This is a genomic window from Micromonospora alfalfae (assembly GCF_022230925.1).
Taxonomy (GTDB): Bacteria; Actinomycetota; Actinomycetes; order Mycobacteriales; family Micromonosporaceae; genus Micromonospora; species Micromonospora alfalfae.
Genome location: NZ_JAKKFH010000004.1, coordinates 114,283 through 305,369, shown reverse-complemented (window position 1 = coordinate 305,369; position 191,087 = coordinate 114,283). Strand labels below are relative to the sequence as shown.

220 protein-coding genes, 1 tRNA gene and 2 riboswitches (1 of these 223 running past the window's edge) are annotated in these 191,087 nt (G+C 71.3%); of the genes, 90 read left to right on the top strand and 131 right to left on the bottom strand.

The window, feature by feature from the left end:
* Positions 1-559: 559 nt before the first annotated feature.
* From MED01_RS03805 to MED01_RS03795, 3 genes are all read left to right on the top strand, one after another.
* Complete coding sequence (locus tag MED01_RS03805) at positions 560-1,372, top strand: helix-turn-helix domain-containing protein (protein WP_238667153.1); 813 nt, start codon at positions 560-562, stop codon at positions 1,370-1,372.
* Positions 1,363-1,545 carry a DUF397 domain-containing protein gene (locus MED01_RS03800; RefSeq protein WP_238667152.1) on the top strand — a complete coding sequence of 61 codons (183 nt, stop codon included), beginning with the start codon at positions 1,363-1,365 and terminating at the stop codon, positions 1,543-1,545. The genes MED01_RS03805 and MED01_RS03800 overlap by 10 nt, the downstream gene beginning before the upstream one ends.
* A gap of 96 nt (positions 1,546-1,641) precedes the next feature.
* Positions 1,642-2,241 carry a GNAT family N-acetyltransferase gene (locus MED01_RS03795; RefSeq protein ID WP_238667151.1) on the top strand — a complete coding sequence of 200 codons (600 nt, stop codon included), beginning with the start codon at positions 1,642-1,644 and terminating at the stop codon, positions 2,239-2,241.
* On the opposite strand, the gene MED01_RS03790 is transcribed toward MED01_RS03795, so the two are convergent.
* On the bottom strand, positions 2,208-2,753 hold the full coding sequence (locus MED01_RS03790) for a CGNR zinc finger domain-containing protein (RefSeq protein WP_238667150.1): 546 nt from the start codon (positions 2,751-2,753) through the stop codon (positions 2,208-2,210). The two genes, MED01_RS03795 and MED01_RS03790, sit on opposite strands and share 34 nt — an antisense overlap.
* 86 nt (positions 2,754-2,839) lie before the next feature.
* On the opposite strand from MED01_RS03790, the gene MED01_RS03785 reads away from it, so the two are divergent.
* The 3 genes from MED01_RS03785 (at position 2,840) to MED01_RS03775 (ending at position 6,534) form a co-directional block, all read left to right on the top strand.
* On the top strand, positions 2,840-3,796 hold the full coding sequence (locus MED01_RS03785) for an EamA family transporter (protein WP_238667149.1): 957 nt from the start codon (positions 2,840-2,842) through the stop codon (positions 3,794-3,796).
* Positions 3,797-3,877: 81 nt separating this feature from the next.
* On the top strand, positions 3,878-4,573 hold the full coding sequence (locus tag MED01_RS03780) for an HAD family hydrolase (RefSeq protein WP_238667173.1): 696 nt from the start codon (positions 3,878-3,880) through the stop codon (positions 4,571-4,573).
* A gap of 266 nt (positions 4,574-4,839) precedes the next feature.
* Positions 4,840-6,534 carry a S8 family serine peptidase gene (locus tag MED01_RS03775; RefSeq protein WP_238667148.1) on the top strand — a complete coding sequence of 565 codons (1,695 nt, stop codon included), beginning with the start codon at positions 4,840-4,842 and terminating at the stop codon, positions 6,532-6,534.
* Between the two features lie 277 nt (positions 6,535-6,811).
* Here the strand turns inward: MED01_RS03775 and MED01_RS03770 are convergent, their stop codons facing one another.
* Entirely contained in the window at positions 6,812-7,417 is a 606-nt protein-coding gene (locus MED01_RS03770; RefSeq protein ID WP_238667147.1) for an endonuclease domain-containing protein, read from the bottom strand.
* A gap of 405 nt (positions 7,418-7,822) precedes the next feature.
* Between MED01_RS03770 and MED01_RS03765 the strand changes: the two genes are divergently transcribed.
* Entirely contained in the window at positions 7,823-7,963 is a 141-nt protein-coding gene (locus MED01_RS03765) for a hypothetical protein (protein WP_238667146.1), read from the top strand.
* Between the two features lie 534 nt (positions 7,964-8,497).
* Here the strand turns inward: MED01_RS03765 and MED01_RS03760 are convergent.
* A complete protein-coding gene (locus tag MED01_RS03760) occupies positions 8,498-9,106 on the bottom strand; it encodes an IclR family transcriptional regulator (RefSeq protein ID WP_238667172.1) in 609 nt (202 codons plus the stop codon).
* 339 nt (positions 9,107-9,445) lie between these two features.
* Here MED01_RS03760 and cysS point away from each other — a divergent pair, with 339 nt between their 5' ends.
* Together cysS and rlmB are read left to right on the top strand one after the other, a co-directional pair.
* Positions 9,446-10,861 carry a cysteine--tRNA ligase gene (gene cysS, locus MED01_RS03755; RefSeq protein WP_238667145.1) on the top strand — a complete coding sequence of 472 codons (1,416 nt, stop codon included), beginning with the start codon at positions 9,446-9,448 and terminating at the stop codon, positions 10,859-10,861.
* Complete coding sequence (gene rlmB / locus MED01_RS03750) at positions 10,861-11,994, top strand: 23S rRNA (guanosine(2251)-2'-O)-methyltransferase RlmB (RefSeq protein ID WP_238667144.1); 1,134 nt, start codon at positions 10,861-10,863, stop codon at positions 11,992-11,994. The genes cysS and rlmB overlap by 1 nt, the downstream gene beginning before the upstream one ends.
* Positions 11,995-12,136: 142 nt before the next feature.
* Here rlmB and MED01_RS03745 read toward each other — a convergent pair whose 3' ends face one another.
* Positions 12,137-13,228 carry an ABC transporter ATP-binding protein gene (locus tag MED01_RS03745; protein ID WP_091403085.1) on the bottom strand — a complete coding sequence of 364 codons (1,092 nt, stop codon included), beginning with the start codon at positions 13,226-13,228 and terminating at the stop codon, positions 12,137-12,139.
* Between the two features lie 342 nt (positions 13,229-13,570).
* Here MED01_RS03745 and MED01_RS03740 point away from each other — a divergent pair.
* A tRNA-Thr gene (locus tag MED01_RS03740) sits at positions 13,571-13,644 on the top strand.
* A 108-nt stretch (positions 13,645-13,752) separates the two neighbouring features.
* Positions 13,753-14,685 (top strand): tyrosine-type recombinase/integrase, encoded by a 933-nt coding sequence (locus MED01_RS03735; RefSeq protein ID WP_238667143.1) that lies wholly within the window; start codon positions 13,753-13,755, stop codon positions 14,683-14,685.
* A gap of 3 nt (positions 14,686-14,688) precedes the next feature.
* On the opposite strand, the gene MED01_RS03730 is transcribed toward MED01_RS03735, so the two are convergent.
* The 11 genes from MED01_RS03730 to MED01_RS03680 all read right to left on the bottom strand — a co-directional run bounded on the left by MED01_RS03730 (position 14,689) and on the right by MED01_RS03680 (position 21,510).
* Positions 14,689-15,021 (bottom strand): hypothetical protein, encoded by a 333-nt coding sequence (locus tag MED01_RS03730; RefSeq protein WP_238667142.1) that lies wholly within the window; start codon positions 15,019-15,021, stop codon positions 14,689-14,691.
* 126 nt (positions 15,022-15,147) lie between these two features.
* Positions 15,148-16,110, bottom strand: a complete 963-nt coding sequence (locus tag MED01_RS03725) for a hypothetical protein (protein WP_238667141.1) — start codon at positions 16,108-16,110, stop codon at positions 15,148-15,150.
* A gap of 562 nt (positions 16,111-16,672) precedes the next feature.
* Positions 16,673-18,400: a putative type IV secretion/conjugal transfer ATPase gene (locus tag MED01_RS03720; protein WP_238667140.1), complete on the bottom strand. Its 1,728-nt coding sequence runs from the start codon at positions 18,398-18,400 to the stop codon at positions 16,673-16,675.
* Positions 18,400-18,549, bottom strand: a complete 150-nt coding sequence (locus MED01_RS03715; RefSeq protein ID WP_238667139.1) for a hypothetical protein — start codon at positions 18,547-18,549, stop codon at positions 18,400-18,402. Before MED01_RS03715 ends, MED01_RS03720 begins: the two co-directional genes overlap by 1 nt.
* A 3-nt stretch (positions 18,550-18,552) precedes the next feature.
* Positions 18,553-19,761, bottom strand: a complete 1,209-nt coding sequence (locus MED01_RS03710; RefSeq protein ID WP_238667138.1) for a hypothetical protein — start codon at positions 19,759-19,761, stop codon at positions 18,553-18,555.
* Complete coding sequence (locus MED01_RS03705) at positions 19,758-20,087, bottom strand: hypothetical protein (RefSeq protein WP_238667137.1); 330 nt, start codon at positions 20,085-20,087, stop codon at positions 19,758-19,760. Before MED01_RS03705 ends, MED01_RS03710 begins: the two co-directional genes overlap by 4 nt.
* Positions 20,087-20,524, bottom strand: coding sequence for a hypothetical protein (locus tag MED01_RS03700; RefSeq protein ID WP_238667136.1), 438 nt, complete (start codon positions 20,522-20,524; stop codon positions 20,087-20,089). Before MED01_RS03700 ends, MED01_RS03705 begins: the two co-directional genes overlap by 1 nt.
* The gene (locus MED01_RS03695; RefSeq protein WP_238667135.1) at positions 20,521-20,673 is read right to left on the bottom strand and encodes a hypothetical protein; all 153 of its coding nucleotides are present in this window, start codon (positions 20,671-20,673) and stop codon (positions 20,521-20,523) included. Before MED01_RS03695 ends, MED01_RS03700 begins: the two co-directional genes overlap by 4 nt.
* Complete coding sequence (locus MED01_RS03690) at positions 20,673-20,903, bottom strand: hypothetical protein (RefSeq protein WP_238667134.1); 231 nt, start codon at positions 20,901-20,903, stop codon at positions 20,673-20,675. Before MED01_RS03690 ends, MED01_RS03695 begins: the two co-directional genes overlap by 1 nt.
* 257 nt (positions 20,904-21,160) lie before the next feature.
* The gene (locus tag MED01_RS03685) at positions 21,161-21,349 is read right to left on the bottom strand and encodes a hypothetical protein (RefSeq protein WP_238667133.1); all 189 of its coding nucleotides are present in this window, start codon (positions 21,347-21,349) and stop codon (positions 21,161-21,163) included.
* Positions 21,349-21,510, bottom strand: a complete 162-nt coding sequence (locus MED01_RS03680; protein ID WP_238667132.1) for a hypothetical protein — start codon at positions 21,508-21,510, stop codon at positions 21,349-21,351. The genes MED01_RS03685 and MED01_RS03680 overlap by 1 nt, the downstream gene beginning before the upstream one ends.
* 128 nt (positions 21,511-21,638) lie before the next feature.
* Between MED01_RS03680 and MED01_RS03675 the strand changes: the two genes are divergently transcribed.
* From MED01_RS03675 to MED01_RS03665, 3 genes are all read left to right on the top strand, one after another.
* Complete coding sequence (locus tag MED01_RS03675; protein WP_238667131.1) at positions 21,639-21,905, top strand: helix-turn-helix domain-containing protein; 267 nt, start codon at positions 21,639-21,641, stop codon at positions 21,903-21,905.
* The gene (locus MED01_RS03670) at positions 21,902-22,423 is read left to right on the top strand and encodes a GIY-YIG nuclease family protein (RefSeq protein ID WP_238667130.1); all 522 of its coding nucleotides are present in this window, start codon (positions 21,902-21,904) and stop codon (positions 22,421-22,423) included. Before MED01_RS03675 ends, MED01_RS03670 begins: the two co-directional genes overlap by 4 nt.
* A 145-nt stretch (positions 22,424-22,568) precedes the next feature.
* Positions 22,569-22,778: a hypothetical protein gene (locus MED01_RS03665; protein ID WP_238667129.1), complete on the top strand. Its 210-nt coding sequence runs from the start codon at positions 22,569-22,571 to the stop codon at positions 22,776-22,778.
* Positions 22,779-22,922: 144 nt separating this feature from the next.
* On the opposite strand, the gene MED01_RS03660 is transcribed toward MED01_RS03665, so the two are convergent.
* Positions 22,923-23,270 (bottom strand): hypothetical protein, encoded by a 348-nt coding sequence (locus tag MED01_RS03660; protein WP_238667128.1) that lies wholly within the window; start codon positions 23,268-23,270, stop codon positions 22,923-22,925.
* A gap of 23 nt (positions 23,271-23,293) precedes the next feature.
* On the opposite strand from MED01_RS03660, the gene MED01_RS03655 reads away from it, so the two are divergent.
* Positions 23,294-23,548: a hypothetical protein gene (locus tag MED01_RS03655; RefSeq protein WP_238667127.1), complete on the top strand. Its 255-nt coding sequence runs from the start codon at positions 23,294-23,296 to the stop codon at positions 23,546-23,548.
* On the opposite strand, the gene MED01_RS03650 is transcribed toward MED01_RS03655, so the two are convergent.
* Genes MED01_RS03650 through MED01_RS03630 form a run of 5 tightly spaced genes read right to left on the bottom strand, consistent with a single transcriptional unit; the run spans position 23,545 to position 28,477 of the window.
* On the bottom strand, positions 23,545-23,775 hold the full coding sequence (locus MED01_RS03650) for a hypothetical protein (protein WP_238667126.1): 231 nt from the start codon (positions 23,773-23,775) through the stop codon (positions 23,545-23,547). The genes MED01_RS03655 and MED01_RS03650 overlap by 4 nt on opposite strands.
* Complete coding sequence (locus MED01_RS03645; RefSeq protein WP_238667125.1) at positions 23,772-24,056, bottom strand: hypothetical protein; 285 nt, start codon at positions 24,054-24,056, stop codon at positions 23,772-23,774. The genes MED01_RS03650 and MED01_RS03645 overlap by 4 nt, the downstream gene beginning before the upstream one ends.
* Positions 24,053-24,853 (bottom strand): hypothetical protein, encoded by an 801-nt coding sequence (locus tag MED01_RS03640; protein WP_238667124.1) that lies wholly within the window; start codon positions 24,851-24,853, stop codon positions 24,053-24,055. The genes MED01_RS03645 and MED01_RS03640 overlap by 4 nt, the downstream gene beginning before the upstream one ends.
* Before the next feature lie 2 nt (positions 24,854-24,855).
* The gene (locus MED01_RS03635) at positions 24,856-25,275 is read right to left on the bottom strand and encodes a hypothetical protein (protein ID WP_238667123.1); all 420 of its coding nucleotides are present in this window, start codon (positions 25,273-25,275) and stop codon (positions 24,856-24,858) included.
* Positions 25,276-25,312: 37 nt separating this feature from the next.
* Positions 25,313-28,477: an SGNH/GDSL hydrolase family protein gene (locus MED01_RS03630; RefSeq protein WP_238667122.1), complete on the bottom strand. Its 3,165-nt coding sequence runs from the start codon at positions 28,475-28,477 to the stop codon at positions 25,313-25,315.
* A 51-nt stretch (positions 28,478-28,528) separates the two neighbouring features.
* Here MED01_RS03630 and MED01_RS03625 point away from each other — a divergent pair, with 51 nt between their 5' ends.
* The gene (locus MED01_RS03625) at positions 28,529-28,975 is read left to right on the top strand and encodes a hypothetical protein (RefSeq protein WP_238667121.1); all 447 of its coding nucleotides are present in this window, start codon (positions 28,529-28,531) and stop codon (positions 28,973-28,975) included.
* Here the strand turns inward: MED01_RS03625 and MED01_RS03620 are convergent.
* From MED01_RS03620 to MED01_RS03605, 4 genes are read right to left on the bottom strand one after another with little or no spacing between them, the layout of a single operon-like run.
* A complete protein-coding gene (locus MED01_RS03620) occupies positions 28,972-30,852 on the bottom strand; it encodes a hypothetical protein (RefSeq protein ID WP_238667120.1) in 1,881 nt (626 codons plus the stop codon). The two genes, MED01_RS03625 and MED01_RS03620, sit on opposite strands and share 4 nt — an antisense overlap.
* A gap of 1 nt (position 30,853) precedes the next feature.
* The gene (locus MED01_RS03615) at positions 30,854-31,126 is read right to left on the bottom strand and encodes a hypothetical protein (RefSeq protein ID WP_238667119.1); all 273 of its coding nucleotides are present in this window, start codon (positions 31,124-31,126) and stop codon (positions 30,854-30,856) included.
* Positions 31,127-31,134: 8 nt separating this feature from the next.
* The gene (locus tag MED01_RS03610) at positions 31,135-31,515 is read right to left on the bottom strand and encodes a hypothetical protein (RefSeq protein WP_238667118.1); all 381 of its coding nucleotides are present in this window, start codon (positions 31,513-31,515) and stop codon (positions 31,135-31,137) included.
* Complete coding sequence (locus MED01_RS03605) at positions 31,508-31,795, bottom strand: hypothetical protein (protein ID WP_238667117.1); 288 nt, start codon at positions 31,793-31,795, stop codon at positions 31,508-31,510. The genes MED01_RS03610 and MED01_RS03605 overlap by 8 nt, the downstream gene beginning before the upstream one ends.
* A 115-nt stretch (positions 31,796-31,910) precedes the next feature.
* Between MED01_RS03605 and MED01_RS03600 the strand changes: the two genes are divergently transcribed.
* Positions 31,911-32,054, top strand: a complete 144-nt coding sequence (locus MED01_RS03600; RefSeq protein WP_238667116.1) for a hypothetical protein — start codon at positions 31,911-31,913, stop codon at positions 32,052-32,054.
* 3 nt (positions 32,055-32,057) lie between these two features.
* Here the strand turns inward: MED01_RS03600 and MED01_RS03595 are convergent, their stop codons facing one another.
* The 46 genes from MED01_RS03595 to MED01_RS03375 all read right to left on the bottom strand — a co-directional run bounded on the left by MED01_RS03595 (position 32,058) and on the right by MED01_RS03375 (position 56,578).
* Entirely contained in the window at positions 32,058-32,624 is a 567-nt protein-coding gene (locus MED01_RS03595) for a phage tail tube protein (RefSeq protein ID WP_238667115.1), read from the bottom strand.
* Positions 32,625-32,691: 67 nt separating this feature from the next.
* Positions 32,692-33,147 (bottom strand): hypothetical protein, encoded by a 456-nt coding sequence (locus MED01_RS03590; protein WP_238667114.1) that lies wholly within the window; start codon positions 33,145-33,147, stop codon positions 32,692-32,694.
* The gene (locus MED01_RS03585) at positions 33,147-33,446 is read right to left on the bottom strand and encodes a hypothetical protein (protein ID WP_238667113.1); all 300 of its coding nucleotides are present in this window, start codon (positions 33,444-33,446) and stop codon (positions 33,147-33,149) included. Before MED01_RS03585 ends, MED01_RS03590 begins: the two co-directional genes overlap by 1 nt.
* A 2-nt stretch (positions 33,447-33,448) precedes the next feature.
* Entirely contained in the window at positions 33,449-33,796 is a 348-nt protein-coding gene (locus tag MED01_RS03580; RefSeq protein WP_238667112.1) for a head-tail adaptor protein, read from the bottom strand.
* Positions 33,793-34,266, bottom strand: coding sequence for a hypothetical protein (locus MED01_RS03575; protein ID WP_238667111.1), 474 nt, complete (start codon positions 34,264-34,266; stop codon positions 33,793-33,795). Before MED01_RS03575 ends, MED01_RS03580 begins: the two co-directional genes overlap by 4 nt.
* A 17-nt stretch (positions 34,267-34,283) precedes the next feature.
* Positions 34,284-34,451 carry a hypothetical protein gene (locus MED01_RS03570; protein WP_238667110.1) on the bottom strand — a complete coding sequence of 56 codons (168 nt, stop codon included), beginning with the start codon at positions 34,449-34,451 and terminating at the stop codon, positions 34,284-34,286.
* 14 nt (positions 34,452-34,465) lie between these two features.
* A complete protein-coding gene (locus tag MED01_RS03565; protein WP_238667109.1) occupies positions 34,466-35,362 on the bottom strand; it encodes a phage major capsid protein in 897 nt (298 codons plus the stop codon).
* Positions 35,363-35,374: 12 nt separating this feature from the next.
* A complete protein-coding gene (locus tag MED01_RS03560) occupies positions 35,375-35,902 on the bottom strand; it encodes a hypothetical protein (protein WP_238667108.1) in 528 nt (175 codons plus the stop codon).
* A 66-nt stretch (positions 35,903-35,968) separates the two neighbouring features.
* Positions 35,969-36,682: a VG15 protein gene (locus MED01_RS03555; RefSeq protein ID WP_238667107.1), complete on the bottom strand. Its 714-nt coding sequence runs from the start codon at positions 36,680-36,682 to the stop codon at positions 35,969-35,971.
* Positions 36,666-38,099 carry a phage portal protein gene (locus MED01_RS03550; protein WP_238667106.1) on the bottom strand — a complete coding sequence of 478 codons (1,434 nt, stop codon included), beginning with the start codon at positions 38,097-38,099 and terminating at the stop codon, positions 36,666-36,668. Before MED01_RS03550 ends, MED01_RS03555 begins: the two co-directional genes overlap by 17 nt.
* Positions 38,099-39,535, bottom strand: a complete 1,437-nt coding sequence (locus MED01_RS03545) for a terminase large subunit domain-containing protein (RefSeq protein ID WP_238667105.1) — start codon at positions 39,533-39,535, stop codon at positions 38,099-38,101. The genes MED01_RS03550 and MED01_RS03545 overlap by 1 nt, the downstream gene beginning before the upstream one ends.
* Before the next feature lie 34 nt (positions 39,536-39,569).
* Positions 39,570-39,875, bottom strand: a complete 306-nt coding sequence (locus tag MED01_RS03540) for a hypothetical protein (RefSeq protein ID WP_238667104.1) — start codon at positions 39,873-39,875, stop codon at positions 39,570-39,572.
* 10 nt (positions 39,876-39,885) lie between these two features.
* Positions 39,886-40,281: a bifunctional DNA primase/polymerase gene (locus tag MED01_RS03535; protein WP_238667103.1), complete on the bottom strand. Its 396-nt coding sequence runs from the start codon at positions 40,279-40,281 to the stop codon at positions 39,886-39,888.
* A 332-nt stretch (positions 40,282-40,613) separates the two neighbouring features.
* Positions 40,614-41,078 carry an HNH endonuclease gene (locus MED01_RS36290; RefSeq protein ID WP_372493564.1) on the bottom strand — a complete coding sequence of 155 codons (465 nt, stop codon included), beginning with the start codon at positions 41,076-41,078 and terminating at the stop codon, positions 40,614-40,616.
* Between the two features lie 26 nt (positions 41,079-41,104).
* Positions 41,105-41,500, bottom strand: coding sequence for a hypothetical protein (locus MED01_RS03530; protein WP_238667102.1), 396 nt, complete (start codon positions 41,498-41,500; stop codon positions 41,105-41,107).
* The gene (locus tag MED01_RS03525; protein ID WP_238667101.1) at positions 41,497-42,126 is read right to left on the bottom strand and encodes a DUF7341 domain-containing protein; all 630 of its coding nucleotides are present in this window, start codon (positions 42,124-42,126) and stop codon (positions 41,497-41,499) included. The genes MED01_RS03530 and MED01_RS03525 overlap by 4 nt, the downstream gene beginning before the upstream one ends.
* 107 nt (positions 42,127-42,233) lie before the next feature.
* Complete coding sequence (locus MED01_RS03520; protein ID WP_238667100.1) at positions 42,234-42,452, bottom strand: hypothetical protein; 219 nt, start codon at positions 42,450-42,452, stop codon at positions 42,234-42,236.
* 44 nt (positions 42,453-42,496) lie between these two features.
* Positions 42,497-42,784, bottom strand: a complete 288-nt coding sequence (locus tag MED01_RS03515) for a hypothetical protein (protein WP_238667099.1) — start codon at positions 42,782-42,784, stop codon at positions 42,497-42,499.
* On the bottom strand, positions 42,784-43,785 hold the full coding sequence (locus tag MED01_RS03510) for a tyrosine-type recombinase/integrase (RefSeq protein ID WP_238667098.1): 1,002 nt from the start codon (positions 43,783-43,785) through the stop codon (positions 42,784-42,786). The genes MED01_RS03515 and MED01_RS03510 overlap by 1 nt, the downstream gene beginning before the upstream one ends.
* Positions 43,782-44,045 carry a hypothetical protein gene (locus MED01_RS03505; RefSeq protein WP_238667097.1) on the bottom strand — a complete coding sequence of 88 codons (264 nt, stop codon included), beginning with the start codon at positions 44,043-44,045 and terminating at the stop codon, positions 43,782-43,784. The genes MED01_RS03510 and MED01_RS03505 overlap by 4 nt, the downstream gene beginning before the upstream one ends.
* Positions 44,046-44,098: 53 nt before the next feature.
* A complete protein-coding gene (locus MED01_RS03500) occupies positions 44,099-44,971 on the bottom strand; it encodes a deazapurine DNA modification protein DpdA family protein (protein ID WP_238667096.1) in 873 nt (290 codons plus the stop codon).
* A complete protein-coding gene (locus tag MED01_RS03495; protein ID WP_238667095.1) occupies positions 44,968-45,531 on the bottom strand; it encodes a hypothetical protein in 564 nt (187 codons plus the stop codon). Before MED01_RS03495 ends, MED01_RS03500 begins: the two co-directional genes overlap by 4 nt.
* A complete protein-coding gene (locus tag MED01_RS03490; RefSeq protein ID WP_238667094.1) occupies positions 45,531-46,169 on the bottom strand; it encodes a hypothetical protein in 639 nt (212 codons plus the stop codon). Before MED01_RS03490 ends, MED01_RS03495 begins: the two co-directional genes overlap by 1 nt.
* Positions 46,166-46,372 carry a hypothetical protein gene (locus MED01_RS03485; protein WP_238667093.1) on the bottom strand — a complete coding sequence of 69 codons (207 nt, stop codon included), beginning with the start codon at positions 46,370-46,372 and terminating at the stop codon, positions 46,166-46,168. The genes MED01_RS03490 and MED01_RS03485 overlap by 4 nt, the downstream gene beginning before the upstream one ends.
* On the bottom strand, positions 46,369-46,647 hold the full coding sequence (locus tag MED01_RS03480; RefSeq protein ID WP_238667092.1) for a hypothetical protein: 279 nt from the start codon (positions 46,645-46,647) through the stop codon (positions 46,369-46,371). Before MED01_RS03480 ends, MED01_RS03485 begins: the two co-directional genes overlap by 4 nt.
* 73 nt (positions 46,648-46,720) lie before the next feature.
* Complete coding sequence (locus tag MED01_RS03475) at positions 46,721-47,521, bottom strand: hypothetical protein (RefSeq protein ID WP_238667091.1); 801 nt, start codon at positions 47,519-47,521, stop codon at positions 46,721-46,723.
* Complete coding sequence (locus MED01_RS03470) at positions 47,518-47,859, bottom strand: hypothetical protein (RefSeq protein WP_238667090.1); 342 nt, start codon at positions 47,857-47,859, stop codon at positions 47,518-47,520. Before MED01_RS03470 ends, MED01_RS03475 begins: the two co-directional genes overlap by 4 nt.
* Positions 47,859-48,032 carry a hypothetical protein gene (locus MED01_RS03465; RefSeq protein WP_238667089.1) on the bottom strand — a complete coding sequence of 58 codons (174 nt, stop codon included), beginning with the start codon at positions 48,030-48,032 and terminating at the stop codon, positions 47,859-47,861. Before MED01_RS03465 ends, MED01_RS03470 begins: the two co-directional genes overlap by 1 nt.
* On the bottom strand, positions 48,029-48,952 hold the full coding sequence (locus tag MED01_RS03460) for a phage Gp37/Gp68 family protein (RefSeq protein WP_238667088.1): 924 nt from the start codon (positions 48,950-48,952) through the stop codon (positions 48,029-48,031). The genes MED01_RS03465 and MED01_RS03460 overlap by 4 nt, the downstream gene beginning before the upstream one ends.
* Positions 48,949-49,425: a hypothetical protein gene (locus tag MED01_RS03455; protein ID WP_238667087.1), complete on the bottom strand. Its 477-nt coding sequence runs from the start codon at positions 49,423-49,425 to the stop codon at positions 48,949-48,951. Before MED01_RS03455 ends, MED01_RS03460 begins: the two co-directional genes overlap by 4 nt.
* A gap of 3 nt (positions 49,426-49,428) precedes the next feature.
* Complete coding sequence (locus tag MED01_RS03450; RefSeq protein WP_238667086.1) at positions 49,429-50,271, bottom strand: hypothetical protein; 843 nt, start codon at positions 50,269-50,271, stop codon at positions 49,429-49,431.
* Positions 50,271-50,498, bottom strand: coding sequence for a hypothetical protein (locus tag MED01_RS03445; RefSeq protein WP_238667085.1), 228 nt, complete (start codon positions 50,496-50,498; stop codon positions 50,271-50,273). The genes MED01_RS03450 and MED01_RS03445 overlap by 1 nt, the downstream gene beginning before the upstream one ends.
* Positions 50,498-51,331: a PD-(D/E)XK nuclease-like domain-containing protein gene (locus tag MED01_RS03440; RefSeq protein WP_238667084.1), complete on the bottom strand. Its 834-nt coding sequence runs from the start codon at positions 51,329-51,331 to the stop codon at positions 50,498-50,500. Before MED01_RS03440 ends, MED01_RS03445 begins: the two co-directional genes overlap by 1 nt.
* Positions 51,328-51,717, bottom strand: a complete 390-nt coding sequence (locus tag MED01_RS03435; protein ID WP_238667083.1) for a hypothetical protein — start codon at positions 51,715-51,717, stop codon at positions 51,328-51,330. The genes MED01_RS03440 and MED01_RS03435 overlap by 4 nt, the downstream gene beginning before the upstream one ends.
* A complete protein-coding gene (locus MED01_RS03430) occupies positions 51,714-52,001 on the bottom strand; it encodes a WhiB family transcriptional regulator (protein ID WP_238667171.1) in 288 nt (95 codons plus the stop codon). The genes MED01_RS03435 and MED01_RS03430 overlap by 4 nt, the downstream gene beginning before the upstream one ends.
* A gap of 14 nt (positions 52,002-52,015) precedes the next feature.
* On the bottom strand, positions 52,016-52,372 hold the full coding sequence (locus MED01_RS03425) for a hypothetical protein (protein WP_238667082.1): 357 nt from the start codon (positions 52,370-52,372) through the stop codon (positions 52,016-52,018).
* A complete protein-coding gene (locus tag MED01_RS03420) occupies positions 52,369-53,262 on the bottom strand; it encodes a hypothetical protein (protein WP_238667081.1) in 894 nt (297 codons plus the stop codon). The genes MED01_RS03425 and MED01_RS03420 overlap by 4 nt, the downstream gene beginning before the upstream one ends.
* Positions 53,263-53,365: 103 nt before the next feature.
* Positions 53,366-53,650, bottom strand: a complete 285-nt coding sequence (locus tag MED01_RS03415; RefSeq protein ID WP_238667080.1) for a hypothetical protein — start codon at positions 53,648-53,650, stop codon at positions 53,366-53,368.
* Positions 53,650-53,883, bottom strand: coding sequence for a hypothetical protein (locus MED01_RS03410; protein ID WP_238667078.1), 234 nt, complete (start codon positions 53,881-53,883; stop codon positions 53,650-53,652). The genes MED01_RS03415 and MED01_RS03410 overlap by 1 nt, the downstream gene beginning before the upstream one ends.
* Positions 53,880-54,335, bottom strand: a complete 456-nt coding sequence (locus MED01_RS03405) for a hypothetical protein (RefSeq protein ID WP_238667076.1) — start codon at positions 54,333-54,335, stop codon at positions 53,880-53,882. The genes MED01_RS03410 and MED01_RS03405 overlap by 4 nt, the downstream gene beginning before the upstream one ends.
* A complete protein-coding gene (locus MED01_RS03400; RefSeq protein WP_238667075.1) occupies positions 54,332-54,580 on the bottom strand; it encodes a hypothetical protein in 249 nt (82 codons plus the stop codon). Before MED01_RS03400 ends, MED01_RS03405 begins: the two co-directional genes overlap by 4 nt.
* Complete coding sequence (locus MED01_RS03395) at positions 54,577-55,008, bottom strand: hypothetical protein (protein ID WP_238667073.1); 432 nt, start codon at positions 55,006-55,008, stop codon at positions 54,577-54,579. The genes MED01_RS03400 and MED01_RS03395 overlap by 4 nt, the downstream gene beginning before the upstream one ends.
* A complete protein-coding gene (locus MED01_RS03390; protein ID WP_238667071.1) occupies positions 55,005-55,526 on the bottom strand; it encodes a hypothetical protein in 522 nt (173 codons plus the stop codon). The genes MED01_RS03395 and MED01_RS03390 overlap by 4 nt, the downstream gene beginning before the upstream one ends.
* Positions 55,527-55,620: 94 nt before the next feature.
* A complete protein-coding gene (locus tag MED01_RS03385) occupies positions 55,621-56,073 on the bottom strand; it encodes an HNH endonuclease signature motif containing protein (RefSeq protein WP_238667069.1) in 453 nt (150 codons plus the stop codon).
* On the bottom strand, positions 56,073-56,330 hold the full coding sequence (locus MED01_RS03380; RefSeq protein ID WP_238667067.1) for a hypothetical protein: 258 nt from the start codon (positions 56,328-56,330) through the stop codon (positions 56,073-56,075). Before MED01_RS03380 ends, MED01_RS03385 begins: the two co-directional genes overlap by 1 nt.
* The gene (locus MED01_RS03375) at positions 56,327-56,578 is read right to left on the bottom strand and encodes a hypothetical protein (protein ID WP_238667066.1); all 252 of its coding nucleotides are present in this window, start codon (positions 56,576-56,578) and stop codon (positions 56,327-56,329) included. The genes MED01_RS03380 and MED01_RS03375 overlap by 4 nt, the downstream gene beginning before the upstream one ends.
* Before the next feature lie 208 nt (positions 56,579-56,786).
* On the opposite strand from MED01_RS03375, the gene MED01_RS03370 reads away from it, so the two are divergent.
* The 6 genes from MED01_RS03370 (at position 56,787) to MED01_RS03345 (ending at position 60,603) form a co-directional block, all read left to right on the top strand.
* On the top strand, positions 56,787-57,200 hold the full coding sequence (locus MED01_RS03370) for a helix-turn-helix domain-containing protein (protein ID WP_238667065.1): 414 nt from the start codon (positions 56,787-56,789) through the stop codon (positions 57,198-57,200).
* A gap of 271 nt (positions 57,201-57,471) precedes the next feature.
* Positions 57,472-58,251, top strand: coding sequence for a hypothetical protein (locus tag MED01_RS03365; RefSeq protein ID WP_238667064.1), 780 nt, complete (start codon positions 57,472-57,474; stop codon positions 58,249-58,251).
* A gap of 440 nt (positions 58,252-58,691) precedes the next feature.
* Positions 58,692-58,853 (top strand): hypothetical protein, encoded by a 162-nt coding sequence (locus MED01_RS03360; protein WP_238667063.1) that lies wholly within the window; start codon positions 58,692-58,694, stop codon positions 58,851-58,853.
* 115 nt (positions 58,854-58,968) lie between these two features.
* Positions 58,969-59,370 carry a helix-turn-helix domain-containing protein gene (locus tag MED01_RS03355; protein ID WP_112582884.1) on the top strand — a complete coding sequence of 134 codons (402 nt, stop codon included), beginning with the start codon at positions 58,969-58,971 and terminating at the stop codon, positions 59,368-59,370.
* Between the two features lie 35 nt (positions 59,371-59,405).
* Positions 59,406-59,825 (top strand): VOC family protein, encoded by a 420-nt coding sequence (locus tag MED01_RS03350; RefSeq protein WP_088952055.1) that lies wholly within the window; start codon positions 59,406-59,408, stop codon positions 59,823-59,825.
* Positions 59,826-59,958: 133 nt separating this feature from the next.
* Positions 59,959-60,603 carry a histidine phosphatase family protein gene (locus tag MED01_RS03345; protein WP_238667061.1) on the top strand — a complete coding sequence of 215 codons (645 nt, stop codon included), beginning with the start codon at positions 59,959-59,961 and terminating at the stop codon, positions 60,601-60,603.
* Here MED01_RS03345 and MED01_RS03340 read toward each other — a convergent pair.
* On the bottom strand, positions 60,591-61,142 hold the full coding sequence (locus tag MED01_RS03340; RefSeq protein ID WP_238667060.1) for a hypothetical protein: 552 nt from the start codon (positions 61,140-61,142) through the stop codon (positions 60,591-60,593). The two genes, MED01_RS03345 and MED01_RS03340, sit on opposite strands and share 13 nt — an antisense overlap.
* A gap of 152 nt (positions 61,143-61,294) precedes the next feature.
* Here MED01_RS03340 and MED01_RS03335 point away from each other — a divergent pair, with 152 nt between their 5' ends.
* The 4 genes from MED01_RS03335 (at position 61,295) to MED01_RS03320 (ending at position 64,885) form a co-directional block, all read left to right on the top strand.
* On the top strand, positions 61,295-62,062 hold the full coding sequence (locus MED01_RS03335; RefSeq protein WP_238667058.1) for an enoyl-CoA hydratase/isomerase family protein: 768 nt from the start codon (positions 61,295-61,297) through the stop codon (positions 62,060-62,062).
* A gap of 118 nt (positions 62,063-62,180) precedes the next feature.
* Positions 62,181-62,747, top strand: a complete 567-nt coding sequence (locus tag MED01_RS03330; RefSeq protein ID WP_238667057.1) for a hypothetical protein — start codon at positions 62,181-62,183, stop codon at positions 62,745-62,747.
* Between the two features lie 32 nt (positions 62,748-62,779).
* Complete coding sequence (locus tag MED01_RS03325) at positions 62,780-63,154, top strand: hypothetical protein (protein WP_238667056.1); 375 nt, start codon at positions 62,780-62,782, stop codon at positions 63,152-63,154.
* Between the two features lie 78 nt (positions 63,155-63,232).
* Positions 63,233-64,885 carry a serine/threonine-protein kinase gene (locus MED01_RS03320; protein WP_238667055.1) on the top strand — a complete coding sequence of 551 codons (1,653 nt, stop codon included), beginning with the start codon at positions 63,233-63,235 and terminating at the stop codon, positions 64,883-64,885.
* A gap of 70 nt (positions 64,886-64,955) precedes the next feature.
* On the opposite strand, the gene MED01_RS03315 is transcribed toward MED01_RS03320, so the two are convergent.
* From MED01_RS03315 to MED01_RS03300, 4 genes are all read right to left on the bottom strand, one after another.
* Complete coding sequence (locus MED01_RS03315) at positions 64,956-65,399, bottom strand: HNH endonuclease (RefSeq protein ID WP_238667054.1); 444 nt, start codon at positions 65,397-65,399, stop codon at positions 64,956-64,958.
* A gap of 293 nt (positions 65,400-65,692) precedes the next feature.
* On the bottom strand, positions 65,693-66,901 hold the full coding sequence (locus MED01_RS03310; protein ID WP_238667053.1) for a hypothetical protein: 1,209 nt from the start codon (positions 66,899-66,901) through the stop codon (positions 65,693-65,695).
* A 67-nt stretch (positions 66,902-66,968) separates the two neighbouring features.
* Positions 66,969-68,522: an FAD-dependent oxidoreductase gene (locus MED01_RS03305; protein ID WP_238667052.1), complete on the bottom strand. Its 1,554-nt coding sequence runs from the start codon at positions 68,520-68,522 to the stop codon at positions 66,969-66,971.
* A gap of 24 nt (positions 68,523-68,546) precedes the next feature.
* Positions 68,547-69,035 carry an MSMEG_6728 family protein gene (locus MED01_RS03300; RefSeq protein WP_091403045.1) on the bottom strand — a complete coding sequence of 163 codons (489 nt, stop codon included), beginning with the start codon at positions 69,033-69,035 and terminating at the stop codon, positions 68,547-68,549.
* A 95-nt stretch (positions 69,036-69,130) separates the two neighbouring features.
* Here MED01_RS03300 and MED01_RS03295 point away from each other — a divergent pair, with 95 nt between their 5' ends.
* The 4 genes from MED01_RS03295 to MED01_RS03280 are packed head-to-tail and all read left to right on the top strand — an operon-like array spanning position 69,131 to position 75,801.
* Positions 69,131-71,095 (top strand): potassium channel family protein, encoded by a 1,965-nt coding sequence (locus tag MED01_RS03295; protein ID WP_238667050.1) that lies wholly within the window; start codon positions 69,131-69,133, stop codon positions 71,093-71,095.
* 50 nt (positions 71,096-71,145) lie between these two features.
* A complete protein-coding gene (locus MED01_RS03290) occupies positions 71,146-73,998 on the top strand; it encodes an AfsR/SARP family transcriptional regulator (protein ID WP_238667049.1) in 2,853 nt (950 codons plus the stop codon).
* Positions 73,999-74,029: 31 nt separating this feature from the next.
* On the top strand, positions 74,030-75,019 hold the full coding sequence (locus tag MED01_RS03285; RefSeq protein WP_238667048.1) for an ATP-binding cassette domain-containing protein: 990 nt from the start codon (positions 74,030-74,032) through the stop codon (positions 75,017-75,019).
* A complete protein-coding gene (locus MED01_RS03280) occupies positions 75,016-75,801 on the top strand; it encodes an ABC transporter permease (protein ID WP_238667047.1) in 786 nt (261 codons plus the stop codon). Before MED01_RS03285 ends, MED01_RS03280 begins: the two co-directional genes overlap by 4 nt.
* Positions 75,802-75,804: 3 nt before the next feature.
* Here MED01_RS03280 and MED01_RS03275 read toward each other — a convergent pair whose 3' ends face one another.
* Both MED01_RS03275 and MED01_RS03270 read right to left on the bottom strand, forming a co-directional pair.
* Positions 75,805-77,040, bottom strand: coding sequence for an APC family permease (locus MED01_RS03275; RefSeq protein ID WP_238667045.1), 1,236 nt, complete (start codon positions 77,038-77,040; stop codon positions 75,805-75,807).
* A 10-nt stretch (positions 77,041-77,050) separates the two neighbouring features.
* Positions 77,051-77,788, bottom strand: coding sequence for a phosphatase PAP2 family protein (locus MED01_RS03270; RefSeq protein ID WP_238667170.1), 738 nt, complete (start codon positions 77,786-77,788; stop codon positions 77,051-77,053).
* A 119-nt stretch (positions 77,789-77,907) separates the two neighbouring features.
* Here MED01_RS03270 and MED01_RS03265 point away from each other — a divergent pair, with 119 nt between their 5' ends.
* Positions 77,908-79,131 carry a DUF4032 domain-containing protein gene (locus MED01_RS03265; RefSeq protein WP_238667043.1) on the top strand — a complete coding sequence of 408 codons (1,224 nt, stop codon included), beginning with the start codon at positions 77,908-77,910 and terminating at the stop codon, positions 79,129-79,131.
* 22 nt (positions 79,132-79,153) lie between these two features.
* On the opposite strand, the gene nagA is transcribed toward MED01_RS03265, so the two are convergent.
* Genes nagA through MED01_RS03250 form a run of 3 tightly spaced genes read right to left on the bottom strand, consistent with a single transcriptional unit; the run spans position 79,154 to position 82,198 of the window.
* Positions 79,154-80,263: an N-acetylglucosamine-6-phosphate deacetylase gene (gene nagA, locus MED01_RS03260; RefSeq protein WP_238667042.1), complete on the bottom strand. Its 1,110-nt coding sequence runs from the start codon at positions 80,261-80,263 to the stop codon at positions 79,154-79,156.
* Positions 80,260-81,213: an ROK family protein gene (locus MED01_RS03255; protein WP_308193401.1), complete on the bottom strand. Its 954-nt coding sequence runs from the start codon at positions 81,211-81,213 to the stop codon at positions 80,260-80,262. The genes nagA and MED01_RS03255 overlap by 4 nt, the downstream gene beginning before the upstream one ends.
* Positions 81,214-81,268: 55 nt before the next feature.
* Positions 81,269-82,198, bottom strand: a complete 930-nt coding sequence (locus tag MED01_RS03250; protein ID WP_238667041.1) for an SIS domain-containing protein — start codon at positions 82,196-82,198, stop codon at positions 81,269-81,271.
* Between the two features lie 200 nt (positions 82,199-82,398).
* Between MED01_RS03250 and MED01_RS03245 the strand changes: the two genes are divergently transcribed.
* The 9 genes from MED01_RS03245 (at position 82,399) to MED01_RS03205 (ending at position 89,364) form a co-directional block, all read left to right on the top strand.
* Positions 82,399-83,184, top strand: coding sequence for a DeoR/GlpR family DNA-binding transcription regulator (locus MED01_RS03245; RefSeq protein WP_238667040.1), 786 nt, complete (start codon positions 82,399-82,401; stop codon positions 83,182-83,184).
* A 121-nt stretch (positions 83,185-83,305) separates the two neighbouring features.
* Positions 83,306-84,316 (top strand): ABC transporter ATP-binding protein, encoded by a 1,011-nt coding sequence (locus tag MED01_RS03240; protein WP_274525180.1) that lies wholly within the window; start codon positions 83,306-83,308, stop codon positions 84,314-84,316.
* Positions 84,313-85,329 (top strand): ABC transporter permease subunit, encoded by a 1,017-nt coding sequence (locus MED01_RS03235; RefSeq protein ID WP_238667039.1) that lies wholly within the window; start codon positions 84,313-84,315, stop codon positions 85,327-85,329. Before MED01_RS03240 ends, MED01_RS03235 begins: the two co-directional genes overlap by 4 nt.
* 241 nt (positions 85,330-85,570) lie before the next feature.
* Positions 85,571-85,975 carry a DUF3263 domain-containing protein gene (locus MED01_RS03230; protein WP_238667038.1) on the top strand — a complete coding sequence of 135 codons (405 nt, stop codon included), beginning with the start codon at positions 85,571-85,573 and terminating at the stop codon, positions 85,973-85,975.
* A 222-nt stretch (positions 85,976-86,197) separates the two neighbouring features.
* Entirely contained in the window at positions 86,198-86,836 is a 639-nt protein-coding gene (locus tag MED01_RS03225) for a hypothetical protein (protein WP_238667037.1), read from the top strand.
* Positions 86,833-87,228 carry a phage holin family protein gene (locus MED01_RS03220; protein ID WP_238667036.1) on the top strand — a complete coding sequence of 132 codons (396 nt, stop codon included), beginning with the start codon at positions 86,833-86,835 and terminating at the stop codon, positions 87,226-87,228. The genes MED01_RS03225 and MED01_RS03220 overlap by 4 nt, the downstream gene beginning before the upstream one ends.
* A 22-nt stretch (positions 87,229-87,250) precedes the next feature.
* Positions 87,251-87,850, top strand: coding sequence for a DUF3618 domain-containing protein (locus tag MED01_RS03215; RefSeq protein WP_238667035.1), 600 nt, complete (start codon positions 87,251-87,253; stop codon positions 87,848-87,850).
* Positions 87,819-88,706, top strand: a complete 888-nt coding sequence (locus MED01_RS03210) for a hypothetical protein (RefSeq protein ID WP_238667034.1) — start codon at positions 87,819-87,821, stop codon at positions 88,704-88,706. Before MED01_RS03215 ends, MED01_RS03210 begins: the two co-directional genes overlap by 32 nt.
* Positions 88,707-88,854: 148 nt before the next feature.
* Positions 88,855-89,364, top strand: a complete 510-nt coding sequence (locus tag MED01_RS03205) for a GNAT family N-acetyltransferase (RefSeq protein WP_238667033.1) — start codon at positions 88,855-88,857, stop codon at positions 89,362-89,364.
* Positions 89,365-89,416: 52 nt separating this feature from the next.
* Here the strand turns inward: MED01_RS03205 and MED01_RS03200 are convergent, their stop codons facing one another.
* From MED01_RS03200 to MED01_RS03165, 8 genes are all read right to left on the bottom strand, one after another.
* On the bottom strand, positions 89,417-90,349 hold the full coding sequence (locus MED01_RS03200; protein WP_238667032.1) for an SMP-30/gluconolactonase/LRE family protein: 933 nt from the start codon (positions 90,347-90,349) through the stop codon (positions 89,417-89,419).
* 93 nt (positions 90,350-90,442) lie between these two features.
* Positions 90,443-92,656 (bottom strand): AAA family ATPase, encoded by a 2,214-nt coding sequence (locus tag MED01_RS03195; RefSeq protein ID WP_238667031.1) that lies wholly within the window; start codon positions 92,654-92,656, stop codon positions 90,443-90,445.
* A 36-nt stretch (positions 92,657-92,692) separates the two neighbouring features.
* Entirely contained in the window at positions 92,693-93,193 is a 501-nt protein-coding gene (locus MED01_RS03190) for a hypothetical protein (protein ID WP_238667030.1), read from the bottom strand.
* Between the two features lie 38 nt (positions 93,194-93,231).
* Complete coding sequence (locus MED01_RS03185) at positions 93,232-93,987, bottom strand: GTP-binding protein (RefSeq protein ID WP_238667029.1); 756 nt, start codon at positions 93,985-93,987, stop codon at positions 93,232-93,234.
* Positions 93,965-94,453 (bottom strand): DUF742 domain-containing protein, encoded by a 489-nt coding sequence (locus MED01_RS03180; protein WP_238667028.1) that lies wholly within the window; start codon positions 94,451-94,453, stop codon positions 93,965-93,967. Before MED01_RS03180 ends, MED01_RS03185 begins: the two co-directional genes overlap by 23 nt.
* Positions 94,450-94,923, bottom strand: a complete 474-nt coding sequence (locus MED01_RS03175) for a roadblock/LC7 domain-containing protein (protein WP_238667027.1) — start codon at positions 94,921-94,923, stop codon at positions 94,450-94,452. Before MED01_RS03175 ends, MED01_RS03180 begins: the two co-directional genes overlap by 4 nt.
* A complete protein-coding gene (locus MED01_RS03170) occupies positions 94,920-97,538 on the bottom strand; it encodes a sensor histidine kinase (protein ID WP_238667026.1) in 2,619 nt (872 codons plus the stop codon). The genes MED01_RS03175 and MED01_RS03170 overlap by 4 nt, the downstream gene beginning before the upstream one ends.
* The gene (locus MED01_RS03165) at positions 97,525-98,703 is read right to left on the bottom strand and encodes a hypothetical protein (protein WP_238667025.1); all 1,179 of its coding nucleotides are present in this window, start codon (positions 98,701-98,703) and stop codon (positions 97,525-97,527) included. Before MED01_RS03165 ends, MED01_RS03170 begins: the two co-directional genes overlap by 14 nt.
* 372 nt (positions 98,704-99,075) lie before the next feature.
* Here MED01_RS03165 and MED01_RS03160 point away from each other — a divergent pair, with 372 nt between their 5' ends.
* Both MED01_RS03160 and MED01_RS03155 read left to right on the top strand, forming a co-directional pair.
* Positions 99,076-101,940, top strand: coding sequence for an alpha/beta fold hydrolase (locus tag MED01_RS03160; protein ID WP_238667024.1), 2,865 nt, complete (start codon positions 99,076-99,078; stop codon positions 101,938-101,940).
* Positions 101,940-102,806, top strand: coding sequence for an ABC transporter permease (locus tag MED01_RS03155; RefSeq protein WP_238667023.1), 867 nt, complete (start codon positions 101,940-101,942; stop codon positions 102,804-102,806). The genes MED01_RS03160 and MED01_RS03155 overlap by 1 nt, the downstream gene beginning before the upstream one ends.
* A 9-nt stretch (positions 102,807-102,815) precedes the next feature.
* Here the strand turns inward: MED01_RS03155 and MED01_RS03150 are convergent, their stop codons facing one another.
* Complete coding sequence (locus MED01_RS03150) at positions 102,816-103,502, bottom strand: DUF4232 domain-containing protein (RefSeq protein ID WP_238667022.1); 687 nt, start codon at positions 103,500-103,502, stop codon at positions 102,816-102,818.
* A gap of 269 nt (positions 103,503-103,771) precedes the next feature.
* On the opposite strand from MED01_RS03150, the gene MED01_RS03145 reads away from it, so the two are divergent.
* Positions 103,772-104,227 (top strand): DoxX family protein, encoded by a 456-nt coding sequence (locus MED01_RS03145; protein WP_238667021.1) that lies wholly within the window; start codon positions 103,772-103,774, stop codon positions 104,225-104,227.
* Positions 104,228-104,499: 272 nt separating this feature from the next.
* Here MED01_RS03145 and MED01_RS03140 read toward each other — a convergent pair whose 3' ends face one another.
* Positions 104,500-104,805 (bottom strand): ArsR/SmtB family transcription factor, encoded by a 306-nt coding sequence (locus MED01_RS03140; protein WP_238667020.1) that lies wholly within the window; start codon positions 104,803-104,805, stop codon positions 104,500-104,502.
* 91 nt (positions 104,806-104,896) lie between these two features.
* Here MED01_RS03140 and MED01_RS03135 point away from each other — a divergent pair, with 91 nt between their 5' ends.
* The 4 genes from MED01_RS03135 (at position 104,897) to paaN (ending at position 110,457) form a co-directional block, all read left to right on the top strand.
* Positions 104,897-105,859, top strand: coding sequence for a DMT family transporter (locus MED01_RS03135; protein WP_238667019.1), 963 nt, complete (start codon positions 104,897-104,899; stop codon positions 105,857-105,859).
* Positions 105,860-105,926: 67 nt separating this feature from the next.
* Positions 105,927-106,062: riboswitch (SAM riboswitch) on the top strand.
* A 10-nt stretch (positions 106,063-106,072) separates the two neighbouring features.
* The gene (gene thrC, locus MED01_RS03130; protein ID WP_238667018.1) at positions 106,073-107,359 is read left to right on the top strand and encodes a threonine synthase; all 1,287 of its coding nucleotides are present in this window, start codon (positions 106,073-106,075) and stop codon (positions 107,357-107,359) included.
* A 254-nt stretch (positions 107,360-107,613) separates the two neighbouring features.
* Entirely contained in the window at positions 107,614-108,633 is a 1,020-nt protein-coding gene (locus tag MED01_RS03125; protein WP_238667017.1) for a GNAT family N-acetyltransferase, read from the top strand.
* Positions 108,634-108,783: 150 nt separating this feature from the next.
* Complete coding sequence (gene paaN / locus MED01_RS03120; RefSeq protein WP_238667016.1) at positions 108,784-110,457, top strand: phenylacetic acid degradation protein PaaN; 1,674 nt, start codon at positions 108,784-108,786, stop codon at positions 110,455-110,457.
* Between the two features lie 169 nt (positions 110,458-110,626).
* On the opposite strand, the gene MED01_RS03115 is transcribed toward paaN, so the two are convergent.
* The gene (locus MED01_RS03115) at positions 110,627-111,157 is read right to left on the bottom strand and encodes a GNAT family N-acetyltransferase (protein ID WP_238667015.1); all 531 of its coding nucleotides are present in this window, start codon (positions 111,155-111,157) and stop codon (positions 110,627-110,629) included.
* A 324-nt stretch (positions 111,158-111,481) separates the two neighbouring features.
* On the opposite strand from MED01_RS03115, the gene MED01_RS03110 reads away from it, so the two are divergent.
* The 3 genes from MED01_RS03110 to groL all read left to right on the top strand — a co-directional run bounded on the left by MED01_RS03110 (position 111,482) and on the right by groL (position 114,829).
* Complete coding sequence (locus MED01_RS03110; protein ID WP_091402914.1) at positions 111,482-111,685, top strand: cold-shock protein; 204 nt, start codon at positions 111,482-111,484, stop codon at positions 111,683-111,685.
* A 94-nt stretch (positions 111,686-111,779) separates the two neighbouring features.
* On the top strand, positions 111,780-112,934 hold the full coding sequence (locus tag MED01_RS03105; protein WP_238667014.1) for a hypothetical protein: 1,155 nt from the start codon (positions 111,780-111,782) through the stop codon (positions 112,932-112,934).
* 272 nt (positions 112,935-113,206) lie between these two features.
* A complete protein-coding gene (gene groL, locus MED01_RS03100; RefSeq protein ID WP_088950420.1) occupies positions 113,207-114,829 on the top strand; it encodes a chaperonin GroEL in 1,623 nt (540 codons plus the stop codon).
* A 55-nt stretch (positions 114,830-114,884) separates the two neighbouring features.
* Here groL and MED01_RS03095 read toward each other — a convergent pair whose 3' ends face one another.
* The 3 genes from MED01_RS03095 to MED01_RS03085 form a co-directional block, all read right to left on the bottom strand.
* Positions 114,885-115,133, bottom strand: coding sequence for a hypothetical protein (locus MED01_RS03095; RefSeq protein ID WP_238667013.1), 249 nt, complete (start codon positions 115,131-115,133; stop codon positions 114,885-114,887).
* A 78-nt stretch (positions 115,134-115,211) separates the two neighbouring features.
* The gene (locus tag MED01_RS03090) at positions 115,212-116,147 is read right to left on the bottom strand and encodes a GNAT family N-acetyltransferase (protein WP_238667012.1); all 936 of its coding nucleotides are present in this window, start codon (positions 116,145-116,147) and stop codon (positions 115,212-115,214) included.
* A gap of 69 nt (positions 116,148-116,216) precedes the next feature.
* Positions 116,217-118,901: a S8 family serine peptidase gene (locus MED01_RS03085; protein ID WP_238667011.1), complete on the bottom strand. Its 2,685-nt coding sequence runs from the start codon at positions 118,899-118,901 to the stop codon at positions 116,217-116,219.
* Between the two features lie 272 nt (positions 118,902-119,173).
* Between MED01_RS03085 and MED01_RS03080 the strand changes: the two genes are divergently transcribed.
* Together MED01_RS03080 and MED01_RS03075 are read left to right on the top strand one after the other, a co-directional pair.
* Complete coding sequence (locus MED01_RS03080; protein ID WP_238667167.1) at positions 119,174-120,988, top strand: glycerol-3-phosphate dehydrogenase/oxidase; 1,815 nt, start codon at positions 119,174-119,176, stop codon at positions 120,986-120,988.
* An 88-nt stretch (positions 120,989-121,076) separates the two neighbouring features.
* Complete coding sequence (locus MED01_RS03075) at positions 121,077-121,613, top strand: hypothetical protein (RefSeq protein ID WP_238667010.1); 537 nt, start codon at positions 121,077-121,079, stop codon at positions 121,611-121,613.
* Positions 121,614-121,623: 10 nt separating this feature from the next.
* On the opposite strand, the gene MED01_RS03070 is transcribed toward MED01_RS03075, so the two are convergent.
* Positions 121,624-123,024, bottom strand: a complete 1,401-nt coding sequence (locus MED01_RS03070; RefSeq protein ID WP_238667009.1) for an FAD-binding oxidoreductase — start codon at positions 123,022-123,024, stop codon at positions 121,624-121,626.
* A 68-nt stretch (positions 123,025-123,092) separates the two neighbouring features.
* On the opposite strand from MED01_RS03070, the gene MED01_RS03065 reads away from it, so the two are divergent.
* Positions 123,093-123,377: a DUF4031 domain-containing protein gene (locus MED01_RS03065; RefSeq protein ID WP_238667008.1), complete on the top strand. Its 285-nt coding sequence runs from the start codon at positions 123,093-123,095 to the stop codon at positions 123,375-123,377.
* Here MED01_RS03065 and MED01_RS03060 read toward each other — a convergent pair.
* Positions 123,349-124,005 carry an HD domain-containing protein gene (locus MED01_RS03060; RefSeq protein ID WP_238667007.1) on the bottom strand — a complete coding sequence of 219 codons (657 nt, stop codon included), beginning with the start codon at positions 124,003-124,005 and terminating at the stop codon, positions 123,349-123,351. The two genes, MED01_RS03065 and MED01_RS03060, sit on opposite strands and share 29 nt — an antisense overlap.
* Before the next feature lie 139 nt (positions 124,006-124,144).
* On the opposite strand from MED01_RS03060, the gene MED01_RS03055 reads away from it, so the two are divergent.
* On the top strand, positions 124,145-125,347 hold the full coding sequence (locus MED01_RS03055) for an FUSC family protein (protein ID WP_238667166.1): 1,203 nt from the start codon (positions 124,145-124,147) through the stop codon (positions 125,345-125,347).
* A 23-nt stretch (positions 125,348-125,370) separates the two neighbouring features.
* Here MED01_RS03055 and MED01_RS03050 read toward each other — a convergent pair whose 3' ends face one another.
* Complete coding sequence (locus MED01_RS03050; RefSeq protein WP_238667006.1) at positions 125,371-126,630, bottom strand: aminotransferase class V-fold PLP-dependent enzyme; 1,260 nt, start codon at positions 126,628-126,630, stop codon at positions 125,371-125,373.
* Positions 126,631-126,676: 46 nt separating this feature from the next.
* A riboswitch (SAM riboswitch) is annotated at positions 126,677-126,797 on the bottom strand.
* 23 nt (positions 126,798-126,820) lie between these two features.
* Here MED01_RS03050 and MED01_RS03045 point away from each other — a divergent pair.
* On the top strand, positions 126,821-128,311 hold the full coding sequence (locus MED01_RS03045; protein WP_238667005.1) for a PrsW family intramembrane metalloprotease: 1,491 nt from the start codon (positions 126,821-126,823) through the stop codon (positions 128,309-128,311).
* Between the two features lie 33 nt (positions 128,312-128,344).
* On the opposite strand, the gene MED01_RS03040 is transcribed toward MED01_RS03045, so the two are convergent.
* On the bottom strand, positions 128,345-128,512 hold the full coding sequence (locus MED01_RS03040) for a hypothetical protein (protein ID WP_238667004.1): 168 nt from the start codon (positions 128,510-128,512) through the stop codon (positions 128,345-128,347).
* A 93-nt stretch (positions 128,513-128,605) separates the two neighbouring features.
* Positions 128,606-128,944 carry a GroES family chaperonin gene (locus tag MED01_RS03035; protein ID WP_091402887.1) on the bottom strand — a complete coding sequence of 113 codons (339 nt, stop codon included), beginning with the start codon at positions 128,942-128,944 and terminating at the stop codon, positions 128,606-128,608.
* A 105-nt stretch (positions 128,945-129,049) separates the two neighbouring features.
* Here MED01_RS03035 and MED01_RS03030 point away from each other — a divergent pair, with 105 nt between their 5' ends.
* Positions 129,050-130,414, top strand: coding sequence for an AI-2E family transporter (locus MED01_RS03030; RefSeq protein WP_238667003.1), 1,365 nt, complete (start codon positions 129,050-129,052; stop codon positions 130,412-130,414).
* 136 nt (positions 130,415-130,550) lie between these two features.
* On the opposite strand, the gene MED01_RS03025 is transcribed toward MED01_RS03030, so the two are convergent.
* Positions 130,551-132,755, bottom strand: coding sequence for an ATP-dependent DNA helicase (locus tag MED01_RS03025; protein ID WP_238667002.1), 2,205 nt, complete (start codon positions 132,753-132,755; stop codon positions 130,551-130,553).
* 103 nt (positions 132,756-132,858) lie between these two features.
* On the opposite strand from MED01_RS03025, the gene MED01_RS03020 reads away from it, so the two are divergent.
* On the top strand, positions 132,859-133,365 hold the full coding sequence (locus MED01_RS03020; RefSeq protein ID WP_238667001.1) for a DUF402 domain-containing protein: 507 nt from the start codon (positions 132,859-132,861) through the stop codon (positions 133,363-133,365).
* A gap of 24 nt (positions 133,366-133,389) precedes the next feature.
* Here the strand turns inward: MED01_RS03020 and sigJ are convergent, their stop codons facing one another.
* Positions 133,390-134,355, bottom strand: coding sequence for an RNA polymerase sigma factor SigJ (gene sigJ, locus MED01_RS03015; RefSeq protein ID WP_238667000.1), 966 nt, complete (start codon positions 134,353-134,355; stop codon positions 133,390-133,392).
* Between the two features lie 192 nt (positions 134,356-134,547).
* Here sigJ and MED01_RS03010 point away from each other — a divergent pair, with 192 nt between their 5' ends.
* The 3 genes from MED01_RS03010 (at position 134,548) to MED01_RS03000 (ending at position 137,258) form a co-directional block, all read left to right on the top strand.
* Positions 134,548-135,492: a PPK2 family polyphosphate kinase gene (locus MED01_RS03010; protein ID WP_238666999.1), complete on the top strand. Its 945-nt coding sequence runs from the start codon at positions 134,548-134,550 to the stop codon at positions 135,490-135,492.
* 127 nt (positions 135,493-135,619) lie between these two features.
* The gene (locus MED01_RS03005; protein WP_053655020.1) at positions 135,620-136,246 is read left to right on the top strand and encodes a DUF47 domain-containing protein; all 627 of its coding nucleotides are present in this window, start codon (positions 135,620-135,622) and stop codon (positions 136,244-136,246) included.
* Positions 136,247-136,250: 4 nt separating this feature from the next.
* On the top strand, positions 136,251-137,258 hold the full coding sequence (locus tag MED01_RS03000) for an inorganic phosphate transporter (RefSeq protein WP_238666998.1): 1,008 nt from the start codon (positions 136,251-136,253) through the stop codon (positions 137,256-137,258).
* Between the two features lie 56 nt (positions 137,259-137,314).
* Here MED01_RS03000 and MED01_RS02995 read toward each other — a convergent pair whose 3' ends face one another.
* Positions 137,315-138,283, bottom strand: a complete 969-nt coding sequence (locus MED01_RS02995) for a Gfo/Idh/MocA family protein (RefSeq protein WP_238666997.1) — start codon at positions 138,281-138,283, stop codon at positions 137,315-137,317.
* Positions 138,284-138,601: 318 nt separating this feature from the next.
* Between MED01_RS02995 and MED01_RS02990 the strand changes: the two genes are divergently transcribed.
* Positions 138,602-139,435, top strand: coding sequence for an NUDIX hydrolase (locus MED01_RS02990; RefSeq protein ID WP_238666996.1), 834 nt, complete (start codon positions 138,602-138,604; stop codon positions 139,433-139,435).
* Between the two features lie 325 nt (positions 139,436-139,760).
* Here MED01_RS02990 and pstB read toward each other — a convergent pair whose 3' ends face one another.
* The 7 genes from pstB to MED01_RS02955 form a co-directional block, all read right to left on the bottom strand.
* Positions 139,761-140,537, bottom strand: coding sequence for a phosphate ABC transporter ATP-binding protein PstB (gene pstB, locus MED01_RS02985; RefSeq protein ID WP_112584183.1), 777 nt, complete (start codon positions 140,535-140,537; stop codon positions 139,761-139,763).
* A 17-nt stretch (positions 140,538-140,554) separates the two neighbouring features.
* Complete coding sequence (gene pstA / locus MED01_RS02980) at positions 140,555-141,643, bottom strand: phosphate ABC transporter permease PstA (RefSeq protein WP_238666995.1); 1,089 nt, start codon at positions 141,641-141,643, stop codon at positions 140,555-140,557.
* Complete coding sequence (gene pstC, locus MED01_RS02975) at positions 141,640-142,731, bottom strand: phosphate ABC transporter permease subunit PstC (RefSeq protein ID WP_238666994.1); 1,092 nt, start codon at positions 142,729-142,731, stop codon at positions 141,640-141,642. Before pstC ends, pstA begins: the two co-directional genes overlap by 4 nt.
* A gap of 38 nt (positions 142,732-142,769) precedes the next feature.
* Complete coding sequence (pstS, locus tag MED01_RS02970; protein ID WP_238666993.1) at positions 142,770-143,876, bottom strand: phosphate ABC transporter substrate-binding protein PstS; 1,107 nt, start codon at positions 143,874-143,876, stop codon at positions 142,770-142,772.
* A 291-nt stretch (positions 143,877-144,167) separates the two neighbouring features.
* Positions 144,168-145,094, bottom strand: a complete 927-nt coding sequence (mshD, locus tag MED01_RS02965; protein ID WP_238666992.1) for a mycothiol synthase — start codon at positions 145,092-145,094, stop codon at positions 144,168-144,170.
* Positions 145,095-145,152: 58 nt separating this feature from the next.
* Positions 145,153-146,028 (bottom strand): polysaccharide deacetylase family protein, encoded by an 876-nt coding sequence (locus MED01_RS02960; RefSeq protein WP_238666991.1) that lies wholly within the window; start codon positions 146,026-146,028, stop codon positions 145,153-145,155.
* A 157-nt stretch (positions 146,029-146,185) separates the two neighbouring features.
* Positions 146,186-146,905: a winged helix-turn-helix transcriptional regulator gene (locus MED01_RS02955; protein ID WP_238667165.1), complete on the bottom strand. Its 720-nt coding sequence runs from the start codon at positions 146,903-146,905 to the stop codon at positions 146,186-146,188.
* 241 nt (positions 146,906-147,146) lie between these two features.
* On the opposite strand from MED01_RS02955, the gene MED01_RS02950 reads away from it, so the two are divergent.
* From MED01_RS02950 to MED01_RS02925, 7 genes are all read left to right on the top strand, one after another.
* The gene (locus tag MED01_RS02950; protein WP_238666990.1) at positions 147,147-148,205 is read left to right on the top strand and encodes a hypothetical protein; all 1,059 of its coding nucleotides are present in this window, start codon (positions 147,147-147,149) and stop codon (positions 148,203-148,205) included.
* A gap of 104 nt (positions 148,206-148,309) precedes the next feature.
* Positions 148,310-149,098 carry an LmeA family phospholipid-binding protein gene (locus MED01_RS02945; RefSeq protein ID WP_238666989.1) on the top strand — a complete coding sequence of 263 codons (789 nt, stop codon included), beginning with the start codon at positions 148,310-148,312 and terminating at the stop codon, positions 149,096-149,098.
* A gap of 105 nt (positions 149,099-149,203) precedes the next feature.
* Positions 149,204-149,281, top strand: coding sequence for an Ms5788A family Cys-rich leader peptide (locus MED01_RS36285; protein ID WP_310503780.1), 78 nt, complete (start codon positions 149,204-149,206; stop codon positions 149,279-149,281).
* A gap of 206 nt (positions 149,282-149,487) precedes the next feature.
* On the top strand, positions 149,488-150,336 hold the full coding sequence (locus MED01_RS02940; protein ID WP_238666988.1) for a sulfurtransferase: 849 nt from the start codon (positions 149,488-149,490) through the stop codon (positions 150,334-150,336).
* Positions 150,337-150,338: 2 nt separating this feature from the next.
* The gene (locus tag MED01_RS02935) at positions 150,339-150,659 is read left to right on the top strand and encodes a DUF1416 domain-containing protein (RefSeq protein WP_091402852.1); all 321 of its coding nucleotides are present in this window, start codon (positions 150,339-150,341) and stop codon (positions 150,657-150,659) included.
* A gap of 187 nt (positions 150,660-150,846) precedes the next feature.
* Complete coding sequence (locus MED01_RS02930) at positions 150,847-151,305, top strand: winged helix-turn-helix domain-containing protein (RefSeq protein WP_238667164.1); 459 nt, start codon at positions 150,847-150,849, stop codon at positions 151,303-151,305.
* A gap of 71 nt (positions 151,306-151,376) precedes the next feature.
* Positions 151,377-152,240 carry a hypothetical protein gene (locus MED01_RS02925; protein WP_238666987.1) on the top strand — a complete coding sequence of 288 codons (864 nt, stop codon included), beginning with the start codon at positions 151,377-151,379 and terminating at the stop codon, positions 152,238-152,240.
* A gap of 19 nt (positions 152,241-152,259) precedes the next feature.
* Here MED01_RS02925 and MED01_RS02920 read toward each other — a convergent pair whose 3' ends face one another.
* The 3 genes from MED01_RS02920 to MED01_RS02910 form a co-directional block, all read right to left on the bottom strand.
* Complete coding sequence (locus MED01_RS02920; protein ID WP_238666986.1) at positions 152,260-154,314, bottom strand: amylo-alpha-1,6-glucosidase; 2,055 nt, start codon at positions 154,312-154,314, stop codon at positions 152,260-152,262.
* Positions 154,311-154,691: an SCP2 sterol-binding domain-containing protein gene (locus MED01_RS02915; RefSeq protein ID WP_238666985.1), complete on the bottom strand. Its 381-nt coding sequence runs from the start codon at positions 154,689-154,691 to the stop codon at positions 154,311-154,313. Before MED01_RS02915 ends, MED01_RS02920 begins: the two co-directional genes overlap by 4 nt.
* Positions 154,692-154,770: 79 nt before the next feature.
* Positions 154,771-155,145 carry a DsrE family protein gene (locus MED01_RS02910; protein WP_238666984.1) on the bottom strand — a complete coding sequence of 125 codons (375 nt, stop codon included), beginning with the start codon at positions 155,143-155,145 and terminating at the stop codon, positions 154,771-154,773.
* A 12-nt stretch (positions 155,146-155,157) separates the two neighbouring features.
* On the opposite strand from MED01_RS02910, the gene mtfM reads away from it, so the two are divergent.
* Together mtfM and MED01_RS02905 are read left to right on the top strand one after the other, a co-directional pair.
* A complete protein-coding gene (mtfM, locus tag MED01_RS35585) occupies positions 155,158-155,262 on the top strand; it encodes a small membrane protein MtfM (protein WP_030327764.1) in 105 nt (34 codons plus the stop codon).
* Between the two features lie 55 nt (positions 155,263-155,317).
* Entirely contained in the window at positions 155,318-155,905 is a 588-nt protein-coding gene (locus MED01_RS02905; protein WP_091402847.1) for a heme-binding beta-barrel domain-containing protein, read from the top strand.
* 3 nt (positions 155,906-155,908) lie between these two features.
* On the opposite strand, the gene MED01_RS02900 is transcribed toward MED01_RS02905, so the two are convergent.
* Complete coding sequence (locus MED01_RS02900; protein WP_238666983.1) at positions 155,909-156,790, bottom strand: aminotransferase class IV; 882 nt, start codon at positions 156,788-156,790, stop codon at positions 155,909-155,911.
* Positions 156,791-156,859: 69 nt separating this feature from the next.
* On the opposite strand from MED01_RS02900, the gene MED01_RS02895 reads away from it, so the two are divergent.
* From MED01_RS02895 to MED01_RS02880, 4 genes are all read left to right on the top strand, one after another.
* Positions 156,860-157,288: a Fur family transcriptional regulator gene (locus MED01_RS02895; RefSeq protein ID WP_238666982.1), complete on the top strand. Its 429-nt coding sequence runs from the start codon at positions 156,860-156,862 to the stop codon at positions 157,286-157,288.
* Positions 157,285-158,397 carry a CAF17-like 4Fe-4S cluster assembly/insertion protein YgfZ gene (ygfZ, locus tag MED01_RS02890; protein ID WP_238666981.1) on the top strand — a complete coding sequence of 371 codons (1,113 nt, stop codon included), beginning with the start codon at positions 157,285-157,287 and terminating at the stop codon, positions 158,395-158,397. Before MED01_RS02895 ends, ygfZ begins: the two co-directional genes overlap by 4 nt.
* Before the next feature lie 23 nt (positions 158,398-158,420).
* Entirely contained in the window at positions 158,421-159,248 is an 828-nt protein-coding gene (locus tag MED01_RS02885) for a beta-keto acid cleavage family enzyme (protein WP_210782456.1), read from the top strand.
* Positions 159,249-159,342: 94 nt separating this feature from the next.
* Positions 159,343-160,302: an asparaginase gene (locus tag MED01_RS02880; RefSeq protein WP_238666980.1), complete on the top strand. Its 960-nt coding sequence runs from the start codon at positions 159,343-159,345 to the stop codon at positions 160,300-160,302.
* An 18-nt stretch (positions 160,303-160,320) separates the two neighbouring features.
* On the opposite strand, the gene MED01_RS02875 is transcribed toward MED01_RS02880, so the two are convergent.
* Positions 160,321-161,118, bottom strand: coding sequence for an alpha/beta fold hydrolase (locus MED01_RS02875; protein WP_238666979.1), 798 nt, complete (start codon positions 161,116-161,118; stop codon positions 160,321-160,323).
* A 112-nt stretch (positions 161,119-161,230) separates the two neighbouring features.
* Between MED01_RS02875 and MED01_RS02870 the strand changes: the two genes are divergently transcribed.
* From MED01_RS02870 to MED01_RS02845, 6 genes are all read left to right on the top strand, one after another.
* Positions 161,231-161,842 carry a helix-turn-helix domain-containing protein gene (locus tag MED01_RS02870; protein ID WP_238666978.1) on the top strand — a complete coding sequence of 204 codons (612 nt, stop codon included), beginning with the start codon at positions 161,231-161,233 and terminating at the stop codon, positions 161,840-161,842.
* Positions 161,839-162,471 (top strand): hypothetical protein, encoded by a 633-nt coding sequence (locus MED01_RS02865; RefSeq protein WP_238666977.1) that lies wholly within the window; start codon positions 161,839-161,841, stop codon positions 162,469-162,471. The genes MED01_RS02870 and MED01_RS02865 overlap by 4 nt, the downstream gene beginning before the upstream one ends.
* Before the next feature lie 71 nt (positions 162,472-162,542).
* A complete protein-coding gene (locus MED01_RS02860) occupies positions 162,543-162,857 on the top strand; it encodes a DUF2516 family protein (protein WP_238666976.1) in 315 nt (104 codons plus the stop codon).
* Positions 162,854-163,741, top strand: a complete 888-nt coding sequence (locus MED01_RS02855) for an alpha/beta fold hydrolase (protein ID WP_238666975.1) — start codon at positions 162,854-162,856, stop codon at positions 163,739-163,741. The genes MED01_RS02860 and MED01_RS02855 overlap by 4 nt, the downstream gene beginning before the upstream one ends.
* Before the next feature lie 11 nt (positions 163,742-163,752).
* A complete protein-coding gene (locus MED01_RS02850) occupies positions 163,753-164,490 on the top strand; it encodes an alanyl-tRNA editing protein (protein WP_238666974.1) in 738 nt (245 codons plus the stop codon).
* 55 nt (positions 164,491-164,545) lie between these two features.
* Complete coding sequence (locus tag MED01_RS02845; RefSeq protein ID WP_238666973.1) at positions 164,546-165,460, top strand: SDR family oxidoreductase; 915 nt, start codon at positions 164,546-164,548, stop codon at positions 165,458-165,460.
* On the opposite strand, the gene MED01_RS02840 is transcribed toward MED01_RS02845, so the two are convergent.
* Genes MED01_RS02840 through MED01_RS02820 form a run of 5 tightly spaced genes read right to left on the bottom strand, consistent with a single transcriptional unit; the run spans position 165,451 to position 170,015 of the window.
* Positions 165,451-166,419, bottom strand: coding sequence for a helix-turn-helix transcriptional regulator (locus MED01_RS02840; RefSeq protein WP_238666972.1), 969 nt, complete (start codon positions 166,417-166,419; stop codon positions 165,451-165,453). The two genes, MED01_RS02845 and MED01_RS02840, sit on opposite strands and share 10 nt — an antisense overlap.
* A 23-nt stretch (positions 166,420-166,442) precedes the next feature.
* Complete coding sequence (locus MED01_RS02835; RefSeq protein ID WP_274525174.1) at positions 166,443-167,084, bottom strand: response regulator; 642 nt, start codon at positions 167,082-167,084, stop codon at positions 166,443-166,445.
* Positions 167,081-168,349: a sensor histidine kinase gene (locus MED01_RS02830; RefSeq protein WP_238666971.1), complete on the bottom strand. Its 1,269-nt coding sequence runs from the start codon at positions 168,347-168,349 to the stop codon at positions 167,081-167,083. The genes MED01_RS02835 and MED01_RS02830 overlap by 4 nt, the downstream gene beginning before the upstream one ends.
* 10 nt (positions 168,350-168,359) lie before the next feature.
* A complete protein-coding gene (locus tag MED01_RS02825) occupies positions 168,360-169,094 on the bottom strand; it encodes an ABC transporter permease (protein ID WP_238666970.1) in 735 nt (244 codons plus the stop codon).
* Between the two features lie 12 nt (positions 169,095-169,106).
* Complete coding sequence (locus MED01_RS02820) at positions 169,107-170,015, bottom strand: ABC transporter ATP-binding protein (protein ID WP_238666969.1); 909 nt, start codon at positions 170,013-170,015, stop codon at positions 169,107-169,109.
* Positions 170,016-170,215: 200 nt separating this feature from the next.
* Here MED01_RS02820 and MED01_RS02815 point away from each other — a divergent pair, with 200 nt between their 5' ends.
* From MED01_RS02815 to MED01_RS02795, 5 genes are all read left to right on the top strand, one after another.
* Positions 170,216-171,046 carry an EI24 domain-containing protein gene (locus tag MED01_RS02815; protein WP_238666968.1) on the top strand — a complete coding sequence of 277 codons (831 nt, stop codon included), beginning with the start codon at positions 170,216-170,218 and terminating at the stop codon, positions 171,044-171,046.
* Positions 171,047-171,048: 2 nt separating this feature from the next.
* Positions 171,049-171,564, top strand: a complete 516-nt coding sequence (locus MED01_RS02810; RefSeq protein WP_238666967.1) for an O-acetyl-ADP-ribose deacetylase — start codon at positions 171,049-171,051, stop codon at positions 171,562-171,564.
* 64 nt (positions 171,565-171,628) lie between these two features.
* A complete protein-coding gene (locus MED01_RS02805; RefSeq protein WP_238666966.1) occupies positions 171,629-172,759 on the top strand; it encodes an FtsX-like permease family protein in 1,131 nt (376 codons plus the stop codon).
* Positions 172,756-173,487, top strand: coding sequence for an ABC transporter ATP-binding protein (locus MED01_RS02800; RefSeq protein WP_238666965.1), 732 nt, complete (start codon positions 172,756-172,758; stop codon positions 173,485-173,487). Before MED01_RS02805 ends, MED01_RS02800 begins: the two co-directional genes overlap by 4 nt.
* 66 nt (positions 173,488-173,553) lie before the next feature.
* Positions 173,554-174,138: a TetR/AcrR family transcriptional regulator gene (locus tag MED01_RS02795; protein WP_238666964.1), complete on the top strand. Its 585-nt coding sequence runs from the start codon at positions 173,554-173,556 to the stop codon at positions 174,136-174,138.
* A 21-nt stretch (positions 174,139-174,159) separates the two neighbouring features.
* Here the strand turns inward: MED01_RS02795 and MED01_RS02790 are convergent, their stop codons facing one another.
* The 7 genes from MED01_RS02790 to MED01_RS02760 form a co-directional block, all read right to left on the bottom strand.
* Entirely contained in the window at positions 174,160-175,056 is an 897-nt protein-coding gene (locus MED01_RS02790) for a GNAT family N-acetyltransferase (RefSeq protein ID WP_238666963.1), read from the bottom strand.
* Between the two features lie 143 nt (positions 175,057-175,199).
* Positions 175,200-176,207 (bottom strand): LacI family DNA-binding transcriptional regulator, encoded by a 1,008-nt coding sequence (locus MED01_RS02785; protein ID WP_112584215.1) that lies wholly within the window; start codon positions 176,205-176,207, stop codon positions 175,200-175,202.
* Between the two features lie 18 nt (positions 176,208-176,225).
* Complete coding sequence (locus MED01_RS02780; RefSeq protein WP_238666962.1) at positions 176,226-177,638, bottom strand: GH1 family beta-glucosidase; 1,413 nt, start codon at positions 177,636-177,638, stop codon at positions 176,226-176,228.
* Entirely contained in the window at positions 177,635-178,468 is an 834-nt protein-coding gene (locus MED01_RS02775; protein WP_238666961.1) for a carbohydrate ABC transporter permease, read from the bottom strand. The genes MED01_RS02780 and MED01_RS02775 overlap by 4 nt, the downstream gene beginning before the upstream one ends.
* Positions 178,465-179,445, bottom strand: a complete 981-nt coding sequence (locus MED01_RS02770) for a carbohydrate ABC transporter permease (protein WP_238666960.1) — start codon at positions 179,443-179,445, stop codon at positions 178,465-178,467. The genes MED01_RS02775 and MED01_RS02770 overlap by 4 nt, the downstream gene beginning before the upstream one ends.
* 73 nt (positions 179,446-179,518) lie before the next feature.
* Positions 179,519-180,823: an ABC transporter substrate-binding protein gene (locus MED01_RS02765; protein WP_238666959.1), complete on the bottom strand. Its 1,305-nt coding sequence runs from the start codon at positions 180,821-180,823 to the stop codon at positions 179,519-179,521.
* 228 nt (positions 180,824-181,051) lie between these two features.
* Complete coding sequence (locus MED01_RS02760; RefSeq protein ID WP_238666958.1) at positions 181,052-181,810, bottom strand: maleylpyruvate isomerase family mycothiol-dependent enzyme; 759 nt, start codon at positions 181,808-181,810, stop codon at positions 181,052-181,054.
* A 114-nt stretch (positions 181,811-181,924) separates the two neighbouring features.
* Here MED01_RS02760 and MED01_RS02755 point away from each other — a divergent pair, with 114 nt between their 5' ends.
* Complete coding sequence (locus MED01_RS02755) at positions 181,925-182,962, top strand: UDP-N-acetylmuramate dehydrogenase (protein ID WP_238667162.1); 1,038 nt, start codon at positions 181,925-181,927, stop codon at positions 182,960-182,962.
* A 154-nt stretch (positions 182,963-183,116) separates the two neighbouring features.
* Here the strand turns inward: MED01_RS02755 and MED01_RS02750 are convergent, their stop codons facing one another.
* Both MED01_RS02750 and MED01_RS02745 read right to left on the bottom strand, forming a co-directional pair.
* Positions 183,117-183,905 carry a class I SAM-dependent methyltransferase gene (locus MED01_RS02750; RefSeq protein ID WP_238666957.1) on the bottom strand — a complete coding sequence of 263 codons (789 nt, stop codon included), beginning with the start codon at positions 183,903-183,905 and terminating at the stop codon, positions 183,117-183,119.
* Between the two features lie 237 nt (positions 183,906-184,142).
* The gene (locus tag MED01_RS02745) at positions 184,143-184,904 is read right to left on the bottom strand and encodes an SDR family oxidoreductase (RefSeq protein WP_238666956.1); all 762 of its coding nucleotides are present in this window, start codon (positions 184,902-184,904) and stop codon (positions 184,143-184,145) included.
* A 205-nt stretch (positions 184,905-185,109) separates the two neighbouring features.
* On the opposite strand from MED01_RS02745, the gene mshA reads away from it, so the two are divergent.
* The 3 genes from mshA (at position 185,110) to MED01_RS36280 (ending at position 188,527) form a co-directional block, all read left to right on the top strand.
* Positions 185,110-186,474 (top strand): D-inositol-3-phosphate glycosyltransferase, encoded by a 1,365-nt coding sequence (mshA, locus tag MED01_RS02740; RefSeq protein WP_238666955.1) that lies wholly within the window; start codon positions 185,110-185,112, stop codon positions 186,472-186,474.
* A 105-nt stretch (positions 186,475-186,579) separates the two neighbouring features.
* On the top strand, positions 186,580-187,095 hold the full coding sequence (locus MED01_RS02735; RefSeq protein WP_112605262.1) for a type III secretion system chaperone family protein: 516 nt from the start codon (positions 186,580-186,582) through the stop codon (positions 187,093-187,095).
* A gap of 460 nt (positions 187,096-187,555) precedes the next feature.
* A complete protein-coding gene (locus tag MED01_RS36280; RefSeq protein ID WP_443677137.1) occupies positions 187,556-188,527 on the top strand; it encodes a hypothetical protein in 972 nt (323 codons plus the stop codon).
* Positions 188,528-188,892: 365 nt separating this feature from the next.
* On the opposite strand, the gene MED01_RS02720 is transcribed toward MED01_RS36280, so the two are convergent.
* Both MED01_RS02720 and MED01_RS02715 read right to left on the bottom strand, forming a co-directional pair.
* Positions 188,893-190,188 carry an MFS transporter gene (locus MED01_RS02720; protein ID WP_238666952.1) on the bottom strand — a complete coding sequence of 432 codons (1,296 nt, stop codon included), beginning with the start codon at positions 190,186-190,188 and terminating at the stop codon, positions 188,893-188,895.
* Between the two features lie 74 nt (positions 190,189-190,262).
* On the bottom strand, positions 190,263-191,087 hold the 3' portion of the coding sequence (locus tag MED01_RS02715; RefSeq protein ID WP_238666951.1) for an MDR family MFS transporter. 456 nt of this gene lie beyond the right edge of the window; only the last 825 of its 1,281 coding nucleotides appear in the window; its start codon lies off the right edge, out of view; it ends in the stop codon at positions 190,263-190,265.

The following is a 191,087-nucleotide window of genomic DNA, read 5'->3' as shown; positions in this document are numbered from 1 at the left end:
TGCGCCCTTGCGCCCCTGCGCCCTGCGGCCCTGCGCCCTGCGCCCTGCGGCCCTGCGCCCTGCGGCCCTGCGCCCTGCGGCCCTGCGCCCTGCGGCCCTGCGCCCTGCGGCCCTGCGGCCCTGCGCCCTGCGGCCCTGCGCGCCCTGCGCCCCGCGCGCCCTGCGCCCCGCGCCCTCCGGCGGCGGCGGTCGCCCAAGATCGTGCTCGATCCTGGATGTAGTGGTTTCCGCACGTCAGGACCCCCCTACTTCCACGATCGAGCACGATCTTGGGCGGGCGAGCGGGCGAGCGGGCGAGCGGGCGAGCGGGCGAGCGGTCGAGCGGTCGGGCGGGCGGCTTGGGTGGGGATGGGACCGCCTGACACGGGGGATCAGGCGGTCCCGTGCGGTGCCGCCGGGCCCGGGGGACGGGGAGCGGTGCCGCGCTTCACAGTCTGGTGATCAGACGACTACGGTCGGAAGGGTTCGGCCCAGCTGTCGTAGCTGCCCTGTTCCCGGGTCGCGCCGGCTCTGTTGGTCGGCTGGAGTTGATCGTCGGCGGGTTGGAGGGTGGCTGGGCATGGCCGATGGACAGATGACGGCGGCGGTGTTCCTGATCGCGGAGCTGCGCCGGGCGCGGGCGCGACGCGGCTGGAGTCAGGACGAGTTGGCCAAGGCGGTCAACTACTCGGCGTCGATGGTCAGCGCCGTCGAGCTGGGCCAACAGCCGCCCACCGCCAAGTACCTGGAACTCGTCGACCGCGCCCTGGACACCGGCGGTCTCTTCGGCCGCATGTCCACCGAACTGGTCAGCCTGGACCGGGCGCAGCCCTGGCTACGCGGCTGGCAGGCGATCTTTGCCCAGGCGCGCACGCTCCGGTGGTACGAGCCCCGCTACGTGCCGGGGCTCTTTCAGACGGAGGACTACGCCCGTGCGGTCTTCGAGGCTGGCGGCCTGCTCGCTCCCGAGGAGGTCGACCGGCGACTGGCCGACCGGATGAGCCGCCAGGAGGTGCTGCACAGCGAGCGGTCGCCGCACGTCGTTGCGGTGCTGGATGAGGCGGTGCTGCGACGTCGGGTGGGCGGGCGGAAGGTGATGCGCGACCAGACGCTGCACCTGGTACGCATCGCCACCGAGCACCCTCGGGTCCGGCTGCATGTCGTCCCGCGATCCGCCGAGGAGTATCCGGGGCTCGGCGGGCAGTTCGCGCTCGCTGCCCTGCCCGACGGCACGGAGGTGGCCTACCTGGACTGTCAGGTTCGCGGCCAGGAGTTGGACCAGCCGAAGGATCTGTTGCGGTTGCAGCGGGTCTGGGAGGCTACCTTGGGTGAGGCCCTGCCCCCGCAGGCGTCCATCGAGCTGATGAACGAGGTGGCCGAGTCGTGGAGCTGATCGGCGCTGAGTGGCGCAAGAGCAGCCGCAGCAACCAGGACGCCAACTGCGTCGAGGTGGCGACGAATCTGGGGAGCGTGGTCGGGGTGCGAGACAGCAAGGACTCGGGCGGGCCCGTGCTCGTTGTCGACGCGTACTCCTGGCGGCTCTTCGTGGCCGCGCCCCCGCGCTGACCGACCACCTCGCCCGCGACGGCGGTCTGGGTTTCCGCGCACCTGGCCCCGATAAACGGCTCGACGTGGTCCGGAGCGGGACGGATGATCCGGGCCATGGGTGACGATGGTGCGGGTGTGCCGATGGGGACCGAGCGGTTGCGGTTGCGGCGGCTGACGATGGCCGACGTGGACGCGCTGGTCGAGTTGGACAGCGACCCCGAGGTGATGCGTTTCCTCACCGGGGGCGTCGCGACCCCGCTGGCCACGGTGCGCGACGAGCAGTTGCCGAGGCTGCTGGCCCAGTACGACAGGCATCCCGGGCTTGGTCGGTGGGCGGCGCATGATCGGCAGTCCGGCGAGTTCCTGGGCTGGTTCGCGTTGGACCCGTCGGCGGACGGCACCGAGGCCGAGTTGGGCTATCGGCTGCGCCGCGCGACGTGGGGGCGAGGGCTGGCCACCGAGGGGTCGCGGGCGCTGGTCCGGTACGCCTTCGACACCGTCGGGGTGCGTCGGGTCTGGGCCGAGACGATGACTGTCAACGAACGCTCCCGGCGGGTGATGGTGAAGGCCGGGCTGCACTACGTGCGGACCTTCCACCTGCAGTGGGACGACCCGATTCCGGGCACCGAGCAGGGCGAGGTGGAGTACGAGGTGCGGGCCGAGGAGTGGGCGACCGTCGGTCAGGAGCGACCGGCGGCCCGGCGGGCGCGGTAGGCGGTCACCGCAGCGCGATTGCCGCAACCGGCCTCGCAGAACCGGCGGGACCGGTTGCGGGACAGGTCGACGACGACGTTGTCGCAGTCCGGGTACTCGCAGATCCGCAGCCGGCTCAGCTCGCCGGTACGGACCAGGTCGGCCATCGCCATGGCGGCCTCGACCGCGATCCGGGTGGCCAGCGGCGCGTCGCGGGGGACGGCGTGCAGGTGGTACGGCTCGTCGTCGTGCTCGATGAGCTGGGGCAGCGCCTTGTGTTCCAGCAGCAGACCGTTGACCACCGCGACGATCTCGGGTGGTTCGGCGTACCAGATGCGGCGCAGTTGGGGCCGTAGCTCCCGTACGGCGTGCAGCTCGGCCTCGGTGTGCTCGTGCCGGCCGCTGTAGGAGTGGCGGACGAAGAACGTGTCCAGCGCAGCGATGTCGGGCAGCAACTCGCCGTCCCGACCTGCGGTGTTCACCAGCGCCGCGGCGGCGATCAGCGAACACTCGGTGTCATGAGCGAATAGCAACTTGACTCCTGTCATTGCCCCCGCCTAGCGTCATCAGTACAAGGATAGTTTGCTCATGACACGGTGCCCATTGCGAGGAGCGCGAGATGCAGTCACGACCTGCTGCCGGCGTCGGACTGGCGCTGCTCTCCGCAGTCACCTTCGCCACCTCCGGCACCTTCGCACGGTCGCTCATCGAGGCCGGCTGGTCTGCCGAGTCCGCGGTGATCGCCCGCGTCGGCATTGCCGCCCTGGTGCTGGCGATCCCCGCCCTGCTGTCGCTGCGGGGCAAATGGGACGTGCTGCGAAGCAACGCCGCGGCCATCGGGGTGTTCGGGCTCCTCGGGGTGGCGGTGGCCCAGGTGTGCTACTTCAACGCCGTGCGCTACCTGCCGGTCGGTGTCGCGCTGCTGCTGGAATACCTGGGCATCATCCTCGTCGTGGTCTGGATGTGGCTGCGGCACGGGCAGCCGCCCCGCCGGCTCACCATCGCCGGGGCGGTGGCCGCGCTGGCCGGGCTGGCGTTCGTGCTCGACCTCGCCGGCACCGCCGACTTCCACCCGGTGGGCGTGCTCTGGGGGCTGGGCGCGGCGTTCGGCCTGGCCGGATATTTCGTGCTCGCCGGCCGGGTCGACCCCCGGCTGCCCTCTGTCGCCTTGGCCAGCGGTGGAATGGCCGTCGGTGCCGCCGTGCTGCTCCTCATCGGGCTGACCGGCCTGCTGCCGCTACACGCCACCTTCGGTGAGGTCACCTTCGCCGGGCAGCCCACCAGCTGGTTGGTGCCCATCGCCGGGTTGTCGCTGGTGGCCGCCGTCATCGCGTACCTCACCGGCATCGCCGGCACCCGGATCCTCGGGCCCCGACTGTCGTCGTTCGTCGGGCTGACCGAGGTGCTCTTCGCGGTGCTGGTCGCCTGGCTGTTCCTGAACGAGCTGCCCAACGGCTGGCAGTTGTTCGGCGGTGCGCTGATCGTCGCCGGCGTCGCCCTGGTACGCCTCGACGAGCTGCGCGGATCGCCCGCGCCGGCCACGCCCGAGCCCGAGCTGGCGCTTGACGGTCGGTGAGAGTCGGCGGTCGGTGTGCTCCTGATGGCCGGCCCTTGCCGGCAGGCGGCGAATTCCGCTGGCGGTGAGAGGGTGGGTGTCGTGCTGACCACTGTGGTGTTCGACGCTGACGAAACGCTGTTGGACCTGCGTCCAGCGGTCACGGGTGGGCTGGTGGCGGTCCTCGACGAGATGCGGCGACACGCACCCGCGGCGGCCGGCGTGACGCTCGCCGAACTGGAATCGGACTGGGGCGCCGTCTTCGGCGAACTGAGCGCCGCCCCGGTGGCGGAGATCCGGCGCGCCGCACTGGCCCGGTCGCTGGCCCGCGCCGCGCTGGTCCACCACCTGGACGAGATCACGGACCTCTTCTTCGCCCAGCGCTTCGCTCTCACCCGACCGTTTCCTGACGTACCACCGGCGCTGGCCAAGCTGCGCGGCCGGTACACGCTGGGCTTCGCCACCAACGGCAACAGCCGCGCCGAACGGTGCGGACTCGCCGGCGAGTTCACCTTCGAGCTGTACGCGCACGAGAACGGCCTGCCCAAGAAGCCGGCCCCGGAGTTCTACGCCGCTGTGGTCGCGGCGGCAGGGGTGCCAGCCGGGCACATCGTGTACGTCGGCGACTCGTGGGAGCACGACGTGGTGGCACCTCGGCGGGCCGGCCTGCGATCGGTGTGGCTGAACCGGCTCGGCCTGCCTCGCCCGCCCGGCTGCCCACCCGACGCCGAAGTCGCCAGCATGGCCGAGCTGCCGGCCGCGCTGGCGAATCTGGGTGCCGTCGCGGTAGGTGAGTAGATTGAGGCGGCCGGCGCGTGTGTCTGTGCGGCCGGTGTCTGTGCGGCCGGTGTCTGTGCGGCCGGTGTCTGTGCGGCCGGTGTCTGTGTGGCGTGTGTCTGTGTGGCGTGTGTCCGTGCGGCGTGAATCTGTGTGGCGTGTGTCTGTGCGGTCGGGGTGCGGCTCGAACTGGCGGGATTCACTGCCATAACGGGCGCTCAACTGGCGTAATCCGGATCGTTGTTGTGTGATGGCTGCCACGTCCCTCAACGAGAGGATCCGATGTGGTGAGCAAGCGCTTCACCGCCCGTACGGTCGCGACCGCGGCTGTGCTGGCACTTACGGCTACGGGGTTGGGTGTGCCGGCCAACGCCGCGCCGAGCAACTCCCGGACCTTCACCGTCGTCGCCGAGGATGGCGTCGCCATCGACACGGCCGTCGCCGCGATCCGGGCAGCTGGTGGCACTGTGGTGTCCCGGTCCGATGAGGTCGGCATGTTCCAGGTCAGCAGCGACCGGGCCGACTTCGCGGCCAGGGCGACCGCCGCGCCGACGCTGATCGGCGCCGCCGAGCAGAAGGCCATCGGCCGCAAGCCGAAGTTGGACCGGGTCGAGCAGGAGCACCTGCTGGCCGCTGCCGGTGCTCGTGCCGGTGCTGCCGGCGCCGCCAAGAAGGGCGCCAAGCTCGATCCGCTCGATGACAAGCTCTGGGGCCTGGAGATGATCCGGGCCGACAAGGCTCGCAAGATCGAGCCGGGCGACCGTCGGGTGACCGTCGGCGTGCTGGACACCGGCGTCGACGCCAGCAACCCGGACATCGCGCCGAACTTCAACTGGTCGCTGTCGCGCAACTTCGCGCCCGACCTGACCGATGTGGACGGCCCCTGCGAGGTGCCGAGCTGCCTCGACCCGGTCGGCACCGACGACGGCGGGCACGGCACCCACGTGGCCGGCACCATCGGCGCCGCGGCCAACGGCTTCGGACTCTCCGGCGTCGCCCCGAACGTCTCGCTGGTCGAGCTCAAGGGTGGCCAGGACTCCGGCTACTTCTTCCTCGACCCGGTCGTCAACGCCCTGGTCTACGCCGGCCGGTCCGGGATCGACGTGGTCAACATGTCGTTCTATGTCGACCCGTGGCTCTACAACTGCACCGCCAACCCGGCCGATTCCCCCGAGGACCAGGCCGAGCAGCGGGCCATCATCAAGGCGATGAAGCGGGCGCTGGTCTTCGCGCACAACAAGGGCGTGACCCTCGTCGGCGCGCTCGGCAACAACAACGAGGACCTGGGTGCACCGCGCACCGACGTCACGAGCCCCGACTACGGCGCCGACCCGTACCCCCGGCCGATCGACAACGAGAGCTGCTGGGACCTCCCCACCGAGGGCCCGCACGTGATCGGCGTGTCGTCGGTTGGCCCGTCCGGCAAGAAGTCGGACTTCTCCAACTACGGCACTGAGCAGATCTCGGTCGCCGCGCCGGGAGGCTGGTTCCGGGACGGCTTCGGCACCGACACCTTCCGTACCGACGCCAACATGATCCTGTCCTCGTACCCGAAGCACGTGCTTCAGGAGGAAGGATCGGTCGACGCCGACGGCAACATCGTCCCCGGCTTCGAGAATTCGGTCTTCAAGCAGTGCAAGGCCAACGGTGAGTGCGGCTACTACACGTACCTCCAGGGCACCTCGATGGCGTCCCCGCACGCCGCTGGTGTCGCCGCGCTGATCGTCAGCCGGCACGGCAAGGCGCAGGGTCGGACCGGCTTCGGGATGTCCCCGGACCAGGTCGAGCAGCACCTCTACCGCACGGCCGCCGAGCACGCGTGCCCGGAGCCGCGCCTCCAGCAGTACCGCAACGAGGGCCGGGACGAGACCTACGACGCGTACTGCGCCGGTGGTGTCAACTTCAACGGCTTCTACGGCTACGGGATCGTCGACGCCTACGCGGCGGTGAAGACCCCGCTCAAGCCGAACGCCCGCCCGTAGCGCACATCGCACTGCGGTGGCCCAACCGCCACCGCGACTCGGGGCCCGGTCGACAAGCTTGTCGACCGGGCCCTGCGGCCGTCCAGGGCTGGCATCCGTCGTCTTGGGCTGGCGCCCGTGGTCCCTGCCTTCGCCGTCCGAGCAGGGTGCTCGCCGTCCCGGTCGCTCTTGCGGGGCACGGTGGCTGAACTCGGTCATGATCGACTCGGGTTTCATGAAGGCGCGGTGTTGGTGCATGAGGGACGGCGCGGCTTTCAGGAACCCGGGATGATCTTGGTCATGTTGACGATCCTCGCCGCCACCCTCGGCTGACCAGCGCGTTGCGCACCTCTCGGAGCACCGCCGGGAACTCGCCGTGCAGCCGACGGCTGGTCACATGCAGGACCAGCCAACCCGCGCCGACCAGCTGATTCAACCGACGGCGGTCGCGGTGCAGCTGTTCTGCGTCGGCGTGCCACTTCCCGTCGTACTCGACCGCCACCCGATATTGCGGCCAGGCCAGATCGGGGTGCAGGACAACGCCGACGGGCAGGCGTACCGGATGTTGAACGGCTGGGCGTGGCAGCCCACCCAGCACCAACCGCACGCGCAGGTGCGACTCCGGCGGAGACTCGGCTTTGCCGTCGGCCAGGTCGAAGACCCAGCGCGCCCGTCGTCCACCGGGCCGGTCGGCATTGCGGGCAGCAATGACGGCCAGGGTGTCGCGCTCGGCCAGGCCCTGCCCGAGCAACGAGTCGACGATGGCGACCGCCCGGACGGGGTCGAGCCAGACAGCCGTTTCCCAGGCGGCCCGCCCGGGGTCGGACCGGGGGATCGGGAGATCCCGCGCGCTGGACCTGCGCGGGCCGGCCGCCGCCCACCCATCGCCCGCGTGGGCCGTCACGATCCCCCCTGCTCTGACAGGCACCGCGGCCTGGCGGGACAGCAGCGGCGCTGGCCGTGGCGACATTCGGCCGGCAGGTGGGCGCACTGCTCCCGTAGGTCGCGCCGCATCACGTGGACGGCCAGCGCTCGACGCGCGCCCCGTATCTGGCACTCGCCCCCCGCTTGGCGGCCGTCCTGCGTCGGGCTGTGGTCCGGGGTCTGGTGATCGTGCTGGGTTGGGCAGTGGTCCGGGGTCTGGTGGTCGTGCTGGGTTGGTCTGTGCTCCGGGATCAGGTGGTCGGCCAACGGTCGCCGGACCACCCGCCATCGGCATTCGTCCGGCGGTTGGTGGTCGTTGTGCGGTTGGTGGGGTCGCGGCTCGCTCCGGGGCCCCGCTCACCGCGAGCGGGGTGATGGTGTTGACGTGCACGCTGAGGCCGCGCTGCGGGCCGACCCGCAACGGTCGGGGCACGAGGACGTGCACGTCGTCGGTGAAGCTCGCGGCGTGTTGGACGCCGTGCAGGTAGGCAGCCGACGGGCCGCCGACCACCACTCCGGGCGGTAGCCGCAGGAGGGCGGCGCGACACGCGAGGGCGTGATCACGGTCCAACCGTGAGTCGGCGTAGATGTCGTGGCGCAACCGCACCCAGGCAGAGTTGCGCAGCTGATGTTCGGTGAGCAGGCCGTCCCGGACAGCGTCGGAGCCGCGGAAGACCTGCCAGGCCAGGGCATCGGGGCGATGCGGACGTGGGGGCATGCAGAGAAGCCTGCCGAGCACCGACTGGCCACCGAAACCCCTGTGGACAACCCCGCCCGCGGTTGCCGCTGGACCTGTGGACAACCACGAATCCGCCCGCCGGTCGTGCTATGGCAGCGGTCGGAACGGCCGACCAATCGGGCATTGCGGCCGCCGATGGGCGGTGATCCACTCGCGTTCCTGAAAGTCGGGCGGTTGCTGGCCTTGGGATACCGCGACTTTCGTGAACCCGAGTCGATCAAGCCGCGCGGGGTCGGGTGCGCGGCGGTGGGGTGCGGTGGGGTGCGGTGCGGCGGGGTGGGGTGGGGCGCGCGGCGGTGGGGTGGGGCGCGGCGGTCGGGGTCAGCTGAGGGCGGTGGTGATGGTTCGGGCGGCGGCCAGCACCTGCGGGCCGATGGTGTCGACGTCCAGCGGGGCGAGCGCTACCACGCCGACGCTGGCCTCCAGGCCGGGTACGCCGAGCACCGGTGCGGCCACCCCGTACGCCCCGGCCTGCAACTCTCCGCTGCTGCTCACCGGCTCGGCCACCCCGGCGCGACCTGCCAGGATCGCCCGGCCGGCCGCCCCCCGGTCCAGTGGATGCCGTGCTCCGGCCCGGTACGCGACGTGGAACGACGTCCAGCTCGGCTCGACCACTGCCAGTGCGACGCCCTCGCCACCTTCGACGACGGTCAGGTGCGCGGTCGCGCCGGCCTGCTCGGCGAGGCGGCGTAGCGCGGGCAGCGCGCCCTCGGCGAGCAGCGGCTGGGCGCGTCGGGCCAGATGCAGCAACCCGGCACCGAGGCGCAGCCGACCGTCTCCGTCGCGACGCAGCATGCCGTGCCCGGTCAGCGCACTGACCAGCCGGTAGACGGCGGCCCGGCCGATGCCGAGCTGATTCGCTGCCTCGGTCACTGTCAGACCGCCGGAGGCGTCGGCGACCAGGTGCAGCAGCCGCAACCCCCGGTCCAGCGTCTGCGACGTCTCCCCGCCCCGCCCCGCAACCGCGTCGGCCCGCCGCGCGCCAGCCTCGGTCCGCCCGAGGTTTGCGTCGGCCGAGCCGGAGCCCCGCCCGAGGTTTGCGTCGGCCGAGCCGGAGCCCCGCCCGAGGTTTGCGTCGGCCGAGCCGGAGCCCTGGCCGAAGGTTGCGTCGGTCGGCCCGGAAGCCCGCCTGCGTGCCGGGTCGGCGGGGGCGGTGGGGTTGGCTGGCGGGTCACCGGAGCCACTGGAGCGTGCGGTCGCATCCACGCCTGGCAGCGTACGACCCGGCACCGGCGGACCCGGACAGGCACGGACAGCTACCCTTGTACGGTGACGCTACGCCTGTATGACACCGCCACCCGATCGGTGCGGGACTTCGTCCCGCGGGAAGCCGGCAAGGTGGGGGTCTACCTGTGTGGTCTCACGCTTCAGGCCCCGCCGCACATCGGTCATCTTCGCTCCGGCGTCAACTATGACGTCCTGCGCCGTTGGCTGTTGGCCGCCGGCTATGAGGTCACCTTCATTCGCAATCTGACCGACATCGACGACAAGATCCTGGTCAAGGCGGGTGAGCAGGGTCGTCCGTTCTGGTCGATCGCGTACGCCAACGAGTTGCTGCTCGCCGAGTCGTACCGGTCGTTGAACGTGTTGGCGCCCACCTACGAGCCGCGCGCCACGGGGCACATCCCGGAGATGCATGAGCTGATCACGAAGTTGATCGCGGACGGGCACGCCTACCCGGCGAGTGACGGCTCCGGCGACGTCTACTTCGATGTGGCGTCCTGGCCGGCGTACGGGTCGCTGTCGAACCAGTCGCCGGACGCGATGCAGTCCGCCGGGGACGCGCCGGACCGGGGCAAGCGGGATCCGCGTGACTTCGCGCTGTGGAAGGGTGCCAAACCGGACGAGCCGGCGGACGCCTACTGGCCTTCGCCGTGGGGTCTGGGCCGTCCGGGCTGGCACATCGAGTGCTCGGCGATGTGCTGGCGCTATCTCGGCCCGGAGTTCGACATCCACGGCGGTGGCCTGGATCTGACGTTCCCGCACCACGAGAACGAGATCGCTCAGTCCCAGGCGGCCGGGTTGCCGTTCGCCCGCTACTGGGTGCATCACGGCCTGCTGAGCATCGGCGGGGCGAAGATGGGCAAGTCCGCCGGCAACGCGCTGGGCCTGGCGTACGTGGAATCGCTCGGGGTGCGGCCGGTGGAGCTGCGTTACTACTACGCCGCCGCGCACTACCGCTCGGTGATCGACTACTCGGAGGATTCGCTGCGCGACGCGGCCACCGCGTACCGGCGGATCGAGGGTTTCGTGCAGCGGGCCGCCGAGCGGGTCGGTGCCGGGCAGTTCGGTGAGCTGCCGGCCGGCTTCGTCGCCGCGATGGACGACGACCTCAACACGTCCGCCGCGCTGGCCGTGCTGCAACAGCACATTCGGGACGGCAACACCGCCCTGAGCGTCGGCGACGATGTGACCGTCCGCACCACGCTGGCCGTGGTGCGGGCAATGCTGGATATTCTCGGGGTCGACCCCCTCGACCCGGCCTGGACCGGTGGCGGCCGATCGGACGACCTTCGCGCCGTGGTGGACTCCCTGATCGCGCTGGCCCTGGAGCAGCGTGCGCAGGCGCGGGGCCGCAAGGACTGGGCCGCTGCGGATGCCGTGCGTGACCAGCTCAAGCTGGCCGGCGTGGTGGTCGAGGACACCCCCCAGGGCCCCCGTTGGACTATTGGAGAGCAGGACTGATGGCCGGCAACTCGCAGCGCCGTGGCCGGCGACTGACGTCGAAGGCAGGCGCCCCCAAGGGCACCGGCGGCAAGAACAAGGACTCGTTGGCCGGGCGGGGTCGCACCCTGCCCGCTGACGAGCGGCCGTGGCACAAGGGCTACTCGGGCACCGAGAAGCTGCCCCAGCGCACCGCCTGGAAGCAGGACAAGGAGCGTCGCGCGGCGGCTGAGGAGGGGCGCGCCCCCAAGATCGGCCAGCCGGGCAGCAAGGACACCACCTGGGGTCGGGGTGGCGGTCGGGGCGTACCGGTCGGTCGGGGTGCCGCCAGCGGCGGGCGGGGCGGCAAGCCCACCAGCCGGTCCGGCCCTCGGGTCACGCCGGGGCGCAAGTCCAACCCGTCCAAGGACACCCCGGAGCTGTTGGTCGGGCGTAACCCGGTGCTGGAGGCGCTGCGCGCCAACGTGCCGGCGACGGCGCTCTACACGGCCCAGGGCATCGACATGGACGACCGGATCAACGAGATCATCCGGACCGCCGCCGACCGGGGCATCGCCAACCTGGAGATCAGCCGCGCCGAGTTGGACCGGATGACCGGCGGGGTGCTGCACCAGGGCGTCGGCTTGCAGGTGCCGCCCTTCGCGTACCAGCCGTTCGAGGACATGGTGGCCGCTGCCCTGGAGCAGCAGGCCCCGCTGCTGGTCGCGCTGGACGGTGTCACCGACCCGCGCAACCTGGGTGCCGTGATCCGGTCGGCTGCCGCGTTCGGCGCGCAGGGTGTCTTCGTACCCGAGCGTCGTGCCGCCGGGATCACCGCGACCGCCTGGCGGACCAGTGCCGGCGCGGCCGCGCGGGTGCCGGTTGCGCAGGTGACCAACCTGACAAGGTCGTTGAAGGCGTGCCGCGACGCCGGCTTCATGGTCGTCGGCCTGGATGCCGACGGCGACACCGACCTCTACAACCTGGAGGCCGCTGTCGGTCCGCTGGTGGTGGTGGTCGGTTCCGAGGGGCGCGGTCTTTCCCGCCTGGTCGGGGAGACCTGCGACCTGACCGTCAGCATCCCGATGATCTCCGAGGTCGAGTCGCTCAACGCCAGCGTGGCGGCGGCGGTCGCCCTGGCCGAGGTCGCCCGTCGGCGTTCCGTCGAGCTGTAACGCACGTCGAACGAAGGCCCTCTCCCGCCGAGCGCGGGAGGGGGCCTTCGTCGTCCGGCGCCCAGGCACTGTGAAGAGCCCTTCGAGTACGACGAAGGGGCGGCCCGCCGAAGCGGACCGCCCCTGTCGGTACGGCGTTACGTCAGATCCGGCCACCGGTGGCGGCGTGGAAGACGTGGCTGCGACCGGCAACCGGCTTGACGAACACGGTGTCACCCATGTTCGGCATGTTGCGCCGGTCGGTGCGGACGACGAAGCGCTCCGAGTTGCCACCCAGCGCGGCGTGGCCGTAGACGTTGGCGTCCGAGCCGAGGTCCTCGACCAGCTCGACCACGACCGGCATGCCGCCCTCGGTCGGGCTGACCAGCTCGCAGTCCTCCGGGCGGAAGCCCACGGTGACCTTGCCGTCGCCACCCTCGGCGCGGGCCGCCTCGACCTGCTCGCGGGTCAGCGGGATCTGCAGCTCGGCGAACTCGGCGCCCCGCTCGTTCAGCGGAACGGTCTTGATGTTCATGGCGGGCGAGCCCATGAAGCCGGCGACGAACACGTTGGCCGGGGTGTCGTAGAGCGCCCGCGGGGTGTCCACCTGCTGCAGGACGCCGTCGAGCAGCACCGCGACCCGGTGACCCATGGTCATGGCCTCGACCTGGTCGTGCGTGACGTAGACAGTGGTGACGCCCAGCTTGGCCTGGAGCGACGCGATCTGGGTACGGGTCTGCACGCGCAGCTTGGCGTCGAGGTTCGACAGCGGCTCGTCCATGAGGAAGACCTGCGGCTCGCGGACGATCGCCCGGCCCATCGCGACACGCTGCCGCTGACCACCGGAGAGCGCCTTCGGCTTACGGCTGAGGTACTCCTCCAGCTGGAGCAGCCCGGCCGCTTCCTTGACCCGCCGGTCGATCTCCGACTTGGAGGTCTTGCGCAGCTTGAGGGCGAACGCCATGTTCTCGTACACCGTCATGTGCGGGTAGAGGGCGTAGTTCTGGAAGACCATCGCGATGTCGCGGGCCTTCGGAGGAAGGTGGGTGACGTCACGCTGGTCGATGTAGATCGAACCGGCGTCCACGTCCTCCAGGCCGGCGAGCATCCGCAGGCTGGTGGACTTACCGCAACCGGAGGGGCCGACCAGGACGAGGAACTCCCCGTCGCCGATCTCGAGGTCCAGCTCGTTGACGGCGGGACGCTCTTGGCCCGGGTAGACCCGGGACGCCTTGGAATAGGTGACCGTAGCCATGGTGAAGCGCTTCCTTTCACCGGCAGGAACGTGCCGGACGATCCGAGTGAAGGAGCAACCGGCACGTGTCCGTGCCGGTTCAGCGGACGGCGGCGCGGTCGCGGGGGCGCCCGGGTCGTCGTCCGTGTCAGTGAACCGTAAACGCGTTTACCCGTGCTGCCAAGGTGGGGGGCCGCCCAGCCCACCAGTCGGGCTACGCATTCCGGTCACTCGGGCACGGTCAGACATCAATCGCCGCCGTGTCAAACGAGTCTGCGTCGGGTTCTTGACGATTCCCGTGCTCGGGAGGCCTCGGGATCGGGATTACCGAACGTCAGTCGCTATGCTGACCTCGACGCACGCGCCCCTGTAGCTCAGCTGGCCAGAGCACTCGCCTTGTAAGCGAGATGTCGCCGGTTCGATCCCGGCCGGGGGCTCATACGGTCGGTGACCAGGCATAACAGCCAAGGTCACCGACCTTTCTCTTTTGCTTGGCCGCTCACTCAGCACTCGCCTAGAAGAATCAGCACCCCTACGATGTGTCAATGGTGAAACGTTCCCGGCCCAACCCGGGGCACCTACGCCCCTACATCGACTCCTTCGCGCTGGAACTACGCATTCGCGGTCGCAGCGAGCGCACCCGCGAGATGTACGTCGACGCTGTCAGCTGGTTCGCTGGCTGGCTGTTGGAGCACAAGCCCGTCAAGTCGTGGGACCAGGTCACCCGTAAGCATCTCGGCGCGTTCTTCGTCGCGCTCGACGACCTCGACTACTCCGACTCCTACCGCAACAACATCGCGCGCTGCCTCCAGCAGTTCTTCAAATGGTTCTCGTTGGAGGAAGACCTGCCGAACCCCTTCGACAAGTTCGTGCCGCCGTCGGCGCCGAAGCTGGGCACGAAGATGGTTCCGGTGCTGGAGCTGGAGCAGATGCAGGCACTCATCAAAGACGCCGAGTCGCTGCGTGACTTCGAGTCGCGGCGGGACGCGGCGATGCTGCGGATGTTCGCGTGCACGGGGGTCCGGCTCGGCGAACTGGCGGGGTTGACTCTGACCGCCGTGTCGATCGCGGACCGGACCGCGGCGGTGACCGGCAAGGGTGCGAAGCAGCGGACGGTGAAGTTCGACTACAAGTGCGCGCAGGCACTCGACCGGTACGTGCGGGTGCGCGCCAGCCACAAGGCAGCAGGACTACCCGCGCTGTGGCTCGGTGTCCGCCGCAACGAGCAGGGCATGACCCGATCGGGGATCTACCAGGTGATCGCCCGGCGGGGTGAGCGGCTGGGGTTGAAGCTGCATCCGCACATGTTCCGACACACCTTCTCGCACCGGTGGCTCGACGCCGGTGGGGCAGAGGGTGACCTGATGGAGCTGAACGGCTGGGACTCGCCGCAGATGCTGCGGCACTACGGGGCGTCCGCCCGAGCGGCGAGGGCCCGCCGGGCGTACGACCGCGTAGACGTGATGGGCGGTCTGTAGCGCCTACCCGTGCCGTCCGTTGCGGGCGGGCGGCACGGGTAGCTGGTGCACGGTGGCATCGCCCTTGAGGTCCTCGACAGCGGCGCTGTAGCCCTTCCACCAGCGCTGGTTGCCGTACTCCTCACGGTCGTCGCTGATCCAACGGCACATCTTCCCGCCGATGATGAGCAGGGCGGCGCCCACTCCCAGCAGGATGTCGAGGACGGCCAGAACGGTGAACCGCGGGTTGGGCATCGGGTTGGTCAGGAACACGTGCGTGGCGAGGCCGATGAACAGCGCGACGCTGACGGATCCAGCTGTGCAGCCGGTGATCATCCAGGTCTTGTAACGAGACAAGGGATTCAGCTCCGATCGGGTTGTGCTGGTGGTGGAGAGGTGATCGGAGGTCGGGTGTCGCGGATGCCCGCCTCCCGCCGGCCAGAGCCGGCTCGTGCCCGCTTCGCGCTGCGGGCAGGGGACGACTCAGGCAGGTCCGGGCTCTATGTGCGGGTTGCGGCCGGCGGGTAGGTCACCGCGGGCGCGCAGATGGGTGAGCCGGTGCAGCACGGGCGCGCTGTAGACGCCGGTGGCGGTGAGGGCGACCAGTTGCTCACCGGTGGGCGGCGGTGGTTTCGGCGAGCCGACGGTGGCGGCTTGGCCGTCAGGCCCGGCGGGTGCGGGGCAGGGCCTGCTGGGGACGCGCTGTCCGGCGGTGGGTAGTCCGGGGCGCCGGTCGGTGATGGTGCGGACGACGCCCCGGCCGTGATCGGGGGTGGTGTCGCCGCCCCGGTCGCTGGTGCACTGCGGTCCGCGGTCTGGGGTGTCCCCGGCCTGGGTGGGGGTCAGGCCGGGGAGCAGGGTGTCGCTGCCGGCGACGGGTCCGACCACGGGCAGGTCGGCGGGTGCCGTCTCGGCGGCGGGCTCGACCACGGTGTCCGTGGTGGGTTCGGTGGCCGTGGTGTCGTCGGTGACCGGGGCGGTGTCGACGGTCGGCTGGGTGGCCGGTGTCGGCGCCGGGGTGGTGACCGGTGTCGTCGGTGGGGTCACGACGACGGGCGGGGTGGTGATGACCTCGACGACCTCGACGACCTCTTCGACGGTGTCCTTGATGCTGTCGACGACGTCGCGGACCGGGTTGCTCGGCGGGGTCGTGGGCTCCGGGGTGGTGTCGCCGGCCGGTTCGTCGGCGACGGGTGCCTGCTCGGTAGGCGTGTCCTGCTCGGCCTGGTCGTCGCTGGACTCCGACACCGGCTCAGACTCAGCCGGCGGTTCCGGGTCGGCGGACGGTTCGGGCAGGATCTCGTCGACGACGCCGACGACGGCTCCCAGCACACCCCCCGGGCGCTGGGGTCCGTCGTCGGCGTGGGCTGGTGTGCTGAAGGCGACGGCGGCGGCGGCACCGAAGAGCGCACCGAGCATGAGACGGCGGATGTTGCTGCTCTGCATGGCCCTCACCCCCCACGAGTGCGTGCCTTGTCCGATTAACGGGACTCGGACGGTGGTGCTTGTCCCTGGTGGATTATCCCTGGCGGGAGCGTTCCCTAGTGTGGTCTTGATCGTGTCGAGGTGACCATCCTGCTACCGGCGGGTGCAAGTTGCACCTGCGGCGTCGGTCGTCATACGTTCGGTCCGGGTGGGATTCGGGGTTGGTTGCCCGGTTCATCCGTACTGGGAGCGCTACTACGTGTGCGCTATTCGTAACTCCGACCATACGGGCCGTGTAGGTCGAGGGTGAATGCGCGAGAGGCGGCACCCCCCGACGCTCCAGGGTGCCCGCCTCCCGCTGATCATCACCGACGGAACCGGTTCCACAGTCTGGTGCCGAACCGGTCCCGGCGCGGGACCCCCTTGCACCACCAGCAGCGCCGGGACAGCGTCGGGTCCGATTCCGACCGGTGCACGCCGCGCCCCTCACACCGCCGGCAGTCCCGCTGCGGCTTCGCTACACACGACGCCGGATACCAGAGAATGATCACGACCAGCATGAGCCAGCCAACCCACCCACCTCTCATCCACCAACCTCCGCATCAGCCGTGCTGCTGATCACCCACGCCTCCAGATCGGCCCGCGAATATAGGTCGGCAGTGCCCTGCTTCCCGCGAGGGGTGGGCACCTTGCCCACCTTTCGCTGCAGGCGCTTCTTGGCCGCCTCACGTGTCCACGGGAGCACTCCGGCGTCCACCGCGTCCGTCAGGGTCAGAAAGTCCCCGGCAGACCTTGATATGTCGCTGACCTGCAATGTCTCCGGGGACCGGGGACAAGCCAGCGCCCGAGCCTGCTTCACGGTCAGGTAGGCGACCTGAACTTCGGTGGCCTGCCCGCCGATCACCACCTGCCACCTGCCGAGGGTCCTCGACGACCGCGGCATCGACGCCTCCGGGACGAGCATCTTCCAGTTGTTGGTGGTGTAGCGGGCCAGGAAGCGAATGCCGAAGTTTTCCCGGGCCTCGGGGCCGCCGATGGCGCGGGCGGTGAGCATCTGCGCGATCGCGAACACGTTCACCTTCGCCGAGCGGCCCATGAACAGCAGGTCAGCCAGCGCCGAGATCGCCGGTGACCGCTTCGGATCACTCTTCTCGCGCGTCTCGGCCCAGAAGTTCACCAGCTGCCCGATGGTGGCGTTCAGCTCTTCGCAGATGACCAGCTCACGTTCGCCCGGGTCCCAGTCCTCCGCCTCGTGCAGGGCGAGGGTGTTTCGCTCGTCGGCCTTCGCGGCGAGGCGGATCAGCGCGTCGTGCATTTGCGCAGGTCGGGTGCAGTAGTCCACCCCGGCCAGGCCAACAGCCCACCGGTGCGACCCCTTGCGGTCGAGGATGGTCACCCGACCGCCGCGAGCGAGCACCTGCACGGCCAGCAGCTGCGCGAGGACGCTCTTGCCGGCGCCGCTGCCGGCCGAGGCGGCGATGTGCGGGGAGTCGTCCTGCAGGGAGATGACCACGGGCTTGTCCCCCGCGCCCTGGCCGATGTAGAACTCCCACTCGGACAGCCGCTGCATGTGCGCGAGCACCTGGTCGTGGCCCACCAGCGCCGGTGGCCGCTTGCGCACGGTCCACCGGGCGCGGACCTTCGGCCCTACCTGGTCCCACGACTCGACCAGGTCTGACACGGGGATCTTGCTGCCGATGATGGATGAGACGAGCTTCCGCTGATCGCCAGTCAGGTATGGGGTGTCGACGGTCAGCTCGATGCGCGGCCCGTACTCGGGTGCCGGCCGGCGGAACACCTCCAGCCGGGACGTTAGCGGGCGGGCCTTGCGCTGTACCGCCCACAATCCGCGCTGCAGGTGCTCCGGCAGCCAGCGAATGACTGGCTCCAGCCGGTGCCCGTACCACGCGCGGAGGGCTTCCTCCGCCGGTGACAGTGGCTTGGCCAGTCGCGGGGTGAGGTTGCCCAACGACGGGTCGACGTGCAGCTGCACCCCGTTCTGCATGCCCAGTGGCGGAGTGACGGCGGCGAGGGTGGGCGCGATGTACGCGGCGTGGAACCGACGTTGTACCACTCGCTGCCGGCCACGCCACAGCGCGACTGCGGCGACGCTGCCGGCGGCGGTGAGGCCCTGGTCGGGGAACGTGGCGACGACCCCTGCGGCGGCTGGTACGCCGACGCGGTACATCTGCCGCTGCCACCCGGCGAGCCGGGCCGCACCACGTCGGCGGTACGGGTACCCCTCGCGTCCGTCGATGGGCCGTCCGGACAGGTAGCGGTACGCGACGCGGGTGACGGTGTGCTTGGCCATCAGCGCTCCTCTCGGGTGACGGTGCGGCCGGTGGGCCGACGGGTCTTGCCGCCTGCCGGGGTGGGTCGGTTGCTGCTGGTGCCGGCCCATTCGGACCGCTTCCACGGCTTCCCGCCGAGCACCCTCATCGGCTTGTCCTGCTCAGCCATGTCTCAGCCCTCCTTGGTGTGGTCGTGGCCGTTGACGGCGGCGACAGGCTTGGGCCTGTGGCGCAGGACGGACGACTCGCTCACGCCGGACTCCTTCACGAGCGCCGCCAGGGTGGCGTCGGCGCCGAGCTTCGTGACGGCGGCGGCGACCTTCTCGGCGACCGTCAGGTGACGGTGGCCTAACGCCTTCTTGGCGGGCCGCTTGATGGTCGTCCTGACGGTGTCCGTGACGGCCTGGATGGCGGTCGGCTGACGGTCCGACGGCACCTCCTCTGACGGTGCGACGGCGTCCACGATGACGGTCAGCGAGTCGCCGTCAGACGGGTCAGTGACGCCCGTCGGGACGGTCTTGCTGACGGCCTCATCGTGACGGCGCAACTGCCGCTCGACCCGCCGCGCCTCACGCTCCGCGTTGTAGCCCTCCCACGCTTTGCGCGGGTCGCGCTCCCCATGGTCGATGGACCACCGCTTCGCCATGAACGACCGGATCGGGAACGCCCGTCGCCGCTGCGGGGAGAACTCGACGCCGCCCTCGTCGATCAGGTTGGCGTCCTCGGCCAGCAATTGCAGGTGCTGGGCGCGGCGGGTGTGCAACCCCCACAGCCAGGGGCTGAGCAGCGACAGCAGCGCGAACGCCACGGCGGCGGCGGTCGGAGCCATGCCGTCGGCGAAGTGCGCGTAGTTGATCGCGCCGACGACCCCGGCGATGGCCCACGACGCCCGCCGCAACGATGCGGCGGTGGCGTGCGCGTTGAGCATGAGCGCGTCGTGGGCGTGCCACTGCACGTACACGGCGATGGATTCCAGCGCGGCGGAGAACGCCAACGCGAACGCCACCTTCGACGGGGCGTTCCAGTGGCCGGGGGCGATTTCCTCGTACGCGTAGGCGCCCTGGGCGTACGCCGCGCCGCCGTTGATGAGCAGCAGCGGTAGAACGGGGCGCAGCTTCGCCATGAATTCGGCGCGGGCCTTGCGGTTGCGGTCGCGCCGCTCGGCCCTCTCCGCGCGACGGATGGTGTCGCGGCGACGCTTCTCCTGCTCTTCAGCGATGGCCTGCTGGCGGGCGAACTCGGCGTTGGCGGCCTGCTCCTCCCGCTGGATCTGCGCCTGGAGCCGGGCGCGCTCCAGATCGGCCTTGGCCTGCTCGCGGCTGGCCTCGGCGCGGGCCCGCTCCAGCTCCGGGTCCACGGGGGCGCGTCGGAACGTGATCATCGGACGTTGGCCTCCTGCTTCAGGCCCAGGTCGGCGAGGGTGGGGGCGGTCGTGGTGGCGGTGACCGCGGCGACCGGCACCTGGTCGAGCACCACCGGCCGGGTCAGCCAGCGGTGCCGGCCAGCCCGGTAGGCGCGCCGAGCCAGCCGCCAGCCGCGCGGGGACGCCCAGATGGACACGGCGAGCAGCGCGACGAACAGCAGCCGCACGGCGCGGGCGAGCAGCTTCACCAGCCACCAGACGAGTTGGGCGCCGCCGACGAGGACGAACTCCCAGATGCCGCCGGCGACCCGGTTGCAGCCGCACTTGCCGTTGATGGCGCACATCAGCGGGCCACCTCCGGGGTGCGGACGCATCCACCGTTGGTGAGCAGCCCAGCCGCCCACTCGTCGGTGTACGCCACGCCGTCGGAGGTCCACGGCCACGGGTGCCGGTCGGACGGGTACTCCTTCGTCGCCACCACGGCCGCGAGGGTGATGACGGTGCCGATCGGCATGTCGGAGGGGTGGCTTCGGGTCAGCTCCCTTCGCTGCTGCTGGCCGACCGCACGGCGCGGTACAGGCACCGGCTCTGCGGCCGGCTTCCCGCCGCCCGCGAGGGCGATCAGGCCCAGCGACATCGCGGCGAACAGGGGCGGGCCGACAACGCCAGCGGCGATCAGCTCGACGCCCGGCTGGTCGGTGGGCAGGTGGATGGCGACCTGCCACACCACGATGCCGGCGACGGCGCACAGCAGGTGCCCGGAGATCAGCGACGCCTTCATCGCGCACCCCCAGCCTGGGCGGTGGTGATGCACATGCCGGCCGCGCCGATGTCACACGGCTGGGTGGTGTGGTTGTAGCCGACGGCGAACGCGGCGGCGACGGCGCACAGCAGGACGGTGCGCTTCACGAAACGGTCGATGGCGGCCATCACTTCACCACCACGGTGCTGTAGTAGATGCCGTTCGTGCCGTCGCTGTACTGGTGGACGTCGCCGCTGTCGCCGCCCTGCGCGACGACGATCCCGAGGGCGACCATGTCCACCTCGTCGTCGGTGGCACTGAAGTAGGCGCTGTCGATCCGTGTCTCGCCGACGATGACGTCGACTCGCCACAACTCGGTGGGCTGCGCGGGCGGGCTGGTGTCGGGGATCATGTGCATGGGTCGGGCCTCCTAGCGGTCCGGTCTAAAGGCCCCCGGCCGGCGGCGGAATCGCCTGGCCGGGGGCCGCCTACGTTGTGGTCAGCGGTAGGGGCGGTAGACGCAGCACGGCACGCAGTGCGTCCCGCCCTGGTGCTTGTGACGCCAGCGCCAGAAGTGCCAGCACGTCCTCACGTCGTTCCTCCTGGTCTCGGTCGCCTGCTTGGCGGCCTCCGCTGCCCGCCCGGACCAGCAGCCCGGGCGGGGTACGCAGGTCGTCAGCTCTTCTTGCGGTACGTGCCGTCCTTGCCGGCGAGGGCCTTCGCGGAGTTGATGCCGCTGGCGGTGAGCCGTGTGCCCTTGCTGGTCGTGACCTCGTAGGTGTGGTTGTCGTCGGTGGCCTTGTAGCGGCGAGCCTCGGTGCGCGCCCGCTTCTTCTCGTCCGGGGTCCGGTCCTCCCAGGCCATCAGCGGCGGTACCAGGGGACGTTCTTCTCGGCGGCGATGACGCGGTCGTTCGCCGCCAGGTACTCCGGCGTCTCCTCCGTGATCTTGCTGCTGACCCGCTCCAGGTTCTCGCGGGCCGCCTTGTGCTCCTGGATCGCTGCCTGCTTGTCGGCCTTCGCCATCTCGTTCCTCCTGGGGTCGTTTCGCTGTGGCCCCTCCGACTGTAGTGGGTACCTTGCATGAGCGTCAAGGTACCCACTACAGTGATGGCTGCAAGGGCACCCCTTACGATCACGGAGTGGAGAATCCTTTGGCCGACATCGACGACGTCGAGCAGATCACCGATCCTGCCGAGCGGGCCAGGCAGGCAGGGGTGCGGCTCGCGGCCGTCCCCGGATGGCAGGCGCGGCTACGGAAGATCCGCCAAGAGGCCGTGGTGGAGATGAAGACCCGAGGCATGAGCTACGCCGACATCGCCAAGGAACTGGGACTGCACCGCAACCGCATCCAGCAGATCCTCGAAGGCAGGCCGGGCGGCGGCAAGGGCCCTAAGCCGGTGGTGGAGGTGACGGAGTGACCAGTGCAGCACCGGTTGACGTCCCCACCTGCCTGTACCGGTTCTACGACCGCACTGGCCGGCTGCTCTATATAGGCATCACCGTCAACCCGCCGGTCCGCTTCACCCGCCACAGCGAGGACAAGCCCTGGTGGCCCGAGGTCGACCACACCCAGACCACCCTGACGTGGTTTGACAGTCGAGCCGAGGCTGAGGCGGTCGAGCTGCCGGCCGTGCGCGACGAGCGGCCCCTGCACAACGTGGTCACCGCCGACGCCGACGGGAACGCACGCTTCATCAGGGACCCGAAGCGGCCATGGGGTCGGCCGGTCACCGTACTGACCCCGCACCAGGAGCAGCTGCTCCTGGATGCGGTGAGCGCTGGTGAGCTGGCGGATGAAGCGGATCGCAAGCTGTGGGAGGTGGTCGAGGTGGCTCGGAACGGGGGCGTCCCGGACGTTCTCCTTTGTGATCGCTCGGGTATCAGCAGGGCGACGCTGAACCGACGGCTTGGGCCGCGCAGAACCAACGCGGCCTGACCCGGACGCGACAGAGCGCCCCCACTGCCCAACGGCGGTGGGGGCGCTGTCGTTGGGATCGAAGTTGCCGTAGTGGGTACCTTGGCAAACTGCCTAGGTACCCACTACACTTGAGGTACAGGCAGGGCGAGCAGGGGAGACGGAAATGGCGATCACCATCTACTGCGAGGGATGCGGCGAAGAGGGCGGGCGGCACGAGGACCCCTACTACCCGGGCGATGAGGATGGGCTGATCGACATCTGCGCCCCCTGCCTCCGCCACCGGCGCCGCCAGGCCAAGATCGACGCCCAGGCGCTGCGCGACGACGAGGCGTACCGGGCCGAGGGCGACCGGGAGATGGCGCTGGCGGGCTGACCCGCCCGGGGCCCCGGCCCACCCGCAGGAAACCGCTTACCTCTCCGCCCCTGAACGCACGAAGACGCCCCGCCCACCCGAAGGTGAGCGGGGCGTTCGACTGCCCATCGCGGGAGTGCAACTTTGCCGGCTGCGCCACCCAGTCTACGCCGTGCGGGCGGTGCTTCCAGCCGGCTCGACGGGGCTGACCTGCGGGCGGATGCCGAACAGGGCGAACCCGGCCAGCACCGCCGCCGACAGGGCGCCGGTGACACCGTCCGGGACGTTCATGCCGTACTCGGCGACCAGCGCCGCCCCGGCTGCGACGACACCGGTGAACAGGGCCGGAGCCCACGGCCGGGTGCTGAGCGCGATGAGCAGCGCCGACACGAACGCGGTGATCGCGGCGGCGGCTCCGGCGTCGATGCCGGGCACGTTGAGGGAGGCGAGCACGGTGAGCACGGCGCCGACGGCACCGATGATGAGCGCCGGCTCTCTGCCGAACAGCTTCACGGGATCTCCTAGGGTGTGTGGTCATGGCTGGGTTTCCGCAGCTCCGCGAGGCGGGCTGGTTGTACGGCGACGACCCGCACCGCCCGCTGGCCCTGATCAGGCTGTTCGAGCGGATGGACGGCACGGGCTGGGAGGTGCGGTTGAACAGCCCCGCCGAGGCGGAGACGACGATGGTCGACTGGCCTGACGAGGCCGGGGCGCGCGCTGAGATGGCACGGGTGTACGCCGACGGTGAGCAGTACGGCCGGTGGCGGATACGCCAACCAGACGCGTACTAGTCGCAGCCGAAGTCGGTGCGCAACTGCCGGAGCTGCTCCGCCATGTCCTGCCCCACCGGGGTCTGCGGCGGGCTGTTGGAGTACACGTCATCCAAGGTGGAGACGATCCCGCACCACTTCTGCTCCGACTCTCGCGCCGAACGGTTCGTATACAAGATCGACGCAGCGCCGATGAGGCTCGCGAAAACCAACGCCACGACCAGGGTTTGCCAGGCGCGGAACGTCATCCCTGATCACCCGCCCCGGACGTGGGGGGCTGCGGTGATGATGACGGCGGCGAGGATGACGGCGGCGACGGAGAGCCAGATCCGCCAGATGTCACCGCCTCGCGTCGCAGCCCCAGCACCCCGCCCACGGCCGGACCGGTCAGCAGGGTGACCGCTGCGACGAGCAGCGCCTCGCTGGCCCGCCCCGGTGCCACCAGCACGGTTTGGTGGACGATCACCCCCAGGCCGACCAGGACGCAGCCGAGGTCGCGTAGTGCCCGGGTGAGTCGCTCCAGCCTCACTCACGTGCCTGCCCCAGGCGATGGCCCAGCTCGTCGGCGACCTGCTTGGCCATGGTGGGCGGGATCGCGGCGGCGATGGCGGTCGCGTCGAGGCCGGCAAGCACCCCGGCGACGATCGCCGGCTCGTCGGTGAAGTCCCGGCCGGCCAGAGAGGTCAGCGCGGTCTGCAACGCGGTGAGCTGCTTGCCGAGGGACTTGAGCGTCGGCGTCTCCGGCACGTACTTCGCGTCGGTGGCGTCCTCGCCCGTCGACATGCGGGTGTAGATCTGCCCGATCGGGTTGCGGCCGTCCAGCATCGTGAGGTTTTTGTGGACGGTGGCCAGCCAGTTGTGCTCTTCCGGGGTCATGTCGGGCACCTCCATCGTTGTCACGGCCACGGCGGGCCAACTCGCGGTGTTCTCGTCGTCGGCCGCCCAGCCCGAGGCGTGGACGTGGTCTCGGTGCTGGTCGCTGCCGGTGTACTTCGTCTTCTTCCACCCGTTGGACCGCGACCAGATGTAGCCGTTCCAGATGATGTAGAAGAGGCGGGCGCGGGCCTTCGGGTCGGCGAGCAGCCGCGCCACCAGCGCGTCCGCGTCAGCCTTGATGAACGCCTTGCCGAGCATGATGTCGACCGCCCGGTGCTCCGGGCGGCTGTCGGAGTCCTCCAGCTCAGGCTTGCTGCCCGGGGTGTCGTCCTCGTTGTGCCCGGACTTGCTCTTCTTGTGGGCATCGTCGCCGATGCCGTAGACCACCACACCAGGCCACTCGCGGCGGACGTCGGCGGTCAGGGCCTGCATGTTCGCTGCACGGGCCATCGTCAGCACCTCTCCACGAGCAGCTTCGACGCGGCGGTGCTGAAACCGTCCATCGTGATGTTCCCGGTGCCCGACAGGCGCGCCGCCGTCACACCCACCGTGACCTGCCCCGACACGTTCGTGAACGTGCCCAACAGCACCGCGACCAAGTTGGTGGTCAAGCACCCCTGGTTGATCGTGTCGAACTGAGTACCCGCGGTGGTCAGCGTCCCGCCGGCCTCCCGGCGCAGACGCAACTGCACCGTGTCGCCCGCCACCGACGACCGCACATGCTGATGCGCGATCACCCGGTACCGGGCCACCCCCACGGCGGTGAAGGTAAACGACGTCACCACCGTCTCGGTGGTCGTGAACGGGCCCACGGACGCGCCCGAGCCCCGCAACGTCTCACCCACCCAGCCGGGGGCGATCGACGACACCACCGTGTCACCAGCGGCTAACGGCATGGCACCTCCCCTCTCACAGGCCCACCACGGCGGGCACCGCCACCTGCACCGGCGTCCCCGCCGCATGCGCCTTGACGATTCCGTTGACAGAACGGACGACGGTGGCGGTCTGCGGGCTCGACGCGCCCGTGATCGCCGTTACCGTGACCTGCTCCCCGCCCACCATCAGGTCGAACGGGAACGCGGCAGCCCGGACAGTCCACAGGCCCATAGCCGCCGTGCTGGTCAGCAGCATCGTGGTGGCCGTGGACGTCACCGACGACGACAACGTGGCACCGTCCGCGGCGACGCGTTGTGGGCCGTCGACCACCGCCACATCCCACGCCGCCGCCGGATCCGCCGCCACCTGCGCCGACCACGCCGACGGGCTGATCGTCTCCGACCACCCCGTCACCAGCCGGTCAATGACCCCGGGTGGGTGCGGGAACGGCGGGTTCGACCGGACGATCCGCGACCGCCCGACCCGGCACGCCAACCACGCCCCAACCAGGTCGCGGTTCGCGGCCAGGTCCAAGGGGAACGTCTGCTCCGCCAGCCCAGGCAGGGTGCCCTGGTACACGCGCAGCGTCGCGTGGTCGCGCAACTGCCCGTCCGTCTCCACGTTCAGGGTGGCCGAATCCTCGTACAGGCCGACCCGCTGCTGGTGGGCGACGTTGTCGGCGGTCGCCTCAATGCCGTCCGGCCGGGAGATCGTCCACCGGTTCCGTAGCCGCTGGTCGTCGAGCGTCGGTGCGAGGACTTCCGTCTGCCCGCCGCTGGTGACCCGGTAGGTGGCCAGGTCGACGGTCATCGTCACCGGCTGCCGGTAGCGGGCCCCGTGCGGGATGTACGCCAGCCCGAACCCGTCCTCAGCGAGGATCCCCTCGTCGGCGTCAGCGGCGTCCTGCAACAACTCCAGGACGCTGGCGGTGCCCTGTGGGCCGAGCCGTTCACTGGCACCGGCGAACACCGTGACGGGAATGCCTTCCTCCGCGCACAGCCGGGCGATCCGGGCGGAGGCCGTCTCGCCTGCGTAGCCGAATGCCGCGTTGACCGCGTTCGGCAGCGGCGGCGGGATCACCCACACCGCGATGTGGCCCTGCACCATGTCGGCGCCGGCCTGCGTATCAGCGGTGAACCCCAGCGTGTCCATCGACGGCAGGGTCATGTTCCCCGACGTCGTACCGAAGTTGACCATCACGCCGTCGACGTACACGTTCCAGGACACCTTCGTGCCGTCCTGGTAGGCGTCCCAGCGGATGTGGTGCGGCTGGTCGTCGAACAGACGGGCGGCGGTGCCGGTGACCTCCGGCTCCCCGTTCATCGCCACGTCCACACCGCGCACATCAGGCAGGAGCATCAGCTGAGGCCATCCCAGCGCCCCACCCAGGTACGAGGGGTTGACGTCGATCGCGGCGCCACCGGCGTCCGTGCCCGAGCGGTACATGAAGTCGACCACCCAGCGGCCCGGGACGGCGGGCATCACCACCCGCGCCCAGATCGCCGTGAGGCCGGCGCTCCCCGATCGGGACAGCACTTCCGGTACCCACGAGGCCAGCTCCCCGCGCCCCCAGCGAGCAAAGGTGAGCACCGCCCCGGACGGGTGGGTGCCGGTGAACGGGAACATCGGCGACCGGCCAACCGTGGCCGAGCCTTCCCGCACCGACTGCCCATCCTCCAACGTCCAGTACGCCACCGGGCTGGTCGTCGGGAGGTATCGGGCCGGTGCCGACCGGGGGGCCTTCGCCCCCTGCGACAAGCGGCGCAGGATCCCCGACGCGGTCACCCGCACAAACGAGTCCATGCCACTGGTGGTCGGGGTGAACTGAGGTTGCCACTGGTCGGCGTACCCGGCGAACCGGTCGTACCAGATGCCCGCCCACCGGATCCGCTGCAACATCGGGGTGCCCCGGTCCACGTTCGGGTAGTACGCCGACAGCGGGTTGCCGGGAATCAACGCCCCGTCCGGGCTGTCCAAGGTCAGGGTGCCGCTGCTCGGGGACACCTGCCGGGCCCCAGCCGACTGGCCCACCCGAATCCGGGCCGGCTCCGCGCGCACCCGCGACGACAGGTCCGTCCACGACCACGAGCTGCGGCCGGCGGCGAGGTTCGCCCCGAACGCCGCCCACACCTGCGTCTCGAACCCGTCCTCCGACGGCTCATCACCCAGGATCGCCGCGGCGACCAGGTCAGCGATGAGCGCATGCCCAGCGTTGGAGAAGTGGACTTCGTCGGCGTACAGGCCGGCGGCTATCGCGGCCGGGGTGCCCTGGTCGGGGATGCTCGGCCGCAGATCCAGGGCCAAGACGTTGGCGTCGGCGAGGTCAACGGCGTCGATCTGGGTCATGTAGTTCGCCCACAGTGTGGCGTCGGCGGTTCCCCGCTTCGGCATCTTCAGCAACAGCACCGTGCCGGTGAACCCGGCGGATCGGGCGTCGGCGATCATCTGGTTCAGGGCGATCTTGAACGCCGACGCGGTCGTGCCGCTGGTGGAGTCGTTCGCACCCCACGGCATGATGAGCAGCTGCGCGCCCTCCACCGCACCCAACGCCGTCCACCAGGCGTTGGAGCCGGTGAACGTGGCCAAGGTGCTGCCGTGCCGGGCGGCGTCAACCACCCGCACGCCGGCGTTGGTGTCGCCGTTGTAGGTCATCAGGCCCTCGGGGTACACCGGGCCAGGGCTGGTCACCGTCGACGCGGCGCGGGCCACCACCACGCTGTGCGCGCCAGCGGTCAGGGTGCCCGAGTCCCAGATCAGTTGACCGGTGAGGACGCTCGCATTCGCCCCGTCGACGACCGTCTCCGCCCCGCCGTCCAGCTTGATCGAGTACTTGCCGACCGTTGCGCCCTTGGTCCCGAACAACTTGGCCCGGGTGCCGGTGAAGCTGAACGTCACCGTGTCCGTCGAAACGATCGCGGCAGCGCGCAGGCCCAGCCCGAAACTGGCCGTCGTCACCCCACCCGTCGCCGTGCGCGGGTAGTCCCCGTACGGCGGGCTGACCCGCGGCGACGCCGAGATGTACGGCACCGCAGCCCCGGTCACCCCGCCAGGCTGCAACCGGGCGCGGAGCTTCTGCTGGAGCAGGTACTGCCAGCGCAACAACGTCGACGTGGCACCGGTGCCCTCACTGTTCGAGTCGCCGATCACCACGATCGACGCGACGGACGACGACGCGTCCAACCCGAGCGGACTACTCACCTACGCCTCCCGTCGATACCGGCGGTGGCGCGGGCTGCGCACACTGTCACGGTGACCCGTCTTCGCCTGTGGCTGACCCCAGCAACCGTGCTCATCGCGCTGGCCCTCGCCGCCGTCACCGCCGGCTACTCCGAGCGCGGTGTCGGCACCATCCGAGGCTGGCTGGCCGAGCCGACCCCGGCCACCAGCCCGCAATCCACGTACACCGTCCCCGGGGCCATCCGACTCCCCGCAGTCCAGTACGCCACCGACGGCGGCGTGTGCCACGGAACGGCGGTCACCCCGGACGCGCAGATCGTGGTTACCGACCCGAGCGGGGCCACCATCGCCTACGTGCCACTGGGTGCCGGAACGCTCGTAGACGGGGCTTGTGTGCTGCCGTTCACCCTGGTCGTGCCCGCCGGCAAAGGCTCGTACGGCATCGACTTCCCGCAGTACGGGCTGATGCCCTACACCGAGCAGGAGATCGCCGACCTGCTGGACCTGACCATCGGCTAGGACGCCAGCGCCGCGTTGGGGTCGCCGCCGTAGTAGATGCGGATGTTGTCGCGCACCCACCGCATGAACGAGTCCTCCGCGCCGCCAACGAACGCCAGCGCCGGCACACCCGGCGTCGGGGCGGAGGCCGACAGGCCGTACCCACCCGCCACGGTGGCGGCCAGCGGAGTCCCAGCCACCAGGGCGGTCACCCCGCCCAGCTCCGACCGCAGAGACGGCACCTCGCCACGGATGCCCCGGATCAGACCACCCATGATCGCCGACCCGGCCGGCTCCAACAGCCTGCGGTCCTTGTCCGGCGGACCCTTCCAATCCGGGATACGGGACGTCACCCAGCTCAGCGTCGACTCCAAAGCACCGAACGCCGACCGAATACCGTTGATCAGACCGTTGATCAGGTTGCGGCCCGCGTTATAAAGCAGGCTGCCGAGGTTCCCGACAGCCGAGGTGATCCGCCCCCGCAACCCTCCGAACGCGCCGGCCACACTGTCAAGCGCGCGCCGCGCACCACCGGTCAGCTTGTCCCACAGCCCGGTGAACAGTCGGATCGCCGCCCCGATCAGCGCCTCGATCCGCTGCTTCACCGTGGCGTTCCCGCCGGTAAAGATCTGCACGATGTGAGCCCACCCATCGGCGATGGCTCCCCGGAGATCCTTCACCCACTGGAACAGCCCACCGAACGCGGCACCCAGGCCGTAGATCAGGGCCGAAGCCTTCCCGATCACCTGATTGATCAGGAAGAAGATCACGTTCAGTGCGTCAGCGGCAGCCGGGGCCAGCAACGCCATCGCCGTCAGGAACTGACCCAGCGCCTGCCCCAGCGGACCCAGGTTCAGGGCGATGACCTCGATGATCGGGCCAGCGGCTTGCACGGCCGCGAGCAGGCCCGGCATCACAGCACGCACGAACTCCGCGAAACCCTCCGCCAGCCCGGGAATGTACGGGCCGATCGACGCGAACATCTTCTCCAGACTGGGGCCGATCTCCACGACCAGCTTCTGCAAGGTCTCCATGGCCCGCAGCAGCGGACCCGGGGCCTGCTCCGTACCCAACAGCGGGCCAGCGGCCTTCGCCAACGTGTCCTTGATCGTCGTTGACAGCTTGCTGCCTGCCGCCTTCAGCCGCGGGTCGTCAGCGAGAGCGACGATGCCAAGAGCGATGACGCCGCCGCCGAGCCCGGCGAGGACGCCACCAGCCAACGTGGCGGCGATCAGTGGGGCAGCGAGCGCGGCGGCGGCGACCAGACCGATGAACACGGCCGGGCCAGCGAGGGTGGAGATGCCGCCGGCCATGCTGGAGATGACGCTACTGGCCAAAGAGCGGCCGACCGTCTCACCGGCGGCGTTGATCCTGCCGTCACGCAGCGGCTTATCGACGTCCACGTCCGCCTCGATGCGGGCGCGGACGGTGCGGGACACCTCGGCCACCTGGGCGCGTAGTTGACGCTCGTACTCGGCCCGGCCGGCGGGCTCGGTGGACACCTCAGCGGACAGGCTGGTTTCCACCGCGGTGATAGCGGCGGACACGTCGGCCCGGAGGTCGTCGGTGTCCGCCCCCACGTCGATCTTCACCGCTTCGCGGGTCAACGCGCCGAGTTCCCGCCGGACATCGTCCTGCAACGCCTTCGTCAGCGGGTCCAACCGCACCGGCAGCGTCGGCTCCCGGCCGGGGCGGACCGGCACCTTGTCAGGCACATCGCCTGGATCGAACTCCGGTTTGACGGGCACGCTGACCGAGGTGCCAGCCAGCGCATCCCCGATCATCTTGTCCAGCCGGCTACCCGCGAACTCCTTCGCGATGTCCTTCTTCAGGGCACGCGCGAACCCCCTGGCTGAAGGGATGAGCGCCACATACGCGGTACCAGCCTCAGTGGCCATGTCACCCCCCTGCCTTGATCAGCCCGAGTCGTTGCAGGCGGCCCACGTACTCGCGGCGCCGCTTCTCCGCCCGCGCATCCGGGCGTGGCAGCGGTTTCGGCTTGGAGCCTTTGCCGCCACCGCGCTGCCAGTTCGCCCCGGCGAGCAGCTCCACCGTGCTGGCCAGCAGGTGGTCAGTGGTCGACCACCGGCCAGCCTCACCGTGCAGGGCGATGCCGAGCGGTGAGTCCGGCGGGAGGTGCCGGACCAGGACCAACAGCTCCCGCCGGGTCAACTCGCCGGTTACGACTTGGCGGAGCGAGATCCCCGGGTAGTAGCGGCGGAGCGACGCGTCGACGGCCCCGCCGTGCTCCCGGATGAGCTGGGCGAGGCCGGCGATTCCCCCGGCTTCGTCCCGGAGTGCGCCTGCCAGCGGCGGAACAGTTCACCCATCGCGCCGGCCGGCTGCGGCAGCTTGTCGAATCGCTCCCACTGCTCGGGGCCGAGGCCCCGACGGAACAGGGTCTGGATTGCGGGGACGTCGCCCTGGTCGGCGGCTTCCATCACCCGCCAGTCGGTGTCCTGGGCGTGGGGCAGCTCGAAGTCCTGTCCGCCGTAGCGGAAGGGGTACGGGGTCTTGCGGTGCTCGGCGACGTACGCGTCGAGGTCGAAAACGTCAGTCATGGGCGGGCGCTCCAAGGTCGGGGGCGGGCGGGTTCCACAGGTCAGCGGCACGGTCGTCTGCCGGACTGCGGGCGGCCGACGGCTTCTCAGCCAGCAGTTTCTCGACCATCCGGGACCGCGCAGCGGGATCCGGTCGACGGCGATTGGCAGCCTGGTCGTTGGCGATGAGCTGGCACAGCAGCGTCACCGCCTGGTCGTCGGTGAAGCCCTCGGCAACGAGGGCGGTGTGCATTGCGCGGGCGTCAGCGGCGAACCGCTTGTGCCCTTCGGTGGGGTCCACGGTCGGCCCCTTTCCTGCGGGCGTGCGGGCTTGAGCACCGGCGGGCCCCGCGCCCGCTGACGGGCCCGCCGGTGCGATCAGGGGGCTACTTGCGCGGGCCCGGCATGATGACCGGATGTCACAGCAGCCGATCTACGTGCAGCAGCGCAGCGGATGCGGACGCATCCTGCTCTGGCTGCTGGTTCTGTTCGTGGTGCTGCCCACGCTGTGCTGCCTCGGGCAGACGCTGCTCGGGCTGCTCGCCGCCGAGGGGCAGTAGCCGCTACGGGGTAGCCATGTCCGGGTCGAGGTAGTAGCGGTACGCCACCACACCGGTTTCGTCGAGGTACGCCGTCAGCGTCCACTCGTAGAACGTGATGCCCTCCGACGACCACACCACGTCGCCGCGCTCGGTGATCTCCGCCTTCGGCAGATACACCCGCTGCGCCCGGGTGGCACCGTCCATGCCGTGCAGGACGAACGGCCGGATGTCCGTGGTCGGGGGCTTCTCCGCTACCGACGCGCCCGACGCGCTCTGCGTGATCGTGCTGCCCGGGTACTGCAACCCCAGGTTGAACAGCGACGTCTCAGCCGCCGCGAACTGGAACGTCTTGGTGTACTGGCCGGGGATCCGGCGAACCAAGGCGTTGCGCTGCCAGATGAACACGTCGGTGCGGTCCTGCGAGGTGCTCTCGGTGAGTCCGTCGCTGGTGATCGCCCCGACCTCGAAGAAATCCGCCGACAGGGGGGCGGTTGCGGTGGTGGGCGCGGTGACGCTGGTGTCGCCGGCCGCCGTGGTGGCGACGAGCCCGTCGGTGTACGCCCTGATCAGGTCAATGTCGACCGCCATGGGTCTGCCTCCTGTGCATGGTGAGGGCCCGGCGGTCGCCGGGTACTGGTCGCGGGCGCGACGTGGGTTACGCGGGTCGGCCGCGCATTCCGATCTCGACGGTGAGCTGGGTGATCGTCCGGGTGCTGTCGGCCGGATCCGGCACCGGTGTTGGGCCGGCGAACGTGGCCACCCGGTAGCAGGTCACCGGGCGCGGCCACCCCGGCACCGTCACGTCCTGGCCGCGAATGCCGCGCAGCAGCGCCCACACCAACTGGGCCAGATCCTGGCGGTTCTTCTCATCCGTCACGGCACCAGGCTGAAACCACACCTGCGCCTGCAACCGCGGCGAGTCAGCCACCTCGTGCAACTGCACGCCGCCGAGACGGCGCAGCCGTATGTACTTGCTCGGCGTCGAGCCCGGGGCCAGCTTCGTGCCAACGGTCACACCCGACGCGTAAGGCTCGGACCGCTCGGCCAGGCGCGCCCGCAGCCACGTCACCGCGACCAGTTCGGCGTCCGGGAACAGCGCGACGGCGTCCATCAGGCGTTCCGGGCCGCGTCGATCGAGCTGGTGAGGATGCCGTGCTTCGCTTCCACCGCCAGGCCGGACGGGTGATCGAGGGTCACGGTGGCCCGTGCCCGTTCCGTGCCCGCTCCGACGTCAACCGTCACCGGCAGCGCGATCCGACCAGGAACGCCGTCCACCCGGATGCCCGCCGCCTCGACCTCGGCGGCCACCGCCGACGCCTTGCGACCGAGCACCCCCTGCACGGCCTCAGAGCGCAGCAACTCGCGCATGCCGCGGCGATTCAGCTTCACCCGGGTCACCTTGATGCTCACGGCTACCCCTCCACCCGGTTGCAGTACACGACCGTCCCGAACGGCAACCCGCTGAACGGGCTCGTCCAGGCGAACGGCTCCCCGACCACCTCATACGACCGACCCCGGATCTCCAGCCGGTCAGTGGCCAGCACGCCGGCACCAGACGGCATGAACACGATCAGGTCGGAAGCGATGGCATTCCGGTCACCGGTGAGGCTCTCGTCGCGGCCGTTCTGCGCGACCGCGCACCCCGCGTACGGGGTCGACGTCGCCGCCGACCAATCACGGACCTGATTGCCGTACCCGTCATCGACCAGGCCGGCGCGCAGCACCGTCACAGTCTCCCCGTACGGGAACGTGATCGTCACGGGTCCACCAGCTCATACAGCGGGCCCGCGCCGGTCAGATCCGCCCCGCACGAGCAGTACAACGCCCCGAAGTTGAGCGAGCAGATGATCGAGTGGATGCTCCCGCAACCCGGCGCGGTATCGACCGTGAACGCCGACGGCCCCGAGGTGCGACACAGCGCCTGCAGAGCCTCGATCTCACTCGGCCACAGGTTGAACCCCGACCGCTGCCGGGTGTCCGTCGTGACCGAGTACGGGCCGGCGGTCTGCTGCTGGAACGCGCCCGCCCCGGCCTCAGCCCATCGCTTCACCGCGCCCAGCAGGACAAGCTTCGCCTCCGCGAGCTGGTCCTCGGTGGGTACGGGGTCGGTGGATGCCAGGCAGGGGGCGACCCGTGACGCCTTCGCGTTCGCGCCGGCCACCATCGCGTCGACCAGCTCCGCCTGCTGCAACGCGGCGGGCAGGTCGGTCACCTGGATGATCTCAGCCACGGGTCACCCCCTCCCGGTCACTTCGCTGCGCGGGCGGTGCTAGCCCGCCTCTTCCCGGCCGGCGTTGCCGCCTCGTCGCTGTTGCTGGAGTCGGAACCCGTCTCGGGTTTCCACGACGAGTCCATGACCTTGTCGTCACGGACCTCCACGCGAGCGCCGCTGACGATGTGCGTGTACCGCTTCATCAGGTCAGTCCCCCTCAGACCAGGTCGTGGATCTTGGCGAAGGCGTTCAGGTCCGCGATGCCCCAGCCGTAGACGACCTCAGCACGGAACGCGACCTGGTTGTTGCGCTTCAGGTCGCCCGCGCCGTCCGGGTCGCCGTAGCGGATGATCTCCAGGCCGATCGACTTCTGGATGCCCCAGCGGATGGCGCCGAAGTCGCCGACGAAGCCGAGCACCTTCGTGTCGACCGCGATGACACCGGCGCCGCTGACGGTGTTCGAGACCGCAGCGCGGTGACCGTCGAGCTCGGAGACCTCCGTGCCGAACCGCAGGTTCGGGTAGAGCTTCTGCTCGGAGGTGGCACCTCGCAGCGCCGAGAACTTCGACGCGTAGGTGGGGGCCAGTGCGGCGTCGCGGGGGTTGTAGCCGTCGGCGAGGACGAGCGCGTCGGCCGCGTCGAGACTCACGTACGGCTTGTCGGCGGCGACGTACTCGACGAGGTTCGCCGTGTCCGTAAGCCCGCCGTTCATCGCGGTCACGACCGCACCGCCGGTGGGGTTGATCTCGTGGAACACCCCGTAGTCCAGGGCGCGGGACAGCGCTGGCTGGATCTCGTCGAGGATCTGGTCGACGACGCCCATGCGGTGGTCCTCGTCGGCCCACAGGACTTCCTCGTTGAACCGGAGCGTCTTGTGGAACTTGAAGGGCTTGACCGTCTTGACGGTCGGCGTGATGGTCGACTGCCCCTTCTGGGCGCCCTCAGCGACGTACTCGGCCTCCCCGATGCTGAACGTCCACGTCTCACCCTCGCCGTACACCATCGGGGTGGACGCGGAAAGGGCGGCGACGGCGGACCCGTTCTGGATCTTGCCGAGCCACGGGGCGAGCTTCTGCTTAGGGATCGTGAGCGATCCAGTCGCGAACGTTGCCATGGATGATCTTCCTTACTCCTGAAGCGCCCGGCCGAACAGGTCGTTCGTGAACGACCGCATGTCGGTGCCGCCGGACGAAGTGGGGTTTGCGCCCTCGCGGGGCACGTGGTTGCCGGTCTTCTTGCGCTGCGAGCCGCGGTCAACCAGGCGATCCACCTGCTTGAGCAGCAACTCGGGGTCGGTCGCGGTGAGGAACAACTCGGCGTCCTCGGCGGAGATCTCGTGAAGCTTCACCAGGTGCTCGCGCAACTGGCCGGCAACCAGGCTCGGGACCTTCGCCGCCTCAGCCTCAGCCTTGGCGACCCGGTCGTTGGCCTTCTCGATCTCCGACTTGTTGGCCTGCTCGATCTCGTCGAGCCGGCCGGCCTTCGCCTTCAGGTCGTTGTAGTCGGCGAACTTGCCCCGCTCCCGCTGGACCCGGTCCGCAATGACGCGGTTCAGGTCGTCCTGGGACGTGATCGGGGTGAAGGGCTTCGGCTCGGGTGGCGTCTCCCCGCCTTGCTGCTGTCCGCCGTTCTGCGCGCCCTGCTGCTCCGTCATGCCTGTTCCTCACTTGTCCGCGCGTTGACCGCCGCGCGTCGGCGTAACCCCGCCCTCGGCGGGAAGTCATCGGATGCCCAGGTCCTTGCGCATCTGGGCGAGGATCGCGTTCGGGTCGCCGCCGGCCTTCGCCCGCGCCGCGCTGTACTCCTCGAAGTACCGGTCCACGTCGTACGGCTCCTGCTCACCCGGCCAGATCGGGGTGGCGACGCAGTCGCACGTGCCGTGGTAACTAGACGCCAGCCCACCGGCGGTTTCCTCGGAGTGGTACACGGCACCGCGCGACGCCAGCAGTCGGCAGAACGCGCACGTCGTGGACCCTGTCGGGACCCGCGCCCACCGGGCGTCCGCCGGGTCCTGGTCGACGCTGTCCGCGATCGTCTCCCGCGCTGGCTGCAACACCATGCGCTGCACGCCGCCGGACAGGTGCTCCAGCGCCTTGTCCGGATCCGGTTGCGCGCCGAACAGCGGGCCGACTGCCCACCGGGCCACCGCCGCCGCCTGCCCCCGGGGAGAAGGTTCGGCCATCCGAGCTCGGTAGCGCCCGCGCACGGCGGCCTGGTCGCGCAGTTCGTCGTACCAGTCCACGGCGTTCAACGCCGCGGTGTCCCCGTATACGGCCACCAGGTCGGCGGTAAACGCCTCGATCTCCGCCACTGGCACGTCGCCCGTCAGCAGTGCGAGCAGCTGCTCCCACCAGTCGGCCAACTCCGCGAGGGCGAGGGTCACCACGTCGGTCTGAGTCGCCCGGAACGCGGCCACGTCAGCCGGCGTCGCCACCAGCACCCTCCGCCGCCGGTGGTGCCTGACGGGCGGCCTGAGCCGCCGCAGCGAGCATCGTCGTACGCTGCTGCGCCTGCGCCCGTCGCCGGTCCGCCCACGCCCGAGTGATCTGCTGCTCATCCAAGCCAAGCAGCTCCAACCCGACCTCGGTCTCGGCCAGCCACGGCACCGCCTGCAACTGCTTGGTGCCCGCGTCCGCCTGCGCCGCCCGCGACAGATACCGCGGGTCACGCCACTTCGTGTCGATCATCTTCCACTCCGGCGGAATGGCGGTGGCGCTGATCCCGTTCTGCATGGCCAGCGCCCGGATCGTCGCCCGGCGCAGGTACGGCGCCCAGTCGTCCGTCGCGCCTTCCGCCTCGGCGATCAGCTCGTGCTGCGACGCGTCGTACGCCTCCGCCGAGGTGGGGTTCGCCATGTCGGTGATCGCCACCGCCGTGTCCGGCAGGCTGGTCGACCGGGCGAACATCTTCGCGTAGGCGTTCAGCGCTGCCAGGTGCGGCTCCGGCGACGACGCGGGAAACTGCTTCGCCTCGGCGCGCGGGTTCTGCGCGTCGTCGTCGTCCGGGACACCCTTGAAGCGGCCCATCACGACCTGCCACGCGGCCTTCGTCGTCCCGTCAGCGTTCTTGAAAATGGACTCGTCGGCACCAAACAGCCACAGGTCCGGGATGGCGTAGATGTCGCTGTGCGCCTCCAGCCGGATCAGCGCCCGGACGGCCTGGTCCTGGAGGTTCATCACCTCGCGGCTGATCCGGGAAGATCCGAACGGGCGGCCGAGGCGCGGCTTGTACGGCAGCGGCTCGGCTGGCACACCCCACGGGTGTTCCTGCACGTCCACCGACCAGTCCGACGCATCCTTCTCCGCGACGATGGTCCGCCCGTCGAGGTACAGGGCCAGCGCTGTCACCTGGTCGTCGTCACCGCGGGCGTTGATGGACAGCAGGTTGTCCAGTCGGCGGGTGCGAGCATTCCACTCGCCGGTCGCGTTCAACGCGTCCCGGAAGTGGATCAGCGCCTTCGGCTCGTCCGGTCCGCCGCGGGTGTTCACCACGAACGCCGTCGAGTGGATCAGCGACGAGATGCCAGCCTGCGACACCTCCGAGCCCAGGTTGTTGTCCTCCCACACCTCGCGAAACCCGATGTCGTCGAGCTTCCCGTCCGGCCACACGAACCCATCGAGGTTGGTCCGGCGGGACAGCACATCCACCGCCTTGCCCGACCATCCGAGCACGATGCCCAGACCCCAGTACTGCGGCGGGATCACCGACCCGACCAGCCGGGTAACCCGCTTCATGTCGTAGTACGCCTGGCGCAGCTTGTTGCGCTCACGCTTGGCGTCCAACTGCTTCAACAGCAGGTTGAGGGTGCGGTGGTCGTCATCGGAGATGCCCGGCAGAGTGACCATGTCCATCACAGCACCACCGCCCTCCGCCTACCCGTGCGCTCCGCACCGGCCCGACCGGGACGGCGAACCTTCGTCTGCTGGGCGCCGATCAGCGCCAGAGTTCCTGCCTGGACCGGGGTGATGTCCGACTCGGCCGTCTTCCGCGACCACACCCACATGCCCGTATCCCCCAGTGGCCGCTTGCCCGCCGGCAGCGCAGCCGAAGTGAACTGCGGCTGCCCGATGTGCCACAACCAGCCCGTCACGATCCCGTCGAGCACCCGCGAACAGCCGGCACCCAACTCGGCCACCTTCACCGGGGTCACCTCGATGCGGCTGCCCTTGAAGTACCACCGGCCGTTGCGCTGCTCCAACAGAGCGGCGATCGGCCCCGCCACATCGACCACCACCGCGCGGATCTGCGGATTCGCCGCCACCACCGCCTCAATGTGCGGCACCAGCCACGCCACACCCCGACCGCGGGTGTGCTGGTCGTCTTCCAGCTCAAAATGCCAACCACCGTCAGCACGCTGACCAGCCAACGCCACCGACGCCCACGCCAGATCCGGGCCGCACTCCACACCCAGTGCGAAACGGTCCACGGCGATCGACAGCTCATCGGCCTGATCCCGCCACGACGGCGCCGGGATCACCCCAGAGCCCTTGGCGGCGTCCCAGATGCCGAGGGCCTCGCGCAGCCACGCCTCATCCGAGGACAGGTTCTCCCGCAGCCGCAGCATCGACACCAGCGGCGTCCGCAGCGGGAACGACGGGTTCGCCTTCTCCCACTGCTCCCGGTCGTCCGGGTCCGCGTCCTCATCCGCTGAGCACTCGATGTACACCATGTCGCCGGACTCGCCCGACAGAGCCTTCGCCCGCTTCGCCGAGAACGCCTCACCCGGGTCGATCGGCCGCGGCGGGGTGCCCATGTAGAACAACAACGCGCCGTGCGGGTGCCGCGACTGGTTCGTCGCCGCGACCATGTCCTCGAGGGCCTTCTCCGTCAGGATCTGCGCCTCGTCGAACACCTCGACGTCGACCTCATCGAAGCCACGGCCGAAGCCCTGCTCCCGCGCACCGAACATGATCACGGACCCGTTGCGGAACCCGATCTCCTGCTCACCGTTCGCCGTCCGGATGTAGTCGATGTACGGCGCGACCTTCTTGCGACGGGCGAAGCCCTGCAACGCCTTGAACGTGTTCGTCGCCGTCCGCGTCCGATGCGCCGTCCAAATCACCTTGAAGCCGGGAAACAGCACACACAGGGCGAAGATGATCCGACCCACCAGGAACGTCTTCGCCACCTGCCGAGGGATGCTCAGCACCACCCCGCCGATCGTGGCCGCGTAGATCCCATCAGCGCGTTTGCCGAGGATCGCCCTACCGGCGCCCTCCTGCCACTCGTCGAACACGTCCCCGAACTCGCGGCACTTCTCCCGGACCGCCGGCCAGCCGGTCGACACCACACCGGTCGGCAAAACCAGGTGGCGGGTTACCTCAGATAGCCGCCGCGTCGAACGCTTCGTCGGAGACCGGACCGCCACGCTCCGCCTCCTGACCCTCCCGAGCGTCGATCGCCTCGATGTCGCGCACCACCTCAGTCAGCCGCTTCGTCAACGCGGCCAGGTCACGGGCCGGGGTGTTCGGATCCTCGACCGCCTTCGCGATCCGGGAACGCATCGCGACCAGCAGCTCGCGGGTGGTGCCCTTGTCCGCCGCCTCGGTGACCGTCTTCGGCTTCACCGGCGCCGGGGCACCCTCACCGGGTGCGACCACGCGCAGAGCTTTACGAGGGCCAGCCATGGTCACCTCCTCAGAAGAACTCGCTCAGGTCGGCCAGTCGGCCAGCCCGAAAAACATCGCCAGTGACGGTGATGTAGCGGCCCACCGAATACGACTCGATGCCGCCCCGCCGCCTGCCCGGCTGCTCCGCCGCCAAGCCCCACACATGCAGGCCGTCGCCCGATGGGCTGACCTCCACGTACGCGCCCGGAACCCGGGCAAGAACCTCACGCGCCCGATCGTCCGGCTTCCCGTCGACCAGGCAGTGATCCAGGTCGAGGCAGGCGATCCCGTCGCCAAGCACGAACCCGATTCCGTGACCGACCTTCGATCGAAGCACCGCCGAGTACGTCGCCCAGGTCGCCGAGTTGGTGCTCGACGCCGCCTGGCCCTCCACGGTGATCGGCCGCTTCCGATGGTGCCGCACCCACCGGGCACGACTCGTCAGCTCAACCGGGATCCGAGGGCGTGCCCGGTGGGCGGCCACTCGGCATCGCGTGGAGCAGTAGCGCGGCGTCCGACCTGTGCGGGACGCCGTGAAGTCCGCGCCGCAGTGTCCACAGGTGATTCGCACAAGTCCATTGTAACGAAACAACGCCCTGACCTGCAATGATGCCGAGCGGTCAAGTCTTCAACCCGCTCAGATCGCCCCTGCCGAACGAGGGTGCACCAACACCACCAGGACGCCTGAACGCGCCTCCACGGCCACCACAGCAACCCGCCGGCCCCGCGTGGAAAAAGCCCGGAGAGAGATCCCGCCTAAGCCGGGAAGTGCGGGAGGGGTCGGGGGTGGGGGACCTTCCCCTGGGTGCGGGTGAGGCTGCCTGAGCGACGCATGATCGGTCCACCGTCAGTGCGGTCACTCTTGGCCCTGTTACATCGTCTGTGAGCTGCTTGTTTGTTGCTCAGCGCATCGCTGCCACCTCGGTTGCGAGGCACGATGTGGTCGACGACGTACTCACCTGGGTCGAGGTAGGGCAGCGTGTAGTCGATGTCCTCGCCGCAGAGTGCGCATGGTGGTTGGCCCTTGGCGATGGTGGCGCGGTGCCTGTCTCGGATGGTGGTGTTGCGGCCCGGTCGTGCCACGCCTACCTCCGTGCGGTGCGGGCAGGCCGGCCACCACAGCGGCCTGCCCGCGTTCCCCGCCCCTCGGGTACGACGAAGCCCCGCCGGGACCTGAGTGGTCAACCGTGCGGGGCTTCGAAGACAGTTCTGGTAGGTCATATCTTCGTAGGTAGTGGGCCTACACGTCAAGCCGGCGCGCTGGCCAGCGCGCCGTGCAGGCCGCATCGGGCGTCGAGCCCCTTCACGAACCGGGCTCCTTCACCCTCACCGAGGGTCGACACCTCGATGTCGGGGCAGGTGCACGCCGACTTACGTACCAGGTCGGCGCAGTGGCCGGACACGCGGGCGGCGAGTTCCATCTGCTCGGGTGTGAGGACCGTGGCCATGCCGTCGCGGTACGCCTCGATGTTGGCGAGGGCGGCGAGGATGAACCGTCGCCGTTCATCGAGTTCGTGGGCCTCGGTGTCGTGCACGGCTTCACGTACGGCGCGGTCTTCGGCCTTGCTGAACACGTGCTGGCAGCAGGCGGGCGGTTCGGCGAGGGCGCTGGGCTGGCCGTGCCAGTGCATCAGGTCGCTCATGCTGCTGCCTTCCTGCTGGTGTGGGCCTGAATGTACGCCCCGAGGTGGTAGATCGACCCGTCGTCGGATGCCCAGGTGGCTTGGCAGGCCCGGCAGTGGGCGGCTTGGGCGGTGAGGTTGACCCGCAACTGCCCGGTGGTGTGGCAGGCGGGGCAGGGGACGTGGGGTGCGAACAGGGGCGCGGTCCACCCGGTGGCGACGCTGGCCCATCGGTGCCAGGTGCGGAGTTCGACGGCGAGGAGGGTGAGGTCGTCGTCGTCGAGTTGCCCGGTTGCGCCGATGAGGGCGCGGAGGTTGCCTTCGACGGTGTTGCGGGGGTTGAGGTTGAGGGACCAGCACCAGTGGTGGACGTGGGTGCAGATGGCCGCGTGGGTGCTGAGAGCTTCCAGGGCGAGCGGTGGGCGGCTACCCGGTGTTGGGCGCGGTCCGGTGTCTGCGGTGGCCTGTACGGGCTCCACAGCGGCGTCGTGGAGCTGTTGGAGGAGTCCGGGTTGGGTGGTGCGCCACTCGCGGTGCTTCTCGTTGCGGTTCTTGTCCCAGTAGCGGACGCGTTCGACGTGGTGGTGCGGGTCGCAGAGTTGCTCGGCGAGCCCGGTGATGGCGGTGATGGTGGTGTCGCGGTCCATCTCAGTGGTCCCCCCGGATCTGTAGGCTGGCCGGTGTGATGCGGGCGCCCTACGGGGTGCTGGTGGTGGCCCTCCCGGGCTTGCGGTCCTGGGAGGGCCACCGGCGTTTACAAGCCCTGCGGCTTGGGTCCGCGCTGGGACTTCCGGAGTGCGAGGTACGGAACGATCTCAACGGGTGGGGTGTAGTCAGCGAGGGCGGCGTGAACCTGCGCGATGGCGGCAGCGCCAACGACGGGCAGGGTGCCTTCGTGCGAGATGTTGGCGTATGCCGTTTCGGCGATGGCCAGCCACCGCAGGGCTTCGGCGTGGTGCTCTTCGGGGCTCATGGTGTTGTCCTTCCGTTGGGCCGCTCAGCGCGGCGCGGTGGTGGTCAGTTCGGGCGGATGGTGTGGCCAAGCTCGCGGCAGCGGAACGTCACCGGGGCCGGCCGGCACTGGAGGCAGACCGGTTCCGTGGCGGGGGTGACCTCGTCGAGCAGGTCGGCGGTCTCGGTGAAGCCGAGGGCCCGCACCTTGCCGGGCTTGCCCTGCCGCTCCAGCCGGATCGACTCGGCGAGCGCCTGGTCGAACGCGATGACCAGTTGGGCGCGGAGCTTGGCGGTCGGGTCGTCCTCGGTGGCCTTGGCCTTGATGTCGCGGTAGCGCTGCATGTCGCCCATCAGGCGTCGCTCCTCTCGTCGGTGGTGACGTGGCGGCTCCACCGGCCGGCGAGCCGGTACGCGGCGGAGCGGGTCGGGTCGTAGTGGGAGCGGTCGTAGCCCCGCGTGGTGTCCGTGGAGGCGTGCCCGGCGTCCTGGGCGACGTCGTAGATGGACACCCCGTCCGCCAGTGAGGCGGTGATGTAGGTGGCGCGGGTGATGTGCGGGTGGATGCGGGCGACAACCTCGGGCGGCAGCTTCGCGGCTTTGGCGAGGCGGATCAGGAGCAGCCGCACGGCTTTGCGGGTGAGCTGCTTGCCGCTGCTGGTGGCGATGAGCGGCCGGGCGGGTGTCACCCCGGCTTGCCCGACCAGCACGACGGTGCCGACGCGGTCGGTGCGGGTTGCCTGGTAGGCGTCGAGGCGTTGCTTCACCTCGGCGGTGAGCACCACGGTGCGGCCTTTGCCGCCCTTGCCGTGGATGTGCAGCACGGTGTGGCCTCGGTCGACGCCGAGGTCGGTCAGGTCGGCGGCGAGCATTTCGCCGACGCGGATGCCGGTGTTGAGTAGCAGCCACACGATGGCGGCGGCCCGTTCGGTGTCGAGGTCGGCTTGGCGGAGGAGTTGGCCGGTGTGTTCGTCGGAGAGGGCGGCGGCTTTGCGGGGTGCGCGGACGGGGCGTGAGTTTCGGGTGAGGTCGGCGGGGTTGCGTTCGGCCATGCGGTGTTCGATGAGGAACTGGTAGTAGCTGCTGACGGCTCCGAGGCGGCGGGCGCGGCTGGTGCCGGCTTCTCCGGTGCCGTGTCGGCCGCCGTGCTCGCTCAGCCAGGTTTGCCAGCGTTTGATGTCGGCGGGCCAGGCGGTGAGCGGGTCGATGCCGCGTTGGGCGGTCCAGGTGAGCCAGTGGGTGATGTCGCGGCGGTAGGTGTCGGCGGTGAGTGGGCTGCGGAGGCCGTCGAGGAACGCGGCCAGCAGCCGGGCGTGGTGGTCGCCCGGCTGCGGCACGGCGGCGAGAACGGTCACGGCTTGCGCGCCTTCATCTCATAGCGCTCCAGCATGTCGACCATCGCTTGCACCTCGCTGTCGTAGACGCCGCGATCCTCTTCGGAGGGCAGGGCCTCGCGAGCGACGGGCTCCCAGAAATTCAGGAGCGCGCGAACCTCCCTTGCGAAGTCGCGTCGAGCCGCAGCCCGGATCTCTGCCTCGCTGAGGTTCTTGGGCTGCCGGGCGCGATCCGCCCTTCGGTAAGCGGCGTGGACATCCTCGAAAACGGGATCGCCCATCTCAATTCCTCCTTGATCGATCGGTAGGGGCAGAACACGGCTTTTGGTGGCACTCATGCGGCTAGGTCGAGGGGGGTGGCGAAGTCGAACGTGAGCTGCCGCTCGCGCGGGCGGGTCGGCGGGGCGATGTTGCGGTTGCGCCACTCCAGGGCGAAGCGAAGGCAGTTCGCCTCGTTCTTCGGCTCTTTGCCCCGGGCGTAGGGCGGGTGCTGGCAGCCGGGGGTGTGCCGGCCGTCTTTGCTCCACGACATGGAGTCGGCTGTGGCCAACTGCTCCCAGCAGGTGCGCAGGCCGGTGATCTTGAAGCCGAAGCCGTGCATGTTCCGCAGGCCCCGATCCCAGAGGCTGTCGAGGATGTCGGCGGCTTCGTCCATGTGCTGCCGACGGCAGACGGACCCGATGCCGACGACGGGCTCTTTGGTGAGGTCGATGCCGGCCTGCTCGTACAGGTCCCAGCAGCGGTGGTAGTCCTTCTTCCGCCAACCCTGGAGCACGAGCATGGTGCGCAGGTGTGGCGCCCGCTGGCGCATGTCGACGCCGTCCTCGGCGGTCAGCTCCAGGTGCTGCTCAAGGGTGAGTCCCGTGCCGACGAAGTGGAGGCCGGCGAAGGTGCCCCCGGTGATGACGGCCGGCTCGCACATGCGGTCACGGGGGGCCGCGAAGTCGTACGGGCCGGTCTCCTCCTGCAACCGCTCCAGGAACTCGATGTACTCGTCGGCGCTGATGGTCCACTTCCCGAAGTCCTTCAGCTCGGTGAAGCCACCGGAGTCGACGGCGTACCGGCCGACGGCGCGGGGAAAGGTCTTGCGGTAGCGGCCGGTGCGGCGGTCCATGAAGGTGCGGCGGCTGATGAACACGGGGACGTCGGCGAGGCGTTCGTTGGCCAACCAGCTGGGCATGTGGATGCCGAGGTACCAGGTCTTCATGCCGCCACCGCCGTGGCGGGCTGAAGGGCCGGGCGGCGGGCGTCGCGGCGCTTGATGATGTAGGCGACCACGAGGGTGACGGCGAGCTTGCCGATGATCTGGCCGACGAGCGCCTTGCTGGGGTCGAGGCCGAACTGGCGGAGCGCTTCCTGCGCGAAGTAGATGAACACGATCGAGTCGGCGATGATGCCGCCGCCGTTCGATCCGGCGATGGCCACCCAGCGGGCGTCCGGGAACCGCTTCCTGAGCCAGGCGTACAGGCTCTGGTCGACCAGGAGCTGCGAGGCGATGAAGGCGAACACGGCGGCGCGGGCGACTCCGGGGCTGGACAGCGGCCAGGACAGGAGTGCGCCGACGACGACGAGGCCGCCGGTCAACCAGTAGCCCAGGCGGTCGTGCAGCTGGTCGCGGATGGTGAGGGTGATGGCGACGAACCACACGCCTGCAGGGATGACCACGCCGTAGCCGAGCGGCAGAGCGGTGATGTGGGTGACCGCCCAGTTGGCGGCGACGATGGTGGCGATGTAGGCGGTGGCGAGGGTGGCGGTTTTGGTGCGCATCAGGCGGCGTCCTCTCCGGGCAGGTTGCCGGTGTGGGCGCCGACACCGGCGGACGGGCTGAACGGGGCCACCACCGGCCGGGCCACGTCGGGCCACTGCGCCTTGCTCAGCGCGGTCACCTGGTGGTCGAGCATCGGGCCGAGCGGCATGCCGAGGTGCGCGTAGCCCATGGCCATGAGACCGGCGGCGTCGGCTTCGTCGTGACCGCCGTCGAACCACGGGAACCAGTCGGCGATGAACTTGGTGACCAGGTCCTTGTCGGCGTCGCCGATGCCGGTCACGAAGTGCTTGAGGGTGTACGGCGGGACGACGGCGTACGGGAAGCCCCAGTTCCACAGCCACTGGCGGGCCATCCAGTTGAGGCCGGCGATCTGCCGTTCGGTGTCCTTGGCGGCGTAGGCGATGCCTTCGATGACGATCAGGTCGGCGCCGAAGACGAAGTCGGCGAGGCGCTCGCGGATGGCGTTGAGCCGTCCGTGGTTGTAGGCGGTGCGCAGCTGGGCGTCGCGGATCGGGTCCTTGCGGTCGCGGAAGTCGGCGCGGCGCTTGACGGGCTCGATGGTGTCGGTCCAGCCGTTGCCGGCGACACCGGTGCAGGTGAGTGACAGGTCGAGGCCGAGCACCTTGGGGGCGGTCACGGCTTCACCTCGGTGCTCTTGGCGGGAGTCAGGGTCAGCGGGCGCTCGCCGGTGCCGGGGCAGTCGCCGGGGACCTGTGTGGCGCGCCAGTTCCAGCCGCTGTCGGATGGGCGGGGCTTCTTGTGGCGTTCGATGCGTCCGTCCTTGCGGAGCCGGCGGGGCAGGCGGCAGGCCGGGCAGATGTCGCGGGGTCGGGTCTTCACGGCTTCACCTCGGCGGGGGTCGGGCGGGAAAGCTTCGCGGCCAGGGCGCGGAAGTGGTCAGCGACGGTGACCGGGCGGGGCTGACAGGTGTCGGCCCACATGCCGAGGATCTTCGGGTCCTCGGCAAGGATCAGCACCTGGCGGGCGATGTCGGCCTCGGTGGCTTGGCGCACGAGTGCGGCATCGGTAAACCGGGTGGCGGCAAGCTGGTCGCGCTCGCGTTCGATGTCTCGGCAGAGGGCGTCGCAGACGCGCGGCTCGTGGGGCTGGGTCATGGCTTCTCCTGTCGGGTGCGGTTGGTGAGCGGGCGGGCGAGGCGGTCGAGGGCACCGCGGCGGCGGGCGGCGATCACGCGGACACGACCTTCAGGCCGTTGCGCTGCGCCTGGGTGCGGCAGTGCGGGCAGAGCGGCTGGCGGGTCGTCGGGTGCAGAGCGGCGCCACCCGGGACACGGTGTTCGCACTCCGGTCCACGGCGGGCGGCTTCGAGGGCGTCAGCGACGGTGGCCCGCTTGGCGGCGGCCCGCTGGTCGGCCAATAGTTGGGTGAGGTCTCCGTCGGTGGCCATCCGGCGCAGCAGCCCGGGGAGGCTCCGGGGCTTCCGCTCGTTGGCGACTCGGTTGGCGACTGCTGCCGCTTCCTCGGCGGTGGCGCCGGTGGCGTCGATGACGATCTGTTCTGGGCTGCTCGGTGACTGCTGCTTGGCTGCGGTCTGGCTATAGGTCTGGAAGTGGTCTGGCTTGTGTCCACCTCCTGCACTAGCCCGGTCCACCTCACGGACTAGCCCTAGTCCGTCTCCTGCACTAGCTAGTCCGTGAGATGCACTAGCTAGTGCGTCTCGTGCACTAGCCGGGATGGACAGTCGGTAACGGGTCCGCTCCTTCTCCGTTTGCGCCTGCCGCTTCGTCGGACGGGCCCGAACAACCCAGCCGTCCCGACCCGCGACTCGCTCGATCGCGTTCAGATGCGTGGCGAGGGCGCTGCGCGACAACCCGGTCATCACCTGCAAGGTCGACAGCGACGGGGAGAACTTCGCCGGGATCACGCCGCCGGGCCAGTCAGCGAGGACGGCGAGGGCGAGCAGGATGAGCCGGGCCGGGGCCGACAGATCGGACCCCAGCACCGCGCGCTCGAATTCCCACCGCTTCACTCGCCCGGCTCCTGTCCGGCGCCGTCGGCGGCAGCGACCTCGCGGAGCAGCTCGATCAGCGCCCGTCGCGACTCGTACGGGTTGAGGACCCCGTCGGCGTTGCGGGCCTCGGGGATGTACCCGTTCCAGTTCCGGGCGTCGGACAGCCCGAGGATGGTGCAGAGCTGCTTGCGCGCCCATTCGTGGGCGAGGACCCGCTCCCGGCGGGCGGCGACCTCGGCGCGGCGCTCCCGGTACTGCGGCAGCCAATCGCGCAGCCGCTGGGCGGCGACCGGGCCACGCATGAAGGGCATCTGCGGCCAGATGGACGACGCGCGTGGGGAGTTGTTGGAAGCCATCAGCGGGCATCCCCTTCCTGGTCCGCTGTGCGGTGGTCGTTGAGGTGGTGTTCGAGGGCGTCGGCGGCGGCGACCACCGCGGCGACCGGGTTCGGCTCGCGGATGAGCACGGTCACGGTGCAGAGCGGGCAGTCGACGGTGGTCGCGGTGCCGCGGTGGTCGCCGGTGCTCATGCCGCTGCCTGCTCGGCGCTGGTCGGGTACTGGTCCCAGGTCCGCCCGTCCAGCTCGCGGCCAGCGGCCTTCTTGCCGACGCGCCACGGCTGATCGCGGTCGTACGCGCTGGTGCCGTGCTCCACGTCCCAGCTCATGAAGGTGTCCTCGGGCATCTCCGACGGCGGCACCCAGTTGCCCCACTGCTTGAAGAAGAAGGCGGTGCCGGCGGCTTGGCAGCGGTCGCGGAGGTCGCGCACCCAGTCCGGGTGCATCGGTCGCGCGTTGGGGCCGGACTCGCCTCCGGCGATGAGCCAGTCGATGCCGGTCAGGTCGAGCGACGGCAGCGGACCCAGCAGCGGCTCGGCGGAGATGAACCGGACGGCGGCGTTCGTCTTGCGGAGGGCATCTGCCCGGCCCGCGTGCTGATCCGACTCAATGGAGGTGCCCAGCCACACGTTCGACAGCGGCCATTCCGCCTCGTACAGCGCGGTAGCCACGCTCTCGAAGCCGGCCGCGTACGCCGCGTCTAGGAGCACCACCCCACCGTCGATCTCCTCGCCGACCAGGCGCAGCATCCGTTCGGGCCGCTTGGTGAGGATCTGGTAGGTGTGCTGCGGAGTGGCCGCCATGACCGCGAAGACACGGGCCACGTACGCGGTGGGCACTCGGGCGTGGAACAGGTCGGACATCGAGTTGACGAACACTGTCCGCGGCTTGCGCCACTTCAGCGGGATGGTCAGCGCGTCGGCGTGGGTGGCCAACCCGAAGCCAGGGCCGCTGGTTCGCGGGTCGCCGTCGGTCTGGTACTTCGCCGACCCCATCCCCTTCAGCCGCTTGGCCAAGGTCAGGGCGTAGCAGTTGTCGCAGCCGGCGGAGATCCGGTCGCAGCCGGTGGTCGGGTTCCAGGTCTCTTCGGTCCACTCGATCGCGGTGCTCATGCCGCAACCGCCTCTCGGTCGTTGCTGCGGTGGCGGTGCCGTTGGATGGCCTGGTTCACGGCGTCGGTGGTGACCCGGAACCGGGATGCGACGGCCGGGATCTCGGCGCCGCGGCTGGCCATGGCGACCATCGCGGTGGTTCGTTCGGTGGCTCGTACCTTCGCGGGCGGGTTGCCGGCGATGAGCCGTTCGACGGTGGCGGGGTCGACGTGGAACTGGCCGACGCGGTGCTCGGAGAGCGCGCCGTACGGTTCGGCGGGGAGGTTGGCGACGAGGACCATGCCGGGCGCGTAGCCGGTCCACCCGGGGGTGTCGGCGGCGTCGGCGATGTACCAGATGGGCGGGCCGGTGATGATGGCGTGGGCCTGCTCGGCGAGGTCGTCGAGGTCGCCCTTGGCGATGGCGATGAGCTGGTTGCGGGTGTACGTGTCGTCGGTGATGGGCCAGACGATCTGGAGGATGTGAGTGGTCACGGCTCAGCCCTCGACCAGCTGCGCGGAGCGGGCGGCCCAGGCGTCGAGTACCTGCTGGTCGCGGATGCCGGACTCGCGGCACGCCTGCTTGATCTCGTCGAGGCGGGTCTGCGTCTCGGCGGCGGCGATGTCCGCGAGCACCTCGTCGACCGTGAACTCGTCGGCGGCGGCGAACGCACCGAGCGGGTCGGTCGGGTCCGTGTGGGCCGTCGGCTCGTTGGTGGTCTGCTCGATGAAGTCGGCGGCGGTGACGAGCCGTGGCGCGGGCCGGGCCTCGTAGTTGCTGCCCTGGTCGCGGATCTCTTCGGCGGCGTAGGGCATGCCCATGATCGCGTCGGAGGCGATCCAGCGGCACACCTCGGCGGTGGCCCGGGCGACGAGCATTGCGGCGGGCTGCTGCTTCCACTGCTGCTTGCCGGTGAGCCCCATCTGCTGGGCGCGCTCGATCGTCCAGGTGGACGTCTGCCACTCGGTGTCGCCCTTGCGGCGTCCGGACACGACGGCGATGACCGCGGTGGACTCGTCGATGCGGATCTCGTGCCCGAGGCCCTGGGTGATGGCGCGGAGAGTCATGGCCTTCGGGGCGGGGGTGCCCTGGATGTTGTCGAAGGCGCGGAGGCTGGCCATCGGGGACAGCCCGACTTCGGCTCCGGCGAGGATCGCGGCGGCGGCCTCGGCGGGCTTGCCCTTGTAGGCGACCGGCACGGCGGAGGTGTTGCAGACGACGGCGGCGAACCGTCCGGCGGCGTCGGCGGCCTGCGCCCACTGGACGAGCTGCGCGGTGGCCGGTTCGGTGCCGGTGGGGATGTCGAGGTGCTGGTCGGTGCGAACGGCGACGTCGCTCATCAGAACGGGACCCTTTCGTTGCTGGCTTTGATCTGGGCGTTGATCTGGGTGAGGGCGCGAGAGGCGGCCATCTGGGCGATCTCGCCGGCCTCCTGAACGTCCTTCCACCACTCGCCGGCCGGGATCGTGATGACGACCTGGACGCGGATCCCGTCGGGCTGGGTGTAGGTCGACTCGAAGACGTACGGCTCGATCAGGCGGCCGTCGTTGTCGCGGATGCCGGGCATCAGAACTCCAGGGCGCGTAGGGCGTAGGGCGGCAGCGAGATGGTGGTGATGTCGGAGGCGTAGCCCGGCCACACGCCGGTGCGCTGGCACTCGGCGAACCGGTCGATGGCCTTGTTGTTGAGGTGCCGGCCGGCGGCGATCTCATCCGGGCCGAGCTGCACCACGTGCGTCAGGTGCGGAGCGGCCTTCTCGACGAAGATGAAGGTGAACGACGGGTCCGGGCACAGGCCGACAGCGCGGACACCTTCGCGGTACCACTCGTCCTGCGCGTGGTAGCCGTAGCGCGCGGCGTCCCTGCGAATGGCCTCTTCGTCAGCGGACTCGCACGTCTTCAGGTCGACGATGTGACCGTCGCGGTACCAGTCGAGGCGGGCGCGCCGCCAGATGCCGGTGCGCTCGTCGACCCAGAACAGGGACCGCTCCGGCTCGCCGACGGAGAGCATGGCGGCGGCGAGCGGGTCGGCGAGGATGGCGTCGGCCATGGCCCTGATCTGGTCCATGTCGGCCTGCTTTAGCGGGATACCGCCCCGCTCGCGGACCGCGGCGACCTGGGCCTTGGCGTCGTTGGTGTCCCACCGGGCCCCGGGCACCACGACCAGTTCTGGACCGGTGCCGAGGATCATCTGGTGTGCGGCGTGCCCGATGTCGAACGTCTTGGTGGGGGCGGGCGGGTTGCGCCGCTCGTAGTCGAACTTCGCGGGGCAGGTCTTCAGCAACCGTCGGGCGCCGGAGCTGGAGAGGCTGCCCGCGGGGACGGGGTCCCGGTGGTACACCTCGTCGGGCATCCCGTCGTGAATGCCGGGTTCGGTGACCTCGACGACGGCGGTGGTCATGACGCCGCCTCGGCGTGCTCGAGGCGCTTCTCTTCGTCGAGGTCGGCGCGGGAGCAGCCGGGGCACTGGCCGCTGCCCTCGAGGTACAGCGGGTCGGTCGGATCCCACCGGCTGACCGGCAGATCGCAGGTGGTGCACCGGCCGGCGGTGTCCTCGGTGAGGACGTTGGGGTCGTGGATGGGGCAGCGGTCGCCTTGGAGGAACGCGCGGACGCCGATCTGGCTGCCGCACTCGCGGGCCTCGACGCCGATCCAGTGATGGCACTGTTTGCGGGCGGCGGCGCGGGCCAGGATGGTGGGCATCTCCGGTGCCTGCCAGCGGTGGGTGTCGTCGTGGCGTCGGCGGGGCACGCCGCAGGTGGCGCAGCCGAGCGGGAGGGTGCTCATGCCGCCACCGCCGGAGCTCTCCCGGCGCGGCGCTTGGCCTCGGCGCGCCGTTCCTTCTCGGACAGGCCGCCCCAGACGCCGAACCGTTCGTCGCGGTTGAGGGCGTACTCCAAGCACTCGGCCTGGACGTCGCAGTTGCGGCAGACCTTCTTGGCGGGCTCGACCGTGCCGCCCTTTTCCGGGTAGAAAACCTCCGGGTCGGTCTGGGTGCAGAGAGCCTGTTCCTGCCAGTCGCCGACGTTGCCGAGCAGGTCGGCGGCGGTGAGTGGGGTGTCGTTGCGGATGGATTGGAGGCGCCTCACCGGGCTGCTCCTTCGTTGATGCCGTTCACGAACGCGTGGTTGGCGGCGATCTCCCGCAGCCACTGCTGGGCGGTGTGGCGGGCGGACAGCTGGTCGTAGATGGGTGCGCCGGCGTCGGGGAGTGCCCGGCGGATGACCTGGGTGGGTGCGTCGATATCGGTGTGGTGGGTGCGGACGCGGACGGTGGCGGGTTGCCGGTAGTCGTCGACGTTGTAGGTGTCCTCGGCCTCGGCGGTGTCTTGGTGGAGCCACCAGAGGGCGACTCCGGCGGTAGTGGCGAGGACGGGCATGGCGGTGACGGCGAGGGCGGGGAGCGCGGTGGTGATCGCGTCGGCGATGGCGTCGAGGCTCATCGGGTGGCCTCGGCGACGTCGTACGCCTTGTTCTCCTGGCCCGCCGCGATGGCCTGCTCGGTGGCCTCGGTGATGGCGGCCTGGATCGTCTGGTCGCCCGCGCTGATGACCTTCCCGGCGGCGACCGGCACCTCTGGAACGCGGCAGCAGTAGCAGCCACGCCCCATCTCGGCCTGGGCTGCGGTGAGGGTGTACCGCCCGGCGTCGGCGGGGTTGCTGCGGTACCCGGATCGGCTGGGCCCCCACCACGACCGGTGGTGCTGCGACCAGATGAGGTAGTCGGCCTCGGCCTTCGGCAGGGCGTCCACGGCGGCGTTCAACTCCGCGATGGCCTGCCGGTGGTCGCCGGCGGTGTTGCCGGACCAGCGCCACACCTTGGCGGCCTCGACGACCGGCTTCAGCTCGTCGCGTTGCTGCCGTACCCGGGCGTTCTCGGCGACCAGTTCGTCGTTGTCCGTCTTCAGGTCGGCGTGTGCCTGGCCGAGGCTGCGCAGAGCGTTTTGTGCGGCGGCCAACTGCTCGTGCAGGCGGTTGCCCCGGTTGAGGGCGTTGCTGGCGGTCTTCCGGTGGTCGGTGGCTGCCTCGGTCATGGCGGCGAGCCGATCGGTCAGCTCGTCGACCTTGGCCCACGCCTTGTCGGTGTCCTCTTCCCACATGCGGCCGGCGTCCATGAGCCGCACCGTGGCGACGGCGGCCCACGCGGCGAGGGACATCGGGCCGGCGGCGGAGGCGGCGAGGTCGCGGGTGAGTTCGGCGGCGAACACTTTGGGCCCGACTTCGGCCAGGCGGGTCTTGCGGGTGGGGTCGCCGGTGAGGTCTTCGATGGTGTTGACGGCGGCGGGGTATGCCTGGTCGAGGCGGAAGATTTCGTGGGCGCTGTAGTTGGTCACGTCAGGCTCCAGATCAGGAGGGCCAGCAGGATGGCGTTGAGGGCGAGGGCTACCGGCAGGGCGATGGCGAAGCCCCGGAAGAACGGCGGCGGGTTGGTCGGGCTCATGCGGCCCTCCTCAGGTGCATGCGGGCTGCCATCCGGTCGAGGGCGGGCAGCCACCGGTCGCGGTGCTCGGTGGCCACCAGCCGGCCGTGCAGGATGGCCGGGTAGTCGTCGCCGGGGATGGCCATCAGCGCGGCGTTCTGGGTGTGCAGCTCCGAGCTGAGCGTTTGGAGGTCGACGTCGATCCGGCGGCGTTCGCGGCGTTCCCCGATGACTTCGCCGATGTACACGGCGACGGCGGTGAGGAGGGCGAGGGCGGCGAGGGTGAGGATCAGGCGGGCCATCACGCACCTGCCTGGCGGAAGTCGAAGAAGATCGGCTGCCGTGCCGCTGCCCGCATCTGCCGGCGGACGGCCCGGCAGTCGCAGCGCTCGCCGACGAGGACGGTCTTGCAGCAGCGCTTCACCCGGGCGGTGTGGCGGGGTCCGGGGCGTGCGTCGCTGGTGCCGGGGCCGGTCTCTACGCCGACGACCGATCGGAAGCGGGCGAGGATCTGCTCCTGCGCGCGAATGGTCATCGGGTCGCCTCCTGAAGATCGTGGCCGTGGACTCGCCGGTACTCGCCGGCCAGGTCGTCGGTCATCGCGCCGTCGAACGCGGAGTCGGAGTCCCAGCACCGGTCCAGCGGCTCGCCGAGGGGGCTGCCGTCGGTGTGGGTGCAACCACCGCCGGTGATGGGGCAGTACGCGCCGGCCGTGTCGGGGCGGTGGGTGAGCATCAGGCGGGTGGGGAAGATGAACGCCCCGCCCCACTCGGTGATCGCCCCTGCGGGCAGCGGCCCGTCCGGGCGGTGGCGGGCGGTGATGGACACGGCGCCGCTGGGGCCGATGGCGTACCAGCGCCGCTCGGCGTTCGAGTCGAGGACGTGGATCTCGATGTCGCCGCGGTTGTCGGTGTCGTACCAGGTGAAGCCGGTGAGGTGGTCGTGGATGGCCCGCTGGATGCGCTGCTCGTAGCTGTCCTCGTTCATCGCGTTGCCTCCCAGCGGGTGGTCGGGGCCATGTCGGCGACCAGCGCCGCGTGGGCCGTTTCGATGTCGTGCCGCACCGCCTGCCGCACCTCGATCTCTTCGCCGATGAGGTGCCGGTGCTTCGCGGCGATGACGCCGGGCAGGGCCGCCCAGTACGCCTCGGTGGCCTTCAGTACGGCGGGGGTGGCGTCGTGCAGCTTCTGGCGCAGGTCGGCGAAGTTGTTCGCCTTGATCGCGGCGCTCACCGGGTGCCGTCCTCGGAGGGCAGCGCGTCCACGGCGGCGCACAGCGCACCCTGGCGGGGGAACATCGTGTCGGTCGGCTTCGTGAACTGCGCCCGCCACACCCTCGCGGCGTCGACGACACGCTTCATGGCGGCGACCTGCTCGTGAAGGTCGTCAAGCTCGGCCTCGACCTTGTCCCGCTCATCCAGCTCAGCGCTGAGAATGTCGGACTTCTCGGCGTAGTAGTTGCGCTCCTTGACAGCCCTGGCCAACCTCTCGGTGAGGTCAGGCACGAGTTCGCGAGCCTCGCGGACGAATCGAGCATCAGCGGCGTAGTTGCCGGTGCTGGTTGCCAGGCCAGCGAGCACCCGCCGGTATGTTTCTCCGGTCCACGGACTGTTGGTTGCGGCCCGCGCGAGGGCGCGAACGGCGTCGAGGTAGTCGCTCATCGGGTGCCGCCTCGGGCGACCTTCGCGGCCTGCCGGTAGCCGTACTGGTAGGCGCCCTCGATGGTGGCGGTGGTGAAGTCGTCGCGGGTCCGGCGGCGGCGGACCAGTTCGGCCGGGTAGTCGGCCTCGACCGCGCTGGCCTCCATGTGCTGCCATCCGGCGTCCCCGAGGGTGATGGGCATGCGCTCGACGTCAGCGGCGGCCTGATTGCGGCCCTCCCTGTACGCCGACGAGAAGCTGTCCGGCAGGATGTTGAGTGCGACGAGCAGATCCACGGCCTCGCGGACGCTCTCGGCCGGGTACTCGGTCGGCTGGCCGGTGAAGTGCGGGGCGTCGGCGGGCTTGCGCCACACCTGGAACCCGGCCTCGTTCGGCCGGACCGCGACGGTGGCCTGGTCCTCGAACGGCGCGTTCTGGAAGCCGCGCGACGAGTCGCGCCAGTCGTTGGCCCTGCGCAACCGGCTGACCTCGGCGAGCAGCCGACGGTCCTCGGTGGAGGTAGTGGTCGTGGAGGTCATGGGATACTCCCTGTCGGTTCGGACGCCCCTGCGGACTTGGCGGTTGGTGGGGGCGTCGTTCTGTGTCCGGGCCCGGGTGGGCACCGGGGCGGAACTAGGCGGCGTCGGCGGGAACGCGACGCTGGCGCTCGCGGAACTCCCGGAGGCGGTCGCGCTTGCAGGTGCGGCACGCCCGGCCGCCCTCACGACGCCAGATGGTGTTCTTCTCGTCGAAGGCGTGACCCCGCTTGCAGGTCGCCTGCTGGGCAGCGAGGGACGCGAGCGCGATGGGCGAACGGAGCGTGTTCTCTCTGGGCGTGACCGGCTCCAGGTGCTTCGGGTTGACGCAGGCGCGAACCCGGCACAGGTGATCGATCTGGAGGCCGGCGGGAATCCGGGCGACGAAAACCTCGTAGGAGATGCGGTGGGCGATCCGGGTCTTGGAGGGCGTGCTCTTGAGCCGGAGGTCGCCATAGCCGGAGCTGTCGACCCGTCCCTGCCAGATCCAGCAACCCTTGTCGTCGACGACGATCTGCCGCTTGATCCGCTCAATCACGTCCTCGTACATCAGGCGGCGCTCCGGGCGCGGCGCTTCTTGGCCGACGCGACTGCGAGGCGAGACATGTGGGCGCGCAGAGCAAGCTCGGCCATCCGGGTGCGCTGCGCCGGGTCGGTTACCTCGGCGGGCACCTGCTTCTCGAAGCGAGCGATCAGTCCGCGCTGTCCGCGTTGGGCGGCGGCCTTCGGGTCGATCTCGCGGGAGGCGCGGGTGAGTCCGCCGATGCGGCCGGCGGCGGCGCGGTCCTTGCGCAGATGCTCGGTCATGCCGCCCGCTCCCACATCTCGTCGGAGGGGAGGTCGAGCCGGTCAGCCGCGCGGCGGGACGCCGTGAGGTTGGGGGTGTGAGTGCCCTTGAGCCAGCGGAAGAAGGTGGTGCGGGGGACGCCCATGAGCTGCGCTTGAGCGTTGCGCGATACTGCACCCAGCTCTTCGCAGCGCTTGCCGACCACGTCCCACCTCAACCGCCAGGTCTCGGAGGTGGCACCTTCGGGGGGTGCTGAGGTCTCATGCATGACACCCATCATGCAGGTTCCATAGGTGGAACGCAAGAGGCGACACGAAGTCTCCTGTATGACATTTGGTCGATGTAAGGTGTCGCCCATGACACTCGCTGCCGCGCTACCGGCCTGCGATAATGGCCCGCCACCCATGAGGTCTCACGTACGGCATGTGCCAGGTATGACGACGACAACGTCCGAACGGACGACCTACCTTGTCCCCATGCCGCCGTCCCCTGACCAAAGAGGTCACGACTTCGCGCAGCTCCTACGAGCGGGCCGCAAGAACAAGGGCTGGACCCAAGAAGACGTCATCGACGAATCCGGGGTCTCCAGGTCGACATACCTGCGCTGGGAAGCGGGCAAAGTCGAACGCCCGGACCCTGAGCAGGTCCGGGCGGTCTTCCGTGCGCTGGATCTCGACCCCCGCGAGGCTGCTGTAGCGCTCGGCTACCTGACGCGTGAGGAGATGGGCCTCAATCCCGAGCCGCCGCGGATGTTCGACGCGACGGTGGAAGAGGTCATCCAGATCCTCCAGGACCCCAAGGTGTCCGACGCGGAGAAGTTCGAGTGGGTGCAATACCTCAAGTTCCGCACCGGCCGGGCCATGGACCCGAGGCGGCGTCGCACAGGGTAAGGGAGAGCCGTTCCAGCGAGCATTCGCCTATGCGTTTCTCGCTCGCGGCCTACGCGCTCAGACGCTCAGTTGCTTGGCCGCTCAGCGCTGGACGCCTTGTAAGCGAGATGTCGCCGGTTCGATCCCGGCCGGGGGCTCCAATTACATCAGACCTTTCCGAGCGGCACTGCCGTGTGTCTGCCGGTCCGCCCCGAGGGGCAACCGGACGTCGACCACGTTCGCTATCGTGCCTCCGTCCCGCCATCAGGCGGCGGTCCACGGGGGAATCACAATGAAACACGGCACCACTCTGCTCGTGCTGGGTCTGACCGGCAGTCTGTTCTTTGCTGCCGGCTGCACTCCGACGACTGAGCCCACCCGCACCGACAAACTGGTTCAGGCCACCGCGACTGCCACTGCCGTGCCGTCCCCGACGCCCGACGTCCGCGTTGAGCTGGTCGCGGCATTGCAGCGGTCGCAGGGGGCTGCCCACCGGTACGCGGTGCGCGGCAACCTGCCCGAGGGGCAGAAGGTCAACGGCACGGGTGCCTTCGATCCGAAGAAGCGCCGTTTCCAGACCACGATCTCGGTCACCGGCGGGAAGTACCCGTCGGCGGGGAGCCGGATCGTGATCGGCAACGACAGTTACTCGCGGCCGTCCGACGAGAAGGACTGGGTGCACGTCGATCTGAAGCGAGTGAAGCCCGACGATTTCTTCCTCCGCTTCGACTGGGCCGACCCGACCGGCCTGAAGGCGTTCACAGCGTCGATCGTCTCGGTGGACCGCGTCGACCCGCACACCTACACCGGCCGTTTCGACCCCACCGGCAAGGACACCACGTCGTTCCTCCCCGTGGGCGCACCGAGCATCGTCTCGATCGGCGTACGCCTGTCGCCGTTCACGATCACCACCGACGACCAGGGTTGGGTCACCTCGATCAAGGTGGAGCTGAGCCCCAGCGATGGCCCGAAACTGACGCTGACCACCACCATGAAGGATCACGGGAAGTCCTTGAAGATCAACGCGCCGGCACGCGCTGGTGAGGCCGCCGACTTCTACTACGGCAAGTAACAGCTCAGCCGTACCGGGCAAATGTCACTGTGTCCCACAGCGGTGAGCCAGCGCGGCGCGTCGTTCGCCTCGGGTGTGGGCACCTGGGATCGGCCGGGATCAAGGACAATCGCCACCGGTGCTCCAGACCCTGGTCGTCCAGGTACGGACCGGCTGAGGGCGCTGGTCGAGCATTGGCGGAGGGGCGGCAATGAGATACGTCAGCCTTGAACGAACCAAGGACGGCATCCTTCTGGATGCCTGGGCATACGTCGAGCAGTTGTCATCGCTTGCTGACTCGTTGCCCGATGGAGCTCGCAGGTTCGCTACGGACCCCGACCACTAAGACTTCACTGGCCAGCGCTGCGTCAAGAGCCTGAAGCCCGCACGAGGAAGACCTGACCATTCGCTACCGGGGCGTACGGAGTCTGACGATTGAGCCCGCTGACCGTGAGCTGGACGTGGCCCAACTCCAGGACGTGATGTTGGACGAGGTGCTGCCGCACGAACAGGGGTGCCGGCACGAGATCGCCTGTCTCGCCGGCAGGATGATCGTGACGAGTCAGGACCTCACCGCGACCTGGCAGTACGCCGACTGTCCGGAGCGCGAGGCCAACCAGTAAGTCGACGCCGCCGGTGGTCCGGCGAGGAACGGACGCGGAGCCGCTACCCGACCGGACGACGGGGCGCCCGGCGCTAGCCTGGGGGCCGGAGCAGCGCGGAGCGGGACAGGGGCAGATGAGTCGGGCGGTGGAGGAGTCGAACCGGGCGATGCTGCGCGCCCGGGACGCGATGGACCGGGCGTACGCCGAGCCGCTGGACATCCCCGCGTTGGCCCGGATCGCGCACGTCTCCCAGGCGCACTTCATCCGTACCTTCCGGGCCACCTTCGGTGAGACCCCGCACCGCTACCTGCAACGCCGCCGGGTGGAGCGGGCGATGTCGTTGCTGGTGGAGACCGACCGGGACGTGACGGACATTTGCTACGCCGTCGGCTTCGGCAGTCTGGGCACGTTCAGTCGGACGTTCCGGCAGATCGTCGGGGAGTCGCCCTCGGATTTCCGGCGTCAGCGCGTCGCGCCGGCCAACGTGCCGTCGTGCTTCACCAAAGCCTGGACCCGACCCAGCAGTTTTGGATAAGCCGCAGGTCACGGTCTACCTCTAGCGTCATGGGCATGACGATGAACGCGATCAGCCGCTCCCAGATCTACGTCCTCGACCAGGACGCCGCGCTTGACTTCTACGTCAACAAGCTCGGCATGGAGGTCAACACCGACCAGGACCTCGGCTTCATGCGGTGGCTCACTGTGAACCTGCCCGGCGACCCGGAGCGCGAGATCCTGTTGGAGAAGCCGGGCCCGCCCGCGCTGGACCCGGCCACCGCCGAGCAGGTCCGGGAGCTGCTCACCAAGGGTGCCCTCGGCGGGTACCTCTTCATGACCACTGACGACGCCCGCAAGACGCATGAGGATCTTGTGGCCAAGGGCGTCGAGATCACCGACGAGCCGACCGAGCGCCCGTACGGGATCGACTTCGGCATCCGGGACCCGTTCGGCAACCGGATCCGCATCGGCCAGATGTTCCCCCGGGCGTAGGGGGCGGGCGATGAGCCAGGCCTTGGCGTTTCCCGTGGTACGGGCGGTGTCCGGCCGGGTCGACTGAGCCGACTGCCGCAGGCCGGGAGGTGCGGGTCGAACTCGTACCTCCCGGTGTGTTGAGGTGGGGATCATGGTGACCCGGTTGCTGTACCTGACCCGACACGCCGAGCAGGATCTCTCCGAGCCGAGTGGGCCCGATGCCGGCGAACCGGACACCGGCCTGTCGGAGCGCGGCCGACGGCAGGCCACCCTGCTGGGCGAACGCCTACGGGCCCGGCGGTTCGCCGCCGTCCACCACGGGCCGCTGCGCCGGGCCGCGCAGACCGCCGAGCTGGTCGCCAAGTCGCTGCCCGACGTTCCGGTGTACGAGACGGAGCTGGCCGGTGACCACCTCCCACACGACACGGATCCGGCTGGCCTGCCGCCCGCGTACGCCGAATTTCTGACCCAGTTCTCGGCGGCCGAGCGGGTCGACGGGCCGCGGGTGACGGCGGACGCGGTGCGGCGGTTCGCCGGCCCGGTCGCTGAGGGTCCCGCCGGTGGCGAACCGGTCCGCGAGTTGGTCGTGACGCACAGCTTCCTGATCGCCTGGCTGGTGCGGCACGCCCTCGACGCTCCGGAGTGGCGGTGGCTGGGTTTCAACTCGCACAACGCGGGGCTGACCGTCATCCGGTACAGCGCGGGCGGCCCGCCGAATCTGGTCGCCGTCAACGACGTGGCCCACCTACCGCCGGAGCTGCGGGCCACCGGCCTGCCCCCGGACTATCTGACGTAGGAGCCGGTGGCCCGCAGGAGCAGCTTGACCACCGCCTGGGTGGCCGGCGGCGGGGTCCCGTCGGCCGGGCAGTCGGCGTACCCGGTGTCGTTGCTGGCCACGGTGAGGCGGTAGTGCATCGCGTCCGAGCAGTTGGTCGCTGTGGTCGGCCGCCGTGCCTCGGTGGCGAGCCTGGAGTCGGCGGCCAACCCTGCCAGGATGCCCTGATCGGCAGGGGTTAGCCGGCCGTGGCGGCGGCTGCCGGCCCGGTCCGTCACTGTCCACTGACCGTCCGGCTCGACGACGATGGAGTCCCCGCGCCCAGCGAAGCCGCCGGAGATTCGCAACGCCACTCGGGGGGCCACACCGCTGGCCCCGGCGCTGACAGTGGGGGCGGTGGTCGGCTGCGCGGTGCCGGTGGCCGGGGCGGCCGGGCCGGTAGCTGTGGTGGCCGAGGGCTCGGCAGGGGTGGTGGTGGGGGCTCGGTCGACGCTGGTGCAACCGGTCAGGAGCGCGCCCAGGAGCGTGGCCGTGACGACTGTCGTCGATGCGGGTCTCATCTCCGTCGGACGCGCGAGCCCAACCGGTGGTTCCCCCGTCCGCGCCTGCGCCGGGTCCGACCGGTCGTCTTCGCTATGGTCGCCGCACCGGCGCGCGGCGTCGACGGCCAGATCGGCGGCGTCGCTCCAGGTGGCGCGGGAAAGGAGCGGACGTGTCGGACGCGGAGTTGACGGTCGAGGTGACCGGGCCGGTCGCCACAGTTGTCATCAGCAACCCGGCCCGGCGCAACGCGATGACCGCTGCCATGTGGCGTCAGCTCCCCGAACTGCTCGACCGGCTGGAGCCCGACCCCGACGTACGGGCGTTGGTGCTGACCGGCGCCGGTGACGCCTTCTGCGCGGGTGCCGACCTCGGTGACCTGGCCGAGTTGCTGGACGCCGGTGACGCCAGCATCGCGGTGGCCGCCGAGGAACGGCTCGCGCGGTTCGCCAAGCCGACAATCGCGGCCATCCGGGGTGCCTGCGTCGGCGGTGGGGCTCAACTCGCGGTCGCCTGCGACCTGCGGATCGCTGCCGACGACGCCCGTTTCGGCGTACCGCCGGCCCGCCTCGGGCTGGTCTATCCGGCACCGACGACGCGCCGGCTGGCCCGGCTGGTCGGCCCGTCCGCCGCCAAGCTTCTGCTGTTCACCGCCGAGCTGATAGACGCCGAGCGCGCCCTGCGGATCGGCCTGGTCGACGAGCTGCTGCCGGCCGACCGGCTCGCCGGACGGGTGGACGAACTGACCGCGACGATCGCCCAGCGATCCCCGCTGAGCATCGCCGCCGCGAAGGAGATCATCGACGAGCGCGCCGAGGCCGCGCGGATCGCCTGGTGGCACCGGAAGGTGACGACGACCGGTGAGGCCCGGGAGGGGGTGGCGGCGATCGCCGAACGCCGACAGCCCCGCTTCGCCTGGCGGCCACCGACCGACGACTGAGCGCCTCGGCCTCCGCGGGTGCCATGACAACGCGGGGACCCGGGGGCGAGACAGCTGATCGCGTTTGTCGTACGACCATCGATGGGTATCCCGGGACCAACCAGGGGCGGGGGCCTTCATGGAGATGGTGACTTCACCGCAGAGCCGCAGTCGTCGGCGGCTGGTGCTCGTGGTACTGCTGTCGGTTCTGGCGGCCGCCGTCATCGTCGGCGCGGTCGTGGTTGGCCGCGACACCGAAATCCTCGACGGTGAGCCGCCGGCCTGGGCGAACACTCTCGGCGGCGTCCTGCAACTCGCCGGGCTCGCCCTGACGATCGCCACGATCGTCTGGCTGGTGCGCAGCGGCCGGTTCCGCGCCGACCGGGAGTCGTCGCTGCGGCGGCTGAGCCCGTCGGACAGCCGGAGCCTGCAGCAACAGGTCAGGCGGTGCGCGCCGCAGGACGAGGCGGACTTCGGACTACTCCGGGACACCGCGCGGATGATGATCAACCAAAGTTGGTATTCGCTGATGCTGGTCGGTTTCGTGATCACCAGCTTTGGTCAGGCGCTGCTGAAGTTCACACCGCTGTTCACCGGTCTCTTCGCCGTACTGGCGGCGCTGGGCGTCGGTGCCGTCGCGTTCTCCTTTCGTGATGCCCGTCTGGCCAAGGTCTTCCTCTGCGCCCATCCGGCGCCGGATGGGTAGCTCCCGATCCACGCGGTGCTCAGGAGGCCACTATGGACGCGACAGCGATGAATCCGGACCGGGCCGGACAGAAGCAACGGCGACTCCGTCTGATTCTTGCCTTGAGCTGGTCGCACCGTCGGCGGCTGGCGCGGCAGGTTCGACGCGGCACTCCCGAGGCCGACGAAGACCCGGCCCTCCTCGTGGAGACCGCCCGACAGTTCACCGACCAGCGCTGGTTTGTAGTGCTGGTCGCCGGGTTGGCGATGACGAGCGTCGGTCAGGCATTCCTGGGGTTCGCGCCGTTCTTCGCGGTGATCGGCGGGTTGCTGCTGCTGATCTGGACAGTGCTGAGCGTGTCGGTCCTGCGAAACGCCCGCCGGGGCGAGGCGTTCCTGCGGGACCACCCGGATCTGGGCGGACGGTAGCCGAACACCGGTCCCACTCATCGCGAGATTTCGATCCCGGGTACCCGATCCTCAGGCCGGTACGGCAGGCTGTCCGTCGTGCAGCGTGATCAGTTGCTTGCGGGCCGCTATCGGCTCCTGGAGCGCCTCGGCAGTGGTGGCATGTCGGCGGTGCATCGGGCGTACGACGAGGTGCTCGAACGGGACGTGGCGGTGAAGGTGCTGGTCACCTCGGACACCAACGCCCCACAGCGGATCCGAGGCGAGGCAAAGGCCGCGGCCCGGCTGTCGCATCCCCACGTCACAAGCGTCTACGACTACGGCGAATCGGCGCTGGACGGTGTCCAGGTTCCGTTCGTGGTGATGGAGTTGCTCGGCGGTCACACCCTCGAACACCGGTTGGTGGCCGGGCCGTTGCCGCCGCGCGCGGGTCTACGGGTGTGCGCGGAGGTGGCCTCTGCCCTCGCCGCCGCGCATGAGCAGGGGTTGGTGCACCGCGACATCAAGCCGAGCAATGTGATGCTCACGCCGACCGGCGCGAAGGTGCTCGACTTCGGCATCGCGGCAGCCGCCGGCGCGCCGGAGATCGACTTCGAGGGGCGGCTGCTGGGCACGCCGGCGTACCTGGCGCCGGAGCGGTTGCAGGCCGGCGAGGTGCTGCCGGCCAGCGACGTGTACGCCCTCGGCCTGCTGCTGTACCGGGTGCTCACCAGCCGGTTGCCGTGGCCTGCCGAGGCGCGGACCGCCATGTTCCGCGCGCACACGCACGTCGAGCCGGACCCGCTGCCCCCGATCGACGGTGTACCGCCCGAGGTGCACCGGCTCTACCGCTGGTGCCTGGCCGGCGACCCGGCCGACCGGCCGTCGGCCGCGGACGCGGCCCGCATATTGCTCGCCGCCGCGAGCGGGGCGGCCCCCGAGGCGGCTGCCGTTGCCGCTGCCCCGGCGGCAAACGTCACCGAGCAGACCGGTGCCGCAACAACTGCCGGGCAGGCCGGCACCGAGCAGGCCGGCACCGAGCAGGCCGGCACCGAGCAGGCCGGCACCGAGCAGGCCGGAGCCGAGCAGGCCGGAGCCGAGCAGGCCGGAGCCGAGCAGGCCGGAGCCGAGCCGGCCGGCACCGAGCCGGCCGGGGCCGGGCAGGCCGGGGGCGCGCCGAGCGGCGATTCGGCGGCGCGGGTGAGGCGCGGGCCGTGGCGTCGGGGGCGAGCCATTCTGACTGTCGGCGGAGCGGTGATCGCCGCTGTGGCGCTCGCCGGCTCGCTCGGTGACTTCAGCAATCGTCGACAGGGGCAGAGCGCCGGGCCGACCGGCAGCGGCCCGGGCACCACCACCGTGGGGATGCCCCGCATCGAGGAGCCGGCCGATCCCGGACCAATCGCCGTGCCGCCGACCACTCACACACCGTCCGCTACCCGGATCATCCCTCCGACCGGTCCGCGCGGGACGGTGCTCCCGGGCCCGACGGCGGCGACTTCCGGCCCGATCCCGACCACTGCCGCGCCGACTCCCACGGCTGCCGCCGGTGTCCCCGTCGACGCGCGCGGCGGGACTGTCACCGCTCGCTGCGTGGGAAAGTCGGTCGAGGTGCTCACTGTGGTGCTTGCGCCCGATTTCCGGGTCGAGGCGTACGACCCGGGGCCGGCTAGGCAGATAGTGGTCGAGCTGACCTCCGCGGAGCACCGCAGCGAGATCCGGGTGCAGTGCCCCAGTGGCCAGCTGAAGTCGAGGGTGAAGGAACGCGCTCCCTGATCGGGGGCCGGCGGGTGCCGCGCCCGGGACGTACCCGGGCCGCGGCCCCCCGTTCCCGCCGGCCGGTCCGTCACCGCCCGGCCAGCGCCGCCCAGCCCGGGTTCACCGGTTCACGGCGCAGCGGCATACCCGCCTCCGTGGGCGTCCGGTCCCCCTTGCGCTGGTTGCAGGCGTAGCAGGCGGCGGTGGTGTTCCGCCAGGTGTTCCGGCCGCCGCGCGAGCGGGGCAGGATGTGGTCGATGGTGGAGGCCGGGCCGCCGCAGTACGCGCAGCACCGGTCGTCGCGGCGCAGCACACCGGCGCGCGACCAGGCCGGCCCGGAGTTGAACCTCCACCGGGTGACCACGAAGCGGACCAGCCGCACCACCCGGGGCATCGGGAAGACCCCGATCACCCGGTCCGGCTCGGCCTCGTGGATCTCGGCCACCCGACGGCAGAGCATGCGAACAGCGTGTTGAACGGTGACCCGGTGCAGCGGGCCGAGGTCGGCGTTGATGACGAGGACGGCGTCCACCGGGATCTCCCTCCGTGCTGGTGACGAACAAGACGACGACGAACAGAGCGACGACGAACAGAGCGACGACGAACAGGGCGACGACGAACAGGGCGATGCCAGGACGGACAGCAGGAAGCCGCCCGGTCCGGCTGTCGGACGGGGCGGCTCAGCGCGTTCGGGTACGCGTCAGTCGGGCCGGCCCGCCCGGGGACCTTCCGCTCGGTGACAGTCACCGGGCAGCGTCGACAGCACGGTGCTGACGTGCCACATCGTCATGAGCTGCTCCTGCGGTGGTGGTTGACAGTGCGCGCTCACGGTAGGTCGACCCGGGATACCCGGGCAACGTATTTCGATCGGCTGGTCTCCTCGGGACGCCGCTGGCGGCGGGTGCGGGGAGTTGCCTTCGCCGAGACCTGGGCCGTGGTCAGCGGACGGTTCAGCCGCAGGGCCATCCGCGCGGTGAGTTCGCTGTCCAGCAACGGCCGGTTGACCTCACCGGCTACCGCGAGGGCGGGCCCGGAGACCGACCGCCAGATCGCTGCCAGCCCGGCGCCGAGGCCCACCAGGGCGACGGTTGCCCGGGTGGTCGGTGAGCCGGCGGCAGCGGCGGCACTCACCCCGACGACAGCGAAGAGCACAAGCAGCAGGGGTACGAGCACCGGCCAGAAGATGCCCCGGGCCGCCTGCGCCACCAGTCGCCGGTCCCGGATGATCAGGTTCCTGGCGATCACCGCGTAGTCCTCCTCGTCGAGCAGGTCGCGCGGGTGCAGGCCGCCGGTGAGCACGTCGCGCCAGAGGTCACCCTGACCGCGCAGCGCCCGGCTCAGGGTGGCGGGCGTCGGCTCGGTCGGGTCCCCGTGGCCGGCGCTGTCGACAGCGCTCGCCCAGGCGGCCATCGAGCGGCGCACCACTGCTGCCGAGTACGGCGGCAACACGCTGGCCAGCTCGTCCAGCCATCGGCTGATCTGGACCTGCCGGCCGCCGAACTGCCGCAGCAACTGCGTGACGTCGCCGGCTCGGACGGTGTCGGCCACTGATCGGCCCAGTCGGTAGGCCAGCCCGACCCGGTGGTTGGCGGCCATCGCCCAGCGCAGCACCTCCACGTTGAGGTCGTCGAGGGCGAGCAGCAGCGGCACCGGATCGGCGGGTTCGGGCTGGCCCAGGTCGGGGAGCAGGGCTCGGGCGGCCGACGTGTCGGGTACCGGCCCGGTGTGCCGGGTGAGGTCGGCGATCTGGGCCAGAGCGACGTCCACCCCGTCGAGGTACATCCGCATCCGACGGTGGGCGGACATCTCGGTGAGGTTGGAGAGTTTGGCCGGCGGTACGGCAGGGCGGGCCTCGACGAAGGCGCGGGGCTCCGCGTGTTGTCCGTGGTGGTAGGCGTCCGCCATCCACCAGCCCAGCCGTAGCGCGGTGACGATGCAGGCGCGCTCGTCGTGGATCAGCGGGTACGCGTCGTCGCGGCCGATCTCGTCGAGGGACGAACCGTTCTCCGCGCCGACGCGGTGCAGTGGTGACATCTCCCGCTGCCCTCCCGCCCGGCCGATCGACGGTTGATCATTCGAGCGTACGGCAGCGTACGGTGGCTTATGTTGTGTTTTGTCGATTTGGCCTGGCGCGACCGGCCAGCAGCCCACGCGGTCGGATCGAGCGCACCGGCTCGGCCGCGCCACCCACGGCGCGCAGGATGTGGTTCGCGGCGATGATGCCGGTGGCGGCCGAGCGTTCCATCAACGCGCTCGGGAAGTCCGTGGCGATGCCGTCGCCGGCCAGGTAGATGCCATTCGCGTCGGTGCGTACCCCCGGTCGCCAGGCGTGGCTGCCCGGCGTGAACGCCGGCGCCTGCGCCTCCACCCGGGCCCGCAGCTCGCGGACCCGCAGGTCGGCGGCCTCCGGCCAGAGCGCGACCAGCTCGCGGCGCATCCGCTCGGCCAGCTCCTCGGCCGGCACGCCGGGCTCGCAGGCGTACGCGTGCAGCTCGACGACCGACCCGCCGGTCTGCTGTGCCCAGCGCCGCGGCTCGTTCTCCAACCGGTGGTAGAGCGTCACCGAATCCAGAGTGGGCTGACGGGACACGCCGCTGAACACCGCCCGCTCGGCGGCCACGTCCCCGTCACACCAGTACCGCGCCACAGCGTACGGCGGGCCGGGGGTGCCGAAGGCCGGCATCCGTGCCGCCAGCTCGGGTGCCTGCTCGGCCAGGTCCGGGGAGGCCGCCACCAGCGCGGCGAGCGCTGGCGGGTCGACGGCGAGCACGATGTGACCCGCCGGATGGCTGCCGCCGTCGGTGGTCGTCACCCGCCAGCCCTCGGCGTCGCTGTGCACTCCGGTGGCGGCGCAGTTGGTGAGGACCCGGCCGCCGTGCTTCTCCACGTGCCGGGTCAGCGGCTCCCAGATCGCCGTGGCGTAGTCCTCGTCGGGGCAGTCGAAGGCCAGCCCTTCCGGGTTGCCGAGCAGATAGAAGTGGAACTGGGCGACCATCTCGGCGGCCGACATCTCCGCCTCGTGGTTGAAGAACGAGTGCGAGAAGACCTCGAACAGCATCGCCCGCGCCCGGTCCGGCAGTCGCAGCGACGCCAGCAACTCGTCGGCTGTGGTGTCGTCCAGGTCGGCGTAGGTGCGCACCGGGTCGTAGCTGAGCAGCGGCAGCGCCGCGTCCCGGTCCATCAGTCGCAGGTCGGCCAGGCGCAGGCTGGGGCTGCGCAGCAGCAGAGCCAGCAGGTTCGCCGGCGGTGCGGGCGGCAACCTGCCGAATTCCTCGGTCGGCCACTGCTCGCTGAGAATCGGATAGCCAGGAATCGGCTTGAGGAAACCCAGATCAGCGTCGATCCGGCGGAGGATGGACCGCCAGTTGTAGTACTGCCGGAAGAACGCGTGGAAACCGTGCTCGTTCTGCTGATGACCGTCGGCGAGCGCCTCCGGCCAGGCACCCAGTCGACCACCGAGCGTGGGTGCCGCCTCCAGCACCGTGACCGCCACACCCCGCTCGGCCAACACCACCGCCGCCGACATCCCGGCGATGCCGCCGCCCACCACCAGCGCCGTGGTCGGTCGCGGCACGCGGTCGGCGCCACCGCCGCCCGGGTCCACCTGGTGCTGCCGTACGCCGATCAGTCGACCTACCACTTGCGACAGCGCCATGGACCCAGTCTGCCCCACCTCAGCTCAGTCGGCCGGTAAGCAACGGCGGGGGCGGTCGGAGGCGGGCCAGACGTACTCCAGATCCTCCGGCACGTCGTCGCCGAACAGCGGGCGGTAGTGCGTCGGGTCCTTGCGCAGCAGCGAGGAGCGGTGACTCAGGTGCAGGTCGTCGCGGCCCAGCCACGGTGGCAGCTCACCGGCTCGGGCCAGCTCGTCCTGGGTTCGGATCACTCCGGCCCCGCAGGCGGCGGCGAGGTCGACTGTCATCGTGGTGGCGCAGGTGTCGGCCCGCCCCGGTTCGGTCCAGACCGCGCACATGTCCAGCCCGTAGCGGACGAGGGCCTCCTCGTACCCGGCCCACATCTTCACCGCCGGGTGGTTACGCCAGCCGTACCCGGGTCGGGTGAGTCCACGCAGCACCTGGATGGCCTCCACCCGTTGCTTGCCGAGTCGCTTCTGGTCCAGCGTGCGGGCGCTGGCCAGAAAGCCCGGGTACGGGAGGAACGTCTGCATGTCGCTGCTCTACCCGTCGCCGGGGCGGACATACCTGGCCACGGGATGATCCGGACGGGGTCGCCCACCGTGGCCGTGCTGATTACGATCCGGGCATGGCGGAGCCGTGGCGGGACCGGGCGCGACGGGCGGTCGAGTGGAACTGGCGGCTGCGATCCGTCGGTGATCCGCGCCCGCACTACGTGATCTGTGGCAAGGACGCGCTCGCCTACTACGTGGCCCGGGCGATGCTCGAATCCGAGCTGCCGGCCGGTGGGGCTCGGGTGACAGTCGTGGTGCCGGAGCGTTACCGCAGCAACGGGCCGGACGTGGCCGGGCTGCGCGGCGTCCGGGTGGTCCGCTCGGACCGACTGGACGTGGCCACCTTCGAGGCCGCCGGTCTGGCCGGCGCGACCGGGCTGGCCCTGTTGCACCAGGACGACGTGGGCAACCTGCACGCCGCCCTCTGCGCCCAGGCCGTCGACCATCGGGTCCGCCAGGTGCTGCGGATGTTCAACGGCACCCTCGCCGACGGCGTACGCAAGCTGCTCAAGGCCCCTGTCGAGGTGCTCTCCGACGCCGAGATGGCCGCGCCGGCCTTCGTGGCCGCCGCGCTCAACGAGGTCGACCCGAGTTCCTTCCAGCACCGGGACAAGACGCTGCGGGTGGCGCGGCGGGCCGACGTCCGACCGCAGGACGTGGTCTGCGCGTTGGCGCACCTCAGCGAGGCGCAGGGGGTGGAGCTGCTGCCGGCCGAGCAGGCCGGCGCCGACCTGGTGCTCGCCGAGGCGACAGGTCAGCCGCCGGGCACCGAGGTCGCCGCCCGCCGGTTGGTCCGGGCACGTCGGCGGCGTCGTCCGGTAGCTGTGGTGCTGGGAGCGGTACGTGGCTTCGCCACCCGCAAGATCGGCATCGCGGTGATGGCGGTGCTGGCGCTGATCGCGGTGCTGGGGGCGCTGATCTCCCGGGCCGAGGACGTCTCCCCGCTGGAGGCGTTGTACCTGACGCTTGTCACCACGCTCAGCGGCGCCGACCCGGACACCACAAAGGCGGCGGACGCCCAGATCATGCAGGTGGTGCTCAACCTGGCCGGGTTGGCGCTGATCCCACTGATCACCGCCGTCGTGGTGGACGGCATCGTCAACGCCCGGCTGGCCCTGCACACCGGCCGCCTGCAACCCGCTCGGGTCGGGCACGTGGTGGTTATCGGCCTGGGCAATGTCGGCACCCGGGTGATGGCACAGCTACGCGAGTACGACGTCGAGGTGGTGGCGATCGACAAGGATCCGGAGCCGCGCGGCGCCGCCCTGGCCCGCCAACTGGAGGTGCCGCTGATCGTCGGCGACGCCGCGTTGCCGGAGACACTTGTCGCCGCCTCGGTGGCCGACTGCCAGGCGCTGGTGGTGGCGTCCACCGACGACGTGGCCAACCTGGAGGCGGCGCTCGCTGCCCGCGACCTCCGCGCCGACCTGCGCGTGGTGCTTCGGTTCTTCGACGGTGACTTCGCCGAACGGGTGGAGGAGACCTTCGCGCTCGGCGTGTCCCGCTCGGTCTCCTACCTGGCCGCCCCGGCCTTCATCGGGGCGCTCACCGAACGCGCCGTGATCACCACGATCCCTGTCGACCGGCACGCGTTGCCGGTCGCCGAGGTGCCGGTCGCCGCCGGCTCCGAGCTGGACGGTCGACCGCTGGACGTGGTCAACCGGGACGGGCAGGTCCGGTTGATCGCCCGCACCCCGGCGGGCGGCGCGAAGACGATCTGGTGGAAGGACCTCGATCCCCGGCAGGTGATCTTCGCCGGTGACCGGCTGACAGTCGTCGCCCGGCGGCGCGGGTTGGACTGGCTGACGCGGCAGTGCGCCCCGCCGGCCCACCCGATCCCTCGGCCGGCCGGGTCGGTCCATGGGGGAGTGCCCGCCCCAGCGGCGGCGTCTCCGCCGGTGCCGGGCCAGACGGGTTCGGAGGTTGGCGCGGCACATCCCGTTCCGCCCGCCGGGGAAGTGCCCTCGACGACAAACGGTGGTCAACCCGACGAACTGGAGCTGACCCGCCGGCATGACGGGCCCGGCGAGGTGAGCTGACGCCACCCGGCGCGGCCGGAACCGGCCGGCGGTGGGCGACAATCCATGGCATGCGTTTCCGCATCCTGGGGCCTACCCAGGTCGTGCTGGCCGACGGGCGAGAGGTGCCCGTGGGCGGTCCGCGGCTGCGCGTCCTGCTGGCGCTCCTCCTGCTCGATGCGGGCCGGGTGGTCTCCGCGGACCGCCTGATCGAGGGCCTGTACGGGGAGCATCCGCCCCGGGGTGCGGCCAACGCGCTCCAGTCCCAGGTGTCGCGGCTGCGCAATGCCCTGCCCGCCGGGCACGACCCGGTCGAGTTCCACACTGCCGGTTATCGCCTGGCTGTGGATCCCGACGATGTCGACGCGTACCGGTTCGAACGGCTCGCCGAGGTGGGACGCCGCGCGCTCGTCGACGGCGACTGGCCCCGGGCGGCGACGGTGTTGCGCGAGGCGCTGGAGCTGTGGCGTGGTCCCGCCCTCGCCGATGCCATCGGCCCTGCCGGCGCGCCCGCGCAGGCGGCGCGGCTGGACGAGCTGCGGTTGGCCGCCATCGAGGATCGCGTCGAGGCGGACCTGGCGTTGGGCGCACAGAGCACGCTGATCGCGGAGCTGCGGGAGTTGGTCGTCGCGCATCCCCTGCGGGAGCGCTCGCGGGGCCAGCTCATGCGTGCCCTGGCCGCCCTGGGTCGGCCGGCGGAGGCGCTGGCCGAGTTCGAGGACGCCCGGCACACGCTGGCCGAGCAGCTCGGCGTCGACCCGTCGGCGGAGCTGGCCGCGATCCACCTAGCGGTACTGCGTGGTGAGGAACGCGGGTCCGCCGAACCGGTGCTGCCGAGTCAACTCACCACCTTCGTCGGGCGGGAGGAGGAACTCAAGCGCGTCGGCGACCTGCTCGGCGAGCGGCGGCTCGTCACCCTCACCGGCCCCGGGGGCGCGGGCAAGACGCGCCTGGCGATCGAGGCGGCGGGCCGGGTCGACGGGGAGGTCCGTTTCGTCGAGCTGGCCGGGCTGGCCGATGGTTCCGACGTTCCGCAGGCGGTGCTGAGCGCGCTCGGCCTGCGTGACGCGGGCCTGCGCGCCTCGGCCGAGGCGGGCTGGCAGACCACCGACCGGCTGGTCGAGGCGCTCGCCGAGCGGCGACTGCTGCTGGTGCTCGACAACTGTGAGCACGTCCTCGTCGACGCGGCCCGGCTGGCGGCCCGGTTGCTGAGCGCGTGCCCGGCGTTGCGCGTCCTGGCCACCAGTCGGGAGCCGCTGGGGCTGGCCGGTGAGGCGTTGTGCCCGCTGTCCGGGCTCGCAGTGCCACCACTCGGCGCGTCCGCGCTGGATGCCGACGAGTACGCGGCGGTCGGCCTCTTCGTCCAGCGGGCCGTCGACGTCGCGCCCGACTTCACCGTCACGCCGGCCAACGTCGAGATGGTGTTGCGGATCTGTCGCAGCCTGGACGGGCTGCCGCTGGCCATCGAGTTGGCCGCCGCGCGGCTGCGGGCGCTGTCCGTCGCCGAGGTGGCCGCCCGTCTCGACGACCGGTTTCGGCTGTTGTCGACTGGCAACCGGGCCGCGTCGCCGCGACACCGCACCCTCCGGGCCGTTGTGGAGTGGAGTTGGGATCTGCTCGACGACGCCGAACGGGAAGTGGCCCGACGGCTGACAGTCTTCGCCGGTGGGGCCACGCTGGAGGCGGCCGAGCGTGTCTGCGGCCTGCCCACCGCCGAGTTCGTCGACGCGCTCACCGGGCTGGTCGACAAGTCCTTCGTGGAGATGACCGGTGGCCGGTACCGGATGCTCGAAACGGTTCGGGCCTTCTGCGCCGAGCGGCTCGCCGAGGCCGGTGAGGCCGGCCAGCTCCGGCGCGCGCACACCGCGTACTTCCTGGAGTTCGCCTGGACCGCCAGCGACCACCTCCGCTGCGTGGAGCAACTGCACTGGCTGCGACGGCTCGACGCGGAGCGGGACAACCTGCACGCGGCGTTGCGCCGGGCCACCGCCGCCGGTGACGCGTCCGACGCGGCCGGAATGGTCGCGGCCCTGTCGTTCTACTGGTGGCTGCGCGGCATGCGCGGGGAGGGGGCGCGGCTCGCCGCGGACGTCCTCGAACTGCTCGGCACCGAAGCGCCGCCGGGGATGGGTGAGGAGTTCGCCCTCTGCGTCTACAACGCCTCGCTTGCCGGCTCCGGCCCTCTGCCCTCCCTCGGGACGCAGTCGTCCGTGATCCGCAGTCTGGACCGGGCACCCCGACAGCCGTTCCTGCTGTACCTGTCGGGGATCTCGACCGGGCCGCCGTCCGGCGGTGCCGAGGATGTCGACGAGCTGATGGGGGAGCTGCGACGACTGGTCGGCCCGGACCCGTGGATCAACGCGCTCGGCGCGATGGGCAGCGGCTCGGCGCTGATGTGGAGCGGCCAGTGGGACCAGGCCCGGGCCGCGCTGGCCACCGCGCTCGACGGCTTCCGCAGCACCGGGGACCGGTGGGGCACCATGATCACGCTCGGTGCGCTCGGCGAACTGGCCGCCTGGCAGGGCGACCCGGAGACGGCGGGTGCCCACATGGATGAGGCCATGGGACTGGTCGAGGCGCTCGGGTCGGCCGTCGACCAGGCCGACATGCTGCGTACCCGGGGGGAGATAAGGCTGCGCGCCGGTGACCTCGCGGCGGCGCACGACGACTTCGCCGGTGCGCTGCTCCTCGCGCAGCGCAGCGGCGCGCCCGAGTTCGTGGCCAGCGCCCGGCTCGGTCTCGCCCAGGTGGCCCGCGTGCGCGGGGACCTGGCCGCCGCGAGGCGGTTCTGCGAGGAGGCGCTGACCGGCGGCCTCACCGGCTGGTACGTCGGCGACGCCGCCCGTGCGGAGATCGTTCTCGTCCTGAAGGAGATCGCCGAGGCGGAGAAGGTCGGTGCGCCGCCGTCAGCGGACGGTGCGTGACCCGTCAGCGCCCGGCCGCACCGTGGGGGGCATGACGACATTCGAGGTGGTCGCCGAGGGTCTGGGCAAGCGGTACGGCCCGACCCGCGCGCTTGACACGTTCGACCTGACGGTGCCGCCCGGCACTGTCCACGGACTGCTGGGACCGAACGGCGCGGGCAAGACGACTGCCGTACGGATCCTCACCACGCTGCTGCGCTTCGACACGGGACGAGCCACAGTGGCCGGGTACGACGTGCTGCGCCGGCCGGAAGAGGTGCGCGCCCGGATCGGGCTGACCGGGCAGTACGCGGCTGTCGACGAGATCCTCAGCGGCCGGCAGAACCTGGAGCTGTTCGGCCGGCTGTTCAGGCTCGGCCGACGGGAGGCCCGCCGACGCGCCGGCGAGCTGCTGGAACGGTTCGGGCTGGACGAGGCGGCGAGCCGGTCCGCCGGTGAGTACTCGGGTGGGATGCGCCGCCGGTTGGACCTCGCCGCCAGCCTGATCCGTACGCCGCGGGTGCTGTTCCTGGACGAACCGACGACCGGCCTGGACCCGCGCAGCCGCAACCAGGTGTGGGACCTGGTCCGTGGTCTCGTGCGGGACGGGACGACTGTGCTGCTCACCACGCAGTACCTGGAGGAGGCCGATCAGCTCGCCGACCGGATCTCGGTGATCGACGCCGGTCGGGTGGTGGCCGAGGGCTCACCGGACCAGCTCAAGGCGATGACCGGCGGCGACCGGATCGAGGTGGTGGTCCGCGACGTGGCCGAGCTGAGCCGCGCTGCCCGCCTCGTCGCGTCGATCTGCGGCGCGGAGCCCGAACTCGACAGCGAGGTCCGACGGCTCAGCGTGCCGGTTGTCGATCGCGTCGCCGGCCTGGTCGACGTGGTTCGCGCGCTGGACGACGCCGGGATCGCGGTCGAGGACATCGGCCTGCGGCGCGCGACGTTGGACGAGGCATTCCTGCACCTGACCGGGCACCGGCCGGACGACGCCCGCGAGCCCGTCGGGGCCGGACGAACTGTGGAGATGGCATGACCACCGTGATCGCCGACGGCTGGACGATGACCAGGCGGAACATGACCCACGTGGTCCGCGCGCCGGAGGAGCTGATCCTCTACTTCTCGCTGCCGATCATGTTCGTGCTGGTCTTCGGGTACGTGTTCGGCAGCGGCATGCAGGTGGCGGGTGGCGGCAGCTACCGCGAGTTCCTGCTACCCGGGGTCTTCGTGATGACGATGCTGTACGGGCTGGGGGCCACCGCGACCGGCGTGGCGCTGGACCTCAGCCGGGGCGTGGTCGACCGGTTCCGGTCGATGCCGATGGCACGGTCCGCCCTGATGACCGGTCGCAGCGCCGCCGACCTGCTGCGCGCACTGCTGGAGATGTCCACCCTGCTGGTGTGTGGCCTGCTCGTCGGGTGGCAGTGGCGACAGGGCGTCGGCAAGGCGGTGCTCGCCGTCGGTCTCCTCCTGCTGCTGCGAATCGCGATCACCTGGGTCGGGATCTACCTGGCGTTGCTGGTCCGCAACCCGGAGACGGTCGGTGTGATCGTCTTTCCGGCGGCGTTCCCGTTGAGCGCGATCTCCAACGTCTTCGTGTCGCCGGAGCTGATGCCTCCGGCCATCGGGACGATCTCGGAGTGGAACCCGTTGTCGGCGACCGTCGCGGCGATCCGTGAACTGTTCGGCAACCCGGGCCTGGGCGGCGACTCCTGGCCGGCCGAGCACGCGATGCTGTTGGCGGTGCTGTGGCCGGTGCTGCTGATCGCGACGTTCGCCCCGCTGGCCGTGCGCCGCTACCAGCGGTTGAGCCGGTGACGGTCAGCGGCGGGCCCGCAGGGCGTAGAAGGCGGCACCGACGGCGAGCACACCGAAGCCGGCGAGAACGCTGCCCAGTGGCAGGGTGACAGCCAACAGCAGACAACCGAAGAGCCCCAGACCGGCGAGCACCCGGACCGGCAACCGCCGGTCCGGGTCCCGGCCCAGTGTGAGCGCAGCCGCGTTGGTGATCGCGTAGTAGACGAGCACAGTGCAACTGGAGAAGCCGATCGCGTCGCGTACGTCGCCGAGCAGCACCACCACGATCACCACGGCGGCGACCGCCAGCTCGGCGCGGTGCGGCACCTGGTGCACCGGGTGCACGGCTGCCAGCGCACCGGGCAGGTCACGGCGGCGGGCCATGGCGAGGGTGGTCCGCCCGACCCCGGCGACCAGGGACAGCAGCACCCCGACAACGGCGATGGTGGCACCGGCGCGGACCACCCACGCCAGGCCGGGCAGCCCGGCGGCGGTCACCACGTCGGCCAGGGGCGCGGCGGAACCGGCCAGCCGGTCGGCGCCGAGCACACCGAGGGCGACCACGGCCAGCACCAGGTAGATCACGAGCACCACCCCGAGCGCCAGCGGCACCGCGCGCGGGATGGTCCGCTGCGGGTCGCGGACCTCCTCGCCGAGTGTGGCGATCCGGGCGTACCCGGCGAAGGCGAAGAACAGCAGCCCGGCGGCGGTGAGCACGCCCCGCGCCGAACCGCCGGGCTCGCCGAGCCGGCCCAGATCCACCGGCCCACCGACCAGGCCGACGACCGTGACCACCGCCAGCACCACCAGCACCAGCGCGACCAACGCCCTGGTCACTGTGGCGGTCTTGCCGATGCCACGCAGGTTCACCGCGGTGACAGCGAGCACCGCGCCGACGGCGACCAGCCGGGCCTGGCCCGGCCAGAGGTACGCCCCGATGGTCAACGCCATCGCCGCACAGCTCGCCGTCTTGCCGACAACGAAGCCCCAACCGGCCAGGAACCCGGCGAACGGCCCGAGGCGCTCCCGGCCGTAGACGTAGGTGCCACCGGACTCCGGGTAAAGGGCAGCGAGTCGCGCCGAGCTGGTCGCGTTGCAGAAGGCGACGAAGCCGGCCAACGCCAGCGCGGGCAGCAGGCCGGCACCGCCGGCCGCCGCCACCGCCGGGCCGAAGACCACGAAGACGCCCGCGCCCAACATCGAACCCAACCCGATGACAACCGCATCGGGTACGCCCAGCCGCCGCGACAGTTGATCCACGAACTAGAACCTAGGGGTACGAGGTGAACGGCCGGTCCCACTCGCGTAACCGGCCGGGGAGCGGCACACCGTCCCACGGTGCCCGGTGCAGCAGCCGGTCCAGGAGCAGGCCCAGCAGCAGCCCCGCCACCGAGTCGGTCAGCCAGTGCCAGCCGAGGTACGTGGTGGTGGTGAGGACGACCAGCGGCGGCACGACGCGGATCACCGTGACGAGCCGGGCCGGCAGTTGGCGACCGAAGCTGCGGGCCAGCGGGGCGAGCAGCAGCGCGATGACCCCGTACCAGACGATCGCGTTGGCGACGTGCCCCGACGGGTAGGACTGGGCGAACCGCACCGGCAGGTCGTCGTGGAACAGCGGCACTGTCTGCTCGGGCGTCAGGAACGGCTCCTTGACGCTGGCGCTCGGTGCCGCCCGCGCGGTCCAGATCTTGAGTGGGCCGATCGTCAGGTTGGTCAGCACGAACGCGACAACCGGCGGCAGGATCGGCCGCACCGACCGCAGCCGGACGGCCAGCAGCACGCCCAGCCCGGCGGCGATCAACGTCAGCGGGGTGCCCTGGCCGAGGAAATTCAGCACCCGGGCGACCCAGTACGCGGCGGCCGGCCGGTGCCCGTCGGCCCAGTCGGCGACCGCCCGGTCCAACCCGAAGAGCTGCTCGGCGGCGAGCGCCACAGTCAATCCGGCCAGGCCGACCAGCAGGAGCGCGTCGAACCACCAGCCGGCCGGGCGGACGGGCCGTAGCCGCAGGTCACGTCGTACCGCTGTGGGTTTGAGCACGCGACCACGCTACCGGCCCGACGCGACGCCGGGGTGTGCGGCGCTGTGGGCCCAACCACGATCAGGAGCGGATGCGGGGGCGACCAGTCATGCTTGTGCCCGTGCGGATCACCTCTGCCCTCGTGGACCCGGCGCTGCTCGACCTGCCCTGGTCGACACCGCTGGAGGAGTGGCCTGCCCAACACCTGGTGGCGCTGCCGCAGGGCATCTCCCGGCACATCGTCCGGTTCGTCCGGTTGGGCGACTACGTGTACGCGTTCAAGGAGACCCGCGAGAGGATCGCCGAGCGGGAGTACGACCTGCTCCGGGCCCTGGAGCGGATCGACTTCCCCTCGGTCGAGGCGGTCGCTGTCGTCGCCGACCGGCAGACCGAGGACGGGGAGCCGCTCGAATCGGTGCTGATCACCCGGCACCTGCAGTTCTCGCTGCCGTACCGGGCGCTCTTCTCGCACACCCTTCGGCCGGAGACGATGAGCAGGCTGCTCGACGCGCTCGCCGCCCTGATCGTGCGGATGCACCTGACCGGCTTCTTCTGGGGCGACTGCTCGCTGTCGAACACGCTGTTCCGGCGGGACGCGGGCGCCTTCGCCGCCTACCTGGTCGACGCGGAGACGGGTGCCCTGCACAACAAGCTCTCCAACGGCCAACGCGGTGAGGACCTGGAGATCGCCCGGGTGAACATCTTCGGTGAGGCGCTGGACCTGCAGGCCGCCGGCCTGCTGCACGAGTCCATCGACCCGGAGGTGGTGTGCGAGGAGGTCGTGCAGCGCTACGAGCGGCTCTGGCACGAGATCACCTATGAGCAGGCGATCGAGCGGGAGGCCCGGCACGACATCGAGGGCCGGATCCGCCGCCTCAACGAGCTGGGCTTCGACGTCGCCGAGGTGGCCATGTCGTCAATCGACGACGGGCGGTTCCTGGTCCGGCCGAAGGTCGTCGACGCCGGCTACCACACCCGCCGGCTGCTGCGGCTGACCGGACTGGACGCCGAGGAGAACCAGGCCCGCAAGCTGCTCAACGACCTGGACGCCTACCGCGCGGAGAGCGACCTGATCGACGAGCAGCAGGCCGCCCACCGCTGGCTCACCGAGGTCTTCGAGCCGGTGGTCCGGGCCGTCCCCGCGCACCTGCGCCGCAAGCTGGAGCCGCAGGAGCTGTTCGCCCAGATCATCGAGCACAAGTGGCTGCTCTCCGAGCAGGCCGGTCGGGACGTCGGGATGCGCCACGCGGTCCAGTCGTACCTGTCCGATGTGCTGGTGCACCGCCCCGACGAGCAGGCCGTCCTCGGCGTGGAAGTCCCCAGCCTGAGCTGAGACCCAGACTGGTTTCTGGGCGTCACTCCACCCAGGAGCCTGCGCGTAGCACCCGCACCACGTTCAGGTCGTCGTCGAGCACCACCAGGTCGGCGCGGAGGCCCACCTGGAGGGACCCGACCCGGTCGCCCAGGCCGATGGCCCGCGCCGGGGTGGTGGCCACCATCCGTGCGGCGTCGGCGATCGGGATTCCGGCGTTCACCGCGTGCCGCAGCGCGGCGTCCATGGTCAGTGTGCTGCCGGCGATAGCGCCGTCGCGGGCGAGTCGGGCCACCCCGTCGGCGACGGTGACGGCCTGGCCACCCAACTCGTACTCGCCGTCGGGCATTCCGGCGGCGGCCATCGCGTCGGTGATCAGCGCGGCCCGGTCCGGCCCTGCTGTCGCCGTGACGTAGGTCAGCATGCCGTCGTGCAGGTGCACCCCGTCGGCGACCAGCTCGCAGATCACGGTGGGCGCGTCGAGCAGGGCCACCACCGGGCCCGGCTCGCGGTGGTGCACCGGGCGCATCCCGTTGAACAGGTGGGTGCCGACGCTGGCGCCGGCGGCGACCGCGGCGCAGGTCTGCTCGTACGTGGCGTCGGTGTGGCCCACAGCGGCCACCACCCGCCGCGCGGTGAGCAGCTTGATCGCCTCCAGCGCGCCGTCACGCTCCGGGGCGAGGGTGACCATCCGGATCGCGCCCCGGCCCAGCTCGATCAGCTCGGTCAGCTCGTCGGTCGACGGGTCACGCAGGTACTCCGGGTTCTGTGCGCCGCAGCGGGCCGCCGACAGGTACGGGCCTTCGAAGTGGACCCCCGCCAACACGCCCTCCTCGACCAACGGGGCGAACGCCTCGGTGGCCGTACGCATCAGCGGAAAAGGCGCGCTGACCAGGCTGGCCAGCAGGGTGGTGGTGCCGTGGGCGAGGTGGAAGTCGGCCGCCTTGCGGGCCTCGTCGGCGTCCCCGGTGGTGAAGGTGTGCCCGCCACCGCCGTGCGTGTGCATGTCGACGAAGCCGGGCAGGATCCAGTGCCCGTCGCGCACCGACGGATACTCGGCCACCGCTGTGATCCGATCACCGTCCCACTCGACGCAGCCCTGTCGGACGACTCCGGTCGGGGTCACCACTCGGCCGTTCACCCGTACGGTCATCGCTTCTCCTGATGGTCACGGACACCCACGGCGTCCAGGGCGAGCAGAGCGGCACCGAGACAACCGGCCTCGTCGCCGAGGGCTGCCGCGACCAGTTGCGGCTCCCTGTGGAAGGTCATCCGTTCGTGCAGCGCCGCCCGCAGCGGGGTCAGCAGCCGGTCCCCGGCCTGGGCCAGGCCGCCGCCGAGCACCATCGTCGCCACGTCGAACAGCGCCTGCCCGCTGGCGAGGCCATCGGCGAGCGCCTCGATCGCCTCCTGCCAGACCTGGCCGGCGAGCGGTTCGCCGGCCGCGGCCCGTTCGGCCACCTCGGCAGCCGTCACCGGGGCGTCCGCGGTGTCGCGAGCGAGTTCGGCGTAGCGGCGGCCGATCGCGGCGGCTGACGCGACCGCCTCCAGGCAGCCGGGGCGGCCGCAGCCGCAGCGCGGACCGTCGGGCCGGACCAGGATGTGGCCGATCTCCCCGGCGGCACCGTGGGCCCCCACCGCGGCCGTGCCGTCCACGACGTGCGCGGCGGCGATGCCAGTGCCGATGGCCACGAACAGCACGTGCCCGGTGCCGCGGCCGGCACCCAGGCGGGCCTCGGCGAGACCACCGACACGCACGTCGTGGCCGAGCGCCGTCGGCAGGCCGAGCCGCCGCACCGTCAGGTCCCGCAGGGGTACGTCCCGGAAGCCCACGTTCGCCGACCAGACCGCGACGCCACGCGCCTCGTCGACCACCCCGGGCACGGCGATGCCGACCGCGATCGGGGTGAGCCCGTCGGCGCGGGCCTTGTCGGCCAGCCCACCGGCCACGTCGAGGATGGTGCCGACCACGGCGGCCGGGCCGCGCGCGGCGTCGGTGGGGTGCCGTTCGGTGCGCACCACGACGCCGTCCGGTCGGACCAGCGCGCACTTCATGCCGGTGCCGCCGACGTCAAGCGCAACGACAACCTGGCCGTCGCTCACGGCGCCATCTCGGTTCGCGACTGCGGGGCTCGCAACCCCGGCTCACTCCTCGCGCTCACGCCAACACCACGGACCGGGTGAGGTGGCGGGGCGCGTCCGGGTCGAGGCCCCGGCTGGTGGCCAGCGCGACAGCGAAGCGTTGGGCCAGGATGAGGTCGGCCATCGGATCGACCGGGGTACGGCCGGCGGACCAGCTGCCCAGCACCGTGCGCCAGCCGTGCGTGCGGCTGTGCACGAAGGCCGCGCCGGTGGCGGCCACATCCTCGGGTAGCCCGTCGGGCAGCTCACCGAACGCCCAGACCAGCCGGCCCGGCGCGGCGACCGAGATGGGCCCGTGCCGGTAGTCCATCGCCGGGTACGCCTCGGCCCAGAACGTGGCCGCCTCGCGGCACTTCAGCGCCGCTTCCTGGGCCAGCCCGACAGTCCACCCCCGACCGAGGAAGGTGACCTGCCCGATGGTGGCCGGGTCGATCGGCAGCGGGGATCGCACCGCCACCTCGGCGTCGGCGGCGAGCGCTGTCACCGGGTCGCCGAGCTGGGCCCGGAGCAGGGCCAGCGCTGTGGTCGCGAAGCGGGTCTGCACCACCGACCGTTCGTCGGCGAAGGGCAGGGCCACGGTGGCCGTGGCCAGCGCGACCGCCGGGGACGCCGGATCACCGACGATGACGGTGGTAGGTGTCTGCCCGCGCAGCGCGGCGAGCAGCTCCAACACCTCGGTGGTGGTGCCGGAACGGGTGATCGCGATCAGCCGGTCGTAGCGGCGGCCGGCGGGAAACTCGGACGCCTGGAACGCGTCGGTCTCACCCTGGCCGGCCTGTTCGCGGCGGGTCGCGTACGCCATCGCCATGAACCACGACGTGCCGCAACCGACGACGGCGACGCGCTCCCCGGGGCGCGGCAGGTCACCGCGTACCACCTCGACCAGCCCGGCCGCCTCCCGCCAGCAGTCGGGTTGGCTCGCGATCTCCGCGTCCACGTACGCCATGGGAAACTCCTCGCAGGGCCGATCGGTGCGCAATACGGCTCGTTAGACCCGCATTTCGCGCGTTATTCTGCGCGAACGCAGGTGACCATGGCAACCGGCCGACCGATCGCGCAGGTCAGTCTTTTGCGCCAGCCTAGTTTCGCGCACTAGTGTGCACGCAATCAATCACCGTCCGTGCAGTTGCTGGGAGGGCCCCCGCGGTGGACCGGTACGCCAGATGGAACGCCCTGCTCGAAATGCTGACCGACAACGGCCGGGTCAGCGTCGAGGCGGCAGCCGAGCGGCTGGACGTCTCCCAGGCCACCATCCGGCGTGACTTCGACCAGCTCGCGCAGCAGCAAATGATCACGAGGACCCGGGGCGGCGCGGTCGCCAACGGCGTGTCGTACGACCTGCCTCTGCGCTACAAGACGGCCAAGCACTCGGCCGAGAAGCAGCGGATCGGGGCGGCCGCCGCCGCGCTCGTCACGCCGGGCACAGTGGTCGGCCTGAACGGCGGCACCACCAGCACCGAGGTGGCCAGGGCGCTCGCCGTGCGACCAGATCTGAACACCAGCGCCGAGGGTGCCCAGCTCACAGTGGTGACGAACGCGCTGAACATCGCCAACGAGCTGCTGGTCCGATCCCGGATGAAGGTGGTGGTGGCCGGCGGCGTGGTGCGCCCGAAGTCGTTCGAGCTGGTCGGCCCGCTGGGCGGGGCGCTGCTGCGCGAGGTCACCCTGGACATCGCCCTGCTCGGCGTGGACGCGATCGACCCGCAGCTCGGCGCCGCCGCCCACCACGAGGGGGAGGCGGCGATGAACAACCTGATGGTGGCCCGCGCCAAGCGCGTGGTGATCATCGCGGACTCGTCCAAGCTGGGCGGTCACGCCTTCGCCCGGATCTGCCCGGTCGAGCGGGTGGAGACGCTGGTGACCGACTCCGGTGCCCCGCCGGAGGTGGTGGACGCGTTCCGTGCTGCCGGCGTGCAGGTCATCTGCGCCTGAGTGGTCACGTTCCGTCGATGAACTAGCCCGATCGGCGCGTCGATGCATACCGCGTATTGCGCGCCGCTGCATACCGCGTATGGTGTCGGCTGTCACGCCCACCCATCGGGGGAGGTGCAGCTTGCCAGCTGTCCTGGAGATCGAAGGTCTACGTAAGACGTACAAGAGTCGTCGACGCGGCACCCGCAACGCGCTCGACGGCTTCGACATGCGGGTCGACGCGGGGCAGGTGCACGGCTTCCTTGGCCCCAACGGGTCCGGCAAGACCACCACGCTGCGTACCCTGCTCGGCCTGATCCGACCCGACGGCGGCCGGATGGCGCTGCTCGGGCACGAGGTTCCCGACGCGCTGCCCACTGTCGCCGGTCAGGTCGGCGCGATCGTGGAGAGCCCGCAGTTCTTTCCGCACTTCACGGCCCGGGACACGCTGTCCCTGCTCGCGGGGGCGGGCGAGGTGCCGGCCGTCCGGGTCGACGAGGTGCTGGAACTGGTCGGGCTACGCGACCGGTCCGGCGAGCGGGTCAAGACGTACTCGTTGGGCATGAAGCAGCGGCTCGCCGTGGCCTCGGCCCTGCTGAAGAACCCGAAGCTGCTCATCCTCGACGAGCCGGCCAACGGCCTCGACCCTGGCGGCATCCGGGAGATGCGCACGCTGATGCGCACCCTCGCCGAATCCGGAATGACAGTGGTGCTGTCGAGCCACATCCTCGGTGAGATCCAGCTGATCTGCGACTCGGTCACCATCATCTCGCTCGGCCGCCGGGTCGCGTTCGGCCCGGTCGACGAGGTGCTCGCGCAGCACTCGTCCGGCGCGGTCCGGATCCGGCTGGAGGCGGTCAGCGACCTGCCGCTGGCCACCGAGACGCTCACCCAGGCCGGGATCCGGGTCACCGGTCACCCGGACCACCTGATGCTGGCCGGCGTCGACAAGCCGGCGTCGGTGACCCGGCTGCTCGCCGAGAAGAACCTCTACGTCAGTGAGTTGGCGCCGATCGCCGTCGACCTGGAGAGCGTCTTCCTCGAACTGACCGCCACCGCGCCGGTACCCGGGCAGCACCGGCAGGTCGACGAGTCCATGAAGGTCGGTGGGACGGGTCAGCCCGGCCCCGCCGGAGGAGGGTGGGGCGCGTGAGCCTCTTTCGTACCGAGCTGCGCCGGCTCAGCAAGCGGCGTTTCACCCGATACATGACACTGCTCGGCCTGCTGGTGCTGGCCGCGGTGGTGGTCGGGGTGTTCTTCACCAACCAGAAGATCGACGCCGGCCAGCTCGCCCAGGCCGAGCGTCAGGCCGACCAGCAGTACCAGGAGCAGGTGCGCTGGAGCGAGCAGGAGCGCGCCGCGTGTGAGCAGGCCAAGACGGCCGGCACGGCGACCGACGGCCGGTACCCGGACGACTGCTCGATGATCACGGCCCCGTCCCGGGACCAGATCGAGGCGAGTTGGTTCCTGCCGTCGACGTTCGACTTCAAGGAGACGTTCGCCGAGACCCTGATCCCGTTCGCGGCGATCCTCGCCCTGGTCGGGTTCGTCATCGGCGCGTCCTTCGTCGGCGCCGAGTGGAGCACCGGCGGCATGATGAACCTGCTGCTCTGGCGGCCGAAGCGGCTCACCGTGCTGCTCACCAAGCTGGCCGCGCTGCTCACCGGCATCCTGGCGGTGACGCTTCCAGCCGCGGTGCTGTGGTTCGCCGGGTTCTGGGCGGTCGCCAACTTCCGGGGCAGCACCGAGAAGATGACCTCGGGAGTCTGGCAGTCGTTCCTGCTGACCGGTGTACGCGGGGTGGTGCTGGTGTTGGTGCTCACCACCATCGGCTTCGCCCTCGCCTCGCTGGGTCGGCACACCGCGATGGCCCTCGGTGGCGTGGTGGCGGTGATGGTGGTCGGCCAGTTCGGCCTGGGCATCCTGTTGTCCATGGCGAGCGTGCGGTTCGCCGAGGCCTGGCTGTTGCCGACCTACGCGCTGGCCTGGATGACGAAGACGGTCACCTTGCAGGACTGGAACTCCTGCAACGCGACCTACTACGGGGAGTGCAAGCCGGCCACGATGGACATCACCTGGCAGCAGTCCTCGATCCTGCTCTCGGTCGGGGTGGTGGTGGTCCTCGGGGCGGCGCTCTGGGCGATGCGTCGCCGCGACATCTCCTGACCCCAATGCTCGACGCGAAGGCCCCTGGCTCAGGCCGGGGGCCTTCGTGCGTGCGTGGGCGCAACCATCCGCCTCAAGTGGGTCCTTTGCTCTGCTTCCACCCGAGCAACAGTGCGGCCCAGGCAGCGTTGCCTGGGTTGAAGCAGAGCAAAGGTGGCCTGTGGCTACCCTTCCGCGACCTTCGCGCTGCCAGCCGCGCCGGCTGGTGCGACCCAGGTCGTCCCTGGCTAGGCTGAGTGCCATGTCCGCCGACGCCGCCCCGGCCACGCCCGAGCCGTCCACTGACGCTCGTCGAGGTGATGTCGAGGGCACTGTCGGGCCGGCGGTCCCGACTCCGCGGCCGGTGCCGCCAATCGAGACCACAGGTGATCCCGAACCGGACGATGGAGCGGGCGTTGAGCCCAGCGGCCCGGCAGCCGGGCTGACCGAACGGGAGCGGGCCATCCTCGCCTTCGAGCAGCAGTGGTGGCGGCACGCCGGTGCCAAGGAGCAGGCCGTCCGGGACACCTTCGGGATCTCCTCGACCCGGTACTACCAACTGCTCAACGGCCTGCTGGACAATCCGGCCGCCCTCGCCGCCGACCCCGTGCTGATCAGCAGACTCCGCCGGTTGCGCTCGTCGCGCGCCCGCAACCGCCGCCGCTGAACACCCCTCACCCTCACCCCGCGCCCCGCCGAGCCCTCGCCCCCGCGATCTTGCACTTCCTGTCGTCGTTTCGCGGCTTTTGAGCACCTGTGTCGGGGCACGAAGTGCAAGATCGCCGGGTCAGGCGGCGCAGCCGCATGCAGGCTTGCCAGGCGGGCAGGCGGGTAGGCGGGAGGCGCCCCGAGGTCGCTTGCGACCTCGGGCCCAGGAAGGGAGCGGGTTATGACGGCAACGAACCAGAGCGGCAGAGGACAGCAGGCCCGCCAGGAGGCCTCGCGCGTCGGCCAGCAGGCCACGCAGGCCGGGGGTCAGGTTGCCCACACCGCAGCTGAGCAGGGCGGGCAGGTGGCCGCAGAGGCGCGGCGGCAGGCCCAGCAGTTGACAGGTGAGGCCACTGGACAGCTTCGAGATCAGGCGCAGACACAGCAGCGGCGGGCCGCCACGGGCCTGCGTGATTTGGGCCAGAACCTCAGTTCGATGGCCGAACGGGACGGCGATTCCGGGCTGGCCGGTCAAGTGGTGCGCAAGGCGGCCGACGCCGCCCAGCAGGCCGCCGGTTGGCTCGACGAGCGCGAACCCGGCGAGGTGCTCGACGAGGTTCGCAGGTACGCGCGGCACCATCCGACGACGTTCCTCGCGGGAGCGGCGGTAGCCGGGCTGCTGGTCGGACGGCTCACCCGTGGCCTGACCGCTCCGGCCTCGGGTAACGGTCAGGGTGCCAGCGCGTCCGGTGCTCCGTCATCGGCGCAGGGCACACCGGCGGGCGGCGATCAGCAGCCGTACGTGGGGACGGCACGGGCGCAGAACGTTTCGCCCGCTGGCGAACCAGCGCGGAACCTGCCCGGCGGGGTGGCACCGTGAGCGCCCCGGAGAAGGAGCGGACCCAGGCCTCTGTCGGCGAGCTGATCGGCGATGTGACCCGGGACATGTCCACCCTGGTGCGCAAGGAGGTCGAGCTGGCCAAGGCCGAGCTGCGCGAGGAGGTCAGCCAGGCGGGCAAGGCCGGCGGTATGTTCGGCGGTGCCGGGCTGGCCGGGTTCCTGGCGGTCCTCTTCGTGTCGTACGCCCTCTGGTGGGGGCTGTCCAACACGATGGACCAGGGGTGGGCGGCGCTGATCGTCGCGGTCCTCTGGGCCGCCGTGGCCGGTGGCCTCTTCATCAACGCCCGGACCCAGCTGAAGCGGGCACGCGCGGTACTGCCCCGGACGAAGCAGACTGCCCGGGAGCTGCCGGACGCCCTGCGGGGTCGGTGAACGAGTCGGGAGGGAACAGGTCATGTCCAGTGATCCGGATCAGATCCGGCGGGAGATCGAGACCACCCGCAACGAGTTGAGCAGTGACGTCGACGCGCTGACCGACAAGGTCAATCCGCGTCGGATCGCCGGTGACCGCGTCGGGCAGGCCCGCGGGGCGTTCACCCGAGCGAAGGAGAAGATGATGGGCAGCTCGAACCACCTGGGCCAGGAGGCTGGCCAACGGATGTCGTACGCGGCCGGTTCGGTACGCGACGAAACCCGTTCACTCGGGCAGCACTCCCGCGAGCAGGCTCAGGGCAACCCGATGGCCGCCGGCCTGGTCGCGTTCGGAGTCGGTCTGCTGGCCGCCTCCCTGATCCCGCCGAGCGGACGTGAGCGGCAACTCGCCGGACGCGCGCGGAACATGGTGAGTGAGCACTCCGGTGAGCTGCGCGAGCAGGCGAGCCAGGTTGGCCACCAGATGCAGGACAACCTGCGGGAGCCTGCGCAGCAGGCGGCGCAGTCGGTCCGGTCCAGCGCCCAGCAGGGCGTGTCCGCGGTACGCGACCAGGGCCGTTCGGCGGCCGGTCAGGTGCAGGGAGAAACGCATGCGGCCGTCGACGACCTTCGACAGCGCTGACCCGACCGGTGTGCCGGGGCCGGCGCCGGTGATGCGGGTGCGCTCCGCGTCCGCGCCGGCCCCGGGCCGGCCGGTCAACGAGGATCTGGTCTTCCGGTTCGGCCCGCTGGTCGGTGTCCTGGACGGCGCCACGGTGCCGGACGGCTTCGACACCGGCTGCGTGCACGGGCCCGAGTGGTACGTCCGGCACCTGGCGGCCCGGATCGGCGTCGCCGAGGCGGTGCGCCCGGCCGCCCGGCTCACCAGCAACCTGGCCGCGGCCATCCTCGCGGTGCGCGCCGACCACGGCGGGCAGTGCGACCTCGACCACCCGGGTACCCCGTCCAGCACTGTGTGCCTGCTGCGGGACTGCGGCGACCAGGTGGACTACCTGGTGCTCTGCGACAGCCCGCTCGTCCTCGACGTCGGCGGGCAGGTCAGCGTGGTCACCGACAACCGGCTGGACGCGGCGATGGCGGAGCTGCGGGAGACCGTGGCCGCCGTGCCGGGCGGCGCGGCGGACCCGGTCACCCGGTTCCGGCATGCCGTGAGTGTGCAGCGGGAGCGGATGAACCGCACCCACGGCTACTGGGTGGCGGCCTCCGACCCGGACGCGGCCTTCCACGCGGTCACCGGGACCGCGCCCCGGCGTGGTCCCGGGGCGCTACGGCGGGCGGCGCTGCTCAGTGACGGCGCGTCCAGCGCGGTGGAGCAGTTCGCGCTCACCGACTGGGCTGGTCTGCTCGACCTGCTGAGCGCCGACGGTCCGGGCGCGTTGATCGACCGGGTGCGGGACGCCGAGCGCGACCACCCCGACCGACTGCGCCGACACAAGTCGACCGACGACGCCTCGGTGGTGTTCTGCGAGTTCGGGTAGGCGTTTGGGCCGTTGACACCCGGTCGGGTGACAACGGAGCGTGATGTGGAACACCCAATCCGCCCGACCGGCCGGTACCGCTGTCCGGACCGCCAGTGGATGGCCAATGGGGTGGACTTCGGCCGATGAGGGCGGCAGACTGCGGCACGTGGCGGGTGCGGTCCGGCTGGAGCCGGTGGACGAACGGAACCTGGAGCCGTTGCTCTCCGTAGCGGCTGCGGAGGCGGAGCCGGGTGATGTGATGCCCCCGGTCGAGGCGCCCGCCGGCTGGTCGCTCGCCCGTCGCGAGGCGTTCCGCGAATTCCACCGGGCGAGCTTCGGCGGGCTGGACGGCCCGACCGGTTCGCAGATGTACGCCATCCTCGTCGGCGGCGAGGTGATGGGCATGGTCCGGATGACGCGCTGTGACGAGCCGCGAACTGTGGAGACCGGGATGTGGCTCGGCCGGTCGGCGCGCGGGCAGGGAATCGGGGCGGCCGCCCTACGGGAACTGCTGAACGCCGCCGCTCGGGCGGGCATGCGGGCAGTGGTGGCCGAGACGACCCCGGACAACATCGGCGCTGTGGCCGTCCTACAGAAGTGTGGCGCGAAACTGCGCGAGGACGACGGCAAGGTACGCGCCGAGATCTGCCTCGATTCGACGCCGCCCGCCTTCTGAGCTGGCCGGCGGGGCCGGCGGCGACGACAGGGATCGCCGCCGACCGCCTGGGTCAGGCCGGCAGCCGAACGATGTCGTAGTCGGTGCTCGGCGTGGACTCCACGTCGAACCGGCCGTTCACCACGTACAACGCGGAGCCGAGCAGGTCGCCGGTGGCCGGCGAACGCAGCTGCGGGCCGGTGATCTCCCGCTGCACCACGCCGGCTGTGTAGCCGGCGTTCATCCGGACCACTGCGACGACGTTGGTCAGGTTCCGGATCACGTAGAGGGTGTGACCGCGCAGCACCAGCCCGTCGGCGCGCTCCACCGAGTAGCCACCGAGGTCGACGAGTCGGCTCCCGCCGGTACGCGGGTCGACGCGCACCAACTGGCCGGACAGCATCTGCGCGACCAGCAGATCGCCGTCCGGCAGCGCCACGATCCCGTTGTGGTAGACGTCCGGGGTGGCGGCCGGACCGCTGAGTTGCAGCACCCGGACGGCGGTGGGGGCCGGAAGTCGGCCACCTGGGCCGAGGGGCACCACGTAGAGCACCTGGCGTGCGGAATCCGTGAAGTAGACCGCCCGTTGGGTGATCACCAGGTCGTTGACGTAGCTGCCCGGCACATCGGTGAACTGGTAGTGGGCAAGCTTGGCACCGGTGTCGGCGTCGTACACGCTCGCGCCGCCGCCGGAGAAGTCGGCGGTCCAGAGCCGGCCGCGCGGGTCGAGCTTGATGCCCGCCTTGTCGGTGCCCGGTGTGCCGGGGATCAGCACCGAGCCGTGACCGGTGCGTAAGTCGCCGCGCCACACCGCGCCATCCAGGATGGAACTCACGAACACAGTGGTGCCCCGACCGATCGTCAACCCTTCCGGGGTGAACCCGTTCGGCAGCGCGATCCGGGTGGGGAAGGGCTTCGCTGGATGAGCCGCCGCCGGTGCGCCGACCGAGACCAGTGTCGCCGCCGCCAGCAGGGGGACGAGGAGGAGTGAGAGCCGCTTACGCAAGGAACACCACCTGACGTCGCAGTGGATGACTCCACTGAGGAATGTGACGTACTAGGAACGCCCTGGCCGCGACGAAAGGTTGTGCTGGTGTGATCACTCCCGGTTGGCGGCGTACGCGGACAGCCAGGCGACCTGGGCCGGGTCCAGCGACGGTCGTACCCGGGCCCGTGCGGCCGACACGTGCTCGGCGGTGACAGTGGCGGCGGCGAGCGACTCCCGCATGGCGGCCAGCGCCGCCTCGCGGACCAGCGCGGCGCAGTCCGCGGCGGAGAAGCCGGTCAGCTCGTCGCCGAGGGCGGACAGATCGACGTCAGGCGCCAACGGCACCTGTCGGGACGAGGCCCGCAGGATCTCCGCGCGGGCCGGCCCGTCCGGCGGTGGCACGTAGACAAGCCGCTCCAACCGGCCCGGCCGCAGCAGCGCGGGGTCGATCAGGTCCGGCCGGTTCGTCGCGCCGACCACCACCACGTTGCGCAGCGTCTCCACACCGTCCAGCTCGGTGAGCAGGGCGGCGACCACCCGATCCGTGGTGCCACCGTCGGTGGCCTGGCCGCGGACCGGCGCGAGCGCGTCCACCTCGTCCAGGAAGATCAGGGTGGGGGCCGCCTCCCGGGCCCGACGGAACAACTCGCGGACCGCGCGTTCGCTCTCACCGACCCACTTGGAGAGCAGCTCCGCGCCCTTCACCGACAGCACGTTGGCCCGCCCCGACCCGGCCAGCGCGGTGACGAGGTAGGTCTTGCCGCAGCCCGGCGGCCCGTAGAGCAGCACGCCGCGCGGCGGCTGCACGCCGAGCCGGGCGAAGGTGTCCGGGTAGGTCAGCGGCCACAGCACCGACTCGGTGAGCGTCTGTTTGACCTCGTCCAGGCCACCCACGTCGTCCAGGGTCACCGAGGCCAGATCCAGTGTCGACGCCGCCATCGTGGTGGGCCGGACGACCTCCCGGGCGGCGGTGAAGTCGGCCATCGACACCGTCGGCGTCTCGGCGGACTTCTGCCGCAACGCCGCGCGTACCCCGGCCTCCCGGACCAGTGCTGCCAGGTCCGCCGCGACGAACCCGGGGGTACGCGCGGCCACCTCGTCCAGCCGGACGTCGTCGGCCAGCGGCACCTGCCGGGTCAGCACGGTGAGCTGTTCGCGGCGCAGCGCCTGATCCGGGAGTGGGACGCTGATCCGCAGCGACAGCAGGTCGGGCGCGCGCAGTACGGGGTCTACCGCCTCCGGTCGGCCGGTGGTGCAGACCACTGCGACTCCAGCGCGGATGCTCTCCGCGAGCACCTGACGGAACACCGTCGCCACCGGACCGGGATCGTCAGCGGGTGCGAGCGCCTCGACGTCGGTGAACAGCAGTACGGCAGGCCCTTCGGCCCGGGCCGCCGCTGCCGCGACGCGTAACCGCTCGGCGGCGGCCTGGCTGGCCAACGCGGCCACCTCGGGCGCCCAGAGCGGGTGAACACGGGCACCGACCCGGGCGGCCACGGCCCGGACCAGCGCCGACTTCCCGGACCCCGCCGGGCCGACGAGCAACACCCCCAACGAGATCGTGGTGCCGAGTCGACCCAGCACCTCCCGGTGGTGGAAGCCGAGGTCCAGCAGCTCGGTCAACTCCTCGGCCTGGGCCCGCAGCCCGGGCAGCTCGTCCACGTCGGGCGCGTCCTCCGCCGCAACGGCGTCGGCGCTCGTACCCGGCCGGGCCGACACGGCGCCGGCCGGGGCGGGCCCGCCGTGGGTCGTCGCACCGTGCTCCCAGGCGACCGAAGTGCCCATGGTGACCAGCGCGCCGGCCGCCGGTTCGACAGCGACAACACTGAGCAGCGTGCTGGTCCAGGCGAAACCGACGGTGTTGGCGAGGCTGTGTCGCGCCGCCTCGACCAGGCTGCGGACCGAGGCGTCCGGCAGCACGTCCTGCGGCAGCAGCGACACGTCGTCGCCTGCGGTGAGCACCTTGCCCAGCAGGGCGAGCCGGAGCATCTCCGGGCTGACCGCCGCTACGACCCCCACCGGCCCGGCCAGGACGACCCGGCTCGCCGACACCAACGGCACCGGGCTCACCCGCACCTGACCGCCGTCGCGCAGACCCAGGTTGCCCAACGTCAGGTCGTCGGCGTACAGCAGGGCGCTGCTCGCGCCCGGCCCGGCCGCCGCCGCGATCCCGGCCGTCTCCCGGCGGCCGACAAGGCGGACCGGGTCGCCGGGGCGCAGCCCCAGCGCTGTCAGCGCCTCCGGGTGCAGGCGCACGATGCCCCGTCGGGCGTCCAGCGCCGCCGGCCGCAGGCTCGCCGTCAAGGTCAGGTCGGGTTGCGCCACTGCCCGACCGTAGCCGCCGGCAGCCAGCCCTGCCGGTCAGCGCCGCGGATCGAGCTCGTCCAACAGCGTCGGGTCGCTTCGGATCAGCTCGGCCAACCGGGCCGCCGGGTCCGGCGTCAACCCGTCCGGACCGGGTGCCCAGGCGGGCACCGTCCGACCGGAGAGCGGCCAGGCCGGCGGGGGTTCCACAGGCGTCGGCGGGGGAACCGGCCCGACCGTGACGGCAGGCCCGTCCCAGGAGACCCGCATCGGGTACGTCCGCCCGGCGTGCTCCACCTGCACGGTCACCGCCAGCCCGGGGTAGGCCCCGACGACCTGGCGGACCACCTCGGCCACCTCCTCGACCGGGCCCCATCCGGCCACCTCGCTCGGCGTCTCCACCCCCGCGTGCCGGCCCGACCGGGCGTTGCGGGTGTCGCCGCCGAGGCCGGGCGGGCTCGACGGTGCGGTGGTGTCGTCACGGTCGGCGGCCCGACGGCGCGACGCCTCCTCACGTCGGGCCAGCCGGGCCAGCGTCTCGTCCAGGTCGCCCCTCACCAGATCACCTCTTCCCGCCACGGCCGGAGCTGGTCGGCTCAGGCCCTCCTGTCCCGGGTAGCGCGGTCCAGCGCGCGGTCCAGGACGACAAGTAGTGCGTCCCGCACCGAGAGCCGGTCGCGGGCATCGAACTGCACCAGAGGTACATGATCACCGATCGCCAGCGCCCAACGGATCTCGCCGAGCTCCAGGGCCAGTCGCCCGTCGAACGCGTTGACTCCGACGACGAACGGCAGCCCGGCCCGCTCGAAGAAGTCGATGGCCGGGAAGCAGTCGTCCAGCCGGGCGCTGTCCACCACCACCAGCGCACCGAGCGCTCCCCGGGCCAGGTCGTCCCACATGAAGCCGAACCGGGTCTGCCCCGGCGTGCCGAACAGGTACAGCTTCAGGCTGCGGTCGATCGTCACGCAGCCGAAATCCATCGCCACCGTGGTGGTGGTCTTGGTGGACCGGGCACCCGGGTCGTCCACGCCGATCCCGGCGGTGGTCATCTCGGCCTCGGTGGTCAGCGGCGCGATCTCGGAGATCGCACCAACGGTGGTCGTCTTGCCCACCCCGAACCCACCCGCCACCAGAATCTTGACCGGGATCGGCGGTGCGGTCGGCTTCCCTGACGAAGGCATCGAGCCGGCACCGGACGAGGGCCGGTACGGAGGCGGCGCGGTCGGCGGTGGGCCGGCCCGCCCGACTATCGGCCCGGTGCCCGGGGACATGCCGTAACGGGCGGCGGCGCTGTTCGCGGCGACCCCGCCGAGCGGGGCGACCGGCCATTCAGGAGATCGCACGGAGTCCATCAATCACTCGCAGGATGAGATCGGGGTCGACAGCGTCGTCGGTGTCGGTCACGTGCACGTCCAGGTGCCCGGCGGCGCGTAGATCGCCGACCAGGACCCGCGTCACGCCGAAGTGCAGTCGGGCGCGAGCCGAGATCTCGGCCACCGAGATCGGCTCGACGCAGAGCGCGATGATCGTCTGAAGTTCCGGTGCCAGCAGGGCGCCGGGTGGGCCGGCCCACCAGCCGCTGTCCATGCGGGCTGTCACCTGGGTCTCCAGCCCGATCGCCGGGTCGGCACCCGCAACCCGCCCGGAGGTGAGCACGAACGGACGGGGACCGGCCGGCTGGTCCCCGTCCGGCTCCGGATCGGGCAGCGCCGGTGTCGCCGCCGGGCCCACCCCGGACGGGGGTGACGTGCGCAGGTACGGCCGGATCCGAACCCTCGGATCCGGGTCCGGATCCTCGCCGGCGACGTCGGGGGTCACTGCTGAACGGCGTTCTTCAACTCGACGATCAGTCGCGGGGTCAGGGCGCCACCGGCCCGCCCGGCGAAGAGCGTCATCTCGTACGCGACGGTGCCCAGGTTCGCCGAACGGTCGGCGACCACCCCGAGCACGGAACCGCTGCTGATCGCGCTGATCAGCAGGTAACCGTCGGCCATGTCGACGATCACCCGGTTCAGGCCGCCGAGGGCGTACCAACTGGCGGCCCCACCGGCGAGGCTGGTCATCCCGGACACGACGGCGGCCAACCGCTCCGCGTTGGATCGGTCCTTGATCGCCGACATGGCCATCAGCAGACCGTCCGAGGAGACCGCGATCGCCTCCAGGACCCCGGCGGTGCTGGACGTGAAGGAGTCCAGCAGCCAGTTGAACGTACGGGCCTCCGGGCTGAGGTCCCCATTGGCGCCGGGCTGACTCTGGTCGACATTGTCGTGCAGGAAGGGGCTGGTCACCGTGATGATCCTTCTTCGTTCCGGTGGTCGGGGCTGACTTCGCGGAGAGCGCGGGCGACGCCCGCCTCGAACTCGCTGATGAGGTCGCGTACCTCGGCCGGGTCACCGAGGTCGGTGCTGGGCGGTTGGCAGGCCGGGATGGCGGTGAGGTTCGCTCCCGGCACCCGTCGGCTCAACGTGGGCCGCTCCGGTGCGGCATCGGTCGAGCCACCACCACGCGGCACCGTGGGGCCGGCGCCTCCCGGGGTGCTGGGCAGGTCGACGGTCGTGCCCAAGTCCACCACGGCCGCCCCGGCGCCGGCCGACGGGTCGCTGGCCGTCCGTGTCGACGCGCCGTCGAGGCCCGGTGCCACGTGCAGCTCGGCGCGGCGTACACCGGCTTGGAAGGCCTCGACCAGCGCGCGGGCGGCAGCGGGGTCCGCGCCGGTGGCGTCCACCGGCCGGGTTGTCGGGGCGGCGGCGTGCAGCGTCGCCCCGGGCACCCGCTGCCGCACCCGTGGCCCGCCCGGCTTGCCCACCGGATCCGGGCTCTGGGGTTCGGGAGCGGCCTGCTCCGGCTGGCCCCGACCGAACGCGTTCCAGGACGGGCCGGCGTCCAGGCTGAGGGTGGCCCGGCTCAGCAGGTCCGAGTCGAAGCGGGCCGGCGCGGCGACGGCCACCGCGCTGGGCCGCGCTTCGAGCTCGGGGCTGGGCGTCGCCGTCGTACGCCGGTCCCGATCCGGCACCGCGGCGCGGGCCACCGTGGCCCCGGCGCGGTCGGCGCGGCGCAGCACCAGCGACGTCGACGGGATCTCCAGCTGCGCGGTGACCCCTCCGCCGCCGGTGGCGGCCAGGGCGACCTGCCAGCCGTGTCGACGGGCCAACCGGCCCACCACGAAGAGACCGAGCACCTCGGTCGGGGCCAGGTCGAGCCGTTCCCGGCGGGTGAGCCGGGCGTTCTCCGCAGCCAGGCGTTGCTCGCTCATGCCGATGCCGTGGTCCACCACTGTGAGACGTGCCCCGAGGCCGGACGTCTCGGCGGCCACCAGCACCCGGGTGTGCGGCGGGGAGAAGACTGTGGCGTTCTCCATCAGCTCGGCCAGCGCCAGGACGAGGTCACCGACCACCGCCGGGGCGGCCGAGACGCCGACCGGAACCTGCACCTCCACCCGGGTGTAGTCCTCGATCTCGCCGAGCGCCAACCGGACCACGTCGGCCAGCGGCACCGGCGCCGTGTGCGCGTCCGCGCCGGCCGAGCCGGAGAGCACCACGAGGCTGCCGGCGTTGCGCCGCAACCGGCTGGAGATGTGGTCGAGCCGGTACAGGTGCTCCAGGCGGCCCGGGTCGGCCTCCTGCTGCTCCAGCCGGTCGATGAGCGCGATCTGCCGACCCACCAGGTTCTGCGTACGCCGTCCGACGTGGCCGAACATCTGCGCCACGTTGCGTCGGCCGGCGACCTGCCGCTCGACCAGTTGCGCAGCGGTGTTCTGCACCCGGTCGAAGGCCCGCGCCAGGTCGCCGATCTCGTCGTTGGCGCGGATGTCCACCGGCTCCAACCGGACCGCTTGAGGTCTCTCCGCCTCGTCGTCGGTGACCCGGACCAGCTCCGCCTCGGCGACCCGGGCGACCCGGTCGGCCGAGCGGGTGAGTCGGGTCAGCGGTCGGGCCACCGTCCGTGCCACCGCCACGCTGAGCAGCACCACCAGCGTCAGGATCAACGCCGCAGCGGCACCGACCAGGTACGCGGCGGTCAGCGCGCGCCGCTGCTCGGCGGTCACCTCGGCGAGCACGTCGGCGACAAGCTTCTTCTCGACGAACTGACCGAGCCGGATCATCGTGCGGACGGCTGGGAAGAGCGCCTCCATCGGCACGTTGCGGACCGCGGCGGCCGGATCCCGGGCGCTCCTGACCAGGAAGTCGGGGCTGGTACGCGCGGCCACGGCGGCGTCGTTGAGCTGGGCCACCTTGAGCTGCTCGGGCGTGATCAGGCTACGGAAGCGCGAGTTGTCGACCATGAGCGCGGCGATGCACGCCACGTACCCGGCGGTGGTGTCCGGGGTGCCGATCGCCTTTACCAGCAGGCTCAGGGTGGCGCAGGTGCCCAGGCCCTCGTCGGAGCGGAGCAGCCCGTCGAGGGCGAGCACCTGACGGCCCGGCAACGTGTCGGTGTCCACCCCGACCACCAGCCGCAGCGACTCGATGATCCCCTTGTTGACCGGGCCGAACGCGTCCATGACCTGACCCGGGTTGGCGGCCCGGGCCAGGACGGCCGTGCGCAGCTCGACGAGGCTGGACACGCCGTCGAGGGCGTCGTCGACCTGCTCGGTCAGCGCGTCACTCCGCGCCGCCCGCAGGTCGGCCACCCGATCGTCCACGTCCGCGGACTTACGGACCAGCTCACTGCGTTCGACCCGGCCGAGCAGGAAACCGACGGAGAGGATGCGTTCCTGCTGGAGGTCCTGAACGAGGCTGCCGACCCGGCTGGCGAGCCGGACCCGTTCGGCGGTGTCGCCGGCCCGCTGTGCCGCGGCGACCCGGTCGAGCATCACCGGCACGGCCAGGCCGACCATGCTGAGCAGCGGAATCACCACGAGCAGCGCGAGCTTGCCGCGGATCCGGAGCCTACCGAGCAGCATCGAATGCCCCCCACTGTGCGATCTCCGGGTCCTGGGCCGCGCCGACCGGTTGCAGCGCACGCGGCTCGTCGGCCGGCGGTTGCCACGGGTCGCGCAGCGGCGGGGTGTCGGGACTCTCCGCGTGGGTCGCGGCCAGGGCGGCCCGCCGTTGTGCCCGGCGACCAGCGGCGACCAGCAGCGCGGCGAGCCAGCTCAGCAGCAGGACGGCGATGACACCCGCCCCGGCGGTCAGCCAGCGGTCCCCGTCGAGCCGATCGATGCGCTCGGCGAGCAGGGAGTCCAGTTCGGTGAGGATGACCGGCTGAAGTTGGCGGGCGGAGCGCTGCGAGCTGACCGCGGCGGCACTCAACTGGCCCGGGTCGACCACGCCGGTCTCCTTGTCCGGCAGGGAGTACCCGGCGAGCGCCTCCACCGAACGCTGGTAGGTGTCCAGCGGGGTCAGCACGTTGGCGCCGAGGTCGGTGCTCTCCGAGCCGTCCACGGCCGAGCGCAGGTTGTCGACGAGGTCCGCGGCGGGGGCCAGGGCGGAAACCCGCAGACCGGTCAGCTCCAGCAGGCCGCGCGGCTGCTCGGCGGCCGGGCGGCGGGAGACGAGCGTGGCCAGGTCGGCCAGCCGACCGGCGCCAACCACGGCCTCGGGCAGTTCCTGGCCGGCGCTGTCCTGGAGGAAGAACGAGTCGGCCTCGGGGTCACGGACCAGCCCGGAACTCTCCCGGACCTTCCGGTGCAGGGCCAGCAGCAGGTCGGAGACCTCGCCGTATGCGGTGTAGGCGGCCTCGGGGTCGGTGGCGCTGCGGCCGCGCAGCGCCTCCAGCTTGGCGCGTACGCCGGCCCAACGTTCCTGGCTGAGCAGCTCCCCGCCGATGCGGGCGTCCACAGCGGCGACCTTCTCGACCGCCCCGTTCAACGCGTCCCGGGCGACAGGGCGACCGTTGACCGCGTTGGACTGGGCCTCCACGAGGGCGTCGGTGACCGCCGCCAGCGCGGTGAGGTACTGCACGCCGAGCCGTTCCCGGGCGGCGAGGTCCCGGTCGTCGGTGACCTGCCGCCAGTTCGACGTGACGAGCAGGCCCAAGGGTGCCAGCAGTGCTCCGATGAGCAGCAGGGGCAGCAGCCGGCCCAGCGTGGACGGCCGTCGACGGGCCCGCGGCGCGGGGGTTGTCATGTGTGTCTCCTCCGGCGTGGGGCGCTGATCGGCGCGGCGTCGGGCTGGCCGACAAGTCCCGTGCACCGGACCGGAAAACTAATCGAACCCCCGCCTGGTCAGACCTCACTCGGCGAGTCAGGTTCGCGTCACTTCGAGCCATGTCACCATTTGTCCGCGTTACCGCCACGCTCTGCGTCCGCTGTGGGTGTGACATGGAGGGATCGATGTGGATATCTGCGGAAGATCGGAATTCACGGGATCCGAACTCAACTCGCTGTGCCGCGTCGGACGGTGCGCGCTCGCACCCCACCGCGCACCGATCGGAGCAACCGGACGGACGTACGGCGGATCTCAGCCAACGCTCAGGCTGCGGGCCGTACCGTGTGCCGCATGACATCGCCGTCGCCGGCCGCGTGGTTCCGGCGTGCCCTGCCCACCCGCCGCCGGGCGATCACCACCGCGGTGGTCGTCGTGCTGCTGGCCGCCGCCGTGACCTGGGCGGTGTGGCCACAGGGACCGGGCGTACGCACCGAGAGCGCGATGCTCACCGTCCGCTCCGGACCGTCCGGCGACCAACCGGTGGACCTGGACACCACCCTTTACCTGCCGGATGACGCCTCGTCCGATCGGAAGGTGCCGGCGGTGCTGCTGGCGCACGGTTTCGGCGGCACGAAGGAATCGGTGCGCTCCGACGCGGAGGAGTTCGCCGGGCGTGGCTACGCGGTGCTCACCTGGACGGCGCGGGGTTTCGGTCGCAGCGGCGGTGAGATCCACCTGGACAACCCGGACTACGAGGTACGCGACGCTGAGCGCCTGCTGGACTGGCTGGCCACGCGGCCGGAGGTACGCACCGACGCGGCCGGCGACCCGAAGGTCGGTGTGGTCGGCGGCTCGTACGGCGGTGGGTTGGCCCTGCTGTTGGCCGCCCAGGACCGTCGGGTCGACGCGATCGTACCCATGATCACTTGGAACGACCTGTCCCGCGCGTTCCTGCCGGAGAGCACCGGCGGAGCGCCGACCGAGGGCGTGTTCAAGAAGGGCTGGGCCGGCCTCTTCTTCGGCGGCGGCGGAAACGTGGGCTCCGGCCCGGCTGGGCTCTCCGGCGCGACCGCCGCCCAGCCACAGGGCGCACCGGCGTCGGCCGGCCCGCCCAGCCCCGGGCCGGGCGCCGGCCCCGGCACCGGTCCCGGTGGCGCCCCGGCCGGTGCCGCCGACCCGTCCTGCGGTCGGTTCGCCGCCGACGTGTGCGCCGCCTACCTCCGGATCGCCACCACCGGCCAGGCCGATCAGGCCGCCGTGGACCTGCTGCGCCGCTCCAGCCCGGCCGGCGTGCTGGACCGGATCAAGGCACCCACCCTGCTGGTGCAGGGCGAGGCGGACACCCTCTTCCCGCTCGGTGAGGCGGACGCCAACGCCAAGGGCATCGCCGCCACCGGCACCCCGGTACGGGTCGCCTGGTTCACCGGCGGGCACGACGGTGGCAGCGGACCCCGGTCGGACTCCGACCGGGTGAAGTTCCTGACCGTCCAGTGGCTGGACCACTACGTGAAGGGCGAGGGCGACGCCCCAGGAGACGACTTCACCTGGTCGCGGATCGCCGGCTTCGACGCCCTCGACCGGGGCCTCGTCGCCACCGGGTTCCGCCGCGCCGACTACCCGGGCCTGGCCGGCAACGCCCGCCGGGAGGTGACTGTCGCCGGCCCGGCACAGCCGATCGCGAACCCGCCGAACGGCAACCCGGCGGCCATCTCCTCCATCCCGTTCGCGGGCGGGCTCGCCTCGCTGCTGGACGGCGTGGCCGGTGACGTACCCGGCCAGCACGCCCAGTTCGAGTCCACCCCGCTGACCGAGGCCGTGGACGTGGCCGGTTCGCCCACCGTCACAGTGCGGGCAGCGTCGCCGACCGGCGAGGCGGTGCTCTTCGTCAAGCTCTACGACGTCGACCCGGACGGGGCGGCCACCCTGCCGAACGGCCTGGTCGCCCCGATCCGACTCACCGGCCTTCCGCAGCAGGTGCAGGACGCCCGCCCGGTCACCGTGACGCTGCCCGGGATCGTCCGCCGGGTGGAGGCCGGGCACCGGCTGCGACTGGTGGTGGCCACCTCCGACCAGGCGTACACCACGCCGGCCACGCCGACCGTCTACACGGTGGCCGTGGACGGTGCGGTCAGCCTGCCCACCGTCAGCGGTGAGCCCATCCCCACCGCGGCCACGATCTGGCGCTGGGTGCTCGCCGGCCTGCTCGCCGCCATCGTGATCGGGCTCGTCGTGGTCGTCGCTCTGGTCCGCCGCCGGCACCGCCGCCAGGACCGGTCGGTGCATCCGGAGTACGCGGACACACCGCTGGCCGTGCGCGCTCTGCGCAAGGAGTACGCGGACGGCTTCGTCGCCGTGTCGAACGTGGACTTCGAGGTGCACCCCGGTCAGGTAGTGGGTCTGCTCGGGCCGAACGGCGCCGGCAAGACCACCACCCTGCGGGTGCTGATGGGGCTGACCCAGCCGACCGCCGGGGAGATCTACGTCTTCGGTCGTCGGCTGGTGCCCGGCTCACCGGTGCTGTCCCGGATCGGGGCGCTGGTGGAGGGGCCGGGCTTCCTGCCGCACCTGTCGGGTCTCGACAACCTGAAGGCGTACTGGCGGGCCACCGGGCGGCCGTGGGAGGACGCACAGTTCGACGCGGCGCTGGAGATCGCCGGGTTGGGCGACTCGGTGCACCGGAGGATCAAGAACTACAGCCACGGGATGCGCCAGCGGCTCGCCATCGCCCAGGCCATGCTCGGTCTCCCCGAACTGCTGGTGTTGGACGAGCCGACCGACGGGCTCGACCCGCCACAGATCGCCGAGATGCGCCGGGTGCTCCAGCGGTACGCCACCGACGGCCGGGCGGTGCTGGTCTCCAGCCACCTGCTGGCCGAGGTGGAGCAGACGTGCACACACGCGGTGGTGGTGAACAAGGGCCGGATCGTGGCGTCCGGGCCGGTGGAGGAGATCGTGGGCGAGTCGCCGAGCGTGCTCTTCGACGTCACCGACCCGGTGGCGGCGCGGGCGGTGCTGGACCGGCTGCACGGGGTCCGTGTGTTGCCGGAGAGCGACGGCCAACTGGTGGTCGACATTAACGGCACGGCCCGCAGCGAGGTGGTGGCGGAGCTGGTGCGCGCCGGCATCGGAGTGGACCGGGTGGTGCCTCGGCGACGCCTGGAGGACGCGTTCCTCGCCCTGGTGGGCGAGAACTCTCGGGGAAGCGGTGACCGGTGATGGCTGTTACTGACGCGGGTGAGGCCCGTGGCTACCGGCCGTCGGCCACCATGCCGTTCGCGGCGGAGTTCCGTCGGCAGGCATCCCGGCGACGGACCCAGTTGGCGCTCGGGTTCATGGTGTTGCTGCCACTGATCATCCTGATCGCGTTCCAGTTCGACTCGGGCGGTGACGACGACAACGGTCGCAACGAGTTCGCCAGCCTGGTCGAGCTGGCCACCTCGGGCGGGCTCAACTTCACCCTGTTCTCGATCTTCGTCTCGGCGTCGTTCCTGCTGGTGGTGGTCGTCGCGCTGTTCTGCGGCGACACGGTGGCCAGCGAGGCGAGCTGGGGCAGCCTGCGGTACCTGCTGGCGATCCCGGTGCCCCGGGCGCGGTTGTTGACTGTGAAGCTGATGGTGGCGCTCGCGTACTCGGGACTGGCCCTGCTGCTGTTGGCCGGCACCGCGTTGCTGGCCGGCACCCTGCGCTACGGCTGGTCGCCGCTGCGCAGCACCGTCGCCGCCGAGCTGGAACCCACCGAGGGGTTGCTGCGGTTGCTGGCCGTGCTGGGCTACCTGGCTGTCGTACTGCTGGTGGTGGCCGGCCTGGCGTTCCTGCTGTCTGTGATCACGGACGCCGCGCTGGGCGCGGTGGGTGGCGCGGTTCTGCTCTGGATCCTGTCCAGCATCCTGGACCAGATCACCGCCCTGGGCGCGCTGCGCGACTTCCTGCCCACCCACTTCAGCACCGCCTGGCTGGGACTGCTGTCGACGCCGGTGCAGACCGACGATGTGGTGCGCGGCTGCATCTCGGCGATCAGTTACGCGACGCTGTTCTGGGGGTTGGCGTTCTGGCGCTTCACCCGCAAGGACATCACGTCGTAGCGGCTCGGCTCACAGCCGGCTGTCGGGCGGGCTCACCGACGACGGTGCCGCGCTCGGTGCCGGCGGCGGGGCCGGCCGGGTCGGCACCGGCGTGGACGGGTCGGCCTTCTTCCAGGCGCTGACGCCGATCCGACCGGTGTTGCCGAGGTCGATCGGCCCGTCCGGGTCGACCTCCTCGGCCGGCTGCCCGGCGGCGGGCGCCACGGTCAGGAACTCGCCGTTGGTGGCGACCACCGTCGAGTCGGTGACCAGGTTGCGCCAGAGCACCACGGCGGTGGCCCGCTCCCCGGCGGCGAGGGTGACCCGCCGGGGTGGTTGGTCGAAGCCCGAGGTGATCTCCTTGGCGCCGTTGACCACCCGCAGCATGATCGGCTCGCGTTCCTCGTCGAACACGTGCAGGACCGGATAGCCGTTGAGCTGGTAGGGGTGCTCGCCGCAGTTGACCAGCTCGATGCCGAGGGCGCGCAGGCCCGAGGCGGCGTCCCCGCCGGTTGCCCGGATCCGGACGCCGGTCGGCGGGCACTCGCCCGTCGGCTCGGTGCTGGCGGTCGGGCCCGCCTCCGCCCTCGACGCGGGGGGCGGTTGGCTCGGGTCTCCGGACTGGCCGCGATGGTCGCGGGTGCAGCCGGCAAGCACGAGAGCCATCGCGACAGTCGCTGTGATGCGTCGCTGTGCTGCCGTGTCGCGGGAGATCATCTGTTGATCCTCGCCCACCTGCGCAACACACCACCGCCCAGCCCCGGCCTCGCCGGCTCTCTCTGCGCCGCCACACGAACTGGTGCGGAACCCCTCCCGGTATCCCTTTGGAGCTGAATCGTTTGCGACATCACGGGGGAGGGGTGCGGGCAGTCCTGGTTCACACCGTTTTCAGGAGGGATTTTCCCACCAGCAAGGAACTTATGATTTTCGATGCCTACGTGCCCCAGGATCGATGGGACCCATTCACTCTCCTCGATGGAGGTGCCATGAACGTCTCTCGGCTCGGCGGGCCGACCCTGTCCCTGTTCCGCATCGTGATCGGCCTGCTGTTCACGTTGCACGGACTGTCCTCGGTGTTCGGGTTGTTCGGCGGCAACCCGATGACTGGTAAGGCGGTACCGCTCGGCACCTGGCCGGGCTGGTGGGCTGCCTTGATTCAACTGGTCTGCGGCGTACTGGTGCTGGTCGGGTTCTTCACCCGACCCGCCGCGCTGCTCGCCTCCGGCTCGATGGCGTACGCCTACTTCGTTGTGCACCAGCCGGACGCTCTGCTGCCGCTGCACAACGGAGGCGAGCGGGCAGCGCTCTTCTGCTGGGCGTTCCTGCTGGTCGCGGCTCTCGGTCCGGGTGCCTGGGCGCTCGACACGCTGCTCGCGCGTCGCCGCGACATTCAGTCCGCGCCGGTGGCGTCGATGGCCGAAAGCAGCTCGATCGTCGTCTGACCGCACCCGTACCGCGTCGCCGGGGCCTCGACGAGGCGGCCCCGGCGACGCGCCGGCCAGAGATCGCCCCCCGCAGTGCTCCGCGAGGGCCGCGCGCCGGCTCTCGGCTCTGCGTCCGCGCGCCGGCTCCCAGCTCTGCGCCCGCGCGCCGGCTCCCGGCGCTGCGCTGATGTCGTAAACGATTCAGCTCCACAGCGTGCGCGAGTGGCAGGTCTCACCCGCCCCGCGGCCGTGACCGGCGGCGACGCGGCGTAAGGGCCGAAGCGAAAGGGTCAGGCCGGCGGGCGCTGGGTGAGGACCGCGTCCAGCAGGCCGGGGTAGAGCTTGTCCAGCTCGTCCCTGCGGAGCCGGACCAGTCGACTGGTGCCGGCGGCCCGGGTCCGGGTCAGGCCCGCCTCGCGCAGCACCTTGAGGTGGTGACTGCGGGTCGCCTTGGAGACGCCGAAGTCGAAGCTGCCGCAGGCGGCCTCGCCGCCCTCGGCGAGCGCCCGGACGATCTGCAGCCGCACGTCGTCGGCGAGTGCGGCAAGCACGTTGGTCACCGGGACAGCGGTCAGGTCGGGTTCGTGCGGCTCCATGTGACCAGTGTAACCCTTGTTCGACAATGATCGAACAACACCCTAATGTCGGTGCCGTTGGTTCGACGATACTCGAACATTGGAGTTGCTGATGCGATCCCGCGCCACCGCGTACCCACTGGTCGCCGTGCTCGGTTGGGGCGTGATGTTCCCGATCCTGGCCAGCGCGCTCAACCGGGTCGACCCGCTCAACCTGACCACAGCGCGCTACCTGCTGGCCGCCGTCGTCCTGGTCGCCATCCTGCTGCTCCGCGAGGGTGCCGGCGCGTTTCGGCACGGAGGCCGGGCGCTGGAGGTGGTGGTGCTTGGAGTGGTCGGCTTCGCGGGCTTCAACCTGCTCACCAACCTGGCGCTCGAACACGCAGCCCCGCAGCAGATCTCGCTCTTCGTGGCCACCACGCCGGTGATCACCCAACTCGTGCGCTGGGCCCGCGACGGCGTACGCCCGAAGCCGCTGCTGCTGGCCCTCTCCCTGGTGGCGCTCCTCGGAGTCGGACTGGTGATCACCCGCGGCAGCCTGGCCGGGCTCGGCCAGTTCGGTCTCGGCGGGCTGATGATGGTCGGCGCGGTGCTGGGCTGGGGCATCTACACCCACGGTGCCAGCCGGTTCGGCGAATGGTCCCCGCTGCGCTTCACCACCCTCACCGCGCTCGCTGGCACCGCCGCCATGCTCGTCCTGAGCATCGGCGCCGACGCCGTCGGCTGGCAGCACGCGCCGGCCGCCGCCGACCTCGCGGCGGTCGCCCCGCAGTTGGCGTACGCCGTGCTGGTGGGCGCGGTGATCGCGGTCCTGGCCTGGAACACCGGCGTACAGCGACTCGGCGCCGCCAACGCTGCGCTGTTCATGAACCTGGTCCCGGTGACCACCTTCGCTGTGCAGATCGCCCGCGGCTACCGCCCCGAGCCTGTCGAACTGGTCGGGGCTGCCATCACGATCGCCGCCCTGATCGCCGCGAACCTCGCTGCCCGGCCCCGGACCACGCCGCTGCCCCGACCGACAGCTGTGACGGACCCGATCGCGGTGACCGACCCCGTGGCCGTGAGCGGCCGCTGACCCACTTCCTGGGATCTGCCCTGGAGGCCGCGCCCAGCTTTGCCTAGACTCGACCCCACAACTGAATACCTCATCCAGAGGGGCTGAGGGATACGGCCCGACGACGCCCCGGCAACCACCCCGCGCGCTCACCGCTGAGCGACCCGCGGGGCAGGTGCCAATTCCGTCCCCGCCGCACCGTGCGATGCGGGGAAAGATGAGAGGACTCTCGACATGACGTCGACGCTCGTCACCTCCGGCATCGACACCGCCGCCAGCCCCGCCCGCGCCCTGGTCTGCCGTGCCTGCTCGGCCCGCTACCCGCTCGTCGCCCAGCACGCCTGTTACGAGTGTTTCGGCCCGCTGGAAGTCGACTACGACACGGCCGCGCTGGCCACCGTCACCCGCGAGCAGATCGAGGCCGGCCCGAACAACATCTGGCGGTACGCCGCACTGCTCCCCGCCGGTCAGGACCCGGCCAGCCGGGTCACCCTCGACCCGGGGCTGACTCCGCTGGTGGCGGCCCCGCACCTCGCCGCCGAGCTGGGCATCACCGCGCCGCTCTGGGTCAAGGACGACAGCGCCAACCCCACCCACTCGTTCAAGGACCGGGTCGTCTCGGTGGCGCTCACCGCCGCCAAGGCGCTCGGGTTCACCCGGTTCGCCTGCGCGTCGACCGGCAACCTGGCCAACTCGGTGGCCGCCCACGCGGCCCGCGCCGGGGCGCCCTCGGTGGTCTTCATCCCCAGTGACCTGGAGCAGGGCAAGGTCATCACCACCGCCGTCTACGGCGGCGAACTGGTCGCGATCGACGGCTCGTACGACGACGTCAACAGGCTCTGCGGTGAACTGGTGGAGACCGACGAATTCGAGGACACCGCGTTCGTCAACGTGAACGTCCGGCCGTACTACGCGGAGGGCTCCAAGACCCTCGGCTACGAGGTGGCCGAGCAGCTCGGCTGGCGGATCCCGGCGCAGGTGGTCATCCCGATGGCCAGCGGCGAGCTGCTCACCAAGATTGACAAGGCGTTCTCCGAGCTGGTGGAGATCGGCCTGGTCGAGGCGCCCGCCGACGGCTGGAAGGTCTTCGGCGCGCAGTCCGCCGGCTGCAACCCGATCGCCGTCGCCCTGCACGCCGAGACCGACACGATCGTCCCGGTCAAGCCCACCGGCATCGCCAAGTCGCTGAACATCGGCGACCCGGCGGCCGGCCTCTACGCCCTGGAAGCGGTCCGCCGCACCGGCGGGTGGATGGAGTACGTCGACGACGACGAGATCCGCGCCGGCATCCGCGATCTGGCCCGCACCACAGGGGTCTTCGCCGAAACCGCGGGTGGGGTCACGGTGGCCGTGCTGCGCAAGCTGGTCGAGTCCGGTCGGCTCGACCCGACGGCCGAGACCGTCGTGTTCAACACCGGCGAGGGCCTGAAGACCATCGACGCGGTGGCCGGCCAGGTCGGCCCGACCCACCACATCAAGCCCTCGCTGCGCGCCGCTCGCGACGCCGGTCTCCTCGGCTGACCCGGGCGGCCAAGTGGATCAGTCGGTAACTGGGTTTTCGCTGTGAGTGTGGAAAACCCGCCGCTACGGACTTGACGGCAGGAACCGGACGGCGCAAGATGCTCCGTGCGGGAGGGCATTTCGCCGAAGACTTTTGAAGTTCTTGCGACCCAACGCCGGAGGCGTTGTGCGAGTGTCCCTCCCGACCAACGTTCGATCGGGCCAGCGAGTAATTCGCTGGCCCGATCGCTTTTGTACCGTGCACGCTCACCGGCATGAGCATCACCATCACGTCGTTCGACGGCGCCGACCGGGCCTCCGTCGACGAGGCGTACCGGATCGGGTCGGCGGCCAACGACGCCGATCTCCCGGACTTCCCGCCCTTCTGCCGGCGCCGCTTCGACGCGCTGTTCCACACTCCGATGCCCGGCACCCTGTCGCTCTGGGCGCTGGCCCGACTGGATGGCGTCCCGGCCGGCTACCTCCAACTGGACCTGCCGCAGCTCGACAACACCGACAACGCCACCGCCGAGCTGCAGGTGCATCCGCAGCTGCGGCGCCGGGGCGTCGGCCGCGCCCTGCACGAGTACGGGCTGCGCCTGCTCCGCGAGCACGGCCGCAAACGGGTGGTGGCGATGGCCGTCTCCGCGCTGCCCGACGGGCCGCCCCGAAGTGTGGCCGGTGACGCGTTCGCCGCCGCGACAGGCGCCCAGCCCGCACTCACCGAGGTGCGTCGCCGGCTCGACGTCGGCGAGATCGACCGGGCCGCCCTGCGCGCGGCGCTCGCCGAGGCCCAACCGCGAGCCGAGGGCTATCACTCGGTCTGCTGGCAGGGCTCCACCCCGCAGGAGTACGTGGCGGACATCGCCTACCTGGACGGCCGGTTGCTCATGGACGCGCCAATGGGCGACGTGCAGTGGGAGCCGGAGCAGGTGGACGCCGAGCGCATCCGCGGCAACGAACGGGCACTGGACGCCCGGGGCCGGCGGCGCTACCACCTCGGGATGCGGCACGAGGCGTCCGGCCGGCTGGTCGCCTGGACGCTGCTGGACCTGGGCGCCACCGTCGACTGGCACGCGTTCCAGCAGATCACCATCGTCGACCCGGCCCACCGTGGGCACCGGCTCGGCCTCATCGCCAAGGCGGAGAACCTGCACCACCTGCTCACCCACGAGCCGGCGGTACGGGTGATCGACACCTTCAACGCGGCCAGCAACAGCTACATGGTGGCGATCAACGAACAGCTCGGCTTCCGCCCGGTGGACTCCTGGACCGACTGGCAGCTCACCCTCTGACCGGGATCGGCGCTACTGCTCGTGGACCTGACTCAGGCATGCGTCGCTGCCGGGCATTCGCGCTACTGCTCGTGGACCTGACTCAGGCATGCGTCGCTGCCGGGCATTCGCGCTACTGCTCGCGGACCTGACTCAGGCATGATGGCGGGCATGACGGAGACCCCGCATCCCCTGTACGACAGGCACGCCGACACCCTCAACCGTGCGCTGACCGCGATCACGGAGCGGGGCTACTGGTCCGCCTATCCCGAATCCCCCAGCCCCCGGGTCTACGGCGAGACCGCCGCCGCCGACGGAAAGGCCGCCTTCGAGGCGTACCTCGGTGGTGATTTTCGGCTCGACCAGCCTGGCAGCGGCGCTCGGGTCGCCACCGAGACGAGCCCGTTCGGGGTGGAGCTGGCGGTGCGCTACCCGCACGCCGGCCCCGGCGAGCTGGTCAGCGCCGCCTCCGCCGCGCTGCCGGCGTGGCGCGACGCCGGCCCGCAGGCCCGGGTGGGCGTCTGCCTGGAGATCCTCGACCGGCTGCACAAGCACATCTTCGAGCTGGCCAACGCGGTGCAGTTCACCAGCGGGCAGGCGTTCGTGATGGCCTTCCAGGCCGGTGGCGCGCACGCGTTGGACCGGGCGCTGGAAGCGCTGGCGTACGCGTACGCCGAGATGACCCGACACCCGGGCACGGCGGGCTGGGAGAAGGCCGCCGGCAAGGGTGACCCGCTGCGGATGACCAAGACGTTCCACGTGGTACCGCGTGGGGTGGCGCTGGTGATCGGCTGCAACACCTTCCCGACCTGGAACTCGTACCCCGGGCTGTTCGCCTCGCTGGTGACCGGCAACCCGGTGATCGTCAAGCCGCACCCGCGCGCGGTGCTGCCGCTGGCCATCACAGTGAAGTACGCCCGGGAGGTGCTCGCCGAGGCCGGGTTCGACCCGAACCTGATCATGCTGGCGGCCGAGGCGCCCGGCGAGAAACTCGCCAGCGACCTGGCCCTGCACCGCTCCGTCAAGATCGTCGACTTCACCGGCTCCACCGAGTACGGCGACTGGCTGGAGACGCACGCGCGGCAGGCATCGGTCTACACCGAGAAGGCCGGCCTCAACACAGTCGTCATCGACTCCACCGACGACTTCGCCGGCCTGTGCCGCAACCTCGGGTTCACGCTGACCCTCTACAGCGGGCAGATGTGCACCACCTCACAGAACATCCTCATCCCGGCCGGGGGCATCGAGACCGACCAGGGGCACAAGAGCTTCGACGAGGTGGCCGGCGGCATCGCCGCCGCCGTCGGCAAGCTCACCGCGGACCCGGCCCGAGGCGTGGAGCTGACCGGCGCCATCGTCAACGACGGGGTGCTGGAGCGTCTGGCCGAGGTGACGAAGGTCGGCGAGCCGGTGCTGGAGTCGCGGACCGTGGCCCACCCGTCGTATGCCGACGCTGTGGTGCGTACCCCGACGATCGTGAAGCTGAGCGCGGACGACACGGAGACGTACGGCCGGGAATGGTTCGGGCCGATCTCGTTCGCCATCGCGACCGACTCCACAGCGCACAGCCTGGAGCTGCTGCGCCGGACCGTCGGCGAGAAGGGCGCGCTCACCGCCGGGGTCTACTCGACCGACGAGGCCGTGCTGGACGCGGCCGAGGCGGTGGCTGTCGAGGTCGGGGTGCACCTGTCCTGCAACCTCACCGGCGGTGTCTTCGTCAACCAGTCGGCGGCGTTCTCCGACTTCCACGGCAGCGGAGCCAACGCGGCGGCCAACTCGGCGCTGACCGACGGGGCTTATGTGGCCAACCGGTTCCGGATCGTTCAGTCTCGGCGTCACGTGTAGTGGTTGCGGTGGGGGGTTTCCGGGGCGCAGCCCGACCCGCTCCGGGCGGTCAGGCTTGATCCCTGCGCGGGTCGGGCTGCCCCGGAAACCCTTTGTGGGCACGCCGGTGGCGTCGCTGCCGGCTTTTCAGGGGCATCAGAGTGGCTCTGCCTGGGGAATTAGTTCTCTGTTAGGCGGGTCGGCGCATCTGTAGCTCGTTCAGGGCTGGGATGTTCGGGTGGGGGACCCGTACGCCGGTGTCCTTGAAGCCCAGGCGCTGGTAGGCGCGGTAGGCGCGGTCGTTGCCGACCACCACCTCCAGCAGCAGCTCCGGTCGGCCGCAGGCCCGGGACCAGGCGGCCACCCCGTCGACCAGCTCGCCGAGCAGGCCACTGCCACGCCAGGCCGGCGTGACGTACACGGCGTAGATCACGGTCAGCCCCGGTTCGTTCGGGTGGGTCGTGCCACCGGCGTGCCCGACCAGCCGGCCGCCCGGGTCGGCGATGAACTGCGCGTTGCGGGAACCAGCCGAGGTGTACGCGACCCGCGCGGCGTACTCGTTGTGCGGTCGGGCCGCCGCGTCCGCCAGGGTCTCCAGGAAGGCCAACGGCGCGTCGGCCAGCATCTCCAGGCGCAGCGCCCGCATCCGGGCGGCGTCCTCCGGCCGGACCCGGCGGATCTCCGCGAGCCGCAGGGCCGGCGAGCCCATGTCGGTGGTCATGTCCGCATGCCTATCACAGGGCAGGGACGGCGTTTCGCGAGCTGGGCCCGATCCCCGGCACGTCGGGGATGCCCCGCGACCCTCCCTCCATTCGCAATGACGCTGGCGAATCCGGTGGCTCGCGAGCCCTGCCGGTCAGCGCGGTCGGGACGCCCCGAAGTGTGTCTGATTTGTGGCCGTGCGCGGTCGTCACTCCTCGTGTAGCGTGCGATTTCGGTCACCTGCTTCAATGGCGGTCATCGATCGCTGAGTCGGTGGTCCGGGGCGCCCGGCCGTGCCGTGCGCCGAGTCAGGCAACGCCGCGCAGAGTGAGGGAAGTGCACCGTGGCACAGGGCTCCGTGAAGTGGTTCAACGCCGAAAAGGGCTACGGCTTCATCGCCGTCGACGGCGGTCAGGACGTGTTCGTCCACTTCTCCGCGATCGAGATGGACGGCTACAAGGCGCTGGACGACGGTCAGCGGGTCGAGTTCGAGATCACCCAGGGCCAGAAGGGCCCACAGGCGGAGCACGTGCGCGTCATCGGCTGAGCTTCCTGGCCGATCGGCCCGCGAGTCGGGGCTGCGGCAGGGGCACGCAGCCGGGAAGATCGTGAACCGTTCCAGCCGATGCTGAGGAGCGTTCATGACTGACCAGCCACCCCCGCCGACTCCGCCCTCCGGGTCGGGGGAGCCGGACCCGTCCTCGCCCTCCGGCCCTGCCGGTCCGCCGTCCGGCTGGGGGCCGGCCATGCCTCCGGCCGGCCCGCCCTCCGGCCCCGCCGGTCCGCCGCCCGGCTGGGATCCCGCGCAGGGCGCCTGGGGTGTGGCCCCGCCACCGCAGGGTTGGGCGTTCCCGCCCACCGGGGGCTACCCCCCCGGGTCGGGTCCCTACGGCGGGCAGCCGGGGTACCCGGGGCCGCCGGTCGGCTGGTACCCGCCGGGTTACGGGTTCGACCCGAACGACGCCCTGGTCACGCCGCCCGGTGCCGGTGTCGAGGGCTGGTTCAACCGGTGCGGGGGAGCGCTGCGCCGGGGCTGGCGGCAGTTGGTGCCGATCATGCTGCTCACCCAGGTGCTGCCGGCGGCGGTGCTCTCGGTGGTCTCCCTCGGGCTGGACCCGTCGGCGAAGTGGGCCGCCCAGGCCGAATCGACGTCGGCCCCCACCCTGCCGGACAATTTCGCCGCCGAACTGCTGAGTCTCCTGGTCCTGCTGGTCGGCGGCAGCCTGGTGGTCGGGTTGGTGCAGTCTGTCGGGTGGGCCGCCGGCACCTGGGTGATCACCAAGCAGGCGGCCGGTCAGCCGGCCAGCCTGGAGTCTGCGCTGCGCTACGGCCTGCGTCGGGCGCTCGGGCTGTGGGGCTGGACCCTGTTGGTCAGTCTGCTCATCGGCGTCGGTGTCTGTTTCTGCCTGCTGCCGGGCATCTACCTTGCCTTCGCGCTGAGCATGGCCGGCCCGGTCTATCTCTTCGAACGGCACAACCCGATCGGTCGATCGTTCCGGATGTTCCACGACCGACTCGGCCTGCTGCTCGGACGGGTGGCCCTGGTGGCCGTGGCGGTGATCGTCGGCACCCTGATCCCCGGTGGCCTGGAAGGGTTCGGCACCTCCACGCTCGGAACGGATCCGTTCTCCTCGGCAGGTACCGCCGCCGTGGCGGTGGTGGTGATCGGGATCACCGCCGTGCTGGCCCTGCCGGCCCACCTCGCGCAGATGATCGGTCTGCTGGTGACGTACGCCGAGCAGCGCGCCCATGAGGGGCCGGTAAACACCGCTGGACTGGCCGCGGAACTCGGCTGAGCGGCGGCATCGTGCTTGCACTCGGCAGGTGAGAGTGCTAAACAAGTCATTGGCACTCGCATACCGTGAGTGCCAATGGTCGGGACGGTGGGGCCAGGTTGCACCGGCGTGGAGACGCCGGGGCGGCACATGGCCGGTCGTCGCGGGCTATCCGGCCCGGCCGAAGGACGTCGTCGTCGCCAGGTGGCGACGTCCCAAGGTGCGTACACCAGGCGGCCCATCCGGGGCACACATCTCGGGTGGCCCGTGAGTGTCCAGGAGGACAACGCCGTATGGCCAAGATGATCGCGTTCGACGAAGAGGCGCGCCGCGGCCTCGAGCGGGGCATGAACCAGCTCGCCGACGCCGTAAAGGTGACCCTCGGCCCCAAGGGCCGCAACGTCGTGCTCGAGAAGAAGTGGGGTGCCCCCACCATCACCAACGATGGTGTGAGCATCGCCAAGGAGATCGAGCTCGAGGACCCGTACGAGAAGATCGGCGCTGAGCTGGTCAAGGAGGTCGCCAAGAAGACCGACGACGTTGCCGGTGACGGCACGACGACGGCGACCGTCCTGGCCCAGGCCCTGGTTCGCGAGGGCCTGCGCAACGTGGCCGCTGGCGCCAACCCGATGGCCCTGAAGCGGGGCATCGAGGCTGCTGTCGCGAGCGTCTCGGAGGAGCTTTCCAAGCTCGCCAAGGACGTCGAGACCAAGGAGCAGATCGCCTCCACCGCCTCCATCTCCGCTGGCGACAGCACCGTCGGCGAGATCATCGCCGAGGCGATGGACAAGGTCGGCAAGGAAGGCGTCATCACCGTCGAGGAGAGCAACACCTTCGGGCTGGAGCTGGAGCTCACCGAGGGTATGCGCTTCGACAAGGGCTACATCTCGGCCTACTTCATGACCGACCCGGAGCGTATGGAGGCCGTCTTCGACGACCCGTACATCCTGATCGCCAACAGCAAGATCTCGTCGGTGAAGGACCTGCTCCCGATCCTGGAGAAGGTCATGCAGTCGGGCAAGCCGCTGCTGATCATCGCCGAGGACCTGGAGGGCGAGGCCCTCGCCACCCTGGTGGTCAACAAGGTCCGTGGCACCTTCAAGTCGGTCGCCGTCAAGGCGCCGGGCTTCGGTGACCGCCGCAAGGCCATGCTGACCGACATCGCCATCCTCGCCGGTGGCCAGGTCATCAGCGAGGAGGTCGGCCTCAAGCTCGACGCCGCCAGCCTCGACATGCTGGGCCGCGCCCGCAAGGTCGTGGTGACCAAGGACGAGACCACCATCGTCGACGGTGCCGGTGACGCCGAGCAGATCCAGGGCCGGGTCAACCAGATCCGGGCCGAGATCGACAAGAGCGACTCCGACTACGACCGCGAGAAGCTGCAGGAGCGGCTGGCCAAGCTGGCCGGCGGCGTTGCGGTGATCAAGGTCGGCGCGGCCACCGAGGTCGAGCTCAAGGAGCGCAAGCACCGCATCGAGGACGCCGTTCGCAACGCGAAGGCCGCCGTCGAGGAGGGCATCGTCCCGGGTGGTGGCGTCGCGCTGGTTCAGGCCGGCAAGACCGCCTTCGACAAGCTCGACCTGGTCGGCGACGAGGCGACCGGTGCGAACATCGTCAAGGTCGCGCTCGACGCCCCGCTGCGGCAGATCGCCGTCAACGCCGGCCTTGAGGGCGGCGTCGTGGTGGAGAAGGTCCGTAACCTCGAAGCGGGTCACGGTCTGAACGCCGCCAACGGCGAGTACGTCGACCTGCTGGCCGCGGGCATCATCGACCCGGCCAAGGTGACGCGTTCGGCGCTGCAGAACGCCGCTTCCATCGCGGCGCTCTTCCTCACCACCGAGGCCGTTGTCGCGGACAAGCCGGAGAAGAACCCGGCTGCCCCGGCTGGCCCGGGTGGCGGGGACATGGACTTCTGAGTCCAGTCCGACACCGAACGGGGCGGGCCGCTGACGCGGTCCGCCCCGTTCGTCGTCAGGTCGGTAGTGGGCGCTGGTTGCGCCGTTTCTGCGCCCGGTTGTACGGCGGAAGCAGCTGGATCGGCGCGTCCACCATCTCCTGCGGCTCCTCGGCCGCCGACGGCTCACCGTCGGTGGTCATCTCGGCCAGTTGCTCGGCGTCGCCGTAGTCGAGCCTGTCGAACGGCAGTTGGCCGGGGAGTTCACCCACCGGTTTCCAGGTGATCGGCGGGCCGTCCTCGGTCTGGTTGTCATCCGCGGTCATGGCTGCCTCCTCTACCGAAACGGTAGGGGGCGTCGATGGCCGGTGCGGGCGAATGGATCTATGTCCTGTTTGCCCCGGTTACGCCCTGGGCAGGGTTCGCCGGTACAGGAAGAAGACCCGCTCGATCCACGCACCCGCGCTGCCCGAATAGAACGGCACAGGCCCTACCCAGCCGATCTGTGCCCGATCCAGCCCCGCCGCCCGCTGGTCGCGCAGGCAGCGCCGCAACAGCACCCCACCGATGCCCGAGCCCTCCGCGGCCGGCGCGGTGCCCATCGGCCCGAACCAACTCGGCCGGGACGACCCGTACGCGGCGAAGCCGAGCACCTCGCCGTCCCGCTCCGCCAGGTGGCAACCGGCGTCGGCGCGCCCGACCGACCCGGCCAGCTCTCCGTCCCACGTTCCGCCGAAGGTGGACCTGGCGAACGCGACAAGCGCCGGCAGATCCGCCGGCTCCGCCCGGCGTACCGTGACGCCCTGATCGGCCAGCCGCCGCTCCGTCGCCTCCGTGGACCGCAGTGCCGGCGACCCGTCGTACGACAGGTCCGCTGTCATGTTCCATGCGGTCCGGTCCTGCTGGTAGCCGAGCGCGAGGGCGGCGCAGACGGCCGGCGTGTAGCGGACGTCGATTCCCGGCCACGCGTAGTACGGCGGGTTTCCGGCCAGCAGCACCTCGGTCACCCCACGCTCGGCGAGCACCCGCTCGGCCCGCTGGAGCAGTGCCCGGCCGACGCCCCGACGCCGCTGGTCCGGAAGGACAGCGACCAGGTCCACGTGCCCGATCCCCGGCTCGGTCGATGACACCGAACAGATCAGCACCCCCACCAGGTCCGCACCTCGGTACGCGCCGAGCCCGACCACCGGCCGGTCCGTGGTGGCCCGGGTCCAGAGCACGTCCACTATGGAAGCCGCTTCGGCGGAGTCCTCGGGCAGGTCGAGCGACTGCTGGCAGAGCTGTACGACGCTGGTGACCAGGTCGGCGGTCAGCTCGGTGACGGTGATCTCGGCGTCCATGGTCGCCGACCCTAGATCACCGAATGTCGTGTCGCACCCCCGGCACGGCGCTTCAGTAAGGAGACCTGCCTATTGCTGGGCGGCCTGAACGGCGGCGTAGGCGTCGACCTCGCCGGCGCCGGTGACGTTCGACGGTGCGCCGCAGGCGTCGGACGGGCTGTCGGAGCGATAGGTCGGCGTCGCCGCAGTGGCGGTGTCCCGGAGGATCTGCCGGGTCCGGGTCACGTCACCGACAAGCGCCGGGTTCGCCGACCACATCAGCGCGACCACGCCGGCCACCTGCGGGGTCGCCATCGACGTGCCGTCCAGCGCGGCGTACGTGCCGCCCGGCATGGCCGACACCACCCCCACCCCCGGTGCCAGCACGTCCGGTTTACCCGAGCCACCCGGCACCGGCCCGCGCGAGGAGAACTCGGCGACCCGCCGCTTGGCGTCCACCGCGCCCACTGTCAGCACGTCCGGGTACGGGGCGGGCGGATCGTCGATCGACGCGCACCACGGGCCGGTGTTGCCGGCCGCAGCGACAACGAAGATCCCGGCGGCGTCGAGGGCCGCGGTGGCCGGCCGCAGAACGCGCTGGTCGCAACCCTCGATGGGCGGGCAACCCCACGAGTTGGTCAGCACCTGCGGGGCGCGCTCCGGACGGCCGTCGGTGAACGGGTCACCGCCGGCCGGGAAGGGCGCCAACATGAACTGGAGACAGTCCAGGTAGTGCGCGGGGCTGCCGAGGTTGCGGTCCAGGTTGACGCAGCCCACCCACTGCGCGTCCGGCGCCACCCCGATGCCGTCCCGCCCGACCGCGCTGCCCACCGTGTGGGTGCCGTGCCCGCCCTGGTCGGTCGGGCTCCGGGTGTCGTTCCACGGGTCGTACCAGGAGTCGTCCCCACCACGGAACCCGGCCCGTAACGCCGGATGGGTGCCGTCCACCCCCGAGTCGGAGCTGCCGACCACGATGCCCGTGCCGGTGGCCCGGAGCTGGGACCACACCCGGTCGGCGCCGATCTGGCGGATGTTCCACTGCGGGCCGGTGGGCTTGGGCAGGGCGCCCCGGCTCTGCCCGGCCGGGGCCGGCAGTGGCCGCAGGCGCTGGCTGACCAGCACCCGCGCCACCTCCGGTCGGCGGGCGATCCAGGCCCGCACCGCCGGGCCGCCGTCCACCTCGACCGCGTTGACCAGGTAGTACGACACCGGGTCGAGGCGCAGCCGGTTCAACCCCCGGAGCAGGCTGCCCTGGCTCTGCTCGGCGGTCGTCACCAGCCGCCGGTAGACCTCCGCCGCGCGGGCGTCCCGCCCGGCCCGACCCGGCGCGGCGGCCGGCAGACCGCTCAGGTCGGCCTGCGTACGCAGCACCACGAACAGCCGCTCGCCGTACAGGCCCGGCTGGCCGGGGCCGAGGTCGACAGCCCCGAACGCCACCAGCAGCGCCACTGCCGCCACCGCGGCGACCCGCCTGTTCGGGGTGCGTGCCGTCGGCCGGGCGAGCAGCACCGCGTACCCGATGGCGACCAGTACCGCGACGGCGAGCCCGACGCCGGCGGCGGCCGCCACCCAGAACGGGACGTCCCGGGTGCCGACCAGCAGCAGGCTGATCTCTTCCGGGTCGGTGAAGGCCAGCGGGCCGAGCGCGGCGAGGCCCACGAGCCAGCCGGTCGCCGTTCGGCCGGCGCGGGTGGCCTCGGCCGGATCGGCGTCGGGCCGCCAGGTCGCCGCCCAGAGCGCGGCCAGCGCGAAACCCACCGGCGGCACTGTCAGCAGCGCGGGCAACTGCGCGCCGGACTGGCCGGTCCCGGCCGCGAGCAGCAGCAGCGCCACCCCGGCGACCAGGCCGCCGACCAGCACCAGCCGTGCCGGCCGGGGCGGTCGCCCAACCGCGAACGCGGCCCAGAAGGGGGCATCCAGCACAGTCGCGGCGAGCACCCCGAGCGCGGCGGCCGCCAGCAGCGCGAGCGCGGTCTCCAGGAGACCGCCGAGCGCGCCCAGCCAGGCCCACGGCAGCAGCAGCGCCAACCCGGCGGCGACCGCGAGCAGCGGCACCGGGCCGGGCGACCCCCGCCGCAGCCCGACCAGCTGCGGACCCCCGCCGACCGTCGCGGCGGTGTCGGCGTTCGGCCCCGGGTTGCTGGCGGCCCCGGCGCGGGCGGTGTCGGCGTTGGGCCCGGGGTTGCCGACGGTTCCGGCGTGGGCGGTGTCGGCGTTGGGCCCGGGGTTGCCGGCGGCTTCGGCGCGTGCGGTGTCAGCGTGCGGCCCGGGGTTGCCGGCGGCTTCGGCGTTCAGGGGCGCGCCAGCGACGGCCGTCGACGCGGTGGCGTCGGGCGCGGTGCCGACATGCGAACGAGACGCTCGTCGCATCGACCAGCGCACGGTGAGCGCGCTGAGCAGCGCCGCGCCGGCCAGCGCGGCGAGATACGCCTCGTGGTGCACCTGCGGCACGACCCGCAGCAGTGTGAGCACGCCGAGCGCGAGTGCCCCGATCAGCCAGGCCCGCCCAGTGGCCCGGACCGCGCCCGATCGGGGCAGGAGGGCCAGCAGCAGGGCGGGCGTACCGGCCAGCACGACGGTGGCCAGGCCGAGCACCGGCCAGAGCCAGCCGAGCCGGTCCCGCCCGAAGCCCAGCAGCACCTGATCGGTGAGCCAGCCACCGGTCTGGGTGCCCACTGTGACCGCGACCGTCCAGCAGCCGACCAGCACTGCCGCGACCACCGGCCACGGGGAATTGCGAGCGCTGACTCCGGGGTGCCCAGGCTGACCTTGCATTCCGAGAACCTTACGACCACGGTGAACCGTTTCGAACCGACTGCCTCATCGAAGAGTTGAGGAGATCTTGGACAGTTTCCGTTAGTGGGGCGGGCCTGGTTAACGGAAACTGTCCAAGATCTCCGATTTCTGCTGGCCGTTGATCAGATCAAGCGGCTCGCGTCGACGGCAGCGGGACGTCATCGTCGGCGAGACGTGAAGTCGCCCGGCGCGGGCGGCAAATGTCGACACGGTGGCCCGACGGTTACGGTGGACAGGTGCGTGACCCCAATATCTCCCGATCCGTCGCCGGTCAGCTCTCACCGGTCCGCCGTGCGTCCGACCTGCGTCGACTGCGTGCCGAGCGCTTCGACGTGCTGGTCATCGGGGGCGGGGTGACCGGAGCCGGTGCCGCCCTGGACGCGGCGTCCCGTGGCCTGAAGGTGGCGCTGGTCGAGGCGCGTGATCTTGCCGCCGGGACGTCCAGCCGCTCCAGCAAGCTCATCCACGGTGGCCTGCGTTACCTGGAGCAGTTGGAGTTCCACCTGGTCCACGAGGCGCTCACCGAGCGCGGCCTGCTGGCCACCCGGCTCGCGCCGCATCTGGTCCGCCCGGTGCCGATCATGGTGCCGCTGCCGGCTGGACGGGGCCTGCGGGACCTGCCGGCCCGGGTCTTCCGCCGCTCGTACTACGGCGCCGGAGTGGCCGCGTACGACGCCTTCGCCGGGGTCTTCGGCGGAGGGCGGGGCATGCCCCTGCACCGTCACCTGACCCGGGAGGGTGCCCGGCGGATCTTCCCGAGTCTGCGGGCCGACGCGCTGGCCGGTGCGATCCGCTACTACGACGGGCAGGTCGACGACGCCCGGCTGGTGGTCACCCTGGCCCGCACCGCTGCCAGCCTCGGCGCCACTGTGGTGAGCAGTGCCCGCGCCGTCGGGTTGATCCGGCAGGCGCGCGAGGTGACCGGCGTCCGCGTCCGGGACCTGGAGGCGCCGCTGGGGTCGCCGGACGCGGAGTTCGAGGTGCAGGCCCGCACCGTCATCGCCGCCACCGGCGTGTGGAGCGACGACATGTCCCGGATGCTCAACGACGTTGGCCTGCGGCCCGGCGTCCGGGTGCGCGCCTCCAAGGGGGTGCACCTGGTGGTGCCCCGCTCGGCGATCACCGGTGAGACGGGGCTCATCCTGCGTACGGCGAGTTCGGTGCTCTTCGTCATCCCGTGGGGCGGGCACTGGATCATCGGCACCACTGACACCGACTGGCGACTGGACCGTTCCCACCCGGCCGCCTCGGCCCGCGACATCGACTACCTCCTTCAGCAGGTGAACACAGTGCTGGAACGGCCGCTCACCACCGCCGACATCGAGGGGGTGTACGCGGGGCTGCGGCCGCTGCTGGCCGGCGAGGCCGACTCGACCTCGAAGCTTTCCCGTGAGCACGCGGTCTTCGAGCCGATGCTCGGGCTGCTGCTGGTAGCCGGCGGCAAGTACACGACGTACCGGGTGATGGCGTCCGACGTGGTCGACCGGGCCGCTCGCCGACTCGGTGGCGCTCGCTCGTCGCGCACCGCCGACCTGCCGCTGCTCGGCGCCGACGGGTACCCGGCCATGTGGCGGGACCGGGCCGACCTGGCACGCCGGCACGGTGTGCCGGTGGGCGTGGTGGAGCACCTGCTGGAGCGGTACGGCACCCTCACCCTGGACCTGCTGGCGCTGGTCGACGCCGATCCTCTGCTGGCGTCCCCGCTGGCTGGTGCTCCGGAGTATCTGGCGGCGGAGGTCGCGTACGCGGCGCGGGCCGAGGGTGCGCTGCACCTGGAGGACGTGTTGACCCGGCGGACCCGGATCTCGTTCGAGACCAGCCACCGGGGGTTGGAGTCGGCGGAGCACACCGCCGAGTTGATGGGCGCGGTGCTCGGTTGGGACGCGGCCACCCGGGCACGCGAGGTCGAGCACTACCGGGCCCGGGTGGAGGCGGAGCGGCAGTCCCAGTTGATGCCGGACGACGCGGCGGCGGACGCTGCCCGCCTCGGCGCTCCGGACGTCCGGGGTTACGCGGCCGACCGGGGCGACGACGATCAGGCGGAGCTGCGCCCGTCCGCTCGATGACGAATTGCGACGTTACCGATGGGTAACCATCGATACCGGCCCGGATGGTGGTTTCGAACGCTACCTACGGTGGGGTAGGTTTCCGCGCGTGCTACCCCGCGCGCGCCCTCGCCTGCTCGTACCCCTGCTCGCCGTCGCGCTCGTCGGCGCCCTGACCGGGTGCTCCCTCTTCGAGGACGACAAGCCGAGCACCCCGGTGGCGCAACCGACAGCCGGCACGGCCGGTGGCGGATCGCAGTTGGAGATCCCCACCACTGTCGCCGCCGGTCAGGTCAGCCTGCTCCAGCGGCTCGGCGAAGACGGGCCGATGCGCACCCTGAGCGTGGAGCGCAACGGCGCGTGGCAGTGCGTCGACTGCGCCGGCGACGGCGTGACCTCCCGGGGCACCCTCGCACCGGAGCTGACCGAACGGCTCCAGGTGCTGCTCGCCAACCCGAGGCTGGCCGACGAGACCGATCAGGCCCGGCGGTACCGGACGACCTGTATCGACGCGCTGACGTCCAGCCTCATCACGTCCACCGGGCTGATCACCTCGCAGGACTGCCCGGGTGAGGAGCTCACGCCGGTCGCCGGGGAGATCCTGCTGCTGCTCACCCAGGCGACCCCGGCCGAGGTCAAGGGCTGACCACAGCCGGTCAGAGCACCTTGCCCGGGTTGAGCAGGCCGGCCGGGTCGAGCGCCGACTTGATCGCCTGATGCACCCGGACACCGACCGGCCCGATCTCCCGGGCCAGCCAGTCCCGCTTGAGCAGCCCCACCCCGTGCTCGCCGGTGCACGTGCCGCCCAGGTCCAGGCCGAGCCGCATGATCTCGTCGAAGGCCCGTCGACCCCGCTGCACGCTCGCCGGGTCGGCCCGGTCGACCACGATGTTCGGGTGCATGTTGCCGTCCCCGGCGTGCCCCACCACGCCGATCGGCACCTCACACTCGGCCGCGATCCGGGCGACTCCGTCCAGGAGCGCGGCGAGCGCGCCGCGCGGCACCGCCACATCGTCGATCACCAGACCGCCGTTGCCGCCCGGGTAGGCGTCCGCCGCGAACTTCTCCATCGCCGGGTGGGCCAGCCGGCGAGCCTGGAGCAGCGCCGCCGCCTCCACCGCGTCGGTGGCCGCGTAGACCTCGTCGGCGCCGACGGCCTCGCACACCTCGGCCAGCGCTGCCAGGTCGTCCGCCGCCCGGGAGCCGGTGTCGACGGCAGCCAACAACAGGGCCTGCGCGTCGGTCCGCAACCCCATCGGCTGGTACGCCTCGATCGCCCGCAGGTGGGTCTGGTCCAGCAACTCCAGCAGGCTGGGGGTGAGCCCGCGAGCCGCGATCTCGGCCACCGCCGCGCCGGCCGTGGCGGTGGATCCGAAGACCGCCACCAGGGTCAGCGAGTCGGCTGGGGCGGGCCGCAGCGCGACGGTCACCTCGGTGATCACGCCGAGGGTGCCCTCCGAACCGACGAACAGTCGGGTCAGGTCGTAGCCGGCCACCCCCTTCGCCGTACGCCGGCCGGTGCGCAGCACCTCGCCGGAGGCGAGCACCACCTCCAGGCCGAGCACGTACTCGGTGGTCACTCCGTACTTCACACAGCACATGCCGCCGGCGTTGGTGGCCACGTTGCCGCCGATGGTGGACGACTCCCAGGAGCCGGGGTCCGGCGGGTACCAGAGGCCCTGTTTGGCCACCGCCCCGGCCAGCGCCGCGTTGACCACCCCCGGCTGGACCACGGCGATCCGGCTCACCGGATCGATCTCCCGGATCTCGTTCATCGCGACGGTGCTGAGCACCACCGCGCCGTCCACCGCGTTCGCCGCGCCGGCCAGCCCGGTCCGCGCGCCCTGCGGCACCACCGGTACGCCGTGCCGCGCCGCCGCCTGGATCACGGCGACCACCTGCTCGGTGTCGCGTGGGCGGGTCACCACGAACGGGACGCCCGCGTCGCACAGGTCGGCCTCGTCGCGCTGGTGCATGCGCAGCAGGTCCGGGTCGGTGAGCACGGCGTCGTCACCGAGCGCGGCGCGCAGGTCGTCGAGGAGCGCGGTGGAAGCCATGCAGCCGAGGCTAAGTCGCCGACCGGCGATCATCAACATGATCGACTGGGCGGGATAACTTGGGCACCATGCTCTACCTGGACCGGCCGGCCTGGCCGTGGCGCGGTCGGCTCTGGTCGCACCTGATCAGTGACGTCTCGTACGCCGAGCTGCACGCCTTCGCCGAGGCGCTGGGTGCGCCCCGGCGCGGTTTCGACAGGGACCACTACGACATTCCGGCCGACCGGTTCGCGGCGGCGGTGTGGCTCGGTGCCCAGGTGGTGCCGAGCCGGGAGCTGGTCCGGTTGCTCCGCGCCGCCGACCTGCGTCGGCCGAAGCACCTGGTCAACGGGCGTTCCCTGGTGCCCCGGTGAGGGTGGCCAGCTCCCGGCGCACATTGTCCCGGGCGGGCTCCTCCCACCGGCTCGCCAGCCGTGGCGACCGGAACAGCGCGGGCAGCGACAGTAGGCCAGTCAACACGGCGGCCCGCCCAACCCGGAAGGCCGGCTCCGGCACATGGGCGTACTCCCGGCGGATCGCCGCCGCGTAACGCTCGTAGCGGGCCGGCGGCGCGGCCAGCACGGACAGGTCCGCATCGCAGAGCAGCACGCCGTCCCGGTCGCCCGGTGCCACAGCGTGCCCGGCGGTGAGCAGCACCAGCCGGCGCACCTCGGACACAGTGGGCGCCGGCACCCCGAGCCCGGTGAGCATGTTCTCGGCCAGCGCGGCGCTGTCCCGTTCGTTGGCGTCGCCGGCGGCCCGGGGGTCGTAGACCGCGTCGTGGAACCAGGCCGCCAGCCGGATCGCGTCGGCCCGAGTGGCCAGGTCGGCGTGCTGGTCCACCACATCGAGCACCGCCGTCAGGTGGGCCAGCGTGTGGTAGTGCCGGTGCGGCTCCCGCCACCGGACGATCAACTGCTCGCCGACCCGGGTGGTACCCGGATCGGGTCTCGCGCCGGCACCCCGGGCCGCCGCCCGCCATCGGTCCAACAGATCAACCACCGCCCGAGTTTGCCGCATCCTCCCTCGACGCGCCCGAAGGGAGGGTTCAGCGGGCCCACCACGGGTAGTCGCGCCCATGGCCGTGGCCCGGGACAAGCGACAGCCGGTGGTGCGCCGTACCGCGCTGCGCGACGGTTTGGTGGACATCGACGGCGCGCGGATCGCCGAGGCCACCGAACAGCTGCGCCACCGCAGCCGGGCCACCCTGCACGATCGGCTGCACCGGGTGCGGATGGCCGGCGGACTCGCCGTGCAGGCCGGGCTGGCCGCCGGGCTCGCGTACCTGATCTCGCACAAGGTGCTCGGCAACCCGCAACCGGTCTTCGCGCCGATCTCCGCGGTCGGCACCCTTGCCGCGTCGGTCGGTCAGCGGTTCCGCCGGACGGTGGAGCTGATCGTCGGGGTGGGGGTCGGGGTGGCCGTCGGTGACCTCCTGATCTACCTGCTCGGCACCGGGGCGTGGCAGCTCGGCCTGGTGGTCACGGTGGCGATCCTGCTCACCATCTTCGCCGGAGCGAGCGTGGCCATCGTCATCCAGGCGGCGGCCACGGCGGTGCTGATCGTGACGCTGAGCCCGTCGACCCAGAACCTGGAGATCCCCCGCTTCGTCGACGCGTTCCTCGGCGGTGGGATCGCGCTGCTGGTCACGGCTGTGTTGCTGCCACTGAACCCGCTCCGAGTGATCAACCGGGCCGCCCGCCCCGCCCTGGACCTGCTCGCCGCCCAGCTCGACGCCACAGCCGACGGGCTGCGCAACCGGGACCGCGCCACCATCCAGGGCGCACTGGAGAGGCTGCGCAACAACAAGGAGGAGTTGGCCACGTTGGGCGAGGCCATCGAGGGAGCGAAGGAGACGGCCACCCTCTCGCCGGCTCGCTGGCACCGCCGCGACGAACTGACCCACTACGCCGAGGCGGCCGACCCGATCGACCGGGCGATGCGCAACAGCGGCACGCTGATCCGCCGGTCCGTCACGTTGGTCGAGGACGAGGAACCGGTGCCCGATCCGATGCCGGACGCGATCGGTCACCTCGCCGAGTCGGTCCGGCTGCTCAAGCACGAGTTCGCCGCCGGTGAGGAGCCGGAGAAGGCCCGGGAACGGTCGCTGCGGGCGGTCAGCGAGGCCGGCCGGGCGTACGGCGACGGGGTGGGCTTCTCCGGCAGCGTGGTGATCGCCCAGATCCGCACCACAGCGAGCGATCTGCTGGTCGCCTCCGGGATCGAGCAGGAGGAGGCGAACCGGTGGATCCGCACCGCCTTCGGTGAGCAGGAGCGCCCGGTCGGTGAGCCCGCCGAGCCCGGCGAGGCACCGAAGCCACCCACCGCCCCGCCGGTCGGCTGAGCGGCGACCATCGCCGCGCGGCCTCAGCCCAACTCGGCCAGGGCCGCGAGCAACCGGTCCACCTGAGCGGCGGTGCTGCCCAGCCCGATGCTGGCACGCAGCGCGGTGGGCGGCAGGTCCCGACGGCCGGTACGACCCGCCGCCTCGCCGAGCAGACGCCGGGCCAGCGGGTGGGCGCAGAACAACCCGTCCCGTACGCCGATGTGGTGCTCGGCGGCCAGCCGCGTGGCCACCTCGGTGGAGTCCCGGCCGGCGACCACGAACGAGACGATGCCGACCCGGGGGGCGTCCGGGCCGAAGGTGCGCAGCTCGACGACGTGCGGCAGGGCGGCGAGGCCGGCCCGTAGCCGGGTCAGCAGGGCCTGCTCGTGGGCGGCCAGCGCGCCCTGGTCCGCCTCGTCGAGCGCCCTGCACACCGCCGCCAGCGCAACCGCCCCGAGCAGGTTCGGGGTGCCGCCCTCGTGGCGGGCCGGGCCGGTCGCCCAGGTCACGTCGTGGGTGGCCGGCCCGACGTGGCTGGTGGCCCCGCCACCGGCCAGGTAGGGCGGGGCGGCGTCCAGCCAGTCGGCCCGACCGATCAGCACGCCCGCGCCGAACGGCGCGTACAGCTTGTGGCCGGACACGGCCAGGTAGTCGACGTCGAGCGCGAGCAGGTCGACCGGGGCGTGCGGGGCGAGCTGCGCGGCGTCGAGCACGATCCGGGCACCGTGCCGGTGGGCCACCCGCGCCAGTTCGGCGACCGGCCACCGCTCACCTGTCACGTTGCTCGCACCGGTCACCGCCACCAGCACCGGCAACGCCGGGCTGCTGCCCCGGCGCAGCTCGGTGAGGGCGGCGGCGAGATCGCGTACCGCCCCGTCGCTGTCGCTGGGCACCGGCAGCCGCACCGACCCGCGCGGCCAGGGCAGCAGGTTGGCATGGTGTTCGGAGGCGAACGTGACAACAGTGGTGCCGGCCGGCACGGCCCGCGCCAGCAGGTTGAGCGCGTCGGTGGTGTTGCGGGTGAAGATCACATGATCGTCGGCGCGAGCGCCGAAGTGGTCGCCGATCGTCTGCCTTGCCTGCTCGTACGCGAGGGTGCAACGCCGCGACAGCGCTCCCGCTCCGCGATGCACGCTGGCGTACCAGGGCAGCAGCTCGGCCACCGCGTCGGCGGCGGCCCGCGCGCACGGCGCACTGGCCGCGTAGTCCAGGTTGATCTCGCCGGGCACGCCGAGGACGTCGAGCGGCGCGGACGGCACCGACGGCACGGTGGGCAGCGAGGAGACGAGTGTGACGGACACGCCGGAACCTCCGGGGTCAGGGACCCCGGGTGTGACATCGGGACGGGGTCCGCGCTTGCCCAGCACACCGATCGGGCTGGGCCCGGTCATCACCCGGGGCACCCCACCGCGAACTCGACGAGGGTTGCCGGCCAGCAAGCCGGGGCTTGACGCTGGCGCTCGTGACCTGCCGGCAGCATAGCTGCTACCGATGCGACCGAACCAGCCGGCGGCGGATGGCTACGCTGACCGCATGGCCGACACCCCGCCCGGTTCACCGCTGCCGCCGTCGCCCGCCGACCCGCCTGCGCCAGCCGTCCCGCCCATGGGTGAGACGCCCCGGATGCCGCTGCGCCGACTGGGCTGGCGGCGGTTCCTGGCGCTGGCCGGGGTGGTGCTGTTGATCGCGGCGTGCGCGGTCTTCATGGTCTTCACGCTCGGCCAGTCGCTCGGTGTGCAGGCCCTGCTGGTCGGGGTGCTCGCCGCCATCCTGCCGGTGCCGGTGCTGGTCGCCTGCTTCCTCTGGCTGGACCGGTACGAACCGGAGCCGTTGAAGTATCTGATCTTCTGCTTCGCCTGGGGGGCGTTCGTCTCCACCGCCGCCTCGCTCACGGTCAACGACTTCGCGGCCAACCGCTTCGCCGACTGGGGTCTGCCCTCCGCGCTCACCGGGGTGCTGGTGGCGCCGTTCATCGAGGAGCTGACCAAGGCGCTGGGCCCGATCCTGCTGCTGGTGTTCCGCCGCCGCGAGTGGTCCGGTATCACCGACGGCCTGGTCTACTGCGGGCTCTCCGCGGTCGGTTTCGCGATGGTGGAGAACATCCTCTACCTGGGCGGGTTGGGGTACGCGGCCGGCGCCGACCGGTACGGCCCGGCCACCGGCATCCAGCAGGTCATCGCGATCTTCATTCTGCGGATCCTGCTGTTCGGGTTCGCCCATCCCCTTTTCACCTCGATGACCGGTGTGGGGTTGGGTATCGCCTCCCGGACGGCGGACCGGCGCATCCGGGTGCTCGCCCCGATCGCCGGTCTGCTGCTGGCGATGATGCTGCACGGCACGTGGAACCTGCTGCCCACGCTGACCCAGGCCACCGGCGAAGCCATGATCATGCTGTACGGCTTCCTGGGGCTCATGGTGCCGGTCTTCTTCGGCACCGTGGGGCTGGCGCTGTGGCTGCGCGCCTGGGAGGGGCGGCTCACCGAGCGGGTCCTGCCCGACTACGTACGCGCCGGCTGGCTCAGCCCGCCCGAGGTGGCAGCCCTGAGCAGTCTCGGCCGACGGCACGCCGCCCGCAGTTGGGCGCGGCGGGTGGCCGGCGACGCCGGGGTGCGGGCGATGCGGGGTTACCAGTCCGCCGCGACCCGGCTGGCCCTGCTGCGCGACGGGGCGCTGCGTGGCCTGGACCGCAAACCCGCCGACCAGGAGCGGACCGCCCGGGAGGAGCGGGAGCTGCTGGAGGCGATCACCCATTACCGGTCGTTCTTCGTGGGTCGGGACCCGCAGGCCCCGGCGGGGGTCTGGGACGGCAGCCGCTACCACCTGCGCTTCCCGGACGGCACGCAGCGCGCGGTGGACGCGCCGGACGAGCCGGTGGTGCCGATCCCGGTGGTGCTGGCTCCCGCCCCGGCTCCGGTGGGGTACGCCCCGCCCGGCTGGCCCGCCCTGCGCCCGGCGTCGCCCTGGCCGCCGACGCACCAGTGAGAGCTACGGCTGACGGCTGACCAGGAGTGCGGCTCAGGTCATCAGCGAGGTGAGGAAGTCACCGAGGCCCTGGAACATCGCGATCAGCGCGGCCCCGACCGCCCGGAACATCTGCGCGGCGCCGTCCGGCCGAAAGGCCATGAAGTAGATCAGGAACGCGACACTGCCCCAGGTCAACAGCTTCTTCACGAATACCGGCATCGTCCCTCCCCAGGGCCACGGTCGCCGGATGGCTTCCCGTCGTGCGGCTGGGCAAACGGTGCGCGACGGGGCCTGGTGGCCGGGGGAGGTGCGTCAGAGGTAGAGGCCGGTCGAGTCGTTCTCGATCCGCTCGGCGGCCACGGCGTGTACGTCCCGCTCCCGCAGCAGCACGTAACCGCGGCCGTGCAACTCGACCTCGGAGCGCTCGTCCGGGTCGAAGAGCACCCGGTCGCCGGAGACGATGGCGCGGACGTTCGGCCCCACGCCTACCGCTGTGGCCCAGGCGAGGCGCTTGCCGACGGCGGCGGTCGCCGGGATGACGATGCCAGCGGTGGAGCGGCGTTCGCCCTCGCTGCCCTCCATCCGCACCAGCACGCGGTCGTGCAGCAGGCGGATCGGCAGGCCGGCGTCGAGATCGTTGTCGGCGGTCACGTCGCAGACGCTACCGTGTGGCCGATGGTGCCCGGCCGGTGGTTACGCCGGAGGTGGTCGGGGCATTGTGTGGCGGAACCGCCCTACGGTGTCGGGAACGGACGTATGCTGTCCGACCTGTCGCCGTCGGCGGGCCGGGTTTTCTGCCAGGAGGTGCGCTTGAGCCGCTTCGAGCGGGTACGCGGGCGGCTTCGCCGCGCCTACCAGTCACGACAGGCGTCGGCGCGCGCCGACGAGGGCGTCTCCAGTGATGCGTTGAACGACACGTCGGAGGCGGCCCGGGTGGCGTCGCCGGCCGTGCCGGGGCCGACCGCGCCGGCGAGCGCCACTGTCTACGGCGCGGAACCTCCGGTGGACCTGCACAGCTCCACCTCCAGCCGGGACGACGCCGACGTCCCGCACGGGCTGCGGATCGCCGCCGCGTGGTGTTGGAGACTGATCGTGATCGGCGTGGTGGCCTGGGCGCTGCTGCGGATCGTCGGCACGGTCAAGATCGTGATCATTCCGCTGGCTATCGCGCTGCTGCTCTCCGCCCTGCTCGCCCCGGCGGTGGGCTGGTTGCTGCGGGTCCGGTTCCCCCGGTCGCTGGCGACGGCGGTGGTGCTTGTCGGCGGTCTGGCAGCGGTGATCGGCACGCTGACGCTGGTGGTCAACGAGTTCATTCGCGGCGTACCGGAGCTGAGCGAGAAGTCGTCGGAGGGCGTCCGGCAGATCCAGAACTGGTTGAAGACGGGCCCGCTGCACCTCTCCGACACCCAACTCGACAGGTACATCGACGAGGCGCAGGCCTGGATCAACAACAACACCTCGAGGTTCACCAGCGGCGCGCTGAGCACCGCCGCGACCCTGGCCGAGGTGCTGACCGGCACGCTGCTGGTGCTCTTCGCGACGTTCTTCTTCCTGCGCGACGGCAACCGGATCTGGCGCTTCCTGGTCCGGCTGCTGCCGGTGGCCGCCCGCTGGAAGGTCGACGACGCGGGCCGCGCCTCCTGGCAGACGCTTGTCGCCTACGTCCGCGCGACAGTGCTGGTCGCGTTCATCGACGCGGTCGGCATCGGCATCTTCCTGGTCGCCTTCGACATCCCGTTCGCCTTCCCGCTGGCCGCACTGGTCTTCCTCGGCGCGTTCATCCCGATCGTCGGTGCGGCGCTCTCCGGCGGCGTGGCGGTGCTGGTGGCCCTGGTCGACAGCGGCCCGGTCACCGCGCTGATTATCCTGGGCGCGGTGATCGGCGTGCAGCAGATCGAGGGGCATGTCCTCCAACCGCTGATCATGGGCCGGGCGGTCGCCCTCCACCCGCTCGCCGTGATCATCGGTATCGCCGCCGGTGTCGTACTCGCCGGCATCACCGGCGCGCTGGTCTCCGTGCCGCTCATCGCGGTGCTGAACACCGCGGTCCGCCGGCTTGCCGCCCGCAGGGTCCCGGACACTCCGCCCGACGCGGTGGTCGTCGCCTCCCAGGCCCCCTAGACCCGCGAGATCGCGCAGGATCAAGGAAAGAGTGGCCTCCCGACCGCGGGAGACCACTCTTTCCTTGTTTGAGCGCGATCTTGGGCCGGCCCGAGCGGCGCGGGTGCGGCGCGGTGTGGGTGCGGCACGGCGCGGGTCAGGACTTGGCCAGGCGTTCCAGCGCGCCCCGGGCCACCTCGGGGCGGGTCGTGTACCAGAACGGGGGCAGCGAGCGGCGCAGGAACGGCCCGTACCCTCGGGCCGTCTCCAGCCGGGAGTCGAGCACCGCTACCACTCCCTTGTCGCCGGTCGCCCGGATCAGCCGGCCCACGCCCTGCGCCAGCCGCACCGCCGCGATCGGCACGCTGACCGCCGCGAAGCCGGAGCCACCGCCCGCGTCCACTGCCGCCGCGCGGGCCGCCGCCAGCGGTTCGTCCGGGCGGGGGAAGGGCAGCCTGTCGATGACGACGAGCTGGCAGGCGTCGCCCGGCACATCCACCCCCTGCCAGAGCGACATCACCCCGAACAGGCAGCTGGCGCGCTCCTCGCGGAAGCGGCGCACCAGCAGCGGCAGCGCCTCCTCACCCTGGAGCAACACCGGCAGGTCGGTCCGCGCGCGCAACAGCTCCGCCGCCTGCTGCGCGGCCCGCCGGGAGGAGAAGAGCCCCAGAGTACGACCACCGAGCGCCTCGACCAGCCCGAGTAGTTCCTCCCCGGCCGCCTCGGGCAACCCGGAGACGCTGGGGCGGGGGAGGTGCGCGGCGACGTACAGGATGCCCTGCCGGGCGTAGTCGAACGGCGAACCGACGTCGAGTGACCGCCACCCTGGGCCTTCGGTGGCCGGGACGACGGCGTTCGGTGTGGCGTCGCCGGCGACGCGACGGCCCGGTGCCTCGGCAGCCGGCCGGCCGGGGCCGGTGCGGGCGGCCAGTGCGGCAGCGGCGGGGGTCGGCGGGGCGGGCGGCGGCGCGTCCAGCCCGAGGGCGCGGGCGACGGTGTCGAACCGGCCGCCCAGCGCCAGGGTCGCCGAGGTGGCCACGACGGTGCGTTCGTCGTACAGGTGGGTGGCGAGGGTGCCGGCCACCGACAGCGGCGCGACCACAAGCGCTCGGCGGTTGCCGCTGTCGTTCTTCTCCACCCAGGCCACGTCGTGGTCGCCCTCCTCCAGTAGCCGCTGCGCGGTGGTGGAGAGCTCGTCCAGGGCGGCCTTGGCCTGCTGCTTGCGGACCGGGTCGGGATCGTCGGACTTGATGTCGCCGATCGCGTCCAGGGCGGAGCGGGTCGCCGCGTCGAGCAGCGTGCACGCCTCCCGCAGTGGCGTCGGCAGCCCCGCGGTGATCCGCCCGGCCGGTGCCTCGGCCAGCCCGACCGCCAGGGCGTCGCCGGCGGCGGTGAGCGCCTCGGCGGTCTCCGGGCGCAGCAGCGTACGGGCCCGCCGGGTGGTCCGGTCGATCAGCTCCGGCACCAGCTCCGCCTGGGCGGCGGAGGAGACCCGGTCGGCCAGCTCGTGCGCCTCGTCGACGATGAGCAACTTGTGCGGCGGCACGATGTGCCGGTCGGCGAGCATGTCGACAGCGAGCAGGCTGTGGTTGGTCACCACGATGTCGGCCTCCCGGGCGCGGGCCCGCGACGCCTCGGCGAAGCACTCCTGCCCGAACGGGCAACGGGCCGCGCCGACGCACTCGCGGGCCGGCATCGACACCAGCCGCCAGGCCTGGTCGTCGACGCCCGGGTCCAGTTCGTCCCGGTCGCCGGTGGCGGTCTTCTCGGCCCAGTCGCGCAGCCGCTCGACCTGCTTGCCCAGCCGGCCCGCCTCACCGAGCCACTTCGTCCCGCCGCCGGGGCGCGCCGCGGGTGCGTCGAAGAGGGTGTCCTCCGGCTCCTCCTCGGTGGAGTTGTCCAGTCGGGCGAGGCAGAGATAGTGATGGCGGCCCTTGAGCACGGCGAAGGTGGGCCGACGGCCGAGCACCGGCTCGACCGCGTCGGCGAGCCGGGGCAGGTCGTGGTCGACCAGTTGGGACTGCAACGCCAGGGTGGCAGTGGAGACCACCACCGGGCCGTCCACAGTGAGCGCCGGCGCGAGGTACGCCAGCGACTTGCCGGTCCCGGTGCCCGCCTGCACGAGCAGATGCTCGCCGCCGGCCACGCACTCCTCGATCGCCGTGGTCATCTGAAGTTGGCCGGGGCGCTCAGCGCCGCCGGGCACCGCGCCGACCGCCGCCGCCAGCAGCTCGGTGCCACTGGGCCGGGCACCCCGCCGCCGGCCCTTGGCACGGGCCGACGGGGTGGCGGAACCGGTGGCGGTGCGGGGCGGAGTCACCGTGCGACGGTACCCGGCGCCGCCGACACCGACCGCGCCCATCCGCCGCGTGGCGCGATGCCGACCGGCGCGGGCGTTGCGGCCGACCCCGTCCGGTTACGGCCGCGCTACGACGCGTTGGGCTGTATCGGTTAGGGTGCGAATCATGCCGAGCGACATGGTCCGCGTGATCTACCGCAAGTACGACGGCAGCGCCCACCGCGACTACCCGGCCCGGCGGCTCGCCGAGGACGATCTCGGCGTCTGGCTCGGCGTGCCCGAGGGCACCGAGTCGGTCTACCACGGCCGGCCGTCGGTGGAGAAGATCCCGTTCGTGCTGTTGGTGCCACACCGCGCCTGGTGGACGGGCATGTTCAACCCCCCGCCCCGCACCAGCGAGGTCTACTGCGACATCACGACCCCGGCCCACTGGGAGTCCGACGACACCGTCCACCTGATCGACCTGGACCTGGACGTCGTCAGGCGTCGGGCCACCGGCCTGGTGGAGCTGCTCGACGAGGACGAGTTCGCCGAGCACCGGGCCCGGTTCGGCTACCCGGACGACGTGGTTGCCGAGGCCGAAGCCGCGGCACAGCGGCTGTTGGGGGCCCTGGGCGACGGCACCGAGCCGTTCGCCACCGCGTACCGCAAGTGGTTGGCTCTGGTGGTCTGAGGCCGCACGCCCGGCCGCGCCGGCTCACCAGCGCGGCGGCCAGCCGTCCGCCGCCGCCAGCGGTGGCAGGTCGGTCAGCTTCTCCGGGTTGAGCTGGTTGTAGATCGCGGTGATCCGGCCCTGGTCGACAGCGAACGCGGTGACCAGGCGGATCGGTCGCCCGTCGCTGTGCGTCGTCTCCAGTTGCAGGCCGAGAACGCCGTCGACGAGCACCGGCCGAGCCAGCACCCGGTCGGTGTACCTGCCGGTCCGGCCGAACAGGCCGAGCGTGAGGCGAGCCACGGAGTCCGCGCCGAGCACCGGCCAGCGGGCGGCCGGGAAGTGCCCGCCCGAGTCGCCGACGAAGACCACGTCCGGCGCGAGCACCTGAAGCAGTTGGTCCAGTTCGCCGGACTCGGTGGCGGCGACGAACGCCTCGAGCACCCGGCGTTGCTCGGCCGGGTCGGCGGTGTGCCGGGGTACGTCCGGCGAGGTGACCGCCCGTCGGGCCCGGGAGGCGAGCTGCCGGGCCGCCACCTCGGTGGTGCCGAGCACCCCCGCGACCTGCGCGAACGGCAGCGCGAACACGTCGTGCAGAACGAGAGCGACCCGTTGCTCCGGCGCGAGCCGCTCCAGCACCACCAGCAGCGCCGTGCCGACCTCGTCGGTGCGCACCGCCCGCTCCGCCGGGTCTGGCGCGTAGCCGTCGGCCGGCGGCCGGCCGCCCAACTGGCTCACCACCGGCTCCGGCAGCCACTGCCCCGGGTACGCCTCCCGGCGGACCCGGGCCGAGCGGAGCACGTCCAGGCAGATCCGAGCGCAGGTGGTGGTCAGCCACGCGGACAGGTCCCGGATCTCGGCGCGGGCCGCCGGGTCGGCCAGCGCCCCGGCGTAGCGCAGCCAGGTCTCCTGCACCGCGTCCTCCGCCTCGCTGCGGCTGCCCAACATCCGGTGGGCCACCGCGAGCAGCCGGCCCCGCTCGGCCTCGAACTCCGTCGCCAGCTCCCGCACGACCCACCACCCCTTCCGGTCGGCGTCTCCGGCCTACATCCTCCCGCCGAGGGGCCGCGCCGGCAGCCCCGAAACGGCCCGGCCGGCCGATGCTGTCGGTGGGGTGGGGACCGCGTGGTGCCGGGCAGCGGGTCGGGTCCAGGAGGTGACTCTCGGCGGGCGGAACGGCGGTGGGTGGGCGATGATCCGTGCATGAGCGCACCCCAGCAAGGGCAGATCGTGGCGCCGGACGGCGGTTCCGTGCGGGACCTGCTGCGCGTCACCGCGCCGGTGGATCTCGGCGCGATCGATCCGCGGTCCATGCCCGGCCTGCCGGAGCCCGCGGGCCGCGGCGAGCACCGTAAGACCTGGGCGCGGGAGCAGGTGGAACTGGTCGGCGAGGAGTTGGGCCGGCAGCAGGAGATGCTCTTCGCGATGGCCAAGACCGGGTCGGAACGGCCGGCGCACCGGGTGCTGCTGGTGCTCCAGGCAATGGACTGCGGCGGCAAGGACGGCACGATCAAGCGGGTGGCCGGCGCGATGAACCCGCTGGGCCTGCACATCCGCTCGTTCGGGCCGCCGACCCGCCAGGAGCTGCGGCACGACTTCCTCTGGCGGATTCGCCGGGAGCTGCCACCGCCCGGGTACGTGGGGATGTTCAACCGTTCGCACTACGAGGACGTGTTGATCGCCCGGGTCGGCTCGCTGGTGCCGGAGACGACCTGGCGAGCCCGCTATGACGAGATCAACTCGTTCGAGCGGGAGCTGGCCGAGGGCGGCGGCGTCACCCTGATCAAGGTGATGCTGCACATTTCGTACGCCGAGCAGGGCAAGCGCCTGATGGAGCGGCTCACCGACCCGCGCAAGCACTGGAAGTACAACCCCTCCGACATCGACTCGCGAGGGCACTGGGACGACTACCAGGCCGCGTACGCAGAGGCCCTGGGCCGGTGCGACACGGACGCCGCGCCCTGGTTCGTGGTGCCGGCGGACCGCAAGTGGTACCGGGACTGGGCGGTGGCCCACCTGCTGCGTGAGACGTTCGACACGCTCGAACTGGGGTATCCGGCTGCCGATTTCGACGTGTCGCGGGAGCGCAAGCGCCTGTTGGCTGGGGGAGCGGGTGCGGGTGGGGCGGCCGAGATGAACGGCAGGTGAACGACCGGTGAATGGTGCCTGGCCAGGGGTGGGCCGGCGAATTCCCGGTTCTGCCGTTTTCTAGCATTCACCGAGCGGGCGCTCTCGGGCACCGCCACCCTTCCACCGACGCGACGAGGTCTGTGCTGTGAAGTTTTCCTTCCGCCCCACCGAGGGCGCCTTCTACGAGCTCTTCACCAGGGCCGCGCAGAACCTGGTCCGGGGCACCGCGCTGCTCAACGAGCTGGCCCTGCCCGGCGTGGACGTGCAGTCCGTCAGCGAGCGGCTGACCGAGGTCGAGCACGACAGCGACCAGATCACCCACGACCTGTACAAGAAGATCAACTCGACCTTCATCACCCCGTTCGACAGGGAGGACATCTACCGGCTCGGCTCGCTGCTGGACGACGTGATGGACCACCTGGAAGCGGTCGGCGACCTGCTCTACCTGTACGGGCTGACCGAGCTTCCGGCGCTCCCCCGCGAGCTGCACGAGATGGTCAACGTGCTCGACCAGCAGGCCAAGCTGACCGCCGACGCCATGCCCCGGCTCAAGTCGATGAAGGATCTCGAGGACTACTGGATCGAGTGCAACCGGCTGGAGAACGAGGGCGACCGGATCAACCGGCAGCTGCTCGTCCGGCTCTTCTCCGGTGAGTACGACGCGTTGACCGTGCTGAAGATGAAGGAGGTCGCCGACGAGTTGGAGGCCGCCTGCGACGCCTTCGAGCACGTGGCCAACACCGTCGAGACCATCGCCGTCAAGGAGTCCTGAGCCGGTGTCCCCTGAACTCATCGCCGTGTTGGCGGTGATCGCGGTGGCCTTGGCGTTCGACTACACCAACGGCTTCCACGACGCCGCCAACGCGATCGCCACAAGCGTCTCCACGCGGGCACTGACACCTCGGATCGCCCTCGGGCTCGCCGCTGTCGGCAACTTCGTCGGCGCCCACTTCGGCGCCGGCGTGGCCAAGACCGTCGGCGACGGTCTGGTCACCCTCCCCACCGGCGTGAACAGCCTCGGGGTGGTCTTCGCCGGGGTGCTCGGGGCGATCGCCTGGAACCTGATCACCTGGTACTTCGGTCTGCCGTCGTCGTCCTCGCACGCGCTCTTCGGCGGCCTGGTCGGCGCGACCCTGCTGTCCACCGGCGGCATCGTGCAGTGGGGCAACATCGGCGAGAAGGTGCTGCTGCCGATGGTGCTGTCGCCGATCGTCGGCCTCACCCTCGGTTACCTGCTGATGCTGGCGATCCTGTGGCTGTTCCGGAAGGGGCAGCCGGGCAAGCTCAACCGGGGCTTCCGCTGGGCGCAGACCGCCTCGGCGGCCGCCATGTCGGTAGGCCACGGCATGCAGGACGCCGCCAAGACCATGGGCATCGTGGTGCTGGCGCTCTACACCGGTGGTTTCCAGGAGAGCAAGACGCACATCCCGGGCTGGGTCTTCTGGACCTCGGCGACGATGCTCGCCCTCGGCACGTACGCCGGCGGCTGGCGGATCATCCGTACCCTCGGACGAAAGATCATCGATCTGGGGCCGCCGGAGGGCTTCGCCGCCGAGACCGTCGCCAGCGCGGTGCTCTACTTCAACGCCCTGGTGCTGAAGGCGCCGATCTCCACCACCCACACGATCACCTCGGCGATCATGGGTGTGGGCGCGACAAAGCGGCTCTCCGCCGTCCGCTGGAACGTGGCCGGCAACATCGTGCTCGCCTGGATCATCACGTTCCCGGCCGCCGCGCTGATCGCGTGCGTCACGTACCTGGTGGTCCGCCCGCTCTTCGGCTGAGTTTCCGGACGGGCCCCTGGCTACGGCGAGACCGTGGCCGGGGGCCCTTTCGCCGTTCAGACGTAGCGCACGCCGATCTGCTCGCGGACCGTGTCCAGCAGTGTCATCACCTCAAGGGTCGTGGCATGCGGCACCACAGGGCTCTCGGTCAGGCCGGCCGCCAGGCAGCGCTGCACCTCGATCGCCTCGTACTGGTAGCCGTTGCCGGCCCCGTCGGCGACGATCGTCTCCGGCTCCGCGCCGGCCCGGTGCACTGTCACCGAACCCGGCCGGAAGAACGGCTCCGGCAGGTCGATCCGCCCCGTGGTGCCGGTGATCGAGGCGGTCTGCCCGCTCAACCCGACCATGCCGCAGCTCAGGGTCGCCAGCGCACCGGTGTCGTAGCCGAACAGCATGCCGGTGTTCTCGTCAGTGCCCTCCGGCCCGAGCTGCGCCCAGGACCTGATGTGCTGCGGCACCCCGAGCAGCAGGTGGGCCAGGCTGATCGGGTAGATCCCCAGGTCGAGCAGGGCGCCCCCGCCCAGCGCCGCGTTGCGCATCCGGTGCTCCGGCGGGAACGGCCCGGCCACCCCGAAGTCGGCCCGGAGGCCGGTCACGGTGCCGATCGCCCCGTCCGCGATGAGCTCGACGACCCGCAGGATCATCGGATTCAGCCGCATCCACATGGCCTCCATCAGGAAGACCCCGGCCGCGCGGGCAGTCTGCACCAACTCGGTGCTGGTGGCCAGGTCGAGCGTGAACGGCTTCTCCAACAGCACCGCCCGCCCGGCGGTGAGGCAGGTCATCGCCGCCTCGTAGTGCGCGGAGTGTGGCGTCGCCACGTAGATCGCGTCCACCTCCGGGTCGGCGGCCAACTCCACCCAGGAGCCGTAGGCGCGCTTCGCGCCGTACGTGTCGGCGAAGCGCCGCGCGCTCTCCACGGCGCGGGAACCGACAGCCACCAACTCGGCGTCCGGCACCAGCCGGAGGTCTTCGGCGAAACGGCTGGCGATGTGGCCGGTGGCCAGGATGCCCCAACGAGTCATGCCGGAACGCTAACCGAGCCAGGTGAACCGCCCGCTGCCCGGTCGCCAGCCAGTTCATCCGGCGGGACCCGGAGCGTTCCTGGCCGCCTCGCCTCGCCGCGCGTCTCGCCTCGCCGCGCGTCTCGCCTCGCCGCGCGCCTCGCCCGGCCGTGAGCCGCGCTCCGCCGGGCGACCACCCGCACCTACGCCCTTTGCTCTGCTTCAACCGACGCAACAGTGACCGGACATCCTTGTTGCCTGGGTTGAAGCAGAGCAAAGGCGGCGTGGGGGCGATGCGGGCGAGCCGGCGCCGGCTGGTCGGGGAACTAGGCTCGCGGCATGACGATCGACAGTGACGGTTTCGCCGCCCCGGCCGCCCTGGTCGAGCACGCCCGCCGGTTCCAGGCCGAGGGTGGCACCCCGGCGACGCCGCGGGTCGCGGCCACCGTGCTGCTGCTGCGTCCGACCGACACCGACTTCGAGGTGTACGTCATCCGCCGGGTCGCCGCGATGACCTTCGGCGGGATGTACGCCTTCCCCGGCGGCGGGGTGGACCGCTCCGACTCGGAGGCGCACCTGGACTGGGCCGGCCCGACCCCCACCGAGTGGGCGGACCGGCTCGGGGTGGCCCCGCAGGCCGCGCAGGCGGTGGTCTGCGCCGCCGCCCGGGAGGTCTTCGAGGAGGCCGGCGTACTGCTCGCCGGTCCGAACCGGGAAACCGTTGTGGGTGACGTCAGCGGCGACGACTGGGAGGCGGCCCGGCAGGACCTGGAGGGGCGACGGCTGGGCTTCGCGGCGCTGCTCGCTGACCGTCAGCTCACCCTCCGGTCGGACCTGCTGCTGCCGTGGAGCCGGTGGATCACTCCGGAGTTCGAGCCGCGCCGCTTCGACACGTACTTCTTCATCGCCCTGCTGCCGGCGGGCCAGCGGACCCGCGACGTCTCCGGCGAGGCCGACCACACGCTGTGGATCCGGCCGGCGGACGCGCTGGCCCGCGCGCAGGCCGGCGAGCTGACCATGTTGCCACCGACAGTGGTCACGCTGGCCCAGGTGGCGGCGGCCGGCGACCTGGCCGGGGTGGCGCGGGCGGCGGCCGATCGAGACGCGGCCACGCCGGTCACCCCGCGCCTGGACCTGCCCCCGGACGGCGAACCCCGCTTCGTCCTGGGCTGACCACCGCCCCGAGCCTGACCCCGCCCGCGCCTGCCCGCCCGGAGCGCGCCCGTACCCGCGCCTGCCTGCGCCTCCCGCCGCCACCGCCGCCGCCACCGCCACCGCCGCCGCCGCCGCCACCGCCACCGCCACCGCCACCGCCACCGCAAGATCGTGCTCGATCCAGGAAGTAGTGGCGTCGTTGCGGGGAGGAGGCCACTACTTCCACGTTCCAGCGCGATCTTGGAGGCGCGCGACGGCGTTGGTGGCGGGGTGAGGCGGGGCCGGACATGGCACCGGCGCCCACGCCGGGAGGGCGGGGCGCCGGTGACCGGACGTGGTCGGCTCAGCCGAAGCGGCCGGTGATGTAGTCCTCGGTCTTCTTCACGCTCGGGTTGCTGAAGATCTTCTGGGTGTTGTCGTACTCGATCAGCCGGCCCGGGTCGCCGGTCTTCTCGATCGAGAAGAAGGCGGTCCGGTCCGACACCCGGGCGGCCTGCTGCATGTTGTGCGTCACGATGATGATCGTGAACTTGTCCTTGAGCTGGAACATCAGGTCCTCGATCGCCAGCGTGGAGATCGGGTCCAGGGCGGAGCACGGTTCGTCCATCAGGACGACCTGCGGCTCGACCGCGATGGTCCGGGCGATGCAGAGCCGCTGCTGCTGACCGCCGGAGAGGCCCGCGCCGGGCTTGCCCAGCCGGTCCTTGACCTCGCCCCACAGGTTCGCGGCGCGCAGGGCCTTCTCGGCCGCGTCCTCCAGGATCGACTTCTTGCGGACCCCGTTGAGCTTCAGCCCGGCCACCACGTTCTCGAAGATGCTCATGGTGGGGAACGGGTTCGGCCGCTGGAAGACCATGCCGATGGTGCGCCGGACCGCTGTGACGTCCACGTCCCGGTCGTAGATGTCCTGGTCGTCGATGGTCAGGCTGCCCTCGACCCGGGCCCCCGGCAGCACCTCGTGCATCCGGTTGATCGACCGCAGGAACGTCGACTTGCCGCAGCCGGACGGCCCGATGAGAGCGGTGACCGTCTTCGGCTCGACAGTCAGGTTGATGTTCTCGATCGCTTTGAAGCCGCCGTAGTACGCGGTGACGTTCGAGGCGGATACGCGCTTGGCCATTGTGGTACCTCCGGGGTTCATCGGCTGAGCCTGTTGCGACGGGCCAGCAGCTTCGCCGCGATCGTCAGGATGAGCACGAGGGCGACCAGGGTGAGTGCCGCGGTCCACGCCCGTGCCGGTGCGTACTTCGACGCGTCGCCGGCCTGCTGGTAGACGAAGAGGGACAGCGACGATTGGTTGTTCTCGAAGGGGTTGGTGTTGATCGCGGCGCCACCGCCGGCGACCAGCAGCACCGGCGCGGTCTCACCGGCCGCGCGGGCGATGGCGAGCATGACGCCGGTGACGATGCCGGGCAGCGCCGTCGGCAGCACCACCCGCAGGATGGTCTTCCACTTGGGTACGCCGAGCGCGTACGCGCCCTCGCGCAGTGGCGCCGGTACGAGGCGGAGCATCTCCTCGGTGGACCGGACGATGGTGGGCAGCATGAGCACGCTCAGCGCGAGCGCGGCGGCGAAGCCGGAGAAGCTGGGCCGACCGTCGTTGAACCACGGCGACACGATCAGCACCCAGAACGCCAGCACGAAGAGGCCGGAGACGATCGACGGGATGCCGGTCATCACGTCCACGAAGAACCGGATCGCGAAGGCGAACTTGCCCCGCCCGTACTCGACGATGTAGATCGCGCAGAGAACGCCGAGCGGGACGGTGATCAGTGTGGCGATGCCGACCTGCTCCAGCGTGCCAACGATCGCGTGGTACGCGCCGCCGTTGGCGTCCCGGGCCCCGATGTTGTTCATCGAGGTCTGGAAGAAGTTGACGTCCAGTCGGTCGGCGCCCTTGCTGACCAGCGTCCAGACCACCGACACGAGCGGCAGCACCGCCAGCACGAAGGCGGAGTGGATCAGTGCGCTCCAGGTGCGGTTGCGGGCCGATCGGCGCCCCTCGACCGCGTTGGCGGCGGCGAAGAGCCCGACCAGGTAGAGGATCGCGGCGAGGACGACCACGAGGACCGGGCCGCCGATGCTGGTGCCGTAGACGATCACGGCGGAGAGTGCCAGGGCCGCCACGGCGATGGCCGGGGCGGCGTACCAGGGCAGCCGCTTGGCCCGCAGCGAGTCGGGCTGGGCCGGCGGCCGGGTGCGGTGGGAGGTGGCGGTTGTGGTCATGCGGCCGACTCCGTGAACTCCCGGCGGCGGTAGATGATCGCCCGCGCCGTGATGTTGACGATCAGCGTGATGGTGAACAGCACCAGACCGGAGGCGATGAGCGCGCCCCGGCCGGTCTCGTTCGCCTCGCCGAACGCGTTGGCGATGTTGGCGGCGATGGTGTTGCCGCCGTTCTGGATCAGGTTGAACGAGATGCCGAAGGTGATACCGAGGGTCAGCGCCAGGGCGATGGTCTCGCCGAGCGCCCGGCCGAGGCCGAGCATCATCGCGGCGATGATGCCGGGACGGCCGTAGGGCAGCACCGCGGTGCGGAGCATCTCCCAGCGGGTGGCGCCCAGGGCGAGGGCGGCTTCCTCGTTCGCCGTCGGCGTCTGGAGGAACACCTCGCGGGAGAGCGAGGTGATGATCGGCAGCACCATGATCGCGAGCACCAGGGCACCGAGCATGACGGACGCCCCGAACGGGCCGTCGCCACCGAAGAGCGGGATCCAGCCGAAGTGCTCGTTCAGCCAGACCGAGAAGTCCCGGACGGGGCTGCTGAAGACGTCCCGCCCCCAGAGGCCGAAGACCACGCTCGGTACGGCGGCCAGCAGGTCGACCAGGAAGCCGAGCGCGGTGCCCAACCGGCGCGGCGCGTAGTGCGAGAGGTAGAGCGCGATGCCGAGCGCGACCGGCACCGCGATGAGCAGCGCGAGCGCCGAGCTGAGCACGGTGCCGAAGGCGAGCGCACCGATGCCGAACTTCGGCTCTGTCTCGTTGGGGGACCAGCCCTCGTAGGACCAGAAGTTCTCGGTGTTGGCGCGTAGGGCCGGCACCGCCTTGGCGACCAGGAAGATCGCGATGGCGGCGATGATGACCAGAACTGCGGTGCCGGCGGCCAGGGTGAGGCCGCGGAAGGCCCGCTCGGCGCCGAACCTACGGCTGCGCGGCAGCGCGCCGCCGCCGCCCAGCCCGGTGCCGCCCGGGGAACGGGTGCTGACTGGTGCCTCGGCCACACGCGCCGAGGCACCGGCGGGCCACTCGTGACTCTGCGTCACGCGCGTCCCGCCGGTGCCGGCGTCGGCCGAGCGGTGAGGGGTTTCACCCATCTGCTCGCTCGATTCGGTTGCGGAGGTGTGGAATCGGGTCAGGAGAGGTTCTTGACCGCGGTCTCGACCTTGGTGCGGACCGTCTCCGGCAGCGGGGCGTAGCCCAGCTCGGTGAGAGAGGCCTGGCCCTCGGCGCTGGCGGCGTGGCCCAGCAGGCCCTTGACCAGCTTCAGCTTGTCGGCCGCGAGGCCCTTGCTGCAGACGATCTCGTACGTGGCCAGGACGATCGGGTACGCCCCGGCCTCCTTGGTGTTGTAGTCGATCTTCAGCTTGAGGTCGTCGCCCTGACCCTCGACGGCAGCGCCGGCGATGGTCTTGCCGGCCGCCTCGGCGGTCAGCGCGGCGAACTCGCCGTTGCCGTTGCCGATCTTCGACATCTTCAGACCGGCGTTCTCGGCGAACGACCACTCCATGTAGCCGATGGCGCCGTCCGCGCCCTTGACCTTGCTGGCCACGCCGTCCGAGCCCTTGGCGCCGGTGCCGCCCGGGGCCTTCCACGCCTTGGCGTTGCCCAGGGTCCAGTCGCTCTCAGCGGTCTTCGAGAGGTACTTGGTGAAGTTGTCGGTGGTGCCCGACTCGTCCGAGCGGTGGACGGTCTGGATCGTGGTCGCCGGGAGCTTGGCCTCCGGGTTGTCGGCCTTGATCGTGGCGTCGTCCCACTTGGTGACCTTGCCGGCGAAGATCTTCGCCAGGGTGGCCGGCTTGAGCTGGAGGTTGTCCACACCGCTGACGTTGTAGGCGACGGCCACCGGGCCGATCACCATCGGCAGGTGGATGGCCTTGCCACCGACGCACTTGGCGTCCGCCTGCGGCTGCTCCTCCGGCTTGAGCGCGGAGTCGGAACCGGCGAAGTCGGCGGTCCCGGCGATGAACGCCTGGATGCCGGCGCCCGAGCCCGAAGCCTCGTAGTTGATCGTGGTGCCCTGGCACTTCTGCTGGTACGCCTTGATCCACTCGGCCATGGCGTTCTTCTGCGCCGACGAGCCCTGGGCGTTCAGCGTGCCGGTAGCGCAGTCGACCGCGGCGGCCGAGCCCGAAGCACTCGCGCCGGAGGCGGGCTCGTTGTTGTCCGAGCCGCATGCACTGAGGCCGAGCGTCGCGGCAAGAGCGAGGCAGGCAATAGTGCCGTACCGCTGGAGCTTCACCTGAGGGGTTTCCCTTCGCGTCTGACTTGGCGCCCCGATCCCGGGGCCCGAGGACCGGCACTGACCGGCTGACACGAAAGTTAGAAGTGCCAGGTAGCCGGTTCGCCGGTCGCAAGTGAACGCAAGGTGAACACGTACGGCCCCTGAGGTGACCGCTTGCCGAGGGTGAGTTGTCCGTTAAGTGAACCCGGGTACACCTGTCGGAAGTATGGGTATATTTCCGGTTCGGCGTTATCCCGCCGATGCTCGGCCGTTACCCACCGGTGACGCGGTCGGAGCGACGGCCGCAGCTCAGCCCAGGTGGTAGTTGATGTGCGCGGACCAGCGGGCGAAGCCCAGCCGCTCGTAGAGAGCGACGGCCCCGGCGTTCGAGTCGTCCACGAAGAGCATCACCCGGTCGAGGCCACGCTTGTCCCGCAGGTGTGCCAACCCGGCAGTGGTCAGGGCCCGGCCGAGACCGCCACCGTGCGCGGTCGGCTCCACCCCCAGGACGTACACCTCGCCGATCCGGGCCGACCCCGGCCGCTCGTGCACCTTGGTCCAGTGGAAGCCGAGCAGCCGGCCGGTGGCGGTCTCCTCGGCGAGCAGGAAACCGGCCGGGTCGAACCACGGCTCGGCGAGGCGGACCCGCAGGTCGTCCGACGTCCACCGGCCCTGTTCGGGGTGCTCGGCGAAGGCCCGTGCGTTGAGGGCCAACCAGGCCGCGTCGTCAGCCCCGGGCCGGAACGCGCGCAGCGCCACACCGTCGGGCAGGCGCGGCTCACCCAGCGGGGCGGCCAACGGCCGGCGCAACTGCCAGAGCACCCGGGCGCGGGTGAAGCCGAGGTCGACGGCGAGCGCGGCGGCCGAGGGGTGGTCGCCGTGCGCCCACGCCCGCAGCGGCCCGGTGGCCGAGGCGAGTACGCCCCGGGCGAGCGCCCGCCCGGTGCCCCGCCGCCGGTACGCGGGGTGCACCACGAGCTCCACCCCGATCCCGCCGACCGGGTCGCTGGTGTCCAGGTGTGCGTACCCGGTGAGGGCACCGTCGTCGGCGCGGGCGATCAGATGTACGGCGGGGGCGTCGGGATCGCGCAGCCGCAGCAGGACGTGTTCGTCGAGCGGGTCCGCTCCGTCCGTGTCACCTGCGGCGCTGGCGAGGGCGAGTACGTCGGCGATTTCTGCCGGCGCCAGTTGGTCGCTCCGGGTCACCTGGTCGCTGGTCGGCTCCGCGCTGCTCATCCCGCCACCGTATCCGTTGCCTGTGGTTACGCCCGGAGCGTCGCCGTAAAGCCGCGGCTCACGTCGGGTCGGTGGGGAGTGCCTCCAGCTCGAACCGGGCCGTCAGGTCGGGCAGGATCCGGCGCAGCGCCTCCATCGTGCCCTGCCGGTCCCCACCGGCGTCGTGCAGCAGCACCACCGAGCCCGGTTCGGCCTGGCTCAGCACCGTCGCGGTGATCTTGCTGGCGCCGGGTAGCTCCCAGTCCGACGGATCCACCGACCAATGCAGCGGGGTCATGCCGAGCTGCCGCGCCACCGACACCACCGGGTACGTCCAGGCTCCGCCCGGCTGGCGGTACCAGACGATCGGCGCGTTCGGCACCGCCGCCCGGATCGCCGCGTTGGTGCGCAGGAGGTCGGAGCGGATGGCGTCGGCCGACCGGGCGCCCAGGCCGACGTCGTGGTGCCAGGAGTGGTTGCACAGGGTGTGCCCGGCGTCCACGATCGACTGGACCAGGTCGGGGTGGTTCTGCGCGTTCTCGCCGACCACGCAGAACGTGGCGTGCACGTCGTATTCGCGCAGGAGGGCGAGGACCTGCGGCGTGTAGCGCGGGTCCGGCCCGTCGTCGAAGGTCAGCGCGAGCCGCGGGGTGCCGGTGGTGGCGTGCGCGCCGAACAGGTTGTCGTCTCCGGCGTCCCGTCCGGACCCGTCCTGGCCGGCCTCGGCTGGGCCGGTCTCGGTCGCGCTTGCGCTGGCGCTCGGGGCTCCGTTCGGCTCGCCAACGCTGGGTTGGTCGGCGTAGTGCGGTCCGTCGGCGCTCGTTGTGACACCGGTGGAGTGCCGAGGCGTCTGGTCGGGGACGAGGCTGCGGCCCAGCACGTACGCGGAGCCGAGCAGCCCCGCCACCACAAGCGTCACGATCCCCGCCGCCCGCGCGGTCGAGTTGCCCCGCATCACGACTTCCGCCTGGCTTGCCGGTCACGCCGGCCCGTCGCCCCCGTGTTCAGTGCGCGCACCGTCGCCCCTTTCTCCGACAAACCCGGCAGTCAGAATAGAACTGCCAAGCCGCGCAAAAAGGGCATATGGGAAATCGCCCGGAGTGGTCTCCGGATCAGACAGACACTGGTGTGTGCTCAGCCTCGGGGAGCGACCGCGACGGCGGAACGACGAACTTGTAGCCGACCTGGCGGACGGTGCCGATCATCGACTCGTACTCCGAGCCGAGCTTGGCGCGCAGTCGCCGGACGTGCACGTCGACGGTGCGGGTGCCGCCGAAGTAGTCGTAGCCCCAGACCTCGCGCAGGAGCTGGTCCCGGGTGAACACCCGGCCCGGGTGCTGGGCCAGGAACTTCAGCAGCTCGAACTCCTTGTAGGTGAGGTCGAGCGGACGGCCCTTCAGCTTGGCCGCGTAGGTGTCCGGGTCGATGGTCAACTCGCCGGCCCGGATCGAGCCACCCGCGCCAGCTGTCGCGTTGCTGAGCCGGCCCACCGCCAGCCGCAGCCGTGCCTCGACCTCGGCGGGGCCGGCTGAGGCGAGGATGACGTCGTCGACGCCCCAGTCGGCGTTGAGTGCGATCAGGCCGGCCTCGGTCACCACCGCGACCAACGGCACGCCGAGCCCGGTGGCGTGCAACATCCGGCAGGTCGCCCGGGCCTCGCTCAACTCCGATCGGGCATCCACCATCACCGCGTCCGGGCTGGGGCCCGCGACCAGGGTGCGAACATCACGCGGCGCGGTGCGGACCGAGTGCGGCAGCAGGTCGAGCGCCGGCAGCACAGCCGACGGTTCTCCTGCGCGCGCGGTCACCAGCAGCAGGATCTCCACGATCACCTCCGTCCCGGCGGCGCGAGGCCGCACGCGACCAGTCGCACTCATCAAGGAGTGCGCTGAGAAATTGCGTGGTCCCGGCGTCGCTGACGGGCGGGTAACGCGTTGAGCCTAACCGATCGCCTCGGCCGCGCCGTCGGGCCATTTCCTGTTTGTCTAGCTTGCCCCTGATCGTGGCGCGGATTTTAACGTCGCTGAAACCCGTGACCACCGCGTCGGGCCGCCGGTCTGGCACGATCGGGTCGTGTTTCCCTCCACCTCGCCCGAGGCCGGCCGCGAATCGTGGCCCGCTGGGCCCCAGCCGGGTCCGGCCGTCGCAGCGACGCGCGGCCAACCGCCCGCGCCGCGTACCGGTCCGGCCACCACCGACGGCGACCGCCGCGAACGGGGTGGGCCGCGCCGGGCCCGTCGCGCCGGCGAGCCGGCCCGCCGATCCGAAGACGAGATCGACGAGCCGGAAGAGGAGGTCGTTCCTCCGGTCGCGGTGCACCGTCAACTGGCGCTGACCATCGCCGGCTTCGCCGCGCTGCTCGGTGTCGGCCTGGTGCTCGGCGCGCAGACGTCGGGCCCCGGTCACCGGCTGCCGTTCGCCTTCATCATCTTCGGCGTCCAACTTCTGTTCGTGCTGGCCTGGACGATGGCCATGCGACCGCCCGCGCTGTTGGTGGTCGCCGGGATCAGCGCCGCTGTCGCGGCGTTCGTCGACATCGCCGCGGTGCAGACCGACGTCGCCGGCCTGGCGCCGCTGGGCTACCTGGCCGCCGGTGGGTTCCTCGCCGCGGTGCTCGGTCAGCTGGTCCGTCGGGTCGACCGGGTCCGGGTCACCGACTCCCTCGGCTCCACACTGCTCATCGTGGTCGGGGTGGTGGCCTTCGGCACCCTGATCGTGCTCAGCCGGATCCCGGCCGGCACTCAGGCGATCACCGTCTGCCTGACCGCGAGCGGTGTCGCGCTCACCGTCGCCCGGCTCACCGACGCCGTACTGCCCTGGCCCCGGCTCGCACCGCAGGTGCCCCGGGGCGCGGCCGGCGTGGTGGCCGGCGCGATGGTCGGCACGCTGACCAGCGCCCTGCTCGGCAGCTATCTGGTGGCTCCCTTCACGCCGACCCGGGCCGCCATGATCGGCTTGGTTGCGGCGGTCACCGCCGTCCTCTCCGACCTCGCCGTGGGGTACGCGGAGGCGGGCCGGTTGATGGCCGGCGAACCGCCCACCATGTGGGTGGCCCGGCACATGCAGGGCCCACTCGGCGGCTTTGCCCTGGCGGCGCCCACCGCGTACGCCATGTGCATGCTCTTCCTCTGAGTCGCGGTTGAGCGCTGAGCCGGTCGGGTAACTACTGGTGCGCCGCCCTGCGGCGTCGGTACGAACGACCCGTCGCGGTGCGACGGGCGGAGACAGGAGGCGGCGTGGCGCAGGACTATCCGGTGGACCAGGCGCGACCCCGACGGCGTGGCCGCAAGCTGCTCATCGGGCTGTTCGTGCTGCTCCTGCTGCTGGCGGGGTTGCTGGTGGTCGCCGACCGGGTCGCGGTCGGTGTCGCCGAGCGGATGATCGGCGACCGCGTACAACAGGAGATCGCCAAGCAGGGCGCGCAGTCCGCCGCACCCGAGGTGGAGGTGGGCGGCACTCCGTTCCTCACCCAGGTGCTGGATGGCCGTTACCAGCGGATCACCATCAACCTGCGGGACGTGCAGGCCTCGGTCGAGGGCGACGCCGTTCGGCTGCCGGTGCTCGATGTGACGGCCCGCGACGTTCGGGCCTCGCTGGACACCCTGCGCACCGGCCAGGGTGACATCGTGGCGGACACCGTCAACGGTGCCGGCACGATCAGCTACGAGAGTCTGGCCGCGCTGCTCAACCGCCCGGGTCTCACCCTCGGCGAGCAGAACGGCAAGCTCACCGTCAAGGCCCCGGCCGACATCCTCGGTCAGAAGCTCACCATCAGCGGCACCGCCGACGTCACAGTCGCCGACAACGGCGCTGTCGCCCTGCGGTTCAACGACCTGGACGCCGCGGGTCTGCCGAACCTCCCGCTCGCTCGGGCCTTCCTGAGCAACTACGCCAAGAGCATCTCCATCGACGTTCCCCTGCCGGAGTTGCCGTTCCAGCTAGCGGTCCGGGAGGTCCGTCCACTGCCGGAAGGGCTGGCGGTCACCGCCGACGCCAAGAACGTGCCGATCAACTCCGCTGGCTGACGCCGGAGGCGCTGTGGGACGCCGAGATCCTCGGCGATCCCGACGATTCCCGGATGGTGGTCGGCCCAGTGGCAGCACGGTCACTGGCTGGTAGGCTCCCTGGCCATGGGGACCCACCTCACCAAACGGCGCGCGGTCGACCTGTGTCGCGTGGCCACCTGCCTGTGTCGCCCCGTCATCTGACGGCGGGGCTGTCTCCGGCCGCCTGACGGCGGCCACCGGCACAGGGTTCTCGCACCCTCCGGTTATCCCACCGAACGCCCGGCAGCGGCGCCGTCGCACGAACCCGTGATCCCGTCCTTCCGCTGGGTCCCGCGCGTGGTGCGACAGTTACACACATCGATTCGCGCGCGTTGGCTCACCATCCATCCTCACCAGGGAGTGATTCGATGAGTCGCGACACCGCACTCGTTTCGGCCGAGTGGGCCGAGAAGAACCTCGACGCCCCGGGCGTCGTCTTCGTCGAGGTCGACGAGGACACCTCGGCCTACGAGACCGGCCACATCGCCGGTGCCATCAAGATTGACTGGAGGACCGACCTCCAGGACCAGGTCCGCCGGGACTTCGTCAACAAGACGCAGTTCGAGGCGCTGCTCTCCGGGCGGGGCATCAGCAACGACGACACCGTCATCCTGTACGGCGGCAACAACAACTGGTTCGCCGCGTACGCCTACTGGTACTTCAAGCTCTACGGCCACCGTGACGTGAAGCTGCTCGACGGCGGCCGCAAGAAGTGGGAACTGGACGCCCGCCCGCTCGTCACCGACGCGGTGTCCCGCCCGGCGACCCAGTACGTCGCGCAGGAACCGGACACCTCCATCCGGGCCTTCCGCGACGAGGTCGTCGCCGCGATCGGCACCAAGAACCTTGTCGACGTGCGCAGCCCCGACGAGTTCGCCGGTCGCCTCCTCGCCCCCGCCCACCTGCCGCAGGAGCAGGCGCAGCGGGCCGGCCACATCCCCACCGCTATCAGCGTGCCGTGGTCCAAGGCGGCCAACGAGGACGGCACCTTCCGGTCCGACGACGAGCTGCGCAGGATCTACGGCGACGCGGGGCTCGACGACGGCAAGGAGACCATCGCGTACTGCCGGATCGGTGAGCGCTCGTCGCACACCTGGTTCGTGCTCCAGGAGCTGCTGGGTCACCGCAACGTCAAGAACTACGACGGCTCCTGGACCGAGTACGGCTCGCTGGTCGGTGTGCCGGTCGCGCTCGGCGACGAACCCGGGGAGGCGTGATCATGACTCTTCCCACCGCCGCGGGTTGCGCCGCACCGGACCAGGCCGCGCCGCTACCGGCCAGCCTGGACCTGGAGAAGGAAACCGTCATCACCGGCATCGTCCGGTCCGCCGAGGCCGAGCCGGTGCCGGGCGCGTACGTCCGGCTGCTCGACTCGACCGGTGAGTTCACCGCCGAGGTGGTCACCTCGGCCGCCGGGCAGTTCCGGTTCTTCGCCGCGCCGGGTTCCTGGACGCTGCGGGCGTTGTCCCGGCACGGCAACGGCGACACCGCTGTCACTGCCGGCCGAGGCGTCAACGAGGTGGCCGTCACCGTCGCCTGACCCACTGCTCTGATCGACCGGGGCCGGTCACCCTCCCGGGGGTGGCTGGCCCCGGTCGTTTCTTCGCAGCGTGCCGGAGCGGGTGCCGAAATCCATCGGCGTGCGTCACTATCTACTGGTGAATTTCAGGGATGAAAGCGGCGGGTCCGACGAAGCGGTCCCCATCGTCCTCTGCGTGGGCACTGACATGTCGCTGCGGGAGCGGGTGCTGAGCCAACTCGACGGGCACGCCCCGGTGCTCAGCTGTTCCGATCTGACCGAGCTGCGCGAGCTGTTGTCGTCGCCGACGGGTCCGGTGCCGGTCAGTCCCACGGTCCTTCCGCTCGCCGGGGCGCGGGGCCTGGTGAAGTGGGGTGAACTGGTCGTCGACCGGGCCGGACACCGGGTCACCTGGCGCGGGGAGGTGCTCCCGCTGACCCCCACCGAACGGGAGTTGCTCACCCTCCTCATCGGCCCACCGCTGGTGGTGTGGAGCTACGAACGCCTCTGCGCCTCTGCGTTGGGTGGCGCGGAGACCGCGGCGCTGCAATCCACAGTCAGGCGGCTTCGTCGCAGGCTGCGGGGCCTGCCGGGCGGACCGCAGGTGCACACGGTGCGGGGCGTCGGCTACCGGCTCGACCCGCCGCCCCGGCTCAACGACCACTGACCCGCAGTCGCTCCGTCGGGCCGACCGCCTCCGCCGCCGGCCCGGCGGCGGGCACGTGACACCATTGCCGGGTGAGCGGTGCTGTGCAGACGGGTTGGGCCTCTTCGGCCGGCCCCGCCGCGCCGACACCGGCCCGGTCGCGGCGGCGTTGGCTGCTGGCGGTGACAGTGGCCTGGGCGGTGCTGCTGGCCGGGCTCACCTGGACATCGGTGCGGGACGACCCGCCGACCGTGCGTGAACAGCGTTCCCTCGATCAGGCCGGCCCGGTTGTCGACCGGGCGGTCGGCGAGTTGGCTCGCGCGGCCGGTGCGGGCGGTCTGCTGGAACTGAGCCCGGCACGGGTCGCGTCCGGCTGCCGGGTCACCCCGTTCGCCGACGGGGCGAGGTTGCGGCGCGAGGTCGGGGTGCTCGCTGCCGCCGGTGACGAGAAGGCAGTGCTGGCCGGCATCGCCGAGCGGCTGCCGGCGAGCTGGCGGGCCGGGGTCGGGCCCGGGGTGGACGGTCCCGAGCTGCGCGCCGACGCCGGAGAGTTCGTGGCCGTCGAGGGCCGGCCGACAGTCGATGGCCGGGTGCGACTGGTCGTCGACACCGGTTGCCGGCCGGTCGGCGCCGGCTACACGTCGGCTCCGGCCACCGCCGCCGGCCCGGAGACCGCCGCGCTGACCGCCGCACTGAGGGCCCTTGACCGGCCGGGCGAGGCCGCGCCGGAGCTGGTCACCGCGCCCTGCCCGGGCGGCGGGCTCGCCCGTACCTCGTGGTCCGCGAACGGTCCCGGCCCGGCGGCCTCGACTGCCGCGCTCGCCCCGCTGGCCGGCAACGCCCCACTGCTTGACCAACCCCCGGTGTACGCGTACCGCAGCGGTGCCGTCACGGTGCTGGCCGAGATCGGCCCGGACGCCACCCGACTGACAGCCACCGTCGGCTGCCCGAGCTGAGCCGGGCCGCCCGCGCGGGTCAGCCGCCGTCCGGCTGGTCCTCCGGGTCCCGGCTGCGGCCCAACGCGTCGACCATGCCCCACCGGCCGGGGATGTCCAGCAGCTCGACCCGGCCCATCCCCGGTGGCACCGCCGGATCGATGATCAGGTGTTCGCCCTGCGGCTCCAACCCCAGCATCACCCGCAGCAGCAGCAGCGGGGTGCCTGTCGACCAGGCCTGCGGGCTGCACGCGGTCGGGTACTCCACCGGGTAGTCGGTGAGGTCGCGGGCGTAGCCGGCGAACGCCTCCGGCAGCCGACCCTCGAAGTACTGGGACGCGGCCAGCATGGTGTCGCAGATCAGCCCGGCCTCCTCCCGGAAGCCGTACCGCCACAACCCCCAGGCGATGATCGAGTTGTCGAACGGCCAGACGGTGCCCACGTGGTAGCCGATCGGGTTGTACCGCCCCTCGTCCGCGGCGAGCGTCCGCACCCCCCAGCCGGAGAACAGTCGTGGCCCGATGAGGTGCTCGACCACCTTGCCGGCGCGCGACTCGTCCACGATGCCGCTCCACAGCAGGTGCCCGATGTTCGAGGTCAGCGCGTCCACCTGCCGGCCGTCGGCGTCCAACGCGAGCGCGTAGTACCCGCGGTCGGCGATCCAGAAGTCTCTGTCGAACCGCCGTTTGAGGTCGGCGGCCTGCCGCTCCAACTCGTCGGCGAACTCCGGATCGTTCCAGAAGGTCCGGGCCAGCCGGGCGGCCCGGATCTTCGCGTCGTACGCGTAGCCCTGCAACTCGCAGGTGGCCCGGGGAAAGCCGGGCAGCTCACCGTCGGCGTACGAGATGGCGTCCCAGGAGTCCTTCCAGCACTGGTTCTGCAGGCCGGTCTCCGGGTTGCGGGTCTGGTACCAGAGGTAGCCGGTGCCGAGCAGGTCACCGTAGGTGTCGATCCATTCCAGCGCCCTGCGGACCTGCGACTCCAGCTTGCGGACGAGTGCCGCGTCACCGGTCCACAGCTCGTACTCGTCGATCAGGATGATGAACAGGGGCGTCGAGTCGGCCGACCCGTAGTACGGCGAGTGTGGCTGCTCCTCGAAGCCGGCGGTCTCCCCGTACCGCAGCTCGTGCAGGATCTTGCCGGGTTCCTCGTCCCGGAAGTCGTCCACCCGCTGCCCCTGAAGTCCGGCCAGCATCAGGATGGTCGGCGGGACCAGCTCCGGCAGGAACGGCAGCACCTGCAACGAGGTGATGATGCTGTCCCTGCCGAACAGGGTCATGAACCAGGGGAGCCCTGCGGCGATCAGCCGTACGCCCAGGGCGATCGACTCGTAGCGCAGCGCGGCCAGGTCGTTGAGGCTGCGCCGGTACGCCCCGGCCAGCGGCTCGCAGTCGCAGCCGAGCTTCGGCGCCCTGTCGATCAGCTCCTGCTGCTCGGCCCGGATGACGTCCGCGCTGCGGCTGCCGCCGTACGGGAGGGTGGCCCGGATGTCCTCGCCCCGGGCCCCGTAGACGACGCTTGACACGTGCAGCCTGGTGGTCCAGCTGTCGTTGCGGGCCACCCGGATCCGGAAGGTCATCCCGGTCTCGTCGACCTGCGCCGGAGCGGTGCTGCTGACCACCATCTCCCGGTGGAACGCCTCCCGTCGGTAGGTCAGCCGCAGCTCGTTCTCGGCGACCGTGACAGTGGTCCGGCCCCGCTTCTGCCGAGAGTTCTTGATCTCGAACAGGTCGGCGAAGTCGGCCCCGACCTCGATCCGGAGGGTGCACTCGACCTCCGCGCCGAGGTGGTTCAGCACTGTCAGCTCCTCCTCGAAGCTGCCCACTATCGCCCGGCTGCGGATCACCGACGCCTTGGCGTCCAGATAGTGCGTGGGCTCACCGGGGGCGAGGAAGAACTTGGTGCGGTACGACTGGGCATCGTCGACGGAGAGGGCGTGCAGCCGCTGCCCGTCCAGGGTGAGCACCCAGGTGGACAGGAAGCGGGTGTCGAAGGAGAACAGCCCGGTGGGGAAGTCGTAGGACGGTTCGATGTCCCCACGCCGGTCGCTGACCAGGAAGGTGTTGCCGTCCAGAATGCTGACGAGGTCCTTCACCGCAGTCGCCCGGCTGCTCGGCGGGCCGTTTCGCGGGGGTCGCGGGTGCCGGGCGGGTCCGGGAAGAACCGGCGGAAGGCGAGGAAGAGCACCACGTTCCCGCTGAACGTGCTCTCGTTGCGCAGCACTGCGGCGACCCCCTGGGCCTCGCCGCTGATCAGCCGGTCGAAGAGGGCGGCGCTGCTGTACCAGATCGCGTCGGCCGGGCCACGCCCCCGGCTGACCTGCACCGACCCGGGCCGCATCCGGACCCGCCAGTGTTCGGTGCGGTGGTCCTCGCCGAGGTCGATCTGGAGGGTGCCGTCGGCCAGGCCGCCCAGAACCTCGGCGGCGCGCGACGGCAGTGCCTCGAAGAACCTCTCCGCCGCCTCGGTCACATCCGAATCGTAGGCAGCCGTCCGAGATGTCGGGTCGGTATCGGCACTCCGCTCGGATCGACCCACCGCAGCCGTGCGGTCAGTAGACGAGTGCCTGCGCGCCCTCGGCCATGGCCTCCTCGACGAAGACCGCGGCACCGGCGATCCGGACCCCGGGGAGTACGTCGTCCGGGCCGATCTCCCGTCGGGCCGCGCACTGCGTGCAGGCGGTCACCCGGCCGCTGGTCAGGATGACGTGCAACAACTCGGCAAGGGGTGCCGAGTGCGGCAGGTCGAACTGCTGGGCGCGACCGGGCAGCGCGAACCAGGTGGACTCACCGGTCAGCCAGAGCGAGACGTCCACCCCTGCCGCTACCGCCGTCGCGGCGACTGTGAATGCCTGCGCGCACCGCTCCGGGGCGTCCGCCCCTGCGGTGGCCTTGACGACGAGAGTGCGGGCCATGTGACCCAGCATAGGATGGCCGGGATGGTTACCGAGATCGGGTTTGTCAGCCTGCTTGTCGCTGGCCTGGGCGGGCTCGCCGGTGGCCTGGTCTACCTTGCCGTACGCATTTCGAGAGGACGCTGGTGAGCGCGAGGAGTGAGCCGGGTCTGCGAGCCCCGCAGTCGCGAACGGAGATGGCCCAGTGAGCGAGAACCCGCTGCAGCCGCCGTGGCTGAACGCGCCGCCGGTCGAGGAGTACCCGTTCGAGGAGAGCCACGACCTGCGGGTCGGGCCGAAGCTGCACCCCGCGCTGGATGCCCTGCTGCCGTACATCGGTCTGTGGCGCGGTCGGGGCAAGGGCGGTTTCCCCACCATCGAGGATTTCGACTACGCGCAGGAGATCCGGATCAGCCATGACGGCCGGCCGTTCCTGCACTACGAGTCGCGTGCCTGGATCCTCGACGAGCAGAGCAAGCCGGTCCGTCCGGCCGGCCGCGAGGTGGGCTGGTGGCGACCGGTGCTGGTGGATGGGCGGGCGACCGACGAGCTGGAGGCGTTGCTGACCACCCCGACCGGGGTGATGGAGCTGCACCTGGGCAAGCGCACCGGCACGCAGCTCGAGTTCGCCACCGACGCGGTGATCCGGACTCCGACCGCCAAGGAGGTCACCGGCGGGCACCGGCTCTTCGGCATCGTCGAGGGCGCGCTGCTCTACGCCCAGGAGATGGCCGCCATGGGGCACGGGCTCAGTCCGCACCTCTCCGCCCGACTCGTCCGGGTCGGCGGCTGACGCTCAGTCGACGGGGAAGCCCAGCAGGGCCTGTAGGGCGGGGGTACGCGGGCAGCGAGCCCGTCGTACCCCGTCCAGCGTGTGCACCTCGGCGGCGCCGCGCAGTGACGAGGTGAACCACACGCCGTCCGCCGCGTGCAGGTCGGCCGGGCTGACCATCCGTTCGGTGGCGCTCAGGCCCAGGTCGCTCGCGTGGGCGAGCAGCCAGGCCGCTGTGGTGCCGGCGAGGATGCCGGTGCTGGCGGCCGGCACCGCGCAGAGCGTGTGGTTGGTGAGCCACACCACATTGGCTGTGGGGCCCTCCAGCGCGTACCCGTCGGAGGAGACCCAGAGCACGTCGTCGACGCCCTTCCGGCGGGCCCAGCGGCGGGCGGCGCTGTTCACCGCGTACGACGTGGACTTGATGCCGGCCGGCAGCCAGGTGAGCCCGCTGCGGGCGGCGGCGGGCAGCCCCAGCGGCAGGGTGGCCACACTGATGCCGTCCCGCCGGGCGGCCCGGGAGACCGCTGGCACCGGGGCCAGCGTGGCGTAGATCGTGGGCGGACCGCCGGCCTCCGGGCCGCGGGTGCAGACCAACCTGAGTGCCCCCTCCACAGCCGCTGGCCAGCCTGTCCGCACCTGGTCCAGCAGGTCGATCAGCGCGGTGGTGGGGGGCAGGGGTAGCTCGACGGCGGTGGCCGCCGTGGCCAGGCGGGCCAGGTGTTCGTCGCGCAGCCACGGCTGGCCGTCGCGCAGGTGCATGGTCTCGAAGAGGCCGTCGCCGTGCAGCACGCCGAGGTCGTCACCGCGCAGCACCGGGTCGTCGGGCGGCACCGGGCCACGCCCCAGGACGGCGATCCGCGCGGTCGGGTCGGCCGGGTTCTTCTCGACGGACGACCTCACCATGACCGTCGAGCGTAGCGGTGATCGATCGCCGGGCGGGGAACAGCCTGCTGGCCGAACTATGATCGGACGGTGTCCGAATCCTCCCTCGCGGAAATGCTGCGGTCCCGTGGGCTGCGGCTGACGGCCCAGCGGCAGCTCGTCCTCCAGGCGGTGCTCGATCTGGGCCACGCCACCCCGGAGCAGGTGCACACCGCGGTCCGGGAGGTCGCCGCCGGCGTCAACATCACCACCATCTACCGCACGCTTGAGCTGCTGGAACGGCTCGGTCTGGTCACCCACACGCACCTGTCGCACGGCTCACCGACCTATCACGCCGCCGGTGAACACCAACACGTCCACCTGGTCTGCCGGGAGTGTGGCGCGATCGACGAGATCGATCCGGAGCTGCTCCGCCCCCTCGCCGACCAGTTGGCCGCGCAGCGCGGGTTCCGGGTGGACATCGGGCACGTGTCACTCTTCGGCGTCTGCGTACGCTGCGAGAACGGGGACGAAAAATGATCGACATCGCGGGCGCGGTGGCCGTCGAGAGCATCGACGAGGCCAGCCGTGACCAGCCGGATCCGGCGCACGTCGCGGCCGGGGTGCGAGGGGTGGCCGCGCACTACGGCGACCCGCTGCGCGAGCAGCGCACCCTCGACACCGCTGTGGGTCTGGTCGACCGGTCGCACCGAGGGATCATCGCGGTGCCCGGGGAAGAGCGGGCCAGTTGGCTGCACACTGTCACCTCGCAGCACCTGAACGCGCTGGCCGCCGGTGAGGGCACCGAGTTGCTGGTGCTGTCGCCGCACGGCCACGTCGAGCAGCACGCCATGGTCGCCGAGGACGGCGAGACCGCCTGGCTCGACACCGAGCCCGGCGCGACCCAGGGCCTGCTGACCTACCTGGAGAAGATGCGGTTCTTCAGCAAGGTCGAACCACGCGACGCGACGGCCGAGCGCGCGCTGTTGTCGCTGGTCGGGCCGGAGGCCATGGAGGCGCTCGGCACGCTCGGCGTGACCGGGCTCGCCGCACCGGACGTGGTCGCCGTGCCGGGTCCGAAGTTCCCGCACGGTGCCGTGCCACCGCGGGCGAGCGCCCGGTACGACGTACGGCCGCTGCCGATCGGCGGCTGGGCCCGACGTGGCCCGCTCGGGGTGGACCTGCTGGTGCCCCGGTCGGCGATGGACCAGGTGGTGGCGGAGCTGCGCGGCGCCGGGGTGCCGGTCGCCGGGCTGTGGGCGTACGAGGCGATCCGGGTGGCCGCCCGGCAGCCCCGGGTCGGGGTGGACACCGACCACCGGACCATTCCGGCCGAGGTCGACCTGATCGCCCCGGCGGTGCACCTGGACAAGGGTTGCTACCGGGGGCAGGAGACGGTGGCGCGGGTGCACAACATGGGCCGACCGCCGCGTCGCCTCGTACTGCTGCATCTGGACGGGGTGACCACCGATCAGCCGCCGGTGGCCGGTACGCCGGTGACGCTCGACGGCCGGGCGGTCGGCTTCGTCGGCACCGCCGTGCTGCACCACGAGCTGGGCCAGGTCGCTCTCGCCGTGCTGAAGCGGAACGTCCCGGACGACGCCGCGTTGCTGATCGGTGAGACCGCGGCGGCGATCGACCCGTCCTGAGCGGGCCGTCTAGGATCGCCGGCATGACGACAGGGACGTTGATCACGGTGGCCCCGACCGGCGCTGAGTCGGCCAAGGCGGAGGTGCCGGCGCTGCCGGTGACCCTCGACGAGTTGCTGCTCACCGCCAAGGAGTGCGAGGCGCTCGGCGCCGCCGTGATCCACGTCCACATCCGCGACGACGAGGCCCGGCCGACGCTCGACCCGGTGCGGCTGGCCGACACCGTGGCGGCGCTGCGGGAGAGCACCGACCTGATCGTGCAGCTCTCCTCCGGTGGCGCGGTGACCGACCCGGAGGCGGCCCGGCTCGCCGTGCTCGACGCCCGTCCGGACATGGCCTCCTGCACCATGGGCACCGTCAACTTCGGCGACGATGTCTTCCTCAACCGTTGGGAGTTCATCGTCGACCTGCACACCCGGATGCAGGAACGCGGAATCGTGCCGGAGTACGAGATCTTCGACCTCGGTCACCTGTCCGCGTTGCAGCGGTTGCTCGGTAAGTACGGGCTGCCGGCCGGCGGGCACGTGCACGTCGACTTCGTGATGGGTGTGCCGGGCGGGATGCCGGGCACCACCGAGACCCTTGTCGCGGCCCACCGGATGCTGCGCGACCTGCCCGAGGGCACCACCTTCTCGGCCACCGGCGTCGGCCGGAGCACCATCGCGGTGCTGCTGGCCTCGCTGTCGACCGGCGGGCACCTGCGGGTCGGCATGGAGGACACCGTGACGTACGCGAAGGGACGCCCGGTGGAGTCCAACATGCAGTTGGTCGCCCGCGCTGTGGGTTTCGCCCAGCTCGCTCAGCGCCCGCCGCTGACCACCACCGAGGCCCGCGAACTGCTCGGGCTGTAAGGCCGGGTCTGTCCCGCGCCCCTGTCACCCGGGCGGTGGACCTCCTGGTCACCCCGCTGCCGGGCACCCCCGGACCGTCGGTACCGTCCAGCGCGTGACGAAGACGTACGAGGGCGGCGCGCCGCTCGCCGAGGTGGTCCGGTCCGGGTTCGTGGAGGGTGCGCACCGCGGCTCGGTGGTGGTGCTGGACGCCGCCGGTGTCGCTGTGGCGTCCGCCGGCGACGTGACCTCGCCGATCTTCCCCAGGTCGGCCAGCAAGCCGATGCAGGCGATCGGGATGCTCCGGGCCGGCCTGGCCCTTACCGACCCGGCCGACGTGGCGCTGGTCTCGGCGAGCCACGCCGGCGAGGAATTCCACCTGGCCCGGGTCGGTGCGCTGTTGGAGCGCGCCGGGTTGGACGCGTCGGCGCTGCACTGCCCGCCCGATTTGCCGGTGGGGGCCGCGGCCCGGGAGGCGGTGCTTCGGGCCGGTGGCGGCCCGAGCCGGGTGCAGATGAACTGCTCCGGTAAGCACAGCGGGATGCTGTTGACCTGTGAGGCCGCCGGTTGGTCCCGGGAGGGCTACTGGCGGCCGGAGCACCCGCTTCAGCAGCGGCTGCGGGCCGCCATCGAGGAGTTCACCGGCGAGCAGGCGGCGGCGGTGGGGGTCGACGGTTGCGGCGCCCCGGTCCTCGCGGTGTCGCTGGCCGGTCTGGCCGGGGCGTACCTGCGGCTGGTCGACGCCGAGCCCGGCTCGGTGCCGCGCACGGTGGCCGACGCGATGCGGGCGCACCCGGAGATCGTGGGTGGCACCCAGGCCGACGACACCCGTCTGATGCGCGGTGTCCCGGGACTGCTGGCCAAGGTCGGTGCCGAGGGTGTGATCGCCGTGGCGCTGCCGGGCGTCGGCGCCGTCGCACTGAAGATCGACGACGGCGCCGACCGGGCCCGGATGCCGGTGCTGGTCTCCGCGCTGCGCCGGCTCGGCGTGGACGCTCCGGTGTTGACCGAGTACGCCGAGGCGCCGCTCTTCGGTGGCGGGGTCCCGGTCGGGGCGGTTCGCCCGCTCTGGTGAGACCAGCGGCGGTGGTGGCTAGCCCAGGAAGTCGAGCAGCGCGGCGTTGACCGGCTCCGGACGCTCCAGCGGCAGTAGGTGCGCGGCGTCCGGCACGTCCGGCAGTCGTACCGCGCCGGGGACCTCGGCGGCGATCCGGTCGGCGAGCCGACTGATGTCCGGCACGTCCGCGGCGCCGGCGGTGACCAGGACGGGGATCTTCAGCTCACCGAGGCGACCGATCGCCGGTGGCGTCAGCTCTCCCACCTCGACCGCGCCGAGCGCCAGCTCTGCGGCGAGGGCACGCTGGTCCATCTCCTGCGCGAACGCGATCAGCTCGGTGTCGACGTCCTCCGGCTGGCGTCGCGGGCCGACCACCCAGAACCGCACCTCACCGGCCGCGCCGGCGACGAAGTCGTCCGGGTCGACCTCGCCGACCAGGTCGTCCCAGAGGTCGTTCGCCTCGTCGGACCACTCGTTGCCGGAGACCGCCGTGTCGAACAGCGCGAGCGCGCTCACCCGGTCGGGGTGGGCCAGCGCGGTGTCGATGGCGACCGCCCCGCCGAAGGAGCAGCCGACCAGGGCGGCCCGGGGCAGGTCGAGCGCGTCCAGCAGCCCGGCCACGTCGTCGTGGTGCGTGAACGGGGTCGGCGGGAGCTCCGAGTCGCCGTAGCCGCGCAGGTCCGGGACGATCACCCGGTGTCGGGCGGCGAGCGCTGCCACCTGCCCGCGCCACATCCGCCGGTCGGCGATTCCGGCGTGCAGCAGGACGACTGGCGAACCGGTGCCGGCCTCGTCGTACGCGATGCTTGCTCCATTGACTGTGATCTTGTGCACGGACGGACCGTACGGAGCGGCCGGGCGGCACGCAAACGGGATCCTGAGACCTTGCTAACTATGGTTAGCGTTTTGCTTGCAAGAGCTAGCGCTGGCGGTTAGCGTCGCTGCCATGGCCACACCCAAGGACCTTCCCGACGTCGGCGGGTTCATCCGCGATCTGCGGCGTAACGCCAAGATCTCGCTTCGGCAGCTCGCCGAGCAGGCGGGGGTCAGCAACCCGTACCTCAGCCAGATCGAGCGCGGCCTGCGCAAGCCCAGCGCCGAGGTGCTCCAGCAACTGGCGAGCGCGCTGCGGGTCTCCACGCCGGCGATGTACCTGCGCGCCGGTCTGCTCGATGACAAGGAAGGCCACGGGGTGCTCGCCGCCATCGCCGTGGACGCCGACCTGACGATGGCGCAGAAGCAGTCGCTCAGTCAGATCTACGAGACGTTCCGCCGGGAGAACACCCGGCTGGCCGAGGCCCAGGCCGGAGCCGAGGCGGCGCAGGCCGACCAGCCCGCCAGCCAGACTGCGGACCTGGCCGCCAGTCAGCCCGCCAGCCAGGCTGCGGACCTGGCAAATGTGGCAGCGACCGGCCCCACCACCGTCGGCGGCACCCCGACCGAGGCCGTGCTCGAGTCGGTCGCCGTCACCGAGGCGGGCACCGCCCCCGCCCCGGGCAGCACCAGCATCCCCCAGAAGAAGAAGGCCGCCGAGGCGGCCGAAGAGGAGACGTCATGAGCGAGCCGAAGACCAACCGCATCCCCGCCCCGATCTACGCCGCAGCCGGTGCCGGTGAGCTGGCCATCGAGCAGCTGCGCAAGCTGCCGGCCGTGGTCGGTGTCCTCAGCACCCGGGTCGTCGCCGACCTGGGTGGCCGGGCCGTGCTGACCGGCTTCGAGCTGAAGCAGAAGGCCACCGAGACGCTGCGCACCGCCAACGAGACCGCCGACCTGGCGAAGCTGCGTGAGGTGGCCGACATCGACAAGCTGCGCGCCGCCGCGACCCGCAACGCCGCCCTGGTGGTCGCGGGCGCCCAGGTCGCCCAGGAGCGCGCGTTCGCCGCGTACGGCGCGCTGGTCGCCCGGGGCGAGCGGGTCGTCGGTGCCGGCGTGCTGGAGGCCGCCGACACGGTCAACGCCGACATCGAGGCCACCGAGTCCGTGACGCCGGCCGCCCCCACCGCCGCCGCCCCCACCGCTGCGGCCCCGGTCGCGGCGCCGACGCCGGCCGACGTGGCCGAGATCGCCGAGGCCAAGCCGGCCGCGGTCAAGAAGGTCGCCCGCGCGTCGAAGGCCGCCAAGCCGGCCGAGACCCCGTCGGCGAAGCTCCCCCGGGCCACCAAGCGGACCCGTCCGGCAGCCGAGTAGCTCGTCGGGTCGACGACCCCGGCGGCGTCCTTGTCGGACGTAGCCGGGGTCGTGGACATAAACTGGCCGACATGGCCAACGCCGCGCCGATCTTCGCCTTTGCCGTCCGTGACGTGATCGAGCTGATCCTGCTCGTCTTCGCGCTGATCGTTCAGGGCGTCGCCCTGGTGCACGCCGTCACGCAGCGCTCCGACGCCTTCCCCGCCATCGGCACGCTCCCCAAGGGCGGCTGGATCGCCATCCTGGCGGTCTGCCTCGCGCTCACCCTGCTCGGGTTCGGTCCGATCAGCCTCTTCGGACTCGTCGGCATCGCCGCCGGTCTGATCTACCTGCTCGACGTCCGGGTCGGTCTGCGCGACCTGAGTGACGGCAAAGGGTTCTGGTGAGAGGTTTTCGCTGGCCACCCCCACCCGACAGCGGGCCCCGCACCTGGGGGCCCGGGCCGGGTGGTCCGCGTACCGGCCGGCCGGCGCTGCCGGAGCCGGAGACCGAGCTGGTCACCACCCCGCACGGCGTCCGGCTGGAGCGGCTGGTCACCGGCACCGGTGATCCGGCTACCGTGTTCGCGCACGGGCTGGGCAACGGCATCGCCACCACCCGCCCCTTCGGCAGTGGGGTGAACGGCCGCAAGGTGTTCTTCCAGTTCCGCGGGCACGGCCGTTCCGAAGCCCCGGACGGGCCGTGGGACTACCTGGACCTGGCCCGGGATCTACGGGCGATCGCCGACCTCGGCGGCGCCAGCCGGGCGTTCGGCGCGAGCCTCGGCGCGGGTGCCCTCTGCCGGCTCCTCGTGGAGAGCCCGGAGCGTTTCGACAAGCTGGTCTTCTTCCTGCCGGCGGTCCTCGACGAGCCACGCGGGCCGCTCGCCCGGGAGCGCATCACCGACCTGCTGGAGGCGGTGGAGAGCGGGGACGCCTCGGCGGTCGCCGACATCGTCACGCTGGAGTTGCCCCCGGCGGTGCGCAACACCCCGGCCGGCTGGGCCTACCTACGACAACGGCTAGACCAGCTGCTCCGCGACGGTCTGGCCGACGGTCTGGCCACGTTCACCGACCAGACTCCGCTGCGCCAGATCGGTGACCTGACGGCGGTCACCGCGCCGGCGCTGGTGATCGGTTGCGCGGGCGACGACCTGCACCCGGTCGACGTCGCCGAGCGGCTCGCCGTCGCGCTGCCGCAGGCCACCCTGCACGTGTACGACCGGCCCGGCGTGCTCTGGTCGGAACGCGCCGATCTGCGGGATCGCATCTCCGGCTTCCTGAACGAGTAACCTGCCCTGTCATGGGCGTCACACAGCACGGCCGGACGCACCGGCTGGATCTTGCCGACCCGACACTGCGCGAATGGACCTGCACGGTCCTGCACTCCGATGCGGAGCAGGGCATCGTGCTCGACCGTTCGGCGTTCTACCCGGGCGGCGGTGGTCAACCACCCGACCACGGCGTGCTGCTCTGGCAGGGCGTGCAGACCCGGATCGTCGGCACCCGCAAGGGCGACGACCCCTACCTGATTCCCGCCGAGGGTGACCCGCTGCCGCCGGTCGGCACCGCTGTCGTCGGTGCGTTGGAGGACGAGCGCCGCACCCGGCTGATGCGTACGCACTCCGGGCTGCACGTGCTCTGCGGTGTGGTGTTCCGCGACTTCGGCGCGTTGGTGACCGGAAACTCGATGGAACCGGGCGAGGCCCGGATGGACTTCAACCTCCCCGAGGTGCCCCCGGACTTCAAGAGCCGCATCGAGGAGCTGGTGAACGCCGAGGTGGCCGCCGACCGATCGGTCGCCACCCGGGTGCTGCCGCGCACCGAGGCGCTGGCCCTGCCGGACATCATCCGTACCCAGTCCAACCTCATCCCGCCGGATGAGCAGGAGGTCCGGATCGTCGACATCGTCGGGCTGGACGTGCAGGCCGACGGTGGCACCCACGTCGCCTCCACCGCCCAGATCGGCAAGGTCCAGGTGGTCAAGGTGGAGAGCAAGGGCCGCGCCAACCGCCGGGTCCGGGTCCGACTGGTCGACTAGATCGAGTCCCGAATTCGGACGTCGGTTGTCAGGTATTCCTGACAACGTCGCAGGCATGACACAACCGCTCACAGGAAAGATCGCGCTCGTCGCCGGTGCCACCCGTGGTGCCGGACGACAGATCGCCGTTCAGCTCGGCGCGGCCGGTGCCACTGTCTACGCCACCGGTCGCAGCTCCCGGGCCGGCCGCTCCGAGATGGACCGACCGGAGACCATCGAGGAGACCGCCGAGCTGGTCAGCGCGGCCGGCGGCACCGGCATCGCCGTTCAGGTCGACCACCTGGTGCCCGAGCAGGTCCGCGACCTGGTCGCCCGGATCGACGCCGAGCAGGGGCAACTCGACGTGCTGGTGAACGACATCTGGGGCGGCGACCCACTGGTCACCTGGGACAAGCCGGTCTGGGAGCAGCCGCTCGACGCCGGTTTCCGTACGCTGCGACTGGCTGTCGACACGCACATCATCACCAGCCACTTCGCGTTGCCGCTGCTGATCCGCAAGCCCGGCGGCCTGGTGGTGGAGATGGGCGACGGCACCAAGGCGTACAACGACGAGAACTACCGGCTGTCGGTCTTCTACGACCTGGCCAAGGTCTCGGTCAACCGGCTCGCCTTCAGTCAGGCGCACGAGCTGAAGCCGCACGGCTGCACGGCCGTGGCGCTCACTCCCGGCTGGATCCGCTCCGAGGCGATGCTGGAGCACTTCGGCGTGACCGAGGAGAACTGGCGCGACGGCGCCGCCACCGACCCGAACTTCCTCATCTCGGAGACCCCGGCCTTCGTCGGCCGGGCGGTGGCCGCGCTCGCCGCCGACGAGGAGAAGGCCCGCTGGAGCGGCAGATCCGTCGACGCCGGCACGCTGTCCAAGGTGTACGGCTTCACCGACCTCGACGGCAGCCAACCCGAGGGTTTCCGCTACATCACCGAGGTGGTCGACGCGGGCAAGCCGGCGGACGTCACCGGCTACCGGTAGAGCGCGGAGAGCCGGTCGGCGCTCTCCGCGAACAACCGCCGAAGCTCGGGTGGGTCGAGGACCTCCACCTCGGGGCCGAGCCCCAGCAGTTGGCGGTACGCCACCGGGACCGACTCGACGGGCAGCCGGGCCACCACCCAGCCCTGCCCGTCGGGTGGGCCGGCGGCGGCGACCAGTTCGTCGTACACGAAGGGGGCATCGACCAGGTGCCGGAGCTGGCGCAGACCGGCGGGGCTCAGCCGGACGACGACCTCGGCCCGCAGCATGGTCCGCAGGAACGACCCGGCCTGCTCGCGCCAGTGCCCGGCCAGGTCGAAGCCCTCGTCGCGGTCGAAGTGCTCGTCGACCACCTCGACCCCGGTGACCCGGTCCACCCGGTAGGTGCGCACGTTCTCGCCGACCCGGCCGACCAGGTACCAGACCGCGCTCTTGAGGACCAGGCCGTACGGCTGGACCCGGCGGGTCACCTCCCGGTCGCCGCGTCGGTAGCGCAACTCCACCACCCGGTCTCCCCAGACCGCCCGCGCCAGGTCGGGCAGCCAGAGCGGTGGCGCTGTCTCCCGGAACCAGCCCGGCACGTCCAGGTGGAACCGCTGCCCGGCGCGGGCCGGCGCGTCGCGTAGGGCGGGTGGCAGCGCGGCGAGCACCTTCAGTTCGGCCGACGCGACAGCGTCGGCGAGTCCCATCTCGCCGGCCGGCCCGGGCAGCCCGGCGAGGAAGAGCGCCTCCGCCTCGTCCCGGGTCAGCCCGGTCAACCGGGTGCGGTACCCACCGAGCAGGCGGTAACCCCCGGCCCGCCCCCGGTCGGCGTAGACCGGCACGCCCGCCGCGGAGAGCGCCAGGACGTCCCGGTAGACGGTCCGCTCGGACACCTCCAGCTCCCGCGCCAGCTCGCTCGCGGTCATCGACCCGCGCGACTGCAACAGCAACAGCAACGAGATCAGTCGGGACGCGCGCATCCGCCCATCCTGCCCGGTGCCGCTCACCGCCCGCCGGGCGTCAGCAATCCCCTGTCGTACGCGGTGGCCACAGCGGCAGCCCGGTCGTTGACCCCGAGCTTGGCGTACAGGTGCAGCAGATGCGTCTTGACGGTGGCCTCACTGATGAACAGGCGGGCCGCCGCCTCCCGGTTGGAGGCACCCCGGGCCACCAGCGTGAGCACTTCCAGCTCCCGTTGACTGAGCGGCTCCTCGGCGGGAGCGCGCAGCCGGCCCATCAGCCGGCCGGCGACGCTCGGCGCGAGCACCGACTCGCCCCGGGCCGCGGCCCGGACCGCCCGGACCAGATCCTCCCGAGGGGTGTCCTTGAGCAGGTAGCCTGTCGCACCGGCCTCGATCGCCGGCAGCACGTCGGCGTCCGTGTCGTAGGTGGTCAGCACCAGCACCCGGGCGGCGCTGCCGGCGCGGGCCAGCCTGCCGATGGCTGTCACCCCGTCCATTCCGGGCATCCGGAGGTCCATCAGCACCACGTCCGGCCGCAGCGTCGCTACCAGGGCCAACGCCTCCGACCCGTCCGCTGCCTCGCCCACCACCTCGAAATCGCTGTCGCCGGTGAACATCCCCCGCAGGCCGTCCCGCACGACCGGGTGGTCGTCGACGATCAGCAGCCGTATCGGGGCGGTCAACAGGCACCTCCGGGTAGCGCGGGGACGGACGCCGAGATGGCGGTGCCGCCGCCCGGCTCGGACTCGACTGCCAACTCACCGCCGACCCGGGTGACCCGCTGCCGCATGGCGGTCAGCCCGTACCCGCCGCCCGGCTCGCGGGAGGCCGGCCGGTCGGTGATGTCGAAGCCGGCCCCGTCGTCGCGCACATCGAGCGTGACCACGTCCGCCATGTACGACAGGGTCAGCCCGACCCGCGACGCGGCGGCGTGCCGGGCGACATTGGACAACGCCTCCTGGGCGGCCCGGAGCAGGGTCACCTCGACCTCAGGGTGCAGCGGGCGTGGGGTCCCGGTGGTGGCCACCTCGGCCCGCACCCCGTTCCGGGCCGACCAGCGCCCGCCCAGCTCAACGAGGGCATCCGGTAGCCGGGCCGTCTCCAACGGTTCCGGACGGACCGCCTGTACCGAGCGGCGGGCCTCGGTGAGGCTCTCCCGGGCCAGTGCGAGCGCGTTGTCAACGTGCCGGCGCCAGTCGGGGGACCGGTCGCGGGTCTGCTCGGCCGCCTCCAACTGGGTGATGATGCCGGTCAACCCCTGAGCCAGGGTGTCGTGGATCTCCCGTGCCATTCGTTGCCGCTCGTCCAGCACCCCGGCCTCCCGGGCCTGGGTGAGCAGTTGGGCGTGCAACCCGGCGTTCTCACTGACCGTCTCGGTGAGTTGGCGGTTGGCCTCGCCGAGTTCCGCCACCAACCGCTTGCGTTTGGCGTTCTCCTGTTCGGCGACCATCGCGAACCAGCTCGCCGAGCCGGCCACCACCAGGTTGAACAGCACCAGCACCAGCCAGAGCGGCCAGTGCGACATCACCACCGACAGACCACCGCCCTGCGACGTGGCGACGAGGGTGGCCGTGGTGACCACGCCGACGACCCGCCAGCGCCCGTGCAGCACCGGAAAGGCATGGATGTAGCCGATCCAGGCGAAGAAGCCGTACCACGGACTGGCGGCCACCAGTGCGGCGGCGAACGTGAGCAGCCCGGCGTAGTAGATCGCCATCAGCCCGCGCCGGCTCTGCCAGCCGGGGTGCACTGTGACGAACCAGGCGACCCAGCATCCGGCCGACACGGCGAGAGCGAGGGTGGGCAGCGCGCCGAGATGGTCAGGCGCCGGTGCGACGAGGGCCAGCAGGGTACCCAGGGTCAGCCCGCCGAAGGGGAAGATGCGATAGAGAGTCGCCTCGTGCTCTCGCCAACTGGTCAGACGGTCGTGCCCACCGTCGCAGGTCATCGCATCTCGCTCACTCCCAGCGGAACAATTTCGCCGCGCCGGCGCCGGCCGCCACGGCGATCGCCGCCATTATCCCCAGGTGCAGCGGCTGCGGCGGGGTGCCGGTCCAGGCGTCGAGGAGCGCCTGCACCCCGGGTGGCGTGTAGTCGCCGATCCGCGCCACAAAGTCCGGGAGCAGGAAGCGGGGCAGGTAGACCCCGCCGAAGAACATGATGACCAGGAAGAGCGGCACGGCCAGGGCCTGTGCCGCCTTCGTCGTCCGGGCCACAGCGGCGACCAGCAGGCCGAGCGCCAGCAGGGCGGCCGTGCCGAGGATGAACGCCAGCGTGAAGCCGAGCGGGTGTCTGGGGAACGGCACCCCGAACGCGAGCCGGGCGACGAGGATGAGCAGCAACGCGCTGGCCAGGATCCCGGCCAGGGCCAGCACCAGTTGGGCGGCGAGCAGAGCGGCCGGGTGCGCCGGGGTGGTCGCCAGCCGACGCAGCACGCCGCGTTCCCGGTAGGTGGCCAGCACGGCGGGCAGGATGTTCACCCCGACCATGGCGAGGGTGACCACCAGCAGCGACGGGGCGAAGTAGCTGACGAAGGTCTGCCCGTCGAAGGTCGGATCCGGCTTGCGCAGCGAGGGGACCAACCCGAGCACCACCAGGATCAGTGTGGGCAGCCCGATCGTGGTGAGAAGCGTCGGCAGGTCCCGCAGGTAGAGGCGCGCCTCGGTTCTCAGGATGTTGCGGAAGGCGTGCATGCTGGCTTCCTCTCAGTTGGCGGGCCGGTGCCCGGTCAGCTCGACGAAGGCATCGTCGAGGGTGGACTGCTCCAGCCGCAGGTCGGCGGCGACGATCTGGTGGCGGGCGAGCACCGAGGTGACGGCGTGCAGCAACTCACCGGTGCCGGTCACCACCACCTGGCTGCCGGTTCGCTGCACGGCGGACACCTCGGGCAGATCGGCGAGGAGTCGGTCGTCGATCGGAGTCGAGGGCCGGAACCGGATCCGCTGCTCCGGAGCCACCGCCGACACCAGGCCCGCCGGGCTGTCCAGGGCGACCACCCGACCCCTGTCGATCACCGCGACCCGGTCGCAGAGCCGCTCGGCCTCCTCCATGAAGTGGGTGACCAGCACGATCGTCACCCCGCTGTCGCGGACCTGTTCGATGAGGCCCCAGGTGTCCCGGCGGGCCTGCGGGTCCAGCCCGGTGGTCAGCTCGTCGAGGATCGCGATCTCCGGGTTGCCCACCAGTGCCAGCGCGATGGAGAGTCGCTGCTTCTGACCGCCGGAGAGCTTCTTGTACGCGGTGTTCCGTTTGTCGCCGAGGCCCAGCTTGTCGATCAGCTCGGCCGGGTCGGCCGGGTTGCGGTAGAACGAGGCGTACAACTCCAGTGCCTCGGCCACCCGCAACCGGTCCGGCAGTTGGCTCTCCTGGAGTTGCACACCGACCCGCTGGCGTAGCTGGGCCGCGTCCCTGCGGGGGTCGAGCCCGAGGACCGACACCCCGCCCCCGTCGGGGACACGCAGCCCGGCGACGCACTCCACTGTGGTGGTCTTGCCGGCGCCGTTCGGGCCGAGGACGCCGAAGATCTCCCCGGCCTCCACGGTGAGCGACACGTCGTCCACCGCCACCAGGTCGCCGTACCGCTTCTTCAGGTGGGTCACCTCGATGACCGGCATCGTGCCGCCTTCCGCCGCCGCTGACTTCGTACCCCTCAAGCCTTGTCGGGGCGGCCCGTCGGCGAATCGACCGGTCAGCGACGAACCCTGGCGTCCCCGGTGGATCACCGCTGTCCGTCAACCGGTTGATGTGTACGTGGTGAGGGGCTGCTAGCGCTCCGCCCGGCGGATCCGGTCACGGCTGGTTAGGCTGCTCGATCGTGGATGCCAGCAGAATCGCCAGCCCGGTGACCGGGGTCGTCGGACGCTTCCTCTCCGGGGCGGGGCTGCTCCTGCGCGGGTTGGGCCTCTACGTCCGCAGCCCGGGGCTGATGCTGCTCGGCATCGTGCCGGCGCTGATCTCCGGCGTGCTGTTCCTGGCCGCGCTCGCCACGCTGGTGTACTTCGTGGACGATCTCGCCGCGCTTGTCACCCCGTTCGCCGACGACTGGTCGAGCACCGGCCGCAGCCTGGTCCGGGTGATCGCCGGGTTGGCCTTCCTGGGGCTCGGCGGCCTGCTCGGCGTGCTCACCTTCACCGCTGTCACTCTGGTCATCGGCGACCCGTTCTACGAGAAGATCTCCGAGCAGGTCGAACAGCGGTACGGCGGCACGCCGGGCGCTGTGGAGGTGCCCTTCTGGTCATCGCTGCGCCGCAGCCTCGCCGACTCGGTACGCCTGGTGGCGCTCACGGCGTTGGTCGGCATCCCGCTCTTCGTCGCCGGCTTCATCCCTGTGGTCGGCCAGACGGTTGTCCCGGTCATCGGGGCGGCAGTGGGCGGCTGGTTCCTCGCCGTGGAACTGGTGGGTGCACCGTTCTACCGACGGGGGATGCGGCTGCCGCAGCGCCGGACGATCCTGAAGGCCGACCGACCCACGGCGCTCGGCTTCGGCGTGGCCGTCTTCCTCTGCTTCCTGATTCCGCTCGGCGCCGTACTGATCATGCCGGCCGCCGTCGCCGGGGCCACGTTGCTGGCCCGCCGCTCGATGGGCCAGCCGATCGACGGCCCGCTGTCCGCGTCGCCTGCCGGCCAGCCCGTCGAAAGGAGCTAGCCGTGGAGGTCACCCTGGTCGAGGGGGACATCACCGCCCAGCGGGTGGACGCCATAGTGAATGCCGCGAACTCGTCACTGCTCGGCGGCGGTGGAGTCGACGGGGCCATCCACCGGCGCGGCGGCCCCGCCATCCTCGCGGAGTGCCGGGCGCTGCGGGCGTCCCGCTACGGCCGAGGGTTGCCGACCGGGCAGGCGGTGGCGACCACGGCCGGCGAGCTGCCGGCCCGCTGGGTGATCCACACGGTCGGGCCGGTCTGGTCGGCCGGCGAGGACCGCTCGGCGCTGTTGCGCGACTGCTACGCCAACAGCCTGCGGGTGGCCGACGAGGTGGGTGCTGGCACTGTGGCCTTTCCGTTGATCTCCGCCGGCATCTACGGCTGGCCCGTCGACGACGCTGTCGGTCAGGCGCTGGCGGTGCTGCGCTCGGCCGCGTCAGCCACCGTCACCGAGGCCCGCCTGGTGCTGTTCGGGGCGGACACCCACGCCACTGCCCGGCGCGTTCTCGACACCGTCTGAGTTTGCCAACAGCCTGTTGGTAACATGTCGACATGATGTCGATAACCCACGTGGGCGGGCGCTGATGTTCCTCGCTATTCGTGAGCTGAACTTCGCCCGGTTGCGGTTCGCTCTGATGGGCGCGGTGATCGCGCTGATCGCCGTGCTGATGGTGATGCTGTCCGGGCTGTCGGTCGGGCTGGTCCGCGACGGTGTGTCCGGGCTGCAGAACCTGCCGGTCACATCCTTCGCCTTCACGCACGACGTGCAGCGTGACTCCGCCTTCTCCCGCAGCGTCGTGGACCTGTCGGCGGTGGACGAGTGGGCTTCCCAGCCGGGCGTCGCCGACGCGGCGCCGTTCGGCAACACCCTGGTCAACACGCGTACCGATCGAGGAACAGAGATCGACCTGGCCCTGTTCGGAGTGCAGTCCGACTCGTTCCTGTCGCCAGCGGTCAGCCAGGGTGAGCGACTGGGCACCGCGGACGGCATCGTGGTGAGCCCCACCGCGCTGGACGCGGGACTGCAACTGGGCGACACGGTCACCATCGACCGGCTGGGCACGCGACTGCGGGTTGTCGGCGTCACCGAGCAGCAGGACACCTTCGGGCACGTGGACGTGGCGTACGTGCCGCTGGCGGCGTGGCAGGCCATCAAGTCCGGCACCGCCCCCGGCGCAGCGCTGCCGCAGCGTGCCGCAACGGAGATCACGGCGGTGGCGGTGCGCGCGGCCGGCGGGAAGTCCGTGGACCTGGCCGCGGGGGACACCGCGGCGGGCACCGAGAGTCTGACCCTGAAGGAGGCCTACGGTGCCTCGCCGGGATACACCGCCGAGACGACGACACTGCAACTGATCCAGGGATTCCTGTACGCGATCTCGGCGCTGGTCGCCGGCGCGTTCTTCGCGGTGTGGGCGATCCAGCGCAAGCCCGAGGTGGCCGTCCTGCGGGCCCTGGGCGCCTCGACCGGCTGGGTGCTGCGCGACGCGCTGACGCAGGCGCTCGTGCTGTTGGCGGCGGCAGTGGCCATCGGCGTGGGGGTCGGCCTCGCGCTCGGCGCCCTCATCACCGGCAGCGGCATCCCGTTCGCGCTGAGCATGCCGAGCATCTCCGCAGCCGGGGTCGGCCTCGTCGTCCTCGGCCTGGTCGGAGCCGGCGCGGCGGTCATCCGCATCACCTCTGTCGACCCGGCCACCGCTCTGGGAGGAAACCGATGAGCAGCCGTTCCGCTCCGACCGCTTCGACCACACCCACCGACGACGCACCCGAGCAGCTCGGGTTGGTGATGCGTGCGGTGTCCCTGCGGCACGGCAACGCCGCCGAGACCGTGCAGGCGCTCGACAACGTCGATCTGACGGTGCGACCCGGTGAACTCGCCGCGGTCGTTGGTCCGTCCGGTGCGGGCAAGTCCAGCCTGCTCGCCGTCGCCGGTGGCCTGGCCCGGCCCGGCCACGGCACCGTCACCGTGGCCGGTCAGGACATGACAGTGCCGAGCCGCCGCACACGCACTGAGCTGCGCCGCCAGCACGTGGGGTTCGTGTTCCAGTCGGGCAACCTGCTGCCCGCGTTGACCGCCGCCGACCAGTTGCGGCTGCCCCTGCGGCTGGGGCCGCGGTCGCAGCGGTCCGGCCGTGACCCGCTGGAGCTGCTCGCGGACGTCGGCATGGCGGACAAGGCCGACCGGCGCCCCCACCAGTTGTCGGGTGGCGAACGCCAGCGCGTCGGGATCGCCCGGGCACTGGTCACCGAGCCCAGCGTGCTGTTGGTCGACGAACCGACGGCGGCGCTGGACCGGGCACGCAGCCACGAGATCGTGCGACTGCTGGCCCACGAGGCCCGGCAGCGGTCGGTCGCGGTGGTCATGGTCACTCACGACCACGATGTGCTGCAGTACTGTGACACCGTTTACGAGATGGTCGACGGCAAGCTGGCGGCCAGCAGCTGACCACGACGGCAGGGTGCGGGCGCAGGACCAGGCAGGTCATGTCCGTCCGGAACAAGGGGAGGTGGCGTGCCGAAGATCCAGGCCGCGACCGTCGCCGAGCACCGGGCTTCCCAACGCGCGGCGCTGCTCGACGCGGCCCGCACCCTGCTGTCGGAACACCCCGAGCAGATCCCCGGCCTGGCCGAGGTCGCCCAGCACGCCGGCCTGGCCCGCTCCAGCGTCTATTCGTACTTCAAGTCTCGTGCCGACATGTTCGACGCCCTCGTCACCGAGACGTTCCCCCGCTGGTCGGCCTACGTCGAGAAGCGCATGGACGCTGCCGGCACGCCCGGGCAGAAGATTCAGGCGTACGTGGACAGCAACCTGCAACTGGTTGCCCGAGGCGACCACGCCCTGGCCCGCGCGCTCGCGTCAGCCGGCAGCAGCGAGGCACTCGCCAGCTCCAGCCGACTCATGCACGACCGCCTGGAAGCCCCGCTGCGCGCCGCGCTCACCGACCACGGCTCATCCGACCCGGTCCGGGTGGCCGAACTGGTGCAGTCGATCGTCTACGCGCTGAGCCGGATGATCGAGGGAGGGCTCGCGCTGGCCAAGGCGACCAGCCTCGCCCGCGAACTCCTCAGCCCCTACCTCGACCGCGACAGCGGCTGAGGCTCCGGCCCGCTGGTCTGGTCAGGTCAGCTCCGCCAAGCAGGACCACTCGGCTGCCACCGGGCGGTAGCCCAGTCGGGCGTTGATCGCCAGCATCGGCGCGTTCGCCTCGTCGTTCGAGGTGTACGCGACGCGTACGCCGTTCGCGGCGGCCCGGTGCAGCGCCGCCGTCTTGGCCAGCCGGGCCAGCCCCCGTCCCCGGTACGCAGGGACGCTGCCGGTGAAGTCCGACCACATCCGGTCCCCGTCCCGCTTCACCAGGCTGAACGCGGCCACCTCCCCGTCGACCTCGACGGCGGTGCTGGCCTCCTTGTCCAGGCCGAGGTTGTCCCAGACGTCGTACAGCCAGTTCTCGTAGCCAATCGAGTCGACCGGTACGTCGCCCGGCTCATCCAGCGCCGCGACCACGTCCGCCGTGTAGAGCCGGTGCGGGTCGATTTCCGCGATCGGACGCAGCCGTACGCCTGGCGCCGGGTCGGGCAGCGCGGGTGCCGGATTCAGGTCGAGCGCCGAAAAGCGCAGCTCGCGACTGGGCTCGTAGCCGTGCTGACTGGCGAACGGCAGCGCCTCCGGCTGGGCGAAGGCGCGGAGCCGGTGGACCCCCAGCGGGGCGAGGTGACCCCTGGCGGTCGTCAGCAGCGCGGTGCCGATGCCGCGCCGCCGGTGCTCGGGGTGCACGTGCAGCAGGGAGATGTCACCGAAACCCGCCGTAGAGGTCGAAGCGTTGCGTTGCGCCGTCACCCATCCGACGATCTGGGCATCGACCTCGGCCACGAAGGCGGCCCAGTCCCTGCCCGGTACCGGCTCGGCGATCATCTTCCGGGTCGACTCGACCCCGCGCACCAGGTACGGGTAGACGGCCGCCCGCAGGGCCACCACGCCCGGTGCGTCGTCCGGCCGCGCCTCACGTATCCGCATGTCAGGCCCCTATCGGTACGGCCGCGACGGCCTCGACCTCGACGAGTTGGTGGAGACAGCTGAGCAGTGCGACAGGATCCGGCATGTCGGCGAGGCTAACCAGGATCGCCTGACCCGAGCGACGCATTAACCGCCTGGCGCGGTCAGGCGGAGGCGCGACGGATCAGCTCGGTGGGGAGCATGACCGCCTGCTCGATGCTCTCCCCGGCGGCCAGCCTGAGCAGTTGGCGGGTCATCCGGCGGCCGAGTTCCACGATCGGCTGCCGGACGGTGGTCAGCGGCGGCTCGGTGTAGGCGGCGGTCTCGATGTCGTCGAAGCCGACCACCGCCACGTCGTCGGGCACCCGCCGACCGGCCTCGCGCAGCGTCCGCAGAGCGGCGTGCGCCATCAGGTCGGAGGCGGCGAAGACGCCGTCGAGGTCGGGATGCTCGGCGAGCAGGCGGCGCATCGCCGCCGACCCGGATTCCCGGGTGAAGTCACCGATGGCGATCAGCTCGGGCAGCCCCGCGTCGGCGACAGTGCTGCGGTAACCGCTGAGCCGTTCGATCCCGGCGACCATGTCCTGTGGCCCGGCGATTGTCGCGATCCGTCGACGACCGCTGTCGATCATGTGCCGGACGGCCGCTGTCACCCCGGCCACGTGGTCGACGTCGACGTACGGGACGGGCACGTCGCCGAGCGGCCGGCCGCTGACCACCACCGGGATGCCGAGTCGGGCCAGCGTGCCGGGCAGCGGGTCGGCACCGTGCAGCGACGCGAAGAGCACGCCGTCGACGTGCCGGCCGGTGGTGTACCGCTCGACCCGGTGGTGCCCGGCCGGTGAGCCGGCGAGCATCAGCACCAGTTGCTTGTCGGCTGCCTCCAACTCCTGGCTGACGCCCCGGATGATGCCGGGAAAGACCTGGTCGTCGGAGAAGACCCGGGTGGCCGCCTCCGGCATGACCAGGGCGATCGAGTCGGTGCGCTGGGTGACAAGGCTGCGGGCCGCCAGGTTGGGGACGTACCCCAACTCGGCGACCGCCCGGGTGACCGCCTCGCGGATCGGTTCGGCGACGGTGGTGGACCCGTTGACCACACGGGAAACGGTGGCGCGGGACACCCCGGCCCGCGCTGCCACCGCTTCGAGCGTCGGCCGCTGCGCCGTCGTCATCGCGCTTTCCCCCGCTCGTCACAGCCCGTTCCGGGAGATCACCTCCTGGTACCACCGGGCGCTGGCCTTCGGTGTGCGCCGCTGGGTCAGGTAGTCGACGTGCACGATCCCGAACCGCTTGCGGTAACCCTCCGCCCACTCGAAGTTGTCCAGGAATGACCATACGAGATAACCGCGCAGGTCCACGCCCCGGGAGATCGCCTCGTGCGCCGCGCGGAGGTGCCCGTCGAGGTAGGCGATGCGATCGGCGTCGATCACCTGCGTCGGGCCGTCGGGCGAGTCGGCGCCGGGCTTGTCGGGGAACGCCGCACCGTTCTCGGTGATCAGCAGCGGCACACCGGGATAGTCGGCGGCGATCCGCTCCAGCAGCCGGGTGAGCCCGGCCGGTTCGATCATCCAACCCATGTCGGTGAGCGGCCCGGCCGGCGGCAAAAAGTGCACAGCGCCCTCGGTGCCCGGATACGCGCCGTTGCCTGCGCCGTCGGGCCGACCGGCCACGTAACTCGGGGCGTAGTAGTTGATGCCGAGCAGGTCGATCGGGGCGGCGATCACCTTCTCGTCGCCGTCGCGGATGAACGTCGGCTCGACGATCCGTGCCACGTGCTCCCGGACGTCGTCCGGGTAGCCGCCGGCCAGCAGCGGGTCGAGGAAGATCCGGTTGTGCAGGCCGTCGACCAGGCGTACCGCGGCAGCGTCGGCAGCGCTCTGCGGGTCGGCCGGGCGTACGTCGGCCGGGTTGACAGTGACGCCCACGCTGCGTGCGCCGGCCGCGCGCAACGCCCGCGCCGCCAGACCGTGCCCCAACAGCAGATGGTGTACGGCGGTGAAGGCCGCCGCCGGATCCCGCTCACCCGGAGCGTGCAGGCCGTTGGCGTAACCCAGGTAGGCCGAGCACCACGGCTCGTTGAGCGTGGTCCACACGTCGATCCGGTCGCCGAGGCGGGCGTACACCGCCGTGGCGTAGGTGGCGAAGTGCTCGGCGGTGTCCCGGTTGGTCCAGCCACCCCGCTCGCCGAGGGCCTGCGGCAGATCCCAGTGGTAGAGGGTGACGATCGGGTCGATTCCCCGATCGAGCAGTGTGTCGGTGAGCCGGTCGTAGAAGTCCAGCCCACGGGGGTTGGCCGGGCCGGTGCCGTCGGGCTGGATCCGCGGCCAGGCGACGGAGAACCGGTACGCCCGCAGACCCAGCTCGGCCATCAGCGCCACGTCGTCGGCGTACCGGTGGTAGTGGTCGCAGGCGACGTCGCCGGTGTGGCCCTGGTACACCTTGCCGGGCGTACGGCTGAAGGTGTCCCAGATGGACGGTCCGCGACCGTCGTCGCGGGCCGCACCCTCGATCTGGTACGCGGCGGTGGCCGCCCCCCAGAGGAAGTGTTCGGGAAACCGGATCTCGTTGCTGGACCGGTTGGTTGGCTCGCTCCGCTCGTTCACGCCTTGACCGCACCTTCCATGATTCCGCCGATGATCTGCCGGCCGAACAACACGAAGACCAGTAGCAGGGGCAGCGTCGCGATGGCCGTTCCGGTGAACACCTGCGACATGTCCTGGTAGTACCCGTCCGACAGCGCTCGTAGGGACAGCTGCACCGTCGGATTCGCCGGATCGTTCAGTACAGCGTACGGCCAGAGGAAGTCGTTCCAGGTGGTCATGAAGGTGAGCAGGCCGAGGACGGCGGCGGCCGGGCGCAGCGCGGGCAGCACGACGTGCCACCAGATCCGGGCGGTGCCACAACCGTCCATCCGGGCGGCCTCGATCAGCTCGTCACTGACCGCCTGGCCGGCGTACTGCCGCATCATGAACACTCCGAACCCGGTGACCAGCACCGGGACGATGACTGCGGGCAGCCGGTCGTTCCACTGCAGCTTGGTCATGAGCAGGTAGAGCGGGATCACGCCGAGCTGGGTCGGCACCATCATGGTCGCGATGATCACCAGCAGCATCGCGTTGCGGCCACGGAACCTGAGCTTGGCGAAGGCGAACCCGGCCAGGCTGGAGAAGAACACCACTGACACGGTGACAGTGGTGGCCACGATCGCCGAGTTGATCAGACCGGTCAGGAAGTACGCGTCGGGGTTGTCGAACAGCCGGGCGATGTTGGCGCCCAGGTTGCCGCCGGGCGTGACCGGGGGTGGCAGTTGGCCCATCGCGTCGTTGCTGCGGCTGGCGACGACGAACATCCACCAGATCGGAAAGACCGACAGGCCGGCGGCGACGACCAGGGCGAGGTAGGTGAGCGGGCTGGCCCGCCAGAGTCGGCTCATCGTGCCGCTCCCTTCTGCGGTCGGTCCCCGCCGAGGCGGCGCAGGAGCAGCACGTTGACGGCCGCGACGATCGCGATGAGCGCGAAGAGCAGCCAGGCCACCGCCGAGCCGTACCCGAAGTTGTAGTGCGGGGCGAAGGCGTTCTCGAACATGTACATGGTCAGCGTCTGCGACTCGCGCAGCGGTCCGCCGCGGATCGGGTTGGTGCCGGAGTTGAACATCCGGGGCTCGGTGAAGAGTTGCAGGCCGCCGATGGTGGCGATGATGGTGCAGAAGATGATCGTCGGCTTGAGCAGCGGCACGGTGACCGACCAGAACTGCCGGGCCCGGCCGGCGCCGTCGATCGCCGCGGCCTCGTACAGGTCGCGGGGGATGGCCTGCATCGCGGCCAGCAGGATCAGCGCGTTGTAGCCGGTCCACCGCCAGTCGACCATCGCGGAGATGGCCACCCAGGAGGCGAACCGGTTGGACTTCCAGCCGATGGCGTCCACCCCGACCAGGTCGAGCATCCAGTTGATCATCCCGAACTCGCGGCCGAAGAGCACCCCGAAGACGATCGCCACCGCGGCCGTGGAGGTCACGTTGGGGACGAGCACCGCCATCCGCCAGCCGGTGCGGGCGCGCAGGCCCCGGTTGAGGAGGTTGGCCAGCCAGAGCGCGGCGAGCAACTGCGGCACCGTGGAGATCACGAAGATGCCCAGCGTGTTCACCAGCGCGTGCCAGAAGTCCGCGTCGGCCAGCAGCCGGGTGTAGTTCTCCGCCCCGACGAAGGGGTGGTCGGCTCCGAGCAGGTCCCAGTCGTGCAGCGAGACCCAGAAGGTGTACGCCAGCGGGTACGCCCCGAAGATGCCGAAGATCAGGAAGAACGGGGCGACGTAGAGGTACGGCGAGTACCGGGTGTCGAGCCGGCTGAGCCGGCCTGGCGAACGCTGGGGCGCCGGTGCCACCGGCGGGCGGGCGTCGAGCTGGACGGTCATGCCCGGGAACTCCTTTCCGCACTGCGGGCGGAACTCCGGTCGTCGGAGCCCGCCCGCACGCACGCTGGTTGGGCTACTTGGCGGCGGCCTTCTTCGCGTTGGTCACCGCGTCGGTCCAGCCCTGCGTGGGGCTGCGCTGACCCAGCTCCACGGTCCGTACGGCGTTCTCCACCTCGGTCCGGACGGCCTGGTTCTTCGGGCCCATGTAGACCGGCTTCAGGCTCTTCGCGCCGGTGCCGAAGATGGCGCCGACCGGTGCCCCCGAGAAGTACGCGTTGGTCGCGCCGGTGATCGCCGGGTCGTCGAGCGCCTGCGGCGAGGAGGGCAGCGGACCCTTGGCCTTGAACGCCCCGATCTGCCCCTTGGCGCTGGTCAGGAACTTGGCCAGCTTGATCGCCTCGGCCTGGTGCTTGCTCTGCTTGGGCACGGCGAGGTGCGACCCACCCCAGTTGCCGCCGTTGCCGGGCACCCGGGCGATGTCCCACTTGTCCTGGGCGCCAGTGCCGGCGTTGGCCTCGATGACGCCGGTCATCCAGGCGGGGCAGGCGATGGTGGCGAACTTCGACTGCTTGAAGGCGGAGACCCACTCCTCCGACCAGGAGCCGTACTTGCCGGAGAGGCCCGAGTCGACGATGTCCATTGTGGTGTCCCACGCCTGCCGCACGGCCGGGTTGCTGTCCACGACCAGTTTCTCGCTGGTGTCGTAGTAGCTGTAGCCGGAGGTGTTGCCGGCGGTCTGCAACAGGATGGTGTTGAAGGTGTTCGTCGCCCCGTCGAGGAAGGACGCGCCGGTCTTCGCGGCGACGAACTTCTCGCCGGTGGCGATGTAGTCCGGCCAGGTGGGCCAGAGCTTCGAGACCGCCTCCCGCTCGGTGGGCAGGCCGGCCTTCTGGAAGAGGTCCTTGCGGTAGCACATGGCGATGCCGCCGACGTCGGTGCCGAGGCCGATGAGCTGCTTGCCGTCGGCGGTCAGACCGGCGTTCCACTTCCACTCGAGGAAGTTGCCCTTGAGGTCGGCGGCGCCGTGGTCCAGCAGGTTGACGAAGTTGCCGGGATTGGCCTTGTACTCGACAAGCAGGCCCTCCTCGATGGCCACCACGTCGCCGGCGCCCCGGCCGGCGGCGAGCCACTGGGTGAGCTTCGGCGAGTACTCGTCGAGGTTGGTGCCGGTACCGCGCTCGACGACCTTCACGCCGGGGTTCGCGGTCATGTACTCCTGGTAGAGCTGCTCGTAGCCGAACTGGCCGAAGACGTCGACGGTCAGGGTGACCGGTCCGTCGCCCGGCTCGTCACCGCCGCCGCAGCCAGCGGTGACGAGCAGGGCGGTGGCGGCGACGAGGGCCACTGCGGCGAGGCGGCGGCGCGGGATGACAGCCATTGGTTATCGACCTCTCTCAAGGCGGGCGGGGTGATGGCAGATGGCTAAGAGAGCGCTCTCACGACACTGTGGTGGGTCACCAACGCACTGTCAAGAGAGCGCTCTCTCAGCGTTGCGTTCCCGTGATGAACGCTCGCCGGGGCGGCGTCGCCCGGTAGACGGGGATGCCCCAACATCGACGAGGGCGCCACCCCCGCCGGGGTGACGCCCTCGTTCGTTGTCGGTCGGTCAGCCGGTGCGCAGACCGTCCAACAGGGTGCGGTCACCGGCGACGTCCAGCGTCTCGAAGCTCACCCGACCCCAGAGCGCCAGCAGCAGGTCGCTCGCGGTGCCGCTGACCTGGGCGCGGGCGTGGTGATCGTCGTGGTCGAAGATGGTCGCGGTGTCGAGCAGCGCCACCCCCTCGCCGCGCAACCGCAGATACCACTCCTGGGCCGCATCGGTAGCGCAGAGCTGCACGACCCCGTGCCAGGTACCCGGAACCTGCCGCCGGCCCGCCGGGAGCCAGGTGTCCAGCACCTCGCTCACCCCGTCGGCCGCGAGCTTCGCCTCCACCGGATCGCCAGCCGCGATGGCGAGCTGGGCGTCCCAGCGGTGCACAGCCGTCTCGTGCGCCATCCGACGCGGCCAGAAGCCGGCCTTCTTCGGCTGCGGAGCCCAGTTCCAGGCCGGTGCCTCGGGATCGAGCCCGTCGAAGACGGTCATCACCCGGTCGTAACCCTGCTGCCACAACTGGAGCGCGTTCACGCCCGGGTCAGCCTCGATCTTCTCCCGCCGAGGCGGTTGGCCGGTCTGGCCGGAACCGGCGAACGACGAAACCCAGTGGTAGAGACCAGCCATGTGCAGTGTCAGGTCGTTGACCGTCCAGCCCGGACAGGACAGCACCGGTGTCTCCGGCGGCGCCTCGGCCACCGCTGCCGCGAAAGCCGGACCCTCCGTCCGGAGCGCCCCGATCCAGAAATCCTTGCTGCCCTGCAGTCTGCTCATCGCCATCCTCCCGGGGGTGCCGGGCGACCAGTGGGTGCCACGGCTACTTGTCAGCCTAAGGTGAAGGGCGTGCCAGACGCCTCCGCCCAGCCGACAACCGACGCCGATCGTGCCATCCCCGGTCCACTCGCCGGCTACACCACCCTCCGAACGGGTGGGCCGGCCGAGCGGATCGTGGCCGCCGGCAGTGCCGACGAGCTCGTCCACGCGGTACGCGCCGCAGCGGAGCCGGTCCTGATCCTGGCCGGGGGCAGCAACGTGGTGATCGGCGACGCCGGCTTCCCCGGCACCGTCGTGCTGGTGCGCTCCCGTGGCATGCGGGTCATCGCCGAGGACGCCACCTCGGTCACCGTACGGGTCGACGCCGGCGAGCCCTGGGACGACCTGGTCGCCGCCACTGTCGCCAACGGCTGGGCCGGGCTCGAATGCCTGTCCGGCATCCCCGGCTCGACCGGTGCCACCCCGATCCAGAACGTCGGCGCGTACGGCCAGGAGGTCGCCGAGACGATCACCGGCGTCGAGGTGTACGACCGGGTCGAGGGCACCCGCCAGGTCATCCCCGCAGCCGAATGCGGCTTCGCCTACCGGGGCAGCATCTTCAAGTACATGGACCGCTGGGTGGTGCTCTCGGTCGACTTCCGACTCGCCAGGTCCCCGCTCTCCGGGCCGGTGCGCTACGCGGAACTGGCCCGAGCCCTCGGTGTCGAGGTGGGCGAGCAGGTGCCGCTGGCCGACGCCCGAGCGGTGGTGCTGCGGCTGCGGGCGGGCAAGGGGATGGTGCTCGACGCCACCGACCCGGACACTCGCTCGGTCGGCTCCTTCTTCACCAACCCGGTGCTCGACCGCGGGACGTACGAACAGCTCCTGGAACGCTCCGCCGAGCTGGGCGACCCGCCCGCCTGGCCAGGGGCGGACGGCCTGGTCAAGGTGAGCGCTGCCTGGCTGATCGACAAGGCCGGCTTCGCCAAGGGCCACCCCGGCGAGGGTGGAGTGGCCATCTCCAGCAAGCACACACTGGCCCTGACCAACCGCAGCGGCACCGCCCACACCAGCGACCTGCTCACCCTGGCCCGCACCATCAGCGATCAGGTCCACGCCCGCTTCGGCGTAACCCTGCACCCCGAACCAGTCCTCATCAACTGCACCCTCTAACCCCACCCCACCCCACCCCACCCCACCCCACCCCACCCCCATCCCTGCCCCCGCGATCTTGCAGTTTCTGCGGGGACATAACGGCCACAACAGGGGCGAATCAACGACCGAAAGTGCAAGATCGGCGTGGTGGGCATGGGGCCTGTGGGGTCCGTTAGGGGAGGGGCCAGGGGAGGGTTAGTTCGCCCTGGCGCCAGCGGGTGGGGTTGCCGAGGATGGGCCAGCCCGTTTCGCGGAGGCGGGTCACCGCGTGCAGCCAGCGTTGGCGGGGGCCGAAGGTGGCGTACGGGGCGGCGGCCTGCCAGGCGTCGTCCAGGGCGCGGATCAGCCCGTGCACCGGCTCACCGGGAACGTTGCGGTGGATCAGTGCCTTGGGTAGTCGCTCGGCCAGTTCGGCGGGGCTGCCCAGCGTGGTGAGCTTCGCGGCCAGGGTCAGCGTCTGCGGGCCGTCGGCGTCGATCAGCAGCCAACTGGCGAGCCGCCCCAACTCGTCACACGTGCCCTCGACGAGCACTCCGCCGGGGGCGAGCGCGGCGATCATCGTCTGCCAGGCTTCGGCCACCTCGCTCTCGTCGTACTGTCGCAGCACGTTGAACGCGCGGACCAGCACCGGCCGGAGCCCGGCCAACTCGAACCCACCCCTGGCGAACGTCAGCCCGGGTGGGTCGGCGGCCGGCGCCGCGGCGGCCACCCGGGCGGCGTCGATCTCCAACCCGACCAGCCGTACGTCCGGACGGACCCCGGCGGCCAGTCGAGCGCGCAACTCCACAGCGGTCACCGGGGTGGCGCCGTAGCCGAGGTCGACGACCAGCGGGTCGTCCGCCGCCAACAGCCGGTCGGCGCAGGTGGCGACGATCCAGTTGTCCACCCGACGGAGGCGGTTCGGGTTCGTCGTGCCGCGTGTGACCACGCCGAACGGCCGCCGCCGCGCCGCGGGGCTCATGTCGACCTCAAGGTCAATCTCCGTTCGCGACTGCGGGCTCGCAAACCCGGCTCACTCCTCGCGCAGCACTGCTAGGGCCTGTTCCATAAGAACTGGCCGGCCTCCGGCGGGCCCGGACGACGACCGGCGGCGTTGCGGTTTGGTCCGGATACGACACCGGTATCCGGACCAAACCCGCGCCTTGCCGGGTCGCCGCCCGGACTCCGCCTCGGCTCGACCGCCCTCATGAAACAGGCCCTAGACCCGGTGCACCTTGTGCTGGGCGGCCTGTGCCCGGGGCCGGACCACCAGCCGGTCGATGTTGACGTGCTCGGGACGGGTGGCGCACCAGGCGATGCAGTCGGCGACGTCCTCGGCGACCAGTGGCCCCGGCACCCCTGCGTAGACGGCGGCTGCCCGTTCCGCGTCGCCCTCGAAGCGGACGAGCCCGAACTCGTCGGTCTTCACCATGCCCGGGTCGATCTCGATGACTCGCAGCGGCCGGCCACACAGCTCCAGGCGGAGCGTGCCGGCGATGGCGGTCTGCGCGTGCTTCGCGGCGGTGTAGCCGCCCCCACCCTCGTACACGGTCAGGCCGGCAGTGGAGGAGACCACCACGATGGTGCCGGAGCCGGAGGCTTCCAGCGCCGGCAGCAGCGCCTGGGTGACCCGCAGGGTGCCGAGTACGTTCACGTCGTACATCCACTGCCAGTCGGCGACCGAGCCGGACTCCACCGGGTCCAGCCCGCGCGCTCCGCCGGCGTTGTTGACCAGGAGCGTGACCGGCCCGGGTGCCTGGGCGGCGGCCTCGGCGAGCCGGGCCACCGACTCGTCCGAGGTGATGTCGCAGGTGACGGCGGTGGCCTGCCCGCCGGCGGCGGTGATCTCGGCGACCAGGTCGGTGAGCCGTTCGGCGCGGCGGGCGGCGGCGAGCACGTGGAACCCCTCGGCGGCGAGCCGGCGGGCGGTGGCCGCGCCGATCCCGCTGGACGCTCCGGTGACGATGGCGACTGAGGTCATCAGGCCATTGTCACAGCGGGCGTCCGACCCGCCCCGAGCGGGCGTACGGCGGCCATTGGCGGGCGTTCGGTGATGAGGTCCGTCACGCCGGGGGGCCGCGCCGGGGAATTTCCGACGCCCGATGGGGAAGATGACATCCGGCGTACAGGTTGACCGAGAAGCGCCGGTCGTGCGAGACGGCATCAACCGTGAAGAAGGAGCGGATGTGGCGGATATGCACACCGGTGTCGGGCGTCAGCGAGGTGCCCAGCCGTGGCCCCGGCCGCGCCGCATCGCCACCCTGTCGGTACACACCTCCCCCCTGCACCAGCCCGGCACGGGTGATGCCGGCGGAATGAACGTCTACATCCTCGAAGTGGCTCGGCGTCTCGCCGAGGCCAACGTGGAGGTGGAGATCTTCACCCGGGCCACCGCCGGTGACCTTCCCCCGGTGGTCGAGATGGCGCCCGGAGTGCAGGTTCGGCACATCACCTCCGGCCCCCTGGAGGGCCTCACCAAGGAGGAGCTGCCCGGTCAGCTCTGCGCCTTCACCGCGGGGGTGCTGCGCGCCGAGGCGTCCCGTCCGCCCGGCCACTACGACCTGATCCACTCCCACTACTGGCTCTCCGGCCAGGTCGGCTGGCTGGCCAAGGAGCGCTGGGGGGTGCCGCTGGTGCACACCGCGCACACCCTGGCGAAGGTCAAGAACGCCCAGCTCGCGGCCGGTGACAGGCCGGAGCCCAAGGCCCGGGTCATCGGCGAGGAACAGGTGGTCGCCGAGGCGGACCGGTTGGTCGCCAACACCCGGTTCGAGGCCAGCGACCTACTCGACCGGTACGACGCCGATCCGACCCGGGTGTCCGTCGTGCAGCCGGGTGTCGACCTGGCCCGGTTCCGGCCCGCGCCGGGCGACAGGTCCGCGGCGGCCCGCCAGACCCGTCGCCGGCTGGGGCTTCCAGTCGACGGGTACGTGGTTGCCTTCGTCGGTCGGATCCAGCCGCTCAAGGCCCCCGACGTGCTGATCCGCGCGATCGCCGCGTTGCGTGAGCGCGATCCGGCGTTGGCCGATCAGGTGACGGTGGTGATCTGCGGCGGGCCCAGCGGCAGTGGGCTGGATCGGCCGACCGCCCTGATCGAGTTGGCCGCCAAGCTCGGGGTCAGCGACGGGGTGCGGTTCCTGCCGCCGCTCACCGGGGACGACCTTCCGGCCCTGTTCCGGGCGGCGGACCTGGTCGCGGTGCCGTCGCACAACGAATCGTTCGGGCTGGTCGCCCTAGAGGCGCAGGCCTGCGGTACGCCGGTGCTGGCCGCCGCCGTCGGAGGGCTGGTCACCGCCGTCCGGGACCAGGTCAGTGGGGTGCTGATCGACGGTCACGACCCGGTCGACTGGGCCCGTGCGATGGCTGACCTGCTGCCGAACCGGGCGCTGCGCTCGGTGCTGGCCCGAGGCGCCGAGCAGCACGCCCGGCACTTCTCCTGGGACCGTACGGTCGCCGGTCTGCTCGGGGTCTACGGCGAGGCGATCGCCGGGCACCGTGCCCGGCTCGCTGCCGACCTGGCGGGTGGCCCGGCGCTCTCCTGTTCCTGGTGACCCGGGGGGAGCGCGGGTGGCCCGGCGCTCTCCTGTTCCTGGTGACCCGGGGGGGAGCCCGTCGTCACCCGGTGCGCGAGCCGGGTCGGTCGTAGAGTGGGTCCGGTGAGCCCGAAGAGCGATCTTGCGACCCTGATCGAGTCGGTCTGTGCCGAGCGGGACCTGGCCTGGGAGTCGACCGGCCCCGGCTCGTACGCGGTGACGCTGCCGGGCACCCACAAGCTCAAGACGATCTGCAACCTGATCGTCGGCGAGCACGCGTTGCGGATCGAAGCGTTCGTGATGCGTCAGCCGGACGAGCGCCGCGAGGAGCTGTGGGCCTGGCTGTTGCAGCGCAACGCCCGGATGTACGGGGTCTCCTTCTCCACCGACGCGGTCGGCGACGTGTACCTGACCGGTCGGGTCAACCCGGCCGGCGTGGACGCCGACGAGTTGGATCGACTGTTCGGCGCGGTGCTCACGTACGCCGACGAGTCGTTCGACACGATGCTGGAGATCGGCTTCGGCAGTTCGATCCGGCGGGAGTACGAGTGGCGGGTGAAGCGGGGCGAGTCGACAGCCAACCTGGCCGCCTTCGCCCACCTCTTCGAGCCCTCCGGCGCCGGCCCCGACCCGACCTGATCCCGGGCCCGCGCGCCGGCAAGCGGTGCCCGCGCCCGCGCCGCCCCCGCGCCCGCCCCCGCCGGAAGATCGTGCTCGAACCAGGAAGTAGTGGTGTCGCCGACGCGGCGATGCCACTCGATCCTGGTTCCAGCACGACCATGGCGAGTTGACTGTGGTTCGGAGTGCTCCTGACGGGTATGCCGCACCGCGCGGTGCGGCAAGGGACCCCCGCGCGCCGATGACGGAGTGCCAAGGAGCGGAGCGTCCCATGGCTCAGCGGAACAGCTCAGGTCGCGGCGCGACTGCGACCAGGACCAAGCGACAGGCCGGCAACCAGACGCCGGGAACGCCCGGAGTCTCCGAGTCGGAGATTTCCCGGATGCGGGTGGACGACATCCGCGGGCAGTTGCGCAAACGCGGGGTCTCCGGGATCTCCGCACTGCGCAAGCCGGAGCTGGTGAAACAGTTGGTGCGCTCGATGCGGGCCGGCGCGGGTCGGAGCAGCACCGGCCCGTCGGGCCGGGCCGCCGGCACCAGGGCGTCGGCGGGTCGTGCCGCCGCCACCAAGAAGTCGGCGGCCAGGCCGGCGTCGAGCCGCGCGAAGGCCGCGCCGGCGAACAAGAGCGCGCCCGCGAAGCGGGCCGCCGCAACGAAGGCGACCGCCGGGCGGAAGTCGACGGCGGCGGCGAAGAGGGCGCCGGCGAAGAAGGCGACCGCTGCGAAGAGGACCACAGCGGCGACGTCGACGGCCGCCCGCAAGACCACGGCCGCGAGCAGGACCACCGCCGCCCGGAAGACCACCGCCGCCCGCAAGACCGCGGCGGCGCGGAAGACCACGGCGGCCCGCAAGACGGCGACGGCGCGTACGGCACCCGCGCGGAAGGCGCCGGCGAAGAAGGCACCGGCGCGGCCGGCGGCGAAGCGCGCGACACCGGCCAGGAGTGCGGCGGCGAAGCGCACGACACCGGCGAAGAGCACGGCGGCGAAGCGTACGACGGCGAAGCGCACAGCACCGGCGAAGAGCACGGCGGCGAAGCGCACGTTGACGCCGTCGACCGGTGGCGCGACGGCGGCCGGCGGGATCCGGACCGGACGGGGTACGGGGCGGTCGGTCCGCAGTTCGCAGGTGATCTCGTCGATCAGTGACCGACCGGAGCGGCCGGGACGGAGTTTGATCACGGCGAACCACGAGGTGATCCAGCGGTGGGCCCGGGAACGCGGGGCCAGGCCGGCGACCATCGCCGGCACCGAGCGGGATGGCCGGGCGGGTGTGTTGACCTTCAACATTCCCGGATACCGGGAAAGCAGCCGGATTCGCGAGATCACCTGGGATGAGTGGTTCTACACGTTTGACCTGCGGCGGCTGAACCTGATTTATCAGGAGCAGTTGCGGAACGGCCGCCAGAGCAGCTTCTTCCGGACCGAGTCACCCGATCGGGAAGACGGTTGAGGTGTTTGCGGGAATGGCCGACGGGTACCCAGCTGTTGCCAACGGACGAGGCCGGAGCAGCGGATACTCGCCAGTTGTGACCGGCGAGACAGCCGTTCTGGGTTGAATCCAGAATCCGGGCGAACTAGCTTTATTGCACCGCGCCACGTTTGGAAACGTTCGGGGGAGCGGCGGATCGATCAGATCCGCGCACCAGACGAGGCGCGAGGGGACGGGTGGAATAACCGTTGGGGGACGGTTCCCACCTGTTTGGACCGGCGGCGTGAGCGGGCGATGCTTACGGGGGTGAGTGTTGCCCGCCGCCGCCGGCCCCGCCGGCGAGCGCCCACCACGACCTCAGGGACGTGGTGGGCGCTTTGCGTCGGTTAGCCGACCGGTACGCGGTCTGCGGGGGCCGTCGGCTCCGGGTCGACGACCCGGCGCAGGGCGGCGACGTGCCGCTCCCGGGGTGGCCCGGCGAGCAGGTGTCCGAGCGCGGCCAGCAGACCCAGCCCGCCCACGATCAACCAGTGCCGGTCGCCGAGGTGCTGGAGGCTCACCCCGCCGAGGGTGGGCGCGACGAACGCCGCGGCTGGGAACGTCAGGTAGAAGACCGACTGGTAGCGCGCTCGTAGCTGCGGTGGCGCCAGGTCCGTGTTGATCTGCGCGTTGGGCGGGGCGGCGAGCATCGAGCCGACCGTCCAGATCACAGCGGCACCCAGGTAGATGGCGAGTTCGTCGGCGATGGCGAGCGCCCCGAAACCGAGTGCGAGCAGCGCCGTGGAGGCGGACAGCACCACATGCTTGCGGTGCCTGTCGATCAGCCGGGGCACGAACAACTGCCCGACCACGATCAGCGCGCCGCCGAGCGCCACCACCAGCCCGTACGCCGATGGTCCGAGGCCGTCCGCGCGCATTGCCAGCGGCATGATGGTCGACGTCTGCATGGTGAGTACGGCGAGCACGAAGGTGAGCCCGACGAAGACCAGGAAGGTGCGGTCGGTGAGCGCCGTGTGCAGTCCGGGCCGACGGGCCCGGATGGATTTCGGTGCCGCGACTGTGACGGGCGGTGGGCCTGCCGCTGGTCGGGTCAGCCGCAGGGTTTCGGGCACCTTCCAGGCGATCACGGCGGCGGCGGTCAGTGTGGCGCCCGCGTCGACAAGGAACAGCGCGGTGAAGCTGGCCTCGGCCAGGACCCCGGCGAGCAGCGAGGCGACAGCCATGCCGAGGTTGAACGCCCAGAACTGAAGGTTGAACGCCCGCGAGCGGCGTTCGGCGGGCACCACGTCGACGATCGCCGCCACGAACGCCGGGCTGGGCATCGAGTGGACCACGCCGATCAGCGCGGAGAGCATCGCGATCAGCAGCAGGGGGCGGGTGAAGGCGAGCGCCACCATCAGGCCGACAGTGGCCAGGTGTGCGGCGAGCAGGGTCGCCCGGCGTCCCCACCGGTCGGCGAGCACCCCGCCGAGGAGCACTCCGGCCGCTCCGCCGGCCCCGTACGCGCCGACCACGGTGCCGGCCAGCCCTTCGCTCGCGCCGCGTACGTCGGTGAGGTAGAGCGAGAGGAACAGCATGGCGAACGCGCCGGCCCGGTTGATCAGCAGGCCGGCCCAGAGGTACCAGAAGGTGGCGGGTAGTCCGCCTGCGGTGTCGTGCCACCAGCGCCGCAGGGCGTGCACCCGACCTCCCGACAGTTTAGATTGTTAACTGTTTCCACTGCACAGTAGGAACTCCGGCACCGCCGCGCCACTCATTACGCCTCGGCGGGCTGTGGCGCACGGGACGCGGTGGCCGGTGCGAGTGCCTCACCGGAGCGGCGCAGCGCGGTCGCGCGCCGTTCCCGGGCCGGCCCGGACACCAGGTGGGCCACGGCGGTCAGGAGGCCGAGCGCGGCGCAGCCGTACCAGAGGGTGTCGTTACCGGCGTGCTCACGCACCAGGCCACCGAGGATCGGCGCGCTGGCCCCGGCGATCTGCCACGAGAGGGAGAACACGCCCTGGTACCGACCGCGCAGTTCGGCCGGGGACAGTTCGGCGATCAGCGTGGAGTTGGAGGGCGAGTTCAGCATCTCGCCGACCGTCCAGATCAGCACCGTCAGCCCGTAGAACCACGGGGTGCCGGCGAACGCGGTCAGCCCGAATCCCACGCCCATCACCACGGATGCCAGCGCGAGCACGTGTGAGCGGCTCCGGCCCCGGATCAGTCGGGGCACGAAGAGCTGTCCGACCACGATGAGGATGCCGTTGAGCGCGATCACCGAGCCGTACGTGGCGGGGCTCAGGCCGTCGTCGCCCATCGCGATCGGCAGCATCGAGATGTGCTGGAGGAACACCAGCGCGGCGAACAGGTTGAGTGCCACGAAGCCGAGGTAGACCCGGTCGGTGAGGATCGTGCGCAGCGCGCCACGTGGAGCCGCCGCTGCCGTGACGTCGGCGGCCGGGCCGGCCTGTCGGGTCTCCGGCACCTTGCTGAAGATGATCAGCGCGGTGATCAGCATGGTGGCCGCGTCGACCACGAACAGCAGCAGGTAGTCGGCCTGGGCGGCGAGGCCAGCGAGGACGGCGGCGCAGGCGAAGCC

Excerpts from the sequence above, each read along its gene's own strand:
- MED01_RS03805 (WP_238667153.1), top strand. The coding sequence starts at position 560 with ATGGCCGATGGACAGATGACGGCGGCGGTGTTCCTGATCGCGGAGCTG.
- MED01_RS03795 (WP_238667151.1), top strand. The coding sequence starts at position 1,642 with ATGGGTGACGATGGTGCGGGTGTGCCGATGGGGACCGAGCGGTTGCGG.
- MED01_RS03785 (WP_238667149.1), top strand. The coding sequence starts at position 2,840 with ATGCAGTCACGACCTGCTGCCGGCGTCGGACTGGCGCTGCTCTCCGCA.
- rlmB (WP_238667144.1), top strand. The coding sequence starts at position 10,861 with ATGGCCGGCAACTCGCAGCGCCGTGGCCGGCGACTGACGTCGAAGGCA.
- MED01_RS03745 (WP_091403085.1), bottom strand. The coding sequence starts at position 13,228 with ATGGCTACGGTCACCTATTCCAAGGCGTCCCGGGTCTACCCGGGCCAA.
- MED01_RS03735 (WP_238667143.1), top strand. The coding sequence starts at position 13,753 with ATGGTGAAACGTTCCCGGCCCAACCCGGGGCACCTACGCCCCTACATC.
- MED01_RS03725 (WP_238667141.1), bottom strand. The coding sequence starts at position 16,110 with ATGCAGAGCAGCAACATCCGCCGTCTCATGCTCGGTGCGCTCTTCGGT.
- MED01_RS03720 (WP_238667140.1), bottom strand. The coding sequence starts at position 18,400 with ATGGCCAAGCACACCGTCACCCGCGTCGCGTACCGCTACCTGTCCGGA.
- MED01_RS03715 (WP_238667139.1), bottom strand. The coding sequence starts at position 18,549 with ATGGCTGAGCAGGACAAGCCGATGAGGGTGCTCGGCGGGAAGCCGTGG.
- MED01_RS03710 (WP_238667138.1), bottom strand. The coding sequence starts at position 19,761 with ATGATCACGTTCCGACGCGCCCCCGTGGACCCGGAGCTGGAGCGGGCC.
- MED01_RS03705 (WP_238667137.1), bottom strand. The coding sequence starts at position 20,087 with ATGTGCGCCATCAACGGCAAGTGCGGCTGCAACCGGGTCGCCGGCGGC.
- MED01_RS03700 (WP_238667136.1), bottom strand. The coding sequence starts at position 20,524 with ATGAAGGCGTCGCTGATCTCCGGGCACCTGCTGTGCGCCGTCGCCGGC.
- MED01_RS03695 (WP_238667135.1), bottom strand. The coding sequence starts at position 20,673 with ATGGCCGCCATCGACCGTTTCGTGAAGCGCACCGTCCTGCTGTGCGCC.
- MED01_RS03690 (WP_238667134.1), bottom strand. The coding sequence starts at position 20,903 with ATGCACATGATCCCCGACACCAGCCCGCCCGCGCAGCCCACCGAGTTG.
- MED01_RS03685 (WP_238667133.1), bottom strand. The coding sequence starts at position 21,349 with ATGGCCTGGGAGGACCGGACCCCGGACGAGAAGAAGCGGGCGCGCACC.
- MED01_RS03680 (WP_238667132.1), bottom strand. The coding sequence starts at position 21,510 with ATGGCGAAGGCCGACAAGCAGGCAGCGATCCAGGAGCACAAGGCGGCC.
- MED01_RS03665 (WP_238667129.1), top strand. The coding sequence starts at position 22,569 with ATGGCGATCACCATCTACTGCGAGGGATGCGGCGAAGAGGGCGGGCGG.
- MED01_RS03655 (WP_238667127.1), top strand. The coding sequence starts at position 23,294 with ATGGCTGGGTTTCCGCAGCTCCGCGAGGCGGGCTGGTTGTACGGCGAC.
- MED01_RS03650 (WP_238667126.1), bottom strand. The coding sequence starts at position 23,775 with ATGACGTTCCGCGCCTGGCAAACCCTGGTCGTGGCGTTGGTTTTCGCG.
- MED01_RS03640 (WP_238667124.1), bottom strand. The coding sequence starts at position 24,853 with ATGGCCCGTGCAGCGAACATGCAGGCCCTGACCGCCGACGTCCGCCGC.
- MED01_RS03620 (WP_238667120.1), bottom strand. The coding sequence starts at position 30,852 with ATGGCCACTGAGGCTGGTACCGCGTATGTGGCGCTCATCCCTTCAGCC.
- MED01_RS03610 (WP_238667118.1), bottom strand. The coding sequence starts at position 31,515 with ATGACTGACGTTTTCGACCTCGACGCGTACGTCGCCGAGCACCGCAAG.
- MED01_RS03600 (WP_238667116.1), top strand. The coding sequence starts at position 31,911 with ATGTCACAGCAGCCGATCTACGTGCAGCAGCGCAGCGGATGCGGACGC.
- MED01_RS03595 (WP_238667115.1), bottom strand. The coding sequence starts at position 32,624 with ATGGCGGTCGACATTGACCTGATCAGGGCGTACACCGACGGGCTCGTC.
- MED01_RS03590 (WP_238667114.1), bottom strand. The coding sequence starts at position 33,147 with ATGGACGCCGTCGCGCTGTTCCCGGACGCCGAACTGGTCGCGGTGACG.
- MED01_RS03570 (WP_238667110.1), bottom strand. The coding sequence starts at position 34,451 with ATGAAGCGGTACACGCACATCGTCAGCGGCGCTCGCGTGGAGGTCCGT.
- MED01_RS03565 (WP_238667109.1), bottom strand. The coding sequence starts at position 35,362 with ATGGCAACGTTCGCGACTGGATCGCTCACGATCCCTAAGCAGAAGCTC.
- MED01_RS03560 (WP_238667108.1), bottom strand. The coding sequence starts at position 35,902 with ATGACGGAGCAGCAGGGCGCGCAGAACGGCGGACAGCAGCAAGGCGGG.
- MED01_RS03550 (WP_238667106.1), bottom strand. The coding sequence starts at position 38,099 with ATGGACATGGTCACTCTGCCGGGCATCTCCGATGACGACCACCGCACC.
- MED01_RS03540 (WP_238667104.1), bottom strand. The coding sequence starts at position 39,875 with ATGGCTGGCCCTCGTAAAGCTCTGCGCGTGGTCGCACCCGGTGAGGGT.
- MED01_RS36290 (WP_372493564.1), bottom strand. The coding sequence starts at position 41,078 with ATGACCTACCAGAACTGTCTTCGAAGCCCCGCACGGTTGACCACTCAG.
- MED01_RS03530 (WP_238667102.1), bottom strand. The coding sequence starts at position 41,500 with ATGAGCGACCTGATGCACTGGCACGGCCAGCCCAGCGCCCTCGCCGAA.
- MED01_RS03525 (WP_238667101.1), bottom strand. The coding sequence starts at position 42,126 with ATGGACCGCGACACCACCATCACCGCCATCACCGGGCTCGCCGAGCAA.
- MED01_RS03520 (WP_238667100.1), bottom strand. The coding sequence starts at position 42,452 with ATGAGCCCCGAAGAGCACCACGCCGAAGCCCTGCGGTGGCTGGCCATC.
- MED01_RS03515 (WP_238667099.1), bottom strand. The coding sequence starts at position 42,784 with ATGGGCGACATGCAGCGCTACCGCGACATCAAGGCCAAGGCCACCGAG.
- MED01_RS03505 (WP_238667097.1), bottom strand. The coding sequence starts at position 44,045 with ATGGGCGATCCCGTTTTCGAGGATGTCCACGCCGCTTACCGAAGGGCG.
- MED01_RS03500 (WP_238667096.1), bottom strand. The coding sequence starts at position 44,971 with ATGAAGACCTGGTACCTCGGCATCCACATGCCCAGCTGGTTGGCCAAC.
- MED01_RS03495 (WP_238667095.1), bottom strand. The coding sequence starts at position 45,531 with ATGCGCACCAAAACCGCCACCCTCGCCACCGCCTACATCGCCACCATC.
- MED01_RS03480 (WP_238667092.1), bottom strand. The coding sequence starts at position 46,647 with ATGACCCAGCCCCACGAGCCGCGCGTCTGCGACGCCCTCTGCCGAGAC.
- MED01_RS03470 (WP_238667090.1), bottom strand. The coding sequence starts at position 47,859 with ATGGCTTCCAACAACTCCCCACGCGCGTCGTCCATCTGGCCGCAGATG.
- MED01_RS03465 (WP_238667089.1), bottom strand. The coding sequence starts at position 48,032 with ATGAGCACCGGCGACCACCGCGGCACCGCGACCACCGTCGACTGCCCG.
- MED01_RS03460 (WP_238667088.1), bottom strand. The coding sequence starts at position 48,952 with ATGAGCACCGCGATCGAGTGGACCGAAGAGACCTGGAACCCGACCACC.
- MED01_RS03450 (WP_238667086.1), bottom strand. The coding sequence starts at position 50,271 with ATGAGCGACGTCGCCGTTCGCACCGACCAGCACCTCGACATCCCCACC.
- MED01_RS03445 (WP_238667085.1), bottom strand. The coding sequence starts at position 50,498 with ATGCCCGGCATCCGCGACAACGACGGCCGCCTGATCGAGCCGTACGTC.
- MED01_RS03440 (WP_238667084.1), bottom strand. The coding sequence starts at position 51,331 with ATGACCACCGCCGTCGTCGAGGTCACCGAACCCGGCATTCACGACGGG.
- MED01_RS03435 (WP_238667083.1), bottom strand. The coding sequence starts at position 51,717 with ATGAGCACCCTCCCGCTCGGCTGCGCCACCTGCGGCGTGCCCCGCCGA.
- MED01_RS03425 (WP_238667082.1), bottom strand. The coding sequence starts at position 52,372 with ATGAGCCTCGACGCCATCGCCGACGCGATCACCACCGCGCTCCCCGCC.
- MED01_RS03415 (WP_238667080.1), bottom strand. The coding sequence starts at position 53,650 with ATGGCCCGCCTGATCCTCACCCTCGCCGCCCTCGCCCTCCTCACCGCC.
- MED01_RS03410 (WP_238667078.1), bottom strand. The coding sequence starts at position 53,883 with ATGACCATTCGCGCGCAGGAGCAGATCCTCGCCCGCTTCCGATCGGTC.
- MED01_RS03405 (WP_238667076.1), bottom strand. The coding sequence starts at position 54,335 with ATGAACGAGGACAGCTACGAGCAGCGCATCCAGCGGGCCATCCACGAC.
- MED01_RS03395 (WP_238667073.1), bottom strand. The coding sequence starts at position 55,008 with ATGAGCGACTACCTCGACGCCGTTCGCGCCCTCGCGCGGGCCGCAACC.
- MED01_RS03390 (WP_238667071.1), bottom strand. The coding sequence starts at position 55,526 with ATGACCTCCACGACCACTACCTCCACCGAGGACCGTCGGCTGCTCGCC.
- MED01_RS03385 (WP_238667069.1), bottom strand. The coding sequence starts at position 56,073 with ATGTACGAGGACGTGATTGAGCGGATCAAGCGGCAGATCGTCGTCGAC.
- MED01_RS03380 (WP_238667067.1), bottom strand. The coding sequence starts at position 56,330 with ATGACCGAGCATCTGCGCAAGGACCGCGCCGCCGCCGGCCGCATCGGC.
- MED01_RS03375 (WP_238667066.1), bottom strand. The coding sequence starts at position 56,578 with ATGCATGAGACCTCAGCACCCCCCGAAGGTGCCACCTCCGAGACCTGG.
- MED01_RS03370 (WP_238667065.1), top strand. The coding sequence starts at position 56,787 with ATGCCGCCGTCCCCTGACCAAAGAGGTCACGACTTCGCGCAGCTCCTA.
- MED01_RS03365 (WP_238667064.1), top strand. The coding sequence starts at position 57,472 with ATGAAACACGGCACCACTCTGCTCGTGCTGGGTCTGACCGGCAGTCTG.
- MED01_RS03355 (WP_112582884.1), top strand. The coding sequence starts at position 58,969 with ATGAGTCGGGCGGTGGAGGAGTCGAACCGGGCGATGCTGCGCGCCCGG.
- MED01_RS03350 (WP_088952055.1), top strand. The coding sequence starts at position 59,406 with ATGACGATGAACGCGATCAGCCGCTCCCAGATCTACGTCCTCGACCAG.
- MED01_RS03345 (WP_238667061.1), top strand. The coding sequence starts at position 59,959 with ATGGTGACCCGGTTGCTGTACCTGACCCGACACGCCGAGCAGGATCTC.
- MED01_RS03340 (WP_238667060.1), bottom strand. The coding sequence starts at position 61,142 with ATGAGACCCGCATCGACGACAGTCGTCACGGCCACGCTCCTGGGCGCG.
- MED01_RS03330 (WP_238667057.1), top strand. The coding sequence starts at position 62,181 with ATGGAGATGGTGACTTCACCGCAGAGCCGCAGTCGTCGGCGGCTGGTG.
- MED01_RS03325 (WP_238667056.1), top strand. The coding sequence starts at position 62,780 with ATGGACGCGACAGCGATGAATCCGGACCGGGCCGGACAGAAGCAACGG.
- MED01_RS03310 (WP_238667053.1), bottom strand. The coding sequence starts at position 66,901 with ATGTCACCACTGCACCGCGTCGGCGCGGAGAACGGTTCGTCCCTCGAC.
- MED01_RS03305 (WP_238667052.1), bottom strand. The coding sequence starts at position 68,522 with ATGGCGCTGTCGCAAGTGGTAGGTCGACTGATCGGCGTACGGCAGCAC.
- MED01_RS03300 (WP_091403045.1), bottom strand. The coding sequence starts at position 69,035 with ATGCAGACGTTCCTCCCGTACCCGGGCTTTCTGGCCAGCGCCCGCACG.
- MED01_RS03295 (WP_238667050.1), top strand. The coding sequence starts at position 69,131 with ATGGCGGAGCCGTGGCGGGACCGGGCGCGACGGGCGGTCGAGTGGAAC.
- MED01_RS03290 (WP_238667049.1), top strand. The coding sequence starts at position 71,146 with ATGCGTTTCCGCATCCTGGGGCCTACCCAGGTCGTGCTGGCCGACGGG.
- MED01_RS03285 (WP_238667048.1), top strand. The coding sequence starts at position 74,030 with ATGACGACATTCGAGGTGGTCGCCGAGGGTCTGGGCAAGCGGTACGGC.
- MED01_RS03280 (WP_238667047.1), top strand. The coding sequence starts at position 75,016 with ATGACCACCGTGATCGCCGACGGCTGGACGATGACCAGGCGGAACATG.
- MED01_RS03265 (WP_238667043.1), top strand. The coding sequence starts at position 77,908 with ATGCTTGTGCCCGTGCGGATCACCTCTGCCCTCGTGGACCCGGCGCTG.
- nagA (WP_238667042.1), bottom strand. The coding sequence starts at position 80,263 with ATGACCGTACGGGTGAACGGCCGAGTGGTGACCCCGACCGGAGTCGTC.
- MED01_RS03250 (WP_238667041.1), bottom strand. The coding sequence starts at position 82,198 with ATGGCGTACGTGGACGCGGAGATCGCGAGCCAACCCGACTGCTGGCGG.
- MED01_RS03230 (WP_238667038.1), top strand. The coding sequence starts at position 85,571 with ATGTCCGCCGACGCCGCCCCGGCCACGCCCGAGCCGTCCACTGACGCT.
- MED01_RS03225 (WP_238667037.1), top strand. The coding sequence starts at position 86,198 with ATGACGGCAACGAACCAGAGCGGCAGAGGACAGCAGGCCCGCCAGGAG.
- MED01_RS03215 (WP_238667035.1), top strand. The coding sequence starts at position 87,251 with ATGTCCAGTGATCCGGATCAGATCCGGCGGGAGATCGAGACCACCCGC.
- MED01_RS03210 (WP_238667034.1), top strand. The coding sequence starts at position 87,819 with ATGCGGCCGTCGACGACCTTCGACAGCGCTGACCCGACCGGTGTGCCG.
- MED01_RS03185 (WP_238667029.1), bottom strand. The coding sequence starts at position 93,987 with ATGGACTCCGTGCGATCTCCTGAATGGCCGGTCGCCCCGCTCGGCGGG.
- MED01_RS03170 (WP_238667026.1), bottom strand. The coding sequence starts at position 97,538 with ATGCTGCTCGGTAGGCTCCGGATCCGCGGCAAGCTCGCGCTGCTCGTG.
- MED01_RS03165 (WP_238667025.1), bottom strand. The coding sequence starts at position 98,703 with ATGACAACCCCCGCGCCGCGGGCCCGTCGACGGCCGTCCACGCTGGGC.
- MED01_RS03160 (WP_238667024.1), top strand. The coding sequence starts at position 99,076 with ATGACATCGCCGTCGCCGGCCGCGTGGTTCCGGCGTGCCCTGCCCACC.
- MED01_RS03155 (WP_238667023.1), top strand. The coding sequence starts at position 101,940 with ATGGCTGTTACTGACGCGGGTGAGGCCCGTGGCTACCGGCCGTCGGCC.
- MED01_RS03150 (WP_238667022.1), bottom strand. The coding sequence starts at position 103,502 with ATGATCTCCCGCGACACGGCAGCACAGCGACGCATCACAGCGACTGTC.
- MED01_RS03145 (WP_238667021.1), top strand. The coding sequence starts at position 103,772 with ATGAACGTCTCTCGGCTCGGCGGGCCGACCCTGTCCCTGTTCCGCATC.
- MED01_RS03140 (WP_238667020.1), bottom strand. The coding sequence starts at position 104,805 with ATGGAGCCGCACGAACCCGACCTGACCGCTGTCCCGGTGACCAACGTG.
- MED01_RS03135 (WP_238667019.1), top strand. The coding sequence starts at position 104,897 with ATGCGATCCCGCGCCACCGCGTACCCACTGGTCGCCGTGCTCGGTTGG.
- thrC (WP_238667018.1), top strand. The coding sequence starts at position 106,073 with ATGACGTCGACGCTCGTCACCTCCGGCATCGACACCGCCGCCAGCCCC.
- MED01_RS03125 (WP_238667017.1), top strand. The coding sequence starts at position 107,614 with ATGAGCATCACCATCACGTCGTTCGACGGCGCCGACCGGGCCTCCGTC.
- paaN (WP_238667016.1), top strand. The coding sequence starts at position 108,784 with ATGACGGAGACCCCGCATCCCCTGTACGACAGGCACGCCGACACCCTC.
- MED01_RS03115 (WP_238667015.1), bottom strand. The coding sequence starts at position 111,157 with ATGACCACCGACATGGGCTCGCCGGCCCTGCGGCTCGCGGAGATCCGC.
- MED01_RS03105 (WP_238667014.1), top strand. The coding sequence starts at position 111,780 with ATGACTGACCAGCCACCCCCGCCGACTCCGCCCTCCGGGTCGGGGGAG.
- groL (WP_088950420.1), top strand. The coding sequence starts at position 113,207 with ATGGCCAAGATGATCGCGTTCGACGAAGAGGCGCGCCGCGGCCTCGAG.
- MED01_RS03095 (WP_238667013.1), bottom strand. The coding sequence starts at position 115,133 with ATGACCGCGGATGACAACCAGACCGAGGACGGCCCGCCGATCACCTGG.
- MED01_RS03090 (WP_238667012.1), bottom strand. The coding sequence starts at position 116,147 with ATGGACGCCGAGATCACCGTCACCGAGCTGACCGCCGACCTGGTCACC.
- MED01_RS03085 (WP_238667011.1), bottom strand. The coding sequence starts at position 118,901 with ATGCAAGGTCAGCCTGGGCACCCCGGAGTCAGCGCTCGCAATTCCCCG.
- MED01_RS03070 (WP_238667009.1), bottom strand. The coding sequence starts at position 123,024 with ATGGCTTCCACCGCGCTCCTCGACGACCTGCGCGCCGCGCTCGGTGAC.
- MED01_RS03065 (WP_238667008.1), top strand. The coding sequence starts at position 123,093 with ATGCTCTACCTGGACCGGCCGGCCTGGCCGTGGCGCGGTCGGCTCTGG.
- MED01_RS03045 (WP_238667005.1), top strand. The coding sequence starts at position 126,821 with ATGCGACCGAACCAGCCGGCGGCGGATGGCTACGCTGACCGCATGGCC.
- MED01_RS03040 (WP_238667004.1), bottom strand. The coding sequence starts at position 128,512 with ATGCCGGTATTCGTGAAGAAGCTGTTGACCTGGGGCAGTGTCGCGTTC.
- MED01_RS03030 (WP_238667003.1), top strand. The coding sequence starts at position 129,050 with ATGCTGTCCGACCTGTCGCCGTCGGCGGGCCGGGTTTTCTGCCAGGAG.
- MED01_RS03025 (WP_238667002.1), bottom strand. The coding sequence starts at position 132,755 with ATGGGCGCGGTCGGTGTCGGCGGCGCCGGGTACCGTCGCACGGTGACT.
- MED01_RS03020 (WP_238667001.1), top strand. The coding sequence starts at position 132,859 with ATGCCGAGCGACATGGTCCGCGTGATCTACCGCAAGTACGACGGCAGC.
- MED01_RS03010 (WP_238666999.1), top strand. The coding sequence starts at position 134,548 with ATGAGCGCACCCCAGCAAGGGCAGATCGTGGCGCCGGACGGCGGTTCC.
- MED01_RS02995 (WP_238666997.1), bottom strand. The coding sequence starts at position 138,283 with ATGACTCGTTGGGGCATCCTGGCCACCGGCCACATCGCCAGCCGTTTC.
- MED01_RS02990 (WP_238666996.1), top strand. The coding sequence starts at position 138,602 with ATGACGATCGACAGTGACGGTTTCGCCGCCCCGGCCGCCCTGGTCGAG.
- pstB (WP_112584183.1), bottom strand. The coding sequence starts at position 140,537 with ATGGCCAAGCGCGTATCCGCCTCGAACGTCACCGCGTACTACGGCGGC.
- pstA (WP_238666995.1), bottom strand. The coding sequence starts at position 141,643 with ATGACCACAACCGCCACCTCCCACCGCACCCGGCCGCCGGCCCAGCCC.
- pstC (WP_238666994.1), bottom strand. The coding sequence starts at position 142,731 with ATGGGTGAAACCCCTCACCGCTCGGCCGACGCCGGCACCGGCGGGACG.
- mshD (WP_238666992.1), bottom strand. The coding sequence starts at position 145,094 with ATGAGCAGCGCGGAGCCGACCAGCGACCAGGTGACCCGGAGCGACCAA.
- MED01_RS02960 (WP_238666991.1), bottom strand. The coding sequence starts at position 146,028 with ATGCGGGGCAACTCGACCGCGCGGGCGGCGGGGATCGTGACGCTTGTG.
- MED01_RS36285 (WP_310503780.1), top strand. The coding sequence starts at position 149,204 with ATGGGGACCCACCTCACCAAACGGCGCGCGGTCGACCTGTGTCGCGTG.
- MED01_RS02940 (WP_238666988.1), top strand. The coding sequence starts at position 149,488 with ATGAGTCGCGACACCGCACTCGTTTCGGCCGAGTGGGCCGAGAAGAAC.
- MED01_RS02935 (WP_091402852.1), top strand. The coding sequence starts at position 150,339 with ATGACTCTTCCCACCGCCGCGGGTTGCGCCGCACCGGACCAGGCCGCG.
- MED01_RS02930 (WP_238667164.1), top strand. The coding sequence starts at position 150,847 with ATGTCGCTGCGGGAGCGGGTGCTGAGCCAACTCGACGGGCACGCCCCG.
- MED01_RS02910 (WP_238666984.1), bottom strand. The coding sequence starts at position 155,145 with ATGCTGGGTCACATGGCCCGCACTCTCGTCGTCAAGGCCACCGCAGGG.
- mtfM (WP_030327764.1), top strand. The coding sequence starts at position 155,158 with ATGGTTACCGAGATCGGGTTTGTCAGCCTGCTTGTCGCTGGCCTGGGC.
- MED01_RS02900 (WP_238666983.1), bottom strand. The coding sequence starts at position 156,790 with ATGGTGAGGTCGTCCGTCGAGAAGAACCCGGCCGACCCGACCGCGCGG.
- ygfZ (WP_238666981.1), top strand. The coding sequence starts at position 157,285 with ATGATCGACATCGCGGGCGCGGTGGCCGTCGAGAGCATCGACGAGGCC.
- MED01_RS02885 (WP_210782456.1), top strand. The coding sequence starts at position 158,421 with ATGACGACAGGGACGTTGATCACGGTGGCCCCGACCGGCGCTGAGTCG.
- MED01_RS02870 (WP_238666978.1), top strand. The coding sequence starts at position 161,231 with ATGGCCACACCCAAGGACCTTCCCGACGTCGGCGGGTTCATCCGCGAT.
- MED01_RS02865 (WP_238666977.1), top strand. The coding sequence starts at position 161,839 with ATGAGCGAGCCGAAGACCAACCGCATCCCCGCCCCGATCTACGCCGCA.
- MED01_RS02860 (WP_238666976.1), top strand. The coding sequence starts at position 162,543 with ATGGCCAACGCCGCGCCGATCTTCGCCTTTGCCGTCCGTGACGTGATC.
- MED01_RS02850 (WP_238666974.1), top strand. The coding sequence starts at position 163,753 with ATGGGCGTCACACAGCACGGCCGGACGCACCGGCTGGATCTTGCCGAC.
- MED01_RS02845 (WP_238666973.1), top strand. The coding sequence starts at position 164,546 with ATGACACAACCGCTCACAGGAAAGATCGCGCTCGTCGCCGGTGCCACC.
- MED01_RS02840 (WP_238666972.1), bottom strand. The coding sequence starts at position 166,419 with ATGCGCGCGTCCCGACTGATCTCGTTGCTGTTGCTGTTGCAGTCGCGC.
- MED01_RS02830 (WP_238666971.1), bottom strand. The coding sequence starts at position 168,349 with ATGACCTGCGACGGTGGGCACGACCGTCTGACCAGTTGGCGAGAGCAC.
- MED01_RS02825 (WP_238666970.1), bottom strand. The coding sequence starts at position 169,094 with ATGCACGCCTTCCGCAACATCCTGAGAACCGAGGCGCGCCTCTACCTG.
- MED01_RS02820 (WP_238666969.1), bottom strand. The coding sequence starts at position 170,015 with ATGCCGGTCATCGAGGTGACCCACCTGAAGAAGCGGTACGGCGACCTG.
- MED01_RS02805 (WP_238666966.1), top strand. The coding sequence starts at position 171,629 with ATGTTCCTCGCTATTCGTGAGCTGAACTTCGCCCGGTTGCGGTTCGCT.
- MED01_RS02800 (WP_238666965.1), top strand. The coding sequence starts at position 172,756 with ATGAGCAGCCGTTCCGCTCCGACCGCTTCGACCACACCCACCGACGAC.
- MED01_RS02790 (WP_238666963.1), bottom strand. The coding sequence starts at position 175,056 with ATGCGGATACGTGAGGCGCGGCCGGACGACGCACCGGGCGTGGTGGCC.
- MED01_RS02785 (WP_112584215.1), bottom strand. The coding sequence starts at position 176,207 with ATGACGACGGCGCAGCGGCCGACGCTCGAAGCGGTGGCAGCGCGGGCC.
- MED01_RS02775 (WP_238666961.1), bottom strand. The coding sequence starts at position 178,468 with ATGAGCCGACTCTGGCGGGCCAGCCCGCTCACCTACCTCGCCCTGGTC.
- MED01_RS02770 (WP_238666960.1), bottom strand. The coding sequence starts at position 179,445 with ATGACCGTCCAGCTCGACGCCCGCCCGCCGGTGGCACCGGCGCCCCAG.
- MED01_RS02765 (WP_238666959.1), bottom strand. The coding sequence starts at position 180,823 with ATGGCTGTCATCCCGCGCCGCCGCCTCGCCGCAGTGGCCCTCGTCGCC.
- MED01_RS02760 (WP_238666958.1), bottom strand. The coding sequence starts at position 181,810 with ATGAGCAGACTGCAGGGCAGCAAGGATTTCTGGATCGGGGCGCTCCGG.
- MED01_RS02750 (WP_238666957.1), bottom strand. The coding sequence starts at position 183,905 with ATGAGCCCCGCGGCGCGGCGGCGGCCGTTCGGCGTGGTCACACGCGGC.
- MED01_RS02745 (WP_238666956.1), bottom strand. The coding sequence starts at position 184,904 with ATGACCTCAGTCGCCATCGTCACCGGAGCGTCCAGCGGGATCGGCGCG.
- MED01_RS36280 (WP_443677137.1), top strand. The coding sequence starts at position 187,556 with ATGCGGGCCGGCGCGGGTCGGAGCAGCACCGGCCCGTCGGGCCGGGCC.